This is a genomic window from Erythrobacter sp. S267 (genome assembly GCF_057365045.1).
The window spans coordinates 1741776-1968409 of the sequence record NZ_CP200298.1; the positions used below are offsets into that span (position 1 = coordinate 1741776).

Here is a 226634-nt window from a genome sequence, read left to right on the forward strand (position 1 = left end):
TTTGAGGTCTGCTCGGCTTACTCAGCCGGCTCCCGACCCGCATTCACAGGCTCATGACCGTCTGAGGCCCTTGTGGCTGACGCTCCAGTCAGGCGGCTGATAATCGCGCGCTTCATCCGGGCAAGCGGCGCGGTGATCAGGCCGTGCGCCTCCATCCAGTCATAATATTCGCGGTATTTGGGGTCTTCGGACAGCAGATGCGCTTCCTCCGTCCGGGCGCGCCAGTAATAGATCGCGTTGACGACAAGAAGGAAGAAGGTGTTGCGGACCGCGTCCACGGCAGAGCCGCTCGTGACCAGAAACGGCATGACAGAGCACCACCAGAACAGGTTCTTCGACAGGTAAGCCGGATGGCGCGTGAAGCGATACGGGCCGTTGGTCAGCACGCCGCGATAGGTGAGGTTGGAGAAGCGGATGCCGAACACCACGGTGGCCCAGGCATAGATCGCGGTCAGGAAAACCAGCCACGCGGCCCATGCCCACAGCAAGGCAGGCTGATTGGCCATCCAAAAGCCCCAGCCCTCGACATTGCTCTCATAGCTCAGGATTTGCCCGCCATTGCCGATGATCCCCCACACGAAAGGTGGGTAGCACAGCAGCGCGGCAAGCCAGCCCGCAACGAACGGGTTGCCTGATCGGATATGCGCATCCAGCGGCCGCATGGTGAAGAGATAGCCAACCGTCCCAATCTGCACGTCCACAACGAACAGCAGCGTGATCAGCAGCATGCCGATCTCAAACGGATTGTTCAGGATTTGCTCCGGCGTCGCTTCGACCACAAAGGCAAAACCGCCCGGCAGAATGGAGATCATGAAAGCGCCGAAGAAGGCCTTGATGATCCATGCGCGCCAGTGCTTTTTGACCTGATCCAGGTCCACGCCGCCTTCGATCTGGTGGCCGCGTCCTGTAATCATCGCGCCGAAATGCCAGGTGCTGTCATGCGGCTCGACCATGTGGCGGTCGAGCCAGATGATGTAGGGCACGGCGAGCACGATCATCGGCAGAATGGCGGCGCCCAACACCTCCATCGCGAACAGGTACTGCCCGTCCCAATACCACCGCCCGAGGCAATAGAGCCCGGCGATGATCGCCCAAGTGGCCCACAGACCGACAATTTTGACGCAGGAGATCGGGAGCACCTCCTCAACACTGCGCTTCAAGCTCCAGTCGAGACCGGTGGAGGGGCGCAGATGCACCTTGTCGACCAGCAGCGACCAAATCGCCATGGGTCCGGCGGTGAACAGCATCGCGGTGAGCGCGGCGTAAGGTCCTGAGAGGACGGGATATCCGCTCCCCAGTCCCACAGCTTCAGCAAGGGTAGGAAAGGTGCGGCAGAACAAAATCCACAGCATTAGGCCCAGCAGGCCGGCAAGGCCCACGCCCGATGATACATCGCTTTTTGGCAAGCTCAGCGGCTTGTCCGAAGATCGCTCTTGAGCGGTCGAGAGAGAATGCGCGTCCATTACCCCCAAGCGCTTAGCGCCAAAGGGTTAATTCTCCGCGCACTCTATGGCCCGCGTTCCGCAAAGGCACGCAAGCAGCGCAAAGGTTAATGCGCTCGGTTAGACCCCAAGGGGGGCAGCAGGACGAGACCTCTCGGGCCAAGTCCATTCACCCGGCCGGTAAGGCCCCGAGGCGGGTAAAGCCCGCCCGGCTGGTAAAGCCTCAGCGCCAGGCGTGGATGGTGCCGGAATCGTCGAGAATATAGAGCGTGTTGTCGGCAACCACCGGCGGCAGGCTGACCGGCGCATCAAGCTCGGCGAAAAGCTGGGCTGAGCCTTCGCCTGCGCTCAGTTTCCAGACTTCTCCGCGAGAGGACGCCACCCACAGCTGGCCGCCTGCCAGAACGGGGCCGGTCCAGAAGATCGGGTCTTCGCGCTTTTCCTCTTTGCGGAACTGTTGCAGCTGCGTGATCCAGCGGATGCGGCCGGTTGAACGGGCAATCGCCAGCAGGCGCGCATCATCGGTCAGAGTGAAAATCCACTCACCCGCAATCGCCGGGGTGGAGATACCTGCGAGGTTCAGCTCCCAAATGCGTTGCCCGGTGACCAGCTCGTAAGCGGCCATCCGGCCACCTTGGCCCAGAGCATAGACGCGGCCTGAATCGATGATCGGATCAGCGTCAATATCGGTGAGAGAGCTCACGCGGGTCGAGATGTTGGTGCGTGCCAGAGCGTCGGCCCAAAGCGTGCGGCCATTCTCATAACGGTAGGCGGAAAGCTCACCGGAGGAATAGCCCGCGATTACCGTGCCCTGCCCCGCTGCCGGAGCGGCAACCCCAAACACGCCCGATTGCGCGCTGGAGCCGGACTCGTTCCAGAGGATGTCGCCATCCTGTGCATCCAGCGCCAAGATCTGGTTGTCCTGCGACATCACATAGACCTGGCCAAAGGCAAGGGTCGGAGAGCCGCGCAACGGACCTGCGGGGCGCACATTCCAGACAACCTCACCCGTTTCAGCATTCAGTGCCTTGGCATCGCCTGCGCCGTTGGTGGCATAGACTCGGCCAGCATCAAAGCTGACCCCGCCACCAAAGGCGGATGGACGCATATCATCGTCCATGTCGCTCGCATCGAGCTCCCATACGCGTGCGCCGGTGTCCTTGTTGAAAGCATGGATGACGCCATCAGAGCCGACCGCAAAAAGCTTGCCTGCGCCAATCACGGGCGCCGCGGCAAGGCGTTCGCGCTCGCTCGACCCGGCGATGCGAGTGGTCCAGATTTTGCTTGGGTTCTCAGCCAGAGCGAGGTGGCCGTAGGACTTGCTTGCCGAGCCGCCAACCTGTGCCCATTCCGGGTTCGCCGCAGCGGGCGGAAGGACGACTGATACGGTGGCCAAGCTGGGATCGACCGTCGCGCCGTTCTGGATCACTGAGAGGATCGGCGTGCGGTTGCCGACAGTGGGCGTTTCCTTGGGATCGCCGCCAAACAGCCCGCCGGAACAGCCCGTCATCGTGACAGCCATCGCGGCCAGGATCCCGGCCGAAGCCCATGGTTTTGTGATACGTTTCATAGGTCCGTCCAACTTCTTATCCCTCACCCAGTGGCACGCGCAATGCGCGGATCAGCGCCCCGCAGGACCCGGCTGTGCCACTCCAATTTCTTCGAGCAATGCGTCCACGTCTTCAATCGCATCAACGCCCAGCAAGCCCGCCATCTGCCGCGCCCGTTCACGCAAAGTGTCAGGCACTTGTTCATCCGTTGCGAGCTGGCTGAAAAGCACGCCCGCTGCCTCCCGGTTACCGGCTTCCAGATGCGCGATCGCGGTCAGTTCACCCGCGCTTCCGAAAAAGGCGTTTCCGGGCACCGCCAAGTCTTTGAGCTTCGCGATGACGTCAGCCGGTTCGCTATCGTCAAAGGTAATCGAAACTTCGCGGATCAGAGCGAGATCACGCAACGGCTGCGGAGCGTCAGGATCGGCCACAATCGCCGCGTAAATCTCTACCGCCTTGGCGGGCTCTTCCTGTTCCAGCGCCACAGCGGCCTGAATCATCCGCGCCATAGTGCGTGCGCCGTCAGAGCCCTCTTCGATCAGCGGCGCGGTCTTTTCCTCGACCCCGGCAAAATCGCCCGCTTCGACCGAATCGAGTGCGCTGATGATCTGCTCTGACTGCGCTTCTAGCTTGGCTTCATTGGTGGAATCGTACCACCAATAGCCGAACATGCCGATCAGCAGCAGGCTGAGCGCAATGCCTAGCGTGACGCCATATTTCTCAAGGAATTCCTGAGCGTCGTCCTTGCGCACCGCCTCATCAATTTCGCGCATAAGGATTTCATCCTCGCGCGATGGGGCTGCGGGTTCGTCGCTGGGAGTGTCTTTATCAGTCGGAGTGCGCGCCACGGGGCGGGAGATCCTTTGGTCAGTTGCTCGTCAAGTTAGCGCAAGCCTTTAAGCAGCGCAGGCGCGGTGCGCAATGCCGCATGCACCTGCCCTCAACCACTGCGTTTGAACGCAGGGTTAAGATGGTGGGGGTTTTGAACTCCCCAACGCCCCAAAATACAGCTCGCGATAGGCGGTTATCATTTGCGCTTCGTCGAATTCGCCGCGCGCTTTTTCGCGGTTGGCTTTGCCGAGTTTTGCACGCAGCTTGGGTGCCTCGGCTAGTTCAAACAGCATCGAGCCCAAGGCTTCAGCGTTGTTGCTGTCGGCGATATAGGGCACGTTCGCCTCCGACACGATCGCCTTCACATCGCCCACATCGGGCGCGGCGACGGGGAGGCCAGCGGCCATTGCTTCGACTACGGAGAGCGGAAACTGCTCGCTGTCTGATGAGAGCGCGAAGATGTCGAACTGGCCAATCACTTTGGCCGGGTCAGCGATATTGCCGGGCAGGTGGACGCGGTGGGCGACTTCTAACCGCTCAGCCGCCGCGCGGATCGCCTCTTTCTCCGGCCCTTCCCCCAGAATCACGAGGTGCCAGCTTTCATCGAGGTCAATGAAAGCCTCCACCAGACGCGGCAACTGCTTGACCGGGCGCAGGCCAGCGAGCGTCCCCACCCAATTCTCGCCCACGCGTTTGAGCAGCCGCATGGCCTGGGGATCGGGAGATTTGGCGAAGCGTTTTGTGTCGATGCCGTTGGGAATGCGTTTGAGCTGAGAGGGCGGGCGCTTCCACTTATCAAGCGCAATTTTTTCAAGCACTTGACTTGGCACCACCACAGCATGGGCAGTGTCCAGAGCCATGGCCCGATACCAATTGCGGCGCGGTTTCAGCTCGCTTGCCTCATCCTCGTTAAAGCCATCCTCGTGATGGATCAGCGGGGGCAGATCGTAGATGAAGCTGAAGGCCATATGCGCCATCACCACATCCATCGCGCCCCAATTGTAGGTCAGGACGAGGTCGTATTGCATCAGCTCCTTGGCAATCGCATGGAGCCTCCCCGGCGATGGCAGGCCAGTGAGTTTTGGGAAGTCGGTGGGAAAGCGGACCCGCAGGCCCCGGTCGAGCAGCGCCTTCGCGCCCAGCTCTTCTGGTTCTCCAGAGACCACCGTGTGGTGCAGCTCCGCGCCAAAGGCGTTCATCAACCGCGCTGATCGGACCTCCTTGCCGCCAGCCGCGAAGGTCGAGTGGCAGTGTAGGACGCGGGGAATACCAGTCTTCGTCGTCATATCCGGACGTGCTTTCAGACCTTGGCGAGCAGCGCGTCGATGGCGGCCCGCGCCTCAGGCTCATCCAGAGTGGGCGCATGGCCGACACGCGGGACCGTAACGCTGGTCATCGCCGGGTTGCGCACACCCATCTGCGCGACCGTCGCCTCGGTGAGCAAATCGGACAACTCCCCGCGCAACAGCACCATCGGCACGTTGCGCAAAGCTTCGAAGGCGAGCCACAGATTGGCAGGCGCTGCCCCGCCCGGCTCCTTGAACGGCTCAGCAATCGCCATGTCATAGTCATAGCTGATCCGCCCGTTCTGGCAGACAGTGAGATTGCGCTTCGTCATCTCCAGCCACTGGTCGAGATCCCAGTCGGGAAAGGCCTCTCCGTGCACCGATTGCAGCGACTTGGCCGCGTGCATCCATGTCGGATAGGATTTGCCCTGCCCGACATAGGTGCTGATCCGCTCAATCCCAGCAGGGTCAATCTCAGGCCCGATATCGTTCATCACCAGAGCCACGATCCGCCCCGGTTTTGCTGCCGCCATCATCATCGTCATCAGCCCGCCCATCGACGTGCCGATCGAGATAAATCGCTCAATCCCCAGCTCACCGAGCAGCTTCTCGACATCCTCGACATATTGGACCGGGTTGTAAGTGGAGCTATCGGGCGCATAGTCGCTCTGCCCGCGCCCCCGCATATCGGGGACAATCACGCGGCGGGTTTTTGCGACGTGCTCGGCCAGTTCAGCAAAATCGCGCGAATTGCGGGTGAGGCCGTGCAGGCACAGAACCGGTGGTCCATCATAGCCCGCAGGTCCCGCATAATCGCGGTAATAGAGCGAGAGGCCGTCCGCGCTCTCCCAGGTTTTCTCATCGTAGGCGTCAGCCATAGTGTCTCGCGTCGTATTCGTAGGAGGAGAGCGCTTGCGCCCCCGCTTGCTTGGCCCCACTATCGCTGGATGAGCGATGAACCGCAAGCAGCCATCTACACCCCCGACACCGCAATTGAAGAGCTGGCCAGCTGGCTGGGTTCTCCGGTGGAGGCCGCAGACTTCCCGCAAACGCAGGTGCGCTTCCGCAATGACCGCGCGGCGGCTGAAGTAGGGCTAGCGGGGCTGGATGATGGCGATTGGGCCAAGCATTTTGGCCGGTTTGAGCCGCTTGAGGGCAATCTCCCCCGGCCGCTCGCACTCAAATATCACGGCCACCAATTCCGCGTGTACAATCCCGAGATCGGCGACGGACGCGGGTTTTTGTTTGCGCAGATGCGGGACAATGCGGGGCGGCTGATGGACCTTGGCACCAAGGGTTCTGGCACCACGCCTTACTCCCGCGCTGGCGACGGGCGGCTGACGCTGAAAGGCGGGGTGCGGGAGATCCTCGCGACCGAGATGCTGGAGGCGCTGGGCGTCAACACTTCGCGCACCTTCTCAATCATCGAGACGGGCGAGAAACTGATGCGCGACGATGAGCCTTCGCCCACGCGCTCTGCCGTGATGGTGCGGCTGTCGCACTCGCATATCCGCATCGGGACCTTTCAACGCCTGCTCGCGATTGAGGACGCAGACGCGATGGAAGCGCTGGTCGCCTACTGCCTCAAACATTTCCCCGGCCCGCCCCCGCCAGAGGACGCTCCGGGCCGCGATGAACCTGCGATCCAGTTGATGCACAATGTGGTGGAGCGTATGGCGGACCTCGCCGCAAGCTACATGGTCGCAGGCTTCGTCCACGGCGTGCTCAACACCGACAATATGAATGTGACGGGGGAAAGCTTCGACTACGGCCCCTGGCGCTTCCTGCCCAAATGGGAGCCGGGCTTCACCGCCGCCTATTTCGACCACCAAGGCCTCTACGCCTTTGGTCGCCAGCCTGAGGCTCTGCACTGGAACAGCGGGCAGTTTGCGGTCGCCTTGCGCTTGCTGGCGGACACCGAGCCTCTGGTGGCAGCGCTCGAACGGTTCGGGCCGCTCTACATGGAGGCGATTGCCCGGCGCTGGTGCTGGCGGATGGGGATCGAACCGCGCGGACTGGAAGAGGACTCACAACTGGTCAGCGCCTGCGAGAAAGCCATGCGCGACAGCGGCGCCCAACCCGACGCCTTCTTCTTTGCGCATCGCGGCGGACGCGGCGCTGACGGCGAACTGGGCGAGCTGCTCAGCGCTTACACGCCGGTCGAAAGCTCTCACGATTATTGGTCGGACGACGCGCCGCAAAGCATGGTCATCGACGAGGTCGAAGCAATCTGGTCAGCGATTGATGAGCGCGATGATTGGCAGCCCTTGAAGGACAAGGTTGCGGCTCTGCGGCGAATGGGTGAGGCGCACGGCTCTGCTCCCAAACCCGCCGGTCATGCTTGATTAGCCCTCGGGCTGCGCCTCAATCATCTGTTGTGGCTGGATATCAATGCCGAGCAATTTCCAACGGCCCTGCTCCCACTGATAATAGGCGTCAAAGCCAATCGAGATCGGGCGCAGCTGAAACACGCCGCGCACGCGGAACGCGTCGGCGCTGACCATTTGCGGGGCTTCGTAATAGGTCGGCGGGACAAGCAGCGCGTTGGACAGATCAATGTTCATATTGCGCAGGCCAGAGAAAATCTCGGTCAGGCGCGCAGGGTTGAAATTGACCTGAAAGCTTTGCGCAGAAATGTCGCGCAGAACTGAATAATTGCCCGACTGGTTCGCATGATCGACCGCCGCGATAGTCGACCACAGCATCTTGGACAATTCCAATTGCGAAGGGGTCGGACGCACGGATGGCGGCGGCTGTACGGTCGGTTGCTGCTGCGCCTGAGCCTGAGGCGCGGCTTGCTGTGCCAGAGCCGCATCGGGAAGTGCAGCAGGGCTGAGCGCAGCCACAGCGGCAAACAGAGCTGAAAAACGAAATGCCGGGGCACTGGGCCCCGGCATCGCGAAATTGTTGGTCATCAAAGTCATGACCGGATGTTTAACGGCTTACCAAGCAACTTGGAAGCCACCACGTGCACCGATTTCACCGCTGTCGAAGCCGACACCGACGCCTGCCGAAACAGAGGCGTTTTCAGAGACGCGTGCGGTGACAGCCATCGAGCCTGCACCTTGGTCTTCGAAGTAACCAACGCCGCCCGACAGAGCGAAGTTCGTGCCAGATGGAAGCGCGGGGCTTTCCATCGACAGTGCCATGGCGACACCTTCGTTTGCACGGCTGATCGCGTCACGGTTGGCCGCGGTCTCACCGAACAGAGTGTTGATCTGGCCGGTTTGCGTCGTGGTCAGCGTTTGCAGAGCAGCGATCGAGCCGGTGTTGGCAGCAACCGCAGTTTCGTTGGCGGTGATACGCGTATCAAAGCCACCGACCAGTGCGTTGTTGTTGGTGATTGCTGCGGTGTTCGCGAGGATCGCCGCTTCGTTGGCAGTGACGCGCGTGTCGACACCGGCGATGGCCGTTGCGTTCGCATCGATACCGGTTTGCAGAGCTGTCGTCGCAGCGGTCAGCTCAGCATCGGTGGCGAGATCGTCAACCGATACGCCCTGACCCAGAGTGCCCGAACCGTCGACCGTGGCGAGGAAAACATCGCCGGTCTGTGCTGCGGTGCTTGCTGCAATGTCACCAACTGTGACTGAGCTGCCTGCGCCGCCAAGGACGATCTGTTGAGCACGGGTCGTCACTGCGCCCGGACCAATAGCGACCGAGTTGGCGAAGGCCGCATTGGCTTCGGTGCCCAGAGCCACTGCGCGGGTTGCGCTTGCCACTGAGTCGGTGCCGATAGCGATCGCGTTGTTGCCCGATGCTGTTGCGCGGAAACCGTAAGCCGAGGCGAAGACGCCACTTGCTTCGGATTCAAAGCCAACCGCCAGCGCAACCGGCCCGGTTGCCTCTGCGTCACCACCAATCGCGATGTTGCCGACTTCCGTTGCGATCGCACCAGTGCCGTCGCCATCTTGGTCCGCACCGATTGCGATGCCGCTTTCATCAAGAGCCGATGCAGCAAAACCGATGGCAACCGCGCCGAAGCCTGCCGAGTTGGCTTGCTCACCCACGGCGGTCGAGGCAAAGCCACTTGCCGTTGCGAGGTGACCGATAGCGTGTGCCCGCTCAGCCGAAGCCACTGCGCGCCAACCGAAAGCGGTTGCACCCGGACCCGATGCGAGGGATTCGCCGCCGACCGCGGTGGTTGAGTTGCCCAGCGCCTGCGCGCCGGTGTCAGCGTCGTCACCACCGATGGCGAGAGCGTCAATGCCGTCTGCTACCGAGTTGTTACCGATTGCGATTGCGGATTCGTCCGATGCGGCGCTGTCGCGGCCCACGGCAATAGAGTCGCGAGCGCTTGCAACGGCGCGCGTACCGAAGGCCGACGATGCAAAGCCGGTCGAGGACGATTCAAAACCAACAGCGGTTGCTGCGAGGCCGTTTGCAAACGCGTCACCGCCAATCGCTACGTCACCCGGACCACCGGCAACCGCGCCTTGGCCGTTGCCGTCTTGGTCGCCGCCAATGGCGATGGAGTTCTCATCAGCTGCAATAGCGGTGAAACCGATGGCAATCGCGCTGAAGCCGTTGGCACTCGCCGATGCGCCCAGCGCGGTCGAGCCAAAGCCGTTTGCAACGGCAGAGCTACCCACAGCGGTGTCGCTGCCGCTGGTTGCTTCTGCATCCGTACCAACAGCGGTTGAATCGCCGCCATCAGCTTCTGCGCCGTCGCCGCAAGCGAGGTCGTCAGCCGCGCCAGCGGTTGCGCCGCCGGTCACGCCCGGATCGAGCAAGCAGACATCCTGCGCCGCTGCGGGGGCAGCTGCACCGAACGCACCGATTGCAGCCAAAGTTGCGCCCGAGACCGAGAGGCCTAGCGCTGCGAGTTTAGTCTTCGAAAAAGCCATGTGACAATTCCCCTGTCATCGGCACGTCAGGGGTCGACGCGCCTTAAAAAATAGCTCAGCGATCAAAACAGGGAGGGCGTAAGAACACCGACAAGATCACGAGAATGCGACCCGCCCCCGGTTTGTTCGCCGACTGCATACGCAATCCACACGCGGAGGGAAAGTCGATTTTGGTAAGTTTAACCAAACCTATTTACTCTATGATTCCCAGAAACGCGCCATTACCGAGGCGGACGCTGAGACCCTCTTGGCATTTGCGGAGTAAGATTTGGCGGCCTAACGGGCTAAAATGTGCGCGAAACTGCGCAATGGTTAAAGAGACCTGCGCGATGACGCGAGAGAGAGTGAGCTAAGAGTTTGAGCGATACAGAACTGATCTCTTTTTCCCCCAGCACTGGTGAACAGGTGTGGGCTGGGCCGCATAGCGATGTCGCCAAGGCTGTGAGCCGCTCGCGCCGCGCATGGCCGGCATGGGCAGCGCAGGCCGTTGGCCACCGTGTCGAAGTCGCGCGCCGCTTCGCCAACGAAGTGCGCGCCGATGCGGAAAAGCTCGCTGAGCTGATCGCGAAAGAAGCAGGCAAGCCCCTGTGGGAGGCCAAGACCGAAGTCGAAGGCGTCATCAACAAGGTCGAGATTTCAGTCCAGGCCTATGCTGAGCGGACGGGTAAGAAAAAGCTCGACAGCGCGCTGCAAGGCACAGCGGCCCTGCGTCACAAGCCGCACGGCGTAATGGCCGTGATCGGCCCGTACAATTTCCCAGCTCACCTGCCCAATGGCCACATGGTCCCAGCGATCATCGCGGGCAACACAGTGATCCTAAAGCCTTCGGAGAAAACCCCGGCAGTCGCGCTTGCCTTACTGGAGTGCTGGTCGCGCTGCGGAGTGCCCGACGATGTCGTGCAGGTCGTCATTGGCGGGGTTGAGGAAGGCAAGCAGCTTGTCGCCCATCCCGGTGTCGACGGCGTGCTGTTCACCGGCTCGGCTCAGGCAGGCATAGCGATCAACCGCAAGCTCGCCGCCAATCCGGGCAAGATCGTCGCGCTGGAGATGGGCGGTAACAATCCGCTTGTCGTGCTCGATACGCCCAAGCTTCAAGATGCGGCGGCGATTATCGTGCAGAGCGCCTTCACCACCGCCGGACAGCGCTGCACGGCCGCGCGCCGTCTGGTGGTCAAGGACAGCATCTATGACGAGCTTATGGAGCACCTGCTGCCGTTGACTAAGAACTTGGTTGTCGGCGACCCACTCGGCGATCCGCAGCCTTTCATGGGGCCGGTGATCGACAATGAGACAGCTGACCAACTGAACGATTCCTTCGTCGCCCTGCTGACCGCAGGGGGTAAAGCGCTGCTGCACATGCGCCGGCCAGAGGCGGATAAACCCTTCCTTACCCCCGGCATTATCGACACCACCGATATTGAGGACCGCCCCGATGTCGAGCTGTTCGGACCCATTCTGCAAGTGATCCGCGTCGATGATCTCGACACCGCCATCGCAGAGGCGAACAACACCCGCTTTGGCCTCTCAGCGTCCCTGATCGGAGGTTCGCCAGAGGATTATGCGAGGTTCTGGGCCAATGTTCGCGCAGGCATCATCAACTGGAACCGCCCTACCAATGGTGCGTCCTCCTCCGCTCCGTTTGGAGGGATTGGCCTGTCCGGCAACCATCGCCCAGCGGCTTACTACGCCGCCGACTATTGCGCTTATCCGGTTGCAAGCACGGAGATGAACCAGCCACGCGCGGAAATCACCGTGGGGCTGAAGGAAGAGATGAAGAAGAAGGTCGAGGATTAGGAGGCGCCACTGGCCCCTCGCGTGGCCCATCACTTGGACCATCGCGGGGCGCGCCTATTTGCGCCAGTGGACCACGTCGACCGCGCTCATCCCGCCCGGCCCTTCGCGAACCGCGACGACCAGCGCCTGATCGCGGCGCTCGGCGAAGATCTGCGCTTCGGGCTGCGCGTAGAGCGTGACATCAAAACGTGCGCGGTCGACCTTGGTAAAGTGGTACTCAATCGCGTCTTCCACGTTCACCGGAATAAGGTAGCGCACGACGCGCACGACGCAGGTTCCCACATCGACGCCGGCGGCCTGCTGCACCATGGCATGCGGCGGCAGCGAGGAAGTCGGCGGCATGCGTGTCGCCCAATTGAGGTCGTCCTCCAACCGATTGTTACAATCGCTGCGTGCACCGACTGCATCGACCATGGCGTCGGCATTTGCCTTGTCGATCAGGGCAAATTGGCTCGCATCCGATCCAGCGCCAGGCACCGGCGCAATTTGACCACCTTCGAGCAATTCCAGCCGCATCGCTTCGCGCGCGCGGGTTGAGGCTTCCTCATCCGCTTCAAACAGCGGCAGTGGATGGCCATCGCGGATCGCCATCACCGCATTGGCCTCACTGCGCCACGCAAGGTCAGGGTCGACCATCAGCGGATCGTTGAGAGCGCGCGCCAATTGCGGGTCTTGGGTGAGCACCTCTTGCGGCGCGTCCGCCTGCTCCTCATCGCATGCAGCCAGCATGGTGAGCGCAAGCGGCGCGAGGGCGGTGAGAGCCAGTGAGTTTGGACGACGCGTCATAAGCGACAAGCCTATGCCAGATTTCGGTTAATTTTCGCTATTCCAAATACACTTGGCGTAAATCCACATTGCCTCAACAAACTGAAGACGCCCCCTTGCCCCGCAAGCGAGACAAAAGAGCGTCTTCCACGGCTGGTGGGAGCCGCGCCCGGAGGCGCTGGTGGGAGCGCCCCAAGAGGGAGGTGGGACAAGCGAGCATGGGGTGGGAGGTCGCCGCTCGTCCGACTGTGCGTTCATTTATAGGGGAGGTAAACTGAACGGGGTGCAATCGAGCAAGTCGGCCTTCGTTCAGGTTTGTGCGGCTATATATGAATCTTAGCTTGAGCGGCTGAGACGGCCCGCTTGCGCCCATGGCTCATGCCCCCTAGGGGCGAGCGGCCCATGAACGCGCCCTCATCCACTTCCCAACAAGACAAACCCTCCGGCCTTCCCGCCGCTTTGGGTGCCTATCTGATTTGGGGCTTCCTGCCGCTCTACCTGATGCTGCTGCGCGAAGTGCCGCCGTTCGAATTTGTCGGCTGGCGGATCATCTGGACGCTGCCTTTCTGCCTGCTGATCATCGCTGTTCGCAAGCAGTTCGGCGCGCTGAAAGAGGCCCTCACGAACCCGCGTACGATGCTCGCTTTGCTGGCGAGCGCCTTGCTGATCGGGGCCAACTGGTTCGTCTATATCTGGGCGATCACCCAGAACTATGTCTATGCGACCAGCCTTGGCTACTACCTCAATCCGCTGCTCAACGTGTTGCTCGGCACTCTGCTGTTGGGCGAGCGTCTGTCGCGCTGGCAGTGGATCGCCGTAGCAATCGCGGGAAGCGCGGTGGCACTGCTGGCATCGGGCGCGTTGACGACCCTTTGGATCAGCCTCAGCCTGGCTCTCAGCTTCGGGCTCTATGGGATTGTACGTAAACAGGTTTCCGTTGGATCACTGCCCGGCCTTACCATCGAGACCCTGATCCTGATGCCCGTCGCTGCGGGAATTGTGATCTGGTATGCGGGCACGCCTGTGGGTTCGGCGTTCGGCAATGATCCGCAGCTCACAACGATCATGGTCTTCTCAGGCGTCGTGACCGCCATTCCGCTGCTGTTGTTCGCGATTGCGGCACGGCGGATGGATTATTCGACGCTGGGCTTCATCCAGTACATGGCGCCGACCATCGTCTTCTTCCTTGGCCTCACCGTGTTTGAGGAAGAGCTGAAACTGGCTCAGCTCGGCAGCTTCCTCCTGATCTGGACCGCAGTCGCGATCTTCGTCGCGGATATGTGGAAACGCTCACGCGAGACGAAAGCGCGAGAAGCAGCTGGGGCGGCCTAGCCCTCGAACGTCCAGCGCAGGGTCGATCCCCCCTGCCAAGGCACAATCTCTTCGCCCACCAGTTCGAGATATTCCGGCACAGGTTCGGGCGCGCGCCGCAGGGTCACCGTCTCCTCATTCACCGGCAGCTTGTAGAAGGCGGGTCCATGGAGCGAGGCAAAGCCCTCAAAACGCTCGAGCGCACCTTCCTCATCAAAGACGGTGATGTAGTTTTCAAGCGCATTGGGCGCGTTGAAGATGCCGGCACAACCGCAGGCGGTCTCCTTCATTTTGCGCAAATGCGGCGCGCTGTCGGTGCCGAGGAAGAACTTCCGGTTCCCGCTCGTCGCCGCTTTGCGCAGCGCCTGACGGTGCATCTCGCGCTTAGCGACGGGCAGGCAGTAATTGTGCGGCTGAATCCCGCCCACCAGCATCGCATTGCGATTGATCTGCAAGTGCTGCGGGGTGATTGTCGCGGCCACATTCGGCCCTTGCGACAGGACAAAATCGACCGCGTCTTTTGTCGTGATGTGTTCAAATACGACCCTAAGCTTCGGGAAATTCGCGATAATGTCACGCAGGTGCTGCTCGATAAACTCGGCCTCGCGGTCGAAGACGTCGATGTCGTCATCGGTCACCTCGCCGTGAATGCACAGGACGATATCCTCCGCCTCCATCCGCTCGAAGACCGGGTAAATCTTGCGCACATCGCTGACCCCGTGGGCGGAGTTCGTGGTTGCATTGGCGGGGTAGAGCTTGGCCGCGGTGAAGATGCCGTCCGCCGCGCCGCGCGCCAGATCATCCGGATCAGTCGCATCTGTAAGGTAGCAGGTCATCAGCGGGGTGAAGCTGACGCCCGCTGGCACCGCGGCGAGGATCCGCTCGCGATACTCCGCCGCCATTGCCGCCGTCGTCACCGGAGGGGCCAAGTTGGGCATCACGATCGCGCGCGCAAACTGCCTCGCCGTGTAGGGAACAACCCCGCGCATGATATCGCCGTCGCGAAAGTGGAGGTGCCAATCGTCAGGGCGGCGGATCGTCAGGCTGTCTGTCATCGCAAATCCCCTTAATCGGACACGACAGGGCTTTCCACCCCGCTCTTGCCGCAATAGAGGCCTTGGCCATGACAAAGATCGGATTTCTGGCCTGCGAGACGACCTTACCCGGTGCAGGCGAGCGGCGCGGCGATGCTTTTGAGCATGACCTGATGGTCGCCAATATTGAGCCTGCTTTGGCAGCGCGCGGAATGGAGCTGTGCGTAATCGACTGGGAGGCGCCAATGGAGGCGTTCTCAGGCGTCGATCTGGTGATGCTAGGCACGGCGTGGAACTACCAAGACAAGTCGGACGCCTTTCTCGACAAGCTCTCCGCGCTAGAAGCCGCCGGGGTCAAAGTGTGCAACCCGCCAGAAGTGGTCCGCTGGAACATCACCAAGACCTATCTGCGCGAGCTTGCCGATAGCGGCGCGGCCACCATCCCGACCCTTTGGCGCGAAACCGTGACGGCCAAGGGCGTCGCTGAGGCGATGGAGGTGTTCGAAACCGACCGCGTCGTCGTCAAACGCCAGATCGGCGCTGGCGCAGAGGGGCAAGAATTGATCCGCCGCAGCTCTCTGCCAGATGCCGAGTGGAGCTTCGGCCACGCCGCCATGCTGCAACCCTTCCTTCCCGCTATTGCAGAGGAAGGTGAGCTCAGCTTCATCTTCATCGACGGCGAGTTGAGCCATGCTTTGCGCAAAAAAGCGGCTGACGGCGAATACCGCATCCAGTCGCTCTATGGCGGGACGGAGAGCGTGCACGAAGCCTCGCCTGAGGAAGCCGCTGCGGCGAGCGCGATCATCGCCGCCCTCCCCTTCGACACGCCGCTCTATGCGCGGATCGACATGTTGCGGTCGGGTGATGCGCTGCTGCTTATGGAAGCCGAGCTGATCGAACCCTATCTCTACCCCAATGAAGGCCCGCAGCTGGGCGAGCGCCTGGCAGCTGCGATTGCGAAGAGGTTGAAAAAGTGAGCGCTAAGCACCTGAGCGACAGAGCGATTGTCCGCCTTGCCGCGACTGAACCGGGCGAAGATGTGCACGGCTTTCTGCAAGGCCTTGTCACCAATGACGTGTCGGGCGACCTGCCGGTCTATGCCGCGCTTCTGTCCGCGCAAGGCAAGGCGATGTTCGACTTTTTTGTCTGGGAGGGTTCGAACGGCGCGATCCTGCTCGACTGCGAGGCAAGCGTTGCCGCTGACCTTGCAAAGCGCCTCTCGCTCTACCGCCTGCGACGCAAAATCGACATTGCGGTGGATGAGACGTTGAGCGTTTTGTGGTCGACGGAAAGCTTCGAGGGGAGCGCCCCCGACCCGCGCCTCCCCGCGCTTGGCCACCGAGCGATCACTGCGCCGGCGGACGCTCCGACCGGAGACACAGACTACCGCGCCCACCGCCTCTCCCTCGGTGTGCCGGAAGGCGCAGGCGAGCTTGGCGACATCCTCTGGCTCGAAACCAACGCGGTGGAGCTGGGTGGCGTAAGCTTTGAGAAGGGCTGCTATATCGGGCAGGAAAACACCGCGCGGATGAACTGGCGGCAGAAGGTCAATCGGCGGCTGGTTGTGGTGCCCCTGGAACAGTCGCAAGAGAAACGCCGCAAGGCTGCCTATCCGGATCTCGGCCTAGCAGTGGATCACCTGCGCGTGTCCGACCTAGACCCCGCCGCCCTGCCCGAATGGCAGGCCACAGGGATCGCCGACTAGCTCAAGAGCCGTAATGCTCCGCCATCGAGGCTTCGAGGTTGGCAACCGCCCGCTTGCGCGCTGTATCGCGCGGCAGGCCTAGCGACTTTGCCAAAGCCGCCCCGATCAACGCATCACCCAGCGCCAGCAGGACAAGGCTAAGCGTATCCTTGTGCACATGCTGCGGGTCTGAGTGGAGATGTGCCTCTTCTGGAGCGACCTCATCCACCAGCTCGTGAATCGTCGTGATGATCGGATTGAGCGCGTCTTCGTTCCCCGTCAGCAGCATCCAACTGGTCAGTGCCCCCGCCCCTTCGCGGTCAAAGGCGTCGAAGGCCAGATCCACGACTTCTCCAGCCGAGCCCAGCCCCGCGCGGCTGGCACGCACGGCATCGATGATCGTCTCGCACACGGTCTTCGCCAAGTGCTCAGCCAACGCCTTTTGCAGGCCTGATGCGGAGCCAAAGTGGTGCAGCAGGTTCGCGTGCGTGCGCCCGATCCGGGACGACACGGCCTTGAGCGTCACCGATTGCGGACCGGTCTCGATCAGCAAGGCACGGGCAGCTTCCAGCGCGGAACTGCGGGCGTCTTCTGGGCTTAAGCGTTTGCGACTTGTCATCACCGACGAGGGTTAGTCGAAATGAATTGGAGCGACAAGCAAGCCGCACCAATCAATCACCTAGTGTCCTTTACCCTAGGCCGCTTTCGGGTTCGCCCATGCAACCTGAGAGGCCAGCTCCAGCGCATATTCCGCGGTGGGCGCTTTCTCGCCGCGCCCGCAAGAGTGACGTTCAATCACACGGCCCGTCGGTTCAAAGCCCAGCTTCTCCAGCACTTTGCCCGATGCTGGATTGTCGAGGAAGTGCGAGCCCATGACACGCGCGTAGCCCAGCGCCTGCGCAATCGACAGCACGGCCCGGCCCGCTTCGGTGGCATAGCCCTGCCCCCAATGCTGACGCGCGATCCAGTAGCCGATTTCGACGGCGTCGGTGTATTCGTCATCATTGATGTCGAGCCCGATGCAGCCAACAATACGCGCGTCCTGCGCACGAGTGATCAGGAAGCGCGGCTCATTCGCGGCGAGCTTGCGGGCGGTGAAGGCGCGCGCGTCCTCTTCGCTGTAAGGCCAAGGCGCACGTGCAAGATTGCGCACGACGCCTTCATCGGCGATGCCGTCGAGCACGCCTTGCCAGTCTTCGGGCCAGATCGGCCGCAGCAGCAGCCTTTCAGTGCGATGGAACATGCCTTTTCACTCCCAACAGGACTTGCCCCGCGTTGCTCCGCTAAGAGCAAATCGTGACAATCGCGTGGCGTTGAAATTAAATTTCGCCTGCCATGCGATGATCTGAGAGGGAGAAACGACGAGAGGGAGAGCGGCTCCCTGTTACCAGGAAAGCCCCATCTCCCTCTCGAGTGCCGATAGTATCGGCTAGGACCGTCCTGGTGGACGATCCTGTTCTTGGGTCGTCCGTTTATTCGGCTGCTTCCGCAATCATGTCTACCGAGACATATTTGCGGCCGAGCTTGCCCTTATGGAATCGGACAACGCCTTGTGCGGTTGCGAAAAGGGTGTGGTCCTTGCCCATGCCGACATTGGTGCCCGGATAGAACTTGGTGCCGCGCTGGCGCACGATGATGTTGCCGCCGATCACGTCCTGACCGCCGAACTTCTTCACACCAAGGCGACGACCAACTGAGTCGCGACCGTTACGCGATGAACCGCCTGCTTTTTTATGTGCCATGGGTCCTAGTCCTTACTTGTCTTCGGCTTTGGGCGCGGCTTTTTTAGCCGGAGCCTTCTTGGCCGGTGCTTTCTTGGCTGCGGGCTTCTTAGCGGCCGCAGCGGTCTTCGGAGCTGCCTTCTTGGCCGGAGCCTTGGCAGGAGCTTTCTTAGCCGCGGGCTTCTTGGCCGGTGCAGCCTTTGCTTCGGTTGCGGCTTCCTTCTTAGGAGCAGCTGCCTTCTTCGCAGGCGCTTTCTTAGCCGGAGCCTTCTTGCCCTCGCCCACGTCAGTGATGCGCAGAAGCGTCATTTGCTGACGATGACCAGCCTTGCGGCGGTAGTTGTGACGGCGACGCTTCTTGAAAACGACGACCTTTTCGCTCTTCGCTTGAGCGATGATTTCAGCCGAGACGCTCACCTTTGCAGCATCAGCGACCGAATCGCCTTCGCCTGCCAGCAGGACATCGTCCAAAGTGATCGTGTCGCCCGCTTCGCCAGCGAGCTTTTCAACGGCAATCTTGTCTCCGGCGGCAACTCGATATTGCTTGCCGCCCGTGCGCACTATCGCGAACATGGCTTAATACTCTCAATCTCGTGGCGGTCTGACTTAGCGCGCGGTCCGAGCCAATCAAACAGCGCGTCAATCAGACGATATTGCGGTGCTGCATAGTTGCAGCCCCGGAAAGAAGGGAGCCGTTAAGCGAAGAGGGGGATTAAGTCAACGGCTGAGACGGCGATATTGCAACACAAATGCCGATGTTGCAGCGAAGCAGCGAGCAGCCAGCCACCGGCCCATTGCACAGCTCTTTAACACAGCTTCCAAAGTCGCACCTGCACGAAATCACGTTTGCCGCTGGTCTGCATCATGCTAGGTCGCCAGTGGAATGGATCGGGAAATTGCCTCCACACGAAATTGGCCAAGGGCGCGCATGGCGAGCATGGGTGTCCCGCTGCTTGTCGCCATTTTGCTTTCTGGATGCGCGGCAGAGGCGGGCAAATACCCCTCGCTCGCCATTCGCGATGCCGAGCGGGTGAGCGGTACATTATCCGCTGCTGAGCCGAACGATAGCGCGCCTAGACCCGCTCTTTCGTCCGATGATCAGTCCAAGATCGCGAGCCTATGGCGGCTGGCCAATGCGGTGCATGACCAGTTTCGTGCTGAGAGCAGCGACGTTGCAGCCATCATCCGCGCTTCCCGAGCGCAGGGAGCGAGCGAGGACAGCCGTTCGCGCGCTCTGGTGGCGCTGGCAGGGCTCTCAGGCCTGCGATCCGAGACTGTCCAGGCCCTTGCCCAACTCGATCAGTTGGAAGCAGAGGCCGCGCCGGTCTTCACCCCCATTCAGGACATTCAGACCGCGCAAACCGCAATTGCCATGATGGTCGACGAACAAGACGAAACACTGGATCGCCTCTCAGCCGAGTTGGAACAATGAACGAAACCTGCGCCGCCTGCCCCGTTCGCGAGACCGCCGCCTGCGCCGTCCTGACCGAAGACGAACGCGATGCGCTGGCCGCTGCTGGCCGCACGCGCGTGCTCAAGCGCGGTGAAATGCTGTTTGCTGCAGGCGATGACCAGGCCGCCTGCGCCACATTGGTGTCGGGAGCGCTGAAAGTCGCGGCGTTTGATGCCGATGGCAATGAGCAGATCCTGTCCCTCGTCCACCCGTCCGGCTTTATCGGAGAGCTGTTCGCTCCTTTCGCGCATCATGATGTGGTCGCGCTCACAGAAAGCCAATTGTGCACCTTTGCACGCCAAGACATTGACCGCGCGATTGAGGATTACCCTGCTTTGGCCCGAGCGCTGCTGCGTCGCAGTCAGGAAGACCTGCTTGCCACGCGCAACCTGTTGGAGCTGACCGCCCATGCCAGCGCTGAGGCTCGGCTTGCTGCCCTCCTCCACGATTTCGCTGCGGCTGCAAGCAATTCGTCCTGCCATCTGGCCTCTGAATTCGAGCTGCCGCTAACGCGCGGAGAGATCGCCAATATGCTGGGCCTGACGATTGAGACGGTCAGCCGAAAATTGGGTGAGTTGGAAGATATGGGCGCCATCATGCGCAAAGGGAAACGCGGGATCGAACTGGTCGACCCCGCGCTTCTTCGTGATATTTCGGGGCGCTAGACCCCGCTAGCACCCCTTGGGGATCCCTACCCAAAACTCCTCAAGTGACGGTCGCCACAATCACCGCGATGGCCACGCCCCAGGCAACGATCAGAACCGGCAAAGTCAGCACCTGAATAGCCGCATCCTTTGAAGTGAGCCGCCCGGTGTTGGTCATGATCCCTTCCAGATCAAGCTTGCCCATAGTCATCGGCTTGCTGGTGTTTCCTTTGAGCTTTGTGAACAGCGCGGGGATGCCAAAGCCTGCGACGATGAACAGCGCGAAGATCGTCAACGGAATAGCCAGCCCCGGATTGCCGAAAGCCATCGCCATAACCCCGATGAAAGCCAGATAGCACCCGACGGTCACACCGTAGAGCGCATTGGGCAGGCCAAAGCTTCGGTCAATCGCGGGTTGGCTGGGCTTGGACACCCCAACTGGCGCTTCAACAATGCGCGCTTTACCGCGAGCGATTTGGTCTTGAACTAGCTGGCTCATGCCTTGTCTCCTTTGTCGCAAGGAGAATTACTAAGGTGATTTCGACGCTTCCTTGATCCAGATCAAACAGCAGGATTTTTCTCGTTCCAGCGCGCCAGATCGGCATGGTCTGCAGCGCGCGGTTCGATCCAGTGCCACTCGCCAGACCGTTTCTCACGCTTCCAGAACCATGCGGCACTCTTCAAATGGTCCATGCAGAAATCAACCGCCTGGATGGCATCGCGGCGATGGCGAGCAGCAGCGGCAACCAGCACGATTGGATCGCCCGGATGCATCAGGCCGATGCGGTGGATCATGATGAGCCCGATCAGGTCAAAGCGCCGCTCCGCGCGCGTCGCCAGCGCCTCCATCTCAGGCAGAGTGAGCGGTTCGTAGTGCGACAGCTCCAGCGCTTCGACACCGCCTGTGGCGCGAACCTGCCCCAGAAAGCTCGCAATGCCGCCTGCGTCGGGCGTCTTCTTGGCAAGGGCGCTTACAGCCGCTTCCGGGTCGAGAGGCGCAACTGCCAAGCGAATCTCGCGCATGGAACCTACCCTCCTGAAACCGGCGGTAGGAGGGCGACCTCGTCCCCATCTTGCGCGCTCAGAGTGGTCTTGTCGCTCAACACCTTGCCGCCGCACGCCACATTGACGCGTTCTTCTTGAAGCTGGGCTGCGACTTCAGCCCCAACCGCCTCAAGCAAGCCTGCCCAAGTCAGTGGCGCTGCGACCTCGCGGCTCTGCTCACCCGCCATATCCTGCAGGGGACCAAGGAACAGGATTGTCACTGCCATTGTCGACTAGCCTCCCGTCATCGACATATGCCGCTCGACCGCAGGCTCAGCGCCGCGCTGGTCCATGCGGAAATGGTGCCGCTCAGGCTTGATCATCATGGCCTGGTCGAGCGCTTTGGTGAGGTTTTGCTCAGGCGAATCGGAGCGCAAAGCGGCGCGCAGGTCCACGCGCTCCGAGCCTCCAAGGCAGGGATAGAGCTGCCCGGTTGCGGTCACCCGCAACCGGTTGCAACCATCGCAAAAATTATGCGTGTGCGGGGTGATGAGGCCCAACCTGCCTCCCGTCTCAGAAATATCGACATAGCGCGCAGGGCCACCGGTAACGTGACCACTGTCGGTCAGCGTCCAGCGCTGCTCCAAACGCGCGCGCACCTGGTCGAGCGGGAGATATTGGTCGAGCCGCTCCTCCTCCACATCGCCCAGCGGCATCACTTCGATCAGGGTCACATCGTGGCCTTGGGCATGCCCCCAAGCGATGAGGTCGGGCAGCTCATCCTCGTTCACGCCCTTGAGTGCGACGGCATTCAGTTTGACCTTGAGCCCAGCCTCTTTCGCCGCCGCGATCCCCTCCAGCACTTGCGGCAGAGCATCGCGCCGGGTCAGCTCGGCAAAGCGCGCGCGGTCCAGCGTGTCGAGTGAGACATTGACCCGCTGCACGCCTGCTTTGGCCAGATCGTCAGCATGCTGCGCCAATTGCGTCGCGTTGGTGGTGAGGGTCAGTTCCTCCAGACCGTTGCCCATCCGCTTCCCGAGAGCATTGAACAGGTCGATAATGTCACGCCTGACCAGCGGCTCCCCGCCGGTGATCCGCAGCTTGGTCACGCCGCGGTCAATGAACCCGCTGGCGAGGTCGTAGAGCTCCTCCAGCGTCAGCACTTCCCGCTTGGGCAGGAAGGTCATCTTCTCCGGCATGCAATAGGTGCAGCGCAAATCGCAGCGATCGGTGACGGAGAGGCGTAGGTAGGAAATGCGGCGTTGGAAGGCGTCGACCAATGGCTTGCGCCCTGCGCTCGCCCCGTCTTTGGCGATGTCGATCCGGTCCGGCGTCCGCAGTTCACTCATGCGTGTGAAGATAGTGGCCCGTTACGCCGGGCGCACCCTCTAAATAGTTGAGCAGCGTATCAAGCGCCTCACCCGGCTCGCCCGCTGCGATATTGACCCGCTTGGGCGTAAATTCGCGCGCCAAGTCCCGCGCCAAGGCGCGTCGCCAATCGGCATGGTCGGGCCCAGCGGCCGGAAGAATGAGGGTGAGCGCCTCCACTCCGTCGTCTGCAAGAGCGGACCGAACCGAACCAAGCCCGTCGCCCATCGCCTGCGCATGCGCTTCAAGCGGGCTTTCCGGCAACGCCCCGATAGTAAGAGTGGAATGCGACGCCTCGGCCATCAAACCGCCGGGCGGTCGCGGTGCATGGTGATGCCGATCTGCTCATTGCCTTCCGCAATGGCGAGCTTCACGATCTTGACCGTCACGCCCTTGACCCGCGCATCCTGCACAAACAGCGTCTCGCAGATATGGTCCGCCACCGCTTCGATCAGCTTGAAATGGACGCCTTTGGGCAGGCCTTCGCTGGCGGCGTGCTTTAGGTCCATGTAGTTCTTGCTCGCCTCCAGCGGCGTGTCCGGCTCGTAGCGGTCGGCAATCTCGTATTGCGCCTGCACAGTGATGCGCAGCGGCTGGGGCTTGCCGGTTTCCTCTGAGTAGATGCCAGTGAGGACATCCACTTCGAGATCAGCAACCTCAAGAATAAGCGAATCGGTCATAATCGTCCCTGTTAAACTCGCGGGCCGCTTTAGCCCGGATTGCTCCACCGCGCGAAGATCGCTGTGGGCAGGAGGCGACCGCCCTCGCCTTCTTCGCGCACGGCAAGATCGCCATGTTCGATCTGGCCGGGTAGGTCACCCAGCGCTTCTTCGAGCAAGCCAGCAATCGCGAGGCTGCTCATCCGCACGGCATAGACGGTGAGGAACAGGAAGGCGCTCTTGTCATCGAGCAGTTTCGCGCAGTCGCCGATCAGGCCGGGGAGGCCTTCTTCCAGACGCCACGTCTCATTCTTGGGTCCGCGCCCGAATTTGGGCGGGTCGAGGATGATCCCATCATAGCGCCGCTCTCGCCGAACCTCGCGCGCAGCAAACTTCGCCGCATCGTCGACCAGCCAACGGATCGGGCGATCCTCCATGCCGGACAGCGCCGCATTGTCGCGGGCCTGTGCGACCGACTTTTTCGATGCATCAACATGCGTCACGCGGCCATGATCGCTCAGCGCCAGTGAGCCGAGACCGGTATAGCCAAACATGTTGAGCGTCTCTGCGTCGGTCCGTCCTTCAAGCTGCCCACGCATCCAGTCCCATACGGGCGCCATGTCGGGGAAGAATTGCAGGTGGCGGAAAGGCGTCGGCTGAGCGGTGAAGCGCACGTCGTTCCAACCTAGCTCCCACCCGTCGGGCACGTCCGGCGTCAGGTTCCAGCGCCCTCCGCCATCTTCGTCCGAGCCGGGCACGAACTCGCCATCGGCTGCCCAATCGTTGAGGCGCGGTTGCCACATGGCTTGGGGTTCCGGGCGGATGAAGGAGTGCGGACCGAACGCTTCAAACTTGCGCCCCGCTCCGCTGTCGAGCAAGCGGTACGCGTCCCATCCGGCGCACTCCATCACCAGCGGTTGCTGGATGAGGCTAGCCATCAGCTGGCCGAAGGAACCGCATTGGCGAGGACGAAGGTGCGTGACGCTTCGTAATCGCCAGCAAGCTCCTCGAACGCTTCTTCACGCCCGAACAGATCGCCGACGCGGGCGGGCAGCGATGGCCGCACGCCGACGGCCCGCTCCACGGCGTCGCGGAATTTGGCGGGGTGCGCGGTGGCGAGGGTGACGATGGGCGTTCCAGCAGGGATGCCTTCCGCATTCAGCGCTGCGTGCAGGCCGACGCCTGTGTGCGGGTCGATGACTTGGTCCGCGTGGGCGTGCGCCCATTGCAGTGCCTTTGTCGTCTCTGTCTGATCACACCGCCCGCTGGAGAAGAGCGCGGAGGCCCCCTCCCGCTGAGCATTGGTGAGCTGCATTCCCTGCGCCGCCTCAAACCCGCGCATCTGCTCAGCCATGGCGGCACCATCGCGGCCTCCGCAATCGAACAGCAGGCGTTCGAAGTTCGAGCTGACCTGAATGTCCATCGACGGGGTGATCGTGGGAGTGACTCCGCCCGCCGAATAATCCCCGCTCGAAAGCGCGCGGTGGAGGATGTCGTTGACATTGGTGGCGACGATCAGCCGCTCTATCGGCAGGCCCATCTTGGCCGCGACATAGCCTGCAAAGACGTCTCCGAAATTGCCGGTTGGCACGCTGTAAGCGACTTTGCGATCCGGCGCGCCGAGTTGGAGCGCGGAATAAAAGTAATAGACCACCTGCGCCATCAGCCGCGCCCAGTTGATCGAGTTCACCGCACCAAGGTTGAGCGTGCCCGTCACGCTCTCATCAGCGAACATCGCCTTCACATGGCGCTGCGCATCGTCGAAGCTGCCGTCAATCGCGATGTTGTAGACGTTTGGTGCGCGCACCGTCGTCATCTGGCGGCGCTGTACGTCGCTGACCCGGCCGCTGGGGTGGAGCATGAATATCTCAACCCGCTCTCTCCCAGCCACCGCATTGATCGCGGCCGAACCCGTATCGCCGCTGGTCGCGCCCACGATAGTGAGGCGTTCTCCGCGCCGCTCCAAGAACGTCTCAAACAGATGGCCCAGCATCTGAAGCGCCACGTCCTTGAACGCCAGCGTCGGCCCGTGGAACAGCTCCAGCAACCAATGCTCTTCATTAAGCTGGACGAGCGGCGCAACGGCGGCATGCCCGAAATCGCCATAGACTGTCTCGCACAGACCCTCGAGCTCATCATCGGTCAGAGAACCGGCCACAAATGGCTTCATGATCCGCGCGGCGAGCGCTGCATAGGACAGCCCGCGCAGCTCGCGGATTTCTGCCTCACTCATGCGCGGCCACTCGCTTGGCAGGTACAGCCCGCCATCGCTGGCGAGACCAGCCAGTGTGGCGCCTTCGAAATCGAGTGTTGGCGCGGAGCCTCTGGTGGAGATGTATTCCATATCGACGAAGCGGTTAGCGGGGTGCGCGGGCCGGGGCAAGCAAGGGAGGCTTGTCCATGCCCTAATCCCGCTTTGCAAACCGCGAACGCACCGCAATGAAATAGATCACCAGGGCCGTGAGCGCGAAGAAGAACCACTGCACTGCATAAGACAAGTGGTTGTTGGGCAAGTCGCCGGGGTCGGGCTTTGCAAGCGGATAAAGGCCGTCCGCGACCGGGTCTGCAACCAGCCTAGGCCCCGGCGCGATGATGCCCGACACTGTGCCAGTGGCCGTAGTCCAATCCTCGTCGCCGAGTGTCTGCGTAAAGCCAAGATCGACAAGGATCGGTTCGGCACTGCCAGATATTTGGCAATCAGCGCGGATCGTCCAACCCTTCGCACCGTTCGCAGCAGTGCCGGATACGGGCGCGACATTGCTTACCTCGTTGCACGTCACTGTGGAGCGGCGGAACCACAACTCCTCGCCTTCGTCGGTGGTCGGGAAGTCGACCTCTTCCGTTTCGGTCTCGGCGGCTTCATAGAGCGCGATCAGAGCCGCCTTCTCCTCCGCCCGGCCCAATTGCCATATGCCGAGCGATACCATGATCGCAGCGGCAGCGAGGACGAGAATTGTCGGGATTATAGGAAACCGGCTCATTCAGCGTCCTCCTTGCGCCGCTCGTAGGCGGCGTAAAGCAAGGTCGTCTTGAACAATCGCAGCGAGAATATGACCACGCCAATCGTCACCGGAGCCCAGAATGCTGCTTGCAACCACAAGGGCGGGCGCAAGGTGGCTTCCACGGCATAGGCGGCGATGATGAGCAGGATCGCGATGAAAGCCGTGAGCACGCCCGCAAAGCGCCCTCCCCGCTCAAGCTCGCCCAGGTCCAGCCCGCAATTCTCGCATGTGAGCGCAACCCGCGCCGGCGCTTCGAACAACGTCCGCTCGCCACATTGCGGGCAGAAACCCAAAAGGGCAGCCCGGAGCAAACCGGACTGCCCTTTCGATTTCTCAGGACCGTGGTCCCCACTCATCAGTGGTAGACAGCGCCCCAGCCGCCCCAGACATAGACGGCGATGAAGAGGAACAGCCACACGACATCGACGAAGTGCCAGTACCACGCTGCGGCTTCAAAGCCGAAGTGCTGGCGCTGCGTGAAGTGGCCGATATAGGCGCGATAGAGGCACACGGCGAGGAAGATGGTGCCGATCAACACGTGGAAGCCGTGGAAGCCGGTCGCCATATAGAAGGCGCTCGAATAGGTGTTCCCGCCAAAGCCGAACGGCGCGATAGCATATTCGTAAGCCTGGATGCCACTGAACAGCACGCCCAGAGCAATCGTCGCCCACAGACCCTGCTTCAGACCTTCGCGATCACCGTGGATCAGCGCGTGGTGCGCCCAGGTCACCGTGGTGCCTGAGCACAGCAGGATGATCGTGTTGAGCAGCGGCAGGCTGAACGGATTCAGGACTTCCATGCCTTGCGGAATGAAATCCGCTGCGGGCATATCTGTGCCGCCAACCAGCTGGTTGAGATTCTCCGTCGTTCCCGCAGCCGCATCATAGGCGAGCGGATCAGGGAACAGCGCGAAGTCAAAGAAGCTCCAGAACCAGCCAACGAAGAACATCACCTCAGAGGCGATGAACAGGATCATGCCGTAACGCATGTGAAGCTGGACAACCGGCGTGTGATCGCCGCGCTGGGCTTCGATCACGACGTTGCGGAACCACATGAAGAAGGTCGCGATCAGGCCCATCAGGCCCAGACCCAGCACAACCGGCCAGAAGGTGTAGGTGCCTGCGGCCTCTGCCGTCGCCGGAGTGTGGTGCATGTAGAACACCATTCCGGTCGTGAAGGTCAGCGCCGACATGGATCCGACCAGCGGCCAGATATCCGGGTCCAGAATGTGATAGTCGTGGTTTACATTGCCAGCCATAGTGGTCGTTCCCGTCCCTAAAGAGATCGATTTATTGCGAGCGGTCTAGAGCGCCTGATACGGGCTCTGTTGCGCGGTGAAAAGTGTAACTCAGAGTAATCTGTTCAACGTCAGCGATCACGTCGTCCTCAAGGATCGCCGGGTCGACATAATAGAGCACGGGCATGGTCACTTCTTGGCCCGGTGCCAGCGTCTGCTCGGTAAAGCAGAAGCATTGGATCTTGTGAAAATACGCGCCCGCCTGCGCCGGTTCGACATTGAAGGTCGCGGTGCCAGTGATCGGCTGCGAGGTCAGGTTACGCGCTTTGTAGGTTGCGATGTCGCGCTCACCAATGCGGACCGTGTCGGTGGCCTGCGTGGGGACAAACTCCCAAGGCATGTCGCGCGCCATGGACGCATCAAAGCGGATCGAGATTTCGCGGTTCACTCCGGCCGCAGCAGCTGCGTTGGCCTCAGCCTCGCTCGCCACTTGAGTGGTCCCGCCAAAGCCGGTCACGCGGCAGAACAGATCGTAGAGCGGCACCGCCGCATAGCCCAATCCCAACATCGCGAGTGCGCCTAGAATCGCCAACGCGCCGGTCTGCGCGTTCTTGCGATTTGTCTCCGCGTCGAAAGTGGTGGTCGGGCTCGTCATGAGGCGTCCCCGATCCGCACGATGGTGATCGCGTAGAACAGGACGACGAAGAACAGCAGCGTTCCGCCGACAACCCAATTGCGTGCCTTTTGGCGGCGCTTGGCTTCGGCCTTTTCGTCCTCAGGCGTCATGCTGCGCCCCCGGCGAGAATGCCCGGCCCAATGAGGCCATTGGCCGCCAGCAAGCGGTCAGCGACCAAGGCCGCGAACAGGATGAAGAGGTAATAGATGCTGAACTTGAACAGCGTCTTCTCAGCCGTCATCTGCGCATCGCCGATCCGCACTTCCTTTGACACCGGTAGAGCAAGCAGGAGGAACAGAGCGGAAAGCACGGCAGCGACAGAGCCATAGACCCAGCTCGTCCCGCCAATCAGCCATGGCGCGAGCGCGACGGGGGCAAGCAGGACGGTGTAGGCGAGGATCTGGCGGCGGGTCGATTTCTCGCCCTTAACCACCGGCATCATCGGGATACCGACATTGGCGTAATCGGTCTTCACAAACAGCGCAAGCGCCCAAAAGTGCGGAGGCGTCCACATAAAGATGATCGCGAAGAGCAGGATCGGCATAGCGGTCAGCTCGCCCGTCACAGCGACCCATCCGATCAGCGGCGGAAAGGCGCCAGAGCCTCCACCGATGACGATGTTCTGCGGCGTGCGCGGCTTCAGCCACATTGTGTAGATGACGGCGTAATAGATAATCGCAGCCAACAGCAGGCCAGCGGCGAGCCAGCCAATCGCGACGCCCATCACAAAGACCGAAACGGCTGAGAGGAAAACACCAAAGTCGCGCGCATCCTCGCGCCGCATCCGGCCACCGGGCAGCGGGCGATTAGCGGTGCGCTTCATGCCAGCGTCAAGGTCGGCTTCCCACCAGTGGTTCAGCGCGGCAGACCCGCCAGCGCCCATCGCAATCGCGAGGATCGCGGTGAAGCCCAGCACCGGGTGGATGCTGCCAGGGGCCGCAAGCAGCCCGCAGATCGCAGTGAAGATCACCAGCGTCATCACACGCGGCTTCGTCAGCGTGAAGAAGTCGCGCCATTCGGTCGGCAGGGGGGCTGCCTTGGCTTGCGGCTTCTGCGCGGTGGAAGTGATGTCTGCGGTCTGGTTCATTGTCTTGTCTTGTGGCGAGAGCGCACCGTCATGGCGCGCCCTCCCCCTTTGTCTCAATCTCTACCCCGGTCCGGGGCTACCACTCGCTCAGGCCGAAGCTGGGCGGTGATCGTGGTAATCGTGATGATCCTCGATCACGGGGAGCGTTTCGAACTGGTGGTATGGCGGCGGGCTCGGCAGCGTCCACTCGAGAGTGGTTGCCCCTTCACCCCATGGGTTCGCCTCAGCCTTCTTGCCTGCGAGGAATGCGTAGGCGAGGTTGATGAAGAACAGCACCATAGAGGCAGCCATGATGATGTAGCCGATCGAGCTGATCTGGTGCCAATAGGTGAACGCCTCAGCATAGTCCGGATAGCGGCGCGGCATGCCCTGCATCCCCAGGAAGTGCTGCGGGAAGAAGATCACGTTCACGCCGATGAAGAACGTCCAGAAATGGATGTGCGACAGCAGCTCTGAGTGCATGCGTCCGCTCATCTTCGGGAACCAGTAATAGAAACCGGCAAACAGCGAGAACACAGCGCCCATCGACAGCACGTAGTGGAAGTGCGCCACCACGTAGTAGGTGTCGTGCAGATTGTCGTCGATGCCCCCATTGGCGAGCACAACGCCGGTCACACCGCCCACGGTGAACAGGAAGATGAAGCCCATCGACCAGACCATCGGCGATTTGAATTCGAGGCTGCCGCCCCACATCGTCGCGATCCAGCTGAAGATCTTCACACCGGTCGGCACCGCGATGACCATGGTCGCTGCGGTGAAGTACATCTTCGTGTTCACGTCGAGGCCGACCGTATACATGTGGTGCGCCCACACGACGAAGCCGACAACACCAATTGCGACCATGGCATAGGCCATGCCGAGATAGCCGAAGACCGGCTTACGGCTGAAGGTTGCAACGATCTGGCTAATCATGCCGAAGCCCGGCAGGATCATGATGTAAACCTCTGGGTGACCAAAGAACCAGAACAGGTGCTGGTAGAGAACAGGGTCACCGCCACCGGCCGGATCGAAGAAGGTCGTGCCAAAGTTACGGTCAGTCAGCAGCATGGTGATCGCAGCCGCCAGAACCGGCAGAGCGAGCAGCAGCAGGAAGGCCGTGACCAGCACCGACCACACGAACAGCGGCATCTTGTGCAGGGTCATGCCCGGTGCGCGCATGTTGAAGATGGTGGTGATGAAGTTGGTCGCACCCAGGATCGAGCCTGCGCCCGCCAAGTGCAATGAGAAAATCGCAAAGTCGACCGCTGGCCCCGGAGAGCCCGTCGTCGAGAGCGGTGCATAGACCGTCCAGCCAACGCCTGCACCCGGACCCGCGCTACCCGGCACGAACAGCGACATGCACAGGCTCAGGAAACCGGCAACGGTCAGCCAGAAGGAAATGTTGTTCATCCGCGGGAACGCCATATCCGGCGCGCCGATCATCAGCGGCACAAACCAGTTACCAAAGCCGCCAATCATCGCGGGCATAACCATGAAGAAGACCATGATCAGACCGTGCGCGGTGATGAAGACGTTCCACATGTGGAGCGCCTGGTTCAGGTCATCGCCCTCACCGCCCATGAATTCAGCCCACCAGTAAAGGTGTTGAATGCCCGGCTCAGCAAGCTCAAGACGCATAATCCCGGACATTGCGCCGCCCACGATCCCCGCGATGATCGCGAAGATCAGGTACATCGATCCGATGTCCTTGTGGTTGGTCGACATGAACCACCGGGCGAAAAAGCCCGGCTTGTGGTCCGCATGATCGTGATCGTGGTCCCCGCCGGTACCGGCGGTCGGAGCGAAATCGTCTGCGGTGGTTGCCATGGTCTTGCGTCTCTTCAGTTCAATTGAATTCGTTTACGATTTCAGCCGTGCCAATTCAGGCAGCGGCCTCTTCAGTGGCTTCGGCATCCTCAGTGGTGGCTTCCTCAGCCACTTCCTCTGCGCCCGGCAGGGTCCCGCCCTGCTCAAGCACCCAGGCTTCAAACTCTTCCATCGGAAGCGCCTCAACCGCGATCGGCATATAGCCGTGACGCGAGCCGCACAGCTCAGAACACTGGCCGTAATAAACGCCAGGCTCTTCGATGGTGAGCAGACGCTCATTCAAGCGGCCCGGTACAGCGTCCTGCTTGAACCACAGCGACGGAACAGCAAAAGCATGGATCACGTCAGCAGCGGTGGTCTGAATGCGGAGCGGAACACCGGCCGGCACAACCATGCGGTTGTCGACAGCCATCTGGTAAAGGCCAAGCTCAGCCTCCCCGGTCGCCTCAGCCTCTTCCATGGTCAGCATGTTCGAAATCACTTCGACGTCGTGATCGGGATACTCATAACCCCAATACCACTGATAGCCGACCGCTTTGACCGTAATTGCATCAGCGGGCGGCGTTTCATATTGGCGCGCCAGCAGAGTGATCGAAGGCACCGCAATCACCACCAGGATGATCACCGGAACGATCGTCCACACCACTTCGATCAGAGTGTTGTGAGTCGTCTTCGAAGGCTCTGGGTTCACGCCGCGACGGAACTTCACAACGACATAAAGCAGCAGGAACAACACGAACAGGCTGATGACAGTGATGACCGGCATCAGGATGTAATCGTGCATGCTGAGCGCATAGGCACCGTCGGCGGTGTATTGATCCTGGAAGGTCATGCTCTTCCAGAACGCGCCGTCTGAATCGCCACGCGGATCGGTCGGCATGCCTTTATCTGCGGTCGGCGCCATCGGCACGTAACCGCCCGTGGTCGCCTCTGCGGTGGCCTCGGTCGCGTTAGCTGGAGCAGCCTCAGCCGCCTCCTGTGCCTGCGCAGAGGTTGGCGCAAACGCCAAAGTAAGAGCTGCAAACGCTGCCATCAGCGCCACATATGCGTGCTTCATGCGGGCAAGTCCCTGACCCATAATCGTGCCTAATCGGTTCAAAATTTTAATCCCATTTCCGCACCTGCGTCTCTCGATCCGTAGATCACTCAGGCTCGGTTCAACAGCAGAGTTTCCTCCACTTTCGCTGGTCCCCTTAGCCGCGCTTGCCCAGTGCCTCAAGCGCTTCTAGGGAGAAAATTATGCAAGCCGGAATGATGCACGCGCAACCGCCGGTCTTTTTTGAACACTGCCCCAGCATGGAAGGGACCGTCCAGACCTATGAGCACCAGCGAAATTATCCCCCATTCTGTTGACGAAGTGCTGGCCGAATTCCGGGCTTCCGGCGCTTTATTGGAGGGGCACTTCAAGCTCTCTTCGGGGCGCCATAGTGGGCACTACCTACAATGCGCGCGGGTGCTGATGAACCCGGCGCGCGCTGGTCGGCTGGCGCAAGGTGTCGTCGATGGCATCCCGGCGGACATTGTTGAGGCGGTGGACGTCGTCGTCTCGCCCGCGATGGGCGGCATTATCATAGGGCAAGAAATCGCCCGCGTGCTGGGCAAGGATCACATGTTCCTCGAGCGGCCCGAGGGCACCTTCCACCTGCGCCGCGGATTCGCTCTGGAGCCGGGCGCGAAGGTGCTGATGGTCGAAGATGTCGTCACCACCGGCCTCTCTAGCCGCGAAGCAATCGCAGCCGTGGTGCGCGCAGGCGGCGAAGTGATCGCGGAATGCTCATTGATCGACCGCAGCGAAGGCTCCGCCGATTTGGGCGTGCCTTTCTTCCCGCTCGCAGCGTTTAACTTCCCAACCTATGCCGAGGATGAAATCCCGGAAGGGTTGGCGAGCGTAGCTGTGACCAAACCGGGAAGCAGGAAAGAGTAGATACCCGAATGACTCATCGCTTGCGGCCCCAAAGACTCAGACTGGGCGTCAACATCGACCACGTCGCCACCATCCGCAACGCACGCGGCGGCGATCACCCCGATCCCGTGCGCGCGGCGGAGATTGTGGCGAGTGTTGGCGGCGATGGGATCACCGCTCACCTGCGTGAAGACCGCCGGCATATCCGTGACGAGGACTTGGCGCGCATTCAGGAAGCCACCGACCTGCCGCTCAATCTGGAGATGGCCGCGACGCAGGAGATGCTGGAGATCGCTCTGCGTCACAAGCCACACGCCGCCTGCATCGTCCCGGAAAAGCGCGAGGAGCGCACGACCGAGGGCGGTCTGGACGCGGCAGGACTTCACAACACGCTTGCACCGATTGTCGATCAATTGCGCGAGGCAGGCATTCGCGTGTCGCTGTTTATCGAGGCAAGCGAGCGCCAACTGGACGCAAGCCTTCGCCTGGGCGTGCCGGTGGTGGAGTTCCACACCGGCGAATACGCCCACGCGATCCTTGATGGAGACAGCGAGCGCGTCGCCTCCGAACTCAAACGCATCAGCGACATGGCCGCTCTTGCTGCAAAGAACGGGATCGAGCCGCATGCCGGCCACGGCCTGACCTTTGACAACGTCACGCCCATCGCCGCCATCCCGCAAATCGCAGAGCTGAATATCGGACACTATCTGATCGGAGAGGCTATCTTCTCCGGCTTGGAACCCGCAATCCGCCGCATGCGTGAATTGATGGATGAGGCCAGGGGATGGGAAGGCGAATAGTGGCCGCTGAAGACCTCCCTGAACTCGAACCAGCACAAAAACGCTGGGCCGGCGCGGCGGCGGTGCTGTTTCTGCTCGCCATCGGGTTTCTTGGTTTCTCGATCAATACGGGCGTGCTGATGCCGTTTGCGATTGGCTGGGTGGCGTTGCAGATTTTCGGCTATGTCGGTTCGCTCAAAATGGCCAAGGGCGACTTCGCGCATCCCTTGTTCAAATCCCAAGTGTTCCTGCATGTGATGGCGCTGGGGCTGTTGGCGCTGACAATTGCGAGGGCCACATGAAGCTCGGCGCGGACGAGAAGTTGCGCGAAGCTGCCTTGCGGCAATGGTATACCGGTCAAATGGTTTTCGCCGTCTGGGTCGTGCTGATGCTTGTGATGCCATTGCTGTGGGGATGGGACCAAGGCTTCCTGCAATATCTGCAAGGTCTCGTAATCACAGTCGCCCCTGTCGCACTCATGATCGAGATTATGCGCCGGATCTTGAACCGGCAGGTATCCGATAACCTATGCAAGTGGATCTGGCAGAAATGATCATCGGTCTCGGCTCTGACCTGTGCAATATTGAGCGCATCGGCAATTCGCTTGCCCGTTATGGCGAGCGTTTCGAGAACCGCGTCTTCACCGAGGTCGAGCGCGCCAAGGCACGGCGCCGCCCCTTCACCATCGCTGGCACCTACGCCAAACGCTTCGCCGCCAAGGAGGCGTTTAGCAAGGCGGTGGGCACGGGTTTCCGGCGCGGTGTCTTCATGAAGGATATCGGCGTGGTCAACGCACCCAGCGGCGCTCCGACGCTGGCCTTGGAGGGTGGCGCTGCAAAGCGGCTTGAAGAAATGATCCCGCCGGGCCATGAGGCGCATATTCATCTTACCCTAACCGACGATCACCCATGGGCGCAGGCCTTCGTTATCATCGAAGCCACGCCCAAGCCCTGACGTCACCAGCAGCGAAGCACACCATTGAGCATCCCCGAAAACACCCCCTCTTCTACCGACAAATCGGATTCGCCGGATAACGAGACGGCGGTGCTGGAAGCCGCTGCCAATGCGGAGATCGCAGCCAAGGAAGAGGACGAGAAGATCAACTGGTTCGCAGAAATTCGCGGGCTGGCGATCATGCTGCTTGCCGTCCTCGCGTTCCACAGCCTCGTCGCCAAGCCGTTCTACATTCCCTCCACTTCGATGATGCCGACCCTACATGTCGGCGACCGGCTGGTGGTGAGCAAGTATCCCTATGGCTGGTCCTGGGCCTCGGCCAGTTTCCACCTGCTGCCGCGCGGTGAATGGCGCGTATTTGGCTCAACCCCCGAATATGGCGACATCGTCATCCCGGTCCATCCGAACAACGATATCGACTATATCAAGCGCGTCGTTGCTCTGCCCGGAGACACGATTGAGGTTGCCGATGGCCGGATCATCCTGAACGGCACGCCGATCCACCGTGAAGTGGTGCCGCCGGTTCGCATTCCGCTCGAGCCTGACCTGCTTTGTGAGGGCAAGCCGTGCCTCGATTCCTTTGGCAATCACCGCTTCCGCGATGCCGATGGCACCGTCTATTTTGAGCCGCCCACTTTCCGCGAAACCCTGCCCAATGGCGCGACCTATCTGGTCATCGACCATTGCGACCAGTCGGCGATCTATGAGCGGGACAACCCCTGCTATGCCACGTCCGTGGGTGAGGATCTCGACAATTTCGGCCCTTATGATGTGCCCGAAGGCCATGTGTTCGTGATGGGCGACAACCGCGACAACAGCGCTGACAGCCGTGCACGGGCTGAGGCGAGCGGGCTGGGTTATGGCATCCCGCTCGAAAATATTGGCGGACGCGCTGAATTCATCACTTTCTCGCTCGACGGGTCATCCACCTGGAACCCGTTCAGCTGGTTCTCCGCTATGCGCGGCGATCGGGCCTGGACCACCCTGCGCCCCGCTCTGGCCGAGGGTGAGGACGGCGCGGCGGCGGACGAATAGGCACAGCCCATGGCGAAGAAATTCCTCTATCTTATCGCGATCCTGATTGTCCTTGCGCTGATCGGGCGGATCAGTTGGGAGATGTTTCAGGACGAGCTTGCCGAATTCGTCTTCGTCCCCTCGGCTGAATTCACTCCGACCGAGCCGATGGAGGCCAACGCCTATCAAGACCCTGCCCTGTGGTATTCGCGCCCCGGCATCGGCGTAAAGGATCCCGCACGCTGGCAGCCCGCGCTCGCCTCTGCGGTAGAATCGGCGGACGATCTCTCACCGGAGGTTGGCACCGCCTCCGTCCCGGTCGACCCTTCCAGCGACGAGCTTGGCGTTGAGGGGGAACCCGGCGACTTCGCGGTCTTCTTCATTCACCCGACCAGCTATCTCAGCAGCGACAATTGGAACGCACCGATTGGCGATGCAGAGGCAGAGCGCGTCGCGGCAATCTATGTGCGCGGTATGGCGAGCCCGTTTAACGCCGCCAGTGAAATCTGGGCTCCGCGCTATCGCCAGGCGACGATGGGCGCGTTCCTGACCGACGCTCCCGAGAGCGAGCAGGCCATTGATGCTGCTTATGCCGATGTACTGGAAGCCTTCCGGTTCTTCCTCTCTTCGATTGACGAGGATGTGCCGGTGGTGCTCGCAGGGCATTCTCAAGGATCGCTCCACTTGATGCGCCTGCTTAAAGAGGAAGTGTCGGGTAGCCCCCTCTCTGATCGAATGGTCGCCGCCTATGTGATCGGCTGGCCGATCTCGGTCGAGCATGACCTGCCCGCTCTAGGCTTCCCCGCCTGCGCGACGTCGTCGCAAACCGGTTGCATCCTTTCATGGTCGAGCTTTGCGGAGCCTGCTGACCCGTCCTCGGTCATTGAGACTTATGCCGCTTCGACCGCGTTTGACGGGACTTTGCGCGGCGACAGCAAGATCCTTTGCACCAATCCGCTTACCGGAACCTTTGGCGGCAGCGCGCAGGCGAGCGCCAATCTCGGCACGCTGGTGCCTGACGACAGCATCTCCACCGGGGAATTGGTGCCCGGCGCCGTGCCTGCTCGCTGCGATGAGCGCGGCCTGCTGCTAATCGGTGACCCGCCGACCATGGGCTCCTACGTCCTGCCGGGGAACAATTACCACGTCTATGACATCCCGCTGTTTTGGGCGAACACCAAGGCGGATGTGGCACGGCGGGTGAGCACCCTCACCACGGAACCCGCAAACTGATTACCGAGGCGGCACTGGACTTTGGCGAAGCGCTGCCCGATGGCGGCGTGCTGCTTGGACTTGACCTTGGCACCAAGACCATCGGCACCGCCTTTTGCGATGCCGGTTGGCGCTTTGCCACCAATGGCAAGACACTGGGACGAGGCAAATGGGGCCGCGACAAGGACCGCATCGCTGAACTGATCAAAGAGCGCGCAGTGAAGGGCCTTGTCCTTGGCCTTCCCCGCAATATGGACGGCAGCGAAGGTCCGCGCGCGCAGGCCAGCCGCGCCTTTGCCCGCAATGCTGAGGCCGCATTCGATCTGCCGGTCCTCTTGTGGGATGAGCGTTGGTCGACTCAAAGCGCCGAGGCGGCGATGATCGGGCAGGATATGAGCCGGGCTAAACGTGCCGAGGCGATCGACAGCCACGCCGCAGCGGTGATCTTGCAAGGAGCGATCGACCGGCTGGCTGGCGGCGTGCTCTAACCAGCTTTCCTACCAGTCTAACCCTTAGTCAGGGGCGCATTCCTGACGGCGACGCTTTGCAACCGTTGCGACCATGCGCGAACCGTTGGCCTCTGCCTCGCGCCAGATATCCTCGCGTTCCATAGCGCATTTCACCTGTCCCGCCCGCGCATCATAGCTCGCCAGACGCAAACGCTCGCTTGGATGAGAGCGCCCCACCCACTCGGCAAATTCGACCCCTTCGACCGATCCACTCGCCACCACGGTGCGCAGGAAGACTTCGGTCGCATTGGAGCTGAGCAGGCGGGTCACTTTGCCACGCTCCAGATCAAAGCCGTACTGATCGAACCAGGCTTGTGCTGGCGGCACCTCCATCACGTTCAAGGAGACCGAGAGGCTTTCAGGCGGATGCTGGACATGGACATCGCGGTGCGCGCGGTAGAGCTGGAGTTCCCCTTCGGCCAAAGTGCTGCGACCGGTAAAGCGCAGTTCCACATCTTCGCCAGGATATCCGGTCACGTCGGGGTAGTCGTACTCGTAATGATCGCTGACATAGCCCGGCCCCGCATAGCCTCCGGTCAAGAAGGAGAAATTATGATCATGCGGCGTGCCATAGACGAAATTGTGCGCCCCGCTGTTGCGCACACAGAGATCGTGCGCCGCTGGCCAGATATTGGCGCGCAAAAAAACGCCCCCGCGCACTGGGCTCAGCACAATGGCTTGCGGGCCGTAATCGCTCTCAATTGCCGCCGTCCCGGAGCCGGTCAGCCGATCCAGCAACAACTCCGCCAGAAAGCTCCGGTTCGCGATCAGCCGGGCGAGCCATTTGGTGGCCTCAGCCACTTTGCCTTCATCCCGCGCGTCGAATTTCAGCGCGGCGAGCGCCTCTGCGGCTTCGGCCAAGTAGCAGGGCTCATCGCTGCCAACCCGCCGGTCGAGAACTATCACAGTGCCGCCGCCTGCTTACGCGCCAAGTGCAGTGGAGCCAGGGAAGGATGCTCCGCAACGAGACGCTGGTAAAGGTCATGGGCAGGCTCCCACAGCTCATCTGTCGGCTCGTGCACGATCTGATGGAGCACTTCGACACCCTGCTTTGCTTCCATCGCCAAGATCTGCCGCACTGCTTCCCACCGCGCATCCCGGTCATGGATAGGATCGAGTGCGAAGTCGCACATCGTGGTCAAAGCCGGATGGTGGCCGAGTGCTCCCAGCACGCTGAGCGCCATGACCTGATCGCTCGCCATACGGTTTGCGCTGGTCTGTTTGATCGGCACGCCGTCAGGCAAGCGGATATCGCGGGTTGGCTCTGGACGGGCCGGGAGCCGTGTAAGTTGGAGCACCAACAGGCTTTGTTCGACACGTACAAACTGGCGCGTTTGGAACTTGGGCAAGCGGATAATGCGATCGCCTGCTCGCCAGGTCCGGTGCTCAATCTGCAAGGGAGGCTCTCGCCCTGCAAACTTGGCGCGAGTAGCGAACAGACCCTGCGCGCGCCCTGCCAGGACAATCTCTTCCGTCTCACAATCAGCAAAGCGTACCGTCTGCGCCGGGCTTGGCTTTGTCAGCGGCTCGTAAACGCATAGCCGCAATGTCGCCCCATGCTTTGACAGCAATTGCAGCTGCGCAAACCCTTCGCTGGCGGAATGGCGGAACGGCAACTCGGCCAGAGGTTTGCTTCGCAATGCGGCTATGAATTTCGCGTTGAAGCGGTTCGCAAATTCGGTGGCGACAGGCAGATCGCGCAAAAGGCTCGACAGGCTCGTCAGCCCCTCCAACTCTGCGCCATCAGCATAGGCCGAAAAGTCACGCGACACTTGGCGCAGATCGGGCGCGCTCAGCCAGTCTTTCTGGACTTGCCGCATGACCGAGTGCGCGCTGACCCGTAGCGCCCGGTTTTCGCGCAACCGGTTCAGGGCGGGATGAATGCGCACTCTTTCGCAGGCGGTCTGAGCGCTTAAACGCCCAAAGCGCCGGGTGGAACGGTGTCGTAGACATAGACCATGACGGCGACGACCGAATCGTCATAGCCAACCCGCTCTCCGCTCACTGCGCCATAAAGCGCTTGTGCGGTGTCGAGGCCGGGGAGGCTTGCAAGGTCGATCTTTACGGGGTTTTCCATCAGGTCTGCTCCTGTGCTTGGACAGCAGCCTATTTTGCAGATATGCGGGCTGCCAACGCGGCTGAGGGCCACTGCCGTACGCCCTCAAGGCCCAATCTCAGCCGTTAAAACACCGCAACCGCTTGTTCCCGAGGCGGTCGAGACACTGTCACGCAGAGGCCAAATCGAAAGCCGCGATGAGCAACGATCACTCCAAACCAGCTCCGCAATTCGACGCGAAAGAGGCGGGCAAATACTTCTTTCGCGGCGGCCATACCGGGTGGCTCGGCCTGCGCTATCACGACCATGGCGACAATTGGGTTGAGCTTGAACTGCCTTGGCGTGAGGATTTGTTGGGCGAACCGGATCGCCCTGTTCTTGCCTCTGGTCCAATCATCAGCCTGATGGATATGGCGAGCGGCATGTCGATCTGGCAGACCAAAGGGACTTTCGTGCCCATCGCGACGCTTGACCTGCGGGTCGATTACCAGCGCCCGGCGCGTGAACGCAGCGGGGTCTGGGGCCGGGTTGAGTGTTATCGCATCACGCGCTCGGCTGCCTTTGTGCGCGGCATCGCCCATGACGGCGACCGCGACGATCCGGTGGCGAGCATGGCGGGCGTCTTCATGAACATCGCGAAGGACCCGCGCTCGGCCAAAGTGTTGAGCGGCACGAACGCTGCGACCGAAGCGGGGACCGGCGATGCATGATCACAACCTTCCCGCCTATGCCCGCGCGCTGGGTATCACCCTTCACGCAGTGGAAGACGGCACCCCGATCCTGACGGTCGATTTCGGCTCCAATGTCGAGGGGCGACCACAGCATTTTCACGGAGGCGCAACCGCAGGCTTGCTCGAAAACGCAGGTTACGCCGTCCTGCGCGCTCGGTTGCAGGCAGAAGGCCGCAACGCCCAGCTCAAACCGGTCAACATCACGGTGCAATATCTCAGCGCGGGCAAATCGCAGCCGAGCTTTGCCGCGGGACGCATCACACGGCTGGGGCGGCGCAACGCCAATCTGACTGTAGAGGCGTGGCAGGACGACCGCTCCCGCCCCATCGCGAGCGCCGTCATGAACATTCTGATGGCAGAGGGATAAAACTGCTTCGCTAGTCTGGTGCGACCGGCTCTAGCCTGATGCCGTCTTCGTCCAGGATCAGTTCCACCGGCACGCCGTCCTGCGACAGGACCACGCCCTCCTCCTCAAACCGCAACGAAGTGCCATCTTCGCCCAGCGGGATTTCCTCACCTTCGCCAATGTCGAGCGGTTGGACCGGACCTTCGGGATCGGGCGAAGCGCTGGGCTTGGGCAATGGCAAGGCGAGCGCGCCGCGCATGAAGTCTTTCCAGATGCGCGCAGGCAGCCCTCCTCCGGTCACGCCACCCAGCGAGGAATTGTCGTCATTGCCGACCCAAACGCCGACCACCAGATCGCCTGCATAGCCAACGAACAGCGCATCGCGGTTATTCTGGGTCGTGCCGGTCTTGCCGAAATTTGCGATGGGCAGTTCTGCCGCCTCTCCGGTGCCATCATTGATCGCGGCGCGCAGCATCCGTTCAATATCGTCATGGGTGCGTTCAGAGGCGCTGTCGTCCGGGCTGGTGAGCCACTCCCACCAACTTTCCTCCTCTTGCTCGAACGCAAAAGGAGTCACGGGATACTGGTTCGCCGCAACGCCCGCATAGGCCGAGGTAAGCTCCAACAAGGTCATGGTCGAGGTGCCAAGCGCAAGGCTCGGATCGCCTTCAGGCAGCGGGCTTTTGACGCCTAGCGAGCGCGCTGTGCGGATCACCCGCTCGCTGCCGATCTCGTTGAACAGGCGCACGGCGGCAACATTGCTGGAAGAAGCAAAAGCATCCTCCAGCGTGATGCTGTCCGAATAGCGGTCGCGCGAGTTTTTCGGACGGTAGGAACCGGCCTCTATCGCTTGATTGGAGATCGTGTCGTCGGGCTCCCATCCTGCTTCGAGGGCGGCGAGATAGACGAACAGCTTAAAGGTTGATCCTGGCTGGCGACGCGCCTGTGTTGCGCGGTTGAAGGGGCTTTCCGCATAAGAACGCCCGCCGACCATTGCGACGACCTCACCTGTCGGACGCATCGCCACCAGTGCCACCTGCGCGTCGCCAAGGTTGGCCCGCGTCGTCACCCGGTTCGCAAGCGCCTGAAGCCGCGCATCGAGCGTGGTTTCCACCACCTGCTTCTCATAGCCAGCCTCAAGACCTTCGCGGGCCAGAGGCAGCGCCCAATCGGCGAAATAGGTGCCCGTTGGCAGCGTGTTGCGGTTGCGCACGTCCAGCTTGGGCGCTGGCAGCGCATCGGCCTCAGCCTGCGTCAGATAGCCTTCCTCCACCATCGCGCCAACCACCAGGTCCATTCGAGCTTTGGCCCGATCATAATGCTTGGTCGGAGCATAGCGCGAGGGCGCTTGGAGCAGCCCTGCCAGCATCGCCGCCTGCTGTGGCAGCAGGTTCTCCGGCTGGCGGTAGAAATAGTGCAAGCTGGCGGCGCGCAGGCCGTATTGGTTATCGCCGAAATAGGCGTTGGAGAGATAGCGTTCGAGGATCTCGTCCTTGGTCAGCCACCCTTCCAGCCAAAACGCGATCAGCGCCTCGCGCGCCTTTCGGCTGAGGCTTTGTTCAGGTGTCAGGAACGTAAACTTCGCAAGCTGCTGCGTGATGGTCGAACCGCCGCCCCGCCCCGTCCACGCCGCGCGCGCAATGCCGCGCGGATCGACGCCCCAATGCGAGTAGAAGCGCCTGTCTTCAATCGCCAGAAAAGCCTCGGCCACATGCGGCGGAAGGTCCTTGATAACGACCGGCTCCGCGACATTCGCTCCGCGCCGCGCAATCGGCGTCCCGTCACTCGCCAGCAGAGTGATTTGCGGTGGCGCGATGGGCTCCAAACTCTTGGACAGCGGCGCGGTATAGGCGAGCCACGCAAACAGGATCAGGAATACGAGGATACAAGCGGCAAAAATGCGCGCCGCCCACCAGCGCTTGCGCCGTCCCAGCCAGAACCCCTTGGTCCAAATGCGCCCGCGCTTGCGTTCTGGCACCTCCAGCGTGCCATCAATGGTGGCGAGCCGCTCATCCCAAGAGGAGTAGTCGGGCGCCGCCCCTCGGTCGAACCGGGGGGCATCATCGTCGTCCAAGACTGGCTGCTGGGATTCATACAGAGCGTAGTAGCCGCTCTCGCCACCGCGCGAATTGCCCTTCTTGGAGCGCTTCCAGAATCGATCAATCAGGCCCATCACTTGGTGTGTTATCAGAATAACACGCCTTCAGGCAAGCGCGAGGAGACCTACGCCCCCTGTACCGCCCCATCCGGCAAATCTTCACCGAACACCCGCTGGTAATATTCGCTCACCAACGTCCGCTCTGCCTCGTCGCATTTGTTGAGGAAGCTGAGGCGGAAGGCGAAGCCGACATTGTTGAAGATCGCCGCGTTTTGCGCCCAGGTGATGACGGTACGCGGGCTCATCACGGTTGAGATATCGCCGTTCATAAAGCCCTGACGGGTCAGCTCGGCAACCTTGACCATATCCGCAATCACTGCGTCGTCGGTGTCAGGCGTCTTGGATTTAACAATCTGCTCTTCGGTTTCGGCGGGCAGATAGTTCAGAGCGCTCACAATGTTCCAGCGGTCCATCTGCGCCTGGTTGATCGCCTGCGTGCCGTGATAGAGGCCGCTAGTGTCTCCAAGGCCTACGGTGTTGGTGGTCGCGAAGAGGCGAAAATATGGGTTCGGCGTGATCACGCGGTTCTGGTCGAGCAGCGTCAGGCGGCCATCAAACTCCAGCACGCGCTGGATCACGAACATAACGTCGGGACGGCCCGCATCATATTCGTCGAAGGTCAGCGCCACCGGATGCTGAAGCGCCCAGGGGAGGATGCCTTCCTTGAACTCGGTGACCTGCAAACCGTCTTTCAAGACAATTGCATCGCGGCCAACCAGATCGATCCGGCTGATATGCGCATCAAGGTTCACGCGGATGCTCGGCCAGTTGAGGCGCGCTGCAACTTGCTCAATATGCGTCGACTTACCCGTCCCGTGATAACCCTGGATCATCACCCGGCGATTGTGCGCAAAGCCAGCGAGGATTGCGAGTGTTGTATCGGGGTCGAAGACGTAGCTTTCATCAAGCTCAGGCACGTGCTCGCTCGGTTCGCCAAAGGCGGGGACCTGCCAGTCAATGTCGATGCCAAATGTGTCTTTTACATCGACAGTCGTGTCGGGTTCAGACGGGATGGCAGAGCTGCCTGCGAATTCTTCGGAAGAGTGTGAGTTCATTTCGACGCGACCGTTAATGGTGTTGGCGCGCACGGGCAAGGGGGCCGTTACGTCACCTTAGCTGAGAATTGGTACTATTCGTCACCCGGCACACGGATTTGCGCCAGATGGCCGCGCTTGATCCACAGCCTTGCGCCATCTGGACCAGCGGCAAAATCGGCAGCCTCGCCCGATGGGATCCGGAGCCAGTCATGGAGGCCATAAGTGTCGCCTGAATAGCTGAGCGACCCATCAAGGATCAGCACTTCCAAACCGCCACCCGCTGCCAGCTTTCCGGGCGTATCCGGCTCCCATTGCTCCAGCACGACGTGCTCATAATCGCGGTCCGCCAGAACGGCTGCGCTCACGCCGAGGCGACCAGCCTCGGGCTCAAGAGCGACAGTTTCCAGATCAATCGCGAACTGCTCCTGATCCTTCGGGTCGAACTGCCACAGTTTCACAAAGATCGTGCAGCCCGGTTCAGAGCGTGGGATGTGGTGCGTGCCGACGGGATTGCGGACGTAGGTGCCGGCGGGATAGTCGCCGTGCTCATCCTGAAAGACGCCTTCCAAGACGATGAATTCCTCCCCACCTGAATGGGTATGCTCGGGGAACGCGCTGCCTACCGCATAGCGCACGATCGAGGTTGCGCGGGCCACTTCATCACCGACCCTGTCGAGCATGCGGCGGTCGACCCCCTTCATCGGAGACGGCACCCAGTCCAAGCTTCCGGTCTTGACCAGAGCGGCCGCGGCAAAGTCAGCGTTGATTTCCATGTCACTCAATATGGGGCGCCCAACGAGCAAGAAAAGGCGTGAAGTCGCTCGAAAAAACGATCTGAGTGATTATGTTCTCTTCATGCCCTCGCCCGTCGAAACTCTGCGCTTGAAACTGGTCGACCAAGTCCGCAGCACATTCAACGACCAGGCGAGCAAGCAGAAGCCGGTCCCCCCTTCCGACGACGCGCTGTTTGCCAAGGACACTCCGATCCGCATGGTCCACGCCGATATCGTCGGGATGATGACGGGCGGGGTGCGGGCTTTGATGTTGCAGATGCTCCACCCGCATGCGCTGCAGGGCGTGCTCGACCATTCGAACTTTCGCGAGGATATGCACGGGCGGCTGCAACGCACCGCTCGCTTCATCGCAGTGACGACCTTTGGCCATCGGGATGAGGCGATGAAGGCGATTGATCGCGTCAACCGCATCCACGCCAAGGTCGGCGGCACGCTTCCCGATGGAACGCGCTACGAAGCGACCAATCCGCGCACGCTCGCATGGGTCCATGTGACCGAAGCACAGAGCTTCCTTGCCGGTTATCTGCGCCATGTGCGCCCTGACATGCCGGGGGCCGAGCAGGATGAATATTATGCCCAGATCGCTGTGATCGCCCGCGCGCTGGGAGCTGATCCCGTTCCCGAAACACGCAGCGAGGCAGAGCGGCTGTTCCGCGAGCTGCGCACCGATCTGCGCCCCTCCAAGGAAGCGCGCGAAATTGCTCAGCTGGTCCTCAACCAACGTCCCAAAGGAACGCCCGCAGCGGTTCAGACGCTGATCGGTGCGGAGGCGATTGCGATGCTGCCGCCATGGGCGCGCTCCATGCTGCAACTCCAGCGCCCGGTCCTCACCGCCCTGCCCGCCCGCGCTGCGACTTGGGGCATGGGCCGCACTTTGCGCTGGGCGTTCAAGCAAGGCTGACACTCTCTTCCCATCCGTGATATGCACCCCGCCGGAAGGGAGATTGTCGATGTATGTTGCTGTAGCAATACTGTCCGTGCCCGAAGGCAATCGGGCCGCCTACCAACAAGCCGCCGAATTCATGGCCAATTGGTCCATGGATCATGGCGCGCTCGAAGTGATGGAGCTGTGGGAATCCAACGTCCCCGAAGGCAAAGTCACCGATCTGCGCAAAGCGGTGAACGCCCCCGAAGGCGAAAAGATCGTCGCTGGCTGGATCATCTGGCCCGACAAGGAAACACTCACCAAAGCGCAAGAGGCGATGGGCAAAGGCGAAGGCTTTGAGGGCTATCCTGAAGGCGATCCACCCTTTGACGGCTCCCGCCTGATCTTCGGCGAGTTCGAACCCGTGCTCACGAGGGGCCGCTAGGCAATCGCCCTGCATTTCCGCAGCAGCTGATAGGCCTCGACCACATTGTTCAGCCGCGTCTCATAGCTGCGATCTCCGCCATTGCGGTCGGGATGATAGCGCCGCACGAGCTCGGAATAGCGCCTGCGCAAGCGTCGCCGGTCGGTGTCTGAGCCAAGACCCATGGTCTCCAACGCTTCCGCCTCTGCCTTTGAAAAGCGTCCGCTCGCCGCCATCGAGGCTTCGCGCTGCGCCCGCGACTTGATGCCGTTGGCTCTGGCAGAGATCGCATCCAGAGGATCATCAAAATCGGCCCAGCGCGGCATGCCATCGACGCCAGCACGGGGCGAGAAGCTGGGGCTCTCGCGCCGCCAGCCGTTTACCGGGTTTTGGGCGTCGAGCATTTCTTCAGCGCTCATCCCCTCAAACCAGTCATAGCCCTGGTTGAACTCGCGCACATGTTCCAAGCAGAACCAGCGATATTCTCCGGGTCCGTCAAAGCCGTTGGGGCGATAGCCCGGCGCGCGGAACTCGCCCGCCTCGGTGCAACCGGGCCGGTCGCATTGGCGCCCCTCGGTTTCGAACCGTCCATGGAAGCGAGATTGAGACATGAACCCTTGAGAATGGCGATATACGCCCCAAATTCCAAGGCGCGAAAAGCAGTAGACGAAGGAAATACGAGCAGTGAGTGGCAAAGTTGCAGAGGAAATGCGCGAGCTTTTGGTCGAAGCCTTCGCTCCGACCAACCTCGAAATCATCAATGATAGCCACCAACACGCCGGACATTCGGGCGATGATGGCTCTGGCGAATCGCACTTCACTATCGTCATTGAGGCACCCACCTTTGCCGAGATGAGCCGCCTTGCCCGCCAGCGCGCAGTGATCGCGGCGCTCGGCGATATCGTCGGGCAGCGTGTCCATGCGGTGGCCATCAAGGCGAGCGCTCCCGCTGTATGAGCGAGTTTGCGCCCCGCCTGCGCGTCCGTCGCTCTGCGCGGATCATCCTGATCGACCCTGACGACCGCATTCTGTTGTTCCGCTTCGACGTCTCCGACCGCCCGCCTTTCTGGGTGACGGCAGGAGGGGAATGCGAGCCGGATGAGAGCTTTGAGGAGGCCGCGCGTCGCGAGCTGCTTGAAGAGACCGGAATCATCGCCGACCCCGGCCCTCAAGTTGCGCGCACCACGCCTCAGTTCATCACAGTTGAAGGCGAACCCGTTCAGGCGGATGAACGCTATTTCCGCCTCCGCGTCTCCGACACCGCCATCGACACAGCACGCCACACCGAGCTGGAGCAGCAGGTGATGACGCAGCACCGCTGGTTCACTCTGGAAGAACTTTCCGGCTGGCACGAAGCCGTGTTTCCGGAGAATCTCGCCGAGATCGCAAGGCTCTAGCAGCCCAAGGCAATTGCCCCTCCCCTCCCGCGCAGCTATCGCTGTCGCAAACGGGAGAGAGATTGATGGACTACACGGGCAAGGTCGTCTGGATCACAGGCGCATCGTCAGGTATTGGGGCCGCGCTGGCTCGCGACGTCGCGGGACGCGGGGCGCATGTTGTGCTCTCGGGCCGCGACGAAGCGCGCCTTGCCGACGTAGCGGCGGATTGCGGCGAGAGCCTGATCCTGCCTTTCGATGTGCGCGACGATGCTGCTCTGGCCGATGCAACTGCCAAGGCTATCGCGTGGAAGGGCGGCGTGGACATCGCCTTTGCCAATGCCGGCGTCTCCCAGCGCAGCCGCGCGCTCAAAACCGACATGCAGGTCTATCGCGACATAATCGCGATAGACCTCACCGCGCAGATCGCTTTCAGCCAGGGTCTGATCGGGCATATGGCAGAGCGTGGCTCGGGCGCACTCGCCTTTATCTCCTCCATCGCGGGCAAGGTCGGCGTGCCGATGCGCACCGGCTATTGCGCGGTGAAATTCGGGCTTGCAGGCTATGCCGATGCCCTGCGCGGAGAACTCTCGCAAAACGGCGTCGACGTCCACGTTATCTACCCCGGATCGGTCGCGACCAATGTCTCGCGCAATGCGATGGTCGGCGACGGCTCCAAACGCGGACGCAGCGACAAAGTCATCGACGAGGGGATACCGGCAGATGATGCCGCCAAGACAATGCTCGACGCGATGGCCGCAGGCGACCGCGAGATCATCGTCGCGAACGGGATGGAAGAACAGATGGGCGAAATGCGCCGCACGCCGGACGCTCTGTTCGACCAAATCGCAGGCATGGTCGCGGGCGGCTATATGGAGCGTATGGAGGAAGGCGAGTGATCGCTCTCGAGCAGAGGCGCGTAACCCTCGCCAATGGGATTGAGCTTGATTGCGTCGACACCGGCCCCAAGGACGCACCGGCGCTGATTTTCTTGCACGGTTTTCCTGAAAACCACCGCACCTGGCGGCACCAGATCGCGCATTTCTCAGGAAGCTTCCGCTGCATCGCGCCCGACCAGCGCGGCTATCGCGGCTCCTCCAGACCGCAAGAGGTGGAAGCTTACACTCCCGACAAGCTGATCGGCGATGTCTTCCTGCTGGCCGATGCATTGGGGGTCGAGACCTTCACCATCGTCGGCCATGATTGGGGCGGCGCGATTGCCTGGGGCGTTGCTCTCGGAGGACAACATGCGCGCGTCACTCGCGCCGTCATCGCCAACGCGCCGCACCCTGCGATCTTCCAGAAGCTGCTCTACACGCATGAGGGCCAGCGCGCCTCCAGCCAATATATCAACGGTTTCCGTGACCCCGCGAACGATGCTCTGATCCGCGAACACGGCATCACCGGCATCCTCAAGCAAGAGGTAAACTGGGACCGATCCGACGCCATGCCGCGCGAGGAGCGTGACATCCTGCTCGCCGATTGGGAGGATCGCGATGCGTGTTTCGGGATGATCAACTATTATCGCGGCAGCCAAATGGTGGTGCCTCCGATGGACGCGCCGTTTGAGCTGCCCGCCGACTACACGCCGCCTACTCTGCCAAAGCTGACCATCCCGACACTTGTGATCTGGGCGATGGATGACTTAGCTCTTCCGCCTGAGAACCTTGAGGGGCTGGAGGATGTGATCGACCCGCTCACGATCCACCAAGTGGCTGATTGTGGGCATTTCGTGCCGTGGGAAGCGCCGGATGCGGTCAACGCGGCGATGGAAGCGTTTCTGGCGGATTAGCCGCCAATCCACTCCACCCACGCGCCATGTGGATGCGCAAAGCCGAGCAGGTGAGTTGCGCCATCGTCAGCTGAGCCGTTCCAGTAGCGCACTTTGAGCTCGTGCCGGAAAGTCTCGGGGTCTGTTTCCAGCGCAATCCATGCAAGCGGTTTCTCCGCACTGGCCTCAGCCCCTGCCGCCTCAAACGCCGCCGTGATCGCGCTTTGCGTCTCGCGCGGCATATATTGCCACATGATCGTGTGGAACATCGCCTTGGTCGTGCCGAGAGCTTGCGGGCAAGCGAGCATCGCCTCGACAAACTCGCCCGCATCCTGCTTGGTCACTTGCGGTTGGGACGCGCTTGCCAGTTCCACCGCCGCATCAATTCTCGCCAACCGTCCGGGCGCATCGGGCCAGACATAGGCTTTGAGCTTCAGCGCTGCCTCAGGGTCAGAGAGGTCAATCGGCGCAACATCGCAGCCGCAAATTTGCTCAATCGCAAAGCCATCAGGCGGCGCAGGCGGACTGCTCTCCCCTCGCCATTCCGGCGCGATTAGCATGGGGGATTTCTCAGGGCCAACCTCAGTCTCACCCAGCTGGAAACGGTAACGGTCGAGCATCGTGTTCACCCCCGCGCTCGCGCCCAGCTCGAACAGATCGAAGCGCGGCGAGACCCGCTGGGCCAACCATAAGAGCCCCGCCATCACGCTCGCTGAACGCCCCGCCTCGTTGGTTTGCGGAGGGCCATCAAGCCACGGGAGTAGGCGGTGGTCGAAGGTCTCAACCAGATCGCAGACAAGGCGGTCGATCTGGCTCTGGTCGGTGATCTGGCCGGAATAGACGCGCGCCAGCCGGTCATCTTCTCCTGAAAGCAACAAATGGTGCAGCCCGCCCGCAATCCGAAGCGGCATCGCATCCTTCAGGGTAAGCCCCTGCCAATTCGCCATTCGGCGCCCCGTGGCGGTGTCAGTCTCCCGCACCTTTATCAGCGCCCGTATGACACGCGCGGTGCAAGGGGCTTGATTCAATGCCGCATGGTCCGCCTGCCATTCGATCGCGGCGTTGAAGTCCTCGATCCCCATGATCGCTGTGTCCATTGATGCGTCCGCCATGATCCCACCCTTTCTGGCTGCATTATTCGCGCGCTCTCTTGTTGCCCTTTGACCGCCCAATGCCTAAGTCCCGCCGCGCTATGACACGCGACGCATCTGACACCACAGGCAGCCAACTGACCTTTGCCGTGCCCAAGGGCCGCATCCTTGATGAGGCTCTGCCCGTCATGGCGCGCGCTGGCGTGGTGCCCGAGGATGGCTTTCACGACAAGTCCAACCGCTCGCTTTCCTTCGGCACAAACCGCGAGGATATGCGTCTGATCCGCGTGCGCGCCTTCGATGTCGCCACCTTTGTCGCGCATGGAGCTGCGCAGGTTGGCATAGTGGGTTCGGATGTCGTCGAAGAGTTCGATTATGACGACCTCTACGCGCCCGTCGACCTCGATATCGGCCATTGCCGTTTGTCGGTCGCTCGGCTCGCAGGGGACGAGACGGAGGCAGACGGGGTCAGCCACCTGCGCGTCGCCACAAAATATCCCAACCTCACCGCTCGCCACTTTGAACGCCAAGGCATTCAGGCCGAATGCGTCAAGCTGAACGGCGCGATGGAGCTTGCCCCATCGCTGGGCCTGGCGCGGCAGATCGTGGACCTCGTTTCAACCGGCACAACGTTGAAGCAAAACGGCCTTGTCGAAACGCAGCGCATCATCGACATCACCGCCCGGCTGATCGTGAACCGCGCAGCGCTCAAAACCGATCCGCGAGTTGCCCAGCTGGTTGCAGCGTTCAGAGCGGAGGCTAGGGCATGAAGAAGCTCTCAACCTTCGACGCCGATTTCGCGCAGCGCTTTGACCGCATAGTCGACGCTCGGCGTGAGGCCGACAGCGACGTCGCAGGTGTCGTCTCCGACATTCTGCGCACGGTGAAAGGATCGGGCGACAAGGCGCTGGCAGACTACACCCAGCGCTTCGATGGCTACACTCTGGCTGATGACGCGGATTGGTGCATCACCAAGGAGCGCTGTGCCGAGGCATATACTGCGCTTGAACCGGAGCTGCGCGAAGCCCTCGACCTCGCCGCGACACGCATCCGCTCTTATCACGAAGCGCAATTGCCTCAGAACCGCGATTACACGGATGAGGCGGGCGTCAGGCTCGGCGCGATCTGGCGGCCGGTGGATGCGGCGGGGCTTTATGTGCCCGGTGGCCGCGCGGCCTATCCTTCCTCGCTGCTGATGAACGCGATCCCTGCGCGCGTGGCAGGGGTGGAGCGGCTCGTCGTCGTGACCCCAACGCCGAAGGGCAATTCCAACCCGTTGGTCCTCGCCGCAGCGCACATTGTGGGCGTGGACGAGATCTGGCGCGTAGGCGGAGCGCAGGCCGTCGGCGCGCTCGCCTATGGCACGGACCGCATCGCGCCAGTTGATGTCATTACCGGCCCCGGAAACGCCTATGTCGCAGAGGCCAAGCGCCAGCTTTACGGTGTCGTTGGCATCGATATGGTCGCAGGGCCGAGCGAAATTCTCGTCGTAGCCGATGGCAAGAACGACCCCGACTGGATCGCTGCCGACCTGTTGAGCCAGGCCGAGCATGACCCGACCTCGCAATCCATCCTCATCACCGATGATGAAGGTTTTGCGCGTCAGGTCGAGGATTGCATTGACGTTCAGATCAGCCAGCTCGACACGGCAAAGACCGCCAAGGCAAGCTGGGACGATCACGGCGTCATCATCATCGTCAATGACATCCCTGAGGAAGCCCCTGCGCTCATCAACCGCTTGGCTGCTGAGCACTTGGAACTCGCCATCGACGACCCCGAGGCCATGCTGCCACAGGTGCGCCATGCGGGCAGCGTCTTTCTTGGCCGGATGACGCCGGAAGCGGTCGGAGACTATGTCGCCGGTCCCAATCACGTCCTGCCAACCGGTCGCCGTGCGCGCTTCTCAAGCGGGCTGTCCGTGCTCGACTTTATGAAGCGGACGAGTTTCATCGGGCTGGATCAAGCCTCTATTCAGACGATTGGCCCTGCGGCCAGCGCCCTTGCCCATGCCGAAGGGCTGCCCGCCCATGCCAAATCTGTGGAGCTGCGCCTCAAATGAATTCTCCTGCTAAATCCCAGGCCCGCTCCGCTGCACGCCTAGCAGCCGTCCAGGCACTCTATCAGCAGCAGATGGAAAAGACGCCGATGGACGCGCTCCTCATGGAGTTTCGCCAGCACCGTCTGGGCGGCGAAGTCGATGACGAGGACCATGCAGGCGAAGTCTATGCCGAGGCCGAAATCGACTTCTTCGAAGACCTCGTGCGCGGCGTGGACGCACGGCGCGACGAGGTTGACGCGGCCCTCACCGCGAAGCTTTCCGAAGGCTGGACCCTCACCCGCCTCGACAAGACGCTGGTGCAAATCCTGCGCGCCGGCGGCTACGAGCTGATCGCCCGCGCCGATGTGCCGACCGCAGCGGCCATCAACGAATATGTCGACGTCGCCAAGGCCTTCTTCGACGACCGCGAGGCGAAGTTCGTGAACGGCATCTTGGATGCGGTGGCGAAGGACGTGCGCGTTTAAGTGGGCTGGGTTCTGCTCTCGAAAGTCGACGACGTTTTCGACATTTCGGGGCGAGGAATTGTGGTGGCGCCGGGCGTTCCCAAGTCGTCCGATTTCGGTGTAACCGTTGGAGACCGTTTGCGCGTCAAGCGACCGGAAGGGCCGGATGCGGAGACGAAGGTGCGCGGGCTGGAGATGATCGGGCGCTCCGTGTCATCAAAAGCTCCCAAATCGTCTCAATTCATTCCGATCCTGCTTGAGCCTAACCTTTGCAAGGCTGATGTGCCCGTCGGGTCTGAACTCTGGTGGTATCGCAGTGACGATGAATGAGTCGGAGTTCATAGCCGCCCTGCGCAGCCTGCCGCTCCATGCCGGAGCCCGCGGGTTGGATGACGACGCGGCGGTTCTGGAAGTGGGCGGAGAGACGCTGGTCCTGACCCACGACACCATGGCGCAAGGCACGCATTTCCGGCCCGACGCCGATATGGCGGATGTTGCGTGGAAACTGGTCGCGACCAATCTCTCCGACCTTGCCGCCAAAGGAGCAGAGCCGGTGGGCGTGCTGCTTTCCTATTCGCTTGGCCGTGATGATGAGCGTTTTCTCGGCGGGCTCTCACAAGCGCTCAGCACCTTTGCAACGCCGCTTCTGGGCGGAGACACGATTGCGAGCCAGGACGCCCGCAGCTTTGGCCTTACCGCTGTTGGGCGGGCGACCCACACTCCGGTCCCGGCGCGTCAAGGCGCTCAGGTCGGAGATACCATTTGGGTCACTGGAACGTTGGGACGCGCGATGCTGGGATTTGAGGGGGAAGCAGAGCATCTCGCCGCCTTCAACCGCCCGACGCCGCGCCTTGCCGAAGGACGCGCCCTCGCCCCAATGGTAAGCGCGATGATGGATGTCTCCGACGGCCTGCTGCTCGACGCCTTCCGCATGGCTGAAGCGAGTGAGATAACCATGGCGATCGATAGCGCAAATGTACCCGTCGCCTCAGTGGAAAGGCGAGAGGACTGCCTGCGTTGGGGCGATGATTATGAGCTGCTCTTCACCCTCCCCAACACCGCGACACCGCCCGTCCCGGCAACGGCAATCGGTCAAGTCGAAGCGCGTGGTTTTGCGCCGCTGATGCTGGATGGAAACCCTCTTGTGAACGCCGCCGGACTAGGGTTCGAGCACGGCTAAACCGGTGCAGGCTGGGACAGTTCGCGTCAAAACCGCGCGCCTTTAGCCTCAAAAGCGACAAAACCCGTGCAATTCCGCCCTTTTTGCGTCCAAGACCTCTTGTGTCCTTCCCCCGGGGCACTATGCCTATGCGCCTTGCGCGAGTGCCTCGGAGAGGAGGTGCGACCCATCACATAAGCGCATTTCCACGTTTACGAGAGGGGATCATCCGTGGACCTAATACTCATATCCATTGTGTTGGGCTTGTTGGCCATTGTGTATGGCATTGTGACAAGCCGCCAAGTGCTGGGCGCGAGCGCCGGCAACGAAAGAATGCAAGAAATCGCAAGCTCCATTCAGGAAGGCGCTCAGGCCTATCTGAACCGCCAATACACCACGATTGCCATTGTCGGCGTGGTGGCTGCGATCATCGTTGGCGTCGCGCTGGGCGCGGTTCCGGCGGTAGGCTTTGTGATCGGCGCAGTGCTGTCCGGCGTGGCGGGCTATATCGGGATGAACATCTCGGTCCGCTCGAACGTCCGCACCGCTGCCGCCGCAGAGCAAGGGCTGCAACAGGGACTGACCATCGCATTCCGCGCAGGCGCTATCACCGGCATGCTGGTGGCTGGCCTTGCGCTGCTGTCGATTGCTGGTCTCTACTACGTCCTTGTTCGCCAGATGAACCTGGCGGCCAATGACGATGCTGTGATCTTCGGCCTCGTTGGCCTTGCCTTTGGCGCTTCGCTGATTTCGATCTTTGCGCGTCTGGGTGGAGGCATCTTCACCAAGGCTGCCGACGTTGGCGCTGACCTTGTTGGTAAAGTTGAAGCTGGCATTCCAGAGGATGACCCCCGCAACCCGGCAACGATTGCCGATAACGTGGGCGACAATGTCGGCGACTGCGCTGGTATGGCCGCTGACCTTTTCGAGACTTACGTCGTCACCGTGGGTGCGACGATGGTTCTGACGGCTCTGCTGCTGACCAACCTTACCGATGGCTTGCTGGATTCGCTGATGGCGCTTCCGCTGCTGATCGGCGGGGCGTGTATCGTCACCTCGATCATCGGGACGTATTTCGTGCGTCTTGGCGGAGGCACCAACGTCATGGGCGCGATGTATAAGGGCTTCCTTGTCACCGCAATCCTGTCGATCCCGCTGATCTATGTCGTCACGCAATACGCTCTTGGAGCAGCTGGCACGGATATGAACACCGTCCTCAACCCCGGTACGGACATGGTTCCGTTTACGGGCATGGACCTGTTCTATTGCTCGCTGATCGGCCTTGCGCTGACCGGCATTATCATCTGGATCACCGAGTACTACACCGGCACGAATTTCCGTCCGGTGCGCTCAATCGCCAAGGCATCGGAGACGGGCCACGGCACCAATGTGATCCAGGGTCTGGCTATCAGCCTTGAATTGACCGCTCTTCCGACCATCGTCATCATCGCCTCGATCATCGGCGCGTATCAGATCGCTGGTCTGATCGGTCTTGCCTATGGCGCGACCGCGATGTTGGCTCTGGCGGGCATGGTTGTGGCGCTCGACGCATACGGTCCGGTGACGGACAATGCGGGCGGCATCGCCGAAATGGCGGAGCTGGACGCGAGCGTGCGTGAAAAGACCGACCTGCTCGACGCAGTTGGCAACACGACCAAGGCCGTGACCAAGGGTTACGCGATTGGCTCAGCAGGCCTTGCAGCACTGGTGCTGTTCTCCGCCTACACCGCTGACCTTCGCCGCTACTTCCCGGACTCGAACGTCGATTTCGGGTTGGAGAACCCCTACGTCATCGTCGGCTTGCTCCTTGGCGCTTTGCTCCCGTACCTTTTCGGTGCGATGGGCATGACCGCTGTGGGCCGCGCGGCTGGCGATGTGGTGGTCGATGTGCGCGCGCAGTTCAAGGAGAAGCCGGGCATCATGGATTACTCCGAGAAGCCTGACTATGCGCGCACCGTGGATCTGGTGACCAAGGCGGCGATCAAGGAAATGATCATCCCGTCCTTGCTCCCGGTTCTGGCACCGATCGTGACCTACTTCGTGATCCTGTATCTTGCAGGCCAAGACAACGCCTTCGCAGCGCTGGGAGCCCTGCTCCTCGGTGTGATCGTCGGCGGTCTGTTCGTGGCTCTGTCGATGACCGCTGGTGGCGGTGCATGGGACAACGCCAAGAAGTACATCGAAGACGGCAATCACGGCGGCAAGGGCTCAGAGGCTCACAAAGCCGCTGTGACCGGCGACACGGTCGGCGATCCTTACAAGGACACCGCTGGCCCGGCTGTGAACCCGATGATCAAGATCACCAACATCGTTGCGCTTCTGCTGCTCGCAGCTCTGGCGCACTAAAACTCTCGTCTTTCCCCACATTCGGGGGAGCGAGCCGAAAACCCCGTCCGGAGCGATCCGGGCGGGGTTTTGCTTTTGGGGCAGCACTTGTCTCACGCTGGGGCAGCCCTGCGATCTCCTCAGCAAATCCAAAGCTTTGTTAACGCAGCCCCTCTATGTCCTCGCTCAAGGCATGACGGCGCATGGGTTTTTGCGCTGGGCAAAGGTTAACGAAGAGGGCCAGAAGCGCGATGGATTTGGCGAGCACGCCTACAATTCCGCATAGCTCTGAGCGGACGGCAGTGTCGGCTCCTGAACGTCTGCGCGACCGCGAAAAGTCGGTGCGTTTGCTCGACGCCGATCAATCTAGCGCCCCCGCCTTTATCGCCGAATGGCAAAAGCTCATCCGCAAAGTTGCTGAACCCAATCCGTTCTTCGAACCATGGTTCCTGATACCGTCGCTGGCGCATTTGGCGGATGAGGAGCGCCCGGCGATCTTCACCACCTGGCATGGCGAGCAGCTTACCGGCCTCCTCCCTTTGGCCCGGCCAAAGAACTATTACGGCTACCGCCTGCCCCATGCGGCAATCTGGCTTCACGCCAACGCCTTTTGCGGCAGCCCTCTGGTGGCGGCGGGACATGAGCAGCAGTTTTGGCGCAACCTTTTGAGCCACCTCGATTATGCGCCGGGAAGCGCCTTGCTGCTGCACTGTGCACAGCTGCCCGAAAATGGTGCTTTGAACGCAGCTTTGGCACATGTGCTCAGCGAAACCGGGCGCCGCTCGGTCATTATCGATGCAGCAGAGCGCGCGGTGCTGACCTCCGACCTCAGCCCGGATGACTATCTGACGCAGGCCATGTCCTCCAAGAAGCGCAAGGAGCTGCGCCGCCAGCACAAGCGCCTGTGTGAAGAGGGCGACCTCCAGTTTGAGCGCGTGGAAGACGCAAGCGGCATCGAACAATGGGTTGCCGATTTTCTCGCGCTTGAAGCGGCTGGATGGAAGGGCGAGGCCGGCTCAGCGCTTAGCTTAGAAGGGCACACGCGCAGCTTCTTCACCGAAACACTCGCCGGCGCTGCCAAGGCTGGCCGTTTGGAACGCCTCGCGCTGCGCCTCGATGGCAAGCCGATCGCGATGCTCGCCAACTTCATCACCCCACCGGGTGTCTTCAGCTTCAAGACCGCCTTTGACGAGGCTTATGCGCGCTTCTCTCCGGGGCTGCTGTTGCAGATCGAAAACCTCGACCTGCTCGCCCGCAAGGACGTTGAGTGGGCCGATAGTTGCGCGGTCCAAGGCCACTCCATGATCGAACGCATCTGGCGCGACAAGCGCCGCATCATCAGCCGCAACATCGCCATTGGCGGGCCTTTGCGCCGCACGCTTTTCCGCGCCCTTGCCGCCTATGAGACCCGAGGGAAGACCCCATGAACGCGCCCCAATCCGACTGGCCGACCGCCGACGCAGGCACGAGCGCGGTGTTCGACAGCGAGGCACGAAAGACATTCGCCGCGCATTATCCTGAAGGCCCGCATATTCTGCGCCATGGCCTCAGCAGCCACCCACTGCTTGAGCTCGACGCGCTCGCGGATCTGGCTGAGCAGCTGCCTGAAGCAAGCGTCGAGTACAATCGCGGCGATCTGCCCGTGGGCATTGACGGCAAGCCGGGCGCGACCGGCCTGACCATCGCTGAGACGATCCGCAAAGTGGCGCAGGCCAACAGTTGGGCGGTGCTCAAGAACATTGAGCAAGCGCCCGCTTACGAAGCGTTGCTGATGGACCTGCTTGGCGAGATCCGCGCGGAGATCGAAGCCAAGACCGGCGAGATGCTGACCCCGCAAGGCTTCATCTTTGTCTCTTCGCCGAACGCCGTCACACCCTACCATTTCGATCCGGAGCACAACATTCTGCTGCAGATCCGGGGGTCCAAAGTGATGACCCAGTTCCCCGCCGGAGACCCTCGCTTCGCGCCCGACACAGTCCACGAAAGCTACCATTCCGGCGGCCCGCGAGAGCTGCAATGGGATGAGAGCTTCATGGCCGGGGCGCGCGAATGCCCTATCGGTCCAGGGGAGGCTGTCTTCGTGCCAGTCATGGCCCCGCATTTCGTGCGCAACGGGCCGGAAAGCTCCATCTCCTTGTCGATCACTTGGCGCTCCACATGGAGCTATGCCGAAAGCGATGCGCGCGGGCTCAACCATCTGCTGCGCCAGCGTGGATTTGCGCCCAAGGCCCCGGGACGCTGGCCGGCGAGCAACACTGGCAAGGCCTATGCTTTCCGTGCGCTGCGCAAGCTTGGCCTGACTGGCTAGCTTGACCTCCCGCGATTGGCCCACCAATGGTCCTGCGCGATGACAGACACTCCTGACAACCAGACGCTCGTTGACGATCTCGTTGACCTCCTCACGGTCGAGAAACGCGCGGCTGATATCTATGCGGGTCGCCCACAAAAGGGCGGTGTGGGCCGCGTTTTTGGCGGGCAGGTCATCGCGCAGGCCCTTCAAGCGGCTCAACTGAGCGTTCCGCAAGACAAGGTCGCCCATTCCTTGCACGCCTATTTCCTGCGCGGTGGGCGCGAAGGCTCCCCCATCGAATACCGCATTGAGCGCGACTTTGACGGGCGCAGCTTTGCCAATCGCCGCGTGGTTGCGAGCCAAGAAAACGAAGATGGCTCCTCCAGCCCGATCCTCAACCTGACGGCCAGCTTTCAGGTCCCCGAAGAGGGCCTTGAGCATGACGACGCCCCGATGCCCGAGGTTGCCGATCCCGACACCCTCAAATCCGACATGGAAATGCGCCGGGCGATGGCGGACACGATGGGCGACAAGCTCTCCGACACCCAGCGCGCTCTTATGCTCCGGCCACGACCGATCGAGATGCGCACGCTTGATAAGCTGCACTGGATGAATTCGGAGCCTAAGGCCCCGCTCGCCCATTCCTGGTTCCGCACCGCCGCCCCGTTGTCCGACGATCCAGCGCTCCACCGCGCGGTGATCGCCTATGCCAGCGACTACACCCTGCTCGGCACCAGCGCCCTGCCCCACGGTCTGTCGTGGATGCGCGGTGAGTTGGTGGGCGCCAGTCTTGACCACACGATCTGGTTCCACCGCCCGATTGACGAACACACCCGCGCCGATGAGTGGCTGCTCTACGCCACCGATGCACCGTGGTCTGGCGGCGGGCGCGGCTTCAACCGAGGCCGCATCTTCAACCGTCGGGGAGAGCTGGTCGCCAGCGTCGCGCAAGAGGGCATGATCCGCCGCCGAAAACCGAAGAGCTGAGTACGCATTCTTGGGATCGCTTCCCGTGCGCCAAGCCCGCGTTTGACACACTTGGCACACTGTTCAAGGCAAGAAGCTCCTTCGATCAATAGGCGCGCCTGTGATCGATCCAGCCGATAAAAATTCGCGCCAAGCATCCCACCATCAACGGTCCCACCGCTCTCCAAACTCCACCCGTAATGGATACAGATGGGCTTGCATGTAGGAAAATCGGGGAACCAAGTGCTGCTCTGATGATTGATCCCACGAGAGAAAAACGAAGGTTTTGGATGCCAATCCGGGACCAGATTTGCGCCGGAGTGGGATTTGCTGTCGGTAATTTATGTGAGTGTCGCGCAGGACGACATAACGCAAAAGCAAGTGGAGGCGCTGGCCATCCACTCGGCGCGCAACAATGCCGCGCAAAATGTGACCGGCCTGCTCGCTTACAACACGCGTCGCTTTATGCAGCTTTTGGAAGGTGAGCCTGATGCGGTCATGGGCATCATGCGTGCGATCCAGTCCGACACACGGCACACCGATGTGAACATCATCCGTCAGGAAAGCCGCACAAAGCGCGAATGCCCCACTTGGTCGATGCAATCGCTGATCATGCCACTCACAGGCGTTGGCTCAGCCGATGCCTTTGTCATGTCACTGCCCGCGCAAATGGAGGTGGATACGAAGGTGCTCTTCACCAGCTTTGCCTCCGCAAAATCGGCATTCCTACCCGCTGGCAATCCCACCAATTCTCTCGCGCCGCGCTCAATGGCTGACTAGGCACAGGCCCCAGCCTAATGCGCCAGCAAGATCGGCAGTTCCGGTCTGCTCAGCACACGCCGGGTCACACCGCCCAACAGCATCTCTGCAAGCCGTGAGTGGCCATAGGCGCCCATCACCATGCAACCGCATTCGCGCATTTTGGCCGCCGACATCAACGTGTCCGCGATCTTTCCATCCCCGCGCGGGATGGAGACCAGCTCGCAGTCAATTCCGTGGCGGCTGAGATATTTGCCAGCCTCGCTCGCCGGGAAGTCGAAGCGCACCTGATCGTTTTCTTCGGCAATGCTGGCGATCACGACCTTGCTCGACATAGCGAGCAGCGGCACTGAAGCGCGCAGGGCAACAGCTGCCTCCGACGAGCCATTCCACGCCACCAGAACTGGCGCGCGGGGATCGAGTGACTTGGTCTCTCCCGGTACAACCAGCACGGGGATCGGCGCTTTCAGAGCGAGTTCTCCTGCCATGGCTGAGGGGCCAGACGAGCCTTCCTCCCCAATGTCGTGCGGACCGACAATGATCACGTCATGCAGCGGCGATTGTTCGAGCAGGCGCTGCTCGGCCATCCCGTAGATAAAGCGCCACTCCCACGAGACACCTTCATTAGCGAGGTCCGCTTCCAGCTTGGCACGCAGAGCTTCTGCCGCCTCCCTAATCTTGGGCATGGCTGCTGCCATGGCGGAGCCGTAGAAATCGCCCGGCGCAAAAACCTCGTAGCTCACCGCTTGCAGGCAAGTGATGTGGCCATCGCAAGCCCGCGCCAGATCGAGCGCGACTTGCAACCGCGCATCCATGCATTTGTCACCGTCAATGTGAAGCAAGATCGATTTCATGGCTTGTCTCCCTTTTGCTGATGCCCATTGTGGGCCTGCAGCGCGCAAGGTTCATTGATCAGGATCAAATTTGAGTCTTGTGTTGCGTTGGCCGAGCGTGAGCGAGCCAAGACTCACATTGGCCAAAGCCCGCGCATGGGTTAGTTTGCGCTCTGCAAGGGAGAGATCATGACCATCACGCGCCATCCACCGGTAAAGACCAGCCTTCAGCCATCGAACCACCCCTATCTCTCAGGGCCGTGGACGCCGCTTCATGAAGAGGTGGATGTGGAAGAGCTGGAGGTGATCGAAGGCGCTATCCCTGATGACATTGACGGCATTTATCTGCGCAATACCGAAAACCCGGTGCACCAGCCGCTGGGCCGTCATCACCCGTTTGACGGCGATGCGATGGTCCATCAGGTCAGCATCTCTGGCGGCAAGGCAAGCTATCGCAACCGCTTCGTGCGTACCCATTGCTTTACCGAGGAGCAGATTGCAGGCCGCGCTTTGTGGGGCGGGTTGATGGACCCGCATGGCACGTCCGAGCGTCCCGGTTTTGGCGCGCATGAGGGGCTGAAGGACACAGGCTCCACCGACATTATCGTCCATGCTGGCACCGCGCTCGCGACGCTCTACCAATGCGGAGAGGCGTGGCAGATGGACCCGGTGACGTTGGAAAACCTCGGCAAGGCGCCGTGGGGACCGATTGACGGGGTCTCTGCCCACCCAAAGGTCGATGAGGAAACCGGAGAGTTGATGTTCTTCAACTACTCCAAACACGCGCCCTACATGCATTATGGCGTGGTGGACCGGGCGGGAAAGCTCGTCCACTACGTCCCCATCCCCCTGCCCGGCCCGCGCCTGCCGCATGACATGGCGATCACAAAGAACTGGTCGATCCTGAACGATATGCCGCTGTTCTGGGACGAGGCTCTGCTGGAGCGCAACATCCATGCCGCCCGCATTCACGAAGGCGTTCCGACCCGCTTTGCGCTGATCCCACGCCACGGGCAGCCGGAGGACATCCGCTGGTTCGAGGCCTCACCCACTTACGTGCTTCACTGGACGAACGCGTGGGAAGAGGGCGATGAGGTCGTCTTGGAAGGCTACTATCAGGACAAGCCAATGCCCGACCCAATCGAGGAAGCGGGCGAATACAGCCACATGATGGCCTATGTGGACGAGCATTCTTTCCAATGCCGCCTCCACCGCTGGCGCTTCAACCTCACCACCGGTGAGTGCACGGAGGAGCGCCTGTCCGACAGCATCGTTGAATTCGGGATGATCAATCCCGCCTATCTCATGCGCAAGAGCCGCTACATTTGGTCGACGACAACGCGACCCGGCTGGTTCCTGTTCAACGGCTATGTCCGCCATGACACGCAGACAGGTGAGGAGCAGGTCTTCACGCTCCCTGAAGGCGTCTATGCGAGCGAAAGCCCGATGGTGCCAAGGAAAGGCGCAACGGCAGAGGATGACGGCTACCTCGTCACCTTCCTGATTGATGAGAACACGAAAGGGTCTGAGCTTGCCATCCTAGATGCGTCGGATGTGACGAAGGGTCCGATCTGCCGCGCAAAACTGCCGCACAAGATTTCAAGTGGGGTTCACTCCACCTGGGTGGAGCATTCGCAGCTTGCCTCTGACGCCGCGTTCAAACGCGCGCAGGTCGCTGCATAGGTCGTCTTAAGCGAGCTTGATCCACTTCACGCCGAGCACATCATCAGGGTCCACGCGGCTATTGCCTTTGCCGGCCTCATCAAGCCGCGACATGCCGGCCAGATGAACCCCGCCCCGGCGGCCCACGACCGAGACTTTGCGCACGATCCGGCCAAGATCTGGATGGCGAACAAGCACAATGTCACCGCGCGCGGGGCGACGTTTGCGTTTGAATAGAAAGATTGTGCCGTGCGGGTAGCCGACGCCGGTTTTTTCGCCGCACACCCGCCCGATATGAATACCGAACACTAAATTGACCCTCATCAAGCGCTGTAAACTAACGCTTTAACTCCCGCTCTTTTGGCAAATCGGATCGCTCAAGACAATCCGTGACTTGCACTTAACTCAACAGGCCCCATGTGGCAGGGACTTCGCCTTTGCAAAAACGCTCGCAACCATTATCCGGTCTGGGCGTATCTACAACGAACCGTTTTTCACAGTTACAAGAGGGACATCCACCATGGCTTTCAATCTCATCGACCTGCCCTATGCCAGCGACGCGCTCGACCCCGCGATTTCGGCACACACCCTGTCCTTCCACCACGGCAAGCACCACAAGGCTTACGTCGACAAGATGAACGCCGCGATTGCTGGCACGCCGCATGACGATGCCGCTCTGGAAGCCGTTGTCGCTGATGCGCGCGGTTCGAACGCCGGCCTGTTCAACAACGCAGCGCAAACCTGGAACCACGCCTTTTACTGGCACTCCATGGCTGCGAGCGAGACTGCTCCTTCAGCGGAACTCGCCGCCAAAATCAACGAAGCTTTCGGCTCGATGGATGAGCTTAAGGCACAGCTGAAAGCGCGCGGCGCAGGCCACTTTGCCAGCGGCTGGGTGTGGCTGGCTGAGAAAGACGGCAAGCTCTCGATCGAAGAAACCCACGATGGCGACACTCTGGCCGACAGCGACTTCAACCCGCTGCTGACTGTCGATGTGTGGGAGCACGCTTATTACCTCGACCACCAGAATGCGCGTCCGAGCTATCTCGACGCAGTGGTTGACGGGAAGCTCAACTGGGCCTTCGCGAGTGAGAACCTCGCCCGCGGCAGCGCCTGGACCTATCCGACGAACTAAGCCGGATCGACTGGAATTGACGGGAAACCCCGTCTCGCAAATGTGCGAGGCGGGGTTTTCTTTTGCCTCTGTCAGGACCCCGAATTGCGTCCCGCCCAATCGACCATTCGGGTAAGGTCGCCAAGCTGCCTGACAACCGCGCCGCTGCGCTCCCCCGCCAAGCGGTCGGAGAGTTTGGCGGTAAGGTCGTTCAAAGGCGCGGCTGCTGACTGAAGGGCTCGCCTCCCCGCCTCGGTTGCCTCCACGAGAACAACCCGCCGGTCGCCACTATGCGGCCGCCGCTGCGCAAAGCCCGCTTTCTCAAGCCGATCGATCAAAGCGGTCGCACTGCCACTGGTGAGGCCGAGTTGCGCACAGAGCTGCCCCGGCGTCGCCTCACCCGCTTCGGCCAAATAAAGCAAAGCCCGCGCATCATTGCGCCCCACACCCAGCAATTGCGCAGCCTCCCGATCAAAGTTGTCGAGCGCCGCCTGCAACCCCCGCATCGCAGAGAGGAGAGGGACCGGCTGGGGAGAGGGTTGCGGATCAGACATGCGCGCCACTCTGGCGGAGATGTCTTGGCAGACAAGATAGGGGAAATGCGGAGGTCTTAGCCTTCAATAGCCCCTCGTATCCCCTCACCGCAGCGGGAGATAACCGCCCATATTGGTGTTCGGCTTTGCGCTGGGCGGATGGTCCAGACCCATTGCATCGTTGACCGCGCGGCGGATCGGATTGGTGCAAGTGTGGGGCGCTTGAGCGTAGTAGATGCTGCCCTCTAGCGTGCGGTCGCGGCGGTCAGGGTTGATGATTACTCTTCCTGCATTGCCCGTATCGGAGGTGAGCGCCACGGGATCACACGCACGCAGAGAAATGCCCCCCGTGTCGTCTTTCTCAATCGAAGTGCACACGAAGCGGTCGTAGAACTCCAATATGCGCACGTTCTGGCTGTAATCGTCCGGTCTATCCCCCAGCACATAGCGCGCATCCCGCTCACGCAGATCAAGAGCGCCCTCACCAACCACGATGTCTTGCGCGTCGACGCCATAATAGTCCGCAATCTGATCGACCACGCCAGCGCGATAGGCCTCGCTTGCATACCAACTGTCGAAAGCCTCGGACGAGGCGAACTGCACATCGGAATGCCAATTCACCGCGTTGCGCCAGCAATCGCCCAGCCGCAACGTGCGGTTTCTTTGATAGTTGACCACCGTGTCACCGGGCAGTCCAAAGGCACCGCGTACCAGCACGCCCTCATCGTCGAAATACTCGCCTTCGGCATCGAAATACATCAACGCGAATGGCGCTGCGAGGGCACCTAGGACAACAGGAGTGGCCACCAGCTGCACGGGCCAAGAATACCAGATCTTGCGCGGGCTCAGCCAATAAGCGATCCACACAATCGCGATCAGCGCGACAGGCACGCCGAAAATCGCAATCAGGGCAAAGCTGAACTGGTCCATTGAGCCATCTTAGCCGCCAGCATGGTAAAAATCGTAAATCGTCCGCGCCACCGCATCGCTGACACCCGGAGCGCGTCGTAAATCCTCCAATGCCGCCGCGCGGACCTTCGAAGCGGTGCCGAAGTGCAGCAACAGCGCGCGTTTTCTTGCAGGGCCGATGCCGGGGATTTCGTCCAAGGGGCTGGCCGTGATCGCCTTGGAGCGCTTCGCCCGGTGTGCGCCGATCACATAGCGGTGAACCTCGTCGCGCAGGCGTTGGGCGTAGAACAGGACGGGGGAGTTGGTTGGCAGCATCTTTTCGCGGCCGTCGGGGAAGTGGAAAACCTCGCGCCCCTCGCGCCCGTGATGCGGGCCTTTGGCGATGCCGATGACGGGCAGGTCTTCGATGCCAAGCTCGCCCAGAACCTCCATCACACTCGACAGCTGCCCCTTACCACCATCGACCAGCACAAGGTCGGGCCAAACGCCTGCGCGCTCGCGGTCAGGGTCGTCCTTCATCGCGCGGGAGAAGCGCCGTTCGAACACTTCGCGCATCATCGCAAAGTCGTCATTGGTCTGAGCGGTTTTGATGTTGAACTTGCGATATTGCGATTTCTCGAAGCCTTCGGGGCTTGCCACCACCATCGCGCCGACCGCCTTCGCGCCCTGAATGTGGGAGTTGTCGTAGACCTCGATCCGCTCGGGCGGGGCTTCGAGCTCGAGAAACTCGGCCAGCTCGCGATTGATCTTGGCCTTGGTCCCCGTCTCAGCCAGCCGCCGGTCGAGTGCATCGAGAGCGTTCTTCTCCGCCTGCTTCATCAACTTACGCCGGTCGCCGCGTTGGGGGATGGAGAGCTGGACTTTCTTCTCGGCGAGTTCGGACAGCGCGGCTTCGATCAGCTCGCTCTCCGGCAGCTCGCGGTCGACAAGGACGGTCGCAGGCGGAGGCACTTCCTCATAGAATTGCAGCATAACGTTGGAGAGCACCTGCGCCTCTTCCACGTCCTTGATATGGCTGGGGAAAAAGGCGCGGTGCCCCCAGTTCTGCCCGCCGCGAATAAAGAAGGCTTGCACCGCGATCTGCCCGCCTTTGGCGTGGAGAGCGAAGACATCGGCATCGCCCACTCCGCTGGCATTGATGGCCTGCGAACCCTGAATGAAGGTCGCCGCACGCAACCGGTCGCGCAGGATCGCTGCGGTTTCAAAGTCCAGCTCCTCCGCCGCCTTCGCCATCTGCTTTTCGAGGTCGGCCTGCACCTTGGACGACTTGCCAGCGAGGAAGTCCTTCGCCTGATCGACCAGCGCCGAATAATCTTCTTCCGAGATCCGCCCGACACACGGCGCAGAGCAACGCTTGATCTGGTAGAGCAGGCAGGGCCTGTCGCGGTTGGAGTAGAAGCTGTCGGTGCAGCTCCTCAGCAGAAACAGCTTCTGCAACGCATTCAGCGTTGTGTTGACGCTGCCCGCACTCGCGAACGGGCCATAGTAATTCCCCTTCGCCCGCCGCGCGCCGCGATGCTTGTGGATGCGCGGGAAGTCGTGATCCGCGCGCAGAAGGATGAAGGGAAAGCTCTTGTCGTCCCTCAGCAGCACGTTGAAGGGTGGACGGAATCTCTTGATCAGCTGCGCCTCCAGCAGCAGCGCCTCGGCCTCCGAATTGGTGGTGACAATCTCCATCGCGCGGCATTGCGAAACCATCCGTTGCAGCCGGTTGGTGAGCCCGCTCACCTGCGTATAATTCGCCACCCGCGCTTTCAGGCTGCGCGCCTTGCCGACATAGAGCACATCGCCGCGCGTATCGAGCATTCGGTAGACGCCGGGCGTGGGCTTTAGCGTCGCGACGACATCGCGGATCGCTTTGACCCCGGCCTCCAGATTGGGCTGCGCGCTCGCCACCGTATAGGCCGCGCGTTCCTCGTTGAAACGCTCGGCACCGCGCGGGTCATCAGGGGAGCCAGCCCTAGAGGATTGGGGGGTTTTCGACATGGGGCTTAGATAGGGATGCGAGGTGCGCGTTGGCAATCGCGGACTACCCCTCTATCGGCAGCTATATGCAGAGTTACGACGTCATCATTCTGGGAGCAGGCGCGGCTGGCCTGATGTGTGCGGCGCGTGCGGGGCAGCGGGGCAAAAGCGTGCTCGTGCTCGAAAAGGCCGAGAAGCCCGGCAAGAAGATCCTGATTTCTGGCGGGGGGCGCTGCAACTTCACCAATCTGGGCGTGGGTCCGAAGAACTTCCTCTCGCAAAACCCGCATTTCGCCAAGTCGGCGCTGGCGCGGTACACGCCGGCGGACTTTATCGAGCTGGTCGACCGTTACGGCATCGCATGGCACGAAAAGACGCTGGGCCAGCTATTCTGCGACGGCTCGGCCAAACAGATCGTGCAGATGCTGCTCGATGAGTGCCCTGAGAACGTCGAGATTTGGTGCGACGCGGATGTGACCACGGTTGTGAAGGACGGCGATGATTTCGCGGTCAGCGCCAACGGTCAGAGCTTCACCGCTCCCGCCCTCGTCATCGCTACCGGAGGCCCCTCGATCCCCAAAATGGGCGCAACCGACTTTGCCTACACGCTGGCGCGGCAATTCGGCCTCAAAGTGGTCGAGCCGCGCCCTGCCCTTGTGCCGCTGACGCTGGGCGGAGAGGATGTGCTGTTCCGGGAGCTGTCCGGAGTTGCCGCTCCGGTGCGGGCGACGGCCAATAAGACAAGCTTCAACGAGGCGGCTTTGTTCACGCATAAAGGCCTCTCTGGCCCCGCGATCCTGCAAGTCTCGTCCTACTGGCATTCGGGCGAGGCGGTGGGGATCAATTTCCTGCCCGACAACAAGGGCGAGTGGCTGGTCGAGACCAAGCGTGACCGGCCCAAGGCGGCTGTCCGCTCCATCCTGCGCGATATGTTGCCCGACCGGCTTGCGGATGCTCTGGCAGAGCGGATCGGCCTGCAGGGCGACCTCGGAAACCTCCCCGACGCAAAACTGCGCGCCGCAGCCCAGCGCCTTGCCAACTGGCAGTTTCACCCCAATGGCACGGAGGGCTTTGCAAAGGCCGAAGTCACGATCGGCGGGATTTCCACAGACGAATTGTCGAGCAAGACGATGGAGGCCAAATCTGTCCCCGGCCTCTACGCCATCGGAGAGGCGGTTGACGTTACGGGATGGCTGGGTGGCTACAATTTTCAGTGGGCCTGGGCGAGCGGCGTCGCTTGCGGAGATAGTCTCTAGCTACACGCAACATTATTGCATCAGACTGTCCTGAAACGGCCATTGCCGTGCGCGGAAGGTTGTCACAGAGATGAAACGTGCTTACCTCTTGGAGACAAGCAGACCCCAAAAGGGGCGCTTAAGGGATAGGGCCGCTGCAACCTGTGCAGCGTTTGTTTGGAGAACAACTTGCGTCAATTGCAAGGTATGGATTCCTCGTTCGTCGCGATGGAAACGCCTCATTCTCCGATGCATATCGGCAGTGTGCTGATCTACAATCCTGAGACCGCTCCGGGTGGTTTTGTCCGCTTCAAAGACATTCTCAGCTTCATTGAATCGCGCATGCAGCTGTCAAAAACCATGCGTCAGCGTCTGGTCCGCGTGCCGTTCGACCTCGACTATCCATACTGGATTGAGGACCCGGATTTCGATCTGGAGTACCATGTCCGCCACGTCGCCTTGCCCAAGCCCGGCGATTGGCGGCAATTGTGCATCCAAGCCGCGCGCATTCACGCCCGCCCGCTCGATCTGGAGCGCCCGCCATGGGAGTTCACCGTGGTCGAGGGGCTCGACGCGGTCGAGGGTTATCCGCCCGGCTGCTTCGCCTTCGTGACCAAGGTTCACCACGCAGCGATTGACGGGATGAGCGGGATCGACCTGATGGAGGCGCTGCACACGCTCGCCCCCAACACGCCGCCGCCCAATGCGCCCGATGAGTGGAAGCCTGAAAAAGTGCCCGGCCCGGTCGAGCTTCTGGGCAAGAGCTACATCAACGGCCTGCTCAACCCGCTGAAGCAAGCGCAGGTCGCCGCGCAAGCCATTCCCGGCGTCGCCAGCGCGATCAAAGGGCTGGTAACGCGCGAGTTCAAGCTGACCAGCGACTATGTGCCGCCGCGCACGCGGTTCAACCGGTCGATCTCACCCCACCGCGTCATCGAGGGACGCACATTCGACCTCAAAGAGTTCAAGTCGATCCGTGCCTTGATGCCAGAGGCGAAGGTCAACGACGTCGCGATTGCGGTCATCGGCGGGGCGTTGCATAAATATTTGACGGCTAAGGGTGATCTGCCCAAGTCGACCATGACCGCGATGGCTCCGATCTCAGTTCGCTCAGGCAACGAAAAGGGGGACATGGGCAACCAGGTCTCCGCGATGATTGCGCCGCTGGGCACGCATATCGAGGATCCGCAAGAGCGGCTCGCCTATGTCTATGGCCAGACCAGCAATTCGAAGGCAATGACCAACGCCATCGGCGCGCGCCGCATGACGGAGGTGAGCAAGGTCAACCCGCTGCTCTACATGGCTTTGGGCGCGCAGCTGTTTAACCGCGTGAGCCTTGCCCACCGCGCGATGCCGTTCAACACCGTGGTGACGAATGTTCCAGGGCCACCGGTGCACATCTATTCGTCGAGCGCGCGGCTGGAGAGCATGGCGCTGTCGCTGATTTGCCTCACCGATGGTTTGGGCCTTGCCCATGTCGTGCAGTCCTACGTGGATGAGGCTTACATCAGCTTCACCGCCTGCCGCGACATTATGCCGGACCCAGAGTTCTACTCGCAGTGCCTGCAAGACAGCTTTGACGAATTGCTGGCAGCAGCAAAGGCGTTGGACTCCGCTCCGGCGAAGAAAGCGCCTGCAAAGAAGCCGGCCGCGAAGAAGGCTCCGGCACGCAAACCAGCTGTACGCAAGCCTGCCGCCAAGAAAGCGGCTCCGGCCAAGACAACAACGCGGCGCACGGCCAAAGGGCCGGCAAAACGCAAACCGCAAGCCTCGACCAAAAAGATCGAGAGCAAGCCGGCGAAGTAAACAGCTCAGATAAAACAGGAAATTTCCGCGGGATCATAACAACAACCAAAGACGGCCAGACCCGATAACGGTGCAAATAATAACGGCCGCACGAGCAGGAGAGTTACATTATGGCGAGCATTGCTCCCGATACCCGTTTCGGCGGGGAAGCCCCTTCGCGTAGCGCACAGCCACCCAGCCGCTTTTGGACCCTGACAGAGGGCCGCGCGATGATGGAGTTTGCCGCGTTCTACGCCGCAATGCCTGCGCTCTCGATGCTGCCAAAGGGCGATGGCCATTCGGTCATGGTGCTGCCCGGCTTCATGGCCTCCAACAGTTCAACCGCGCCGATGCGGCGGGTGCTCAAGCGCCTGAACTACGACGCCCATGGCTGGGAATCGGGCCGCAATGTCGTGGTCGATCACGCCACCATTCGCAGCATGGAAAGCCAGCTATCGCGGCTCTATAAGGCGAGCGGGCGCAAGGTTTCACTGATCGGCTGGAGCCTTGGCGGCGTGCTGGCGCGCGAATTGGCCAAGCTGCACCCTGAGAAAGTGCGTCTGGTCATCAGCCTTGGCTCCCCGCTCTCCAATGACCGCGGCCACACCTCGGCAAAGCGTCTGTTCGAGATGCTCAATGGCCGCGATCCAGAGGTGATCCGCGAAGGCAATTTCAACGAACTCCACATCGCACCGCCCGTGCCGACCACGTCTATCCTGACCAAGACCGACGGCGTCGTCCATTGGCGCGCGAGCGTTCAGGCAGAAGGCGAGCACCCAACCGAAAACATCGTCGTCCATGCCAGCCACTTGGGCCTTGGCGTGAACCCATCGGTGATGGTCGCTCTGGCGGATCGGCTGGCGCAGGAAGAGGGCACTTGGGAGCCCTTCCAGCCGAGCTTCACGCAAAGCTGGATGTATCCGAGCAGCAAGCTGGACTAGAACAGCTTCCGCAGATCAATCCCGACATAGCGGCCCAGCGGATCGATCAAGAAGGGCTGATAGTTGATCGGCGTGTCTCCATTGGCGTCGGTCACGCGGCGCTGGCCGTCAAAGACGTTGTCCATCCGCAAGCTGATGCGCGTGTTCTTGAGTGCGCCTTCATTGTTGCCGACCAGCTGCCCGACATCGGCGAAAATGCGAATATCGAAGGTTGCCAGATCGCCAAACTGCAAGTCGCCGGTTCCCGCCACGCTGGAACCTTCCAAAGTCGCCGAGCCAGTGTAGCGGCCCGACAAACGCATACCGACGCCTTGACCAAAGATGCCTGCTTCCAGCCGCGATGTGTGGCGCGGGAGGCCAAAGGCGCCCGTACCCTGCCCGCCAAGCTGATCGAGCGGTTCGAGGCCGGGGGCGATGAGGATCTCGTTCTCAAGCTCAATCGAGTGGTTGAGGGAGACGAAATAGCGGAATCCGCTGAAATTGCGCCGAGCGAGTGGGTTGAACCCAGCAGGCGGGCCGCCTCCAGCCTGAGCGCCGCCGGGACCACCGCTTGCTCCATCGGCTTGGCAAAAACGCGCGCGCAGGCCCGCAACCCGCTCTGAGGAGATGGTGCCGTCATCGCCGCGCAGGCGGTCAATGATGAAGCTCGCTTGCTCGGGATCGAAACCGGGAACTTCGTCTGAGACATCCTCGCCCGCCTCAATCCGCGCGATCAGTGCGCGCAGACGCGCTTCGCCGTCTTCAGCGCAGACGAGATTGCGGAAGGCTTCAAAGCCTTCGCCGCGTGGCCGGTTTCCGGGGCCTCCGGGCCGCCCACCGGGTGCACCATCAGGACCTGCTCCGGGACGCCCACCCATGGCGGACGAGTCCATGCTGCAAATCCGCTCGCGCATTTGCGCAAGACGCTCTGGATCGATCTGCCCGTCCTCACCGCGAACGCGCGCAAGCATCCCTTGCAGGCGGCGCGGTGGGACATCGCCGATGATTTCCGACACGTCCTCACCGTTCTGGACGGCTGTGGCGAGGCGCGTGAGAACCTCAAGGCCGTCCTCGGCGCAAATCCGATCACGGAACTGCATGAAGGCCGCGCGGCGCTGTTCACCCGGAGCTCCAGTGCCAGACGGCGCGGGAGGACCCGATGCGCCCGCAGCAGGAGCACTTTGCGTACCTGCCGGAGGCCCGCCAGCCGAAGCCGGGCGCGCCCCTCCTGTTGCCGCTTGCGGAGGACCACCGCGTTGCCCACCACGCGGTCCGCCTTGTTGGCCGCCTCGTTGGTCCCCGCCACCGATAGTGCCGCGGAAATTCAGGCCAAATTGCAAGCGTTCTGCGCGCGTCTGGTCAAAGGTCACAGCCCGCCTATCAATCGCGACCAGAGTTCCACCGGCGTCGCGCGTGATGCGGTCTGGGAATGCAGCCTCAATCTCAGCGGTGATCTGCGGGAAGCCGGCGGTCACGTCATCGGAGCGATTGCGGATATACTCGGCGGTAAAGCGCGCTCCGCTCCAGAATGGCAGTTCCCAGTTGGCAGCAAATTTCCAGTCGCGCTGCGTCTCGGCAAGCAAGTTCGGATTGCCGCCCGTAATCACCGTCGCCAGCACCGTATCGCCCGTGGTGAAATCGAAAACCGGCACGTTGAGCGTCTCAATCTCTGGATTGCCCAGAGTGCTCAGGCCCGGCGCGACCTCACGCATGATGTAGTTGGCGGACAGGTCGAGATTGTCGAACGGAGACCATGTCAGGCCGAGAGTGTAATCCCCCAAGGTGCCAAAATCGGAAAGGTGTTGGATCCCCACTTGCGAGTTGAGCGTGAAGCTGCCCAAGGCATCCGCAAACCCTTCACGCCGACTGGTGATCGGAATGACGAGATTGGCACCGGTTGAGAAGTCTCCGCGTGTGAGATCAATCGGCGCATTGCCGCGCGTGTCGGAAGCCTCGACATTTTCCCAATTGTAGCCAACATCAAAAGTGGCCAGCAATTCTCCGCCCGGCAAAAACACCAGAGGTCCACGCAATGTCGTCAAGGTGGTGGCGTTGGTTGCGCGGGTGAAGGCGGTGTCGAACCCGCCGTCGACCGCGCTTGGCAAAACGCCGTCGATAGCAATGGTCCCGTCGAGCGCGCGGTCCTGCAAAAACTCAGCGTCAAACCGCCGGTCGATCTCCTGCGTGTTTTCGGAGTAACCGGCATCAAAGGTGCTGGTGAGACGGAAGCCATTGATCGGCTTGGTCAGCGAGCCAGAGGTCTGGAAGAAATCCTGCGACACGCGCTGTTCCAATGGGGTGTCTTCGCCAAACACGCGGAAAGCAGTGTTGCCGTCTGCATCGGTGAGCTGGACCGAGTTCAGCCCTTGCAAGGCTGTGCGGTCTTCACGGTCGTAGGAGGCATTGAGGCTCAGCGACATGCCGGAATTGATGATTGCCTTGGCCCAGCTGATATCAGCGTCGAAGGAACGGCTGTCGCTGACAAGGCTGCGGAACGGGGCCTGATCCGGGTCAGTCGCGATATCGGAGATGGAGCCATCGGTCTGGATGATCCCGCGCTCCGCCTCGCTCAGCAGCGAGTTGTCATTGGCTTGCAGGTTGACGTTGATCCGCGCGCCATTGGCGATCTGGAGGAAGCCGATTTCCTGCTCGTTGAAGAACGCACCGCCGCGCGCTGGGCCTTCGAATTCAAACTCAACCTCCGCATTGCGATAGTCTTCTTTGAGGATCAGGTTGATGACGCGCCGGTCGGGCGGGAAGCCGAAACGCTGGGCGACTTCCTCTGGGAAGACCTCCACCCGGGAAAGCGCTTCGGGCGGATAATTGGCGAATTCGCGGAAAGAGCCAACGCGCAGGCCGTTGATAAGGATGACCGGGCGACCACCCCCGCCGCGCCCTCGGGCGGAACCGGTTTGGTTGGTGATCTGAGTGACGAGGTCAGCAATCGAGGTGACGCCTTCGGCCGCAATGTCGAGCTCGTTCAGCTCCAGAATGGGCGCCTGTTCCACGTCGAGCTGCCCGCGCAGCCGCTCCGCTGAGACGATAATCTGGCCTGCACCCGTCCCGAAATCGGTCTCATCTGTCTGTTCAGACTGGTCTTGCGCAGGTTCGGGTGTGCCTTCGTCCTGAGCAGCAACAGGGACGGCGCTCAAAGCAAGCAAGCCACAGCCCGCCAGCAGGGCAAATCGGGGGGGAGAGGAGAGGTTCATCGAGGCCCTATTTTAGCACTGCCACCTGTGTGACAAGCGCTTGGATTGTAACGCTTTGCACCAGTCAATACGCAGCGCCTGCGGTTTTGGTCCCTTTGAAGAGCGAATAATTTGACGCCGCTGAGCGCGTGATGAACAGGTAGTGCGTCGCCGTTGCTACAACGCCAGCCTTCCCTTTTCGCCTCACGCTCGCTAAAGGGCGCTCGCAGGCCGACATAGGTCGATCTGCGCAAACAAGACCTCTGGGTGAAAAAGCCCGAAAAGAATAAGGGATTACATGGCTAAAGAAGAACTCCTCGAAATGCGCGGGCGCGTCGTCGAGCTGCTGCCCAATGCGATGTTCCGGGTAGAGCTTGAAAACGGCCATGAAGTGCTGGGCCACACCGCTGGCAAGATGCGCAAGAACCGCATCCGCGTGCTGGTGGGCGACGAAGTGCTGTGCGAGCTAACGCCGTATGACCTCACCAAGGCACGCATCACCTACCGCTTTATGCCGGGTCGCGGTGGTCCAGGGCAAGGGCCGGGCCCAGCTTAGGGCCCCGCGTAACGCGCAAAGGTGAGCAACCTTCACCTAACCCTCGCTTCGGCCTCCCCGCGCAGGCGCGACCTGCTCGCGCGTCTGGGGTTGGAGCCTGACGCAGTGTCTCCTGCCGACATTGACGAGACGCCTGAACGCCAGGAGCGGCCGCGCGACTATGCCCTGCGCATGGGCCGCGAAAAGGCGCTGGCGGTAGAGGCACCCGGCTTCGTCCTTGCTGGAGACACAGTGGTCGCAGCCGGTCGCCGCATCCTGCCCAAGACAGAGCAAGAGAGCGAAGCGCGGGCCTGTCTGGAGTTACTCTCCGGCCGCCGTCACGTCGTCCTCTCCAGCGTCGTTCTACGCGCACCCGATGGCACTCTGCGCGAGCGCCTCAACGAAAACATCGTGCGTTTCAAAAGCCTCTCCGCAGAGGAAATCGACGCCTACATCGCCACCGATGACTGGCGCGGCAAAGCGGGTGGATATGCGATTCAGGGCGCGGCAGAGGGCCTGATCCAATGGATCAGAGGCAGCCATTCCGGCGTCATGGGCCTGCCGCTCTATGAGACACGGGCGCTGCTAAAAGCGGCGGGGTTTGCCATTGGCTGACGCAGCTTCTCTTTGGATCGTCGAGCAGGGGATAGGTGAGAAACGGGCCCTCTGGATCGACAATGGCGATGCGCGCGCCGCCAAATTGCTCTGGCCCGGAGAGATTACCGCCGGGAACCTCCTCTTCGCCAAGCTCACCTCCAAAACTGCGGGGAGCAAACGCGGTGTCGCGCAGCTTGAAACCGGGCAAGACGTGCTGGTCGATCAGCTCCCCCAAGAGGCCACAGAAGGCACGCAGATCGGAATCCGGATCACGCGCGCACCCATCGCAGAGCGCGGACGGCTGAAGCGCGCACAAGGCCGCTGCTTTATGGTGGGGCACAAGCCGCTGGACGATGCGGCGGCCAAAGTAGATGGCGAACGTTCCAAGGACCTGTTTGTCTTGGGCGACACGGTCCGCGCGTTTCAGCCCGGAGACTGGGAAGAGGTCTGGCACGCCGCTTCCTCTGGCAGCATTGCCTTTGCCGGGGGCGAGATTCTGTGCAGCGTGGCGCCCGCTATGACTGTGATCGACATTGATGGTGACCTCCCTCCCCGTGAACTCGCCCTTGCCGCGGTACCAACGATTGCCAAAGCGCTGAAGTGGTTCGACTTGGGCGGCAATATCGGCATCGACTTCCCGACGCTGGAGGCCAAGGCCGACCGGCGTGCGGTGGATCAGGTCTTGGCAGATGCACTCTCTGATTGGGCGCATGAGCGCACGTCGATGAACGGCTTTGGCTTTGTGCAGATTGTGGCACGGTTGGAAGGGCCTTCCCTCCTCCACCGCTTCGCCACATCGCGCACTGGCATGTGCGCTCGCTACGCTTTGCGGGTAGCGGAGCGGGCTGAGGGAATGGGACCTGTGCTGCTCCTTACCGTTCACCCGGCGCTCAAGGCCAAACTCAAACCCGAATGGCTTGAGGAACTCTCCCGAAGGACGGGTAAACAGGTGCGGATTGAGACCAATCCCGGCCTTGCGCTAGAGACGCCCAGTGCGCAGGTATTGAGTATCTGATTTGCGGCCAAGCCACCCGCTCCCTCCACCCTTCCACCCGGATTATCACGCCGGGTTACGATCCGGGTGGAAGGGTGGAGGGAGCGGGTGGCCCGGCACCGAGCGATAGCGAGCCAATGAACACCACCAAACCCTGCCCGATCTGCAAGAGACCGCGAACAGCGGAGTTCACGCCCTTCTGCTCACAAAGGTGCAAGGACCGTGATCTCGCGCGGTGGTTTGGCGATGGCTATTCGGTGCCGGGAGAGCCTGTCGACCCTGAATCCATCGCGCCGCGCGACTGGGACGTCCAAGAATAGGCCGAAAGCGGGTTTTTAACCCCATTTCCCTCTTGCCCCCTTTTCCCTCTTGCAAAGCACCGTCAGCTTCGCCATAGCGCCGCTCTCATTTGCTCGTTGAGGAGCGCGGTTCCAAGCCTCCCTCAACGTCGCAGCGAATGCCCGGGTAGCTCAGGGGTAGAGCAGCGGATTGAAAATCCGCGTGTCGGTGGTTCGATTCCGCCCCCGGGCACCATTCGCAGCCAGAGGGATCTTGCTACCATGACCCGCCGCTCCAAAATTTACGAAGGCAAAGCCAAGGTCCTTTATGAAGGGCCTGAACCCGGCACGCTCATCCAATATTTCAAGGATGACGCGACCGCCTTCAATGCGGAGAAGAAGGGCACGATCAACGGCAAGGGCGTGATCAACAATCGCATCAGCGAGCACGTCTTTACTCGCCTTTCCCATATCGGCATCCCAACCCACTTCATCCGCCGCCTCAACATGCGCGAACAACTGGTGCGGCAGGTTGAGATCATTCCGATTGAGGTTGTGCTGCGCAATGTCGCCGCTGGATCAATCTGCAAGCGACTGGGTCTGGAAGAAGGCGAGCCGCTGCCCCACACGCTGATCGAATATTACTACAAGGACGATGCGCTGGGCGATCCGCTGATCTCGGAAGAGCACATTGCCTGCTTCAACTGGGCAAGCCCTGAGGAGATGCACGACATTTCCTCCATGGCGATCCGCATCAACGATTTTCTCTGCGGCCTGTTTGCCGGGATCGACATTCGCCTTGTGGACTTCAAGCTGGAGTTCGGACGCCTCTTTGACGGCGATTACAGCCGTGTGATCCTGGCGGATGAAATCAGCCCGGATGGCTGCCGTCTGTGGGACATGGCGAGCGGTGAAAAGCTCGACAAGGACCGGTTCCGCCGCGATCTGGGCGGTGAGGAAGAGGCCTATCGCGAAGTCGCTCGGCGGCTTGGCCTGATGCAGGGTGAGGACAATGGTCCAGGCGAAGTGCTGGACCTCTCCAGCCACCGCTCACGCCTGCGCGGAACGCCTCCTGTAAAGAAGTAGGCCAAGGGCTATTCCCGTTTCCGACGCGATTAAGCCTGCTTTCAGGCGCGCTTCTGCATGCTTTGACGCATGGCTGCTCAAAGAAATGGCCTGACAAGCCCGAATTACCGGCTAAGCTGGGCCTATTGACAAGAGAATTGAGAGACACTTCCCGCATATGAAACTGCCCATCAGCGCTTTTGCCGCCGCCGCTCTGCTTGCCCTTCCCAACACCGCTCTCGTTAGTGCCCTTGCCGCGCACGACCATGCAGTCGAGGCAAGTGCGGAAACACCCGATAGCGAAGCAGACTGGTACTTTGAGGAAAGCGATCTGCCGGTCGATGAAGGCTTCGTCTTTGGCAAGCTCGACAATGGGATGCGCTATATACTGCGCCAGAACGCGACGCCTGAGGGCACGGCGGTGGTCCGGATGCGGATCGATTCCGGCTCGCTGGTGGAAACCGAGGAAGAACGCGGCCTTGCGCATTACCTCGAACACATGGCTTTCAATGGGTCGACCAATATTCCCGAAGGCGAGATGGTCCCTCTGCTTGAACGCGAGGGTCTGGGCTTTGGCCGTGACACCAACGCCTCGACCGGCCTCAACGCCATCACCTATATGCTCAACCTGCCGCGCAATGATGAGGACCTGCTCGACACCTCGCTGATGATCATGCGTGAGACGGCAAGCGAACTGACGCTGAGCGAAGAGGCGGTGGAGCGTGAGCGCGGCGTGATCCTGGCCGAAGAACGCGACCGCCGCAATTTCCAGCGCCGAGCGCAGATAGACAATTTCGACTTCATCGCTCCCGAAGCGCGCTTTGCCCAGCGCCTGCCCATCGGCACGATCGAAGTGATCGAAGGCGCAAACTCAGCCCAGCTGCGCGCTCTGTATGAGCGCACCTACACCCCCTCCAACACCGTGCTGGTGATTGTCGGCGACTATCCGGTTGAGGTGATGGAAGCAGCGGTGCGCGAGCGTTTCTCCGACTGGACCGGCGGCCCTGTGCCAGAAGAGCCAATGACCGGCCCCGTTGATGTGACACGCAAGGGCCTGACTGACATCTATCTCGATCCCGCTCTGTCAGAGAGTGTTGATATCAGCGTCTTTGGCCCTTGGATCGACCTTCCCGACACGCAGGCCAATCGTCGCCAATCGCTGATGCGCGGGATTGCCTATGGCATCATCCAACGCCGCATGGCGCGCCTGATCCGCAGCGAGGACGCTCCCTTCCGCTCTGCCCGCTATGGCACGGGCGACCTGTTTGAGGATGCGCGCTCCACCTCGCTGAGCATCGCGAGCGAGGATGGCGAATGGCGCAAGGGCGTGCTTGCCGCTGTGCGCGAGGTGAACCAAGCGCTGACCTATGGGTTTAGCGAGGCCGAAGTGGCTGAGCAGATCGCCAACATCCGCACTTCGATTGAGAACCGCGTGGCAGGCTATAGCACCACTACGCACCGCGCATTTGCAGGCTCGGCTTTGAACCTGATTGCCAGTGATGTCGTGCCGACCACACCCGAATTTCAGCTCGCATTCTTCGAAGCGATGGAAGCCGACATCACGCCTGAAAGCGTGCACCAAGCGCTCCTCGACAGCGCGCTGCCCTTCGATGATCCACTGATCCGGTTCCAGGGCCGCACCGCGCCTGAAGGGGGCGAAGAAGCTTTGCGCGCCGCATTCAACGAAGGCTTGGCCCTCGCCATCGCACCACCCGTTGATGAGGGCGTGGCCGAGTTCGCCTACACCGATTTCGGGACGCCGGGCACGGTTGTCTCTGACACGCGCGATGATCGCCTGGGTTTCCGTTACATCACTTTCGACAATGGCGTGCGGCTGACCCTCAAACAAACCGACATCCGCGAAGATCGCGTCTCGTTTGAGGTCGCGGTTGATGGCGGCACTCTGATGAACACAGCTGACGACCCCTTGCGTACCTTCCTGATCGGATCGCTGCCCTCAGGCGGGCTCGGCGCGCACTCTGCCGACGAGATGCAGACGGTTCTGGCAGGGCGCAGCGTGGGACTGCGAATCTCCAACACATCTGATGCTTTCACCTTTGCCGGGGGCACAACGCCGCGCGATCTTCAGCTGCAAATGCAGGTCGTCGCCGCCGGGATCACTGATCCGGGCTACCGTCAGGAGGGGATCGACATCTTCCGCCGCGGGATCGACAATTTCTTCAACACCTTATACTCGACGCCGGGCCGCGCTTACTCGACTGAAGCGGGCACGATCCTGTCTGACGGCGATCCTCGCTTCTCGCTGCAATCGCGCGAAACATACTTCGCGCTCGACTTTGAGAAGCTGGAAGCTGCGGTCAGCGACCGGCTCGCCAATGGCGCGATTGAAGTCGCATTGGTCGGCGATTTGGATGAAGAAGCCGCGATTGCAGCGGTGGCCTCAACCCTAGGCGCTCTTCCCACCCGCGAGGCAGAGTTCAACCTGCGCGAAGAGGCCCGCACCCGGACCTTCACCAGCGAACGGGGCGAACGCATCATCCGCCACGAAGGGGAACCCGATGTCGCGCAGATCCGCGTCATTTGGCCCACGACTGACGACAGCGACTTGACCGAAGCGATGACAATCTCGCTCCTCTCGCGCGTCGTCCAGATCGAACTGACCGACCGACTGCGCGAAGAGCTAGGGCAGACCTACTCGCCCGGCGCATCCTCCAGCATGAGCCGCATCTACCGCGACTACGGCACACTCAGCATCATTGCCTCGGTTGAGGTTGGCGAAGTCGATGCAACCCGCGCGGCAATCCGATCACTGGTCGAGGATTTGGCCGCAGGCCCGGTCGACGCCGACACGATCGAACGGGCGCGCGAACCGATCCTGGAAAGCTACGACAACGCGCTCAAGTCACTTGGCGGATGGATGAATTTGGCCGACCGCGCGCAAAGCCAGGGCGACCGCTTGGACCGCTGGTTTGCGGGTCCTGATGAGCTCAAAGCGATCACGGGTGAGGATTTGCAGGCCATGGCACAGCGCTTCCTCGATCCTGACGATGCGGTGGTGTTCCTCGTCCTGCCCAAAGAGGCTGAGGGGGATGCAGAGGCGGGTGATACAATCGCCGAATAGTCGCTCACCTGAACCCATACGCTCACGAAAAAGGGCCAGCAGGTCGCCTCCTGCTGGCCCTTTCCTATTTGGTCAGGTCTTTCCGAGCGAGCCCGGCGATCCCTCCTAACACTCCTCGCCTCTAAGCGAATTTTACGCCGAGTCCAACACGCTTTGTTGCATCACGCGCACGTTGTAACCAACTGGCACAGCAGGAGCGGCAAAGCGGTCCGAGTGACGAAATGCTGGGTGATTGTGGCGCGAGGCCAATTGCACCTGCGCCAAGAGCAGTTATAGGCTGCGCGGGAAATCAACGCTCGATCAGGACAACGCCCATGAAAGTTCGCATTCTCGTCCGTCTCAAGCCCGGCGTGCTCGACCCGCAAGGGCGCGCGGTACACCACTCGCTCGACAGCCTTGGCTTTGAAGGGGTTGAGGATGTGCGGATTGGGCGGATGATTGAGCTGGACGTGGCGGACGGCACCTCTGACGAAACGCTCACCAAAATGTGCGAGCAGCTGCTGGCCAATATGGTGATTGAGGACTTCGCGATCGAGAAGCTCGACGGTGAGAAGGAGCCCGCCTGATGGGCCACCCGTCCAACGCATTTCAAGCCGCGGTCATCACCTTTCCCGGCTCCAACTGCGACCGCGATATGGCGGTGGCGATTGAGGCGGTGACAGGCAAGCCCGCAATCCGCGTGTGGCACGGCGATGCCGATTTGCCCGATGGTTTGGACTTCATCGCTCTGCCCGGCGGCTTCTCCTATGGCGACTATCTGCGCTCAGGCGCGATGGCTGCCAAGAGCCCGATCCTGCGCGCTGTTGTCAAAGCGGCCGAGCGCGGGGTGCCAGTTCTGGGCGTATGTAATGGCTTTCAGGTGCTGACCGAGAGCGGCCTGCTGCCCGGCGCCCTTATGCGCAATGCGGGTCAGCGCTTCGTCTGCAAGACGGTTGAGCTTGAGGTCGCGAACACGCAGTCGGTCTTCACCTCTGGTTTCGAGCCGGATGAGAAGATCCGCATTCCGGTCGCGCATCACGACGGCAATTACTTCGCCGATGAAGCCACGCTGGATACGCTCGAAAGCGAAGGCCGCGTCGCCTTCCGCTACACCGATAATCCCAACGGATCGCGCCGCGACATCGCCGGTGTTCTGAGCGCCAATGGCCGCGTGCTGGGCATGATGCCGCACCCGGAACGCGCGATGGAGCCTGCCGCCCACGCATCACTCGGCGGATCAGATGGCCGCAAGCTGTTTGAAAATGTGGTCGGAGCGCTAGTCTCAGCGTAGAACTGAGCAAACGATGCTAAAGGCATCGCAAGGGCGACCGCCCGCCCGCAGGTGCACCGGAGCCCAGATTAATCTGGGCGTAGGAGCTGCGCCGAGGACGCAGCCTCGGATGAGGCTGCGCACGAATTACGCGCTGAGGCGGCCCAGATATTCGCCGGTCTTGCTGTTGAACAAACGGCGCGCTTCTTCGCTCGACATTGGGCGGCCGAAGTAGAAGCCCTGGATCTTGTCACAGCCCAGATTGCGGATCAGCTCTGCCTGCTCAATATCCTCCACACCTTCAGCCGTGGTGGTCATCTCAAGGCTCTTTGCCATCGCGACAACGGCGTTGATGATCGCCAAGCTCTCATTCGAACCCTGCGCCGCGCCTTGAACGAAGGTGCGGTCGACCTTGATTGTAGAGAAGCGCAGTTTGCGCAGGTAGCCGAGCGAGGAATAGCCGGTACCAAAGTCATCCAGCGCGACCGAGCAGCCTAGCGCCATCGCTTGCTCAAGCGCATTACGGGCGACGCTCGCATCGCGCATGAAGATGCTTTCCGTCACCTCAATCTCAAGCCGCTCTGGACGAAGGCCACTCGCAGCCAGTGCATCGACGACTTCTTGATGGAAGTCCGGCTCCAGCAATTGTTCGGGCGACACGTTGACGTTGACCTTCACATGGTCAGGCCAGTTGCGCGCTTCAAAGCAGGCGGTGCGCAAGACCCATTTGCCGATCGGCACGATCAGGCGAGTGTCTTCAGCGAGCGGGATGAATTTGCCCGGACTGACAAAGCCATGCTCAGAACTGTTCCAGCGGACAAGCGCTTCGAAGCTAACGATATTCTCGTCCCGGGCGTTAACAACCGGCTGGTAGTGCAGCACGAACTCATCGAGGCCAAGCGCCTTGCGCAGGGACACTTCCAGTTGGCGGCGTTCCTCGGCCGAAGCGTGCAGGACAGGCTCGAAGCGGCAATGCTCTCCCCCGCCGACATCCTTCGCACGGTACAGCGCCAAGTCGGCGTTGCGCATCAGTTCCTCAACCGTCTGGCCATCGCGCGGACCGATGGCAGAGCCCACACTCGCGCCGACATAGAGCGTGTGATTGTCGACCTGATAGGGCTCGGAGAGGGTCTGGATGACGCGTGCGGCCAATGTCCGAAGGAAGTCGAGATCGCTCGCATCACGAATCACAATGGCGAATTCGTCACCGCCCAGGCGCCCAACCATGGCGTTATCGCCCATCAGCCCCTCAAGCCGCGAGGATACCTGCGCCAGCAGCTTGTCGCCGGTCATGTGGCCAAGCGAATCGTTCACCGCCTTGAACCGGTCGAGGTCGACCATCAGCAGCGCACAGCGGGTGCGCCAATGCTGGGCGTATTCCAGCGCGTCTCCCAACGCCTCGGTCAGCATTAGACGGTTCGGCAGTGAGGTGAGCGTGTCGTAGCGAGCAAGGTAAGCGATCTTCTCGCTGGATTCGCGCTGTTCGGTGACATCGGAGCCAACGCCGCGGAAGCCCGTGAACTTGCCGCGATCATCGCGGATCGGGGTGCCGGATAGCTCCCACCAGCGCTCTTCGCCGCGGATTGTGACTTGAACGATCAGGTTGGAGAAATTTTCACGATTGCGCAGCTTCTCCGCCAGTTCATGCAAACTGGCAGCGAAGTTGCCGCTCTCCCAGCTCTTTCCGGCGATCAACTGCAAGAGCGGCTGACCCTCGACCTCTTTCTCGCTGGCATTGAGCGCGAAGGCGAAACGTGGGCTGACTGAGCGCAAGCGGCGGCGGGTGTCGATTTCCCACAGCCAGTCAGCCTCGTTCTCCTCAAATTCGCGCAAGAGGAGAGAGACGACCTCTTCCTTCTCGTTTATCGCGCTTTCAGCCATGCGAGCGGTGAGATAAGTGCGCCCGACCTCAATCGTGCCCATGACCGTAGCGAGCATGAACAGGACCAGTGCGCCAACAATGTCCCACTGCTCTGTCATGGCGAAGGACGTGATTGCCGCGGAACCCAAAATGCCAATGAAAAACAGAATGTTGAGCGGGCTCGATGTATAGAAGTAAACCGTCCCTGCAATCAGCAGCATGAGCGAAATGAGGAGCGCGACTGCCTCTCCATCCGTTCCCGCCGGAGCGAATAGCAGGATCGGAACTGTCCAGCACAAGGCCGCTAGCAGCGACGTGATGGATTGTTGGCGCAGCCGGGCTTTTGCTCCGGGCACACTGACATCATCCGTCATTCGTCGATCGGCAAGCGCACCCTGCCCCTGAATTACCAACAATACGGCGAACCAAACCCCGACGGTGACCGCGCCCAGGGAATCGAAATACATTTGGGCGACGAAGATCGCCAGCAGGGTGTGAACGCAAGCGCGGTGGAAGATGAGCTTGGAAATGCCCCGAGGCTGCAGTCCACGCAGCCGCATCCAGTCCGGTCCACCGTCTTTCGATAGGCCGAGAATCTGGGATACAGGCAAGGACTGATCTACGGCCTTGGCAGGGGGATTTTCCGCTTCGCTCACCTGACGCGAATTAACTTCGAATAGTTATATTGCGGTAAAGGCCGCGCCCCTCGTTTCGACTTTTTAATCTTAAGCCGAATTAAGCACTTATTCCACGGTCACCGATTTGGCGAGATTGCGTGGTTGGTCAACGTCTGTGCCCTTCACCACCGCCACATGGTAAGCGAGCAATTGCACGGGGATAGCGTAGACCAGAGGCGCGATCAGCGGGTGGACCACCGGCATCTCGATCGTGGCGAGGCATCCCTCTCCCGCTTCGGCAATCCCTTGCGCGTCGGAAATCAACACCACTTTGCCACCGCGCGCACGCACTTCCTCCATGTTGGAGACGGTCTTTTCAAACAGCGGCCCGGACGGAGCGATAACGACCACGGGGACGTCGTCATCGATCAGCGCAATCGGCCCGTGCTTCATTTCACCCGATGCGTAGCCCTCTGCGTGTATATAACTGATTTCCTTGAGCTTCAGCGCCCCCTCAAGCGCCAGCGGGAAGTCCGCTCCGCGCCCCAGATACAGCACGTCACGCGCTGGTGCGATCAGGTGCGCCATTGCCGCAATATCATCGTCATGGCTGAGCGCTTCGTTGAGCGCGGCTGGCGCTTCGAGAAGGTGGGTGACGACATCCCGCTCTTCCTCGCGGGTCATCTTCCCCTTCTTGACCGCCATATGCGCCGCGAGCGCCGCCAGGACGGCAAGCTGGCAGGTAAACGCTTTGGTCGAGGCGACCCCGATCTCTGGCCCCGCATGGGTCGGCAGCAGCAAGTCTGCCTCGCGCGCCATGGAGCTGGTGGGAACGTTGACGACCACCGCGATAACCTGCCCTTCCGCCTTGCAGTGGCGCAACGCGGCAAGTGTGTCGGCGGTCTCCCCGCTTTGGGAGATGAACAGCGCAAGGCCACCTTCCTCCAGCACCGGCTCGCGGTAACGGAACTCGGACGCGACATCGATATCGACCGGCACGCGGGCAAACTTCTCGAACCAGTATTTGGCCACAAGACCTGCGTAATAGGAGGTGCCGCAAGCAACGATGGTGAGCCGCTTGATCGCCGAAAGGTCGAAATCAAACTGCGGCAGTGCAACCGACACGTCTTCACGCCGCAGATAAGAGCTCAGCGTCTGCGCTACTACGGTAGGCTGCTCAAAAATCTCTTTCTGCATGAAATGGCGGTAATTGCCCTTCTCCACCGCGGCGGCAGAGGCGCCCGAAGGTTGTACGGGGCGCTCCACCGGATTGTTAGCAGCATCGAATATCTGCGCGCCTTCGTGGGTGATTATGACCCAGTCGCCCTCTTCCAGATAGGCGATGCGCTGCGTTAGCGGCGCGAGCGCGAGAGCATCCGAGCCCAGGAACATCTCACCCTCGCCATAGCCCACAACCAATGGTGAGCCGAGCCGCGCTCCGACTAACATATCGGGATATTGGCGGAAGGTGATGGCAAGCGAAAAGGCGCCGCGCAGGCGTGGCAGCACATCGGCTACGGCGTCTTTGGGAGAGATGCCCTTTTCGACCCGCGAAGAGATCAGATGGGCGACGACCTCTGTATCGGTTTCGCTTTGATAGTCACGATCTTCGCCCGCCAGCTCTTCGCGCAGTGCCTTGTAGTTTTCGATGATGCCATTGTGGACCAGCGCAAGCTCCTCGGTGGCGTGGGGGTGCGCATTGGCAGCGGTCGGAGCGCCGTGGGTCGCCCATCGTGTATGCGCGATACCAACCGTGCCCGGTGCAGGCTCGTTATTGAGGACGCCGACAAGGTTCAGCAATTTGCCTTCCGCACGGCGACGGATCATCTCACCTTCGTGCTGGGTGCAGATCCCTGCGCTGTCATAGCCGCGATATTCCATCCGCCGCAGGCCATCGACCAGCCGGTCCGCCACGCTTTCAGAACTCACGATCCCGATAATGCCGCACATATTCGTCAAACTTCCCTGTTTGAGCGGGGCATCGCTTCCCCGACCTGTTTGAACTGCCCGCTAACCCTCTAAGGTTGAATAAGACTTGAAGGAAGCGCGATGTGCGCTGCTTTATGTCCGTTCTGGCGCTGGCTTTGGCGCAGGCGCCGATTTCAAGCCATCGCGCCACAGATATAAGCCTGCTGCGATAATTAAAGCCGCGCCGCCTAGCGTGTAGAGGTCAGGAATGTCGTTGAACACCAGCCAGCCCATGATGACCGCGACCAACATCTGGACATAGATCGCCGGTGCGACCTGAGCCGCTCCTGCGCGCACGGTGCCGACATACATCATCCAATGGGCGGTGCTGGCCGTGACAGCGACAAAAGCACAGCGCGCGACAACGTCCCAGCTGGGCCAACCGAAATCGAGGGTTGGCACTCCCGACAGCTTCGCGCCCGCCGCTCCGATCATCAGGATGGGCGCGCACGCCACGGCGACGAAGACTTGTGCGGCGAGGGAGCTGCTCTGCCCCGCGCTTGCCCGGTTTGTGATCATCAACATCGCGAAGAAGCAAGCGGAGATCAGCGGGAGGAGCGCTCCCCATCCAAGCTCTGCCAAATTGGGCCGCAATATGATGACAACACCGACGAGCGCCACAAGGGATACCGCATAGACCTTGGGCTTCACCTCTTCCCCCAACAGCAGGCCTGCCAGCACCTGCGTCAGGATCGGAGCGAGGAAGGCAATCGCCATCGCTTCGGCCAAGGGCATGATGTAAATCGCGGAGAAAAAGCAAGCAGAGGCAAGCGCCAAACATGTTCCGCGCGCAGCTTGCAGCTTCCAGTTTGTCGGCACGAAGGCCTGAGCCCCCTCGCTACGCCACAACAAAACAGAAAGGCCCAAAGCCCCGAAGGTAAAGCGCAAGGCAGCGACCGCGTAGGCGGGCCATTCATCGGCCATCGTCTTAATCACCGCATCACCCACTGACAGCACCGCAAACCCTGCGACTGCGATCAGCACACCGCTGCGTTCCGCCGGGCTCATAGGAAGGGCTTGATAGTCGTGTTCATGCGCGCCGCTTGCGCCAACGCTGCGCCGAACGCAAGGTCTGTGAACGGCATCGCGAAATCGCCGCATGCGATCATGGTTTACGGTTGCTTAAGCCCCTCCCTGTAGCACGCTTGCAAACGCACGCGTCTGCCTCCCTTGTGAGAGACGCCGAACGGGGGTTCGAACCTAAGAACTATGACGAAGCTCATTATCCAGATTCCCTGCCTGAACGAGGCTGAGGTTCTGCCTGATACTCTGGCCAAGCTGCCACGCAGCATTCCGGGCATCGACACGATTGAGTATCTGATCATCGACGATGGCAGCTCAGATGATACGTCGGGCGTCGCCAAGCGCTGGGGCGTGCACCATGTTGTTCGCCACCGCCGGAATCGCGGGCTGGCAGAAGCGTTCCGCTCCGGCATCGATAAGTGCCTGGCAGAAGGCGCGGACATCATCGTCAACACCGATGCGGACGGGCAATATGAAGGCGGCGACATCGCCAAGATCGTCGCGCCTGTCGCCGCAGGCGAAGCAGACATCTGCATCGGCGACCGCTCGGTTGGCAACAATGCGCATTTTGGTGCGGGCAAACGCTTGCTCCAGCGCCTCGGCTCCTATGTGGTGCGCACTCTGTCTGCGACGGACATCACCGATGCAGTCAGCGGTTTCCGCGCGATCAGCCGCGATGCAGCGCAGCGGATCAACATCACGACAGAGTTCAGCTACACAACTGACATGCTGATCCAGGCGGGCCGCAAGCGCCTCGCCATCACCAGCGTGCCAATCCGCACCCATGCGGCAACGCGCCCGTCACGGCTGTTCAAGTCGATCCCGAAGTTTATTCAGCAAACCGGCGTCACGATCCTGCGCGCTTATACGACCTTCAATTCGCTGCGCGTGTTTGTGGGCTTGGGCATGCTCGCAACGATCGTCGGCCTGTTTCCCATCGGCCGCTTCCTTTGGTTCTTTGCCAACGGCGATGGCGATGGCCACATCCAGTCGCTGGTCATCGGCGGAGCGCTGCTGACCGTGGGCGTGCTGGTCATGACTTTGGGCATTCTGGCTGACTTGATTGCCACCAACCGCAAACTGCTCGAGGCGAACATGCTGAAGCTGCGCCGGATTGAAGAGCAGTTGAGCCGCGTTGAGGAGACTGCGGAGACTTCCGAGGAGTCTGCTCAGCCGACAACACTTCCCCCTCAGCATCGAGCCGCGTCATAAACATGGACGTCGCTGTTGCGCCCCCCGAGCTGGGCAATTCTCAGCCTGCCGCCCCTTCCACGCAGCGCGAAGTGCCGCTGCGCTGGCTGCTGGCCCTTGTTGGCGTCATGGCGGCGATGCAGCTTTCGATGGCGCTCGGCCGTTCGATCAATTGGGATGAGTTCTGGTTCTACAGCCAGGTCGAGGTCGTCGCTCGCGGAGAATTCATTCAACCGCTTCAGACGATTCACACGCGCTTGTTCTTCTGGCTGCCGGGAGTTGGCGGCTCAGAGATTGATCGCATCCTGATCGCGCGGGTCGTCATGTGGCTGTGTGCGCTGGTGACAGCGGGCGGTATCTATCTGCTGGCGGAGAAATTCTCCGACAAACGCACCGCTCTGCTCGCGGTCGCCGCCTATATGGGCGCAGGGTTCGTTCTCCAGCATTCGATCTCATTCCGCGTTGATCCGATTGTGACCGCGCTGCTGACATCAGCCCTCGCCATCGCCGCACGCACGCGGCTTAGCGCTATATGGATCGCTGTGCTCGGCGCGCTGATTGGTCTTGCCGCTATGGTCACGATCAAGTTTGTTCTGTGGGCGCCCGCCTTTGCTGGGATCGCTCTGTGGAAGTGGCACGATACGCAATATGACTGGCGCTATATCGCGCGTTGGATCGGTGCCGGTACCGTTTCGCTTGGCGTCTTCGCCATCCTTTACGCATTGCACTCGGTCGATGGCGCGGGGGCGCAGTCGAACGAAGTGGCTGGCGGGATTTTGGAGCGCACATCGGGCAAGATGTTCGGCTTCCTCAACAGCCCGCATTTGCCGATGATCGGCAAGGCTGTCTTCACTGGACTGCCGCTGACGCTTGCCATCCTGCTTGTGCCCAGCGTGGTGCTTCGGTTGGAGTTGCCGCTGGCCAAGCGGATCGCGCTGATGGCCCTGTGGTTCCCGGTATTGACCCCGGTCTACTACCTGAACTCGCTGCCCTATTTCTACGCCTTCATTCTTCCTCCTGTCGCCGTGGCTTGCGCGTTCAGCCTGCCGGTCTTCATCAAGCGCTATGGCATGGCAATTGTTGCCGGCTTTATCGGCCTAAGCGCAGTGATGGTCTGGGCAGTCGATACGCGCGGGGTGACGGATCGCCAGCGCGTGTTGATCGCCGCTGTGCATCAGGTCTTCCCTGAGCCTGTCCCCTATTTCGACTGCTGCGGCATGATCGGAACCTTCCCCAAGCAGAACGAGTTCCTGACCCGCTGGGGGGTTGAGAAATATTTGATGGCGGGCGAGCCTGCGCTCTTAAACGCGATGCAGAAGACACCTGTGCCATTGGTGCTCGACAACAACCGCCAGTTTTCAAGGCTGATCGAGAATGGCGATGCCAGCGAGTTCCTACCCGCTGATGCCGAGGCGCTGACCTCGACCTACATCCGTTTCTGGGCCGACATCTATGTTGCTGGACGGGAATTGGAAGGCGGGGATAGCCTGGAATGGAACGTGCTGGTTCCCGGCACTTACACAGTCGAAGGCGAGATGCTGATTGATGGTGAGACCTATTCTGATGGCGCCCTGGTAAAGCTGACCAGGGGTACCACCGCCCTCTCCAATCCGAGTGCCGAGACAGCTCGTTTGGTTTGGGGCGAGAACCCGGTTCGCCCGGATATTGAGCCGGTTGGTTTCTACTGGACCGCATGGTGATGAACGCAGCAGATCCTCGGCTCCCTGTGGCAGGCGCCCCCACCATGACACAGCGGCTGACCTCCGCCGTCAAAGCGGTGAACCGCGCGCTCGCACCATGGCGCACAGCCATTATCGCGGTGTGCGCAGCGCTGTTTGTTGGCGGCTTGTGGATTTCTGCAAACCGGTTGGAGGTTCGCATTGCCGACCTCGACTGGCGCGCAATCGGCCTATCAGCGCTGATCGCGGTGCCGCTCAGCATGGTTTATGGCGCACTCAATTACATGATCCTGGCACGCGGAGCCGGGATCAAGGCGCGGTTTGGGCCCTCGCTCAAAGTGTCCTGTGTGGCCGCCTTTGCTGAATTTCTCCCCCTTCCCGGAGGCGCAATGGTGCGCGGTGGCGCTCTCATGCGCGATGGAGCAAGCGCAATGAACGCCGGGCTCCATGTCACTGTAAACGCCCTGCTTTGGATCGCCTGTGCGGCCCTTGCCGCGGGCATCGCATTGGGACTTACACATCCAGTCGCGCAGGTGATTGGCTTAGGTGGAGCTGTCGGAGTGCTGCTTTGCAGCTTCTGGATCGCCAAACATGCCAACGTCGGCATCGCTATAGCCGCGCTGCTGATGCGGATTGTCGGCCTAGGCATTGCTGGGATGCGCATAGCGCTCGGCTTCCTTGCGATCGGCCTCACGCTTGGAGCCGCCGATCTTTATCCCTTTGTTTTTGCCAATATTGCAGGCTCAGCCGCCGCGATTGCCCCTGGTGGACTTGGCATCAGCGAGATTATGGCAGCCTCCATCGCCACCCTTTCAACCGTCGCACCGGAAGCGGCGTTCCTCGCCGTGGGTCTCAACCGTCTGATCGGCCTCGCCGTGAGCGGCCTTGCGACTGGCTTTATCACTGTTACTTCTGGAAATCATGGACCAACCCAAGATGGCTAAGCACCTTGTTTTCATCGCGTCGGGTGGACGCACCGGGACCAATTTCTTCGGCGATCAATTGCGCGAATGTATCGACAATTGCTGGTCTGAGCATGAGCCGGACATGTTCGCTGGCATGTCTGAACTGACCGCGGAGCGTATCAAGCGCTTTGGCCTGAAACACATGATTATCGACCGCGCGCTGGGCAAAACGGGTCTGCGCATCCTTGGTACCAAGTATATGCTCGGGCAATTGAGCCTTGAGGACGCGGCCAAACAATTGCGCGACGAACGCGCCCGCTATCATGCCATGCTGGATCAGGATCTGGTCATTGAGAGCTATTGCCGCTGGTGGATGTTTGCCGACCGCATCAACGACATCTTCCCTGAGGCAAAGACCGTCGGCGTTGTGCGCGACCCGCGCAGCTGGATTGCATCGTGGCAATCCCACCACCCGCGGATGGGCTATGTTCCCTTCTCCCACCACTTTCCACCCGGCCCGCTGACCCCGGCCAAGATGGGCGATGCAAAGAATGCTGCGCGGTGGGAGCAAATGGGTCCTGTCGGGCGTCTGGCTTGGCACTGGAACGTCATCAACACCAAGCTTGCCGATGCGGCTGAAAGCAACGCGAACCTGCGCCTCTTCCGCTTCGAGGACCTGTTTGGAGGGGACGAGGCTGTGCTGAATGACCTGCTCGGCTTTGTGTCGAGCTTCCGGGACAAAGCCTACAACGTGACTTCGGCAGCGCCCCTTCACACGCCCAAGAAGAATTCCAGCAAAGCGAAAGCTGAAGATTGGACTTTCTGGAGCGACGAAGAAAAGGCGCTGGTCAACGAGATTTGCGGGCCAACAATGGAACGTTGCGGTTACGAGCCGCTGCCGCTCCGCTCGCTCGCGGCCTGATCCAGTTTCTCGATCAAGGTCGCAACACCGGCATCAGGACTAAGAGCGCGGATCGCTTCTTGAGGGAGTGCTGTAAGCGCCTGCTCTCCTGAAAACGCCGCTGATACCGCGTCGAAAAGCGCTTGCGCATCGTCCGCTGGTACCGTGCGAATAGCCTCAGGAAACTGCGCGGCAAGTCCATCAACCGCAGGGCTTGCGCGGGTGATAACCGGCTTACCCATGGCCGCTTGCTGAAACAGCTTGTTGGGGATGACCCGCGCGGCTTTCTCAGTCGCTCCGAAAACGCCAAGGCAGATGTCAGCACGCGCAATCAGGGCTGGAAGGCGTGGATAGTCAACCCATTCAATCCATTCGATATTGCTGTCCTCGCGCGCAATCTCTTCGCGCAAGAGCGGTTCCAGCTGCCCCTTGCCCACAACCACCCAGCGCGCCTCCAAATCGCGCGCCAGACGCGCCGCATCGAGGATCGTTGGAAGGCCGTGGAGCGGGATTAGCTGGCCGTAAAAGAGGACAATTGGACGTCCATCATCGGGGCCGAGTAGATCGTCGCAACGGTCATCGCCCAGTGCATCCGGTGCAAAACCCGCCTCTGCCCCGACCAGCACTGTGACAAAGCGCTGTTTCGGCAATCCGAACTCGGTTGCGAAATAGTCGCCATGGCTATCTGTATCGACAAGGATCACATCCGCGCAGCTCAAAGCGAGCTTCTCAAACCGCCAGATTGCGCGGGAAATCAGGCCCTTGCCAACCAAGGCCCGGTCACCTGCAATCGTGTCATAAATGGGTAGGAACGCATCGAGGATGATCTTGCGCCGCATCAGACGCGCGATCGGGGTGAGCATTATTATCTCGATGATGCCGGGATAGGGCAGCAAAATCGCCGCTCCTTTGGGACTGCGCGCCAGCCGGTAGAGCGCTTTGGGATATCCAAGTGCAATTCGGAAAAGCACGCCCAGCACGGCCAGTTTGGAAGGGACATTGGTCTCCGCCACCCGCTCCCACGCGGGGATGAGAATGTCATCAGCGAGCACCCCAGCCCTGCGCAATGCCGCGATCAGCAATCGCACACGCGGCTTGCGTGTATCGTACCCTCCAAATGCAATGATCTTTGTGGTCACGCGGGCTAACTCTCACCGATTAAGACCTTTCCTAACCACAGCGCCCGCACAACCCAAGCGCGGGCAAGCTTCCATGCACATTCGTCTTTGGGCCCAGCAATCCAAGGCCGCTGGGAAAAACCGCCCCTTCCTGTGGCTTCGCAAAGCGCATGTGAGTTGGATACCCTTAGGAAAAAAATAAGGTTTCCGAATTATTCACCACATTCAGAGAGGCGCTGTTCGCGATGTCGTGAGCATGAGCGTCATGGATTTTCATGTTGGCCTGGGGGCAATGCAAATGAGCGCATTCGGGAAAAAGGGTGGCGCAGGCGGAATGAGACCTGGTGCCAAGCCCGCTTTTGGTGTGGCTCGTCCGATGAAGGGTGGCGGCAAGTCCGAAGAGGGCGAAGGCGGCGAACAGTTCCCTCCTCTGCCCGAAGAAGGCGGAAGCTCTGAACCTGCGAAATCCGCAGCACCTCCGCCAAAGGCTGCTAAGGGCGGCAACTCCACCGCCAATGCGATGGATCGCCTGACCGAGCGCATGAATGCAACCCACGCCGCCGAAGCGGAAGCTGGCGGGTTTGAGGCAAGCGTCCACAAGATCAAAGAGCAAGTGCTGCCGCGCCTGCTCGAACGCGTCGACCCCGAAGCGGCGGCGACACTTTCCAAAGAAGAGCTGTCGGAAGAATTCCGCCCGATCATCATGGAAGTGCTGGCCGAGCTGAAGGTCACACTGAACCGCCGCGAGCAATTTGCTCTTGAAAAAGTTCTGATTGACGAATTGCTGGGCTTTGGTCCGCTCGAAGAGCTGCTCAATGACCCGGACGTGTCCGATATCATGGTCAACGGCCCCGACCAGACCTACATCGAGAAAAAGGGTAAGCTGATCATCGCGCCGATCCGGTTCCGCGATGAGCAGCACCTGTTCCAGATCGCTCAGCGCATCGTGAACCAGGTCGGCCGTCGCGTCGACCAGACCACGCCGCTGGCTGACGCCCGCTTGAAAGACGGCTCTCGTGTGAACGTCATCGTTCCACCGCTGTCCTTGCGCGGCACCGCGATCTCCATTCGTAAGTTCTCCGAGAAACCGATCACCTTGGACATGCTCAAGGAATTCGGCTCAATGTCGGAGAAAATGTGTACCGCTTTGAAGATCGCGGGCGCATGCCGGATGAACATCGTTATCTCGGGCGGTACGGGTTCTGGTAAAACGACCATGCTCAACGCCCTGTCGAAAATGATCGACCCGGGTGAGCGCGTTCTGACGATTGAGGACGCCGCCGAACTTCGTCTGCAACAACCGCACTGGCTGCCGCTCGAAACGCGTCCGCCTAACCTTGAAGGGCAAGGCGCGATCACCATCGGTGACCTTGTGAAGAACGCCCTGCGTATGCGTCCTGACCGGATCATCCTGGGTGAGATTCGTGGCGCAGAATGTTTCGACCTTCTCGCCGCGATGAACACGGGCCACGATGGCTCCATGTGTACGCTCCACGCCAACTCTCCGCGTGAGTGCCTTGGCCGTATGGAGAACATGATCCTGATGGGAGACATCAAGATCCCGAAGGAAGCTATCTCCCGCCAGATCGCAGAATCGGTTGACCTGATCGTTCAGGTGAAGCGTCTGCGCGACGGCTCACGCCGCACCACCAACATCACCGAGGTGATCGGGATGGAAGGCGACGTGATCGTGACGCAGGAGCTGTTCAAGTTCGAATATTTGGACGAGAGCGACGACGGCAAGATCATGGGCGAATTCCGCTCAAGCGGCCTGCGCCCCTACACGCTGGAGAAAGCTCGTCAGTTCGGGTTTGACCAGGCGTATCTTGAGGCGTGTTTGTAAGCGTTTAACCGCGCTTTACAAATTCCCCAGCACAACCGGCACGCTCATCGCGAGGCAGCCGCCGCCGATTATGGCGAGACTGATGAACAGGGTCGTCCACGGCATGAAGCCGACTTTCTCGAGCCGGTCGTGCGAGCGCCTTTTGTCGCGCAGCTTCTCCATGCCCAGACATATCGCAGCCAGCACCCAGCAGGCCCCGCCCAGCAAAGCGAATTGCACAGCATCGCTTGCGAGCGCGATTTGATTGAGCCAGTTCATCGCGCAGTGATTTAGTCAAAGCTAATGATTGCGCAATCCCACCCGCCCCCTAAAGCGGCCTTCTATGGATGGCTCCGTCGCTCGCCCTCGCCCGTTTCTCGCTTTGGGCATCCGTCTGGCTGCGGCGGCGACGCTTGCGACCATGTCGATGCTGGTCAAATTGGCCGGGGAGCGTGGGGCCGAGCTGACCGAGCTCATTTTCTGGCGTCAGGCGATCACCTTGGTCTGCGTCGCCGGATTGCTGATGGCGATGGGACGGCTCGCCGATATCAAGACGAAACGCCTGGGCGCGCATGGTCGTAGAGCCGCTGCGGGGCTGGTCGGCATGTTCTTCGTTTACGGCGCAGTCATGCTGCTGCCTTTGGCCGAGGCGACTGCGATCAGTTTCACAGGGCCCTTCTTTGCCGTGATGCTGTCGGTCATCCTGTTCAAGGAGAAGGTCGGCAAATATCGCTGGGGCGCCGTCCTATTAGGATTTGCCGGAGTGCTGGTCCTCACCCAGCCCGCTTTCGGCCTTGGCGCGGCAAGCGGAATTGACCCGGTCGGCGCTTTGGTCGGTCTGATCGCGGCATTCCTCGTGCCCTTGATCAGTTTCCAGATTCAGGACCTCAACAAGACAGAGAGTCCTTGGAGCATCGTTTTCTGGTTCACCGCTTTCAGCACGCCGGTCATGGCGATTGCCATGCCCTTCGTCTTCACCCCGCATGACGCGACGACCTGGTGGATCATCATCGCCATGGCGCTTTGCGGAGCGCTCGCCCAACTGCTCCTTACCGCGTCTTTGCGGTTCGGTTCTGCGGGCGTGATCCTGTTGATGGACTACACCGCGTTGCTTTGGGCAACCGGTTACGGATTTCTCGTTTTCGAGCGCGCGCCCACAGCGAATCTTTGGCTCGGCGCTCCGCTTATCATCGGTGCAGGGCTACTCATCGCATGGAGAGAGCGGAAACTGGCACAAGCGGCGCAAAAGGGTGAAACAGTCCCTACCTAGCATGCACGCATTTAGACGTGAAAGGACCTAAACATGCCCCGCATTACGCTCAAAAAGACAGCTCTAACGGCCGCTCTCGCCGCGCTGACGCTCTCCAGCACCGCCTGCAACACGGTTCAGGGCCTGGGAGAGGACATCTCCTCAGTCGGCCGCGCCGGTGAAGATGTGATCGACGGCGACGAGTAAAGGTGATTCTAACCCTCTGATCTATAGACCAAAATCAGAATGTTAGCAGGCATCTCATAGCGCGCACTACGGGTAAGGCCGGAGGTGAGCGCTAACCTGTCCATTTTCTCAGCATCGCGGATGCCCCAGTCCGGATTGCGGCTGCGCAAAGATTGGTCAAAGGCAAGATTGGAGGGCGCGGGTTCCACATCCTGCTCAAAATATGGGCCATAGAGAATAAGCGGCATATTCTTGCCGCGTAAGGATTGAGCAGCGCCCGCGAACAATCCTTCGGTGGCAGACCAGGGCGAGATGTGGGTCATGTTGATGCACACAATTGCATCACAGGCGCGGCAATTCCATTCCTGGGGTGCCTGCGCATCGAGCAACAGGGGCGAAAGCACATTCGGGCGGCCACTTTCGGCCCGATACGCCTCGATCGAGGCGATGGCTTCCGGGTCTGCATCGCTCGGCTGCCATGTCAGGTTCGGAAAGTTTTTAGCGAACCAAACGGCATGCTCGCCCGAGCCACTGGCGACCTCCAGAACCGTGCCCGACCCCGGTAGTTCGATTTCCAAGACATCGGCAATCACATCACGATTGCGCAAGGTCGCAGGGGCGTGTCTCTTCATGGCAAAGTCTCTTCGCGATCAAGATAGTTGGATGGCAAGAATTTGAGGCAATCGAGTATCTCGTTCCTCAAGAAACCTGCCGATCCTGCCCTTCCCAATAGGGTGCGCGCAGCTCTCTGCGGAGGATCTTGCCCGTCGCATTGCGAGGCATTTCTGCAATGATATCAACGCTTTTAGGGGCCTTGAACGCCGCAATCCGTTCCCGCGTATAGGCGATCACATCACCCGGATCGATCTCCATTCCGGGCTTGGGCACGCAGCACGCCTTGACCTCTTCGCCCCATTGCTCGCTGGGAATGCCGATCACCGCGACCTCTGCGATGGCGGGATGGCCGAAGATCGCGTTCTCAACCTCTGCAGGGTAAACATTCTCGCCGCCCGAGATAATCATGTCCTTGATCCGGTCCTGGATATAGACATAGCCATCCGCATCCATGATCCCGGCGTCGCCAGTGTGCAGCCAACCATCGGAGTCGATGGTTTTCGCCGTTGCCTCGGGCAGTTTCCAATAACCGGAGGTGTTGGAGGGCGAGAGGATACAGATCTCCCCGATTTCGCCGACTGGCACCTCTTTGTTATCCTCGTCGCGGATTTGAATCTCAACGCCCGGCACAGCCCTGCCCGCAGACCGCATCCGCTCATTGCCTTCAAGCGAATGATCCTCCGGCGGCAGCATCGTCACCGTACCGGTCGTCTCCGTCATGCCATAGACCTGGAGGAGCCCCGCATCCGGCATGGTCGCAACCGTCTGCTTCAAAAGCTCCAAAGGCATCGGAGCCGCGCCATACATAAGGTAGCGAAGGCCGGAAAAGTCCGTCTCTTTCGCCAGCGGATGCATGATCATGAACTGGATAGCAGCGGGGACGAGGAACATATGCGTCGCCCCGTTCGAAATCGCTCTCAGCACCCCGTCAGGCGTGTATTCCGGCAGAATCTGCGCTCTAATCCCGTTTGACATGGCAATCGCACACAGGCCCGTCCCGCCGATATGCGCGCAAGGCATGGCGGCCAGGATGCAGTCGCTATCGACGTAGGTGTTCCAAGGCTCCTGCGCATCAATGCTCGGTTTGCGCAGCGAAAACAGGTTGTTGTTGGACAACCCAACGCCCTTGGGATTGCCCGTCGTGCCCGAGGTATAGAGCTGCAAGACCGCGTCATCTTGCCCCGCTGGCGTGTATTCAGTGAGCGGCTCCATCTGCTCAGCCTTCGCGAAAGCCGCTTCCGCTTCGAGCGCCACCGGAGGGTTCTCCATCGCGCCCGTCACTTCGTGCGCGGTGTCGATAAAGCCTTCTTCCACGAACAGCAGCTTTGTGCCGGTATCGCTGAGGATATATCCGATCTCCGGCGGAGCGAGCCGCCAACCAATCGGCGCCATCACCACGCCCACTCGCGCTGCGGCATAGAGGAGCAGGAAATAGCGGTCAGAATTCTTGCCCAGCCAAGCGATCCGGTCGCCATGGCCAACGCCATGTTCGGCGAAGAAAGCCAGCAATTGCCGGGTCAGCCGATCCGCGCCGCCATAGGTTGTCACGCGCTCACCCATCTCCAGCGCAACTCCATCCGGCTTTGCCTCAGCCCAGTGATTGAGGAAGTCGTCGAAATTGAGATAGTTGTGATGTGCGCTTGTAGCCATGGTCAGCCTCTCCACTTGCTGGTCTTACCAATGGTTAAGCACGGTGGGAGGCGGGCGTCTATACCCGTGCCGCCAAGCCATCTGCAAAGTCGCTAGACGCTACGACGGACGGCCCAATTTGCGCGCGGCAGGCTCTCGCACGATCAGCCAGATTAGGAGGCCGAGCGGCCCTGCCATTAGCGTGAAGAACAGGATCGGCGCCTGTATGAAGCGGTTGACCCCTTTCGCATCGGCATCGCGCGCGATCCAAAGCCCGACAAACAGGTCGAAAGCGAGGTAATGCGTCCATCCGACCAGCACCCCAAGGTCGCTTCCAAAGACGGCTCGCACGCCCTCAATCGTGGTGAAATCCGCGCCACCTCCGCCTTCCACAACGAAGCCCGGCGGCAACAAGCCGCTGAACGCCCCAATCAGCCCGAAGGCGTAGATCAGGCACAGAAGGCCGACACCAAGATAGAGGATGGCAGAGAGCAAAGCTGGCCAACGCGGAAGAAAAGCCAGCGCGACCCAAGCGATCAATGCAAGCGCATTGACTGCGCTGAAATATGGTCCCCAATCCATTGCCCTTTTCCCCCCGCTCGAGCGTTTAGTCTGCGAATTCCGCTTCGGCTTTGGCGCGCCAATCGCGTGCGGCGCGCTTCATCGATTCATTGTCGTGGGTGAAACGCCCTGCGGCTCGGCGCAGGGAGAGGCCCAAGGCTGCCTCCGCCACTACGACGGCATCAATGGAACGGTACATCTCCCACTTCTTCGGCAGCAGCGGATCGGTGATCGGGCTCGCGATCTGGGCCATCTTCTCGACTGGGCGCAGATCATCCTCACGCTGACCTCTGAGCAAGCCTGGGCGCAAGATGTCCAAGCGCTTGAATCCAACTTTGGACAGCTCCTGCTCGGTCTCGCCTTTGACTCTGAGATAGAAGTTTTTCGACTTTGGATCAGCACCGGCTGAGCTGATCATCACCATGTTCGGGATACCAGCAGCCACTGCGGCTCGCGCCGTGTCGAGCACAAGGTCGTGGTCCACTTTGCGAAATGCCTCTTCCTCGCGCCCCGCTTTGCGCCACGTCGTGCCAAGCGCGCAGATGAGCGAGCGCGGGCGTACCGCTTCGAGCACTTCGCCCCATTTGCCAGCCTCTGCGATGAACATCTCCACCCGCGCGCCTTCGGGAAGCTTTGTCTCTCGCCGGGCAATACCCACGATCCGGGCCCGATTTCCGCGACTGGTGATTTCAATCAATCGCCTTCCCATAAGACCGGTCGCACCGACCAAGCCGACCCTCACTGGCATTTTGGGATCAGTGGTGGGATCAGACATTGACCAGCCCCTGTGGCATCTCACCATAGATCTCAGCGCAGGCCTGCATTGCAAAGCGGTCGCTCATCCCGGCAATGAAGTCGGCGATGGCCCGCGCGCGGTCAGGGTCGCTGCTCGGCAAACGGGCTTGCCAAGCTTCCGGCATCAGCGAGATGTCTTGCGAATAGGCCGCGAACAGACGCGCGATCACGCTGCGCGCTTTCTCAGCGGCTGCGACCTGTTCGGGGTGGTAATAAAGCTTGTCATACATAAACGCTTTGAGCGCCCGTTCGTGTTCCTGCATTTCGGGCGAGAAGCCCGCCAATTGCCGCCCCGCTCCGCGAATTTCCGCAACCGAGACGAACCCGGCGGCGCTTTTGCGCGAATGCTCAAGCACGTCATTTACCATCAGACCGATCTGATCGCGAATCAGCTCTCGAAGCAAGCGATCCTTTGGCGCGTGAGGAAAGCGTTTTTCGACCGCCCGCCACTGATCTGCGAGGAAATCCAGTTGCAGCAGGTCATCGAGGTCCAGGAAGCCGGCTCGCAGGCCATCGTCAATGTCGTGATTGTCATAGGCGATATCGTCCGAAACCGCCGCGATCTGCGCTTCGAGAGAGGGCCAAGTTTCAAGATCCAGCGGGAAGCCCGCATCCAGTTCTGCCAGCGCCCAATTGGGGGCGGCAACCGGGCCGTTATGCTTCGCCAACCCTTCGAGCAGATCCCAAGTGAGGTTCAGCCCCTCATGCTCGGGATAGGGACTCTCCAACCGCATCACTGTGCGCAAAGCCTGGGCGTTGTGGCAAAAGCCGCCATGGCGCATCATTGCCTCGGACAAGGCCGCCTCACCCGCATGGCCAAATGGAGGATGGCCCAGGTCATGGGCAAGACACAGAGCCTCTGTCAGATCCTCGTCCAACCCCAATCCGCGCGCCAGTACGCGGCCGATCTGCGCGACTTCGAGGCTGTGCGTGAGGCGGGTGCGGTAGTGATCACCGTCTGGCGCAATAAAGACCTGCGTCTTCGACTTTAACCGCCGAAAGCTCATCGAGTGGATGATCCGGTCGCGGTCGCGCTGGAAATCGCTACGCGGTCCCCTTGTTTCATCGGGCGTCTGGTCACTCGCTGACCTGCCAGCTCGGCGCGCACCGCCGAACTCGCGGCCGCCATGGGCGTCGGGGTCAGCAGCATAGGTGGCGCGAGTGGTCACGCCATCGGCTTAGGTGACAGCGAGGGAGCGCTCAACGGGAACAGAAGAGCAACCCGGCAGTGCGCTGCGGAAAAGCGAATGGGTGGGACCGAAAAAGGGAGGGCAAAAGGGGCCAGAAAAAAGGGGCCGCCTACCGGGTGCAATGGGGGGTGGTAAGCGGCCCCAAGAGCCGAAAAGCTCTTGGGTCATTCGGAGCGACCCGAAGGACCCGGAATTTGTCTATCATTTATCACTGACAAATTCAGCGGCGCAACTAGGCTTACCACTTGGCAAATGCACGTAAACACTTGTTGCATTGCGGCAAGGCGTGGTTCTTCAGAGGTGAAATGTGGACTAATTCACCAGCTCTTGCTCAAGAATCCAGTCCGCAGCCGCCTCACAATGGATCCGAGTGGAGTCAAACACCGGCAAGACGTTCGCATCGACATCAACCACCAACTCCAGCTCGGTGCAGGCGAGCACGATGGAATCCGCGCCTTCCTGCGCCTTGTTGGTGATGATGGTCTTCATCGCGCGCTCTGCATCGCGGGTCACTTTACCGACCATCAGCTCATCATAGATGATCCGGTCGAGCGTTTCGACGTTGACCATATTGGGTGGCAGCAAATCGATCCCGTGGGCGACCAAACGCTTGCGATAGAAGCTTTCGGTCATGACATTTCGAGTGCCGATCAGAGCCGCACTCTTAAAGCCTTCTCTTTTCAGAGCCTTGCCCACATATTCGGCGATGTGAAGGATGGGAATCCCCACTGTCGCGGCGACATCGTCGTACAGTTTGTGCATCGAATTCGCGCCGATAATCAGGCCTTCCGCCCCCGCGCCTTCCAGCCGTTTGGCGCTTTCTGACAGAATCGTGCTGGCGCGCTGCCAGTCCTTCTCCTCTTTCAAGGCGAAGAGCTGGCAGAAATCGAGGCTCTCAATCAGCATTGGCGCTGACGCCATGGGCGCGGCGCGGCGTTGTACGATGCGGTTGATCCGGTCGTAATACATGCCGGTGGAGACCCAACTCATCCCACCGATCAATCCCAGTTTCCGCAAAGCCATTCCTCGATTCTATACTGCGCTGCACAAGGGTGTAGCGACGAAGGTGGCTATGCGTCCATAGGGTGGGTTTTACGGTGTTTCTTCAGAAGCTTGGTTAGTTACCACCTGCTTAACGACCCACTCTTCAAAGTCCGCCACAGAGACTTGCGGCACTTCCTCCATAGGCAGGTGCGCCACGCCTTCGTACATTATCGACGTGTCGTTGGGCAGTTGCTCGGCATACCAGGTGGCGCCGCTTACCGGGGTGACCTGATCCAGCGAACCCCAGATAATGAGAGAGGGCATGGTGAGCGCGGCAACGTCTTCGGCCGCGAAGGGCCCTCCACGCGACGCAGCGGCACGGTCCACGGTCGCCTGACGATTGCCGGGATAGCGCAGCAGCTCCCAATAGCGATCAATCATCGCCTCCGTCATCACGGCCGGGTCCGCAACCGCGTCTTCCATGCTGGAGCGCACGAGAAAGCGCGGGGTGACGATTGTCATCAGCTGGTTGAGCCCCGGCGTCTTCGCCAGCGTCGCGCCGAGATAAAGGCGCCCCTCATCCGGCTTGCGCGGCGCGCCTGAGGCATTGAGCAGCCCCAACCCCATGACCCGCTCCGGATGGGCGATGGCGTAGGAGGTGGAAACCCATCCCCCCATCGAATTGCCGGCGAGGACAAAGCTGTCCAAACCCAAGTGATCCGCCAGCGCGTCGAGATCAGCGACATAGCGCTCTTTCGAATAGTCACCATCTGCCGCCGGCCCGGTCAGGCCGTGCCCCACCTGATCAAAGCGGATCACGCGGTATTCGTCCTTGAGCGCTTCGGCCCAGTCATCCCAGGTGTGCAGGCTGGAATTCGCACCGTGGATCAGGATGATAGGCAACGCGTCGCGTGGCCCTTCGTCACGGACATGGAATTCCTTTCCGCGTTCCAAAGTCACGAACTGCGATGTCTCTCCGCCATATTTGGCGCGCATCTCTGCGATGTCGGTGTCAGGCGTGCGCATTACGAGCACGGCAATGACGAGCACTGCGACAAGAACGCCCAGCACCCGCAATATCCATTTGATCATTGCGGCATCTCCTCAATCCATTTGCGCATCACGGCAATCGCTTTGGTGTCAATCGTCGAACGGCCCAGCTCTGGCATGGCCACCCCCGGATCGTTTGAATTCATACGGTGTAGAAGGATCGAGCCGTCGGGATCGCCCGGCGCAATCGAAACGAGCAGTCCCCCCGCCCCGCGCCCTGCTGCGACCGGAGGTTTGCGCACACCAATGGCAAAAGGATCATCCTGCTCCCACCGCAGATCGAGACCGGAATTGGACGCGCCTCCGCCCGGTTGATGGCAATGGGCGCAATTGACGTCGAGATAGGCGCGGGCTGCGACTTCTGGCTGATAGTTATCAGCGTGGCTCCACAGCGGCATTCTCTCCCCACCAACCGGTAGCGGGCCGCGGGATTGCTCAACAACCCACTGATTCTCGAGGCGACTTTCGCCCGCCATTTGACCAAGCCAATCAACCGAAAGATTGCGCACTTTCGGGCCAATCGGGATGACCTCGCCGTCCTTGGAGTGGCAGGCCTTGCACTGGTTCTTGTTCGGGATGCGGTAACTGATTTCCTCTCCCGCAGGAGTGGTCACAGGAATCCGAGCACCGGCCAATGCGAGACGCGCCCCCGTCTGCTCCTCGTTCCAGCGATAGGGCAGCGCGACCCAGCCATCTGCGCGGTGGAGCAGCACACGGGTCTCGATAAAGCGCTGACCCTCACCTTCGCCAAATGCAAAGGTCTTGATGATCGCGGAGCCGATCGGGAATTGCAGCAGGCCTGATCCATCCGCCTGCATCGCCGTCCCTTCCGGCACATAGATGTAGCGCAGCTTATCCGCGCCATCGGACCACAGCGGCGTGTTGAGTTCATAGGGTATGACACCGGGCGTAGGCTCGCGCCCAGCCCCATCCAGGAAAAAGCCGAAATCCCCCAAAGCGCGCGGCAGGCTGTCACCCTGGATCATCGCGTCGTTGACCATTGGGGGCGGCAACGCATCCGCATCGCGCGGCACGCTTATCGCAAGCGCTAGAGCGCCCGCCGCAATCCCGAGAAAGGCGAGGCTACGCGTCAATCGGAGACCCTCTCATACATCTCAAGCGGCAGGTCAGGCGACGCATCGTCCGCAGTCGCATGGTCGGGCGACGGGAAGCTGCCCGGTGCCACAAACTCCGGCGCGGCGGAGCTCAAGGGCTGGCCGACTTGCGTGAGGCCCATCGAGAGAACCGGCACCGCGTCATCAATGACGAGACCTTCGTGCAATCCGTCTGTGATGACCGATGGCAGCGGCCCGCCTCCGAACGCTGCGAGCAGAGCATCCCCGCCTTCAAAGTCGGGCGCACTTCCGCTCGACCCGTGAATGTTATCGGTAAGAGTTACATCGACCGGTCGCGGTTGATAGCGTTCGTCATCGAAGTCTTGCGAATAGGCAACCAGCAGCACGTTGGCGGTCACATTGTTGACCAGCAGGTTTCCGGCGATCTCGACGTCCGTATTGGCCATAACCATGATCCCGCTGCCCGCAGGCACGCTGGCGACGATATTGCCTTCGGGCGCGAAGTTGTCGGTGTTGTTGTCGATCACCGCATTGTTGACGACCGTCACATTGCCGCCGCCAACTTTGGGCAGACCGGGCAGGTCGAACACCAAGATACCGCCTGTATTGCGCGTTGCGAGGTTCTCGGACACAGTTGCGTTGTTCGAGTTTTCAATCTCGATCCCGGCGACATTCTCGACCACACGGTTACGCGTGACGACGATGTTCTCCGACTGGCCAACATAGATGCCTGCATCCGATGCGCCGCGAACATAGCTGTCCTGCACAAGGATGTTGGTCGCCTCGACCGGATAGATGCCATAGGCACCGTTGGAGGCGTCCGGACCGTTCGTCCACTCGATCCGCAGCGCGTGATACACGATCTGGTCCGCGCCCTTCGATTTGATCCCGTCGCCCTTGGCATTCTCGACCGCGAAATCGCGCAAAGTGACGTTGTCCGAGGTGACAAGCAGCCCCTCGCCCGAACCCTGCTGGTTGGTGAAGTCGAGCACGCTCGCATCCATCCCAGCACCGCGCACGGTGACGCCATCGACGTCCAAACTCAGGCCATCGGTGAGCGCATAGTGCCCCGCTTCCAGCTGGATCGTATCGCCGGGTTCGGCAAGGATCAGCGCTTCTTGCAGCCGCTCCTGCGCGCCTTCGCCCGGCGCAATCGTATGTGTCTCAGCCCAGGCAGGAGCCGCGCTCGCCAACAGAGCTGCGGCCAGTGAAATCCTGATCATTGTGTTGTCTCCCTCTCCGCTGGACATGATGCAGCGGGAGGGGTTTCAAGACAAGACCTACTTCAGCCGCCCGCGCGCGCAGCCTCAAGCCCCGCCAGCGAAAGCCTCCGACCCGGAGCGAGCTTCAGCGAATTCTCGAAGGCCGCAGCGGCTTCCTCATGGCGTCCCTCAACCAAGTGGATCTCACCCAGTAATTCGTAGCTAGGCTTGAAAATCACCGGTGGGCCAAAGACGATGGGCAGAGCCAGCTCCGCCGCCGCCGCTTCCTCCAACGCCGCAAGCCCGCCTTCGCGGTCGCCATCAGCCATCTGCATCAGCGCGTCCCCGCGCTCAATCGCGCGCACCAGCCACGGGCCGTAGCTGGAATCACCATTGGCATCGATTGTCGCAGCCATCTCGCCATAGATACTCTTCATCTCGGCGAGCGCTGTCTTGGCCTGCTCCGGATCGCTCTGGTGCCAGCGAAGGAACTCCCCGTGCACCTGAATGAAGCGTGCCGCAGCGGTTTGCGGTGTTTGCGGCAGAGTAATGGGGTCGAGCCACTCGCCTGTCTCTACGCCCATGAACAGAGCGACCGTCGCTGCGCTCCAAGCTCCGGGGACACGATCTGTGGCATCCTCAGCCGTCTCGGCAATTTGCGCGACGCAGGACGTGATCAGCTCGCGGGCATCCTTGCCCTGTTGCAGCAGCGCGTAGGCGAGCCATTCATTGTAATGGCCACAAGAGGTAGGACCGCGCCCTTGTGCCGCGCGCTGGCGGTTGGTCACATTCGCCGCGTTGACATTGGCAAGCTCGGTCGCGGGCCAGTCGGCGAGCGCAAGGTAGATGTGGCTCACCATATGCTGTGCGTGGCCAGCATCGGGCGCGATCACGGCGTAACGGCCTGCCATCCGCTCACCCAGCGGCGCGTGGGTCGGATCGTCGTAAGAGTGGATCAGATAGTGCAGGATGCCGGGGTGGTCTGGATGCGTCACAAAGCCCGGCTCCAGAATGCCAGCCGCGCGCATATAGATCGGTATCTGCCGCCCGCCATGCGAGGAGCCAAGCGTTGCGAGGCCCGTGAAGGCGCGCATGTCGATATCGTCGGGATGCGCTTCCAGCATGTCCTGAAGCGCGGCGAGATAGGCGAGGTCGCGCTCCGTCTTGGACGCGGGCTCTCCGCTGGTGCCGTAGAGCGTTTCAACTGCCCCCAGCCAAAGGCGCTCTTTCTCGCTACGCGCCTTGGTCGCGCGCGCTGCGGGATCAGCGCCGAGCCGCCCGAGGATCGCGAGCGCCGCCTCGCGATCCTGCTGCGCCCAAAGCGGATGGTTGTGCGTCATCGCCTCACCCCAATAGGCCATCACGAAATCGGGATCCGCATCCTGAGCCAGCCGGAATTCTTTGGCTGCAAAGGCGTATTCAAAGTTATGCAGCAGGGCGAGACCGCGCAGGAAGTGCTCACGCGCGTGGTCATTGGTCTGCACCTCCATAACCATTTGCTCCGCGCCCACGCGCTGCGGCGAGAAGTCGGAGGCGGCGGTGTGTTCGTCATGGCGCTGGGCTGCGACGGGAGCACTGACGAGGAGCGATGCGCCTGCAAGAGCGGCGGCGATGCGGGTGAGGCGTGTGGTCATGTTTCAATTCCCCTTTGCAGCGCCGTTCTGGCGTATCGGAGGGGCAAATGGCAAGCGGGTTAGAACCGCTCCATCATCAGCTCGATCCCGCATCCGCCTGCGACCCGCACCAACTGCTCGACCGCCTCAGGATCATCGACGCGGCGCAGGCGAGCCATCGCCTCGCCCGTAGAGGTCGGAATGCGGCTTTCGCCTTCCTGTGCGGCTAGCCCTTCGAGCTTCAAGAGCTGGTTGATGCTGAGCCGGTCGACAAGCCGCGGAGCCATACATTCCGCCATGGGTGTCGGCACGTTGTTGGCAAGCAAAGCCTGCTCCACACGCTCCTCGGTCACCTGTTCGATCAGACCGTCGTCTCGCAGGAGGAACCACGCACCAAGGCCGATGCCAAAGACCAGAATGAGGATGATGAGGAACCGCATACCATTCACCCTAACGCCGCAAACGCCTTAGTCGAGCGCCTTCACGATTTCCTCGACCATCTTCTTTGCATCGCTCAGCAGCATCACGGTCTGGTTCATATAGAACACATCGTTGTCGACGCCGGCATAGCCGACCCCGCCCATAGAGCGCTTGATGAAGAAGACCTGCTTGGCCTTGTCGACGTCGAAGACCGGCATGCCGTAAATGGGCGAGCTCTTGTCGGTCTTGGCCGCCGGGTTCACCACGTCATTCGCGCCGATGATGAAGGCGACGTCCGCCTGTGCGAAGTCTGAATTGATGTCCTCCAATTCGAACACTTCGTCATAGGGCACGTTCGCTTCAGCAAGCAGCACGTTCATGTGGCCCGGCATACGTCCGGCAACCGGGTGGATCGCGTATTTCACGTCCACGCCCTTTTCCTTGAGCGTGTCGGCCATTTCGCGAAGGACGTGCTGCGCCTGCGCGACCGCCATGCCGTAGCCGGGGATGATGATGACCTTCTCCGCCTGTTCGAGCATATAGGCCGCATCTTCGGCAGAGCCTTGCTTGTAGGGGCGCTGTTCGCGCGGCTCACCGCCGCCTGCGCCCGCATCATCGGCACCAAAGCCGCCAGCGATAACGCTGATGAAGCTGCGGTTCATCGCGCGGCACATGATGTAGCTGAGGATCGCGCCGGACGAGCCAACCAGCGCGCCGGTGATGATCATCGCGGTGTTGCCGAGCGTGAAGCCCATCGCCGCTGCGGCCCAGCCCGAATAGGAATTCAGCATCGACACAACGACCGGCATATCCGCGCCGCCAATGGGGATAATCAGCAGGAAGCCGATGGCAAAAGCGAGGACGGTGATCGCGATGATCTCCCACCCCTCACCAGCTCCGCCTTGGGGCGAGACCGCGTAATAGCCAATGATCCCGAGGATCGCGGCAAGCGTGCCCAAATTGATGACATGGCGCCCCGGCAACATGATCGGAGAGCCGCTCATCCGGCCCGACAGCTTCATGAAAGCGATAACCGAGCCACTGAAAGTGATCGCACCAATGGCGATACCAAGGCCCAACTCGATCCGGCTGACAAGGTTGATCTGCCCCTCACCATCAAGGATCCCGAACGCTCCGGGGTTGAGCCAAGCGGCAAGACCCACGACCACCGCCGCGAGGCCCACCAGCGAGTGGAAACCGGCGACCAGCTCTGGCATCGACGTCATTGCAATCTTGCGCGCAATCGTCACACCGATGATCGCGCCAAGGAAGATCGCAATCCCGATCTCTACAATGTTGGCCTTGTCATAGATCACCAGCGTGGTGATCAGCGCCAGTGCCATGCCGATCATGCCATTGCGGTTGCCCGCACGCGAAGTGGCAGGCGACGAGAGGCCGCGCAGAGCGAGGATGAAGAACACGCCTGCCGCCAGATAGGCCAGCATCGCCCAGTCAGGGACCACGATACCGGCACCGCCCGCAGCGGCTGTGAGAAGGTCGAAGCTCATCTCTTACTTCTCCTTCTTCTTGTACATGGCGAGCATCCGCTCCGTCACGGCAAAGCCGCCAAAGATGTTGATCGACGCCATCACAATTCCCGCAAGGCCAAGATATTTCGCAATCGGGCTGGTCGCCTCAGCCGCCGCAATCAGCGCGCCGACGATGATGACCGACGAGATCGCATTGGTCACCGCCATCAGCGGCGTGTGCAAAGCGGGCGTGACCGACCAGACCACATAATAGCCGACGAAACACGCCAGCACGAAGATCGAAAGGATTGAGATAAAGTCCATTATCGGTTCAACTTTTCCGCCATGAGGGATTGGAGACCAGTAACATCGCTACCGCGTCCGACCTTGAACTCGATCATGCCAAGCCCAGAAACAAACAGCTTGATTTCGCCGTCCAGATCAAAAGTCCCCGCGCTCTCTACTGAATACGCGTTGATCGACCGATAGGGGATCGTCTTGTATTCCTTTTTGGAGCCAGTCAGACCTTGCACATCGACGTGGATCACTCGCCAGTCGGTGAACACAATCCAGTCGCGAACCGTTTTGAAGGCAACCAGAACCTGCTCTTCACCAACAAGGCAATGCCCGTGGTCTTTTACAAAACCTTCCGCGCTGGCGGCAGTTGCGTTTAAGATTCCCATTATTTGTCCTGTCCGGATAGCTTTTCGACAAGCCGATCCATTCTATCAAGCACACTGTTGGCGACTGTGATTTCGATACTCTCCTGCTGAAGCGCCTCGGGCGCGCCGGGTTCTGGGCACATTATGTCGACCAGTGACATCTGGTAGTCATAGTCAGCCTTCGCGATAGCGAGGTCGAGCCGCAGCTGAATATCCTCCAAGTCCGTTTCAAACGCGCGATACCGGTCAATCACCGGCCCCATTGCGGGCGAACTTCCGCATGGATTGTAAATGATCGGAATAACGATCGAAGCTTCGGAACGTAGCTGCGCCCCGCGATGTGCATCTGCCATCGAATAGGGAATGGGAATGCCCCCTCCCGGACCTGCGAAGGTGGGTGACGCAAGACACATTCCCGCCAATGCCATCATGATCGCGGCGAGCGCCCTCACCCTTGCAGCCTCTCATTGACCACTTCGCCGCCCTTGGTCAGGCGGATCGCGTCGCCGATTTCTTCGTCGAGTTCGGGCTTGCCTGCTTCGGCATCCCAGAAGGCGGAGAGGAAGTTGTAGTGGTTGCGCGCGAACAAAGCGCTGGCGTCTGCCGCCAAATGAGCGGGCGTGTTGGCGTAGCCGATGATCTTCACGCCGTGTTTCTCAACGATCTTGTCGGCTTCGGAGCCTTCGACATTGCCGCCTTGCGCGACGGCTAGGTCGAAGATGACGCTGCCCGGTTTCATCGTCTTGATCTGCTCATCGGTGATCAGAACCGGAGCCGCATGTCCGGGGATCAAAGCGGTGGTGATGACGATGTCCTGCTTGGCGATATGCTCGCTGACGAGCTTGGCTTGGGCAGCCTTGTACTCGTCGCTCATCTCAGTCGCGTATCCGCCTGAGCCTTCGCCTTCGATGCCTTCGACTTCGGTCACAAAGATCGCTTTCGCGCCGAGGCTTTCGATCTGTTCTTTGGTGGCGGAGCGCACATCGGTCGCAGAGACCTGTGCCCCCAGACGCCGCGCGGTTGCAATCGCTTGCAGGCCGGCGACGCCCACACCCATGATGAAGCACTTGGCCGCCTGGACCGTGCCCGCCGCCGTCATCATCATCGGGAAAGCGCGACCATAAGTGTCGGCCGCCGCCAGCACAGCCTTGTACCCTGCGAGGTTGGACTGGCTGGAGAGGACGTCCATCGACTGCGCCCGAGTGATGCGCGGCATGAACTCCATGCTCAGCGCTTCAAAGCCGCCCTTGGCATAGGCCGCCACCAGATCGCCATTCTGAAACGGATCGAACAGAGCCGCCACCCAAGCGCCGTCTTTCGCGCCCTTCAGATGTTTCACATCCGGCGCCTGAACGCCGAGCACGATGTCCGCATCCTTGATCACTGACTTTAGATCACCAGTGCTCGCGCCCACCTCTTCATAGGCAGCGTCCGAGATCGAAGCGGTTTCACCCGCGCCGCTCTCAACCGCGACATCATTGCCTAAAGCAATGAATTTCTTGGCCGTTTCCGGCGTGGCCGCGACACGGTTTTCGCCAGCGGCGCGCTCTTTAAGGACAGCGATTTTCACTTGGGAGATGCCTCGCTTATTCAGCGATCAGAGCGACGACGGCGAACGTGATCACGAGGATCAGCGGCACGATCCACTTCAGCGAACCCATGAAGCTGTCATAGGTCGAGCGCGCGGCTTTCATATCGTGCGAATTGCTCATCTGGTTTCCCCTTCCATCTGCCTGTGACCGCATGCGTTCTTGTCGATCAATCGAGGCCGGTTTTCGTTCTGATGCCGCTACCCGCAAGCTCCATGAGGTACGCGTTTACCCTAGGCCAATGCGCAGCGGTGGCATCCGTTCCCTTCACCCCGTATCGAAGCGCGCGCGCTAGCTCAAGCCGGATTCCCCCTGCGAGCCAAAAGCAGCCTCCATCGTTCCACAGCGGTGCAGCCCATCAATCAAGTGGAACAGCCTTAATACCGTCTTTACCCGCAGGCCCTATGCCGGTCCGACGTTTTACCCCGCAACGCACGTTGGGGAGCCGGAGGCAGGCAGAGCAATATCTATGGCTGAAGCGGATCCGCAATCCATGCCAGAGACGGTTTCAGGCGACGAATCGCTCCCTGAAGCACGCATTGTCATGCTCATCGATGATGAGCCTGCGCAGAGCCGACTGATCACCGCCATCGCCGCGCGCGAAGGCTGGCGTACAGTCGTGGCAAGCGATGCAGAAACCGCCATTGCCATGCTGGGCACGCGTGAAGGTATGCAGCTTTCCGCGATCCTGCTCGACCAATGGGTGCCGGGTGACGATGCCTGCACGCTGATTGCGGAGCTCAAAGAGCGCCGCCCTGCTCTGCCCATCCTGATGCTGACCACCAGCGCCTCTCCATTGCTCGCTGTCGAAGCGATGCGCGCGGGCGCAAGTGACTACCTCGTCAAGCCGGTCTCTCCGGATCGTCTGATGGAGGCCCTGCGCGCGGTCACGACCCGTGAAGCACCACGTGATGAGCTTGCTCCACTGACCGAGAAGATGTCGGCGAGCCTCGATTTCGAAGCGATGATCGGCACCGCTCCAACTTTTCGCACCGCTCTTGCGCAGGCCGCAAAAGCCGCTCGCGGTCATGGCCATGCTCTGATCGAAGGCGAAAGCGGAACGGGCAAAGAAATGCTGATGCGGGCGATGCACGCCGCGTCCCCGCGCTCCAAAGAGAGCCTGCGGATCATCAACATTGCCAGCGTACCGCCCAACTCAATCGAGTCGGTGCTGTTCGGGCATGAGCCCAACGCATTCCCCGGTGCCTTCGACCGCCAGATCGGCGCGTTGCAGCACTGCGACACTGGCACCCTGGTGCTCGATGAAGTCGACCGGCTTTCGATGCCAGTGCAAATGCGCCTGGCCGACGCTTTGGAGAACGGCATTGTCCGTCCGGTTGGCGCAACCCACGGCTTCCGCGTGGATGTGCGGATCCTGTCGGCAACCAATCATAGCCTCGCCGAACTGGTCGATGGCGGCGTGTTCCACGCTGATCTCGCTAAGCGCCTGATGGGCACCCGCATCGCCCTGCCCCCGCTGCGTGAGCGGACCGGAGACATCTCCGCTCTTACCCGCCATTTCCTCCAGCGCATCGGCGAGCAGCCGGGCCTGACGCATCTGTCGGTCTCTGACAGCGCGCTTGCTTTGCTGGGCGCTTACGAATGGCCGGGCAATGTCCGCCAGCTGCAATCGGTCCTGTTCCGCGCCGCGGTCTATTGCGAAGGCGATACGCTGACAGCTGACAGTTTCCCGCAGCTTTCCGAGATGATCGGCGAGCTGGACGAGGCATCCGGATCGCATCTGCACGAAGGTGTGGGCGTCATGCTCTACACCGAAGACGGCAATCTGCGCCCGCTCGAAGAGATCGAAGCCGACGTCATCCGTCTCGCCATCGGCCATTATCGCGGCCGCATGACAGAGGTTGCACGCAGGCTCGGCATCGGACGCTCGACGCTGTATCGCAAGCTCAGCGATCTGGGCATCGACAACGCGGCTTAACGCAGCGGCTTGATCACCTTGGCCTGCGCGCCTAGCGCGGGTCCCATGACAGACATTCAAGACTTCAAAGGGCGCAGCGCGCTTGTGACCGGTGCGGCTTCCGGGATCGGAGAGGCCTGTGCCAAGGCGCTTGCTGCGCGCGGGGCTGCCAAGCTCTGGCTGATCGACTTGGACGAGCAGGGTCTCGCTGCGCTTGACCTTCCTTGCGAAGTAGAGCGCATCACAGGCTCGGTCGCGGATGAGGCTTTGTGGAATGACCTTGAACCTCGCCTCTCCGGCCTCGACCATGCCGTCGTGAACGCTGGCATTGGCTCCGGCGGGCCAATTCCCGACCTCTCCTTCCACGAGTGGCGCCGGGTTATGGACGTCAATCTGGACGGCGCTTTCCTCACTCTTCGTGCCGCGATGCGAGCGATGCAGGATGGGGGCGGTAGTATTGTTATCACCTCATCTTCCACCGCGGTGAAGGCTGTTGCGGGCATTGGACCCTATGGCATTTCCAAGGCTGCGGTTGCCCATATGGCGCGCATCGCTGCGCTCGATGGCGCTCCCAATGGCATCCGCGTCAACGCGACTGCTCCGGGCGGTGTCGACACCGCAATCTGGGAGAGCTCGGACGACTTTAAGCGCTCGGTCGAAGCGCAAGGGCGTGAGGCAACGATGAAGGCCATGGCGAAGACGACCCCACTTGGACGCTTTGCCACTTCAGAGCAGATCGCGAGCGATATCCTCTATATGCTGTCGGACAGCGGCTCCAACATTACCGGCCATGTGTTGGTATCGGACGGTGGGTTTACGCTTTAAGCCGGCTCAATCGTAAAGCCCTCGACCGCGCGTTTCTCGACGTGGCCGGGGTGATACATGTCCATCATGATCTCAGAGCGCGAAGGCTCACTGCCATCGCAGATGACCTCATAGAGATCGACGATCCGGCCAAATGGCCCGACGCCCATCGATCCGAGCCGTTGATATTCAGGCGCTTGGCCGTCTTCGCAACGCAGCCGAGAGAGATAGGCTCGCTGACCTTGAGGCATCTCTGCGCGCACCGGGTTTTCAGCGCTTCCGAGCGGATGCTTCTCTGCCTCTTCGATCATGCGTTCGAGCTTCTCGCCCGATGGCAGATCGCCAAACAGGCCCTGTGCATTGATGGGCGCCTGAAGGGGGATCACAATCAGCCCCACGGCGGCCAGAACACCCAAAGTCAGTTTCTTCATCACTCTCTCCCTCGTTCAAGACCCTACATCGGAAGCTGGCTGAAATCGGTCAGCGCTGCGTCGCGCATTCCGCGCCAGACATTCCTCGCCTGCACCGTTTCCACCACATCGTGAACCCGCACGATCTGCACGCCAGCATCCATCAGCCGCGTCGCCAGCGCGATTGAGCCGCCCAGCCGCTGATCCGCAGGCTCTTCATTCGACAGCGCGCCGATCATCCGCTTGCGACTGACCCCGACCAGCAGCGGCGATCCGAGCGCGTGGAACAGCGGCAGCGCATTCAGCAATGAGAGGTTGTCGGAGAGGCTCTTGCCAAAGCCAATACCGGGGTCGAGCAGGATACGCTCCTCCGCGATCCCGCCCGCAATTGCTTTGGCACGGGCTCCTTTGAGCATGTCGAACACATCGGTGACGACGTCGCGATATGCCCCGCCCGGCAGGTCGCCAAGGTCGTGCAGATCGTCCCCCTTGCCCGGCGCGTGCATCAGCACGACCGGCACCTGGCTGCCCGCGACAAGGTCGAGCATCCGAGGATCATAGCGCAGCGCCGAAACATCGTTCGCCATCAGTGTCGAGCCATTGAGCTTTGCCAGAGCGGCCTCCAGCACCCCTGCGCGGCGTGTGTCGAGGCTGATCGCGGCACCCATCTGCGCGCAATATTCGATGGCGGGCAGCACCCGCTCAATCTCGTCGCCCTCCCACGTGGCTTTGCCGCCCGGACGCGTGCTCTCGCCGCCAATGTCGATGATCGCAGCGCCGGCTTCGAGCATCGCCGCGGCATGCTCGCGCCCTGCGTCCGGATTATCCAGAAAGTCGCCGCCATCGCTGAAACTGTCGGGCGTTACGTTGAGCACGCCCATCACCTGCGGCTGGTCGAGCCGAATGGTGCGCTCCCCGATCTGCAAGGGGGCATGGGTCAGTTGCAGGTTGGTCCATTGGCGCTCCGCTTCGCTTGCAAGCGTACCGCCCAAAAGCGAAACCAGTTCGGACAAAGCCTCCGCCGCGTCCGCCACGCCAAAGACGCGGCGATGGGTGACTTGGGCCTCCTCTCGGCATACCAGCGCAAAACGGCTGGCATAGGCCATCGAACCGCCCAGCCGGATCGCGGCAGGTCCGTCTCCGGTCGACTCGACTTGCGGGCTAGCGCAGAGCCCGATGGGCATCACGTAGACGCCGTCTGTCACCCCCGCGCTCATGCCGTCTCTCCCGAGGAGAGCGGGTGCGTTTGACACACTTGACACACTGTCCAAGAGCAAAAGGCGCTTGGGGCCATCGGAGGGGCCATGAAGGGCCCGAATTCGCGGCTTGAGGGAAGGTTGTTCACTTGCATGGACAAAGGGTTTAGCCGCTTGCGCAAGCGTAGGACAGGCCCGCGCGCTCACCCTCCCACAGCTCACGCAAAGACAGAGGCGCCGAAGCTCTCGCCCCGACGCCTCCAGGTTTTAGCAATGATGCGGGATCAGTTGCCGAATTTGATTCGGAAACCGGCTGAGACGATCGACTGGCCCGTCTCCACCTCAAGGTCCGCAGGCAGCAGGGTGAGCGGCACATCGACGTCATCCAGCTGGTCGCGGTAGGTGTATTGCGCGAAGATTTGCGCGTTGTCCGACAGGTTGAAGGACGCACCTGCGATCGCCTGATAGGCAAAGCCATCATCGCTCGCATCGGCGATCACCACGCCCGACGGCGAGTAGTCCACATCGGTGTTCATGTAGCCAAGGCCACCGCCGATATAGGGTTCAAACCCAGCGCCGGTTTCAATGTCATAGAAGACGTTGAGGAAGGCACCATATTGCTTGATGTCGCCTTGCCCGTCCGCGACGACCTCTCCGACCGTGGGATTGGCCGCATCGGGAGCCCCGCGCGTCAGGACAGCGACATCGACGGCGTCAATATCCGCGCCGCCAACGGTCACGCCGCTATGGGTGTCGACATCATACTCGGTGTAGAAGCCCTGGACTTCGGCGCGGAAACCGTTGCCGAAATCATAGCCTGCCGCACCGCTGAAAGTGTAGCCGGTGTCGAACTCGGTCTCCCAGGCGACATCGGTTCCGGTGGGGATCGCGTCGAAGTCGACAGTCGCTGGAATGTCAGCGGTGGTCGCTCCGGAATTGGACGAATCGTTGGGCAGAACCGCTCCGATATCGACCGCGATATAGGGGCCTGCATCGTCATCGGACTGCGCAGCGGCGGGGGATGCCACAACAGCCAGAAGCACGGCAGGTGCGAGTGCAAGTTTCGGATTATATTTCATGAGGTTCCTCATTCTTGTTTGGCCCCGCGCAACATTAAAGGGGGTGTTAGGGGACGCGCGGGATTGGCGCAGATACAAGGGGTGAGGATGAACGGTTGCATACAGCTTCGGTGAGCCGTGCATTGCGAACGGTTATTAGAAAGGCTTTTCGACGAACCGGGTTTTTGGGGGGATTGGGGTTGAGCCGCGCGGGCCGAAGAGTTTTTCTAGAGCGCGGTCCCAGGCTCAGGATCAGAACCAAACCATGACCCGACAGCCGAGAGCGCTTTCGCCAAGAGTAAAATGGCGAACAGAGGCGCAATGATCAGCGAAAAGATGGTCTCGTTCACAGTCGCAGGTTCGCAGTGCACAAAGCTGAATACAGGACCATCCGCACCCGGCTCGGGAGGTGGAATGTGACACGGCTCATAAATGTAGCCCTCAACCACACCGATGATTGCAAAGGGGCTGGATAAGATCAGAAGGACGAGAAAGGTGCGATAGCGGGACAAGAAGCCAAGCAAGCTTGAAGCAGGCGTATCCTTCTCCAAGAAGTCGCACAGGTGCCAGAAGGCCAATGGGAAAAAGAAGCCGATGTGAGGCTCAAGACCTTGGCTCATGGGCCAGGCATACTTGTCGATCCCGTATTCGCCGCCTTCAATCCCTGCCCAGATCAAGATCATTCGCCACGCGAGCATCAAGGCCAATGCCGAAATCAGCGAATGCAGCCCCATTGTGCAGAGCCAGTTGAGCAGTTTCTGTTTGTAAACGCGTGTCACAAGGGAAGTGTGCCACGACCGCTGCTGACGTCAAATCAATCCTCATTCGCGAGCCGATACAACTCGCGCGCATGGTCGACCGGTTTGACGTCACCATCCACCTCGTAGTGCCAGAAGGTCCAGCCATTGCAGCTCGGCGCGCCTTGCAGGTCTTTGCCGAGGCCGTGGATGCTTCCCACCTTGCCATCGCAATCCAGCGAACCGTCTGCCCGGACAGTCGCGATCCAGCGGCGTTTCTTGTCGAACACTTTAGATCCTGCGGGGATAAGGCCGGTTTCAACCACCGATCCGAACGCCACGCGCGGTGCGCTCTTCTTGCTCTGCATCGTTGCAAGCGCGCTTTCATCGAGCGGCAGTTCCTTCTCGATCCGCTTGTAGGCAGCCTCGCGGTAGACGCTCTCGCGCTCGCAGCCGATCCACTCACGGCCCAGACGTTTTGCCACCGCGCCGGTCGTTCCGGTGCCGAAGAACGGGTCGAGGACCACATCGCCCTTCTCCGTCGTCGCAAGCAGCACGCGATAAAGTAGCGCTTCCGGCTTTTGCGTCGGGTGAACCTTGGTGCCGTTCTCTTTCAGACGCTCCCCGCCCGAACAGATCGGCAGCACCCAGTCGCTGCGCATTTGCAGCTCGTCATTCAGGGTCTTCATCGCGCGATAGTTGAAGTGGTAGCGCGCCTTTTCCCCCTGGCTCGCCCAGATCATCGTCTCATGCGCGTTAGTAAAGCGGGTGCCTTTGAAGTTTGGCATCGGATTGGTCTTGCGCCAGATGATGTCGTTCAGGATCCAGAAGCCGAGATCCTGCAGGATCGCGCCGCAGCGGAAGATATTGTGGTAGCTGCCAATGACCCACAGCGAGCCGTCGGGCTTCAACACCCGGCGCGCTTCGGTCAGCCAGCTCCGGGTAAATTCGTCATAAGCGCGGAAGCTTTCAAACTGATCCCAGTCGTCTGTCACCGCATCGACTTCGGAGCCATCGGGGCGGTTGAGATCACCACCGAGCTGCAGATTGTAGGGCGGATCGGCGAAGATGCAGTCGACGCTGTTGTCGGGCAGCGAACGCATCGCCTCAATACAGTCTCCGGTCAAAATCTGACTTAAGGGCAGCGACTTAGTTACGTCTTTTGACGTATTTTTCGAAGTCTTGCGTACGGTTGCGGCACGCAGCTTTTGAGTTTCCATCACGCCCATAATTCGCCTCTATTCCGGCCACACGCCGTCACTATTCGCCAAAGTTATCCACAGGCATGAGTCCTCAGCGGACTCCCGTCAAGCACTGAGATTCTCGGAGCTTATGGTTAATGCTTAGTAAACGCCCCTAAGAGCCGGGCGGAACAAAGCAGAACAAAACAGGGCCCCACTAGATGTTGAGTCCGCCGGCTGTGCCGGGACTCCAGATGGGGTGGGTGTTGCGCGGAGGACTCGTTCGTTTGCTTTTCGCTCACCCATCCGGGCGAGCGTCCACGCTAGCGCCAAGCGCGAAGTAGAGGCACAAAATTAACCAACACGTCCTACACTCCTTCCGACCGTTTCGATGATCGGAGAATTCGTGATGAAGGGCTTGTTTGAAGGGCTGGTTGTGCTGATGATCCCTGTCGTCGGCTACGGCGTCTACACGCAGATTGACACGGTCGGACCAAGCGATGGTTACGAGCGCAGCAGTTACTACGCGAAATGCGATACGGACTACCTGCAAAGCGCTCCATATCTCGGATTCCGAGCCTCCAGCAGCCAATGCGAGTGCTTTGACGACAAACTTCAACAGCTCTCCCCTGCGCAGCAACGGGCGGCGTACAAAGCTCTGGAGGACAGGTTGTCGCTCGCCTTCATGGGTCAGGCTGGCGCGAAGGTGCGAGGCAACACTGTCACTGTGAATGACAAGGATCTTGGCGAAGTCACCGGTGAGGTGAAGTTCGCGTCAAGTGGTACTGCGATTATGGAACAATGCTCGATGTTCTAGAGTGCTTCTAGGTCAAGCACTCACGCAAAAATCAGTACTACATTCCCAACAAACGCCGCGAGCAGCAGCGCACCCAACACGCGTCCGATGCGCTTGGCGAACCACAACAACGCCAGCATCAGCACCGCGCTCCCCGTCAGCAGCGCCATTTGCAGGCCGACGAGCTCGCTCGGCAAAGCAAAGGGCGCGATGCTCATGGTTGCGCCGCCGATCAGCAGGATGTTGTAGATGTTGGAGCCAAGCACGTTGCCGATGGCGAGGCCCGATTTGCCTCGGACAGCGGCAGCGATGGACGCGGCGAGTTCAGGCAGTGAGGTTCCGACTGCGACTACCGTCAATCCGATCACAGTCTCCGGCACGTTGAACAGCGTGGCCAGCTCAATCGCTCCAGTAACAAGTGCGTTGCCTCCCGCGACCAACACGCCAAGCCCTGCAAGGAACAGTACAATCGCCATCGCCCAGCCGCTGGGTGCGTCGTCGTCGTCATCCTCGTCCTCAAGCTGAGAGGCCCCTGGATGGCGATAACGCCAGACGATATAGACGATGATCCCGGCGAGCAGAGCAAAGCCGATCCAGCGCGCGCCCAATTGCGAAAAGGCGAGGCCCCACAGCAGCAAGGTCACGCCCAAAGCGACCACCGCATCGCGCCTGCCCCCGCCGCTAAGCGCAATAGGCATCACCAAAGCGGAGACGCCAAGGATCAGCAGCGTGTTGGCAAGGTTTGACCCGACGATGTTGCCCCACGCAATCTGAGGCGACCCCGCAAGGCTGGCCTGAACGCTCGCGACCATTTCCGGCATGCTCGTCGCAAAGCCAACGATCACAAGGCCGGTGAACAGGGTCGAGACGCCCAGCTTGTTCGCGATGCCAACAGACCCGCGCACCAGCAGTTCGCCGCCAATGGCAAGACCGACGAGACCGCCGAGCGATAGGAGAATAGCATTGAGCATGGTTGGGGCCTCTAACGAACCGTAGCGAAGTCAGCGAGTCTTTGTTTTACGCACCCCATCCGGGGCGCGATTTCCTCGCTCATGCGACCTGAAGGTCGCGTCGCTGCGGGCGCGCGGTCGCGCTTGCAGTCCGCTGCGCGGCCCGTGCTCCGCGACGCCACCGCAAACGTAGAGCTAGAATAGCGAAGCCTGAGCCACCGGGCCGAAACTTTGGCGGTGCAAGGGGGTTGGTCCATGCACGCGCAACGCCTCCATATGCTCCTTGGTTCCATAGCCCTTATTGCGTTCCCAGCCGAATTCGGGGTGATCCTTGGCAGCCGCTATCATCAGGCGGTCGCGCCATTCCTTGGCGATGATGGAGGCAGCGCCAATGCACGCCTCTGATCCGTCTCCGCCCACGATTGCGCGTGCGGGCCAGACCCAATCTGCACAGCGACGCTCCGGTGTCTGATTACCGTCGATGAGGACGGTTTTGACGGGCGTGTCGAGCTTGGCGGTCAGATCCCCCACACAGCGCGTCATCGCCAGCATGGTGGCTTGGAAGATGTTGACCCGGTCGATCTCATCCGGTTCCACCACCGCGACCGCCCATTGGCAGCCCTCGCGCAGTTGTTCGTCGAGCTTCGCGCGGCGCTTGGCTGAAAGCGTCTTGGAATCTGCCACGCCTTTGGGTAGCGCGCTTCCCAAGACCACGGCGGCGGCCACAACCGGCCCCGCCAACGGTCCGCGTCCGGCTTCATCGACCCCGATTATCACGGGATTTTTTGCGGGCTGTTGGGCACCAAGTTTAGCTTCCGGAGTTTCTTGCACCATGACCAACTTCACAAAATCGCCACGCATCATGGCCACCGCCTTGTCCCTCCCCGCCCTCGTTCTCGCAAGCTGCGCCACCGCAGAAAGTGGGGAAAGCGAGACTACCGCGCCGGTCGGTGAGCTAACCATCACCCAGCAGGGCAGCTTTGATCGTCCTTGGGCGATTGAGTTTCTGCCGGGCAGCCCCATCCTCGCGATCACGGAGAAGGAAGGCGCGCTCAAGCTGATGAACACCCAAACCGGTGACACTCTAGAGGTCAGCGGTGTGCCAGAGGTCGCCTATGGCGGCCAAGGCGGATTTGGCGATGTGGCCTTCCTTGAAAGCGAGGCAGACCAGATCGAGACGCGCACCATCTATCTCAGCTGGGCGGAATTCGGCTCAGATGGCGAGACGCGCGGCGCTGTCGTTGGACGCGGGCAATTGGTTTGCGATGACGCCTGGACAGAGTGCGCCATCGAAGGGCTCGACGTGGTATGGCGTCAGGCCCCGAAAGTGACAGGCCGCGGACACTATTCGCACCGCATCTCCTTCTCGCCGGATGAGCAATATATGTTCATCGCCAGTGGCGACCGGCAAAAGCTGGAACCCGCTCAGGACAACACCAACACGCTTGGTACTATTGTCCGTCTCAACCTCGATGGCACCCCGGCAGCTGGCAATCCCTTCGCCGATCAAGGCGGTGTGACGCCAGAGATCTGGTCCTATGGCCACCGCAACATTCTGGGCATGGATTTCGACGCGCAAGGACGCCTGTGGGATGTCGAGCACGGTCCGGCGGGCGGAGACGAGCTGAACCTCGTGGCCGAGGCTGCCAATTACGGATGGCCGACCCGCTCATACGGAGAGCATTATGACGGCCGCCCGATCCCTGATCACACCGAGGATGATGGCTTCAACAAGCCCGCCATCACATGGACCCCAGTGATCGCGCCCGGTGACATGCTGTTCTACGATGGCGACATGTTTGCCGATTGGCAGGGCGATGCGCTGATTGCAGGCCTTTCCGGCTCCATCGTGCAGGTAGAGATCAATGGCGAAGAAGCGACGGAGACCGCTCGGCATGCCATCGAAGGCCGCGCGCGTTCGTTGGATGTCGCCCCCGACGGATCGATCTGGGTCGCGACCGATGAGGGCGCGATCTACAAGATGAGCATGTAGGCAGGAGAAGCTCTCCTTTGCGGAGAGCAATCTCTAATCGGTCGACAAGCGGTCTTGCGCGCCCTAAGCGCGCCGCTGCGATGGACGATACTGCCACCTTGATCCCGCTGAGCGCGGTTGAACCGGACATGGTCGAGGCTCTGCTCGACCGTGCCTTCGGACCTGACCGCCATGCGCGCACCGCATACCGCATTCGCGCCGGGATGGAGGCGCTTGATGCGATGAGCTTTGCGGTGCTCGATGCAGAGGAAATGCTGGTCGGCACGATCCAGTGCTTTCCCGTTGCGCTCATTGATCCAGAGGGCCGCCCCGTTCCGCTCGTCATGGTCGGACCGGTGGCCGTCGTGCCGGAGCGGCAGAGCGAAGGCTTTGGCATCGGGCTGATGGCCGCGATGCTGGAGGCTGAGACGCGGATGGCAGCAGAGGGCGCTCCCCCGCTCGCGCAGGTCCTGATCGGCGATGTCGAATATTACGGCCGCTGGGGTTTCAGCGCAGCGGCGACCGGCGGCTGGCGCTGTCCAGGCCCCTATGAGCCGAAGCGGCTTCTTGCGCGCGGGTCTGCACTGGCCGCCATGCCAGCGGAAGGTATGCTTGGCCCATGGGGAAGTGTCTCCCCAGAAGCGTAGTGATTTTCGATGGCTACGGTCGCATCTGCGACCGCAAGCGCGACCGCGCGTCCGCAGGTGCACCGTAGCGAAGCGGAGGAGCTGCACCGAGGAGATCGCCCGGATGGGCGATCACAAACAAAGACACCCTTCCCTCTCACAAGCACATCTGCCATCTCCACAAAAGCAATGCCTTACGAACCGCCACCCTATCTCGCCGAACTGACCCTTGCCGAAATCGCTGAGCAAGTGGCGCAGCGCAAATTGCCGCCGGTTGAAGGCTGGGCTCCGCAGCAAACGGGCGATAGCGCCATGCGGATTGCGGCGGACGGCACCTGGTTTCACGAGGGCAGCCCGATCCATCGTCCCGCTATGGTGCGCGCGTTTTCAGGATTGCTCACCCGCGATGAGGCAGGCCAGCACTGGCTTGTGACGCCGTTCGAAAAGCTCACCATCGAAGTGGAAGACGCCGCCTTCATCGCGGTCGATTGCGTGGTGAGCGAGGGCGACCTCGCCTTCCGCCTCAACACCGATGATCTGGTCGTGGCAGGGCCGGACAATGCGCTTCGCGTCGCAGGCGACCCCGACACGCCTGCAATCTACCTCCATGTGCGGCGCGGGTGTGAGGCGCGGCTCAACCGTTCAACCTATACTCAGCTGGCTGAGATCGCGATGGAGACAGGCGGAGCGGAGGAAACCGGCGACTGGATCGTCTCCAGCCAAGGCGCGGTCTTCGCTCTTAAGGGTCAGGGTAAGGAAGGTTGAACAACCTGTTCGACCGATTGAGCGCTCTTTATAAGGCGGGCCATGCGCGCGATGTCGACGGCCTGCTCACCGATGCCGAGCTTGCCGATGGGTCGCGCCGCACGCCAGCGGCTGTGCTGATCGCTGTCGTGGACCGGCCAGAGCCGACCGTCATCCTCACCCAGCGGCCCAAGGATATGCGCGATCATCCGGGCCAAGTCGCCTTTCCCGGTGGCAAGATCGACGCAGGCGAAGACGCCATCACCGCCGCCTTGCGTGAGGCTGAGGAGGAGCTAGCTCTGCCCCGCGACCAAGTGCGTGTCATCGGCACAACCGACCTGTACGAAACCGGCACCGGCTTTGTCGTCACGCCCGTCCTTGCCGTGGTGCCGCCCGACCTGCCCCTTACCCCCAGCCCTAGCGAGGTTGAAGCCTGGTTCGAAGCGCCGCTCGACCTGCTGCTCGATCCCGGCAGTTGGACCAGCCAGCAAGTGTTCTGGCGCGGGCGCGACCGACGCTATCTCGACATGGATTATGAGGGCTTTCGCATCTGGGGCGTCACCGCAGCGATCATCGCCAATCTGGCCAAGCGGATCGATGCAGAGGCACTTTCCCTCGACTCCCGCGCGTCCTGAGCTTGTCGAGACCAGCAGCTTTTGTGTAGCGGGGACGTTATGGAAACGGCACTGGCATCAGCGGATTGGCCCAAGCGCGAAGGGCTTGCCACATTGGTGGCGGCTTTGGGCGCGGAGCATATGCGCTGGGTCGGCGGCGCAGTGCGCGACACGCTGCTCGGTGCTGAGGTGCGCGACATTGACTGCGCGACGACGCATACACCGGACAAAGTCATCGACCTGTGCAAACAGGCGGGCATCCGCACCATTCCCACTGGCATCGACCACGGCACCGTCACCGCTCTGCTCAAAGACGGAACTGTCGAGATCACGACCTTGCGCCGCGATGTCGCGACCGATGGCAGGCGCGCGACGATAGCCTTCGCAACCGAGTGGCGCGACGATGCCGCCCGGCGCGACTTCACGATCAACGCGCTCTACGCCCATCCAGAGACCCTCGAAATCTCCGACTATTTCGGAGGTCTTGCCGACCTAGAGCAGCGCCGAGTCCGTTTCATCGGAGACGCCCGCCAACGCATCGCCGAGGATCACTTGCGGATCCTGCGATATTACCGGTTCCAAGCCCGCTTTGGGGCTGAATTGGACGAGGTGGCCGAGGATGCCTGCTCTGACCTCGCAGCAACGCTCAAAGGTCTCAGCCGCGAGCGTGTCTCGGATGAACTGCTGCGCCTACTAGCCCTGCCCAACCCCAAAGCGACCGCCGCGCGGATGGAGGAACGGGGCGTGCTGCCGGTGATCCTGCCCGAAGCCAAACGCTGCCATATCGAGGCGCTCGGCCAGCTGATCGCGCAAGAGGCCGCTCAAGAGCACGCGCCCGATCCAATCCGGCGCCTCGCTGCGCTCCTCCCGCCCTCACCCGATGTGGCGGAGGATGTGGCGGCGCGCTTGCGGCTCTCCAAGGCGCAGCGCGCGCGGCTTATCAATGCCTCTGAGCGGTTGGAGAGCGACGCGGCCAACCCGCGCGCCCTTGCTTATGCCGTTACCGTCCCGCTCGCCATCGACCGCTTGCTCCTGCTGGGCGAGGACACAGGCGTGCTTGCCGGATGGGAACCGCCCAGATTCCCTCTCAAGGGCGGAGCCATCGTCAAGCGCGGTGTGGCCGCCGGCCCCGACGTTGCGCGCACGCTGCAGCGGATCGAAAAACGCTGGGTGGAAGAGGGCTTTCCGGGCGAGCATCGGATCGAGCAATTGCTCGACGAGGAACTCAATCAAGGCTGACGCTTACGTTAAGGTCCGCTTCACGCATCATCTCCTACAACACGATCACAAGGCGCTGACTTGTCATTTGCAGCGGCGCTCTTTAGGGAACCGTCGCGCTTGACGTCCGTTGGTTTTGCCAGAGGGCGTCTGTCAACGCGTTTCCATCGCTGTTGGACTGCCTCTACGGCTTGACGCTTTAACCAGCGTCTCGGGGTTGGGCACTCACGTTCTGCATGCGCGCGCTGCCCTCTCAAATTCGGCGGTGCACATAGGGCTGACACGAAACTGGAGAATACCAAATCATGAAATTTGCTAAGATTGCTATCCTGGCCACCGCAATGGCCGTCACCCCGTTCGCCGCAAACGCACAAGACGTTGGCATGACGGTATTTGGCAATGACGGTAACCCTATTGGCACTGTCACCGCCAATGACGGCACCACCGTCACGGTCGACACCGGCAAGCACTCTGCGCCGCTCCCCGCTGGCGCTGTGGGTGAAGTCGAAGGCAAGTGGACTGTTGCTGCGACTCAGGCCCAGATCAACGGCATGATGGACGCACAAGTTGCTCAGCAAGAAGCTGCTGCTGCTGAAGCGCGGGCCGCTGCTGAAGCCGAAGCCGCCGCGAAACTTGACGCCGCTCTGGTTGTCGGCGCTCCGGTCGTCACCAATGACGCAATGGCGCTGGGCACTGTGAGCGATCTGATCGACGGCAATGTGGTTGTGACCAACGACGAAGCCGGTCTGATTACCCTTCCGCGTGATTACTTTGCAGTCGATGCCGATGGCCAGCTGATGGCGCTTGCGAGCCTCGAGCAGATCATGGCTGCAGTACAGGGCGGCTAAGCCACCCTAATTGTTGGGCGCCGCTCCCCCTTCAGGATTGGCGCCATGACAAAGGACCGCGATTGCCCAGTGGCAGTCGCGGTTTTTTGTTGGATGAGCGATCCATGTTTCGAGCTACGCTCAATCGGACCCGTAAGGGTCCGCAAGGCCACGCGGCCGCCCCGCAGACGCCTGACTGAGCGAAGCGAGGGAAGAACAGCGTCGAGGAAGCGCGCCCGGATGGGCGTGCGCAAACTAGAATCGATTATTCTTAGGGAAGCCCTGTGGCGGCAAGCGACCTGCGGCTCCGCGTGCGACCTTCCACATGTGGATGTCGTCCGCTGTCCGCGTGCGCTCGCCTGAGCCGCCCATCTGCCAGCTCAGACCCTCGCCCAGGACAAAGGTCGTAGCATCGCTAAGCCCGCCGTCGCGGTAGCGTTGCAGCATCACGCCTTGCCCCTTGGCCATGACCGGCATCTCTTCAAGGTTGAAGACGATGAGCTTGCGATTGTCGCCGACTGCCGCGACGTGATCGTGGCCTTCGGGCACTTCGCGGATCACTTGCAGCTTGGCGTCGCCTTTGAGGTTGACGACCTGCTTGCCCTTTTTGGTCTCGGCCAGCAGCTCTGCGGTTTCGGCGAGGAAGCCCTTGCCGTTGCTGGAGGCGAGCAGCAGCCTGCCGCCCGGCTTGTGGACGAGCATCTTGGCGATACTGGTATCCGCCTCCAGGTCGATCATCGTGCGCACCGGCTCTCCAAACCCGCGCGCGCCCGGCAGCTTGTCGCAGCCGAGCGTATAGAACCGCCCGTTCGCCGCCGCGATCAGCAGCTTGTCGGTGGTCTGCGCATGGAGGATATATGCCAGCGCGTCGCCCTCCTTATATTTGAATTCTTGGCCTAGATCGACATGGCCTTTCGCGGCGCGGATCCAGCCCTTTTGGGAAAGGATCACGGTGATCGGCTCTTTCTCGATCATCGCGTCCATGCTGAATTCGACCGCAGGCGCAGCTTCCTCGATCTTTGTGCGACGCGCGCCGAGAGCCGTTTCCTCGGCATAATCCTTGCGAAGCGTGCGCAGGTCTTTCTTGAGCCGGGTGCGCTGGCGTGCCGGGCTGCCGAGCAGTTTCTCCAGCTCCTCTTGCTCCTCCAGCAAAGCCGCTTTCTCGTCACGCAGCTTCATTTCCTCAAGCTTGCGCAAACTCCGCAGGCGGGTGTCGAGGATCGCTTCGGCCTGGCGGTCTGAAAGGTCGAATTCGGCGATCAGGACCTTCTTGGGCTCATCCTCATACCGGATGATCTCGATCACACGGTCGAGGTTGAGGAAGGTGATGATGTAGCCTTCGACCAGCTCCAACCGCCGGGCGATCTGGTCGAGCCGGTGCTGCGTGCGGCGCTGGAGAATCTCGATCTGCGCGGCGGTCCAGTTCTGGAGCAGCTCTTTCAGCCCCATAACCATCGGCGTGCGGGTCGCATCCAGCACGTTCATGTTGAGACCGAAACGGGTTTCCATGTCGGTCAGCTTGAAGATACTCTCTTTGAGCAGCTCCGGATCGACATTGCGCGAGCGCGGGACGAGAACGATGCGGATGCTCTCATCACTCTCGTCGCGCACGTCTTCGAGGATCGGCAGCTTCTTGTCGGCAATCGCCTGCGCGATCTGCTCGATCAGTTTGCCTTTGGCGACCTGGTAGGGGATTTCGGAAATGACGAGCTGCCATTGCCCACCGCCGAGCCGCTCAATACCGAGCGTCTGATCTTCTGCCTTCTCAGCCTCAGGCGCATGGAAGACACCGCGCAGGCGGAACGACCCGCGCCCGGTGCGATAGGCTTCGGACAGGACCTCAGCGCTGTCGACCAGCTGGCCTCCGGTTGCAAAGTCCGGCCCCGGCATAATCTCCATCAGTTGCTCATGGGTCGCATGCGGATTGTCGATCAGCTCCAGCGTCGCGTCGATCACCTCGGCGACATTGTGGGAGGGGATGTTGGTCGCCATCCCGACCGCAATGCCGCTCGCCCCGTTGCCCAGCAGGTTGGGAAACAGGCCGGGCATCAGCTCGGGCTCTTGCTCTTCACCATTATAGGTCGGGATGAAGTCGACGGTGCCGGCGTCGAGGCCATCCATCAGCTGGATCGCGGTCTTGGTCAGGCGCGCTTCGGTGTAGCGGTAGGCTGCGGCGTTATCGCCATCGACATTTCCGAAGTTCCCCTGCCCCTGCACCAGCGGATAGCGCAGCGAGAAATCCTGAGCGAGGCGGACCATCGCATCATAAGCGGCCGTGTCGCCATGCGGGTGGTATTTACCGATCACCTCACCCACGACGCGCGCGCTCTTCTTGTAGGTGCTGTCGGGCGACAATTTGAGCTGCCGCATGGTCCACAGCAAACGCCGGTGAACCGGTTTCAATCCATCGCGCAGGTCAGGCAGCGAGCGCGCCGTAATGGTCGAGAGCGCATAGACCAGATACCGCTCTGACAATGCGGCGTCGAAGGGAGCATCGACAATCGCGTCGAACTCATCAGAATCATCGGGAGTGGTGGTGGTGTCGGACATCCCACCCGCTTAGCAAGACGCGGGGCTTGCAGGGAGAGGTGTTTCCACAGTCAAATTGGCAAAATGTCTTATGCGTCGCCGTTTGGACTATGGACCGGCAGTAAGGGCGACGTCGCCTTCCCAATCGGACAGACCCCAATCCTCCGGACGCTCGACCGCCACCACCTGCAATTCGCGGCTGCGATGCTCGATTTGAACCTCCTGAGGAGCAATCAGGCTCTGTTCGGGAACGGAGTAAATCCTCAGAGCGCGGACCGATTTTGAGCGCGGGTCCATCTCAAGCGCCACCGCAAGAGTGTCATCGGACAAACGCAGCAACGCGCCTCTCGCAAAGGTGTGCATTACCATCATCAGGTCGACCAGACTTGCGCGATCGAAATGCCCCTGCCAGCTCCACATCTGTGTCAGCGCTTCCTGATGGCTCATCGCAGGCTTGTAAGGGCGCGGCGAGATCAGCGCATCGAAGACGTCACACACCGCCCCCATTCGCGCGGCAACTGGTATGTCTTCGCCCGCAAGCCCTAGCGGATAGCCCTTCCCATCCACCCTTTCGTGATGATGTAGGCAGACATCGGGCGCCAGCTTGGGAATGGCGAGGGAATCGCTCAGCAAATCAAAGCCATGCTGGGCATGATGTTTGACCTGTTCATATTCGTCATCTGTAAGTCGGCCCGGCTTGTTCAGCACATCATCGGGAATCTTGATCTTGCCAATGTCGTGCAACAGGCCGGCGACGGCCAGTTCGCGCACCTCATCTTCTTCAAGCCCCCGATGTTTCGCGATTGACGCCATCAGAGCGCAAACCACCACCGAATGGAGATAGGTGTAATCGTCAAAGCTCTTTAATTCCGCGACACTGACCAGAAGGATGGGGTCATCCTCCACCTCTGCAAGGATATCATCCAGCACCGTCTCCACCGCCTTCGGCTCGACTTTCCAGCCGTTCCAGACGTCGGTGAAGATTTGCCGCAATGCCTGTTGCGAGCGCGAAAGGACTGCCTTGGCCTTGCGCCGAGGAGCGCCCTGCATCTGAACCGACCGCAACGCACTCATAGCCAGCTTGCGCCTGGCCGCCGCTTCCGTCGTCAATGCATCCGGCAGTTCGATGTCGGCTTCGTCATGCGCAGATTGCTGACCAGGCTCGCCCAAAGCTTCATCAATCTCGACAAATTGCACGCGAGATCGCGCAATCTTGTCGCGCTCCTTGGCCGTTGTGACCATGAAGTTGCCGCGCCAAAACGGATGATCGAACCAAGACCCGCCGAAGGAGACGACATACATCCCAAGTTCAATATCGCAGGGCGCAATCTTGCGCTGAGTGCGCTCGGACAGTTGGGCCTCGCGAGTGGTCATGAGGTTTCACGTAGAGACAGACGATCAAACAGGGGCTGATCAGGTCACTCCGGCCAATCCCTTAGCGAAGGTGTAACGAGCTGTTAGCTATGCCTTGCTTCTCTTGATGGTCGCGAGGTTCGCGCCAAGGGCATTGGGACCAGACGCGCGGCGCGGACACTATCCGTAGCCCCTCTTGCAGAGCGCTAAAGTCAACAATATGAACGTGTTCGGTGCTTTGTTATTTGGGCTCTGGCAGTGTCAGCAGCCACAATTGAGCCAGGGGGTGGTCGCAATCCTTATGCATTTTCGTTTGTCTGTTTTCCGCATGCTCACCGCGATTGCGTGCTGCGTTCTCTCGCCCGCAGCCATAGCCACGGCCCAGACAGCGGCACCGCCCACGCCTCTGCCTCTAAGTGAATACGGCAAGCTGCCCGATGTGGAACGGGTCGCCATGTCTCCATCCGGCGACCGCGTTGCGTTCATCACGACGGTTCAGGGCGATCGAATGCTGCTCGCAATTGGGCCAGATAAGAAGCCACTCTCAGCCATACGCGTCGACGACATGAAGATCCGCAGCCTGCGCTGGGTGGGAGAAGACCGCGTTCTGCTTGTCAGCAGCCAGACGATTGATCTGCCGAGAAATTTCACAACAGACAAATACGAAGCCTCGATCGCGCAGGTGCTTGCAATCTCAGGCGATGCCGCCAGCGGTTCGGTCTTTGGCGGTGAGCGGCGCTATTTCGCAGGTGTGTTGGGCAATTACGGTATCCGCGAAGAAGGCGGCACCTATTACGGCTATTTCGGCGGGATCGAATATCGGCGCAATTCCATGACCGGGATCAATGGCGGCAACTACACCTTTGATCATGCCCGCCCACATTTGTTCAAAGTCAACTTGATGAACTTCGAAATCGAGAAGGTCTCAGAAGCGGCCAACGCAGGCTACTGGCGCGACTGGGTAGTGGATGCGGAAGGCGTGGTCGCTTTCACGCTGGATGTGAATGAAAATTCGGGCGATTGGGTCATTCGCAATGCCGACCGGGACCGGGTCGCCGAAGGCACACAGGAACGCGGCGCGGTCAGCCTTGTCGGCATGAACACCGACGGAAGCAAGGTCATCTTCACTGAACGCGGCGAGCTTGGCTCGAACTGGTATGTCATCGGCTCCGAAGGGGGAGAGCCCGAACCGTTCCTCGACGACACAGATTTCGAACGCCTGTTTTTCGACCCCGCTACCGGACAGTTGATGGGTTACACTATCGGAGAGGACGAGAACGAGCGCCACGTCTTCGCCGACCCTGATCTGCAGGATAAAGCCGAGCGGGTTCGGAAGGCCTTTTCAAGCTACGAAAGCTGGATGTCGGGCTGGACCTCCGACCTCAGCGACGTGATTGTCCGCACCAGTGGCAACCGCGATTCAGGCACCTATTTTGGAGTCGACCTCGGCACCAACAGGGCCAATGCGCTCGCCTATGAACGGATGGCAATCGGACCGGAGCATGTGGGGCCAATCTCTACCTTCGAATACACTGCGCGCGACGGGCTGGAGATGGACGGGATCCTGACCACGCCTCCGGGGGTTGAGCCGGTAAATCTGCCAGTCGTCGTCCTGCCACATGGCGGCCCGCACAGCGCCGACAGGCCGACCTTTGACTGGTGGGCGCAGGCCTTCGCCTCGCGCGGATATGCCGTCTGGCAACCCAACTTCCGAGGCAGCACCAACCGCACCGCCGCCTTCCGAGAGGCTGGCTATGGCGAATGGGGCCGCGCGATGCAGAGCGACAAGACCGACGGGCTGATGGCTCTGGCAGAGGCTGGCATCGTCGATCCGTCGCGCGCGTGCATCGTGGGTGCATCCTATGGCGGCTATGCGGCCCTAGCAGGCGTCACGATCGAGCAAGGCATTTATCGCTGCGCAGTCTCCGTCAACGGCGTCAGCGACATCCGCGACATGTATCGCGAGGACTACCGCGCCTCGGGCCGCGACCGGACGACCAAAGTGGCTCTGCGCGAACAACTGGGTGATCCCGATCTGTGGAACGATGTCTCACCCCGCCGCCTCGCCGACCAAGCCGATGCGCCAATCATGCTGATCCATGGCGTCGACGACACCGTCGTGCCCTACTCGCACTCCGACCGTATGGCGGACAAGCTGGACGATGCGGACAAGCCCTATGAGCTCGTCACGCTGGAGGGAGAAGATCACTGGCTCTCCCTGTCGATTACGCGTCAGCAAATGCTGAGCAATGCAGTGCGCTGGGTGGAAACGCACAATCCCGCTTCTTGGGCCGAGTAATTCGCTCCGAGGGATCAGCCCTCTTTGCGCAAGGCCGCGACATCCTCGCGCAGTGCCCGCAGCTGTTCGAGGATTTCCTCGCGCTCGCCATGGGCTTCTTCGTCCGTGGCTTCGGACATTGCGTTCACGATCACACCGATGAAAAGGTTCAGGACGATGAAGCTGGTCATCAGGATGAAGGGCACAAAGAACGCCCAGGCGTAGGGGTAGACCTCCATCACCGGGCGCACGATGCCCATGGACCAGCTCTCCAGCGTCATGATCTGGAACAGCGAATAGAGCGAGGCGCCAAGATTGCCGAACCATTCGGGAAAGGCCTCTCCGAACAGCTTCGTCGCCATCACCGCGCTGATGTAGAACAGCAGCAGCAGCATCACGATGACCGTGCCGATGCTGGGGATGGCGCGGAACAGGCCGACGATCACCCGCCGCATGCTGGGCACAACCGACACAAGCCGCAGCGCACGCAGGATGCGCAGGGCACGCAGGACGGAGAATTGCTGGCTCGCCGGGACCAGCGCAATTCCAACGATCACCAGATCGAAGACATTCCACCCGTTCTTGAAGAAGGACAGACGGTAGGCGAAAAATTTGATCGCCAGCTCCACCACAAAGATCGCCAGCGCAATCTGGTCGAGCATATGGACCACACCGCCCACAAAGCTCATCGCCCACGGCGAGGTCTCGATCCCCAGTCCGATCGCATTGATGACGATGACGGTGACGATGAAGCGCTCAAATCCCTTGGATTCGACAAGCGCTTTGGCGCGATCTCGCCATGTTTCCAGCAGTGTCATGGTCATTTACATCCGGCTCGCATCATTGCTGTCGGTGGGCACGTTCACGGTCAGTCCGTCGAGCGCCTCGGTTAGGTCGATCTGGCAGGACAGGCGCGAGGTGCGACGCGCGCCAGCGGCGAAGTCGAGCATGTCCTCTTCCTCCTCGCTGGCTTCGGTCAGTTTGTCGAACCACTCGGCGGCAACGATGACGTGGCAGGTTGAGCAGGCCATCTGCCCTTCGCAAGTCCCTTCCAACGGCATTCCTGCTGCTTGGCCAACTTTGAGCAAATTGTCGCCGACCTCAGCCTCGCATTCATGCGCGGTGCCGTTGGGGTCGATGAAGGTAACCTTTAGCCCCACTGCTCTTGCTCCTTGGCGGCGGCGTTGATGATTTTGGCCGCGCGTTCAATATCTTCGAGGCTTGTGTAACGTCCAAATCCCAAACGGATAGAGCTTTTTGCCTCGGCGTCCGTGAGCCCGATGGCCTTGAGCACATGGCTGGGCCGTCCTGATCCGCTCGCGCAAGCACTTCCGGCGGAGAACATCACTTCGCGGCAATCGCTTAAGAGGCGCGCGACATCCAATCCTTCACGGCGGATGTTGAGGTTACCGTGCCAGCGGCTGTCTGCGCTGCCATTGAGGGTCCATTCGGAGAACAGTTCACGCGCGTGGTTCCAAAGGGCTTCGACATGGGCTGCGTCTTCTTCCATCCTCTCTCTGGCGAGAGCCGCCGCCGCGCCGAACCCCGCGATCAGAGCGGGCGAGAGCGTGCCGGACCGGAGGCCTGCTTCCTGCCCGCCTCCGGTCTGGACCTCCGCAATCTCCACCCCGTCACGGACCCAAAGCGCGCCCACGCCCTTGGGACCGTGAAACTTGTGGGCGGAGACCGCGATGAGGTCGGCCATCATAACTGGAACTTTGCCATAGGCCTGCACCGCATCGACCAGCAGCAAGGCGCCCGTCTCTCGAGCTCGGGCGAGCCAGTCGGCGGTGGGCTGGATCACGCCGATCTCGTTATTGACCTGCATGACAGCGATCATCCGAGCGCCCGTGATATCCTGTTCAGGATCGCAAATGCCTTCGCTGTCGACGCTCAAGATCTCATGTGCGCCTGCCGAGCGGGCTGTGTCGCCCACCGCAGAATGTTCGATGGCGGAGAACGCAACCGCGCCCTTACCGCTGGTTCCGCGGATCGCGAGATTGAGCGCCTCGGTCGCGCCTCCCGTGAAGATCACCTGCCCGCCGGGCGGGAAGAGGCCTGCGACTTTCTCCCGTGCTGCTTCAATCGCCGCATGCGCCTGCCGTCCGAGCTTGTGCGGAGAATGCGGGTTGCCAAAGCCTGTGCCATCAGGCCCGTCCAAATGCCGGATCATCGCGTCACGCGCTTCTGGGGCGAGCGGTGTTGTGGCCTGGTAGTCGAGGTAGATCATGTGAGCGATCTCCACGCTTCGGCGAATTGCTCCAGTTCTTCGGGGGTGGTCGACCAACCCATGCTGACACGGATTGTTCGAGCGGCGACATCGTCCTCCACCCCGAAAGCATCGAGAACCCGGCTTTTCTTGAGCGTGCCGGAGGAGCAAGCGCTTCCTGCGGACACGGCAAATCCCGCCGCGTCCAATCGGATCAGCAGAGCCTGCGCGGAAATAGTGGGATGGGTCAGCGCCGCGATGTAATCGCTTTGCTCGCCAAAGTTCAGCACCGCGTCGCCGAAGCTTTCAATGAAGGCGCCTCGTTGACCCGATGTGGTCACCCACTCGCCCGCCTTCAGAGCCGCCGCCATGCCGAGCGCTCCGGGCAGGTTCTCGGTCCCCTGACGATAGCCACGCTCATGCCCGCCCATCGGCTCAAGCAAACTGAAGTCGCGCACCAGCAGCGCGCCGATGCCAATCGGTCCTCCAAACTTGTGGGCAGAGACCACCAGCATGTCGGCCTTGGGAAGGTCCCATTTGCCTGCGGATTGCGCACAATCCGACAGGACAATAGTTCCAGTATCCTTGACGCTTGCCACCATCTCGTCGACCGGGTTCATGGTCCCCGTCTCCGAGTTGACGTGCTGCACCGCGAGCAAATCGCCTGCGCCGAACGCAATGTCATCGGACACAATCTGAGCATCCGCAGCCGCCCTAAACACCGCGTCATGCTCGACCGCGCTTACGATCCGGCGTTTGGCCTTGCTGCGGTTAAGCGCAATCCACAGCGCCTCGCTGGCGCCGCTGGTGAAGATGACCTCGCCGTCCCACTTGAGCGCCCGTTTGATCCGATCGCGCGCATCCTCCAGCGCGTTCTTCGCCTTTCGGCCCTCGCCATGCGGCGAAGAGGGGTTCGCCCACAGCGCAAAGCCCTCCTCCATCGCCGCCTTTGCCTCAGGGCGCAGGGGCGAAGTCGCGGCGTGATCGAGGTAGATGCGTGATTTGGCCATTGAGGGGCAAAAAGCGCCTTATTGAGAACGATTTGCAATAATTTGCATATAAGAAGTGCCCCCTATATAGAGCCCTCAAGCGCGCGCGCCACCCGGCGTGTTGCCCTCTTCTCTCTTGCAAAGGTTCCCGATGCCCTCAGTCATCTTTCCCGGCCCTGAAGGCCGCCTCGAAGGCCGTTTTTCTCCGCCCCCGCGCCCGCGCGCTCCGGTGGCCATGATCCTCCATCCGCACCCCGAAGGCGGGGGCACGATGAATGACCGGATCGTCCAGCGGCTCTACAAGACCTTCACGGATCGTGGCTTTGCAACCTTGCGATTCAACTTTCGCGGAGTGGGCCGCAGCCAGGGCAGTTTCGACAACGGGATCGGTGAACTGTCTGACGCGGCATCCGCACTCGACTGGGTGCAGTCGATCCACCCAGAGGCGCAGACGACCTGGGTTGCGGGATATTCGTTCGGCGCGCTGATCGGCATGCAATTGCTGATGCGTCGTCCCGAAGTGCGCGGTTTCATCTCCATCGCTCCGCCTGCCAACATGTACGATTTCAGCTTCCTTGCGCCCTGCCCCGCTTCGGGCATCTTCGTGCAAGGCGCAGCGGATACCGTAGTCCAGCCGAGCGCTGTGCAAAAGCTGGTCGACAAGCTGCGCACGCAAAAGCACATCACGATCCACCATGACGAAATCCCGCGTGCGAACCACTTCTTCGAAAACGAAATGGAAGAGATGATGGCGAGCGTCGACAACTACCTCGACTTCCGCCTCTCGCCGGATTGTCCGATCAAGTGATCCTTCGGATCGCTTGATCTTCCTTTTCATTTTGAAGGCGCATCCGCGCCTTCGTCCTCGGTGCTATTCCCTTCCCCCGGATCAAGTCCGGGGTTCGGGGCACCTGCGGCTCGCGCGCGTGCGCTCGCGGTCTGCTGGTCGCAGACCGTGCTGGCGCTACCCGAGCGGCTGGGCGCAATGTGGAGGCGTGGCACCAGGCGGCTGGACGAGAGGGCAGCGGGGAGAAGTGATCGCGAGCTGACCAGGCGAGCCAAAGGCCGACCGGCCGCCCGCAGCGGGTCCGCAGCGCAAGCGGAGGACGCCTAGCGAGGACGCACCCACGGATGTGGGTGCATGAGACAAACAACTCCCGCCGCCCGGCGCTTGAGGGCGCAAAACAAAACCCTCCCGCACCAAAAACAATAAACTCAAGCAATATTAATACGTTGCCATCAGCGACCCGTCCCTGAACGCAACTCGATATTGCTTGTCACTCGCAACAACTCGTGCAAGCCTCCACTCATCGCACATCATGAGAGGAGATTTTCCATGAGTTACGCGACCACAGCCAACCGCGCGAACCCCCTCGCTGCTGTTGGGGCCCTGGCCATCCCCGGCGCGATTGGAGCACTGTTTATCGCAGGCTTCGCGATCAAGCACATCGTCGTGGAGGAGCCAGACAATCCCACAGGCGTCTTCGTCCCGATCGAACCGATTGAAACACCCCCCGATCCCAAGCCTACGAGTGATCCGGTCAGTTCCAACCAGACGGCAAGCGTGCAAGATCCTCAAGTGATCACACCACCGCTGCCTCCGCAGGGTCCTGTGACGATCAACGTCAACACCAGCGGGCCCATCACTCTGCCACCAGGTGGCACAGGCGGTGGAGTTGATGGCGTGGGCACGATCAGCCTCCCGCCCATCACCCCCAGCTTCGATCCGGTGCGCGCCGCGCCCAGCGGCAATCCGGGCACCTGGATTACCAATGACGATTATCGCGGCAGCTGGATCACGCGCGGCTATGAAGGCGTCGCAGGGTTCACCCTATCGCTGGATGCACGTGGGCGGGTAACCAATTGCTCGATCACCCGTTCAACCGGCCATAGCGCGCTGGATGCTGCAACCTGCCGCTTGCTTGAACGCCGTGCGCGGTTTGAGCCAGCGCGCGATTCGTCCGGAGCGGCGGTCGCTGGCAGTTACTCAAGCTCGGTCAATTGGAGCATTCCTGAGTAACTGGACTAATTCCCCGCTTCGGTCTCCCCGTCTTGAATTAAGTCATCCTCAATTTCAGCGGCGCGGTCGAGCGGGGAAGTGCCGTCCGAAGTGGGAATCGTCCAGATCAGCACATTGGCAATCGCCACGAACGCCAAGATCACCATCAGGATCGGGCGCTTCTTATCGCCCGTCTGTCGCCACAGCAGGAAAGCCCCTGCAACCAAGGCAAAGGCGGCGAGCATCAAGATCGAAAGAACGAGATCGGTCGACATGAAAGGTTGAGTTCCCTTGCTTGCAAGCTGATGCGCAACAGCACTGGTACAAGTGACCGCTTGCGTCTAGCCTCTAGTGGCATTTCACACAAAGGAGGGAATCAGTGGGAATTTTTAGCACAATCAGCGACGCAATTTTTGGCGGGGATGAGGAAGAGAAGACGGAAGCCGCTCCGGCACCGGCAGCAGCTCCGCAGAAGACGGCCAAGCGCGCCTCAATCACGGCAGAAGACCTTGAAGCGCGCATCGGCAACATTCCAGGTTCGGACAAGCTGAATTGGAAGACGTCAATCGTCGACCTGATGAAGCTGGTGCGGATTGATCCGAGCTATGACAATCGCAAAGCGCTCGCGGTTGAGATGGGCAACACCGACTATTCAGGCAGCGCGGAGGATAATATCGCTCTGCACGCAGCTGTCCTTGCCAAGATGGCAGAAGCTGGCGGGGTCGTACCCGACGATCTGAAGTAAGCGCAGGTCAGAGATGAAATTGACACGCCGTCAGGTCCCCAAGGGATTTGGCGGCGTGTTGCGTTTCTGGGCCGCATTGCAACGCGCACCCCAGCCCCCATCTCTACCCCAACACCCGATAGGAGACGCGCGATGGAACAGCTTGGCCAAGATCTTGAAACCATGCGGCGCGTGCCTCTGGCAGAGGCCCACGTTGATGCAATTTGCGAGATCGGCGCGGAGAAAACCTATCCCGCGGGCACCATCGTCGCAGATATCGGCGATCGGATGGACACTTTCGTTTACGTCCTCGAGGGCGAGATTGAGGTGGTGAACCAATATACGGGCGAGCGCCTGCTCGAATCCTCGCTAGGGCCAACGCAGTTCATGGGGGAGATCGGCTTCCTCAACCGCGGGACACACTATCTGAAGATGCGCGCTGCCCAAGACACTCGCGTCATCGAAGCTCCGCGCGCTGCCATGCTCGATCTTATGAGCCGCGTTCCAGAGCTCTCGGACCACATCATCACGGTGTTCTCCGCGAGACGGCGCATGCAGTTCGAAGCCTCCAACGGCTCAGTGAAGATCATCGGCGCGGACCGCGATGCGAAGGTGCAGGCGGTCGAGCAATTCCTGTCGCGCAACCGTCTGCCCTTCTCCAGCTACGACATGGATGCAGGCGATAGCGAGACGCTGCAAGTTTGCGACATCTCGAACCACCAACCCTCAGTGATCCTTGGCCGCGACACGAAGCTCGAAGACCCCACCCCGCGCAAGGTTGCGCAATATCTCGGCCTTGATCTCGACATCTGTTCGCAGCGTGACTTCGACCTGTTGATCGTAGGCGGAGGACCAGCAGGTGTCGCAGCAGCAGTCTATGCCGGGTCCGAGGGGCTCGATGCCCTTGTGATTGAGGATACGGCGGTCGGCGGACAGGCAGGCACTTCGAGCCGGATCGAGAATTACATGGGTTTCCCCACCGGGATCAGCGGCACCGACCTGACCTGGCGCGGGCAGATTCAGGCGATGAAATTCGGCACACGCTTCATCATGCCGCGCCGGGTCGAGACGCTCACCCGGCGTGAGGACGGCAGTTTTTGTGCGACACTGGATGGAGGAGACGAGATCTGCGCCAAGGCAGTGCTGGTCAGCACCGGTGTGCAATATCGCCGCCTGCCGCTGGAACGACTTGAAGACTTGGAAGGCGCGGGTGTGTTCTACTCCGCGACCGAGATGGAAGCGCGCTTCTGCGCCAACACCGAGGCAGTGGTCATTGGCGGTGGGAACTCTGCCGGACAAGCCGCCATGTATCTCAGCCGCGCAGCGAGCCATGTGCATCTGGTGGTGCGTTCGGACAGTCTGGCGGCGTCCATGTCGAGCTACCTCACTCAGCGCCTCGAAGCCGATCCGCGCGCCACGATCCATTACAACACCCGCGTGACCGAGCTGCATGGCGAGGAGTGGCTCAGCGGCGTCACATTCACGTCTTCTAATGGCACCTCCCCCGAGGGAGAACGCCGCGTCGACACACGCGCGCTCTTCATCATGATCGGCGCTGCACCCAACACCGGCTGGCTCTCTGGCCTGGTCGAAACCGACGATAAGGGCTTTGTCATTACCGGCGCACAGGCAGAGCGCGAAAGCCCGTTCGAGACCGGCACGGATGGTATCTTCGCGGTCGGAGATATGCGCGCAGGCTCCGTCAAGCGCGTCGCTAGCGCGGTCGGCGAAGGCTCCGTCGTGGTGAGCCGGATCTGGAGCTATCTCGACGGTCTAAAGCGGTAGAGCTCGTTCAGCGCGAAATCATGCCGGTGACGATTGAGCCGAGGATACCGCCGAGGGGACTTCCGCCCCCGCCACCAGAGCTGCCGCCTGATCCAATCCCGGCTTCCTTGGCCATATAGCCAGCAACCGCCATGGCGAGGATCGGGAGCATCTTTTTGAGCATCCCTTCGTCCAGACCTGTCATGGCCGCAACCTCACCTGCGACCGAACGGCTCACATCCTTGCTGCCAAAGATGTTGCCGAGAATGTCGTTGCCGGGCGCCGTTGGCGTGGGGCTGGAGCCTAGAACCGCATCGAGCAGCCCTCCGCCCAGCGCTCCTGCAAGGCCGCCGCCTGAGCTTTGAGACTGCGAGCCTCCGCCCAGGATCGCACCTGCAAGACCACCCAGACCGCCGAGCGGATCGGGTGTCTCTGTCCCGCCGGTGGCGCTGCGGCCCATCCCAGCGACAATCGCAGGGAGCAGAGCGCCCGCAGCGGTCTTGGCAGTGCCTTCATCGACGCCCAATTCCCTCGCCATTGAGGAAATCGCGCCGGATTGCTGAAGCATGGCGGCAAGGCTCATGGTCTCTCTCCCCCTCTAGGTCCGGCGCTTATTTGCGACCGAACAGGCTGGAGGCCATGCCCGCAATATCGTCGAGCGGATTGCCGTCGCCATCGCGGTCGAGCATTCCCATGATGCCGGAGAGCTTGCTGTCGCCGGAGAGTTTCTCCGACAGATCACCCAAAGCACCCTCGCCGCCCATCTGGCTGATGATGCCGCTGAGAGCGCCGGCTTCGAGGCCGGTTTTCTGCGCGGCGAGTTCGACAGTGTCTCCCTCAGCCGGATGTGCCGCGCCCAGCGCTGCGACGGCCTTTTCGACCATCGAGGGGTCGAGGCCGACTTTCTGTGCGAGGTCCGCTACGGTGTCCGGCGATCCGGCGACTTGCTTAAGAATTCCGTCGAGCATGCTCATAATTTCTCTCCCATTTGATTCGTGCCGCTGAGTGTGGCGCAATCGAGGGGCAAGTCAAAGCAAAAGCCCCGCCCTGCAACACCGATTTACGATGAGCTGAGCGGAGCTTTAGAGTGTTAGCTGACTTGTTGGCGCTAGGCCGCAACCGGACCTGCTGGAGCCGCCTGACGCACGCCTTCGTCCACATGCGCTTCGAACTCGGCGAAATTCTCGATGAACAGCCGCACCAGCTTGTCGGCCGTGGCGTCATAGCCGGACTTGTCATCCCAAGTACTGCGCGGGTCGAGGATCGTTTGATCGATCCCTGCCGCTGCCAGAACTGGCACATGGACCGGCACATCGAAGCCGAAATTGGGGTCGCGGCGATACTCAACATTGTCGAGGTCGCCATCGAGCGCGGCGTTGAGCAAAGCGCGCGTTGCCTTGATCGGCATGCGGTTGCCGACGCCATATTTGCCGCCGGTCCAGCCGGTGTTGAGCAGCCAGCACTGCACCCCGCCCTTCGCAATCCGCTCTTTCAGAAGGTTGCCATAGACGCTGGGGTGGCGCGGCATGAAGGGCGCTCCGAAACAGGTCGAGAAAGTTGCCTCAGGCTCGGTCACGCCGATCTCGGTTCCAGCCACTTTCGCGGTGTAGCCGGACAGGAAGTGGTACATCGCCTGATCGGGCGTCAGCCGCGCGATCGGAGGCAGCACACCGAATGCATCGGCGGTCAACATCACGACATTGGACGGCACCGGGCCGAGATTGTCTTCGCTGGTGTTGGGGATGAAGTTGATCGGATAGGCCCCGCGCGTGTTCTCAGCCAGCGTGTTGTCGTCAAAGTCGAGCTCACGCGTCGCCTCGTCCATCACCACGTTTTCGAGCACCGTGCCGAACATCCGCGTGGTCGCGTAAATCTCCGGCTCGGCCTCCTCCGACAGACGGATCATCTTGGCGTAGCACCCGCCTTCAAAGTTGAAGACCGCCGTATCTGACCAGCCATGCTCGTCATCGCCGATCAGCGTGCGTGAGGCGTCGGCGGAGAGGGTCGTCTTGCCCGTGCCCGACAGACCAAAGAACACCGCCGTTTTGCCATCTGCGCTGATATTGGCCGAGCAGTGCATCGGCATCACGCCCTTTTCAGGCAACAGATAGTTGAGAATGCCGAAGACACTCTTCTTCATCTCGCCAGCATAGCGTGTGCCGCCGATAAGGATCAGCTTCTCGGTCAGGTTGACCGCGATGACAGTCTCGGAATTCGTGCCGTGGCGGGCGGGGTCTGCCTTGAAGGTCGGCAGGTCGATGATGGTGTATTCGGGGGCGAAGCTGCCGAGTTCCTCAGCCGTGGGACGCACCAGCATCGTGCGGATGAACAGGTTGTGCCAAGCAAGCTCGTTGATGACACGGACATTGACGCGGTGCTCTGGCTGAGAACCGCCGAACAGGTCAGCCACGTAGAGCGTATCCTTGCCGCCCAGTGCCTCCATGAAGTCCGCTTTGAGGTTGGCGAAATGCTCTGGCGTCATGCCCTTATTGACCTTGCCCCACCAAACAGTGTCCTCAGTCGACGCATCACGCACGATGAATTTGTCATTCGCGCTGCGGCCGGTCTTGGCACCGGTCTGCACGACAAGAGCTCCGTGCGCGGAGAGTTGACCCTCACCACCAGCGATTGCAGCTTCGACCAGTGCAGATGTGCCGAGGTTGGGGTGAATGGTGGCTTGGGTTTCGATACCCTGCGAGGCGAGCGATTGAGCCAAAGGAATAAGGGGCGCGGTCAACGGATGTACTCCTGAAACGTGGTTCCGAGCGCGCGTGATAGCGCGCTTATTCTGACGGAAATGAATCGCAATGAGCCGCGGGGGAACCGAACGCGCTTTGTGGTGAGTAAAGCGCGATTCGCGCCTGCTCAGATCCCTTTCCCAGACACCGCATATAGTCGCCGCAAACCGGCGTCAAACAGCCAAAAATCACGCTGCAATGCACAAAATTCATCGCGCAAAAGCGTGATAATTCGCCTTGCCTAAGCACAGCCAAGTGATGACAACGATGACAATTTTGCAGGCCTTTCGACGACTATTTTTGATGCACTCTCCTGCTTGATTGTTTCATGGACGCGATGGCGCTAGCTTCACTGGCATGCGCAAGGAGGAACGCGCCAAATTATGATGAGCGAAATCAGCGATATGGCAGGTGATGCGGCGGATCGGGACTCGCCCTCAGAGGAAGCGAGCAGCAAAGCGATTGAGATCGCGCTGGTCGATGACGACCGAAATATCCTCACCACTGTGTCAATTGCGCTGCAGGCGGAAGGGTATGTCACGCGGCTCTATTCCGATGGTGAGACGGCCTTGAAAGCGCTGCTCGACAATCCCCCCGATCTGGCAGTTTTCGACATTAAAATGCCCAAGATGGATGGAATGGAGCTTTTGCGGCAGGTGCGCGCGGATACTTCGCGGCGTGCGCCGCTGCCGGTCATCTTCCTGACCAGCAAGGATGATGAGGCGGATGAGGAAGCGGGCCTTGAACTGGGCGCTGACGATTATATCGCCAAACCTTTCAGTCTGCGCCTGTTGACCGCCCGCATTCGCGCGATCCTGAGGCGGGCGGAGCCGGACCTCGGCCTTGCCCCTGGCAGCGCATCGAGCGAGCCTGCCAATCCCAATATCGACCGTGGCCGCCTGTTCATGGACCCGGCGCGCCACCACGTCACTTGGAACGAAAAACCCGTTAGCCTAACTGTAACAGAGTTCCTGATCCTGGAGGCGCTTGCCGCACGGCCCGGAGTCATCAAGAGCCGCAATCAGCTTATGGACGCCGCTTACCCAGACGATGTCTTCGTGGATGACCGAACCGTCGACAGCCATATCAAACGCATGCGGCGCAAATTTCGCAGTGTCGATCCAGACTTCGACGCGATCGATACGTTGTATGGCGCAGGCTACAGCTTCAACGACGGCTAAAGCAGCATGACCAGCGATCCATCTCCGCCTGCGGTTGGCGCCGATCCAGCCTTTGTGGCGCGCTCAGAAGAAGGGCGCGGCATGGTCGCGCGCCTATCGCTGCGCACACGCATCCTGCTGGTCAACATCCTGCCGCTATTGTTGCTGTCAGGCGGATTGTTCTACCTCGACACCTACCGAACCCAGTTGATCAATGAGCGCTTTAAGATGGCGCGGATTGAGGCGCAGATCACCGCGGAGGCGCTGGCCGGGGCGAGCCGCACGCGGCAAGAGGCGCTGCTCGTCCAAATCGGACGCGAGCAAGGGATGCGGATGCGCATGTTCGATGCGGAAGGCCGGCTTTGGGCGGACAGCTTCGCACTGGATGAGCCAGTCTTCGTACTCGACGACATTTCGGACGACACTTGGGAGCAAAGAAGCGCGCGCTGGCTTGATCGCACGGTCGACGCCTTCGTCAGCGCAGAGCCCGTTCCCGAATATATCGAGCCCGAAGCAATGAGCGCGGATGCCTGGCCCGAACTGGTGCAGGCGCGCGAAGAAGGGTTGAGCCAAATTCGTCTCTACGGTTGGAAGGATGGCACCCCGGTCATCACCGCAGCCGCGCCCGTGGGCCTCAACGGATCGACACTGCTGACAGTGCGCAACTCGGTCGACATCACAGAGAGCGTCCGCTCCGCACGCACCGCTTTGCTGGTCGCAGTGCTGCTGGTGCTCGGCGCGTCCGCCCTGCTCTCACTCTACCTTGCGCGCACGATTGTCAGCCCGCTGCAACTGCTCGCCAATGCCGCGCAAAAGGTGCGGCAAGGACGCGAGCGCGAAGTCGAGGTTCCGCGCCTGCCCGAACGGAAGGACGAGATCGGCCAACTCGCCCGCTCGGTCTCCGACATGACCACCGCCTTGCGCCAGCGGATCGACGCGGTCGATAGCTTTGCGGCGGACGTGGCGCATGAGATCAAGAACCCGCTCGCTAGCCTTCGCAGTGCAGTCGAATCGCTTCCCAAAGTCAGCGACGGCAACACACGGCGCGAACTGGAGAACATCATCACCCATGATGTGCGCCGGATCGACCGATTGGTGAGCGAGATTTCCGATGCCAGCCGGATCGATGCTGAAATGTCGCGAGCCACTTTGGAGAATATCGACTTTGCTGCGCTGGTGCGCGCCATCATTGGCAGCCGCGAGAACCGTGCGGAGAATGAGGACCACCGGATAGAGCTGAAAACGATGGGTTTTGCAGCCAATGTCAAAGGCGTGGGCGCTCGGCTTGAGCGTGTGGTTGAGAACCTGTTCGACAATGCCGTCTCCTTCTCCCCGCCAGATGCACCAATCGAGGTTGAGATCGACAATGACGGCAATTGTGTCACCGTAACGGTGAGCGATTCCGGCCCCGGCATTCCCGAGGACGACCGTGAGAAAGTGTTCCAGCGCTTCCATTCCGTACGCCCGACTGAGGAGGATTTCGGCAATCATTCAGGCCTCGGCCTCGCCATCGCAAGAGCGATTGTTGAGGCGCATGATGGCACCCTGACGGCGGAAGCTCGGCGCGACGGCAAGCCCGGTGCTTGCCTCAAACTCCGCCTGCCTGCCGCGCAATAGGACACGGAAATGGCCCCTCCCGCCTCCCTGATCGTGCAAGCCAGCGCCGTTGCAATAGAGGGCCGCGCGCTCGCGATTGAAGGTCCGCCTGGCAGCGGCAAGTCCTCGCTCGCTCTCGCCCTGATCGACCGTGGGGCGCAGTTGATTGGCGATGATGGAGTGACGCTGAGCGCAAAAGATGGCGTGCTGATGGCTAGTCCGCCGCCCAATATCGAGGGCCTGATCGAAGTGCGCGGCGTGGGGTTGGTGACTTTGCCTGTCGCTCCGCCCACCCCGCTCGCTCTCATTCTGCGGTTGGGGGAGGAAGTACAGCGTCTTCCTGAGGAAGTCGCAAGTCGCACCTTTCTGGGCCTCGCCATTCCAGCCCTCCCCTTCGAACCGGGCACCATCGCCCCAGCCATTCGCGCAGAATATGCCCTGCGCCTGCATGGCCTAAGGGGCGGCCCCAGGGACCACTGACAAAAACCCGCTTCCCTTACGCGCCACAAAGCGCGAGAAGCATCGAGACCATGTCTGAACCTCAATCCTCCTCCACCGATAGCCGCCAGCGCCTCTTGCTGGTCACCGGCCTGTCCGGTGCGGGCAAATCAACCGCGCTCGACGTGCTGGAGGATCTGGGATGGGAGACGATCGACAACTTCCCGGTGCGTTTGCTTGAACGCCTGGTCGGAGAACCGCGAGGCGATTCCGCAGGCGCCCGCGCCCCGCTCGCCATCGGCTTTGATTCTCGCACGCGCGGCTTTGTCCCGGCAGAGATTATCGCGCTGCTCAAGTCGCTCAGCACCCGCGACGACGTGGACGCCAGTTTCATGTTTCTCGACTGCCGCAGCGGCGAACTCGCCCGGCGCTACAATGAAACCCGCCGCCGCCACCCGATGGCAGGAGACAGCTCCGCCGAAGAAGGCATCGCGGCCGAGCGCGAGTTGCTTGAGCCTCTGCGCCGCTGGGCAGAGATCGTGGTCGACACCAGCGCCATGTCCGCCAACGATTTGCAAAACCACGTGCGCGAATTGTTCGATGATGCGGACAGCGCTGGCCTTTCGGTGACAGTCTCCAGCTTTGGCTTTGCCAGAGGCATGCCGCCCCTCGCCGACCTCGTCTTCGACATGCGCTTTCTCGACAACCCGCACTGGGTTGATGGCCTGCGCGAACTCACTGGCCTTGATGCCCCCGTGGGTGAGCATATCCAGCGCGACCCCGCCTTTGCGACCGCCTTTGATCAGATCAAGGCGCTGCTTCTGACCGTGCTCCCGCGCTATGCCGCGCAAGGCAAAGCCTATGTCCACATCGCCTTTGGTTGTACCGGCGGGAGACACCGCTCAGTCTTCACGGCGCAAAGCATGGCGCAGGACTTGCGCGAGGCTGGATTTTCCCCCACTGTCCGCCACCGAAATCTGAGCTCGCGCGCGGCGGACGCTATTGAGGAAAACCCGCGCGAGAGGTCATAGGCACGGTGGTCAACAGAACAATGCGAATGGGGCGGCAACGCGCTCTTCGCGGCAAGAATACGGGCTAACTAACGCACATGATCGGATTGATTCTCGTCACCCATGGCCGCCTCGCCGACCAATTTGTCGAAGCGATGGAGCATGTGGTTGGCCCGCAAGAGCATATCGCAACCGTCTGCATCGGTCCCAACGACGACATGGAGCAGCGCCGTGCCAATATCGCTGAGTCGATTGAGACCGTCGATACTGGCAATGGCTGCATTATCCTGACCGACCTATTTGGTGGCACGCCCTCCAACCTATCGATCTCGCTGCTGGATGTGGGCCGAGTGGAAGTGATTGCGGGAATCAATCTGCCAATGCTCATCCGCCTCGCCGGTGCGCGCAAGAAGATGGGTGTGGTCGAGGCGGTTGAGGCAGCGCAAACCGCCGGTCGCAATTACATCACAGTGGCAAGCGAATTGCTTGGAGCCGATACCCCACAAAGCGCGAGCGGCGGGAAATAGGCGATGAGCGAGCTGCGGCAGAAAGTCAAAATCGTGAACAAGCGCGGGCTGCATGCTCGCGCCAGTGCGAAATTTGTCGGCGCAGTATCGGCTCTTCCTTCAGGAGCTGAAGTGAAGGTTGCCAAGGACGGCAATGAAGCCGCCGGCGGATCGATCCTCGGCCTGATGATGCTCGGTGCAGCAAAGGGTGATGAGGTCGAGCTGATCGTCGGCGGCGAAGGCTCAGACGCGGTGCTGGCTGAGCTGGTCGCACTGGTCGAAAACGGCTTTGGCGAAGACTAACGGTCGGCGGCGCAGCCGCGTCGACCTTTGAGAGCAAGCGGGACAAAGCATGCGCAAGCACATCACCGGCTTCTCCAATCCCACGGTCAAATATCTAAGATCCCTGCGCGACAAGAAGCACCGCAAGCGGGCGGAGCAGTTTCTGGTTGAGGGGTTGCGGTTGCTCGAGGATGCACGGGCCAGCGGGCATATTCCGCGCCAGCTTGTGATGGCCGAAGGGGCAGAGCGCAATGCAGGCGCGCTCGATCTGATTGGCCGATTGGAGGCTGAGGTTGTGGCGGGGGGCGGAGAGGTCATCACGACCACGCCTGACATTCTCTCCAAGATCACCGGCAAGTCGAATAGCCAAAGCGTAGTCGGTGTGTTTGATGAGTTTGAGACGGGGCTGACGCGGATTGATCGGGCCTCGGCCTCTATTTGGCTGGTGGCGCAGGACCTGCGCGATCCCGGCAACCTTGGCACCATGCTGCGCACTGGAGACGCGGTAGGCGCTGGCGGGCTGATCCTGATCGACGACTGCGCCGACCCGTTCAGCGCCGAGGCTGTGCGCGCGAGCATGGGCGCGGTCTTCACGCAAAGCTTGGCGCAGGCGCGGTGGGAGGAGTTTCTGCCCTGGCTTCGCTCCGGCCCGGGGCAATTGGTCGCCGCCAGCTTGCGCGATGCAGTGTCCTATCGCGGAGCGCCTTACGAGGCGCCATGCTTTATCCTCGTCGGGAACGAGTCCCAAGGCTTGCCCGAAGAGTACGAAGCCCAATGCGACCTGCGCGTCACCATGCCGATGAAGGGCCGCGCGGATTCCTTGAACGCAGCCGTCGCCGGAGCTGTGCTGGCCTATGAGGTGTTGGCAGGTTTATAGATTTGGGCGCTTTTTAACCACCCTGCGGTTAACCGTGACTGGAACTTCTTTCCCGGAGAGAGTTGTAGAAGGCGGGTTAACACTTTGCTCTTAGAAGTTGGTGTCGATGTTTGAACATCTGCAGGGAAGCGCCATGTCCACCGAATTGCGCCAAGCGATTGAAAAAGCTCAAGCGACGCAGACGTCGCTCGTGACCGCGACTTCGCGCCAAGGTGATTTTGACAAAAAGGAGCTGGTCAAGCTGCGCAGCCAGTTTCAGCATGACATGCTGGCGATCTCGCAGATTGCGCGGTCGGACGCTGAGCTTAAATCCGATCCTGCGGCTTATGCCGAATTTTCAAAGCGGCAGCGCGACATGCAGGATAAGCTTGCCCGCCATCAGGCAAAGTGGATGTTGAACGACATCGAGCGCAATCGCGAGGGCTATCACGATGAGACTGCCGCCTTGCGTGAAGCGCAGAACAGCTTCTTTCAATGGGCCAAACGGGTAGTGCGCGATTAGGCTGACCCCGCAGGCTCAACTGCGCGAAGCGGAGGTTACTCCGCTGCGTCCTTGCGGTCCTCCAACATGAAGCTAGGGTCGTTACCCTCGGCCTCATCCGCATCGGCGGCGTTATAGCGCGGCGTGTTTTCGACCAGCGGAACATCTTCAATCTCGCGCTTGCCGATCTCGACGCCCTTTTCCGCGAGGCGTTTGCCAGATGAGAGCACGTTGCGTTCAAAGCTGCCGACGAAGCTGTTGTAGTTCTTAACCGCCGTCTCCAGCCCGCCGCCAACCCGCTTCAAGTGCTGCGCGGCGACGCTGAGACGTTCGTAAAGCTCAGCCCCCATCCGCCCGATCTCCTGTGCCTCTTGCGCAAGACCATCCTGCCGCCAGACCTGCGCCACAGTGCGTGCGATGGCGACGAGGTTGGTGGGCGTTGCGAGCAGGACACGCTTGTCAAAAGCGAAGTTCCACAGGTCAGGATCGGCCTCAAGTGCGGCGGCGACAAAGTGCTCTCCGGGCACAAACATCACCACATAATCGGGCGCTTCTTCAAACTGCGACTGGTAGCTTTTTGCGCCCAGCGTCTGGACGTGGTTGCGCATGGAGCGAACGTGGTCGGCGAGCGCCCGGTCGCGCGCTTCATCTTCCTCTGCCTCGAAAGCCTCTTGATAGGCGTTGAGCGAGACTTTGGAGTCGATCACCAGCATCTTGCCACCAGGAATGCGGACGATCGCATCCGGGCGCAGGCGGCCTTCCTCGGTGTCGATCGAGTGCTCCATTTGAAAGTCGGTGTGCTGCGCCAACCCGCATTGTTCGAGCAGGTTTTGCAACGCCCGCTCCCCCCAGCGCCCGCGCGCCTTGGGCGCGTTGGTAAGCGAATTGCCGAGCCGCTGAGCCTCACGCCGGACCTCTTCTTGGCCCTCGCGCATCGACTGGATTAGGCCGTGAAGCTGGCCGAAGGCGTCTTTCCGCTGGTTTTCGAGCGTCTCGACCTGCCGTTCATATTTCTCCAGCCGCTCGCTGACGGGCTTTAGCAATCCGGCGACGGCCTCCTTGTTCTTGGCCTCGGCCTCTCCGAAGCGTTCTTTGGCCTCATCGGCAAATTTCTGTCGCGCGGCCTCCAGCACTTTGGAGCCGGTGTTCTCGAATTCTTTGAGGAGCTTGTCGCGGGACTCTTCCAGCAGGCGTTTCTGCTCGGCGAACCCAGCTCGTTCCGCTTTGAAATCGGCATTCTCTGCGCGCGCCTTGTCGAGCTCCGCAGCCAAACCATCCGCCCGTGCGGCGCGTTCGGACATGGTGGCGAGTTCGGTGACAGAGGCGCGGAACTTCTCGTCCAACTCCTTCGCCGCTCCTTCACGCTCAGCCAGCCGCTCGCGCAGCTCCACTACGGGACGTGAGGCGAAGAACCATGCGGCTCCGCCACCGAGGGCAGCGCCGACGATCAAAACGACAATGAGGAGAATCGGTTGTTCCATCCCGCATTTATAGCACGGAACAAAATAGGAACACCAGCCTTTTGTAGGATTTCCACGCCTTAGTTGACTTGCTGACTGCCCGCGAAGTGCCTGTACAAGCTAAAAAGTCCTGCAAGCGACGAAAGAATGATCAGTCCAGGCGTCAGCCAGGCCGGATCACTCGACCAACCAGCAAAGAGAAAGACGCCCCAAAGCGCTGCAAAAGCGAAGTTCGTGAGTGCGTTGCTGAGGTGACTTACCTGCCGCGGTGGGCCTGCATCCTCTGGAGGTCTTGCAAAATCCATCAAGAATCCAGCGAGAATTGCGATCAACGACAGGATCATCAGGATCACAAAGCCGCTAGATAGCATTTCCATCCACTCACTCATAAACCGAATTACGCCGCCGCCCGCATCTTCTTCAGCTTTTTCAGAGCCATGTTGCGCTTCAGGCGGGAGAGGTGGTCGATGAAGACGATGCCTTCCAGGTGGTCCATCTCGTGCTGGATGCAGGTCGCCATCATGCCTTCCATATCCTCCTCATGGGAGTTTCCGTCCAGGTCCTGATAGCGCACGGTGCAGGTCGCGGGGCGATCGACGTCGGCGTAGACTTCGGGGACGGAGAGGCAACCTTCGTTATAGGTCGACATATCCTCGGCAGGATTGAGGATTTCGGGGTTCACGAAGACACGCGGGTTGTTCTTCACCGGCTGGCGCTCGGTCCCGTCCTCCTCCTTGATTGGGTCGGCGTCCATGTCCGGCTCTTGCAGGTCGATGACCAGCAGGCGCTTGGGCACGCCGACCTGGATCGCGGCGAGGCCGATGCCGGGCGCGTCATACATCGTGTCGAACATGTCCTCGACGAGCGTTTTGAGATCGTCGTTGAACTCATCCGGTTCGACCGGAACGGACACGGTTTTGAGCCGGGGGTCCGGCACTTCAAGGATTTCGCGAATAGCCATGGGTGATTATTTAGTCGCTCGGGCGGGCGCTCGCAAGCGAGAGAAGTCGATCAGGGTGATCGGTGGACTTTGAGCATTGCAGTCACGCCGCACCCTCTGCACTTGGCGAGCACATGTTTGGTGCCGGACGCCTTGTAGCGGATGCCGCCGCGTTCCCATACGCTGTCAGCATGTCCGCATTCGGGGCATTCCATCATCCACTCGCGCGATTCCTTTTCGACACCGGGGCCGAGCAGCTTTGAGAAAAGGCGTTGGCGCAACCTCACTCCACCGGCCTCCTCGCCCGCAGCGCTTGTGCCAATGTGCCCTCGTCGAGGTAATCCAACTCCCCTCCCACCGGCAGGCCGTGGGCGAGCTGGGTGATGCGGACATTGTGCGGCTCCAGCCGTTCGGCGAGGTAGTGGGCGGTGGTCTGCCCTTCGAGCGTCGCGTTCATGGCGAGGACGACCTCGTCGACCTTTCGATCCGCCACCCGCTCCATCAGGGAAGCGATGTTGAGGTCTTCTGGCCCGATTCCGTCCAATGCGGAGAGCTTGCCGCCGAGCACATGGTAGCGCCCCTGAAACAGCCGCGCGCGGTCGAGCGCCCAGACATCGGCGACATCTTCCACCACGCACAGGCTCTTCGCATCACGCTTGTGGTCGGAGCAGATGCCGCAAGGACTGCGCGTGTCGACATTGCCGCAGGTGGAGCACTCGACCAGCGTCTCGGACACCGCATCCAGTGCCTCCAGCAGAGCAGGGAGAGCCTGATCCCGGTTCTTCACCAGCCACAGCACAGCCCGGCGCGCGCTGCGCGGCCCGAGGCCCGGCAACCGGGCGAGCGCAGAGGAAAGCGCTTCGATCTCTTGCGATGCCATGGGGGGAGAGATAGGGGCTAGCGCGTTGAACACAAAGCTCTTGGGCAAACCTTATGCGCATCATCTTTATGGGAACGCCCGATTTTGCGGTGCCGGCGCTCGACGCGCTGCATGGTGCAGGCCATGAGATTGTATGCGTCTACTCCCAGCCGCCGAGCCGGTCTGGCCGCGGCAAGAAGCTGCGCCCTTCCCCCGTCCATGCGCGGGCGGAAGAATTAGGACTGAAAGTCCGCACGCCCAAATCGTTGAAACCGGATGAGGAGGCGCAAGCCTTTGCCGCTCTGAAGGCCGACGTGGCGGTGGTCGCCGCCTACGGCCTGATCCTGCGCCAGAATGTGCTCGATGCTCCAAAGCATGGCTGCATCAACATCCACGCCTCGATCCTGCCGCGTTGGAGAGGCGCTGCCCCGATCCACCGCGCGGTGATGGCAGGGGACGAGGAGACCGGTGTGACGATCATGCAGATGGAGGCGGGCCTCGATACAGGGCCGATGCTGCATGTTGTGAGGACGCCGATTGAGGCCAAGACGACCGGAGAGTTGACCTCAGAGCTGGCGCAGATGGGGGCCGAAGCGATGGTCGAAGTCTTGGCAGATCTCGATGCGTTTCCGCCGCAGCGCCAGGACGACACGCTCGCAACCTACGCCTCCAAGATCGACAAGGCCGAGGCGCGGATCGACTGGACCCGGCCTGCGGGCGAGCTGGTGCGCCATGCCCACGGTCTCAGCCCGTTCCCGGGCGCGTGGTTCGAGATGCCGGGGCCAGACGGCCCTGAACGGGTAAAGCTCCTCCAGGCCGTTCATGGCTCGGGCGAAGGCACACCGGGCACCGTGATCGATGAGAATTTCGGCATCGCCTGTGGCTCGGGCATTCTGCGCCCCGACCGCCTGCAACGCGCGGGCAAACCGGCGATGGATGCCGAGGACTTTCTGCGCGGGCGTCCGGTAGCGGTGGGGACGGTCATCTCTTGACCCGTTTCGCCCTCACCATCGAGTTTGACGGAACGCCATTTCAAGGCCTCCAGCGCCAGAAGCACGGGCCAAGCGTTCAGCAAAGCATCGAGGAGGCGCTTGAGCGGATCACGGGCGAGAAGGTCGTGCTCCACAGCGCTGGGCGGACCGACACCGGCGTCCATGCGCTCGCCATGCGCTCCCACGTCGATATCGCAAAGCCGTTCGAGCCCTTCCGCCTGATGGAGGCGTTGAACGCGCACCTTCGCCCTGATCCCATCGCCGTGATTGCCTGTGAAATTGTCCCCGATGACTGGCACGCGCGTTTCTCCTGCACCGGACGGCGTTATCTCTACCGCATCACCAACCGCCGCGCGCCTTTGACGCTCGCCCGCGACCGGACATGGCAAGTCGCGCATGAGCTGGACGTGGACGCGATGCACCGCGCCGCGCAAGCATTGGTGGGACAACACGACTTCACCACTTTCCGCTCCGCCCATTGTCAGGCGAAGGATCCGGTCAAGTCGCTCGACCAGCTCGACGTGCAGCCCGCCACGAGCGAGTTTGGAGAGGAAATCCACATCCACGCAAGCGCCCGCAGCTTTTTGCACCATCAGGTCCGGTCCATGGTCGGTTGCCTGAAACTGGTCGGCGCAGGCACATGGGAAGAGGGCCGCGTCGCCGAAGCCCTCGCTGCGCGCGACCGGCAAGAATTGGGGCTTAACGCGCCGCCCCAAGGTCTCTACTTCGTGTCTGCAACATATCCATAAATCTTGAGAGGAAAATTCATGACCACCACCGGCCAACAATTGTTCACCACGCTAAGTGCAGACGGCAAACTGACGCTGGAGGTCACCGAAGAGACCTTCCCGGAGCCCACCGGAAACCAGGTGCTGGTCAAAATGGAGGCGGCCCCGATCAACCCATCGGACCTCGCGATCCTGACCAGCGCTGCGGATTTCGAGAATGCGGAATATTCGGACGGCAAAGTCGTCGCCGACATGCCCGAGCCCTTCCTGACCGGCCAAAAGAGCCGCCACGGTCAGCGCCTGCCCGCCGGTAACGAAGGCGCAGGCACGGTGGTCGCTACCGGCGATAGCGACATGGCGAAGGCTCTGATGGGCCAGCGCGTCGCCTGCGTTCCCGGCAACGCGTTCAGCCAATATGCCATCGCCGATGCGATGATGTGCTTGCCGCTGGGCGATCACTCTAGCGAGGCGGGCGCGTCCTCCTTCGTCAATCCGATGACGGCGCTGGGCTTTGTCGAGACCGCGCGGATGGAAGGCCACGATGCCATCGTGCACTTGGCCGCTGCGTCGAACCTCGGTCAGATGCTCAACAAGATCTGTCAGGAGGATGGGATGAAGCTCGTCAACATCGTGCGCCGTCAGGAACACGTTGACCTGCTCAAGAGCCAAGGCGCGACCCATGTCGTGAACTCCTCCGACGACGATTACATGAAGCAACTTCGTGCTGCGATTGCGGAGACCGGTGCCTTCCTCGGCTTTGATCCGATTGGCGGCGGTCAAAGCACCGATGGTGTGCTCAAAGCTATGGAGCAGGTCGCGGTGAGCCAGATGACCGAATACTCCCGCTATGGCTCCAACCAGGACAAGAAGATGTACCAATATGGCCGTCTCAACCTGACGGAGCCGACCATTCTGACGCCGTCTTACGGCCTGCAATGGACCGTTTCGGGCTGGCTGCTGACCCCGTTCCTCGCCAAGGCTGGGATGGAAACCGTCGTCAAAATGCGCACCCGCGTGCAGCAGAACCTAGGAACCACTTTTGCCTCCAGCTACAAGGCGAAGGTCGACCTCCACGCCATGCTGACCAAGGACGCGATCACCGACTATCGCCAGATGAAAACCGGCGAGAAGTATCTCGTTACGCCATGGGGGTGAGGTATTTGGATTGAGGCTCGCGCAGTTATGCGAGCCTCACGCGCCAGACTAATTCCGGTCAAACGCCGCCTGCATTGCGCTTGCATCGCTGACGCCATTCGCCAGCATCACCATCAGCAGAATGCGCGCTTTGGAGGGGCCGAGCGCGCGGGCGGCGATGAAGCCTCTTGCATCGTCGTCAACCTCGACATTGCGGTCGACCATGCCTTCGTCCACGCGGGCTGAGCGGACCACAGGCACGCCGTCCTTGGCCGCCTGCTCCAGCGCGTCGAGCACGCTGCGAGGCGCGTTGCCCTGCCCCATTCCGGCGAGGACAATCCCCTTGCAGCCAATGCCCAGCAGCGCCTCCACCGGCTTCGCGTCCATCCCTGCGCCCGCAATCAGGATCGCGACACGCGGCAAGCTTGACGGCCACGGGAAACGCGCGGCGCTGCCGTCACGGTGAGCGGGCGCGAACCAGTCGAGGCTCGACGGCGTCACCCGCGCAATCGGACCTCTCGGAAAGCCACGGAAGGCATCGACATTCGAGGTCGCCGCCTTGCGCACATCCGAAGAGGCAAAAACTGTGTCGCCCATCACGACCATGACGCAGCGATTATGCGCCTGCACGTCGCGCGCGACGTGCACTGCATTGGCAAAGTTGCGCAGTCCGTCGCTGCCCACCGCATCAGCCGGTCGCATCGCGCCGACCAGCACCACCGGCTTGCCCGCATCCAGCGTCAGATCGAGCAGAAAGGCGGTCTCCTCCGCCGTATCCGTCCCGTGAGTGATGATGATACCGGTGACATCGGGATCAGCCTGCGCGGCGAGAACGCTCGCGTGGAGTGCATCCCACTCAGTCCAGCCAATGTCTTGCGAGCCGATCCGCGCAATAGTTTGCGGAATGAGCTCCACATTCAACCCCAGCCGAGCGACCTCTTCAACGATTCGCTCAATCGCTATCTCGCCCGCGCCGTAGGACTTGCCGGTCGCGGATTGTGCTGCTCCGGCAATCGTGCCGCCTGTGCCCAGAACGAGGATTTTGGGTGTGCTCATGGCCCGCGCCTTTAGCCTTGCGGACAATAATGCGCCACATGGCAATTGATTTTGAACTTTTTGGCGCTAGATAGCGCTCTCCCGCTGCTTCGCGAGTGACTCGCTTGCGGCACATGGGGCGATTAGCTCAGTTGGTAGAGCATCTCGTTTACACCGAGAGGGTCGGCAGTTCGAGCCTGTCATCGCCCACCATTTCCCAAATCGGGGAAATTTTGACCAGAATTCCCGCCTAAAGCACTGAAAACCAACGCAGTGCGAGGTGTTCTATATCCCTCGTTTCGATCATACGCCAAGGGCTCTGAAAGCACTAGTTTGAGCACTAGTCTCTTAAGGTCGAAAACGCCTTTTTGCCATATATTGTAAGGGTTTGCGAGAAAGCCCCAAGCGAGTTCTAGATTGTCGCTAAGGGTTGGCGCGGGCTGAGCAGATTTTGCGGCTTTTTCTGCTAGAATGAGCTTTTGCTGTTCAAGCTCACCAATCTTGTTCTCAATCGCTCCGATGGCGCGCTCATTTGAAGCCTCTACGATGCGGTTTACGAGTTTTTCGATGTGATCCTCGGTTTCCTGCATTTGGGCCTCCAGAGCCTTCTTATTTGCCTCTGCACGACCAATTTTCATCTCACGGTATACGCGGCACATGGCGAACATGGCTTTGACCAGATTGCGGCTTGGTTGAATGCCTTTGAGGAGCTCTTCAAATTGCCCCTCAATCTTAGCTCTCGAGATCGACTTACCGTAATGGACGCATTTCTTGATGTCCTTACCATTGCCTTTCGTCTGGCAGAGATAATAGGCATACTGCTTCTTGCAGCCTTTAGACCAACTTCCGGTTAGATGATTACCGCAGCCGGAGCATGTCACGGCTCCGCGCAAGGGGAAGTCCCGATGCAGGTCTTTTCTGGCAGGCGCATTGGCTCGGCCTTCCATACGCTCTTTGATCCGTTGGAATGTGGCTTTGCTAATCAGGCCTTCGTGTTGCCCATCACGCAAAGACACGCCAAGCTTCTTCGACCCCACATAACCAGCATATAGCGGTTGCCGCAGGATATCGGCGACCTTTCGTTCCATGCGCTTGCCTGCTTGATAGTGCTTGGGAAAGCTTGGGTGGTTTTCGAGAAAGCGTGCGACTTCGTTTTGAGAGACGAAGCGGCCCGACGCATATCCTTCAAGTGCCTCGGCAATGATCGAAGCATTGGGTTCATCACGCACCAGAACCTTCCCGCCGCCTCTAGCCTTCTCATATTTGAAGCCAACAGGTGGGCGACTGATTACGGAATAACCGTTTTCCAGCCTCGCGATGATCTTCTGACGCGATTGGCGTGCAATCGTTTCGCGGTCCAGTTCGCTTACAGCCGCGTTGATGGTTTCGTTGAACCGGCCTTCAGGCGTGTTTTCGAAATTGAAATTCAGGCATTCGCGGATTGCGTTGCGCTTCTCCATCTCAAGGCGTAGGCCGAGATGGAAATAGGTATTACGCGCATAGCGCTTCAGATCGTCGAATATCACAACATAGTTGGTCTGAGGATTGACATCGAGGAACTTGAGCAGCTCCACCATGCCCTCACGCTTCATAAAATCAGCGCCGCCAGTGAACTTATCATAGAACACGGCTGCGACTTCGTAGTCTTTCGCTTCTGCATATTGACGGCAGCGGTGCTCCTGACTGCCCAATCCCGTTTGGCCGGGATCAGAAATCCGGCAATAGATCACCGCTTGCGTCTTCCTCATTGTGGTCATGGCGATCCTTTCTGGCCCGGTGCGTTAGCAGCGACCTCATTGTGGTTCTGGGTTAGTGCTTGATCCGAAGATTCTACCACATCAGAAGTCTTAGTTGGGCTTTCAACCTCCCCATAAGCTATTGATCCACAGCTATTTTGAGGCACCGGAAGGGCTGCATTTTCCCATTGGTAGTCGATTAGGCACACCACAATATTCCAAAGCCTTTGCAACAACTCTTGCCGTTTATTGGGGTCAACGTCGGGGGCGTTGAGCAACTCGTCGAAAGCAGCAAGTTCCTCAGCACTGAGATTGTATTGGTCGCTCAGCATTGCCGCCACAATGCTCTCTACGCTGAGGATGTCCTCATCAACGACCTCTGACAGATCGAGATCAGTCGGCACATTGCCTTCAGTGCAATGCGCGAAACCCTCTCGGAACGTTGTTTTGATATCATCGGTCATGGGCGTCCTCCACTTGTCTTTTGTAGTAAAAGTTACGCTCGCCACCTCACGTCTGATCTCAGAGATCAGCCTCTATGAATATTATCTCATATCTGGCGGCGAGCGCGCAAATTTGGGCAGGCCTCTAGCGCTCGATATCGGCACTCGGAGCGGCTTCGCGGTTCATCTCTTGATCGCTCGCATCGCGCTCTGCGGCGCGCTCTTTGAGATATTCTTCGCGTTCTTGTTCAGGCTCTGGCTCTTGATAAGCCTCAGGCTCCGGCTCAGATTCAAGCGTAGGCTCGACTTCACGAGCGCGCTCTTCCTCCCGCCATTGTTGGCGTTCATCGCGCAAATCACGTTCAATCTCTCGGCCACGGCCATATGCGGTCCGAGCAAGCTCTGAGAGGCCAAGCAGATCGCCTAGACCAAAGCTCCGGCTGTCATGCCATTGGCCCTCGGCATCCTGCCACGAGCGCGAAAAATCGGTCGAAACGTATGGACCTTTCTCGCCTTCATTGCGCCAGAGTGTCGCTTTGATCCGGCCATCGCGGATGGTCTCTTCAGGTATATTGCTCATAGTCAGCTCCTATCGGTTGCGGGTGAACTCTCGGGTCGGTGCGCCGCGCTGGCTTTCGAGCTGGCGGTGGAGAAGAAAGATGCGCTTCTCGCGCTCCGCATCGACCTCTTGGTGAACTTGGGTTTCCAGTGCCCCGCCCGGTGTCAGAGCTGGCTCTGGTTGAAGCTCAGGGCGTTCCGCAATCCGCTGATCCAGCTCTGAACGCGTTACGATCTGTGAATAACCGTCTTGATCGAGACCAGCCTCGGAGGCGCGCTCGGCGAGAAACTCTTCTCTGGAAGCCACCGTGCTTTGTTCAGCGGTTTCAGTGACGTCATGGGCGCGGTCAAACGCCGCTCCCATATCAGGTGCATTCGCGGCAAAGCTTGGCGCGTCCGTGGAGGCCGAATTTGTCATGACTCGATGTATGCCCACGTGCCGTCCGCATACTGGGGATATTCGGCAAATTCTTCGGGTACTGGCCCGACCATCACGTTCAGCAGCTTGTGCCCGAAGCGCTTTTTAACCCGCACCTTAGTCATATCACCAGTGTGCTCGTGATGCGGGAAGAACTTACCCGCCAGCTCGCGGCGCTCGTAGTAGGCGAAGAACTGAAGCTCGACCGGATGGGGCAACTCATCGCCGAACATGATGGCGCGACCGGGCTTAAGGCGCATGATCTCAGAGGCCGTCATCAGCGGACGCTCGATCTCACTGCGATGATGGCTTGCCTTCTTGTGATGGCTGTATTCGCGGCCAAGGGAGATAGGATCGCCCCGCCCAAACAATCCATCAAACAGGCGACGGCGTTGCAGCTTCGCTTCATCCTGAGCGAGCGTGTCATTGTACCTAAGTGTTTGATTGCCGAGCATGCGGCTGATGCGTTCAGCGGATTCAATTTCACGAATGCCAAAGTAAATTTGCACGCCGCAGCCCGCCGGGATGATCGTGCTTCCATTGGGGCAAATGTCATCCATTTGCTCGAAGGACTGGACGATGATGATTGGGCGAATGCCGATACCAGCGCCAAAGTTGAGCATCTTGGCCACCAGTGGAAATGGAGCGAGCAAGTGGCATTCATCGAGCCACCAATCCTGATCAGGCGCAGCAGGATTGTACTCTTTCAGCTCCCGCAGCGTTTCATAGAAAGCACGGATGACCGGAGACCAAGTGTCGATGAAGTCTGAGTCCGGCATCAGATAGAGGTTCCAGCGCCCGTCGCTCACAATCTCCTCAAGCGACATATTAAATGGCGGCGAAACTGAGGCGCGCAGGAACGGATCGCTCATGCAACTAAAGGCGTTTTTGAGCTCCGCCATGATCGACTGGAACGTGTTGCTGCTGTTGTTCTTGCCGTGCCGAATGATATCCGCAGCAGCGCCCACATGCTTGTGCGGGCAAGACTGCATCAGCCACTCAAATTTGTGCGCGTCTTCGGTGTTCTTGAGCACAAGGTTGATCGCGTCGTAGAACGCCGGAATGGTGAATTCGCCATCGCGCATAGTGACGGTGATGGCTATGCACTCGCCAAAGTCTTGCGCGGAAAGCTCGAAGAACTTGGCATTCCCGCCCGTCACAGTGACCGAGCTCGCCAAGAACTTCTTGATCCGCGAGATCATCTTGGGATCATCGGCCTTGATACAGACCGGATTGATGCGGTGCTGAGGCACTCCTTTGCGCTTGTTCGGCGTCCACACCGCGCATTTGCGTTTATCAGGCGTTTGGTCGAGGGCGATTTCCCACCATTCAGCCTTGGGATCATGGAAAATCTGGGTGCGTTGACTTAGGCCCGGTAGCGCGTTGAAAGCCCCAATGAATTTGAATTTCCCAATTCTTGGGCCCGCGCAAATCAGAATGCCCGCTGCACTGTTCCAAAACAGGCGCGAGGACCAGCGCACATCATGAAAGCCAAGAAAGAGAGCATTCTGCGAAGGTGTACTGTAGCCAGCAGACTTAAGCTGCCGCCACGTCGCCCAGTCAGAGCTTCCGTATTTGTTGAACTCGTTCTGGGCCATGACGCTTAGCGTCCCACCCAGAAGCCAAACAGGCGAATGCCGTAGTAAATTGCAAGTTTGGTCAAGCCGAACAGGCCAACGGCGACAACCCCGCCCCAGCAAAGCCAGATCAAGGTGCTGCCGAAGCCATCACCAACGCCATAGTTTGCAGCACTGAAGTCAAAGATGAGTGGGGAACTGCCTTGGAAGACCGCTGGAAACGCAAAGAAAGTGGCGACCACAGCAAGAACTGTGCTGACAAGGCTTGCCACCTTGGCTGCAGGGTCCGGCTCTTGCTGGTTTTGGTCGTAGTGATTGAACATGATTTGCTCCTCATCGAAAGGGGATGAGGAGCTTTATGAATCAAGAAGTAGCCAGTGCTGGGGAATTTGCCCAAACATTATTAAGCCGCAACGCCTAAGGGGAAAGCTCATCTGAGCCCTCCCTCTGCTAGGTACGAGACAAGGATACAAATTTGGCCAAGTCGAGCCGTGATTCTGGCACCAGTTTCGTCACGAACACCTATAAATTCCGTGGCCACCACCGCCGTTCAACCATAGTCCTTCATTATTCAATACGGCAGATTCACTGTTCAGTCTAAATGTAATGTACTCTCTGAACCCTGGCAGATAGACAATCGTATTTTGCAGCCCTTGGCTTACATAGACTGCACTCTGGCCATCGCGTTCCAAGTATGGCTCACGCTTAGCAATCCCACTTCCAATTCTATAATATTCAGCCACTTTCCCAGACCCACGAACACACCACGCACCGGTCAGACGACTTATTTGCGCTGCATTGGCTGCTTGAAACACCCTGTCCGGGAAATCGTCCGTTGTTTGTGTTTGGCTTGGCCCGGAAAAAAGAGGGTCACCCTCGCTCTGAGTATCGACTGACTCAGAGGAACCAGTTTCCTCGGCTTCTGGGGTTCGAGCACCATCGTCTATTTGCCCGCCCTCTCAATTCTCTCCCCCTGCGTCCTCGCGATTTGTCGGCTTGGTAGGATCAGGGGCAGGAGCATCGGGTTCACCTACTTCCGTCTCTCCGCGAGGGCATCTTTCCCAACCATCCCAGATTTCGCAGGCCCACACTTCAATTGGTGTGCGACCCTCAGGATTCGAAAGGACAAAAATTATCGAATAAATCCCGAATGCGCCAAGAATGAAAAACCGTGTCAGCTTTTCGCCTTGCGTCGCATCAGTAGGCCCTAAACCCCAAAACCGCAGCATCCGACGGACACAAAAATATAAGATGGTAATGCCACTTAGTGCTAGACCAATGTACCAAAACTTCTCCATTTTTCGTGATTTCCGTGACTGACGATACAAGGTATCAGTCTAGTATATCCGTGGCATTGCAACCTGCACAAGTTTGACATTTGGTCTTGATGATGGCCCCCGAATCAGCTCGAAGAAACCTCAATTTTCGTGAGAGCTTCTGTTTTGATACAGACACAATTCCTCAGCAGACACGGTTCATGACGGTCATCCGGTCCCAACAACTGAGACCGGATCGAAAATTTGGAGAATGTCGGCTGATCTACGGATTGATCACAGTATGGAAATTAGCACCTGCTTTGCCCATCCAGACGCTCCATTCATCTCGAAGATTTTCAACTTGAAACGAAGCAAGGCTACCTTGGGCGGTCCGACCGAAGCCGTAAAACACCACCGCACAGCCTTGCAAAATCCCAGTTTGAGGTTTGGGCAGGCTCTCACGGCCATCCAGCAAGGCTTGCTGAGAAGCAATCCTACCCGATGGAATGCCATCGCTCAGCAGCACGATTTTATCACCTGCCTCACAGTTGTATTTGTCCCATGTCAGCGTTGAAATAATCTCTGTGCTGGTTTGACGCGGCGCATCGCTTGTCGCTTGTGCCAAAATCTCGCGAGCCACTTCCCTTGCCACATTCGCAGCCGGATTGGACTTGCGTGTGATTTGAACGTCATAGCGGAGATTGTTCTCCCCATTGATCTCACCAAAGCTGCGAACTGATACAAATGTGCCGAGAGGCAAGTTTGCGATGTCGTTGGCGACACGGCGCGCCACGATCCGGGCGAAGGTTTCATCGCTTGTGGCCAAGTTAGAATCGCTGTTGTCGATCCGCACGTGGTATGTCGGGAACTCTTGTGGAGCTTCCGGGGGAGCCTCGCTGCATCCAACAATCGTGATTAGAACAAGGACGGAAATGAAGAGCTTCATCATATCATGTCTCCTATGAGTTGGTTCAGGTGAAGGTGCCTTTGAGCTCATCGCGCAGGGCCCCGAGCTTGGCGGTGACGTCAGCGAGAAAGTCATCGATGAACGCTGGCTGGGGCATTGGCTGAGGCAACTTGCGATTGCGGCGTGCAAAGATAGTTTTGCCTTTGAGCTTCGCACTGGAGCCGCGCACTTTGACCTTATTCAGCTCACGCAGAGTTGGAGCCAAAGCAGCCTCAATTTCGGCGGCGGATTCCAATGCCAAATCGTCCGGCGTTTTCGCTTCGAGGCGTTCGCGCTCACGCTTGGTCGCGGACAGCAGACGGATGTTCTTGATGATACGGTTGGAAGCCTTGAGCTTCGCCAGAGAGATACGCCGCTCATTCAGAAGGCGGGGCAGCTTTTCTCGCACTTTGCCAACGATGAAGTTCATCACCGCCAAGTTGACGATTGCCAAACCTCCCAGACTTAAGCCTGCGAAGACGCCAAAGTAAGAAGCAATCGTCTCGCCGATACCACCGCTCTCAGGAGGTGGCGCATCGAAGAGGTCATCATCGAAGGCTACAGCATCCGCGCCCGGAACGTGTGCCACGTCGCTAAGCGCATAGAGCGCGACAATGCCGATGAAGAAGAACAACACCATGATTGGCGCAGACTTGTCCAGCAGTGCCAGAGCTCGGCTCTCTGGGAATTTGTAGTGCAGCAAATGATGGCCAATAATGGCAATCATGGTGGCCAAGCTCATCAACCAAACGGTCGCTGGAATACCCGCACCCGGAACCTCTGGGCCGAACATATCCATCATCAGATTGAACGTAAGCCCAAGCTCAAAAGAGCCCAGTACAGGCAACAAGCCGAGCGCAGCAAAAAGGCCGACAATCGTGCATGTGACAAGCACCAAAGCGCCCATCGCCTCTGCTTTGGTCTCCTGCGCCTCGACCATTTCATTGTAACGATTGGTCATGTTCACGCCTCCCCCTGATTGGCCTTGGAGGCGTTCTTTGTCGTGGGATCGAGCAGCTCAAAAATATCGAGTCCGTCTTCGCTTTCACGCGACAGACGCTCACTATTGAGTGCGCGCAGTGTCGCGACGCATTCGTCAGTTTCAGCTTCGAGATCAGCTTCTGCGTCAACGCACGCCGCGATACGAGCGCGCAGTTCCTCTGCCTTTATCTGGGCGAACCGTTTCGCTTGGGTGTCGGTGAAAGGAAGCATGGCCTGCACATTGGCGACCATCTCGCGCAGTGTTGCAGCGCCAGCATCACTATCTGGCGACGGGAGAAGCCCGCGCTTGTAGATCAAATCCATCATCAAATTTCTCCGGCAGAAGGGATCAGACCTTGCTGATATCCCCAGCCCGGAGCGCGGCTGGGGAATTTGCTGAAAAAGATGATGGCGAGCTCATCCCGGCCCATCGGGTGCAAACGCGATTGCCCGATTGATGGCTGAGATTGCGGCTTTGATGACTGGACGCTCACTCTCGCCAGCAGCGTCGAGCTTGGCGCGATACTCAGCGAGAAGCGCATAGAGTTGAGATTTTGAAAGCTTCGCCAACGAAGCAGAATTGAATGTGGTGTGCATTTTTTGCCTCCAGATTTGGAGGCCGCGCCTATCGCGGCCTTTCTGGCCACGGTTTGAATCGGTTCATCAGCCTTTGCGGCTTCATCTCCTCGGAGGGCGCAACGAAGAGAAGCAGCGCCAGAAGCACGCGCTTGAAGTCAGGCCAAAGGCTGTTGATCTAAAACGGGAAGGAAAGGCCCGAATGGGCTCCAATCCATAGGCTAGGCTGCTCACAGCAGGGTCAGATATCCTCTGCTAGTTGAGCGAGAATGAGACATACGACAATCCAGTTTTCATTTGCGATTGGCTTAGATAGTAAAATTGGCTATCTGGCTGCACCTTCTTGCTATGGGGGAACTGATGAGTCGGTTTAACGAAGACAATGTGCTGATCGTCACAAATCCGCTCGCCCAACATCATCTCACGTTCATGCGCGACAAGGGCACGCCCAGCGGACGCTTTCGTCAGCACCTGAAAAGCCTCACAAGAGCGCTATTCTATGAGGCCATTGCGAAGATGAAAGACGCGCCGCGCGCTACCGGGCAAGTCGAAACAACTGATGGCAAATCATCGACAGGCGTCTTCATCGATAGCTCGAAATACGTCCTGATCGCTATAATGCGAACAGGCGTGGGCATGATGGGTGCCGTGCACGACAGCCTCGAAGAGGCCGCCATCGGCCACGCACACTATCTTCATAATGAGAAAAGCGGCGAGATTGAGGAATTGGCAGTAAGCTTGCCAGTACTCTCAGACAGCTTTGTCCTGATCTTCAACTCTGGGATGAAAACTGGACGAACCGCCGCCGCCCTTGTGGAAGAGTTGGTCAAGAGGCAGCACGTCAAAGCCCAAAATATTGCTATTCTGACAGCAACGGCGACGCAGCAATCGATTGAGACAATCAAGGCAGTTTTTGGGACGGACAACAATCCAATCAGGATCGTTACCGCAGCAATCGATAAATGGAATGACGACGACCCTTACCCAGACCCAGGAATGGGAAGCATGCGGGACAGGCTCTATGGCCCATCGAGTGTAAGGCTTCCAGCAAATCGGTCGGGAGAGAATAGTGGTTAGATCAAGCCGAGCCAAAAGCACTGCCAGCGGCCTGAACACCACGCCACAGTCATTGCCACGCCAGCATGCCCTCATGGGAGCAAGCGCCGCCGCAAATGACGACGATGATGGAAAGCAAGAAGGTGTTGCAAATAATGCAACAATGCCTGATAATCCCGAATTAAACCCGAAGCAGCGAGCAGGTTTGGAATTTGACGACGACCAGATGACTAGAGACTTAGGGCCCGCGAGCGTTCGCGAGGGCGGCTCTGGTTACATGGCGCTGTACTTCAACATTTCCGCAGAAGACCATCGCCTACTTGAGGCCATCGCCAAGGAACGCGGAGAAAGCGTCGGGACCGTCAGCAGAAAGATTCTTGAGCACAAAATCACAAAAGCACCAGAAGCCGCCTTCGACACCTCCAAAGTAAGAGTGCGGATCGCTGTATCAGAACAGACCCGAGAGGAAATCGACCGCTCCACCGAGGGGCAAAGCATGAAGAAGTCTGAGTTCATCACACATCAGATTTCCAGCTACCTCGCTTCACTTAGGCGCGGTGAGACGGACGCAGAGCCAGTGACTCCCGGCATTAGATAGACGAATCAAACTATGGGATAGACATATTCGTCTATATTATGTTAATCACCTCCTATCGAAACACTCGATAGGAGAAAATTGTGGCTAACAAAAACTTGATCGAGCTGGCTCACGGGAGCCGCTCAAACACCATAAAATCGAAAAATGGAGCGCCGAACTGGAAGCAGTTCCGGCGCTTTTTTGATGGTCCACCGACCATAGGGTTCGGCCCCAGGCGACGACACTCAGACAAATCGCAGCAGCCGCCCCCCACCCAACATCAAGTTAATTGGAGAACTCGCCATGCCAATCATAACAGCCCTTTCTGACGAGAGTCTTCAAGACCCCGCAACACGCTTGCACCTTTCAATTGTTGCTTGGTGCCTTTTCTACGGGAACAGGTACTTGTCACGTGTTAGCTTTCCCGACTTCGTCGCTTCCGTCTGGAGAGATTTTGATGGAGAGGTTCGGCACGCGAATGGGGCAATCTTCGTGCTAGAGGAAACCGATCACCTCTTAGGCGTCGCGAAAGATGGGGACTCCAGCCTGATCCGCTGGCTCTTTCTCAACGCTATCCAACCAACTGACCACGAATTGAATTCGACGTATTTGAACTTTCTGCGCTTCGTCGAACTCACATTCAGGGCTGCTGGCCCACCGGGCTGGCGCAACAAGCTCAACGATTGAGCCAATCCGAACCACTGATCTTGGCGGCGATTTCGCCGCCTTCTTTTTTGCTCTAACAGAAACGCGTTTGCATTGAGCAGGCCTGATTTCATCAGTCAGGGCGATATTCCAAATATAGAAGATAATCCCAACTGGGCTTACGCAAGCTGTGTGCTGGGTGACACCCAACACCGCTTGTCTCGCTGGCGCAGCTAAAGCTGCTGGCTCGGCAAGGGGAACCCGCTGCGCGTTCCCCGTTAGCATCCCCTCCGGCCAGATGAACCGCTGCACTACCCCAGAGCCGCACCTTCAGGTGGCAGGGGAGATTGCGGTTCATCACAGGGGTATCGCCCCCTGAACCACTCGCAGGGGAGAGTTCCTTCTCCCATTGCATTCCCATGATGAGGGAGCCTTCAGCGCTCCCCTCAACCCCATCGACCAAGGGGCTTTCGCGCCCCCTTGGATACCCTCGACCAACCGTGCGCCGATTGGATACCGATCAGGTCTTCCGAGACCCGACACCCACGAGCCAGAAATGGCGAATGACCAGCCAATTTGGCCAGCATTACCGTCTTGGCAGTATTCCATTGGACCTCTTCACAAAATTGCTGTTTTGTGATTTTCTTAAGGGCTGTCATCGGGCAGCAAGAAAAAAGCAAAATGGAGGCCCAATGCTCACAGGCGAAATCCGCAATCAAGTTGATCAAATATGGAATGCCTTTTGGGCAGGCGGTGTCTCGAACCCTCTATCAGTTATCGAACAGATCACCTATTTACTCTTCATCAAACGCCTTGATGACTTGCAGGTTCTCGAAGAAAACAAGGCGAACGCTCTCGGAATTGAGATTGAGCGGCGGATTTTCCCTGAAGGAAACGACGAACAGGGCCGTCCATATTCTGACCTTCGCTGGTCTCGCTTCAAGAACTTTGAGGCGCGTGAGATGATGGACGCGGTAGCGGAGCGGGTTTTCCCGTTCCTGCGCCAAATGGGAGAAGATGGCTCCAGCTACGGCGAGCACATGAAGGACGCTCGACTGGGCTTCAGCAACGCCGCGTTGCTCGCCAAGACCGTCGATATGCTCGACAAAATCCCCATGGATGATCGCGACACCAAGGGCGATCTATACGAATACATGCTCGGCAAGATTGCGAGCGCAGGAACGAACGGACAGTTCCGCACTCCGCGTCACATTATTCAGCTCATGGTCGAGATGACTAAGCCTAAACCGGAGGACGTGATCTGCGATCCGGCAGCGGGCACTTGCGGCTTTCTTGTCGCGGCAGGTGAGTATCTGCGAGATAATCACCCTGAGGTTTTGCGCGACGAGAGGCTCAAGAAGCATTTCCATGGCAGTATGTTTCATGGCTTCGATTTCGATCCTACAATGCTGCGTATTGGCAGCATGAATATGACGCTGCACGGGGTCGAAAACCCGGATATCAGCTACCGCGACAGTCTGGCTGAGGAACATGGGAAGGATGCAGGTCGATACAGCCTGATCCTCGCCAACCCGCCGTTTGCAGGATCGCTCGATTACGATGCGACGGCGAAGGACCTTCAGCAGATCGTCAAAACCAAGAAGACTGAGCTGCTCTTCCTCGCGCTGTTCCTACGATTGCTGAAAACAGGCGGGCGCGCTGCGGTGGTTGTGCCGGATGGCGTGCTGTTTGGTTCTTCCAAGGCGCACACTACTTTGCGTCAGATGTTGGTTGAGAAGCATAAGCTTGAAGGCGTGCTCAAGCTGCCTTCCGGCGTGTTTAAGCCATATGCGGGCGTTTCGACAGCCGTGCTGTTCTTCACCAAGACAGGTGTTGGCGGGACGGAGAATGTCTGGTTTTACGACATGCAGGCCGACGGTTACTCGCTTGACGACAAGCGCAATCCGCTTTTGTCGGAGGACAAGCTAGGGCTTCAGCTCGCGGTTGCTCTCTCAGATGAGGAGCACGCCAAGAACAACCTGCCTGATGTCTTGAAACGCTGGGAAAACCGCGAAGGTGACGAGCTGGAAAACCCTCGCACGGCGCAAAGCTTTTGCGTGTCACGAGAGGATATTGCGGCCACAGGCACCTACGATCTTTCACTCAATCGCTACAAGCAGGTTGAGCACGAAGAGGTCACACATGACAAACCAGCTGACATTATCAAAGAACTACGCACTCTTGAAGACGAGATCAGCAAAGGTCTGACTGAGCTAGAGGCGATGCTGGGATGAGCTGGCCAACCGAAAGATTGGACGAACTTTGTGATATCCAGATCGGGAGAACTCCCTCCCGCGCGGACAACCGATTTTGGGATGGTGGAACACATCCCTGGGCATCAATTGCCGACATTTCCCGTGATCGTGACCTTACGACGACCAAAGAATGCATCACCGATCAGGCCCTGTCGGCCACTAAAATCAAGGTCGTGCCTGAGGGCACAGTGTTAATGAGCTTCAAGCTGTCTATTGGTAAAGTCGCGATTGCTCGCATCGATACGTGCACCAATGAAGCTATCGCCGCTCTATCGGTAAAGAGTCCCAAGAGTCTCGACCGTGATTACCTTGCGAGGGCACTGGAATCATTGAACTTTGACGATGCGGGTGACCGAGCTGCGAAGGGTAAGACGCTCAACAAGAGGAGTTTGGCTAAACTCGAAATTCCGCTCCCTCCGCTAGGAGAGCAGAAGCGGATTGCGGCGATCCTTGATCAGGCGGACGAGCTGCGCCGCCAGCGCCAGCGCGCCATCGACCGCCTCAACCAACTCGGTCAAGCCATCTTTCACGAGATGTTTGGTGGCAACGAAAGTCTGCAGCGTCCCATCAAAGAACTCGGCAAAGTCTCCACTGGCTCGACACCTCGCACAAGCGAAAAGGAAAACTTTGATGGACCTGTTCCTTTTGTGACTCCCGGTGACCTCACGTCTAGCGAGCCAGTGAAGCGGTCCCTGAGCGAGGTTGGTGCAACCAAATCGCGAGTGGTGCAGCAAGGAGCAACGATGGTTTGCTGTATTGGGGCCACCATCGGAAAAATTGACCAAGCAAAAGAGCGATCAGCGTTCAACCAACAAATCAATGCGGTTGAATGGTCTGATGAGGTTGACCCTACCTATGGCTTCTATGCCATGCAGGAGCTGAGACCGCTTATTGTTCACAAGGGGAAAGGAGCGTCGACAACTCTTCCAATCCTCAAAAAATCAGAATTTGAGAAACTTGAGGTACTTTGTCCCGATAAAGGTGAGCAGATCGAGTTTGCCGAAAAGATCAAAGTAGCAAGAGCGCATCTCAACAATCTACTTGCTTCCCAAAATCGACTAGATGGTCTGTTTTCTTCCCTCCAGCACAGTGCGTTCAAGGGAGAGCTCTGACTATGCGCGGCGAGCTCCTCAATGTCTGGGATAAGGTCTGGTCCGAAATCTTCGTGAAGCTCTCGAAGCACGCTGATGCGCCGACTGAAATCTTCTCCGAACTCTATGACGCGGTCATCCCGAAACCGCAGCCTCCTGCTGAGCCAGACGAGCCCACGCAATATGACGAGAATGGACAACTAACGGACCCAGAAGAAATCGCCGCTGAAGAAGCCTATCAATCTGCTCTCCAAGAATTCAATTCAGCACGATCTCACTATGAGCAAGCTGTTTCCGGCAATCCAAACGCGCGCCGCTGGCTGCGCACTGAAATGCCGTTGCACATCACCAGCGAAAGTAAAGCGCTGGAGGCTTTGGAAGCCGTTCACGCAAAGGTTCGTGACATCATCGGCGACGAATTGACCAACCGCTATTTCCAGCTCGTTGAAGCCTTCATCGATAAATACAGCCTGCGATATGATCTGCGCAGGCCGTTCTCGATGCACCCAACATTGCCGGGTATATTCGCCCGGATGGTCCTAAACCTGAAGCTGGCAGCGCAAAACGATGCTCACTTGGCAACGGCTTTTCATGAGTTCGAAGACGCTTTGCGCGATCTGACAACAGAACAGACTCCCAATCGGATCAAAACCTGCATCGCCAAGCAGACCAACTTCCTCGAAGCCATTGGTCAAGTTGCGCCCAACGTAACCGGAAACACCCTTGGGGCAATATGCAACCAAGTGAACACTTGGCCGCATGAAAAGGTGAAGGAGTCTGTGAAGGGGCTTTACGGCTTCGCTTCAGATTATCCCGGTATTCGCCACGGCGGCACCCCCGCCAATCAACTGCGCGAGATTGAGATGCGTGACCTGATCTCAGTCTGCGTCGTTCTCTTTGGTTTCTCGCCTTACCTTACCGACCAGCTCAACTCAGATGACATTTATGCCATCGGGGAGGCAGCATGAGCCAGTTTGCATTCCTTCAGTCCGAATTTGCTGAGGTCTATGGCCTTGCAAGGAAAGCGGAGGTCTCGGCTCTTTCTGACCCTCGCGGCAGTTGTTTTCATTCGCGCCTTGCGCTCGAATGCGCGGTCAAGTGGATGTATCGGAACGATGCAAGTCTGCGCTCACCTTATGACAGCACGTTATCGGCGCTGATCCATGAGGGTTCTTTTCGTTCGCTCGTTGGCAATGCGCTTGTCACCAAAGCGCGCATCATCAAAGACCTCGGCAACGTTGCAGTGCATGAGACCCGAAAGGTTCCCGAAAAGTCTGCGACCGATAGCCTGAAGCAGCTCTTCGATTTCAGCTATTGGCTGGTGCGAACCTATGCACGCGGGACCAAGCCTGATCCCGCAATCCAGTTTTCAATCGCGGACCTGCCGCGTGCCGTTCAGGTCGAAGTTTCGACACTCAAGAAGCTTCAGGCGCTTGCCAAAGAGAGCGAAGATGCAGCAACAGCGCTGGCCGAAGAACAAGCTGCGCGCATCAAGAGCGAGGAGGATAAGGCTGCGCTCGATGAGCAGCTCAAGAAGCTTCAGGCCGAGATCGAGGCGATCAAGGCCGAAAACGCCAAGGTCGAAGACACTCACGACTACAATGAAGCCGAGACCCGCGACATCTGGATCGACCGCTTGCTCGCTGAAGCAGGATGGCCGCTCAATCAGGAGCGCGACCGAGAGTTCCCCGTCACGGGTATGCCGAGCACGTCAGGCGAAGGCTTTGTCGACTATGTGCTCTGGGGTGATGATGGCAAACCGTTGGCGGTGATTGAGGCCAAGCGGACCAAACGTGACCCACGCGAGGGCCAACAACAGGCAAAACTCTATGCGGACTGCCTAGAGCAACAGTTCGGCGTTCGTCCGATGATCTACTACACCAATGGCTACGAACATTGGCTGTGGGACGATGGAGCCTATCCACCACGCAAAGTGCATGGCTTCTACAAGAAGGATGAGCTGGAGCTCTGGCGGCAACGCAAGGCAGCAAAGCGCTCGCTTTCGTCAACCAGCATCGATGAGGATATTGCGGGACGCTACTACCAAACGCGGGCGATCCGGCGGATTGGTGAGGCCTTCCAAAAGGACAAGCAGCGCAAGGCATTGCTGGTTATGGCGACTGGCTCGGGCAAAACTCGGACCGTTATTGCTCTGATCGATCAGCTAATGCGCGCCAACTGGTGCAAGCGCGTGTTGTTCTTGGCCGACCGTGTTGCGCTAGTGAAGCAAGCGCACAATGCCTTTAAGACGCACATACCAAACACTCCAAGCGCGAACCTCATTGAGCGCCACGATTCCAAGAAGAACGATCATAACGGCGCACGCGTTTGCGTAGCGACTTACCCCACAATGATGGGGTTGATTGACGAAATGCAGAACGGGCAGAAGCGTTATGGACCGGGGCATTTCGACTTGATTGTAATCGATGAGGCGCACCGTTCCGTTTACCGTAAATACCGTGCAATCTTTGATTATTTCGATAGCTTGCTTGTCGGGCTAACCGCAACACCCCGCGACGAAATAGACCGGGACACGTACTCGCTCTTCGAGCTTGAGCGTGGCGTACCTACAGACAGCTACGACCTAGAAGAGGCCGTGGCAGACGGCTTTCTTGTCCCCCCGACACCGATCTCAGTCCCAACACGGTTCATGTGGGAAGGGATCAAATACGAAGATCTGTCCGACGAGGATAAAGAAAAGTGGGACCTCCTCGAATGGGAAGGTCAGTTGCCGAAAGGCGATGTCGATCCAGCCGCGTTGAACAAGTGGCTTTTCAATGAGGATACCGTCGACAAGGTGCTTGAGCACCTGATGGTCAACGGCTTGAAAGTTGCTGAAGGTGATCGCCTTGGCAAAACGATTATTTTCGCCAAAAACCACAAACACGCGCAGTTTATCGCAGATCGCTTTGATGCCAGCTATCCTCACCTCAAAGGGTCATTCGCGCGACTGATCGATTACTCGGTTGAGTATCCGCAATCGCTGATCGACGACTTCTCCATCGCGGAGAAGCCACCGCACATCGCGATCTCTGTCGATATGCTCGATACTGGCATCGACGTGCCCGAGGTTCTCAACCTCGTATTCTTCAAAGTCGTGCGCTCGAAGACCAAATTCTGGCAAATGATTGGTCGTGGTACCCGCCTTCGGGAAGACTTGTTTGGGCCCGGTCGTCACAAGACCCAGTTTCTGATTTTCGACTATTGCCAAAACTTCGAGTTCTTCAACCAGAACCCGAACCTTAAGGATGGCAAACAGTCACCCTCGCTCACCGAGAGGCTTTTCTCGACCCGCGTAGAGCTGATCGCACAGCTCTGCGGCATGTCTGAAGATGAGAAAGCCGAAAGGCTGGCACAGCTTGAAAGCGAAACCCGCGAACGCCTTTTTGAAGAAGTGAATGGTATGACACCCGACAACTTCCTTGTTCGCGCAAAACGCAAGGAAGTTGAGACATTTCAACAACGTGATGCGTGGGGCAATATCGGTCCCGATGAACGCGAAGTTTTGATCGGTGATATCGCCGGACTCCCATCTGCGTTTGAGGACACCGACATAGCTGCCAAACAGTTCGATTATATCGTCCTAAAAGGGCAACTTGCATTGCTGCAAAACGATGTCTCATTTGTGCAGTGTCAGGAGAAGGTGATCGCACTTGCCTCTAAGCTCGAAGAGCTTGGTAATGTGCCGATGGTGGCATCGCAGATGGACTTAATCCTCGAAGTTCAAACTCCAGAATTTTGGACCGACATCGACGCTTGGACACTTGAACAGATGCGTCGGCGCTTGCGTGCACTCATCAAACTGATTGAGGGAGACGAAGCGGTCATTATCTACACCGATTTTGAAGATGAAATGGGTGAGGCGACGACTATCGAAATGCCCCATTCGGGCATTGGAACAGACAAGCCGCGTTTCCTCATGAAGGCCCGTCATTTCTTGAAGGCGCATTCGGACCACATCACGATTCAGAAGCTTCATCGAAACGAGCAACTTACTCCACAGGACTTAGCAGAGCTTGAGCGCATCCTTCGCGAAGAAACCGAAGCCAGCGACGATGACATCGCAGTCATAACCAGTGAAGGTGGATTGGGCCTATTCATTCGCTCATTAATTGGCCTCGATCGTGACGCGGCCAAAGACGCATTTGCTGAAGTGCTGGCAGGTCAAAACCTCAACGCGAACCAGATCGAATTTATCAATCTGATTATCGACTATCTTACGGAACGCGGAGCAATGGACCCCCGCCGTCTTTATGAGAGCCCGTTCACGGACCTCGATGATCAGGGGATCAGTGGCCTTTTTCCGCAGGCAGATGTGCAGCGCATCGTTCAAGTGCTGAAAGACGTAAGTGGAAGGGCGGCTGCGTGAGCGGCCAAGTGATACTTAGACCAATGTTTGGACTCGCGTTATGGTAGCGAGGAAGAAACAAGGCGCATTGACCGACGAAGAGAAGCCTATCGTCAAAGCCCTGTTGGCCAATGGCTGGCGAAATCAGGACATCCAAGCCCTCGTAAACGTAGGCCGAGAGGCCACGATAAATAGCGCTCGTATAACTGAGGTGAAGGCGGACGCTCAAATTGTTCCTGCAACCGACGAGCAAGTTGAATTCTTTAAGATTCGGAAACAGTCCTATGATCCGAAGACTGGTCTAAATCTCTTTGATCATGAACGGCTGATCCGCGCGCGCGAGGCTATGATATTGGCCGTGCAAGTCTTCAATAGCCCAGCCATGTGCTTCAAAACCGAAGTGTTCACGATGCTTGCTAATGTGGCGTGGACTTATCTCTTGCACGAGCACTACGAGCGCAACGGCGTTGAGATAATCGGAAAAGACGGAAATTCTCTTCTGCTTAGCCAGATGATCAAGAAACCCGACTGTCCCCTTACCAAGGGCATGAAAGAGAATCTAAGGTCTATAAAAGTGCTCAGGGATGATGTTGAGCATAAGCTTCTCGGGCGCGCTGACTCGAAATGGCTAGGGCTTTTTCAAGCGTGTTGCCTCAACTTCGATAAGGCAATGTGCGAGTTGTTTGGCAAATCGCTTTCTCTCGCAAATGAGCTTTCGTTTGCGCTGCAATTTTCGAAGTTGAACCTTGAGCAGGCTGCTACACTAAATCGTTATGAAATCCCCGCTCATATAGATGCGATAGATGCACGTTTGACGGAGGGCATGACTGATGAGCAAATGGCAGATTTGGAGTACCAATTCCGAGTGGTTTACACTCTGGATGCCGTGACGAAATCAAGGGCGCACTTCCAATTCGTGCAGCCTGATACCGTAGAGGGCAAGGATATCAGAAACGTGCTTGTCCAGCATAAGCTGGCTGATCATGTTTACCCCTACAAGCCAGGAGATGTCGCGAAGCTAGTGAGACAAAAAACGGGCGCCCCGTTTTCAGCACACAATCATACGCAAGCTTGGCGAAAGTTTAAAGTGCGACCTCGTAGCGGCGCTGCTCAACCAGAGAACACCAACAAAGATTTTTGTATCTACCACGCTGCACACGGCGACTATACCTATTCGGATCAGTGGGTTGAACTGCTCGTTAGTGAGGTGAATGACGAAGCCAAATGCGCTGAGCTCAAAGGGTATAAGCTCTAGAACGAGCTGTTTTTACTGACAGTCCCGGTTTGGCCGTTGCCTAAAGGCCCGCGCTCTATGCGCGTAGCACACCGAGCCTGAAGTCTCGGCCCATTCGGGTGACGATCACTAACGTTGGCTTAGGGGTGTCACCCCTCAGCGCGCTTCAAGCAAAAATGGACGGTCTCCCGAGGCTCACTTCGCTGCGCCCGCCGTCAATTTTTCTCTCCGCTTGCACACCCACACTCTCGGCGAGGGCCAAGGGTTGCATGTGCAACCCAAACTCAAAGAGAGAAAAATGAAAACGAACTCAATTCGTATCTATGTGGCCTGCCTTGCAGCCTACAATAATGGCTACCTACACGGGGCTTGGATCGACGCCGATCAGAAGCCTTGGGAACTATATGACGACATCAGCACGATGCTAAACGCTTCACCAATTGCTGGAGCAGAAGAATGGGCAATTCACGATTATGAAGGCTTCGAAGGGGTCTCGATTGCAGAATATGAAGGACTAGAAAGTGTCTCTGCAAAGGCAGCTTTTGTTGGCGAGCATGGCAAACTCGGCGCGCAGGTGATTTCACACACTGGCTCGATAGAAGAGGCGCGCACCGCCTTGGTCGATGGCTACCTTGGCCAATATGACAGCCTCGCAGACTACGTGCAGGACGTGACAGAAGAGGGCATAAAAATCCCAGAGTCCCTTCAATACTATATTGATTGGCAAGCTATGGCGCGCGATTTCGAGATTTCAGGAGACCTGTTCACGGTCGAGACTGCCATTGATGAGGTTCATGTCTTTATGGGGGCATAAGCTGTCCCCAACAGAGCCAGTCTCTTTCTTATCGCTCGATTTCAGGCCCTTCATGGTCGGGGCCAGAATCTTGGTCAAGATCATCCCGTTCAGTAGTTTCGCGCAGCCTTTGCTCCAGAAACTCTCTTTGTCTGATTTCTTGCTCAGCGGAACGATCTTCAGGCGGAGGCTGCGGCTGTTGAGCGGGTTGCTCACGCTCAGGTCCACTATGTAGAGCCTCCTTGCGGCGCATAGCCAGAAACCGCTCTTTATCGGCCTCAATTTCCTTAGCCTGACGGTTGAATTCGTTTTGACGCTCACGTGCTTGCTCAGCGAGCCTTTGGCGTTCTTCGATCTGATCAAAAATGATCTTTTCACGCGCTTCTCGATCACGCTGCTGCGCCGCTTCTGTCTCCAAGCGGTTCTGTTCAGCTATTCGGCGATGCTGCCCTGTAATGCGGTCCCAAAGCCCTAGAATGCCGCGCCGGAAGCGTTCTTGCCGTTCGGCCTGTTCTTGTATTTGGCGCTGTTGTTGCTCTTGATCAAAGCGCTGCCGCTCGGCGCGTTGCTCTTCGATCATGCGCTGCTTTTCAGCTTCACGGCGCTCCTTGTCTGCTTTCGCTTGGCTTGCTTGCTCATTGTAAACGCGCCCGAGCATCTGGCTCATATCTTGAGCCATAGCATCTCTCGCAGCTTCCACATTCGGCAATTCGCTTGGATCACCCAAACGCTCATTGACCTGCTTGGTTTTGATGCCAGCGCGGCGCGCTATTGAATGCACTTCGCCATCGGTATCGACCGCGACAAAGCCGCGCCTATCACCTTGCGCCAGATAGAACCCGCGTTCCTTGAGAGCATGTGAGAAGGTCTGGACGCTATCTGAGATGGCCCAGCTATCGGAAATCGCTTCTCGCACCTCGTTCGGGTGCTTTTCGTGTCGTTTGGCCTGCTGCCATTCGGCAAGATTGTAGTTTCTTGGATCACGCTTTGAGCGGTCTGCAAAACCCTCCGGCATGCGCCAGCCATGCTCCCGATAGAGCTCGCGGCTGACTTCCTGCAATTTCTCACGGTCAAAGCTCATATTGCGCGCCGTCATGCTTTCACCATCAATGCGGCTCCACACCGCATGGGCATGGCGGCGCATACCGCCGGGGCCTTCTTTCTCATGAAAGACGATGGCGCGCGGTTGCCCACTAAGGCCCAGGCGCTCTTCAGCGCGATCAATTGCGGCCTCAAACTCCTCAGAGCTGACTCGTGCGTCAGGCGGAGGGTTGAGTGAAAGCGAATAGAGAAACTGCTTGCACTTAGTTGCTCGGCTAATGGCGTAGGTTTCATTGAGAGCGCCGTGCAGGTCATCGGCGGCAAAACCGCGAATGTCATGCACGGTCACATGATCATTTTCATGGCTCATCAGGTGATCAGCCAAGTTCTTGGCACCACCACGGCTATTGCCTTCGAGGATCATGGGGCTGGACCATCAGGCTTGATGCCAAGCGCTTTGATCAGATCATGGCGGATTTTCTCAATCGTCAGGCAAGTAGCTTGCAGCGTCAGCAGCGTATCAGGCGATTCCGGCAGAGCGCCATTGCGCGCAGCATCGGCGATATCGCGCATGGAACGCGGCATGTCGGAAGAACCCAGCGCGGCAAGAATGCGCGCCAGCAACACTTCGTCATTTCGCGGCTTGCGGGAGGCTTGTGGACGCGCCTTTTCAATCAGTCCCAGCTCTTCACGCACATATTGCGAAACCGTCTTGCGACCCGCCTTCGCTTCCAAGGCCGCATATTGTTCAAACGATAGTCGGATTGAGAGTCTGCGTTCTTCCATCACGCACCTCACAATCCCAAATCAGGCTCATTCAAGCCCGGATCATCAAGTTCATCCCAATCAATATCAGCGTGTTTGAGCTGGTGTTCCCAGTCGCTCAATTCCTCGAAAATCTGTTCTAGAAAAGCGTGGTCCGGCCCACCAGTTTCCCTGACGCAAAACCATCCGGGGGATGGTTTTGGACGGGAAACTCCCGAGCGCAAGCGAAGGGTCAGAAAGGCGTCAGCCTTACCCTTCAGCCAGCGCCTCTTTCACCAGCGCAATTGCCTCCTCGCTGTCCCACTCATAGCCGCCTGCGACACGCAGGATCTCTTTGCCTTCAGCATCGAACAGCACCGTCACGGGCAGCACCCCGCCATCGGTGAAGGCCACCGCGAGATCGTTTTCGGGGTCGAGCCATTGTTCGAGGTTCCGGAAATCGCGTTGAGCAAAGAAAGGGACCACCACATCAGCGCCGCGATTGTCCTGGCTGATGGTCAGGACTTTCAGCTCCCCGTCCAGCTCGGAGGCAAGATTGTCGAGCGCGGGCATCTCGGTCACGCATGGGCCGCACCATGTCGCCCACAGGTTCACCAAGACCGGCTGATCGAGCTCTGCCAAGTTCAGCGTGTTGCCTTCGGGGTCCGAGAAGCTCAGCGGCGGCAGCTCGGTTCCGGCAAAGGCGCGCACCACCTGACCCGGCAATTGCGGCGGGGGCGGAGGAGGTGTATGGCTGGGGCCTATACTATCGGATGCACTAGCAGCGCTTTCTTGCGCCGCATCGCTCGCCCCACTATCGCAAGCCGCAAGAGCAAGGCCGGTAGCGGCCAACAAGGCAGTGATACGAAGCATGAGCGACTCCCAGAACCAGAACAAAGACGCCACCAACACGATGTGGGGCGGGCGTTTCGCTGAAGGGCCTAGCGCGATCATGCGCGAAATCAATGCCTCGATCCCCTTCGACAAGGCTTTGTGGCGCGAAGATATCCGCGCATCGAAAGCCCATGTGGCCATGCTGGGCGCGCAGGGAATCGTCTCTGCCGAGGACGCGGCGACCATCGCAAAGGGCCTCGACCAGATCGCGGGCGAGTATGAGCGCGACGGCGTGCCAGAGGATTGGGACCTCGAAGACATCCACATGACGGTGGAGGCTCGCCTGACCGAGCTGATCGGGCCAGTCGCCGGACGCCTGCACACCGCGCGCAGCCGCAACGATCAGGTCGCGACCGATTTCAAGCTGTGGGTCCGCACCGCCAATGGCCGCGCTCTTGCCGCGCTGGCGGCTCTGCGCAGCGCTTTGGTGGAACGGGCCGAGGAGCACTGCGAGACGATCATGCCCGGCTTCACCCATTTGCAGACCGCACAGCCAGTGACATTGGGCCACCACCTGATGGCCTATTACGAGATGCTCAGCCGCGATGCTGCCCGGTTTGAGGCGGCGCAGGAGCGGTTGGACGAATGTCCGCTTGGCTCAGCGGCACTGGCTGGGACGGGCTTTCCGATTGACCGCGACGCAACCGCCAGCACGCTCGGCTTCGCTCGGCCGACGCGCAATTCGCTCGACGCGGTGTCGGACAGGGACTTCGCGCTCGATTATCTCATGGCCGCGAGCCAATGCGCGATCCACCTCTCGCGCCTTGCCGAGGAATTGATCCTCTGGGCGAGCCAGCCCTTCGGCTTCGCCTCGCTGCCCGACCAGCTCTCCACTGGCTCGTCGATCATGCCGCAAAAGCGCAACCCTGACGCTGCCGAGCTGGTGCGCGGGCATACCGGGCGGATCGTGGGCGCTTGCACATCGCTGATGGTGACGATGAAGGGCCTGCCGCTCGCCTATTCAAAGGACATGCAGGACGACAAACCGCCGGTCTTCGAAGCCGCTGGCCTGTTCGATCTCTCGCTTGCCGCGATGATCGGGATGATCGCTCAGACAACTTTCAAGCCCGACCGGATGCGCGGTGCCGCTGCCGCCGGTCACGCGACCGCGACTGACCTCGCCGACTGGTTGGTGCGCGAAGCAGACATCCCATTCCGCGAAGCCCACCACATTACGGGCGAGGCCGTGAAGTTGGCGGACAGCAAGGCCTGCTCTTTGGAGGAACTGTCCCTGGACGACCTCAAAGCCATCGACGCACGGATTGACGACCGCGTGTTCAAGGCGCTTTCGATCGAAGCCTCCGTCGCCAGTCGCGCTTCCTATGGCGGGACCGCGCCGGATCAGGTAAGACAGCGCGTGGCTGAGGCGCGGGCGCGTTTGGCCAAGGAAGCAGGAGCGAGTGAATAATGCGCATTTCCGTGATCGCTGTAGCAGCGCCTGTGTGCGCCCTTGCCCTGTCTGCTTGCGGAGCGCGCGCGCCGCTTGAACCTGCGCCCGGGAACAGCGCCCCGCCTGCCTCGTTTGGAACAACCGAAAGCCCCGATCCTGAGCAGATGCTCGAGCTTGAGGCACTCGCCGCACCGGAGCGCAGCGTTGAACTGCGCCGCCGCTCCGAAGAACGCGAGGACGATCCCTTCGACCTGCCACCAGAGTAAAGACCCAAACCTCTCATGGACCATTTCGCAATTCGAGACGGCGTAATGCACGCCGAAGACGTTCCTCTGCCTGAGATTGCCGAGGCCGTGGGCACCCCGGTCTATGTCTATTCGCGCGCCACTCTTGAACGCCACGCGCGGGTCTTCCGCGAGGCTCTGGACGGCGTGCCCAACAAGCTGATCGCCTTCGCGGTGAAGGCCAATCCGAACCTCGCCGTGCTCAAGGTGTTGCAGCGCCAGGGCTATGGCGCAGACGTGGTTTCGGTCGGCGAGATGCGGCGCGCTCTGGCGGCTGGGATTGCACCAGAAAAGATCGTCTTCTCTGGCGTTGGCAAGACGCGCGCTGAGCTCGAAGCCGCTCTGGAAGCGGGCATCGGTCAGTTCAATATTGAGAGCGAGGAAGAGGGGCTGGAGCTCGCCGAACTCGCGGAAGCCAAGGGTGTCGAGGCGGCTTGCGCCTTGCGGATCAACCCCGATGTCGATGCGGGAACGCATGACAAGATCTCGACCGGCAAAGCGGACAACAAATTTGGCGTACCGATCAATGAGGCCGGGCAGATTTTCGGCAAGCTGGCAGGCCGTCCCGGAGTGCATCTGCGTGGTGTGGCTGTCCATATTGGTAGCCAGCTGGGCGATCTGGCGCCGCTCGAAGCAGCGTTTGAAAAGCTTGGCGAGCTGGTCAAGGCGTTGCGCGGTGCAGGACACACGATCACTCACGTCGATCTGGGTGGAGGGCTAGGCGTCCCCTACAAGCAGGGCGAGAACCCGCCGCCACCGGCCGAATATGGCGCGATGGTTGCGCGGGTAACGAAGGACTGGGGCGTCAGCCTGATCTTTGAACCGGGCCGGGTTATTGCAGGGAATGCCGGCGTGCTGCTTACCCGCGTGGTGCGAGTGAAGCGCGGGATCAACGATCCTTTCGTGATTGTCGATGCGGCGATGAATGACCTCGCGCGCCCTGCCCTCTACGGTGCCTATCATGACTTCACCGCCGTCCAGCCAAGCGGCAAAGACATGACAGCCAACATTGTCGGCCCGATCTGCGAAACCGGCGACACCTTCGCGATGGGCCGCCTGTGCGACGCACTTGTCGCAGGCGATTTGGCTGTGTTCCGGACCGCCGGAGCCTATGGCGCGACTATGGCATCCTCCTACAATTCGCGGGGTTTTGTGGCCGAGGTTTTGGTCGATGGCGACAAATTCGCTGTGGTGGCCGACCGTATCGACGCCGGCGCGATTATGGATGCCGAGCGTGTTCCCGAGTGGCTGGCCTGAGTGTCTGGCGTAACCCACCCGCGATGAGCGAACTTGCCTCCCTTCCCCTATTCCACCGCATCGCTGGACAAAGCGTGCTGGTGCTGGGCGAGGGAGAGGCAGCAGAGCCCAAGCGCCGTCTGGTCGAGCGGGCTGGCGGCATCATCATCGACGATCAACAACGCGCCATTGATGAAGGCGTTCGCATCGCATTCGTCGCCTATGATGACGCGAAGGCTTGCGAGGTCGCGGCGATCAATCTGCGCTGTGCCGGGATGCTAGTAAACGTCGTCGACAAGCCGGAACTGTGTGACTTCACCACGCCCAGTATCCTCGACCGCAATCCGCTGTTGATTGCGATTGGAACCGGCGGAGCCTCGGCAGGACTGGCGAAGCATGTTCGTCTGCGGCTCGAGCGCATTTTGCCGCAGACGGTGGGCAAACTCGCCAACGCATTGTTTGCGGCGCGGCCGAAATTGCGCGCGCGTTTTCCCGATGGCGGAGATCGTCGGCGCGCGCTCGATAGTGCCTTGAGGGAGGGCGGTGCCCTCGATGTCTTGAGGCCGCGATCGCATGAAGAGGTAGAGCGTTGGCTTGATGGCGGCGCAGATGCACCAGATGGCGCAGTTGAGGAAATCGCACTGCGTAGCGCCGATCCTGAGGACATGACCGTGCGCGAAGCCCGCTGGCTGGGTGAGGCGGAGCGGCTTTATCTCGACGGCGATGTACCAGTGGCAATCCTGGCGCGAGCTCGAGCGGATGCAGAGCGAATTCCATTGGCGCCCGATGAAACCGTGCAGACGAGCGCTGCGAAAAAAAGCGGCGCTGCCACGTCGGGGGGCATGGCAGCGCCTGGGGACAGTTCGGGAAAGACCCATCCTGTTCCCGAGGGAAGCGGGCTCAGCGTGGTGCTGCGCTGGGGCCCGAATGCGTCAAGTGAACGCGAAAGCTGACCTCAGGCCGCTTCCTGCAAGAGCGGCATTTCAACTTCGGCAAAATAGCGTGACATCGCCTCACACGATTGTTCGCTCAGCGCGATGAAAGCGCGGCGACGATCAGAGGGGTCTGCAACTCGGATGAAGACACCGGTTTCAACCAATTGCTTGATCCAGCGCAAGGCCGTTGTGGCCGGAACTTCGGCAGCGATGCAAAGCGAGGTAACGGAAACCTGGCTGCGTTCTGCCTTGGCAGCGGTCAGGTCGAGCAGCATGTCCCAGGCAGGGTCTGCAAACAGCTCCCCTTCGAAGAATTTGGCGCGCGCCTGACGTGTAGCAATGATCCGGCGCACCAGATTCTGGGTCTGGCAGTGGCGGCGGGTTCGAATTGAAGCGCTGCGCGTCGACCTGATTTGGGGCCTGATCCGAAGCGGCGACGCTCAAATGGCCAGCGCTCGCGCCATTGGACGATGCAGCATGCGCTCTCAGCGCAGAATGTCCGCTATCCGAACTGCCTGTCAGCCCTTCCAGCTTTGTCGCAATCGCTTCAACCTGGCGCGACAGATGCAGCAAGCTCAGGCGGTCTTCATCACTCATCTCACGAACTCGTGCACTGCCCAGATCAGCCAGCACGCGGCCCACAGCAAGAATGCGGTCAGCACGGCTTGGCTGCACCAGAATTTGCGGATCAGATTGATCAAGCGCTGCAAACACAGCGTCGAGCGCATCAATCGATGTGGTCACGATCAGCTTTGCACCAGCCTGAGCGACGCGCATATCGAGCCGCACGAGCGCCGCCAAAGTGTTTCCAGTGAGCAGCGGACAATCGACCATCACCACATCACCAAGCAGCGAAATAGGACCTTCGAGCAGGTTCGCGATCGGGCCGCCGTCAATTGTGCGGAAGCCCGCCCCGTCCAAATCCTCAGCGAATTCAGCGCGCGTCATTTCACGGTCGGCATAGATGGCCACTCGCGCCGGTAAGCCGGCTGAATCTTCGGCCGCGCCATAGCTGAAATCATCTGTGTTATTGCGAGTTTTGGTATCGAGCTGCGTCATCGAATCACCCCCTGTTGATGAGAACGAGAGTAGAACAAAGAGGGTTCAAGTCAAGACTATTGGTCCAAATTGGATGTATTCTCACTTAGGATTGAACTGTTCTTGGCATTTCACCGACTGCTCTGCTGAAACGTAAGAAATGCGATGACTCAGACGCTTAACCCCTCCTCCAAGCCCCAGGCGGCCGCTCTTTTTGATGAGATGCTTATCCTGCATGCGCAGGCTGGAGATCGGACGGCGGGAGAACGGTTGTACCGCCGCTGGGCCCCGCGTCTGGCGCGTGCGGCGCGGCGCTATTGTTCCGATTCGCATGGAGCGCAGGACTTGGCGCAGGAGTGCTGGCTGGCAATCTGGAAAGGGCCTGCCGCGCCTCAAAGATCCCGCCAAGTTCCGCAGCTATGCCTTTGCGGTGCTGCATCGACGCGGTGCGGATCACTTGCGCAAGGTGATCCGGGATCGCGAGGCATTGTCGGACCGATCTGCCGAGAGCATGAGCGACAAGGTCGATGCAGGCTCTGCCAAAGCCTCCGAAACGGCGGCAATCACACAGGCCTTTGCGCAGCTGCCGCCCGATCAGCGCCTCGCTGCGCATTTGCATTTTGTCGAAGGGCTAACCCTGCGCGAAATCGCGGAGGTGCAGTCCATCCCCGAAGGCACGGCCAAAAGCCGCCTGTTCCACGCGCGCCGCAAGTTGAAAGCGGCGCTCGATCCCCATCCAGAAGGAGAAGACCAATGAGTGATATTGACGACAAGATCACGAGCGCACTGGACGAGGACGATTATGCGTTCCTCACCAAGCTCGATGCCGACCGCGGCATGTTTCAGCAGATCGGAGACAGCTGGCAAGGTCCGCTTGGTGGCTGGGCGAAGCTGATCTTCGGCTTCACCTTTGCGCTGGGCATGGTGTTGCTGTTTGTGATCTATCAGGTCGCGCATTCAACCGATCATCCGGTTGTGCATGCCTTATGGGCCATTGCAGGCCTGACTCTGATCGTCATCATGGGCTTTGCCAAAGAGTGGATGTTCGCGCGGTTGAACATGCTCACCATCCTGCGCGAAGTGAAGCGGTTGCAGGTGCAGGTCGCGCTCCTCTCCGAAGAGAAGCAAAAGTAAGCCTCAGGGCCTAATCTCGATCGGGGTGCCGTTGGGCACGATGCTCCACAGCTCCTCGATCTCTTTGTTGGAGAGCGCGATGCAGCCATCGGTCCAATCCCCGCGCATCCGGCCAGAGCGCAGTCCATTGGGCTGGCCGTGGATGAAGATGTCTCCGCCCGGTGAACGGCCATAGGTCCTCGCGAAGGCGCGGTCGTTCGCATTGGGATAGGAGATGCGCAGGGAGAGGTGGAAGCGGCTTTGCGGGTTGCGCCAGTCGATCGTGTAGACGCCTTCCGGCGTGCGCTCATCACCCTGGAAGCGTTTGTGGCCATTGGGCGCGTCGCCGAATTGGATGCCGGCATAGGCGCGGATTGGCTTACCGTCGCGATAGGCGACCAGCAACCGGTCCGATTTGTCGACTAGCAGATAGTCAGCGACCAAACGTCCGCTGGACGGGTTGGGGATTGTGCGGCTGGCATAGACCGCTTGCGGCCACGCATCGCTCGCAGGTGCCGCCTGGGGCGCGCGTGCAATGTCTTGCTCAGGCGCAGCACAGGAAGCCACCAGCAAAAGGGTCGCAAGAAGAGCCAAGAAGCGCGTCATACGAAGCTGCATAGCAGCACATCCCTTACTCGCCCATTGCCGCTGTCCAGTGCGTTCCGCCTAGGGACAGAACCGAGGGTGGGCAAATCAATCGACGAACGGGTCCCGCATCAAGATAGTATCATCGCGTTCTGGGCTGGTTGAGACAAGAGCCACGGGGCACTCGATCAGTTCCTGCACGCGCTGAATATACTTGATCGCATTGGCGGGGAGGTCGGCGTAGCTGCGCGCACCCACAGTGCTTTCGCTCCAGCCTTCCATCTCTTCATAGATTGGCTCAACCGCGGCTTGGTCGGCTGCGTGGGTCGGCAGATAGTCGACTACGTTCCCGTTGAGACGATAGCCGGTGCAGATCTTGACCGTCTCCAGCCCGTCCAAAACGTCGATCTTGGTGAGCGCGATGCCCGTGACGCCGCTGACCGAGCAGGTCTGGCGCACCAGAACCGCATCGAACCACCCGACCCGGCGCTGGCGCCCGGTGACGGTGCCGAATTCATGGCCTCGCTCTCCGATACCTTGTCCGATCTCGTCGTCGAGCTCAGTCGGGAACGGGCCGGAGCCGACGCGGGTCGTATAGGCCTTGACGATGCCGAGCACGAAGCCCGTCGCATTGGGACCAAGGCCGCTGCCGCTCGCCGCTGTGCCGCTTACCGTGTTGGAGCTGGTGACGAAGGGATAGGTGCCATGATCCACGTCGAGCAGCACGCCCTGAGCGCCTTCGAACAGGATCTTCGCGCCCGCCTTGCGAACCTTCTTCAGGCGCTTCCAAACCGGCTGCGCAAACCGCAGCACGAAAGGCGCCACGTCGCGCAGCTCAGCCAGCAGAGCCTCCCGATCCACCGGAGGCTGGTCGAAGCCAGCGCGCAAAGCGTCATGGTGCGCACAAAGCCGGTCCAATTGCGGCTCCAGATCGTCGAGATGCGCCAGATCGCACACGCGGATCGCGCGGCGGCCCACCTTGTCCTCGTAAGCCGGGCCAATCCCTCGGCCGGTCGTGCCGATCTTGCCCTTGCCCGCCTGCGTCTCACGCAGACCATCAAGGTCGCGGTGGAGCGGCAGGATCAGCGGGCAATTGTCCGCGACCGCCAGATTGTCAGCGGAGATCGAAACGCCCTGCCCTTCGAGCTTCGCGACCTCATCGCGCAAGGCCCACGGGTCGAGCACGACGCCATTGCCGATCATGCTCATCGTGCCTGAAACAATGCCAGAAGGCAGCAGGGAGAGTTTGAAGACCTTGCCGTCGATCACCAGCGTGTGGCCGGCATTGTGCCCGCCCTGAAAGCGCACCACAACGTCGGCACGGCTTGCCAGCCAATCGACGATCTTGCCCTTGCCCTCATCGCCCCATTGGGCGCCGATCACGGTAACGTTAGCCATTGGTCAGAGACTTCCTGCTGAGCCACGCGGCAAAGGAGCGCCACGCCAAACCGGCACGGGGCCTAAGCACTTGTGCGAGCAAGGGCAAGAGCGGGTGTAGCCGGAACAGTGAAAGAGGCGTCAAGGCGCCGCTTTCAGCCCTGTTTCAAGCCGTCACTCCATCACAATACTGGAGAGATCGCAGACATTGACCGCGCGCACGCGGATTTCGCGGCCCGCTTCGGTCAGGGCGCGGAAGTCGAACAGGCAGGCGCTGGAGCCATCAGCGACGTCAACATCCCAATTGGCGCCAGCAGCAAGCGCAGAGCCGCCCTCAGCCAGCATATCCTCACCCCAATCGAAGGTCGCAGAGTTCGACCAGAAGACAGAGCTGATCGCTTCGCCAGAGCGGTTTTGGATCGTGATCATCCGGCCCAGCGTGCCTTCACCGTCAACGCCCTTGGCAAAGCCGGGCACGGCCCCGCCAGTCGATCCGCCACCGGCGCGTGCTGGCCCGGTGCCATCAAAGTCGACCGTCAGCACGTTGTAGACATCGCCCAGATTGCTGACCTTGAGTTGGAAGTCCGCGCAAGCCTCTCCGGGATCAAGCGTGAACTCGGTCGCGTCGGTCATGTCGTAATCTTCGTGGAGAATATCGCCATCGGCATCCACCACTTCAAAGTCGAGATCAGTATCCCCGTCACCGCGCGCGCGCACATTGGTCACACCACAAATGCGGATCGGAACCTTGGTCGCAAGGCTCGCATTGACGCGGTATTCGCCCGGCCCGCTGGTCCCGGTTCGGGTCGCAGGGTCAATCAGCGCAATCGTGAACTCGTTGTAGACCTGCCCCAGATTGTCGACCCGCAGCTCGTAATTCTCGCACTCGCTCGCCGGAGCAAGCTCGGCAAAGGTTACGTCGGAGAGGTCTACATCATTGTGGATCGCCTCGCCGCCTTCATCATTGACGGTGAAGTCGAGGTCCGTGTCCCCATCACCGCGCACCTCCAGCCGGGTCGCGCCGCAAACCGGCAAGGCGACGCGGATCGAGGTATTCGCTTCTGCGCGATAGGTGCCTTCTCCGCTTTCCTCAGCCAGTTCAGCCGGGCGCGTATAGGCATCTTCGAGACTAAAGCCCCCTCCGCCTGATCCCGCCGCCGCCAGACTGGTCGAGGGAGCCGTACCGGCGAAATCGGCCGCTACTACACCTTCGGGTTTGACCGTGACCATCAGGATGTTCGGAATCTCACCCAGATTGGCGACCTCCATTTCGAAGACCTCGCAGTCGTTGAGCAAGCTCATCAACTCAGCCGTGGTTTCATCGGTCAGGTCGGCATTTTCGTGGACGACACCTTCGTCGGAGTTGCGGATAATGAAGTCCAGATCGGTTCCACCATCGCCGCGCGCATTGACCTCTGCCGCGGTTCCGCAGGCTTTGAAATTGACCATCCGCGTCTGACCGGGTTGGATGATCGCCTTGTAGATGCGCAGGGAGCTTTCGCTGACGGGCTCAACCACGACGGTGAAGTCATTGGCTTCCTCGCCCAGATTGCTGACCCGCATGGAGTAGGCTTCGCAGCCATCTGCCTCTTTCTCGATCACGGTGCTGACGAAATCGTCGAGACCTTCATCCGCGAACACCTGATTGCCATTTGGATCGCTGACGTAGAAATCGAGGTCAGTGTGCGTCGTCCCGCGCACCATCAATTGCGTTTCAGCCGAGCACAATTCGAGCGCGATCGTGACTTGGCCCTGTGCCTCAACCGAATAGTCATCCGCTGCCGCTCTGGCTTCTGCGCTACTGAGCGCCAACGCACCAATTGCGGTGCAGGCCAAGAGGGGTGCGCGGTAGTGAATCAAGTTCGGCTCCTTAGCTTTGGTCGGACAATGCCAGTTAAGATACGAAAGCTATCGGAAATAGCCGCTGAATAACAGTATCATTGTTCAAATTGGACGTATCGCGCGATCAATCGTTCCAATTGGGAACACTTAACCGTTTCGCGCGCGTTCATCGCCACCACTCTAACCGCTGCGATACAAAGCGCGACCATCTGTAGCTTGCGCTGGGCGCTTGGGCGGGCATGACTGCGCTCAATCAATCGGGTTCAAAAGGTGAGGCAAAAGATGGTGCATAGGCGTAGTGGAATGCGAGCCCCAGCGTGGGTGACACTTGCAGGCGTGCTGGGAGCAGGCGCAGTGCTCGCCTCCAGCCTTTCCGCCCAACAACGTGAGCGTATGCCGCGCGAATGCCGCGCAGAGATCCGCGAATTGTGCGCTTTCGATGGTCGCCCGGACCGCGATCAGGTGCGCGCCTGTTTGCAGGAGAAGTTCGACCAGCTCTCCGAAAACTGCGCCGATCAATTGCGAGAGCGCATGGGCCAACGCCGCCAACAAACTGCGACAACGCCCTACATCGCCCCCGCACAGGTCTCCCGCACCGTCATTTTCGGACCCCACCAACGCCAAGTGGTCGACATTTATGAACCTGACGATGCAGTAGAGGAACTGCCTCTTGTCTTGTTTGTCCATGGCGGCGGCTGGAGCATGGGCGACAATAAGCGTGTTCAAGCAAAGCCCGCACATTTCAATGCGAACGGCTACTATTTCGCCTCAACCGGATACCGACTGCTGCCAGACTTTCCGGTGGAGGAGCAGGCAGCGGATGTAGGAGCCGCGATCCAAGCCTTGCGCGGGCAAGCCTCCGCCATCGGCTTTGACCCTGACCGGATCGTGCTGATCGGCCACAGCGCTGGCGCGCATCTTGCCGCGCTGGTGGCAAGCGATCCGAGCTATGCGGGCGAGAGTTTTGCCGCGATCCAGGGCGTGATCCTGCTCGATGGAGCAGGCTATGACGTGCCTACCCGCATCGCCAATGCCGGCCCACAAAGCTGGCAAACCTACACCACTGTCTTTGGCCGCGATGAAGAGCGGCAAAAGGCGCTCTCCCCCATTACCCATGTTGGTGGCCCAGACGCGCCAAACTGGCTCGCCCTTTATGTCGAGGAACGCGACGATTCGCGCGATCAGGCGCAAGGCTTCATCAACGCTCTGGTAGAGACGGGCAGTCAGGCAAGCGCCCTCCCCATTGCAGGCACCGACCACGGCCGCATGAACCGCGAAATCGGCACCGAACCGGGCGCTGCGCAGACGCAGGCGGTCGATGCGTTTTTGGAGAGCGTGCTGGGTTAAACGCCTAGGACGTCAAGCCCATTGCACTGCGCAATGCGGCGGACGATCCGGTGAGTGAAAAGGTGTGACTTTGACCACTGGCTGTCGAGATAGTGACGCTCGACTTCGACATCATCGCCTCCAACAAGTCGCCCTCCAGCGCAATCTGCGGGCGGGTGCCGCCGACACGTTCCGAGAGGCGGGTGATCACCGTGCCATCGTCAAAGGTGAAGGTCACAACGGCAGGTGGGCGTGGCATCGCGCCATCAAGCGTGACGCGGAACGTACACAGCACTTGGCGGTGGCGGGTATCTGAGGGATCAAAGTCTGATGGAGACGCGTCAGGGCAGACCACAAACATGCCGTTGGCAAAGGAGTTCTCTACAAAGCCGCCATCGGTGATCCAGGCGTAATGACCGCCTTCATTGAGCTCGTAATTCCATTGCGCCGATGCCGGTACTGCCATTGCCAGACCGACTGCAAAGACCAGAAACTTACCCATGGCTACCCCTTCCACATTTGCGCATCACGGCCACCACACTGGCAGGCGAATCCAGCCAACATCTAAAGCGTGCGGATGTCGTCCCCCTGAACGATATGCGTGCAACCCAACGCTTTGGGTTCTTCGCTTTCGTCCAGTTGCGCGATCGTTACCCAACCTTTGTCACGGTGTTTTTGCGCCACATGCGGGTCATGGCCAAGCGGCAAATAGAGCCTCTGGGCCCTGTCTGGCCCAGGCGCCACCTCTGCAATCCGGTCGATATAGAGCGTGAAGCCGGTTGCTGCCTCTTCGCTGCCGCCGATCTTGTATGTGCCTCCGCGCCCCGCTGCGCCGCGCAGACCCTCGGCGTAGATCGTGAAGCCGAACCAGCTTTGATATTCAAACCCATGCCGCTCCGTCGGGTCGAGGGTCACGCGGGCCGTGTCGCCGACTGCCTTGGCAATCTCTTCCATCGCATCGAGCCGCGAAGTGAGCGCGCGCCCAGCGTCAAAGTCGCGCAATTTGGTGAGCGCTTCGTCAATCGGCCCCGTCGCATAAAGCAGCGGGAGAAACGCCTCTCCGCCAACAGCCTTCAAACCGCCCGCATCCTTGGTGTCCAATTCGCGCCGGATCGCGGCGATTGTCGCCTCGTCCAATGCGGCGTCGCCAGCCGCCAAAGTGTCGACCAGATCGGGCATGGTGAAATCGACCGAGATGCCCTGCGCTCCGGCTTGTTTGAGAGCGCTGATTGCGAGGCTGACAATCTCGCTCGCCGCAGCAACCGTGTCCGCCCCGATTAGCTCTGCGCCCAATTGCAGTCGCTCGCGCGCTGGGTCGAGCTGGCTGGCCGCGATCACCGCCGTGTCGCCGCAATAAGCGAGCCGCAGCGGACGCGCCGCATCCTTCATGCTGGTCGCAGCGATACGCCCGATCTGCGGGGTAATGTCCGACCGCAGGGCAAGCGTATCGAGGCTGGCCGGGTCGGTCATGCGGAACATCCGGCGCGTTTCAACTCCCTGCATCCGGCTCGCAAGGGAGCGCTCAAACTCCAGCAGAGGCGGGCGCACCCGGTCATAGCCATGACCATCCAGCGTATCGAGCGCAGCGCGCATCACAGCGGTGATCCGGGCCGCCGAGGCGGGCAGACGGTCTTCGAGGCCGATAGGCAGGAGGTCGGTGCGTTCAGTCATCTTGCAATTATCCGCTCACCCTGAGCCTGTCGAAGGGGCATCCTTCTTCTTCCGGCCAACGCGCTAGAAGAAGTACGATGCTTCGACAAGCTCAGCATGAACGGGATTTGGCCTTGGCCTAAAAGCTCAAAGCCTTGACCAGCTTTACGCCCTCAACCTGCTCTGCATCGGCGATAACGTCGGCAGAGGGGGCTTCGTCGAGGCTCAACAGCAGCACCGCTTCCCCGCCGGCATCGCGGCGGCCGAGGTTGAAGGTGCCGATATTGATGCCCTTGGAGCCCAAGAGCGTCCCGATCCGGCCAATAAAGCCCGGCTTATCGTCATTGACGACATAGAGCATGTGGCCGTTGAGCTCTGCTTCGATACCGATGCCGAAAATCTCGACCAGACGCGGTGCGTCCTTGCCAAAGAGTGTGCCCGCAACCGAGCGCGTGCCTTGGTCAGTCTCGACCGAAACGCGGATCAGGGTGCTGAACGCCCCATCGCGGTTCTGGCGCACTTCGGACACGTCTAGGCCGCGCTCTTTCGCCAAGTATGGCGCGTTGACCATATTCACCGTGTCGGAATAGCGGCGCATGAAGCCTGCAAGCACCGCGCCCGTGATCGGCTTGCCCGACAGCTCTGCTGCCGCGCCCTCACGCTCAATGCTGATTTTGGTGAGGTTGCCATGGGCAAGCTGACCCACAAGGCTGCCGAGTTTCTCAGCCAGCGCCATATAAGGCTTCAGCTTCGGCGCTTCTTCAGCGCTGAGCGAAGGCATGTTGAGCGCATTGGTGACGCCGCCATTGACGAGGTAATCCGCCATCTGCTCGGCCACTTGCAGCGCGACATTGACCTGCGCCTCGGTGGTCGAGGCGCCAAGGTGCGGGGTGCAGATGAAGTTGGGCGCGCCGAAGAGCGGGTTTTCCTTGGCCGGTTCCTCCGCAAACACGTCCAGCGCCGCGCCAGCGACCTGACCGCTTTCAAGGCAGTCTTTAAGCGCCACTTCGTCGATCAAGCCACCCCGTGCGCAATTGACGATGCGGATGCCGGGCTTGGCATTCTCCAGCCGCTCACGCGACAGGATGTTGCGGGTCTCGTCCGTCAGTGGCGTGTGGAGTGAGACGAAATCGGCCCGGCTCAGCAGTGTGTCGAGATCGACTTTCTCCACGCCCATCTCGACCGCGCGGTCTTCGGTCAGGAACGGGTCATAGGCGATGACTTTCATCTTGAGACCCTGCGCGCGGCTGGCGAAGATCGAGCCAATGTTCCCTGCGCCGATCAAGCCGACGGTCTTGCCGGTCACTTCGACGCCCATGAAGTCCTTCTTGGGCCACTCGCCATCTTGCGTGCGGGCATTCGCCGCAGGGATCATCCGAGCGAGCGCCATGGTCATCGCAATGGCGTGCTCGGCTGTGGTGATCGAGTTGCCGAACGGCGTGTTCATCACCACGACGCCCTTGCCGCTGGCATAGGGAATATCGACATTGTCGACGCCGATACCGGCACGGCCAATGACTTTGAGGTTCGTCGCGGCGTCCAGAATGGCAGGCGTCACCTTGGTCGAGCTGCGGATCGCAAGGCCGTGATACTCGCCAATGCGGGCGGCGAGCTCCTCGGGGCTTTCGCCGGTGATCACATCAACATCGCAGCCACGCTCTTCAAATATGCGCGCAGCGTTGGGGTCCATCTTGTCGGAAATAAGTACTTTGGGTTTGGTCATGATAAATTCCTCGTAGCCTCGCGGTTCTCTCGCGTAGGGCTCGGTAAACTGGGGAGAAGCGGGCGGCGCTCATGCGAGCTGCCGCCCAGCCTGATCAGCCGTTCTTGACGACTTCGTAAGCCCACTCGATCCACGGCAGGAGGCGTTCGATATCCTCTGCCTCGACCGTGCCACCGCACCAGATGCGCAAAGACGGCGGGGCGTCGCGATAGCCGTTGAAGTCATAACCGACATTGCGCTCTTCAAGCAGCTTGACGATTTGCTTGGGCACCGCAGCCTGATCTTCAGGGGAGAGGCCTTCGTACCACTCACCCTGGAACATCATGCACACGCCGGTGTTGGTGCGCTGCGCCGGGTCGGCGACCATGTTGCGCAGCCACGGCTTGGCTTCGATCCAGTTCTTGACGAGATCGGCGTTTGTGTTCGCACGGTCGAACAGTGCCTTGCGGCCACCGATCGACTTCGCCCATTCGAGAGCAGCGATATAATCTTCGGTCGCAAGCAGCGACGGCGTGTTGATCGTGGCACCTTCGAAGATGCCGCGATTGATCTTATCGCCCTTCTTCATGCGGAAGAGTTTGGGCAGCGGCCATGCGGGATCATAGCTTTCGATCCGCTCCACCGCTTTGGGGCTGAGGATCAGCATGCCGTGCTGAGCTTCGGAGCCCATGATCTTCTGCCAGCTGAAGGTCGTCGCATCGAGCTTTGCCCAGTCCATCTCCATCGCGAAGATAGCGCTGGTCGCATCGTTGATAGTGATCCCCTCACGGCCCGGCTCAAGCCAGTCGGTATTCGGGATCATCGCGCCCGAAGTCGTGCCGTTCCACGTAAACACAACGTCATTGCGCTGCGGGATCGTGGAGAGGTCAGGGATCTCGCCATAATCGGCGGTGAGGGTTTGCAGGTTGGGCAGTTTCAACTGCTTCACCGCATCCTAAATCCAGACATTGCCAAAGCTTTCCCAAGCCGCGACCGTTGCCGGGCGCGCGGGATCAAGCATCGTCCACATCGCCGCTTCGAGCGCTCCGGTGTCAGAGGCCGGCATGATCCCGACGAGATAGTCGTCAGGAATACCAAGCAGCTCACGCGAGAGGTCAATGGCGTATTTGAGACGACCTTTCGCATAGGCCGAACGGTGCGACCGGCCGAGCGATTTGGTGCTGATTTTGTCGAGGGACCATCCAGGAAACTTCACGGTCGGACCGGAAGAAAATTGCGGACGGGTAGGCTTCAGGGGCGGCTCATGGAGCAGCCCACGCTTATAGTCAGTCATTGTATTCTCTCCTTACAGAGAGCACGCGCGGCGTTGGGACCGCGTGGCCCACGCGCGGCATTAGTGAGGTGCGGGGGAGAGTCAATGTTTGTTTAGCCTCAAGCGCCGGCGCGCGCAGTCGCGCTCTGGCTCGCCTGAACGGCTCGCGATCAGCGTATGCCTTACAACAATCGCGATATTTCTTGGCTTTACTTCGCTGCGTAGTCGCGGAGCACGGTCCGCGACCAGCGGGCCGCGAGCGCACGCGCGCGAGCCACAGGTGCCCGACTGAGCGAAGCGATGGAGGAATAGCGCCGAGGAGTTCGCCCGGATGGGCGAACACAGATAAAAAAGCCCTCCCCAAGCGAACAATCTCGCTCTAAACGGGTCGCTTCATGGAAACGTCCGACCTTCGCATTGCGCTGTTTAGCGGCAATTACAATTACACCCGCGATGGGGCGAATCAGGCGCTTAATCGTCTGGTGTCGTCGCTGCTTGGCGCAGGCGCTGCCGTGCGCATTTACTCGCCAAAGGTCGACAATCCGGACTTTGAGCCGACCGGCGATCTGGTCGGCGTGCCCAATATCCCGATGCCCGTGAAGGGCCGCGGAGAATACCGACTGCCTTTGCGCTTGGGCGCGGCGGTAAAGCGCGACCTTGCCAAGTTCAAACCCAACATCGTCCACCTCTCCTCGCCCGATCCGGCAGGACACGCCGCGTTGAGCTGGGCGCAGGATCACGACATTCCCGTGCTCGCCAGCGTCCACACGCGGTTTGAAACCTATCCGCGCTATTATGGTCTTGGCTTTACCGAGCCTCTGGTCGTCGGCATCCTTAAGCGGTTCTACAATCGCTGCGACGCCCTGGTCGCGCCATCGCAGAGCATGATCGATGAACTGCTCGCGCAGGATATGCATGACGACATCGCCCTGTGGTCGCGCGGCGTGGATCGCACGGTATTCTCCTCTGACCGGCGCGATATGGAGTGGCGGCGTTCGCTCGGCCTTGCCGACGACGACGTCGCCATTGTCTTCCTTGGTCGGTTGGTGATGGAGAAAGGCCTCGACGTCTTTGCGGAAAGTATCGTCCAGCTGCGCAAACGGGGCGTTCAGGCCAAGGTGCTGGTCATCGGCGATGGCCCGGCGCGCCAATGGTTTGAGGAAGCCTTGCCCGGCGGCATCTTTGCAGGGTTCAAGACCGGGCCGGAGCTGGGACAGGCGCTCGCCAGCGGTGACATCTTCTTCAACCCTTCGATCACGGAGACCTTTGGCAATGTCACGTTGGAGGCCATGGCCTGCGGGCTACCGGTGGTCGCCGCCGGGGCAACGGGTGCCTCCAGCCTTGTCAATGATGGCGTGACCGGGCGGCTCGTCCCGCTCAAGGGCAAGAAGGGCGCAGAGGCTCCCGACAGCGAAGGGCTGGCCGAAGCCATGGCACCCTATTGCACCGATCCCGCTTTGCGCATGGCGCATGGCCGCGCGGGCGAGGAGCGCAGTTATGAATATAGCTGGGAGGCGATCAACAAGGTCGTCGCCGACACCTATATCCGCCTGATCGAAGACCGGCGCGCATTGCAGGCCGCCGAAGCGGCTGAAGGCTAAGTCTTACCTAAGCACCCCAGAATCGGTCATGCGGCGGGCGTAGAACAGCATGAACAAGGTCGTGACCCAGATCATGATCGTCAGCGGCGGGCTGTAGAGGCTCTCGGGCATATCGCTCATCCCATATTGCCAGATATTCGATCCCAGCAGGCCGATGATCGCCACCGCAACCGCATGAAACGCAAAACGCGAGCGCATAAGCAGCAGGATTGAGCCCGCAATCGCGCCCCATACGCCCAGCGCCCAAAACGTGTTCGACCACATGGGGGCGCTGGCGAAATACGCGATCTCTGCCTCGCCCATGCCAAGCAATTCAAGCCTGCCCAGCCGCGTCATGGTGTAGCTGAACCCGCCAACCGCATTCCACAGCAGGCTGACGATACCGACAACCCAAAGATGCCACGGCGTCTTCGCCGCTCCAGCAGCAATATTCATGATTGATCCCTCCCCTTAACAGTCCAGACTGTTGGCCAGGGAAGATGTCAGAGTGTTACCAATGGGGCAAGTTTAGCCCAAAGCGCTGCTCTTAGCGCAGAAGACCAAGCGCGCGGACGCGCAGGCCGTAGAACAGGCTCACCTGCGCAATCAGCCACAAGCCCAGAACAGCCGGGTCGGCATAGAGACTGGCAGGTTCACTCGCGAAGACGAACTTGTCGAGTGAGGTCGCCATGACGCCCACCAAGGCAACAACCAGCGCCTGCACGGCATAGCGAGAGCGCAGAAGCAGCAAAGCCGCGCCGCCGAAACCTGCGCACAGGCACAGCGCGAGCGAGGCCTGCGACCAGATCGATGCAGTAGAAGCGCCCGCTTCCATCAGGCCCAACTGCCCAAGGCCAAGCGCATACCAGATCAGGGTCAGCGCGCCGACCGCCCACAGATGCCAAGGCATTGCGCCATTTTGATCTGCGCTGGCCAGATTGGCCGCAAGCGGGTGCGGACAGACATGGGAGGGGCCTTCGGTCGGGAGCTGGTTTTCGGCTGCGTGCATTTCTCATTCCCTCAAAGCGGTTCAGCTTGTCGGGTAGCGCGAAGGAATGACCAACGGGCGAAGAGTCAGGCCTAGCGATTGGTTAACGCCAGAAATGCGGTCTGGCAGAGATGAGGTCAGACTGCCTAAACCACTCAGCTAGATGCCCAATCAGCCCGCGCTCCCGGCCCTTGGGCACAAACGAAAGCACCGGGACCACGGACTGATCATCGGGTATCCAAAGACGAGAAGACTGATACCTTCACAGGCAAAGACAGATTGCCTCGTCCGGAGCCCGCCTAATGCGCCCAAGCGTCTGACCAAGCGGTAAAATGGCGAGGCTGCCGCTTCATTAAGTGACAGCCTCGAGAATTCACGCAAGTGCCCGTCGATCTGGCCTTAACCAAGCCCCGAGGCGAGCTCGATCAGAGCCCGATCAAAGCCGCTCAATCCGCTTGGCGACCTCGTCGATAATGTCGACAATCTCGTCGATGGTCTTCTGGTCGAGCTTTCCGGCCCGCGCACGGTTTTTGAGGACCGATGCGAGGTTGCCCATGGCGCGGAAGAGGTCGGGGGACTTCTCCTTTACCTTCTCGGCCCGCTCGCCATGTTCTCCCAGACGGCCCATCAGCTCGTCGACTTCATCGGCGCGATCATCCAGCTCGGCCTTGCCAGCCTTGGTCGCCTTGAACGGCTTCTTGCTGCTGGCCTCGTCGTCGGCCTTGGCCTTGGACTTTGCTTTGACGGGAGCGGGTTTGATCATCCCCTCCTCCTCCAGCATTTGCAGCGTCGGGTAGACCGCGCCGGGGGACGGGGCATAGCTGCCGCCCGTCATATCCTCGATCGCGCGGATCAGCTCGTAACCGTGGCGCGGCTCTTCATTGATGAGCGCAAGCAGGGCGAGGCGCAGCTCACCGGTGCCGAACATACGGCCACGGCGCTTGCGAGGACGCGGGCCGTCCTGCCAGTCGCGTTTGCTGCGAGAGCGACGTCCGCTATCATCCCATTCATTGGCAGCAGCGGTCGCCATCATCGCAATCATCGGGCCAAGCTGGTTCCAGCCCCCGTTCCAGCCACCGCGTCGTCCATACGTCATAAGTACTCTCCTGATAGTTCTTACGACACACAAGATATATCTTTGACCTATCACTTCAAGATCTGTGGATGGCCAAGATGGCTTTTTCCGGTGCAATTCTCGACGGGCGGCTTATTTCGGTCCACGAATGGCAGATTTGTTTGCAGAAGAGCCCGTCCAAGGGCAGCGGAAAGCAATATCGAGGGACGACGCCCGCGATTCCTGGGCTCCCTTGGCCGACCGCTTGCGCCCGCGCTCTCTAGGCGAGGTGATCGGGCAAGAGCACCTGACCGGACCGACCGGCGCTATTGGCCGGATGGTGGCGGCGGGAAAGCTATCCAGCATGGTCCTATGGGGCCCTCCCGGCACCGGCAAAACCAGCATTGCACGCCTGCTTGCCGATGCGGTGGGCATACGCTTTGTCGCGATCAGCGCGGTTTTCTCCGGGGTTGCAGATCTGAAGAAGGCCTTTGCTGAGGCCGACAAAATGGCCGACGCCGGTAAGAAAACGCTGCTCTTCGTGGACGAGATCCACCGCTTCAACCGCGCGCAGCAGGACGGCTTTCTGCCCTTTGTCGAGCGCGGGACAGTGACTTTGGTGGGAGCCACCACCGAAAACCCCAGCTTCGCCCTCAACGCCGCTTTGCTCAGCCGTGCGCAGGTGCTGATCCTCGAACGGCTCGACCATGAGGCTTTGGGCAAATTGCTCGACCGGGCGGAGACCCTCGAAGGCCCCCTGCCCCTGACCGAAGATGCCCGCGCGGCTTTGATAGCCTCAGCCGATGGCGATGGGCGGTTCCTGTTGGGACAGGCTGAAACGCTGTATAATGCGGGGTTGAAAGAGCCACTCGACCCCGCCGCACTCGGCCAATTCCTACAACGCCGCGTGGCGGTCTATGACAAGGATCGCGACGGGCATTACAACCTCATCAGTGCGCTGCACAAAGCATTGCGCGGCAGCGATCCGCAGGCCTCACTCTATTACCTCGCAAGGATGCTGACAGCTGGCGAAGAGCCGCTTTACGTCCTGCGCCGCCTGGTGCGTTTTGCGAGCGAGGACATCGGCCTCGCTGATCCGCAGGCACTCACCCAGTGCTTGGCGGCCAAGGACGCATACCAGTTCCTCGGCAGCCCCGAGGGTGAGCTCGCCATCGTCCAAGCCTGCCTCTACTGCGCCACCGCGCCCAAGTCGAACGCCGCCTACGCCGCGCAAAAATCCGCGTTCAAAGCCGCCAAGGAAACCGGCAGCCTAATGCCACCCGCCAACATCCTCAACGCGCCGACCCAGCTGATGAAGGACATCGGATATGGCGAGGGATATTCCTACGACCACGAGGCGGATGACGGTTTCTCCGGCGACAATTACTGGCCCGAGGAGATGGAACCGCAGACTTTCTACTCCCCCGTCGAGCGCGGCTTTGAACGCAAGGTGCGCGAACGGATCGCTTATTGGGACAAGCTGCGCGAGGAACGCCAATCATGAGAAATTGGGACCACTTCCTCGCCATCGACTGGTCGGGCGCCAAGGGAGAACGGCACAAGGGCATCGCCCTTGCGCTTGCCGACGGACAGGGTGGACCGCCAGTTCTGGTCGCGCCTCCGACGGGCGGCTGGTCACGGGTCGAGGTGATGGAGGTCCTGCGCGATGAACTTCCCGCCAACACGCTGGTGGGCATCGACCTTGGCATCTCCCTCCCCTTCAACGATTGCGGGGCTTTCTTCCCCGGCTGGGATGAATCCCCTCGCAACGCAAAGAAGCTGTGGGAGTTGATCGACCGCATCTGCGCCGATGACCCGCATCTGGGCGCGCACAGTTTTGTGACACACCCCCAGGCCACCCGCTATTTCCGCCATGGCAAAGGCAATGAGGGCGACCGCTTCCACCTCGAACAAGCTCCCAGCCGCGAAGGCCGCTTCCGCGAGGCTGAGATCGGACAACGCCGACAAAAGTGTCGTCCGGTCTCCAACTTCAACCTCGTCGGTGCGGCGCAAGTGGGCAAAAGCTCGCTCACGGGAATGCGGATGTTGCACCACTTGCAGAACGGGGAAGAGGAGCCGCTGCCGGTCTGGCCGATGGACCCGATCCCCTCCCGCCGCGTCAAGCAAGGGGGATCGATGCTGGTCGAGATCTACACCGGGCTGGCAAGCCGAGAGGCTGCCAATCTCGGCGCCCGGACCAAGCTGCTCACCTATGCCGACCTCAACGCAGCCCTCGATGCCCTGGGTAGCCCGCCGGTCGACAAATTCGGAGAGGTGGACGACCACTCCTCCGACGCGCTGCTGACAGCGGCGTGGCTGCGCAAGGTTGCGGATGAGGAAAAGCGTTGGGAACCGCGCTGTCTGACAGCTGAGATCGCCTGGACAGAAGGCTGGACGTTCGGGGCGTTTTAGTGGTGTGTTCGCCCATCCGGGCGAACTCCTCGGCGCTAATCCCTCCGCTCCGCTGCGGGGCACCTGCGGACGCGCAGTCGCGCTTGCGGACCCTTTCGGGTCCGTGCTCCGCGACCACATCTTGACCCTCGGATCAGAACGCCCGGTCTCTACGCTCTTTCTTGTAGCCGGTCTGGCGCAAGTCTTCGAGCATCTCTTGCCGCTTGCGGTCGGCCTCTGTCATCGGGCGGCGCACCTTTTCGGGCACTGTGTCGGGCATTTCCTGGCGCGGCTGGGGCTGAGGTTGAGGTTCTGGTTTGCGAAGTGGCGCTGCTGCCTGCCCGCCACTGACCATGTTGATGACCTCCATGTTCCTCTCACGCACCATGCCAGGCACAAGGAACACGTCGATCAACCACCATGGGACAGCGACCAGAAGGCCGAACCCCGTCAGGGCGAGTACGAGCATCGCAACGCCAGTTTTGACGTTTCCCGTGTAAAACCGGTGGACGCCGAGCCAGCCAAGGAAGAACCACAAGAGATAGGCAACGCCGGTCGACTTCCGGTGCTTCTCAATCGTCATGTGTTTTTTCAGATCGTCAGCCATTGCTCGCCAGTCCCACCTTTGCAATTCCACCCTGTGTTGAGCCTAAGATGTATCTTAATGTCGAGCAGCGCAAGGCTCAGCACCTCCACCTTCGACCAAATGCACACTAAACTCGGCGAAGTTAGAAAAACATCGCAATAGGCAATTCTCCATCTGGACGAAGCCGATCAATCGCACTATCTGCGCCCACTTGAATGGGCCGGCTTAGCTCAGTTGGTAGAGCAGTTGATTTGTAATCATCAGGCCGCGGGTTCAACTCCTGCAGCCGGCACCATTCCCTCATTTTCTTTTGCCCTCAGACGCCGGGCGGCGGGCATCCGCCCGCCTTGGCTTCGCCGCATTAGCGGCGACGGGCGGTCGCCCTTGCGAACTCTTCGAGTTCGTTGGTGCCACTCTGGTCATCCTTCCTCCCCTGCCCTAGACCCTGCCTTGGACACATCGGGAGGGGACCCATCGCATGAAAACCAGAGCCGCCGTCGCGTTTGAGGCCAAGCAGCCGCTTGAGATTGTCGAGCTTGACTTGGAGGGCCCTAGGCAAGGCGAGGTGCTGGTCGAGATTATGGCCACCGGCCTGTGCCACACCGATGCCTACACGCTTGACGGGCTCGATTCAGAAGGGCTCTTCCCCGCCGTTCTCGGCCATGAAGGCTGCGGGATCGTGCGGGAGATCGGCCCTGGGGTGACCTCTGTTGCGCCCGACGATCATGTCATCCCGCTCTACACGCCCGAATGCGGCAAGTGTAAGTCCTGCCTCTCCGGCAAGACCAATCTGTGCCAGGCGATCCGAGAGACGCAAGGCAAGGGCGTGATGCCCGATGGGACGTCGCGGATGAGCTATAAGGGCCAGACGATCTACCACTATATGGGCTGCTCGACCTTCTCGAACTTCATCGTCTTGCCCGAAATTGCCGTCGCCAAAATCCGCAAGGACGCGCCTTTCGACACGGCCTGCTATATCGGCTGCGGCGTCACGACCGGGATCGGAGCCGTCACCAAGACGGCCAAGGTTCAGCCCGGCGACAATGTCGTGGTCTTTGGCCTCGGCGGGATCGGCCTCAACGTCATCCAAGGCGCGAAGATGGCAGGCGCCGCGCGCATCGTCGGCGTCGACATCAACGACGCGAAAGAGAGTTGGGGCAAGCGCTTTGGCATGACCGACTTCGTCAACCCGCGCCACGTCCCCGATATCGTCGCTCTGCTGATCGAGATGCTGGATGGCGGCGCGGACTTCTCCTTCGACTGCACCGGTAATGTGGAGGTGATGAGGAACGCGCTGGAGTGCTGCCACAAGGGCTGGGGCACCTCAATCATCATCGGCGTGGCAGAGGCGGGCAAGGAGATCTCCACCCGCCCCTTCCAGCTTGTGACCGGACGCAATTGGCGCGGCACCGCTTTTGGAGGCGCGAAGGGCCGCACCGACGTGCCGCCGATCGTCGACCTCTACATGAACGGCCAGATCGAAATCGACCCGATGATCACCCACCGCCTATCGCTGGAGGAGATCAACAAGGGCTTCGACCTGATGCACGCCGGCGAAAGCATCCGCAGCGTGGTGGTGTTCTAGCGACTACTCGGCTTCAGTGTCCTCTGTTGGCACTTCCGCGTTCTTCACGTGGGTGTCGAACCATTCGAACATTTCATAGAGCGTATGGAGCACCGATTCCCGCCCGCGATAGCCGTGGTCTTCGTGGGGGAGCATCACGAGGCGCGCTGTGCCGCCTGTGCCTTTGACCGCGGCGAACATGCGCTCGGATTGCTGCGGGAAGGTGCCTGAATTGCTGTCATTGTCGCCGTGGATGAACAGGATCGGCTCATTGATCTGGTTGGCGGCCATGAAGGGGCTGAGGCGGTAATAGGTCTCTGGCGTGTCCCAGAAGATGCGCCGCTCTGCCTGGAAGCCGAAGGGCGTGAGCGTGCGGTTATACGCGCCTGAACGGGCGATCCCTGCTTGGAACAGATCGCTTTGGGCGAGCAAATGCGCGGTCATGAAGGCGCCGTAAGAGTGCCCTCCGACCCCGATGCGCACGCCGTCGCCAAAGCCGCGTTCCACGGTGAAATCGACCGCAGCCTGCGCGTTCGCCACCACTTGCTCGATGAAGGTGTCGTTGACCGTCTCTGGATCAGAGCCAACCACCGGCATCGACGCGCGGTCGAGCACGGCATAGCCCTGCGTCAGGAAGAAGAGGTGCGAGTAACCGCCAATGCGCGTGAAGCGATAGGGCGAATCGCGGTTCTGTCCCGCGGTCGCGGCATCGTTGAACTCACGCGGGTAAGCCCAGATGACGACCGGCACTTTCTCGCCCTCGACATAGTCAGGCGGGAGGTAGAGCGTCGCGGTCAGCTCAACGCCGTCCTCGCGGGTGTAGCTCACCAGCTCACGCTGGATGCCGGTCAGCTCTGGATGCGGGTCAGGGAAGTTGGTGAGGAAGCGCTCCTCTCCGCCTGCGTAAAGCTTGATGTTCCCCGGATTGGTTGGGCTTTGGTAGTAGGTCAGGAATTCGCTGCCATCGTCAGAGACCACGTCGATCACGGATTCGAGCTGCTCGCCTGAATTGCGCCAGATCTCGGTCGTCTCCAGCGTGGTGAGGTCAAAGCGGCGCAAGAAGGGGCGCAGGCCCTCTGGCGTGGCTCCGCTACCGCTCAGCAAGAGAGCGCCATCGACATTGCGCGCAACGCCAAAGCCGCGATCGGTGCGGGTAAAGAGCGGCTCACCGGGATCGGCGTAGGCATCCTGCACATTGCGGATGTTGAGTTCGCGCTGGCCGTCCGACCCAGTCACATCGACCAGCGATTGCCTCACTTCGCGCGTGTCGCGATCATATTCGACGACGATCATGTCGTCCGTGCCCTCGATCCCGAAGGCGCCGGCTGCGCGGTCTTCAAGGCGGGCAATGACCCGTGCCTCGCCATCAAACGGGGCGGTGAGCGCCATCACATTGTCGCGATTATCGCTTGTCGTTCGCGGGTCGCCGCCATCTTGTGCTTCGCTCCACATCATCAGCGCGTCTTCGGTCGGGTGCCATTGCAGGTTGCGCGGGCCGGTCACGACGCCTTGGACGGGCAGGTTGTCGGCCAGCGGCTCTTCGGCGAGCACCTGCACCAAGTCGCCTTCAATGGTGTAGACCGCGCTGGTGCTAGGGAAGCGATACCACGGCACCTGATAGGAAAACGGCTCGTTCAGCCACTCCATCAGCAGATATTTGCCATCAGGCGATGGGGAGACATTGTAGTAGATGCGCGGCTCACCCACGGCGCGCGCTTCGCTGCCATCGGCTGCCATGATCACTGGCTGGCTGGTGGCAAGATAGCGGAACATCGCCTCGTCATGGGCGTCGGTCAGCAGGTTCTGATAGGTGCGCGTCTGCGCTTCCTCGCCGCCGCTTGCGTCCTGAATCGCAGGCCCGCGCGGGGTGAGCGACCGGGTCGGCATATCGCCGCGATCCTCTGGAATGGTGAGGACCATCAGCGATCCGTCGGGCATCCAGGATGGGTTCTGGAACACCGGATTGACCCCGCCCGTCATCAAAGTTGCGACTTCGCCGGAGGCTGTGTCCAGCACATGCAGGTCCATTGCGTCGGTGCGGGTGTTGGTGAAGACGATCTGGCCGCCGTCATTCGACCACGAAATGTCGGAAATATCGGCCTCGGCTGGCAGAGCGATCTCGCGCACTTCGCCGGTCGCAACGTCTTGCAGCGACAGGCCGGTCACTGCGCGCGTGCCGTAGCGATCATTGATGCTGGCGTCCAAGCGCAGTCCGGCAAGCTTCTCCATTGGCCGCGCCAGATCAGCAACCGGCGGCAACGCCTCGCGCTCCATCAGCAGGATCAGATCGTTGTCGGGTGAGACCGAGACATTGGGCGCAGGCGGGCGCGTCACGATGTCGGTCACTTCGGGCGGGGGAAGCTGGTAGCCATCCTCGTCGCCAGCATCTTGCGCGGAGACCGGCGCTGCAAAGCTAAGGCTAAGGGCGAGCGCGGTGGTAGCGAGGATTGAGTGACGCATCTTGGTGGATTCCCCTGCGATTGGACAAAGTCTTGCGCCGCATGAGCTATCAGGCTGGCAAAGCAGTTTCCAGCCCCCTAGCCGCGCCCGCAAATGGCGATGCTGTGCAAAGGCCGCCTTATGCCCAAATGAAAAGCGCCGGGCGGAGCTTTGAAACTCCACCCGGCGCTTTGTGCCCCCCGTTTGGGACAACTCTTTTCGGCTCGCTTAGAAGCCGACGCGGACGCTCGCGCGGGCTGCGTGGGCGTCGTAGCCCGAGGCGAAATCGCCCGTATAGCCCAGCTCAACCGAGGCGTTGGTCGACACATCAACCGATGCGCCGGCGGCCAGTTCAAAGCGGCTTTGCTCGCGGCCGGGCAGAGCAACTGCGAAGTCGCCGAGTTCAGCCGAAGCCAGCTCAAAGATGCGCGGGTCATCTTTGAGTTCGTGCACATAAGTGCCGCCGACATAGCCGGTGATGCCGTTGCTCATCGTGCCAGCAAGCTCAAGCCCGCCGCGCAGTTCGAGGAAGTTGGAGTGCTGACGGTCAACCGTGAAGCCAAAGCCGCCCGTTTCAACTGCATCATCGAAGCTGAGATTTGCGCCGTTCACACCGACAGTTGGCGTCAGCGAGAAGTCCGGATTCTCAAGCAGGTCGTAACCGACCACGGCACGATAGCCGAAGCCATCAAAGTCGAAGGCCGAACCAATCGGGCCCAGAACGCCGGTGCGCGCTTGCTCGATCTCACCGGTCAGATAAGACAGTTCAGCGTTGAAGAAGCCGCGCTCTGCAAAGCGGTAGCCGCCATAGACGCCCAGCTTCAGGCTTTCGATATCGGTGGTGCCGCTAGTGACGCCGCCATTGAAGTCGTCGTTCTCGATCTCAGCATAGCTGATGAGAGCGCCGACCTTAGCTGCATCGCCCATGGCAACATCGCCGCCAACGGTAAAGATCAACTGGTCGCTGTCATAACCGCCAGAGGTTGCGCTGACCGCGTCCTGGCTTGCGCCGCGATAGGTCGCCTCGCCCCAGACACCGCTGCCGTCTGCTGCCAGATGACGATCCAGCGCTTGGCTGGCGGCGTTGGACGCTTCGAAGATCTCACGACCTGCGCCTTCGCTCAGAGCAGGCAGAGAATCGACCACAGCCGCTTCAAGCGCCGATGCGTCCGCAAGGCCGCTGAGCAGGTCGAACGTGTCGTCGCTGATCGTGCCGTTATTGCTGGCCGCGTCAATCGCTGCACCGAAGGTCACGATGTTCGCATCAGCCGAAGCGAGCAGCGGGTTCGAGCCCGTTACCTGCACAGCAAGCGATCCGATCACCACTTCGTAGTCGATAAACAGGTCGTTATCGATCACATTGATGGTCGCGCCATTGTCGGTGAAGGTCGTGCCTTCTTGCAGGACGACTACGGTCTGACCGACAAGATCAGCGCCATTCGTCGTTGCGATGTTGATGGTCGAACCGTTCTCAAGCGTGATCGCGCCATCGGTGGTGAGCGAGTCAACGCCGAGGTCAAACGCCACTTCGCCGACAACGTTCACATCGCCCGTAACCGTGCGATTGCCGCTAATGACAGCGTCGTTGAGCGTGCCGCCAAGGGTCGAGCCGATTTGAATGGTCTCAAAGCCGGTCAGGATGTCTGCATCCAGCAGACCTGCGATGATCGCGGTGTCGACGCCGATGCCTGCGTCGACGATGCCGGTGATCGAGCTGGCCGAGCCTTCAAGGATGAAAGTGTCGTCAGCTGCGCCAAGGTCAATGTTGCCGTTGACGGTCGCGCCGGTCCAGTGCTGGAACTCGTCATTGCCGCCGCCAAGGAACACGGCATCGCCGGACTGGCCGGTCATCGAGCCGAAGTTGGCAACCGTCTGCGAACCGCCGAGCGAGCGGAACGCAACCTGGCCATCGACCGAGCCTTCATTGGTGAAGGTTGAACCGTCGCCGCGCAGTTGCACTGCGTCATCACCGGTCGAAGTGATTGAACCGGTCGAAGCGTTGGTAAGAGCGGTGGTGCCCGCTGCATCGATGCCGCGGCCTTGGTCAGAAGCGATCGAGCCAGCATTGGCAATCGTCACTGCGCCGCGAACTTCAACGCCGTGGGCGTCAACGCCAGCGGTTGAGAGATCGCTGCCCTCACCCAGAGTCACGTCCGAGCCTGCATCAGCGAAGATGGCCGAAGCCTCATCACCGTCGGTTGAAATCGAACCGTTGTTGGTAAGCGTGCTGTCCACGCCGACGCTGATCCCGCGCGCGCTGGTGCCAGCAGTGGTGATCGAGCCATTGTTGGTCACGTCGCCGGTTGAAAGCACGTCGATGCCGATTGCGAATTCACCAGTGGTTTCAACCGTGCCGTCATTGACGACCGTGCCGCCAGCAGCGGTCACGATGCCAAAGCCGCCATCGCCGGTGGTCGAGATCGTGCCGTCAGCGGTGTTGGTGACGGTCACGCCGTCGCCCGCACCGAACACGCCAAAGCTCTCAGCACCAGCCGAAGTGATCGTGCCAGAGTTAGTGACCGAGCTGCCTTCACCCACCAGAACGGCGTCGGAGAAATTGTCTCCGCTCGTGCTGATCGTGCCTGAGTTGCTCACGGTCGAATTCGCGCCCGCAATCACGCCCGACGATGTCTCACCCGAAGTGTCGATGTTGCCGCTATTGGTGATGTTGGCATTGTCGCCAGCCTGCACGCCGGTCGAGAAATCGCCGAATGTCTGGACCAGACCTGCATTGGACACCGTCGCGTCATCCGCCGCCGCAACAGCGGCAGAACCGGTACCGCTCGTCACGATGGACGCAGCAACCGTGTTGTTGATCGTTACGCCGTCACCAAAGGCAAAAACGCCTTCCGAACCGTCGCCTTCGGTCACCAGCAGAGCGTTGTTGATGAAGGTCGCGCCCTCAGCCAGAGCGACACCGTCAGAGGCGTTGCCGGTGGTGTAGATCGTGCCATTGTTGGTGATCGAAGCGCCGTCTTCGGTCTCAATCCCGCCTGCATTGTTGCCAGTGGTGCCGATGAAGCCGTTGACGGTCACATCCGAATCGATGCCGACCAACAGACCGCTGGAAAAGTTGCTGCTGGTCGAAATCGCGCCATCGACCGTGCCTGTAACGGTGCCGGTGATGATCACAGAGTCTTGAACGACCGAACCGTCCTGAATGTCGAGCGTGATCGGATCGCCGCTCGCGTCAAAGAAGCCGTCCGCATCGGTGCCCGGTGCGCAGGTCACAGTGCCTGCAGCCAGAACGCACTCTTCCGCATTGGCGGGAGGGGTCGGAGCGGTCACCGTTGGCGGCGCGGCCAGCGGATCAGGCGCGCTTTGCGCAAATGCTGGAGCAGCAAGGCCACTTGCCAAACCAGCGGTCAGAGCCAGCACGGAAGCGCTGCCCACAATACGGAACTTGTTCGACGCAGAAACAGTCATTTTTTGAGCCTCTCAATTGGCTGTCAGGATCAATCACGTGACACAAAGAGGCGCTCATCCAAGCTCACGGTCTTGAGGGACCAGCGCGCATGGGTTTGCGACCCTTGTTGAAAGCAAGGGCCTAGGGTTGAGTTATTACTGGAGGATAAAGTTCAGCCCCCCGAGGACCGAGCGTGTCCGCCTATTGTTAACCAACGTGATCAGCTATTCATTAAGGTTAACGTCGAGTAGCCGAAACTCCGGTAGAGCACGTAAATAGAGCTAGCCGCGCCCTCGGTATGGGGCGACACCCTGGTCTGGTAACCAAAGGCCTTCGGGAGGCGGTCCGGACTGCCAGAAAACGTCAATTGGGATACCTCCGCGGGGGTACCAATAGCCGCCAATCCTTAACCAACGAGGGTGCATTTCCTTGGTTAAACGTTGCCCAATTCCCACAGTTACGTCTTCATGAAAGCCGTTGTGATTGCGGAAACTGCCCAGGAACAGCTTCAAGCTCTTCGATTCGACAATCGTATCGCCGGGGGCATAGTCGATCACCAGATGGGCAAAGTCGGGCTGATCGGTCACAGGACAGAGCGAGGTGAACTCCGGCGCGGCAAAACGCACCAGAAACAGCTCGCCCTTTCTCGGATTGGGCACGTAATCGAGCTGCGCGTCCTCAGGTGAGGTCGGAAGGGGGGTGTCCTTGCCCAGAAAAGCGGGCTGGCCAGAGCTTGAAGGCGGGTTTTTAGGTGTGCTTTCCATGCCGCGCTGTTGCCGCGAATGGCACTCGGTTGCAAGCGGGGAACTGGACGCGGGCGATTTGCGATCTATGTCAATTGTTCAGGCAAGGTTGCTTGTCTGTGCTCCATTCCCCGTTGGTGACCCTTTAGACAAATCGTTTGTAGTTCGCATGACCCGCGCTTTCTCCTCCTCTGATCGGACCGTTCGCACAGCAATGCGCGGCACTGTTTTGGTGAGCGGTATCGCGATTGCTCTCGTCACAGCAGGCACCGCATCGGCACAGAGTTCACCGGGCGGTTTCTCACTGCCGACACCCACGCCCTCACCGACATCAGCGCCGCAAGGCCCTGCGGATGAGCGAGCCGGTGTGCCGATTGGCCCGCGCGTCATTCGCCCTGCGCCTTCAACTCCCACGCCCACTCCGACACCGGCCCCCACGCAGGCTGCGCCAGTGCAGGAGAGCGCTCCGGCTGAGAGTGCCCCCGTCACTTCACCGCCAGCGACGCAGGCGCAACCGACACGCACTGCTCCAGCGCGCACAGCGCCGGCTCCGACAACACGTAGCTCAACCCCTTCCCAACCGACTTTCACCAACCCAGCCACGTCCGACACCCGCAACAGCGGCGCGAGCGGAGCTGAGATTCCGCTGGGATCGGGCGGCGGCGTTGCTCCGGGGTTTGAAAGTCTGCCTCCGGTTGGCGAGGAATCCGCTCCCGTCGGCCCGGATGGCTGGTACGATGTGGACCCGAGCGGCGCGCGCACTGACCCCGGCACGGTGGGTTCAGGCTCAAGCTCAACCGCTCCTGTGGTGAACTTCGACCCGCTGGATGCCTGGAACACCGCGCAGACGCGGATGATGATCGGCGTGGCGCTGATGGCGCTTATCCTCATTGCACTGCTGGTCGTGATGGCGCGGCGTAAGCGGCGCGAGAGTGCCGTTCAAAGCACTCCGAATGAGAGGCTTGCCGCCGGTATTCGAACGACGATGAACAATCAGATGCCTTCGATCCTGCAGGATGCGCCCGATTGGGCAAAGGGCGATGGGGCCGCGGGCAAGAAGCCTGAAGCCAAGCCCAAGCCAACGAAGGACGAGATGGCCGAGGATTTGGCACCAGACCTGCCGCTTCCCCCAGAGCCAGAACCAGAACTTCAGCCGGAACCTGAGCCCCAGAAAGAGCCGGAATCTGAGCCGGAACCGCAACCCGAACTTCGATCAGAACCCGCGCCTCAAGCTCCCCCTCTTGTCGCTCCGGCATTGGCTGCTGAGGACCACGAAACGCGGCTGGATATTGGGCTAGAGATCGTGAGCGCATCGCGCTCGCTGATGATGTTCACCGTCGAATTCCGGCTCGATTTTGCGAACCGATCGGACAAGGCGGTGCGCGATTTGAATGTCGCGGGCAAACTCGTCTGCGCACAGTCCAAAGCGGCCAATGCCTCACCCATGGCAAGCGGCCAGCCGCTCGGCACTATCGATCGTATCGGCCCGCAGCAAAGCGGGCGGATTGCTGGCCAGTTGCAATTGCCCCTCGCTGAGGTTCAGGCGATCCGACAGGGCGCAAAGCCACTCTTCATTCCGCTGCTCCACGTCACGCTGGAAGGCAAAGGCCGTTCCACCATGAGCCAGAGCTTCGTGCTTGGTACGCCGAGCGCGGCGAATACGGGGCGGGTGCATCCCCTGCCTCTCGATGGACCTCCGGGCAGCTTGCCAAGCTTGCGCGCGCAGCTGATTAAGCAACCGGTATCTGCCTGAGGCAAAGCGGCTAGCGCTTGGCGTGGACCGCAGGGCGCGCTAGCACTCGTGCCTATGACAGAGACATTTCCCAGTCTGGTTTCAACCGCTTCGCTTGCAGACAATCTCGGCATGCCCGGCCTCGTGGTACTCGACGCCTCGAGGCACCTACCCGCCGCAAAGCGTGATCCGCTGACGGAGTTTGAGGCAGCGCATATTCCGGGCGCGCGCTTTCTGGATCTCGCGAGCTTGACCGACACCACCTCGCCCGTTCCCGCTGCCTTGCCCAGCCCTGCGCAATTGGCGCAAGGTTTGGCGGCTTTGGGCGTCGGTGCGAATGACCAGATCGTCCTTTACGACGACAGCGCGGTGAAGACCTCGGCGCGGGCATGGTTTATGCTTAAAGCGTGTGGCCTTGTGCAGGTTTCCATCCTCGATGGCGGTCTCGCCAAATGGCGCGCGGAAGGTCGTCCCGTCGAAAGCGGCGCTGCGGAATTCACGCCAACGAACGCCCCAGCGCTTCACGATACGAAGGGCGTCGTCACCAAAGCCGATGTCCTCGCTCTGTTGGGAGATGAGAGCTCCCAAATCCTCGACGCACGCGCCGCTGACCGCGTGTTTGGCAGCGGCATTGACCCGGTCCATGGCGGGCAAAATGGCCGCATTCCGGGCGCGTTGAACCTGCCGTTCGGCGAAGTGTTCGCGGAGGATGGGACATATAAGTCCCCTGATGACCTCCGCACGGCGTTCGAAAGCGCCGGCGTCGATCTCTCGCGTCCCATCATCACCTCTTGCGGCAGCGGGGTGACCGCCAGCGTGCTGCTGTTTGCACTCCATCTCGTCGGCACTGACGATGCGCAGCTCTACGATGGAAGCTGGCAGGAATGGGAGGCCGACCCGGACACGCCCAAACAGCAGGGTCCCGCCGTATGAGCAGCTCTGGCGACGACAAGCATCTCAAACCCGCCACCCGCGTCACCCGCGCGGGGCGGCGAGAGGAATGGACTGGACGCGTGGTCAATCCGCCGGTCTGGCGCGCTTCCACCCACCTCTATCCGACCGAGGCCGATCGCAAGGCAGCGACCGGCTCGAACAAGGATGGCGACTTTTTCTACGGACGCAGAGGCGCTCCGACGCAGTGGGCTCTCGCCGACGCGCTAACCGCGATTGAGCCGGGTGCGCATGGCACTGTCCTCTATCCCAGCGGCGTCGCGGCGATCATGGGCTGCTTGATGGCGGCGCTGAAGCCCGGTGATCATCTGCTGATGAGCGACAATTCCTACGACCCCAGCCGCGCAATGGCATTGGGGCTGCTCAAGAAATGGGGTGTCACGCACAGCTTCTTCGACCCGCTCGACTTGGCCGCGTTCGAAGCGCTGGTCAGCGAAACGAGGCCCCGCGTCGTATGGTTCGAAAGCCCCGGCAGCCTGACCATGGAAGTCTGCGACATCCCCGCCCTCGCCGCCGTGGCGAAGCAAGCAGGGGCCGTCACCATGATCGACAACACTTGGGCCAGCGCTCTGGGCTTTGCGGCTCTGACGCATGGCTGCGACATCACGATGCAAAGCCTCTCCAAACATGTTGGCGGGCATTCGGACCTGATGATGGGCTCCGCCAGCGCGGGCGAGCAATGGTACGGGCGCTTGCGCCGCACCTCGCACCAGCTTGGCCAAGTGGTCTCACCCGATGACGCCGCTCTGGCTGCACGGGGCCTGCGAACAATGGACGCCCGCCTCAAACAATCGACCGCCAGCGCAGTCCGGATAGCCGCTTGGCTGTCTGAGCGTCCGGAAGTTGCGCAAGTCATGTGCCCGATGCTCGCCAGCGACCCCGGTCACGCAATTTGGGCGCGCGATTTCACCGGAGGCTGCGGGCTGTTCAGCTTCACCCTCGCCAGCGAACACCCCGAGGCAAGCGGGCACGTTGCCGATGCGCTCTCGCTGTTCGGGATCGGCTATAGCTGGGGCGGGTTTGAGAGCCTTGTTCTGCCCATCTTCCCGCATGAACATCGCACCGTGATGCCATGCCCCACGCTTTTGCCGGGGGGTGGCACTCGGCCAGCGCTTCGCCTATCCATCGGGCTTGAAGACCCTGAGGATTTGATCGCTGATCTGGAAGCTGCTTTGGGGCAAATGGAGACTTGATGACCACCCCGACCCCGCCAGTCACTTCCGACACTACCGAACAAGTTGTCGAACCCGCTGCAGAAGCCGCCCCCGAAGCGCTCCAGCCCGGCCAGCTTTGGAGCCTTGCCGAAGAGCAGGCGGTCGCGGAAGAAGTCGTCAGCGTCGCGGAGGAATCCAAGGAAGCGCTTGCAGCTCAAAGCGACACAATCGGCGCGCTGGTCGAAACACTCGACAGCTGGGCGTTGGTGATCGGGTCGATCCGCATCTCCGCCTTCGACGTGCTCTTCATGCTCGCAACCGTCGCGCTGGTGGTTACGGTCGCCTGGACGCTGACCCGCGTCGCAAGCAATCTGATCAAAAAAGCCAGCCGCTTTGACGACACACAAAAGCTGCTGACGGAGAAGATTTCGACGATCCTGATCTGGACGCTCGCCTTCTTCATCACCGTTGATCTGGTCGGGATTGACCTCACTGCACTGGCTTTCTTCGGAGGCGCCTTTGGTCTCGCCATCGGTTTCGGTCTGCAGAAGACTTTCGGCAATTTGATCTCAGGCATCCTCCTGCTGCTCGACAAGTCGATCAAGCCGGGCGACGTCATCTCGGTCAGCGATATGGCGGGCAATGAAGCGGTCGGACAAATCCGCAAGATCGGCATCCGCGCGATCTCCGTCATCACCCGCGACCAGACAGAGCATCTGATCCCGAACGAGAACCTGATGGTCAACCAAGTGGTCAACTGGTCCTATTCGTCAAAGGATGTGCGGGTGAAAGCGCCAGTCGGTGTCTCCTATGACAGCGATCTGGAGAAGGTTTCCGAGCTGCTCTACCAAGCCGCCGATGAATGCAACCGCGTGCTCAAACGTCCCAAGCCGCGCGTCAATCTGATGGAGTTCGGCGACAATTCGGTCAATTTTGAACTGCGCTTCTGGATCCAGGACCCCGAAGGCGGCCTCGCGAATATCCGCTCTGACGTCTACATGCGCATTTGGCGTCTGTTCAAAGAGAACGACATCGAAATCCCATTCCCGCAGCGCGATCTTCATCTGCGCGACTCCAAACAGCTCGACCAGATTGTCCAGCTGATGAGCGGCGGGAAAGCGTGAGGCGTGGGCTTGCTGAGCGTCCGCACCTCTGATCCGGAGCACACTGTCCGTACCTATGATGGTTGTGTGAAGATCATGGACCGGATCGAGAAGCCGCTTAACGTCGTACTGGTCGTGGTCTTCCTGTTGGCGTTGCTCGCCGCATTTGTGGACGACGGAGCGTGGACAGCCAAGCTGCTTTTCCTCCTCTTCCCATTTGGAATTGCGTTCCTCTTCGCAGGCGTGCGGCGGGGGTATGTCGCGGGCATTCGCATGGAAATGGCCCGTTGCGATGAGAAAGTGAGAGAGGAATTCGCGCATTACGCTGGCGACTAGTTCGACCAGAATTGGAGCAAGCTGTCTCCCAACACACGGCCGCACAAGCTTTCCTTCACGCACCCCAATCCATTCTCGCTGGCGACATGGCGCGCGCTGGCTCATTTGAGTGCCATGAATATTGGCACCATCTATCTCGTAGGCGCTGGGCCGGGTGATCCTGACCTTCTGACCCTGCGCGCAGCCCGGCTGATCAGCCAAGCGCAAGTGATCGTCCATGACGGTCTTGTGAGCCCTGCAGTCCTCGCCATGGCGTCCCCGCAAGCGGAGCTGATCTCAGTCGCGAAACAGCGCGCGCGGCACACTCTGCCGCAAGACCAGATCAACGCTCTGCTGATTCGTGAGGCTCTGGCCGGACGCGATGTTGTGCGGCTCAAAGGCGGCGACCCGCTGATCTTCGGGCGTGGCGGCGAAGAAGCGGAAGATGCCCGCGCCGCTGGCGTTCCGGTGGAGATCATCCCCGGTGTCTCCGCAGCCAACGGAGCCGCCGCTGCCGCGCAGATCGCCCTCACCCACCGCGACGCATCGAGCATCGTCAGCTTTGTGGCGGGCCAGTGCAAAGGCCTCTCCGATCAGGACTGGTCGGGCCTCGCGGGCAAAGGTCGCACGCTGGTCATCTATATGGGCGTCAAAACCGCACCTCAGATCGCTGAGAAGCTGATGGAAGATGGCTTAGCCCCCGACATGCCGCTCGCCGTCATCGAAAACGCCGCACGCCCCGAAATGCGCGTAGTGCGCGGGCTGCTTGCCGGGCTGCCCGATCTTGTGAAGGCGCAGGCGATTAAGTCCCCCGCGCTGATCGTCATCGGCGAAGTCACCGCGCGCGAAGACGCAACCGTCGCCAAACTCGCTGTGGAGGCGCATCAATGAGAGTTCTCACCGGAAACGACCTCAAGACCGGCGATGTCGTCTGGTGGACTGGCCAAGGCTGGTCGCGCCGGGTCGATGATGCGGTGGATGCAGGCGAACGCGCTGAGGAGATCCTCGCCGCCGAGGAAGCCGCGCGCCGCGTCAACGTCCCCTATGTGATCGAAGCGACCCGCGAGGATGACGGTTCCGTCCGCCCCGCCCACATCAAGGACCGCATCCGCGCGCTCGGCCCCACGGTGCGCCCGGACCTGACCTTGAAACCCCAAGACCCCGAAGCTTTGGATTGGGTTATCTGATGTATAAATATGACTCGTATGACCAAGCGATGGTCGATGCCCGCGTCGAGGAATTCCGCGACCAGGCACGCCGCCGTCTCGAAGGCAAGCTGTCGGAGGATGAGTTCAAGCCTCTGCGGCTGATGAACGGGCTCTACCTCCAGCTCCACGCCTATATGCTGCGCGTCGCGATCCCCTATGGGACGCTGAATTCCGAACAGATGATCGCTCTGGGCAACATCGCGGACAAATATGACCGCGGCTATGGCCACTTCACGACGCGCCAGAACCTGCAATACAATTGGATCAAGCTGGAGGATGCCGCCGACATCCTTGCCGATCTTGCCAAGGTTGAGATGCATGCGATCCAGACGAGCGGAAACTGCATCCGCAACATCTCTTCCGACCACTTTGCGGGCGCAACGCATGACGAGCTTGTCGACCCGCGCCCTTATGCGGAGCTGCTGCGCCAGTGGTCGAGCTTCCACCCGGAATTCACTTACCTCCCGCGCAAGTTCAAGATCGCTGTTATCGCGTCTGAGAAAGACCGCGCGGCGATGCGCCTGCACGATATCGGCATCCAAATCGTCGAGAACAACTCCGGCGAGATCGGCGCGCGCTTCTTCGTCGGAGGCGGCATGGGCCGCACGCCGATGATCGCTCCGATGATCCGCGATTTCGTGCCGCTCGACCAGCTGATCACCTATGCGGAGGCCTGCTTGCGGGTCTACAATCGCTATGGCCGGCGCGACAACAAGTACAAGGCGCGGATCAAGATCCTCGTCCACGAATTGGGCGCGGAGGAATATACGCGGCAGGTCGAGGAAGAATTCGCGCACCTACTTAGCCAAGGCCTCGAACCACCGCGTGAGGAGCTGGAGCGGATCAAGCCGTTCTTTGCCGATCCCGCGTTTGAGGATGGCCCCAAACAGGTCGACCGCTCAGACCCCGACTTTGCCCTCTGGGTCGATCGCAACACCCATCGGCACAAGCATGACAGCTATGTCTCCGCCGTGATCTCCTTGAAGCCCGTGGGCGGCATTCCGGGTGACGCGACGGGCGAGCAGATGCGCATCATGGCGCGCCTCGCCAAGCAATACAGCTTTGATGAGCTGCGCATCATGCACACGCAGAACGTGGTCCTGCCGCATGTGAAGATCGGCGATCTCCACGCGCTGTGGACCGCGCTGGACGAGGCGGGTTTGGGCTCGCCGAACATGGACTCGATCGAGGACATGATCGCCTGCCCGGGCCTCGACTATTGCGCGCTCGCCAATGCCCGCTCGATCCCACTGGCACAGCGTATCTCCGAGCGTTTCGACGCGAGCGGCAAGACCGGCAAGCTGGGTGAGCTGAAGCTCAAGATCAGCGGCTGCATCAACGCCTGCGGGCATCACCATGCGGGCCATATCGGCATCCTTGGCGTCGACCGTAAGGGCGTGGAGAATTACCAGCTCTCGCTTGGCGGATCGGAGGCGGAGGACGTCTCCCTCGCCAAGATCACCGGCCCCGGCTTTACCGAAGACGGCGTGATCGAAGCGGTCGAGAAAGTCACCGACGTCTATCTTGAACGCAAGGAGGGTGAGGAACGCTTCCTCGACACCTACCGCCGGATCGGCATGGAGCCGTTCAAGGAGGCGCTTTATGGCTGATGATCTCGGAACCTCACCGGACGAAGTGCAATTCCGCTTCCGGGATGACGAAGTGGTCGACCATGGCACCGTCACCGTCGATGCGTGCTGCGATCAGACCAACGCGACCGCTGTCCGGATTGAACCGGGCGACGATGCGCGCGCTTTGCTCCCTTTCTTGGGCCGGATTGCGCTGGTTGAAGTGAACTTTCCGGCCTTTGGCGATGGGCGCGGATACTCCGCCGCCCGGATCCTGCGCGAAGCAGGCTACACGGGCGAATTGCGCGCCGTGGGCGATGTTGGCGTGGACCAATTGAGCCACATGCGCCGCTGCGGGTTTGACGCCTTCGCGCCGGACAAGCGCCTCGATGAAGAGGACGCCAAACGCGCCTTTGCGACCTGGGAGAATGTCTATCAGCGCACAATTGATGGCCGCCGAACGATTGCGCAATTGCGCCACGGAGCGGGCGAGTGAATGAAGTCCGCAAGATTGACCGGCTCGACGCCTCCCCGCGCTTCACAGAGCATGACGCCGTGCGCCTCAACCGCATGTTTCGCGGCTCCTCGACGACCGAAATGCTCGAAGCAGTCATCCGCGACAATCTCGCGGGCGACGTTGCCGTGGTTTCCAGCTTTGGTGCGGAGAGCGTTGTCCTTCTCCACCTGATCGCACAGGTTGACCCGAACGTGCCCGTCCTGTTCCTCGACACCGGCAAGCACTTTGCTGAGACGCTGGCCTATCGCGACGCAGTCGTGGAGCGGCTTGGGCTGACCAATCTTCAGGTCCTTACGCCGGAAGAAGCCGAAGTCATCGCCAAGGATGAAAGTGGCCTGCGCTGGTCCTATGATCCTGATGGCTGCTGCGAAATCCGCAAGGTCAAGCCGCTCGCCAAGGCGCTGGAACAGATCGATGCCAGCTTTACCGGTCGCAAGGCCTTCCAGTCCGCCACCCGTGCAAACCTGCCGCGTTTCGAAATCGATACCTCGGACGCGAGCGGGCGGCTCAAGATCAACCCGCTGATCGACTGGAGCGCGGACGACATCGCGGCGTATTTCGAAGAGCACGACCTCCCTCGCCACCCGCTGGTCGCGCGCGGCTTCCCCTCCATCGGCTGCGAGCCCTGCACCCACAAAGTCGCGCCGGGCGAAGACCCGCGCTCAGGCCGCTGGAAAGGCTGGGACAAAACCGAATGCGGCATCCACAAGCCAGGCGAGGAACCGTTCCTTTAAGGCGTTGCGGGCGTAGGCGGCTCATGCGCTCCCAATCCGACGCCTGATTTACCGAAAATTCAGCTTGTTGGCCGAGACATTCGCGCCGATGACTGAGATCGCACCTTATCATGGCGAGCCGAGCGCCGTTGCGGCTGACGGCGAAGAGGATGTCTACCTCAAGCGCCGCTACGTTGCGCGCATCGTAGGCTATTGGGCACTGGTTGCAGCCTTGCACACGGCCTATGCGATCACCAACGATCCGATGATCACAATTGGCTGGGCGTTTTATGCAGGCGCCCCGGCACTGGCCATCGGCTTTGTGGTGGGATGGTGTTTACGAAGCACCCATGCCGCGCTCCAAGTGGCGATCATTCTGTTGCAGATTGAAGCTGCCTTCACTCTGTTCCAACTGGTTTCTGGATACCTTGCAGAGGCATCTTGGGATGCGTCGTTGGTGGGCGCATCCAAAGCGTTGATCGCTGCGCTTATCTGCGTTCCACGCTTGCTCACATTGCGACATAATGCCCGCTACAGTGCCGGGCTTGGTCTTGCCCTGCTGGCGCTATGCGGAGGCATTGTGGCACAATGGCAAAGCGATGAGCTGAAAGTGAAGGTCCTCAGCATTGTCGGCTCTTTTCAAGAATATGAGCCGCCTGCGCGATCCTTCGCTCTGACAGTTCCCACAGATACGATCTGGGAAGCTCAGCCCGAACTGGTCCGAACCGCCTTCGCCGCGCGCGCAGGCCAGATGCCGGACAGAGGCCAACCGGCCCAGACAGACCAAGGAGTCTTCATCCTTTCACTCGCACTTAGCGGGCGCGATGATGCGATCCGCCGCGAGGCACAACTGGCACAGGCCGCTTTGGAGAAGCGCTATGGCAGTGCTGTTCGCTTGTCGCTGCTGATGTCCAACCACGGCGATGACACTTTGCAGGCGCCGCTCGCCACTGTGGGCAATCTTGACCGCGTCGCGCAAGGCATCGCCGCACAAGCCGACCCGGCACGCGATCTGGCTGTCATCTATCTGGTATCGAGCTTCAGCGAAGACGGCACCAGCATTAACTCGATGCTCAACTCGTCGGGGCTTGAGCGGTTCTCCGCTGCCAGGATCCGGCAATTCGTGGAAGAGGCTAACGTCGCCCAGGCCGTGATTGTGGTTTCTTCTTGCTATTCTGGCAGCTGGGTCGAGCAACTTCAGGCCGACAACCTCATCGTCATATCCTCGACGATGAAAAACGATGGCACTTTCGGCTGCGCGCATACCGGGTCAGGCACCGATTTCACAGATGCCTTTGTCACGCGAGACCTTGAAGAAGGCGAGCCGCTTGGCCGCGTGTTCGAGGCAGCTAAACAGACCGTGACAGACGATGAGTTAGAGCAAGGAATTTGCCGTTCTAACCCTCAGGCTTTTGTTGGAGCGAATATGCAGGAAATGTGGGATGGACCGCTTTCCCGTCTCACAACCAACCTTGCGCCTTGTACCAATCAGCAGTCGCTTTGAGGCCTTCTTCGCCGCTGATTTGGGGTGTCCAGATATGCTCCGGTACCTTGCGGTCGAAGCGCGCGACCCAGTTGGGATGCGCCATATAGCCGACGCGGTCTTGAGTGAGTTTCGCGCCATCCCCGCGCCATAGCCTGTCGGCCTGCGCTGCTGCGACAAGCACAGTTTTGGGCAGATGCGGGGCGAGGACTTTGCGCTTACCCATCGCTCGGCCGATGGCTTGGGCGAGTTCCTTGTGGCTGTAGCCACCCTCGCGCCCGTCATCGGGTTCGTATATTTGTTTCAGCGACTTACGCTCCGCCAGCGCCACTAGCAGGGTGGCCAGATCGTCAGCGTGGATGATCGAGGTTGCCCCTCCCGGAGGCAGCGGCACGAGGCCCATCTTGGCCGAGCGGAACAGTTCGAACATATCGACATCGCGCGGGCCATAGACCGCTGGTGGACGCACAATGGTCCAGTCGCGGTTGCTGGCCTGCACCAACTCCTCAGCCTTCGCCTTGGACCCGCCGTAGAGCGACAGTTTGGGCTCGCGCGCCGAAAGCGAGGAGACGAAGACGAAGCGCTTGACCTTGGCCGCTCGTGCCGCCGCGAGGATATTGGCGGTGCCAGTCACATTGGCCGTCTCGAACTCATCGGGATCGGGCGTGTTGGTGAGGCCCGCAATGTGGATCACCGCATCTGCGCCTTCGCATAGATCGCCCAAATCTTCGAGCGTGCCGGAGACCCACTCGATCCCTATGCGCTCTGGCTGATCGCGGCGGGTGAGAGCGCGGACAGTGTGCCCCGCTGCAAGCGCCGCATTCAGCGTTGCGCTGCCGACAAAGCCGGTCGCTCCAGTGATCGCTAGCTTCATCCCACCCCTCTCATCCACGCACCATATGGTCGCGGTGGACGACTGCGGCGCGCGGAGCGTAGCCGAGCTTCGCCTCCTGCTCGTCCTGACGCAGGCCCACAATAGCGCGGCATTCCTCGGACGAATATTCAACGAGGCCCTGCCCCAGCCGCTCTCCTTTGGGGCCGTGGAGGCTGACCAAAGCGCCGCGCTGGAAATCGCCTTCAACGCCGATGAGGCCGGGTGCGAGGAGGCTCGCGCCGTCCTGCAACGCGGCGACACAGCCCGCATCAACTGTCAGCACGCCTTCGAGCGCTTGCCGTCCGCCCAGCCAGCTCTTGCGCGCGCTATCGCTGCGCACGGGCAGGAAGACGGTGCCGCGTCCTGTGGCAGCTGCATGGGTGATCGGGCGGTCGCCCGTCCCGTTGATGATCGCGAGCGTGATCCCGGCCCTCTCGGCAATGCGCGCGGCTTGCAGCTTCGCCTTCATCCCGCCCGTGCCGAGGCCTGAGGAGGAATCGGCGCCCGCCATGGCGATGACTTCAGGCGTCACACCCTCGACCTTCTCGATCAATTGCGCGCCCTCCGCATCCGGAGCGCGGTCATAGAGGCCATCGACATCGGAAAGGATCAGCACCCCGTCCGCATGGGCCGCCTGCGCCACGCGTGCGGCCAGGCGATCATTGTCGCCAAAGCGGATTTCCTCGGTCGCAACGCTGTCATTTTCGTTGATGACAGGCACCGCGCCCGCCTCCAACAACCGCTCAATTGTGGCGGAGGCGTTGAGGTAGCGGCGGCGGTCTTCGAGGTCTCCGACCGTCACCAGCATCTGCGCGGCGGTCAGCCCGTGACGGTCCAGCGATGTCGCCCAAAGCTGCGCGAGAGCCACTTGCCCCACAGACGCCGCCGCCTGCGCATCGGCGAGGCTCGCCCGCCCCCCTTTGGGAAGGCCCAGACGCCCCGCACCCAGAGCAATCGCGCCGGAACTGACGATGATGATCTCACCGCCAGCCTCGCGCCATTCGCGCAGATCCAGCGCCAGCGCATCGAGCCATCCACGCGCGGGCTCTCCGTTCTGCACCAGCAGCGCAGAACCGATTTTGACGACCAGCCGTTTGCTAGCCGCCGGGTCCAGAAGGGATGTCAGATCGGCGACCATTCGGAGCCATCTTCGTCTTCATCCTCAACCTCCACCGTTTTGGTTTCGGTCGAGGTACGGTCGGGCAGGTAGGACAGGACCGCGTCCATCAGTTCCTCAATGCCCTCTCCAGTCGCGCCGGAAACGGTGAACACCTTGTCCGCGCCCTGTTTGATCAGCTCGTCTGCGAAGGCCTTGCCCAGCTCCGCATCAGCGAGGTCAAGCTTGTTGAGCGCAATCAGCTGCGGCTTTTCTTCCAGACCCGCACCATAGGCGGAGAGCTCCTCCTCCACGATCCGCATCGCCTCAGCAGGGTCGTCGCCGGCGATGTCGATCAGGTGGACCAGCACCCGGCACCGCTCAATATGGCCGAGGAACCGGTCGCCAATCCCAGCGCCATCAGCTGCGCCCTCAATCAGGCCGGGAATGTCGGCGAGCACGAATTCACGTCCTTTGTGCCGCACCACGCCCAGCTTGGGCACCAGCGTCGTGAAGGCGTAATGCCCGACCTTGGCCTTGGCGTTGGAGACCGCGTTGATGAAGGTCGATTTGCCCGCATTGGGCAGGCCAAGCAGGCCCACATCTGCGAGCAGCTTGAGCCGCAGCCACACCCACGCCTCTTCGCCCGGTTCACCCGGCTGATGCTGGCGCGGGGCGCGGTTGGTGGCGCTTTTGTAAGAGGCATTGCCGCGCCCGCCGAGGCCCCCTTCGAGGAACACGACGCGCTGGCCCACTTCGGTGAAGTCGACGAGCACTTCTTCCTTGTCCTCGGAAAGGACCTGCGTGCCGACGGGGACTTTGACGATCAGATCGTCTGCGCCCGCACCGGTCTTGTCCTTGCCCTGCCCATGCTGGCCACGCTTCGCCTTGAAATGCTGCGCGTAACGGAAGTCGATCAGCGTGTTGAGACCAGCGACGGCTTCGAAGATGATGTCTCCGCCCTTGCCGCCATTGCCGCCATCGGGACCACCATATTCGATATACTTCTCGCGCCGGAAAGAGACCGCTCCGGGTCCCCCAGCTCCTGATTTCAGAAATATCTTGGCCTGATCAAGGAAATGCATAGCGCGCATCTATGCATTTCCTGATCAGAAAGCGAGCGTTGAGTTAGGCACCACCCAGACGGCCCGGAGGGCCGCAAGCCCGACCGGGCGCCCGCAGCGGGCGCGGCTCTGCTGCGCGTCAAGCGAGGAGGTAGCCCCGGATGGGGCTACCCAAATCAAAAACTCGCCGAGAACCCAGCCACCACCTGCCGACCCGGAGAAACAAAGGTGAAGACCTGCTCATACTCCTCATCGAGCAGGTTCTCCGCCCGCGCGAACAGCTTCAGACCCTCTGCGATCTCGTAGCTCGCATTGACATTCACAAGCGTGAAGGCGCCGAGCGTCGTCACGGGGGCTGGGAACATCCCGGTGGTAAAATCACTGTCGAGCATGTCGCCATTGTGGCGCACGACGAGGGTGGCCGAGGCAAGGTCATTGCGCGACGTCCAAGTGACCGCAGCGCTGGCTGTGCTTTCAGGACGGCGCACTTCGGTTACGCCGTTCTCCTCGGCATCGAGATAGGTGTAGGCGGCGTTGACATTCCATTGCGGGCCAAGCTGAGCCGAGACCGCGACCTCTACGCCCTGCCGAGAGCTGTCCGTCGCGCGGTTGCCCGGCGTCGCGATGAAAGTCGGCGCGGGGAAAGTCGTGAAAATCTCATCCTCAAGCTCAGCATTGAAATAGGTGAGTGAAATCACGCCAAAGCCGTCGCCAAATTGCTGATCGACGCCGACTTCCCAACTGGTTGACTGCTCAGGCTGCAAATCGGGGTTGCCAATGAATGCGCCGTCGAAAAAGCCGAAAAGCTCGTTAAGCGTCGGGTTCTTCACGCCCGTGCCCACAGCAGCGCGAATGCGCGTTGTGTCGGTCACATCGTAGGCGGCACTGACGCGGAATGTGGTCGCGTCCTCGAACAGGTCGTTGACGTCGTGACGGATCGCCGCTGCGAAGTCGAAACGCCGCCCGCCAGCATAGCGGTACTCAGCAACGAAGCCGACATTCTCTGCACTCTTACGGTCATCGAATGTCAGGATATTGTTGAAACCCTCAAGCTCGTAATCCGCAGCAAACGTTACTTTGTGCCCGTCCGCAATGTGGTAGTCGGAGACGTAGGAAAGCTTGAACCGGTCGCTTTGCGTTGAACTTGGGAAGCCCAGGGGGGCCTCAGTTTGCCGGTTCGCATCGGTGATTTGGGCGGAGAAGTCGTTGGTCCAGCGCCCGCCGCCGCTTTCAAGACGCAGACCGACTAAGGCCGACAGACTTTCGTTCTCAAACCGGTTTCCGGGGCTGTCGATGACGAACCCCGCCGTCGGGCTGCCAAAGCCGAAATCCTGATCGTTGAACTGGCCTTCGGTGCGCGTGTAGCGAGCGACGCCGCGCAGCTCCAAACCCGTCGCCACCTCGCCAGAGGCCTTGCCCGAAAGCGTGTAGCTGTCGCGCCCGATATCTCGAGTTCCACCTCTGGCATTGGGCTCGCCATCGGTGCTGACCACTGTGGCGGAGAGCGAGGCGGAGAGGCCGTAATCGGTCTGCACACCCCAACGCGCCGCGCCATTCAGCGTGTTGTTGGTGCCTCCTTCAGCAAAGGCGGAGAAACCTTCGAACTCGCCGCTGTCATAGGCGATCACACCAGAAACTGCGTCGTTTCCGTAGAGAGCGGATTGCGGACCCCGGAGGATTTCTAGCCGAGAGCCGATTTCCGCCTGCAACGTGCCGATATCATACTCTCCGCTACCGGGGTCAGAGACCTCGATCCCGTCGACCAGCACCAGCACATGGTTTGCCTCCGAACCGCGCAGACGGATTTGCGTCTGGCCAGCGACGGAGCTGACCGCGACGCCGGGCACATCGCGCAGGACGTCTTCGATATTGCGCGTCTGGCGCGCCTCCAAGTCCTGCGGGTTGATGAAGGTGATAGAGCCGGTGAAGTCTTCGAGGTCGGTGCTCTCACTGCGAGAGCCAAGAACAACGATGGCCTTCGAGCCGCTGATCACGCTTTCAGGGTTGCCATCTTCATCCAGCAAGACGCCGGAGAAAGACTCGCGCTGTTGTGCTGCCGCCGATGTGGCGCAGAGCAAAGCGGCAGTGGCGACACCGCCCAGCCAAAGTGTAGATTTGTGCATTGGGATTCCCTTCCCATTTGAGCAACGCTTATGAGCCGTGAGACATGCGTCCCACAGGCTCGGCTAAGTCGTCGCTTCAAACGAAGGTGCCCAAGGGGGCATTACGCCCCAAAGACCAACTCGCGCCTCTCCAATCCCTGAGAGGGGCATGCAAGCGACACGCTCCGGTCGGTCTCCTGGCTTGCGGGTCAGCATTTCTGCCGCTCACCTTCCCAAGGGGGATGATCTCCCCCTCAGTGGCTGCCTAACGAGTAGGCACGAGGCAAAAACTTGCCGCTTACAGTTGCAGGGACAGCTGCGGAATTGGGCACCCACTGACATGGGCACCCGCACCGCATTCCCGTTACCGATGCGTGGGGGCTGGTCTAATCGCTTGTTGCGCGTGACGCAATGTAGCAGCTTACTGGCTACC

The 226634-nt window shown here is 60.4% G+C and carries 231 protein-coding genes, 3 tRNA genes, 2 pseudogenes and 1 riboswitch (2 of these 237 cut by a window edge); of the genes and pseudogenes, 115 read left to right on the forward strand and 121 right to left on the reverse strand.

Annotated features, from left to right (window positions below):
* On the forward strand, positions 1-5 hold the end of the coding sequence (locus AC0V6X_RS08160; protein ID WP_486184072.1) for a glutamate--cysteine ligase. The gene continues 1378 nt to the left of window position 1, outside the view; only the last 5 of its 1383 coding nucleotides appear in the window; the start codon falls outside the window, past its left edge; it ends in the stop codon at positions 3-5.
* Positions 6-17: 12 nt separating this feature from the next.
* On the opposite strand, the gene AC0V6X_RS08165 is transcribed toward AC0V6X_RS08160, so the two are convergent.
* The 5 genes from AC0V6X_RS08165 to AC0V6X_RS08185 all read right to left on the reverse strand — a co-directional run bounded on the left by AC0V6X_RS08165 (position 18) and on the right by AC0V6X_RS08185 (position 5987).
* On the reverse strand, positions 18-1463 hold the full coding sequence (locus AC0V6X_RS08165) for a methyltransferase family protein (RefSeq protein WP_486184073.1): 1446 nt from the start codon (positions 1461-1463) through the stop codon (positions 18-20).
* Positions 1464-1665: 202 nt separating this feature from the next.
* Positions 1666-3012: an outer membrane protein assembly factor BamB family protein gene (locus AC0V6X_RS08170; protein WP_486184074.1), complete on the reverse strand. Its 1347-nt coding sequence runs from the start codon at positions 3010-3012 to the stop codon at positions 1666-1668.
* A 51-nt stretch (positions 3013-3063) separates the two neighbouring features.
* Positions 3064-3840 carry a tetratricopeptide repeat protein gene (locus tag AC0V6X_RS08175; protein ID WP_486184075.1) on the reverse strand — a complete coding sequence of 259 codons (777 nt, stop codon included), beginning with the start codon at positions 3838-3840 and terminating at the stop codon, positions 3064-3066.
* A 117-nt stretch (positions 3841-3957) separates the two neighbouring features.
* Complete coding sequence (locus tag AC0V6X_RS08180) at positions 3958-5109, reverse strand: glycosyltransferase (RefSeq protein ID WP_486184076.1); 1152 nt, start codon at positions 5107-5109, stop codon at positions 3958-3960.
* 14 nt (positions 5110-5123) lie between these two features.
* Positions 5124-5987 carry an alpha/beta fold hydrolase gene (locus tag AC0V6X_RS08185; protein WP_486184077.1) on the reverse strand — a complete coding sequence of 288 codons (864 nt, stop codon included), beginning with the start codon at positions 5985-5987 and terminating at the stop codon, positions 5124-5126.
* Positions 5988-6056: 69 nt separating this feature from the next.
* Here AC0V6X_RS08185 and AC0V6X_RS08190 point away from each other — a divergent pair, with 69 nt between their 5' ends.
* Positions 6057-7454 (forward strand): protein adenylyltransferase SelO family protein, encoded by a 1398-nt coding sequence (locus AC0V6X_RS08190; RefSeq protein WP_486184078.1) that lies wholly within the window; start codon positions 6057-6059, stop codon positions 7452-7454.
* Here the strand turns inward: AC0V6X_RS08190 and AC0V6X_RS08195 are convergent, their stop codons facing one another.
* Together AC0V6X_RS08195 and AC0V6X_RS08200 are read right to left on the reverse strand one after the other, a co-directional pair.
* Positions 7455-8033, reverse strand: a complete 579-nt coding sequence (locus AC0V6X_RS08195; protein ID WP_486184079.1) for a hypothetical protein — start codon at positions 8031-8033, stop codon at positions 7455-7457.
* A gap of 18 nt (positions 8034-8051) precedes the next feature.
* Positions 8052-9953 carry a YadA-like family protein gene (locus AC0V6X_RS08200; RefSeq protein WP_486184080.1) on the reverse strand — a complete coding sequence of 634 codons (1902 nt, stop codon included), beginning with the start codon at positions 9951-9953 and terminating at the stop codon, positions 8052-8054.
* Between the two features lie 357 nt (positions 9954-10310).
* On the opposite strand from AC0V6X_RS08200, the gene astD reads away from it, so the two are divergent.
* Positions 10311-11747 (forward strand): succinylglutamate-semialdehyde dehydrogenase, encoded by a 1437-nt coding sequence (gene astD / locus AC0V6X_RS08205; protein WP_486184081.1) that lies wholly within the window; start codon positions 10311-10313, stop codon positions 11745-11747.
* Between the two features lie 54 nt (positions 11748-11801).
* On the opposite strand, the gene AC0V6X_RS08210 is transcribed toward astD, so the two are convergent.
* Entirely contained in the window at positions 11802-12533 is a 732-nt protein-coding gene (locus AC0V6X_RS08210) for a hypothetical protein (RefSeq protein WP_486184082.1), read from the reverse strand.
* 381 nt (positions 12534-12914) lie between these two features.
* Here AC0V6X_RS08210 and rarD point away from each other — a divergent pair, with 381 nt between their 5' ends.
* Entirely contained in the window at positions 12915-13844 is a 930-nt protein-coding gene (rarD, locus tag AC0V6X_RS08215; RefSeq protein WP_486184083.1) for an EamA family transporter RarD, read from the forward strand.
* Here rarD and pyrC read toward each other — a convergent pair.
* Positions 13841-14878, reverse strand: a complete 1038-nt coding sequence (gene pyrC / locus AC0V6X_RS08220) for a dihydroorotase (protein WP_486184084.1) — start codon at positions 14876-14878, stop codon at positions 13841-13843. The two genes, rarD and pyrC, sit on opposite strands and share 4 nt — an antisense overlap.
* Before the next feature lie 68 nt (positions 14879-14946).
* Here pyrC and AC0V6X_RS08225 point away from each other — a divergent pair, with 68 nt between their 5' ends.
* The gene (locus tag AC0V6X_RS08225; RefSeq protein ID WP_486184085.1) at positions 14947-15834 is read left to right on the forward strand and encodes an ATP-grasp domain-containing protein; all 888 of its coding nucleotides are present in this window, start codon (positions 14947-14949) and stop codon (positions 15832-15834) included.
* Positions 15831-16562 (forward strand): CAF17-like 4Fe-4S cluster assembly/insertion protein YgfZ, encoded by a 732-nt coding sequence (gene ygfZ, locus AC0V6X_RS08230; protein ID WP_486184086.1) that lies wholly within the window; start codon positions 15831-15833, stop codon positions 16560-16562. The genes AC0V6X_RS08225 and ygfZ overlap by 4 nt, the downstream gene beginning before the upstream one ends.
* A 1-nt stretch (position 16563) precedes the next feature.
* On the opposite strand, the gene AC0V6X_RS08235 is transcribed toward ygfZ, so the two are convergent.
* From AC0V6X_RS08235 to rplU, 4 genes are all read right to left on the reverse strand, one after another.
* Positions 16564-17160: a TetR/AcrR family transcriptional regulator gene (locus AC0V6X_RS08235; RefSeq protein WP_486184087.1), complete on the reverse strand. Its 597-nt coding sequence runs from the start codon at positions 17158-17160 to the stop codon at positions 16564-16566.
* A gap of 75 nt (positions 17161-17235) precedes the next feature.
* Positions 17236-17784 carry a GNAT family N-acetyltransferase gene (locus tag AC0V6X_RS08240; protein ID WP_486184088.1) on the reverse strand — a complete coding sequence of 183 codons (549 nt, stop codon included), beginning with the start codon at positions 17782-17784 and terminating at the stop codon, positions 17236-17238.
* 229 nt (positions 17785-18013) lie between these two features.
* A complete protein-coding gene (gene rpmA / locus AC0V6X_RS08245) occupies positions 18014-18283 on the reverse strand; it encodes a 50S ribosomal protein L27 (protein ID WP_486184089.1) in 270 nt (89 codons plus the stop codon).
* A gap of 12 nt (positions 18284-18295) precedes the next feature.
* Positions 18296-18835: a 50S ribosomal protein L21 gene (gene rplU, locus AC0V6X_RS08250; protein ID WP_486184090.1), complete on the reverse strand. Its 540-nt coding sequence runs from the start codon at positions 18833-18835 to the stop codon at positions 18296-18298.
* Positions 18836-19190: 355 nt separating this feature from the next.
* Here rplU and AC0V6X_RS08255 point away from each other — a divergent pair, with 355 nt between their 5' ends.
* Together AC0V6X_RS08255 and AC0V6X_RS08260 are read left to right on the forward strand one after the other, a co-directional pair.
* A complete protein-coding gene (locus AC0V6X_RS08255) occupies positions 19191-19694 on the forward strand; it encodes a hypothetical protein (RefSeq protein WP_486184091.1) in 504 nt (167 codons plus the stop codon).
* Complete coding sequence (locus tag AC0V6X_RS08260; RefSeq protein WP_486184092.1) at positions 19691-20380, forward strand: Crp/Fnr family transcriptional regulator; 690 nt, start codon at positions 19691-19693, stop codon at positions 20378-20380. The genes AC0V6X_RS08255 and AC0V6X_RS08260 overlap by 4 nt, the downstream gene beginning before the upstream one ends.
* A 40-nt stretch (positions 20381-20420) precedes the next feature.
* On the opposite strand, the gene AC0V6X_RS08265 is transcribed toward AC0V6X_RS08260, so the two are convergent.
* From AC0V6X_RS08265 to coxB, 16 genes are all read right to left on the reverse strand, one after another.
* A complete protein-coding gene (locus tag AC0V6X_RS08265) occupies positions 20421-20858 on the reverse strand; it encodes a hypothetical protein (protein WP_486184093.1) in 438 nt (145 codons plus the stop codon).
* 62 nt (positions 20859-20920) lie between these two features.
* Positions 20921-21382: a molybdenum cofactor biosynthesis protein MoaE gene (locus AC0V6X_RS08270; protein ID WP_486184094.1), complete on the reverse strand. Its 462-nt coding sequence runs from the start codon at positions 21380-21382 to the stop codon at positions 20921-20923.
* Positions 21383-21387: 5 nt separating this feature from the next.
* Positions 21388-21630: a MoaD/ThiS family protein gene (locus AC0V6X_RS08275; RefSeq protein ID WP_486184095.1), complete on the reverse strand. Its 243-nt coding sequence runs from the start codon at positions 21628-21630 to the stop codon at positions 21388-21390.
* A 6-nt stretch (positions 21631-21636) separates the two neighbouring features.
* Positions 21637-22692, reverse strand: coding sequence for a GTP 3',8-cyclase MoaA (moaA, locus tag AC0V6X_RS08280; protein ID WP_486184096.1), 1056 nt, complete (start codon positions 22690-22692; stop codon positions 21637-21639).
* Positions 22685-23014 carry a Rossmann fold domain-containing protein gene (locus AC0V6X_RS08285; protein WP_486184097.1) on the reverse strand — a complete coding sequence of 110 codons (330 nt, stop codon included), beginning with the start codon at positions 23012-23014 and terminating at the stop codon, positions 22685-22687. Before AC0V6X_RS08285 ends, moaA begins: the two co-directional genes overlap by 8 nt.
* The gene (locus AC0V6X_RS08290; RefSeq protein WP_486184098.1) at positions 23014-23391 is read right to left on the reverse strand and encodes a dihydroneopterin aldolase; all 378 of its coding nucleotides are present in this window, start codon (positions 23389-23391) and stop codon (positions 23014-23016) included. The genes AC0V6X_RS08285 and AC0V6X_RS08290 overlap by 1 nt, the downstream gene beginning before the upstream one ends.
* A 29-nt stretch (positions 23392-23420) precedes the next feature.
* Positions 23421-24308 (reverse strand): class I SAM-dependent methyltransferase, encoded by an 888-nt coding sequence (locus AC0V6X_RS08295; protein WP_486184099.1) that lies wholly within the window; start codon positions 24306-24308, stop codon positions 23421-23423.
* On the reverse strand, positions 24308-25714 hold the full coding sequence (thrC, locus tag AC0V6X_RS08300) for a threonine synthase (protein WP_486185542.1): 1407 nt from the start codon (positions 25712-25714) through the stop codon (positions 24308-24310). The genes AC0V6X_RS08295 and thrC overlap by 1 nt, the downstream gene beginning before the upstream one ends.
* Positions 25715-25775: 61 nt before the next feature.
* Entirely contained in the window at positions 25776-26351 is a 576-nt protein-coding gene (locus tag AC0V6X_RS08305; protein ID WP_486184100.1) for an SURF1 family cytochrome oxidase biogenesis protein, read from the reverse strand.
* The gene (locus tag AC0V6X_RS08310) at positions 26348-26632 is read right to left on the reverse strand and encodes a DUF983 domain-containing protein (RefSeq protein WP_486184101.1); all 285 of its coding nucleotides are present in this window, start codon (positions 26630-26632) and stop codon (positions 26348-26350) included. The genes AC0V6X_RS08305 and AC0V6X_RS08310 overlap by 4 nt, the downstream gene beginning before the upstream one ends.
* A gap of 95 nt (positions 26633-26727) precedes the next feature.
* Complete coding sequence (locus AC0V6X_RS08315; RefSeq protein WP_486184102.1) at positions 26728-27630, reverse strand: cytochrome c oxidase subunit 3; 903 nt, start codon at positions 27628-27630, stop codon at positions 26728-26730.
* A gap of 31 nt (positions 27631-27661) precedes the next feature.
* Positions 27662-28264 (reverse strand): cytochrome c oxidase assembly protein, encoded by a 603-nt coding sequence (locus AC0V6X_RS08320; protein WP_486184103.1) that lies wholly within the window; start codon positions 28262-28264, stop codon positions 27662-27664.
* On the reverse strand, positions 28261-28395 hold the full coding sequence (locus AC0V6X_RS08325; protein ID WP_486184104.1) for a hypothetical protein: 135 nt from the start codon (positions 28393-28395) through the stop codon (positions 28261-28263). The genes AC0V6X_RS08320 and AC0V6X_RS08325 overlap by 4 nt, the downstream gene beginning before the upstream one ends.
* Positions 28392-29372: a heme o synthase gene (locus tag AC0V6X_RS08330; RefSeq protein ID WP_486184105.1), complete on the reverse strand. Its 981-nt coding sequence runs from the start codon at positions 29370-29372 to the stop codon at positions 28392-28394. Before AC0V6X_RS08330 ends, AC0V6X_RS08325 begins: the two co-directional genes overlap by 4 nt.
* A gap of 87 nt (positions 29373-29459) precedes the next feature.
* On the reverse strand, positions 29460-31178 hold the full coding sequence (gene ctaD / locus AC0V6X_RS08335) for a cytochrome c oxidase subunit I (protein ID WP_486184106.1): 1719 nt from the start codon (positions 31176-31178) through the stop codon (positions 29460-29462).
* A gap of 55 nt (positions 31179-31233) precedes the next feature.
* Positions 31234-32235, reverse strand: a complete 1002-nt coding sequence (coxB, locus tag AC0V6X_RS08340) for a cytochrome c oxidase subunit II (RefSeq protein ID WP_486184107.1) — start codon at positions 32233-32235, stop codon at positions 31234-31236.
* 261 nt (positions 32236-32496) lie between these two features.
* On the opposite strand from coxB, the gene pyrE reads away from it, so the two are divergent.
* The 8 genes from pyrE to ruvX all read left to right on the forward strand — a co-directional run bounded on the left by pyrE (position 32497) and on the right by ruvX (position 37528).
* A complete protein-coding gene (pyrE, locus tag AC0V6X_RS08345; RefSeq protein WP_486184108.1) occupies positions 32497-33102 on the forward strand; it encodes an orotate phosphoribosyltransferase in 606 nt (201 codons plus the stop codon).
* Positions 33103-33110: 8 nt separating this feature from the next.
* Entirely contained in the window at positions 33111-33881 is a 771-nt protein-coding gene (locus AC0V6X_RS08350; RefSeq protein ID WP_486184109.1) for a pyridoxine 5'-phosphate synthase, read from the forward strand.
* A complete protein-coding gene (locus AC0V6X_RS08355) occupies positions 33881-34162 on the forward strand; it encodes a pyridoxal phosphate biosynthetic protein (RefSeq protein ID WP_486184110.1) in 282 nt (93 codons plus the stop codon). Before AC0V6X_RS08350 ends, AC0V6X_RS08355 begins: the two co-directional genes overlap by 1 nt.
* Positions 34159-34413, forward strand: coding sequence for a hypothetical protein (locus tag AC0V6X_RS08360; protein WP_486184111.1), 255 nt, complete (start codon positions 34159-34161; stop codon positions 34411-34413). Before AC0V6X_RS08355 ends, AC0V6X_RS08360 begins: the two co-directional genes overlap by 4 nt.
* Positions 34410-34814 carry a holo-ACP synthase gene (gene acpS / locus AC0V6X_RS08365; protein ID WP_486184112.1) on the forward strand — a complete coding sequence of 135 codons (405 nt, stop codon included), beginning with the start codon at positions 34410-34412 and terminating at the stop codon, positions 34812-34814. The genes AC0V6X_RS08360 and acpS overlap by 4 nt, the downstream gene beginning before the upstream one ends.
* A 93-nt stretch (positions 34815-34907) precedes the next feature.
* Positions 34908-35849: a signal peptidase I gene (gene lepB, locus AC0V6X_RS08370; protein WP_486185543.1), complete on the forward strand. Its 942-nt coding sequence runs from the start codon at positions 34908-34910 to the stop codon at positions 35847-35849.
* A gap of 9 nt (positions 35850-35858) precedes the next feature.
* On the forward strand, positions 35859-37061 hold the full coding sequence (locus AC0V6X_RS08375; RefSeq protein WP_486184113.1) for a DUF3089 domain-containing protein: 1203 nt from the start codon (positions 35859-35861) through the stop codon (positions 37059-37061).
* Positions 37058-37528, forward strand: coding sequence for a Holliday junction resolvase RuvX (gene ruvX, locus AC0V6X_RS08380; protein WP_486185544.1), 471 nt, complete (start codon positions 37058-37060; stop codon positions 37526-37528). The genes AC0V6X_RS08375 and ruvX overlap by 4 nt, the downstream gene beginning before the upstream one ends.
* A 24-nt stretch (positions 37529-37552) precedes the next feature.
* Here the strand turns inward: ruvX and AC0V6X_RS08385 are convergent, their stop codons facing one another.
* From AC0V6X_RS08385 to AC0V6X_RS08395, 3 genes are all read right to left on the reverse strand, one after another.
* Positions 37553-38455: a transposase gene (locus AC0V6X_RS08385; RefSeq protein WP_486184114.1), complete on the reverse strand. Its 903-nt coding sequence runs from the start codon at positions 38453-38455 to the stop codon at positions 37553-37555.
* Entirely contained in the window at positions 38452-39369 is a 918-nt protein-coding gene (locus AC0V6X_RS08390; RefSeq protein WP_486184115.1) for a hypothetical protein, read from the reverse strand. The genes AC0V6X_RS08385 and AC0V6X_RS08390 overlap by 4 nt, the downstream gene beginning before the upstream one ends.
* Before the next feature lie 92 nt (positions 39370-39461).
* A complete protein-coding gene (locus AC0V6X_RS08395; RefSeq protein WP_486184116.1) occupies positions 39462-39626 on the reverse strand; it encodes a hypothetical protein in 165 nt (54 codons plus the stop codon).
* Positions 39627-39802: 176 nt separating this feature from the next.
* Between AC0V6X_RS08395 and AC0V6X_RS08400 the strand changes: the two genes are divergently transcribed.
* Positions 39803-40315, forward strand: a complete 513-nt coding sequence (locus AC0V6X_RS08400) for a PaaI family thioesterase (RefSeq protein WP_486184117.1) — start codon at positions 39803-39805, stop codon at positions 40313-40315.
* Entirely contained in the window at positions 40308-40703 is a 396-nt protein-coding gene (locus tag AC0V6X_RS08405) for a PaaI family thioesterase (protein WP_486184118.1), read from the forward strand. Before AC0V6X_RS08400 ends, AC0V6X_RS08405 begins: the two co-directional genes overlap by 8 nt.
* 10 nt (positions 40704-40713) lie before the next feature.
* On the opposite strand, the gene AC0V6X_RS08410 is transcribed toward AC0V6X_RS08405, so the two are convergent.
* From AC0V6X_RS08410 to AC0V6X_RS08420, 3 genes are all read right to left on the reverse strand, one after another.
* The gene (locus AC0V6X_RS08410; protein WP_486184119.1) at positions 40714-42855 is read right to left on the reverse strand and encodes a transglycosylase domain-containing protein; all 2142 of its coding nucleotides are present in this window, start codon (positions 42853-42855) and stop codon (positions 40714-40716) included.
* A gap of 50 nt (positions 42856-42905) precedes the next feature.
* A complete protein-coding gene (gene cobS / locus AC0V6X_RS08415) occupies positions 42906-43895 on the reverse strand; it encodes a cobaltochelatase subunit CobS (RefSeq protein WP_486184120.1) in 990 nt (329 codons plus the stop codon).
* 74 nt (positions 43896-43969) lie between these two features.
* Positions 43970-44650, reverse strand: a complete 681-nt coding sequence (locus AC0V6X_RS08420) for a cupin domain-containing protein (RefSeq protein WP_486185545.1) — start codon at positions 44648-44650, stop codon at positions 43970-43972.
* An 82-nt stretch (positions 44651-44732) separates the two neighbouring features.
* Between AC0V6X_RS08420 and AC0V6X_RS08425 the strand changes: the two genes are divergently transcribed.
* Together AC0V6X_RS08425 and AC0V6X_RS08430 are read left to right on the forward strand one after the other, a co-directional pair.
* Positions 44733-45572 (forward strand): oxygenase MpaB family protein, encoded by an 840-nt coding sequence (locus AC0V6X_RS08425; protein WP_486184121.1) that lies wholly within the window; start codon positions 44733-44735, stop codon positions 45570-45572.
* 49 nt (positions 45573-45621) lie between these two features.
* Entirely contained in the window at positions 45622-45981 is a 360-nt protein-coding gene (locus AC0V6X_RS08430; protein ID WP_486184122.1) for a DUF1428 domain-containing protein, read from the forward strand.
* Here the strand turns inward: AC0V6X_RS08430 and AC0V6X_RS08435 are convergent.
* Positions 45978-46571 (reverse strand): DnaJ domain-containing protein, encoded by a 594-nt coding sequence (locus tag AC0V6X_RS08435; protein WP_486184123.1) that lies wholly within the window; start codon positions 46569-46571, stop codon positions 45978-45980. The two genes, AC0V6X_RS08430 and AC0V6X_RS08435, sit on opposite strands and share 4 nt — an antisense overlap.
* Before the next feature lie 97 nt (positions 46572-46668).
* Between AC0V6X_RS08435 and AC0V6X_RS08440 the strand changes: the two genes are divergently transcribed.
* The 4 genes from AC0V6X_RS08440 to AC0V6X_RS08455 all read left to right on the forward strand — a co-directional run bounded on the left by AC0V6X_RS08440 (position 46669) and on the right by AC0V6X_RS08455 (position 49128).
* The gene (locus tag AC0V6X_RS08440) at positions 46669-46917 is read left to right on the forward strand and encodes a BolA family protein (protein WP_486185546.1); all 249 of its coding nucleotides are present in this window, start codon (positions 46669-46671) and stop codon (positions 46915-46917) included.
* Positions 46914-47357: an NUDIX hydrolase gene (locus AC0V6X_RS08445; RefSeq protein WP_486184124.1), complete on the forward strand. Its 444-nt coding sequence runs from the start codon at positions 46914-46916 to the stop codon at positions 47355-47357. The genes AC0V6X_RS08440 and AC0V6X_RS08445 overlap by 4 nt, the downstream gene beginning before the upstream one ends.
* A gap of 65 nt (positions 47358-47422) precedes the next feature.
* Positions 47423-48235, forward strand: a complete 813-nt coding sequence (locus AC0V6X_RS08450) for an SDR family NAD(P)-dependent oxidoreductase (protein ID WP_486184125.1) — start codon at positions 47423-47425, stop codon at positions 48233-48235.
* A complete protein-coding gene (locus AC0V6X_RS08455) occupies positions 48235-49128 on the forward strand; it encodes an alpha/beta fold hydrolase (RefSeq protein WP_486185547.1) in 894 nt (297 codons plus the stop codon). The genes AC0V6X_RS08450 and AC0V6X_RS08455 overlap by 1 nt, the downstream gene beginning before the upstream one ends.
* Here AC0V6X_RS08455 and AC0V6X_RS08460 read toward each other — a convergent pair.
* Complete coding sequence (locus AC0V6X_RS08460) at positions 49125-50219, reverse strand: DUF2332 domain-containing protein (protein WP_486184126.1); 1095 nt, start codon at positions 50217-50219, stop codon at positions 49125-49127. The two genes, AC0V6X_RS08455 and AC0V6X_RS08460, sit on opposite strands and share 4 nt — an antisense overlap.
* 80 nt (positions 50220-50299) lie before the next feature.
* On the opposite strand from AC0V6X_RS08460, the gene hisG reads away from it, so the two are divergent.
* From hisG to AC0V6X_RS08510, 10 genes are all read left to right on the forward strand, one after another.
* Complete coding sequence (gene hisG / locus AC0V6X_RS08465; protein WP_486184127.1) at positions 50300-50968, forward strand: ATP phosphoribosyltransferase; 669 nt, start codon at positions 50300-50302, stop codon at positions 50966-50968.
* Positions 50965-52257, forward strand: a complete 1293-nt coding sequence (hisD, locus tag AC0V6X_RS08470; RefSeq protein WP_486184128.1) for a histidinol dehydrogenase — start codon at positions 50965-50967, stop codon at positions 52255-52257. Before hisG ends, hisD begins: the two co-directional genes overlap by 4 nt.
* On the forward strand, positions 52254-52721 hold the full coding sequence (nusB, locus tag AC0V6X_RS08475) for a transcription antitermination factor NusB (protein WP_486184129.1): 468 nt from the start codon (positions 52254-52256) through the stop codon (positions 52719-52721). Before hisD ends, nusB begins: the two co-directional genes overlap by 4 nt.
* Entirely contained in the window at positions 52722-53030 is a 309-nt protein-coding gene (locus AC0V6X_RS08480; RefSeq protein ID WP_486184130.1) for a hypothetical protein, read from the forward strand.
* Positions 53023-53880, forward strand: a complete 858-nt coding sequence (thiL, locus tag AC0V6X_RS08485) for a thiamine-phosphate kinase (RefSeq protein ID WP_486184131.1) — start codon at positions 53023-53025, stop codon at positions 53878-53880. Before AC0V6X_RS08480 ends, thiL begins: the two co-directional genes overlap by 8 nt.
* Positions 53881-54090: 210 nt before the next feature.
* Positions 54091-56205 carry a sodium-translocating pyrophosphatase gene (locus AC0V6X_RS08490; protein ID WP_486184132.1) on the forward strand — a complete coding sequence of 705 codons (2115 nt, stop codon included), beginning with the start codon at positions 54091-54093 and terminating at the stop codon, positions 56203-56205.
* A gap of 281 nt (positions 56206-56486) precedes the next feature.
* Positions 56487-57611, forward strand: coding sequence for a GNAT family N-acetyltransferase (locus AC0V6X_RS08495; protein ID WP_486184133.1), 1125 nt, complete (start codon positions 56487-56489; stop codon positions 57609-57611).
* A complete protein-coding gene (locus AC0V6X_RS08500) occupies positions 57608-58492 on the forward strand; it encodes a cupin-like domain-containing protein (protein WP_486184134.1) in 885 nt (294 codons plus the stop codon). The genes AC0V6X_RS08495 and AC0V6X_RS08500 overlap by 4 nt, the downstream gene beginning before the upstream one ends.
* 39 nt (positions 58493-58531) lie before the next feature.
* On the forward strand, positions 58532-59461 hold the full coding sequence (locus tag AC0V6X_RS08505) for an acyl-CoA thioesterase (RefSeq protein WP_486184135.1): 930 nt from the start codon (positions 58532-58534) through the stop codon (positions 59459-59461).
* Between the two features lie 306 nt (positions 59462-59767).
* Entirely contained in the window at positions 59768-60220 is a 453-nt protein-coding gene (locus tag AC0V6X_RS08510; protein WP_486184136.1) for a BLUF domain-containing protein, read from the forward strand.
* A 14-nt stretch (positions 60221-60234) separates the two neighbouring features.
* On the opposite strand, the gene AC0V6X_RS08515 is transcribed toward AC0V6X_RS08510, so the two are convergent.
* Positions 60235-61053, reverse strand: coding sequence for a universal stress protein (locus AC0V6X_RS08515; RefSeq protein WP_486184137.1), 819 nt, complete (start codon positions 61051-61053; stop codon positions 60235-60237).
* Between the two features lie 168 nt (positions 61054-61221).
* On the opposite strand from AC0V6X_RS08515, the gene AC0V6X_RS08520 reads away from it, so the two are divergent.
* A complete protein-coding gene (locus AC0V6X_RS08520; RefSeq protein WP_486184138.1) occupies positions 61222-62715 on the forward strand; it encodes a carotenoid oxygenase family protein in 1494 nt (497 codons plus the stop codon).
* A gap of 6 nt (positions 62716-62721) precedes the next feature.
* Here the strand turns inward: AC0V6X_RS08520 and AC0V6X_RS08525 are convergent, their stop codons facing one another.
* Positions 62722-63003 (reverse strand): hypothetical protein, encoded by a 282-nt coding sequence (locus AC0V6X_RS08525; RefSeq protein ID WP_486184139.1) that lies wholly within the window; start codon positions 63001-63003, stop codon positions 62722-62724.
* A gap of 211 nt (positions 63004-63214) precedes the next feature.
* Here AC0V6X_RS08525 and AC0V6X_RS08530 point away from each other — a divergent pair, with 211 nt between their 5' ends.
* Positions 63215-63829, forward strand: coding sequence for a superoxide dismutase (locus AC0V6X_RS08530; protein ID WP_486184140.1), 615 nt, complete (start codon positions 63215-63217; stop codon positions 63827-63829).
* Positions 63830-63900: 71 nt separating this feature from the next.
* Here the strand turns inward: AC0V6X_RS08530 and AC0V6X_RS08535 are convergent, their stop codons facing one another.
* The 3 genes from AC0V6X_RS08535 to uvrC all read right to left on the reverse strand — a co-directional run bounded on the left by AC0V6X_RS08535 (position 63901) and on the right by uvrC (position 67236).
* The gene (locus tag AC0V6X_RS08535; protein WP_486184141.1) at positions 63901-64362 is read right to left on the reverse strand and encodes a MarR family winged helix-turn-helix transcriptional regulator; all 462 of its coding nucleotides are present in this window, start codon (positions 64360-64362) and stop codon (positions 63901-63903) included.
* 84 nt (positions 64363-64446) lie between these two features.
* A complete protein-coding gene (locus AC0V6X_RS08540) occupies positions 64447-65271 on the reverse strand; it encodes a hypothetical protein (protein ID WP_486184142.1) in 825 nt (274 codons plus the stop codon).
* Positions 65272-65280: 9 nt separating this feature from the next.
* Positions 65281-67236, reverse strand: coding sequence for an excinuclease ABC subunit UvrC (gene uvrC / locus AC0V6X_RS08545; protein ID WP_486184143.1), 1956 nt, complete (start codon positions 67234-67236; stop codon positions 65281-65283).
* Positions 67237-67301: 65 nt separating this feature from the next.
* Between uvrC and AC0V6X_RS08550 the strand changes: the two genes are divergently transcribed.
* From AC0V6X_RS08550 to AC0V6X_RS08560, 3 genes are all read left to right on the forward strand, one after another.
* Positions 67302-68471, forward strand: a complete 1170-nt coding sequence (locus AC0V6X_RS08550; RefSeq protein ID WP_486185548.1) for a BaiN/RdsA family NAD(P)/FAD-dependent oxidoreductase — start codon at positions 67302-67304, stop codon at positions 68469-68471.
* A 168-nt stretch (positions 68472-68639) separates the two neighbouring features.
* Positions 68640-70256: a WS/DGAT/MGAT family O-acyltransferase gene (locus AC0V6X_RS08555; RefSeq protein WP_486184144.1), complete on the forward strand. Its 1617-nt coding sequence runs from the start codon at positions 68640-68642 to the stop codon at positions 70254-70256.
* Between the two features lie 110 nt (positions 70257-70366).
* Positions 70367-71176 (forward strand): esterase/lipase family protein, encoded by an 810-nt coding sequence (locus AC0V6X_RS08560; RefSeq protein ID WP_486184145.1) that lies wholly within the window; start codon positions 70367-70369, stop codon positions 71174-71176.
* On the opposite strand, the gene AC0V6X_RS08565 is transcribed toward AC0V6X_RS08560, so the two are convergent.
* Positions 71173-74307 carry a porin family protein gene (locus tag AC0V6X_RS08565; protein ID WP_486184146.1) on the reverse strand — a complete coding sequence of 1045 codons (3135 nt, stop codon included), beginning with the start codon at positions 74305-74307 and terminating at the stop codon, positions 71173-71175. The genes AC0V6X_RS08560 and AC0V6X_RS08565 overlap by 4 nt on opposite strands.
* A gap of 334 nt (positions 74308-74641) precedes the next feature.
* Between AC0V6X_RS08565 and infA the strand changes: the two genes are divergently transcribed.
* The 9 genes from infA (at position 74642) to purQ (ending at position 82164) form a co-directional block, all read left to right on the forward strand.
* Positions 74642-74899, forward strand: coding sequence for a translation initiation factor IF-1 (gene infA, locus AC0V6X_RS08570; protein ID WP_108786584.1), 258 nt, complete (start codon positions 74642-74644; stop codon positions 74897-74899).
* 21 nt (positions 74900-74920) lie between these two features.
* Positions 74921-75493: a Maf family protein gene (locus AC0V6X_RS08575; RefSeq protein ID WP_486184147.1), complete on the forward strand. Its 573-nt coding sequence runs from the start codon at positions 74921-74923 to the stop codon at positions 75491-75493.
* Positions 75486-76490: a ribonuclease gene (locus AC0V6X_RS08580; protein WP_486184148.1), complete on the forward strand. Its 1005-nt coding sequence runs from the start codon at positions 75486-75488 to the stop codon at positions 76488-76490. The genes AC0V6X_RS08575 and AC0V6X_RS08580 overlap by 8 nt, the downstream gene beginning before the upstream one ends.
* Positions 76491-76606: 116 nt before the next feature.
* Positions 76607-76789, forward strand: coding sequence for a DNA gyrase inhibitor YacG (locus tag AC0V6X_RS08585; protein ID WP_486184149.1), 183 nt, complete (start codon positions 76607-76609; stop codon positions 76787-76789).
* A 139-nt stretch (positions 76790-76928) separates the two neighbouring features.
* Positions 76929-77003, forward strand: a tRNA-Phe gene (locus AC0V6X_RS08590).
* 26 nt (positions 77004-77029) lie between these two features.
* Positions 77030-77833, forward strand: a complete 804-nt coding sequence (gene purC, locus AC0V6X_RS08595; RefSeq protein ID WP_486184150.1) for a phosphoribosylaminoimidazolesuccinocarboxamide synthase — start codon at positions 77030-77032, stop codon at positions 77831-77833.
* 157 nt (positions 77834-77990) lie between these two features.
* Positions 77991-80894 carry a M16 family metallopeptidase gene (locus AC0V6X_RS08600; RefSeq protein WP_486184151.1) on the forward strand — a complete coding sequence of 968 codons (2904 nt, stop codon included), beginning with the start codon at positions 77991-77993 and terminating at the stop codon, positions 80892-80894.
* A 314-nt stretch (positions 80895-81208) separates the two neighbouring features.
* Positions 81209-81460: a phosphoribosylformylglycinamidine synthase subunit PurS gene (gene purS / locus AC0V6X_RS08605; protein WP_486184152.1), complete on the forward strand. Its 252-nt coding sequence runs from the start codon at positions 81209-81211 to the stop codon at positions 81458-81460.
* Complete coding sequence (gene purQ, locus AC0V6X_RS08610) at positions 81460-82164, forward strand: phosphoribosylformylglycinamidine synthase subunit PurQ (protein WP_486184153.1); 705 nt, start codon at positions 81460-81462, stop codon at positions 82162-82164. The genes purS and purQ overlap by 1 nt, the downstream gene beginning before the upstream one ends.
* A 126-nt stretch (positions 82165-82290) precedes the next feature.
* Here purQ and AC0V6X_RS08615 read toward each other — a convergent pair whose 3' ends face one another.
* The 3 genes from AC0V6X_RS08615 to AC0V6X_RS08625 form a co-directional block, all read right to left on the reverse strand.
* Positions 82291-84564 carry a putative bifunctional diguanylate cyclase/phosphodiesterase gene (locus AC0V6X_RS08615; RefSeq protein ID WP_486185549.1) on the reverse strand — a complete coding sequence of 758 codons (2274 nt, stop codon included), beginning with the start codon at positions 84562-84564 and terminating at the stop codon, positions 82291-82293.
* A 183-nt stretch (positions 84565-84747) separates the two neighbouring features.
* Positions 84748-86571, reverse strand: a complete 1824-nt coding sequence (gene glmS / locus AC0V6X_RS08620) for a glutamine--fructose-6-phosphate transaminase (isomerizing) (RefSeq protein ID WP_486185550.1) — start codon at positions 86569-86571, stop codon at positions 84748-84750.
* A 111-nt stretch (positions 86572-86682) separates the two neighbouring features.
* The gene (locus tag AC0V6X_RS08625) at positions 86683-87690 is read right to left on the reverse strand and encodes a DMT family transporter (protein ID WP_486184154.1); all 1008 of its coding nucleotides are present in this window, start codon (positions 87688-87690) and stop codon (positions 86683-86685) included.
* Positions 87691-87798: 108 nt separating this feature from the next.
* On the opposite strand from AC0V6X_RS08625, the gene AC0V6X_RS08630 reads away from it, so the two are divergent.
* The 4 genes from AC0V6X_RS08630 to AC0V6X_RS08645 are packed head-to-tail and all read left to right on the forward strand — an operon-like array spanning position 87799 to position 92309.
* Positions 87799-88824 carry a glycosyltransferase family 2 protein gene (locus AC0V6X_RS08630; protein ID WP_486184155.1) on the forward strand — a complete coding sequence of 342 codons (1026 nt, stop codon included), beginning with the start codon at positions 87799-87801 and terminating at the stop codon, positions 88822-88824.
* Between the two features lie 2 nt (positions 88825-88826).
* Positions 88827-90503: an ArnT family glycosyltransferase gene (locus AC0V6X_RS08635; protein ID WP_486184156.1), complete on the forward strand. Its 1677-nt coding sequence runs from the start codon at positions 88827-88829 to the stop codon at positions 90501-90503.
* 44 nt (positions 90504-90547) lie between these two features.
* A complete protein-coding gene (locus AC0V6X_RS08640; protein WP_486184157.1) occupies positions 90548-91426 on the forward strand; it encodes a hypothetical protein in 879 nt (292 codons plus the stop codon).
* The gene (locus AC0V6X_RS08645; protein WP_486184158.1) at positions 91419-92309 is read left to right on the forward strand and encodes a sulfotransferase; all 891 of its coding nucleotides are present in this window, start codon (positions 91419-91421) and stop codon (positions 92307-92309) included. The genes AC0V6X_RS08640 and AC0V6X_RS08645 overlap by 8 nt, the downstream gene beginning before the upstream one ends.
* Here AC0V6X_RS08645 and AC0V6X_RS08650 read toward each other — a convergent pair.
* Positions 92273-93427 (reverse strand): glycosyltransferase, encoded by a 1155-nt coding sequence (locus AC0V6X_RS08650; protein WP_486184159.1) that lies wholly within the window; start codon positions 93425-93427, stop codon positions 92273-92275. The two genes, AC0V6X_RS08645 and AC0V6X_RS08650, sit on opposite strands and share 37 nt — an antisense overlap.
* A 313-nt stretch (positions 93428-93740) precedes the next feature.
* Here AC0V6X_RS08650 and AC0V6X_RS08655 point away from each other — a divergent pair, with 313 nt between their 5' ends.
* On the forward strand, positions 93741-95249 hold the full coding sequence (locus AC0V6X_RS08655; protein ID WP_486184160.1) for a TadA family conjugal transfer-associated ATPase: 1509 nt from the start codon (positions 93741-93743) through the stop codon (positions 95247-95249).
* 15 nt (positions 95250-95264) lie between these two features.
* Here AC0V6X_RS08655 and AC0V6X_RS08660 read toward each other — a convergent pair whose 3' ends face one another.
* Positions 95265-95507 carry a hypothetical protein gene (locus AC0V6X_RS08660; RefSeq protein ID WP_486184161.1) on the reverse strand — a complete coding sequence of 81 codons (243 nt, stop codon included), beginning with the start codon at positions 95505-95507 and terminating at the stop codon, positions 95265-95267.
* 64 nt (positions 95508-95571) lie between these two features.
* Between AC0V6X_RS08660 and AC0V6X_RS08665 the strand changes: the two genes are divergently transcribed.
* Both AC0V6X_RS08665 and AC0V6X_RS08670 read left to right on the forward strand, forming a co-directional pair.
* Positions 95572-96498 (forward strand): DMT family transporter, encoded by a 927-nt coding sequence (locus AC0V6X_RS08665; RefSeq protein WP_486184162.1) that lies wholly within the window; start codon positions 95572-95574, stop codon positions 96496-96498.
* 33 nt (positions 96499-96531) lie between these two features.
* Positions 96532-96684, forward strand: a complete 153-nt coding sequence (locus tag AC0V6X_RS08670; protein ID WP_486184163.1) for an entericidin A/B family lipoprotein — start codon at positions 96532-96534, stop codon at positions 96682-96684.
* Positions 96685-96692: 8 nt separating this feature from the next.
* On the opposite strand, the gene AC0V6X_RS08675 is transcribed toward AC0V6X_RS08670, so the two are convergent.
* From AC0V6X_RS08675 to AC0V6X_RS08755, 17 genes are all read right to left on the reverse strand, one after another.
* A complete protein-coding gene (locus AC0V6X_RS08675) occupies positions 96693-97295 on the reverse strand; it encodes a DUF938 domain-containing protein (protein ID WP_486184164.1) in 603 nt (200 codons plus the stop codon).
* A gap of 67 nt (positions 97296-97362) precedes the next feature.
* Positions 97363-98928: a long-chain-fatty-acid--CoA ligase gene (locus AC0V6X_RS08680; RefSeq protein ID WP_486184165.1), complete on the reverse strand. Its 1566-nt coding sequence runs from the start codon at positions 98926-98928 to the stop codon at positions 97363-97365.
* Positions 98929-99027: 99 nt separating this feature from the next.
* Positions 99028-99489: an ABA4-like family protein gene (locus AC0V6X_RS08685; RefSeq protein ID WP_486184166.1), complete on the reverse strand. Its 462-nt coding sequence runs from the start codon at positions 99487-99489 to the stop codon at positions 99028-99030.
* Between the two features lie 25 nt (positions 99490-99514).
* Positions 99515-100243 carry an NAD(P)H-binding protein gene (locus AC0V6X_RS08690; protein WP_486184167.1) on the reverse strand — a complete coding sequence of 243 codons (729 nt, stop codon included), beginning with the start codon at positions 100241-100243 and terminating at the stop codon, positions 99515-99517.
* Positions 100236-101432: a deoxyguanosinetriphosphate triphosphohydrolase gene (locus AC0V6X_RS08695; RefSeq protein WP_486184168.1), complete on the reverse strand. Its 1197-nt coding sequence runs from the start codon at positions 101430-101432 to the stop codon at positions 100236-100238. The genes AC0V6X_RS08690 and AC0V6X_RS08695 overlap by 8 nt, the downstream gene beginning before the upstream one ends.
* A 333-nt stretch (positions 101433-101765) precedes the next feature.
* Positions 101766-102476 carry an aspartate/glutamate racemase family protein gene (locus AC0V6X_RS08700; RefSeq protein ID WP_486184169.1) on the reverse strand — a complete coding sequence of 237 codons (711 nt, stop codon included), beginning with the start codon at positions 102474-102476 and terminating at the stop codon, positions 101766-101768.
* A 69-nt stretch (positions 102477-102545) separates the two neighbouring features.
* On the reverse strand, positions 102546-103529 hold the full coding sequence (locus AC0V6X_RS08705; protein WP_486184170.1) for an alpha/beta fold hydrolase: 984 nt from the start codon (positions 103527-103529) through the stop codon (positions 102546-102548).
* Complete coding sequence (locus AC0V6X_RS08710; protein WP_486184171.1) at positions 103526-104581, reverse strand: SO2930 family diheme c-type cytochrome; 1056 nt, start codon at positions 104579-104581, stop codon at positions 103526-103528. Before AC0V6X_RS08710 ends, AC0V6X_RS08705 begins: the two co-directional genes overlap by 4 nt.
* The gene (locus AC0V6X_RS08715) at positions 104578-105786 is read right to left on the reverse strand and encodes a parallel beta-helix domain-containing protein (RefSeq protein ID WP_486184172.1); all 1209 of its coding nucleotides are present in this window, start codon (positions 105784-105786) and stop codon (positions 104578-104580) included. The genes AC0V6X_RS08710 and AC0V6X_RS08715 overlap by 4 nt, the downstream gene beginning before the upstream one ends.
* 62 nt (positions 105787-105848) lie before the next feature.
* A complete protein-coding gene (locus tag AC0V6X_RS08720) occupies positions 105849-107399 on the reverse strand; it encodes a tetratricopeptide repeat protein (RefSeq protein WP_486184173.1) in 1551 nt (516 codons plus the stop codon).
* 59 nt (positions 107400-107458) lie between these two features.
* Positions 107459-107818, reverse strand: a complete 360-nt coding sequence (locus AC0V6X_RS08725) for a hypothetical protein (protein ID WP_486184174.1) — start codon at positions 107816-107818, stop codon at positions 107459-107461.
* Between the two features lie 27 nt (positions 107819-107845).
* A complete protein-coding gene (locus AC0V6X_RS08730; protein ID WP_486184175.1) occupies positions 107846-109306 on the reverse strand; it encodes an NAD(P)(+) transhydrogenase (Re/Si-specific) subunit beta in 1461 nt (486 codons plus the stop codon).
* 3 nt (positions 109307-109309) lie between these two features.
* The gene (locus AC0V6X_RS08735) at positions 109310-109591 is read right to left on the reverse strand and encodes an NAD(P) transhydrogenase subunit alpha part 2 (protein ID WP_486184176.1); all 282 of its coding nucleotides are present in this window, start codon (positions 109589-109591) and stop codon (positions 109310-109312) included.
* A complete protein-coding gene (locus AC0V6X_RS08740) occupies positions 109591-109950 on the reverse strand; it encodes a PH domain-containing protein (protein WP_486184177.1) in 360 nt (119 codons plus the stop codon). Before AC0V6X_RS08740 ends, AC0V6X_RS08735 begins: the two co-directional genes overlap by 1 nt.
* The gene (locus tag AC0V6X_RS08745) at positions 109950-110381 is read right to left on the reverse strand and encodes a hypothetical protein (RefSeq protein ID WP_486184178.1); all 432 of its coding nucleotides are present in this window, start codon (positions 110379-110381) and stop codon (positions 109950-109952) included. Before AC0V6X_RS08745 ends, AC0V6X_RS08740 begins: the two co-directional genes overlap by 1 nt.
* Positions 110378-111499: an NAD(P) transhydrogenase subunit alpha gene (locus AC0V6X_RS08750; RefSeq protein ID WP_486184179.1), complete on the reverse strand. Its 1122-nt coding sequence runs from the start codon at positions 111497-111499 to the stop codon at positions 110378-110380. Before AC0V6X_RS08750 ends, AC0V6X_RS08745 begins: the two co-directional genes overlap by 4 nt.
* Before the next feature lie 16 nt (positions 111500-111515).
* Complete coding sequence (locus AC0V6X_RS08755) at positions 111516-111641, reverse strand: hypothetical protein (RefSeq protein ID WP_486184180.1); 126 nt, start codon at positions 111639-111641, stop codon at positions 111516-111518.
* Positions 111642-112011: 370 nt separating this feature from the next.
* On the opposite strand from AC0V6X_RS08755, the gene AC0V6X_RS08760 reads away from it, so the two are divergent.
* Positions 112012-113457 (forward strand): sigma-54-dependent transcriptional regulator, encoded by a 1446-nt coding sequence (locus tag AC0V6X_RS08760; protein WP_486185551.1) that lies wholly within the window; start codon positions 112012-112014, stop codon positions 113455-113457.
* A 45-nt stretch (positions 113458-113502) separates the two neighbouring features.
* Positions 113503-114261: an SDR family NAD(P)-dependent oxidoreductase gene (locus tag AC0V6X_RS08765; protein WP_486184181.1), complete on the forward strand. Its 759-nt coding sequence runs from the start codon at positions 113503-113505 to the stop codon at positions 114259-114261.
* Here AC0V6X_RS08765 and AC0V6X_RS08770 read toward each other — a convergent pair.
* From AC0V6X_RS08770 to AC0V6X_RS08790, 5 genes are all read right to left on the reverse strand, one after another.
* Entirely contained in the window at positions 114258-114671 is a 414-nt protein-coding gene (locus AC0V6X_RS08770) for a hypothetical protein (RefSeq protein ID WP_486184182.1), read from the reverse strand. The two genes, AC0V6X_RS08765 and AC0V6X_RS08770, sit on opposite strands and share 4 nt — an antisense overlap.
* Before the next feature lie 23 nt (positions 114672-114694).
* Complete coding sequence (gene folP, locus AC0V6X_RS08775; protein ID WP_486185552.1) at positions 114695-115855, reverse strand: dihydropteroate synthase; 1161 nt, start codon at positions 115853-115855, stop codon at positions 114695-114697.
* A 275-nt stretch (positions 115856-116130) separates the two neighbouring features.
* Complete coding sequence (locus AC0V6X_RS08780) at positions 116131-116925, reverse strand: outer membrane protein (protein WP_486184183.1); 795 nt, start codon at positions 116923-116925, stop codon at positions 116131-116133.
* A 206-nt stretch (positions 116926-117131) separates the two neighbouring features.
* Positions 117132-117638, reverse strand: coding sequence for a hypothetical protein (locus tag AC0V6X_RS08785; RefSeq protein WP_486184184.1), 507 nt, complete (start codon positions 117636-117638; stop codon positions 117132-117134).
* 80 nt (positions 117639-117718) lie between these two features.
* Complete coding sequence (locus tag AC0V6X_RS08790) at positions 117719-118870, reverse strand: DNA methyltransferase (RefSeq protein WP_486184185.1); 1152 nt, start codon at positions 118868-118870, stop codon at positions 117719-117721.
* A gap of 343 nt (positions 118871-119213) precedes the next feature.
* Here AC0V6X_RS08790 and AC0V6X_RS08795 point away from each other — a divergent pair, with 343 nt between their 5' ends.
* Positions 119214-119639 (forward strand): hypothetical protein, encoded by a 426-nt coding sequence (locus AC0V6X_RS08795; protein ID WP_486184186.1) that lies wholly within the window; start codon positions 119214-119216, stop codon positions 119637-119639.
* Between the two features lie 20 nt (positions 119640-119659).
* On the opposite strand, the gene AC0V6X_RS08800 is transcribed toward AC0V6X_RS08795, so the two are convergent.
* On the reverse strand, positions 119660-120589 hold the full coding sequence (locus tag AC0V6X_RS08800) for a calcium/sodium antiporter (protein WP_486184187.1): 930 nt from the start codon (positions 120587-120589) through the stop codon (positions 119660-119662).
* A 174-nt stretch (positions 120590-120763) separates the two neighbouring features.
* Positions 120764-121402: a ribonuclease HII gene (locus AC0V6X_RS08805; RefSeq protein WP_486185553.1), complete on the reverse strand. Its 639-nt coding sequence runs from the start codon at positions 121400-121402 to the stop codon at positions 120764-120766.
* Between the two features lie 28 nt (positions 121403-121430).
* Here AC0V6X_RS08805 and AC0V6X_RS08810 point away from each other — a divergent pair, with 28 nt between their 5' ends.
* The 6 genes from AC0V6X_RS08810 to AC0V6X_RS08835 all read left to right on the forward strand — a co-directional run bounded on the left by AC0V6X_RS08810 (position 121431) and on the right by AC0V6X_RS08835 (position 126590).
* Positions 121431-122561, forward strand: coding sequence for a PQQ-dependent sugar dehydrogenase (locus AC0V6X_RS08810; RefSeq protein ID WP_486184188.1), 1131 nt, complete (start codon positions 121431-121433; stop codon positions 122559-122561).
* Positions 122562-122641: 80 nt separating this feature from the next.
* On the forward strand, positions 122642-123187 hold the full coding sequence (locus tag AC0V6X_RS08815; protein ID WP_486184189.1) for a GNAT family N-acetyltransferase: 546 nt from the start codon (positions 122642-122644) through the stop codon (positions 123185-123187).
* A gap of 168 nt (positions 123188-123355) precedes the next feature.
* Positions 123356-123931 (forward strand): DUF1285 domain-containing protein, encoded by a 576-nt coding sequence (locus AC0V6X_RS08820; protein WP_486184190.1) that lies wholly within the window; start codon positions 123356-123358, stop codon positions 123929-123931.
* A complete protein-coding gene (locus AC0V6X_RS08825) occupies positions 123928-124545 on the forward strand; it encodes a CoA pyrophosphatase (protein WP_486184191.1) in 618 nt (205 codons plus the stop codon). Before AC0V6X_RS08820 ends, AC0V6X_RS08825 begins: the two co-directional genes overlap by 4 nt.
* Positions 124546-124584: 39 nt before the next feature.
* Entirely contained in the window at positions 124585-125763 is a 1179-nt protein-coding gene (locus tag AC0V6X_RS08830; RefSeq protein ID WP_486184192.1) for a CCA tRNA nucleotidyltransferase, read from the forward strand.
* A 284-nt stretch (positions 125764-126047) separates the two neighbouring features.
* On the forward strand, positions 126048-126590 hold the full coding sequence (locus AC0V6X_RS08835; protein WP_486184193.1) for a hypothetical protein: 543 nt from the start codon (positions 126048-126050) through the stop codon (positions 126588-126590).
* Positions 126591-126824: 234 nt separating this feature from the next.
* On the opposite strand, the gene parC is transcribed toward AC0V6X_RS08835, so the two are convergent.
* Positions 126825-129119, reverse strand: a complete 2295-nt coding sequence (gene parC, locus AC0V6X_RS08840) for a DNA topoisomerase IV subunit A (protein ID WP_486184194.1) — start codon at positions 129117-129119, stop codon at positions 126825-126827.
* 87 nt (positions 129120-129206) lie between these two features.
* Complete coding sequence (locus tag AC0V6X_RS08845; RefSeq protein WP_486184195.1) at positions 129207-130472, reverse strand: HD-GYP domain-containing protein; 1266 nt, start codon at positions 130470-130472, stop codon at positions 129207-129209.
* Between the two features lie 280 nt (positions 130473-130752).
* Here AC0V6X_RS08845 and AC0V6X_RS08850 point away from each other — a divergent pair, with 280 nt between their 5' ends.
* A complete protein-coding gene (locus AC0V6X_RS08850; protein WP_486184196.1) occupies positions 130753-132750 on the forward strand; it encodes an alpha/beta hydrolase family protein in 1998 nt (665 codons plus the stop codon).
* 14 nt (positions 132751-132764) lie between these two features.
* Here AC0V6X_RS08850 and AC0V6X_RS08855 read toward each other — a convergent pair whose 3' ends face one another.
* The 4 genes from AC0V6X_RS08855 to AC0V6X_RS08870 are packed head-to-tail and all read right to left on the reverse strand — an operon-like array spanning position 132765 to position 135948.
* Entirely contained in the window at positions 132765-133553 is a 789-nt protein-coding gene (locus AC0V6X_RS08855) for an ion transporter (protein WP_486184197.1), read from the reverse strand.
* A complete protein-coding gene (locus AC0V6X_RS08860) occupies positions 133554-133889 on the reverse strand; it encodes a 2Fe-2S iron-sulfur cluster-binding protein (RefSeq protein ID WP_486184198.1) in 336 nt (111 codons plus the stop codon).
* Positions 133880-134959, reverse strand: a complete 1080-nt coding sequence (locus AC0V6X_RS08865) for a cysteine desulfurase family protein (protein ID WP_486184199.1) — start codon at positions 134957-134959, stop codon at positions 133880-133882. Before AC0V6X_RS08865 ends, AC0V6X_RS08860 begins: the two co-directional genes overlap by 10 nt.
* The gene (locus tag AC0V6X_RS08870) at positions 134956-135948 is read right to left on the reverse strand and encodes a cysteine desulfurase family protein (RefSeq protein WP_486184200.1); all 993 of its coding nucleotides are present in this window, start codon (positions 135946-135948) and stop codon (positions 134956-134958) included. The genes AC0V6X_RS08865 and AC0V6X_RS08870 overlap by 4 nt, the downstream gene beginning before the upstream one ends.
* Before the next feature lie 130 nt (positions 135949-136078).
* Between AC0V6X_RS08870 and AC0V6X_RS08875 the strand changes: the two genes are divergently transcribed.
* Complete coding sequence (locus AC0V6X_RS08875; protein ID WP_486184201.1) at positions 136079-136735, forward strand: alpha/beta hydrolase; 657 nt, start codon at positions 136079-136081, stop codon at positions 136733-136735.
* Between the two features lie 528 nt (positions 136736-137263).
* On the forward strand, positions 137264-137947 hold the full coding sequence (locus AC0V6X_RS08880; protein WP_486184202.1) for an energy transducer TonB: 684 nt from the start codon (positions 137264-137266) through the stop codon (positions 137945-137947).
* A 5-nt stretch (positions 137948-137952) separates the two neighbouring features.
* Here AC0V6X_RS08880 and AC0V6X_RS08885 read toward each other — a convergent pair whose 3' ends face one another.
* On the reverse strand, positions 137953-138201 hold the full coding sequence (locus tag AC0V6X_RS08885) for a hypothetical protein (RefSeq protein ID WP_486184203.1): 249 nt from the start codon (positions 138199-138201) through the stop codon (positions 137953-137955).
* A 104-nt stretch (positions 138202-138305) separates the two neighbouring features.
* Here AC0V6X_RS08885 and AC0V6X_RS08890 point away from each other — a divergent pair, with 104 nt between their 5' ends.
* Positions 138306-138671 (forward strand): DUF3597 family protein, encoded by a 366-nt coding sequence (locus tag AC0V6X_RS08890; protein WP_486184204.1) that lies wholly within the window; start codon positions 138306-138308, stop codon positions 138669-138671.
* Positions 138672-138803: 132 nt separating this feature from the next.
* Positions 138804-140435: an FAD-dependent oxidoreductase gene (locus tag AC0V6X_RS08895; RefSeq protein WP_486184205.1), complete on the forward strand. Its 1632-nt coding sequence runs from the start codon at positions 138804-138806 to the stop codon at positions 140433-140435.
* Between the two features lie 7 nt (positions 140436-140442).
* Here AC0V6X_RS08895 and AC0V6X_RS08900 read toward each other — a convergent pair whose 3' ends face one another.
* From AC0V6X_RS08900 to AC0V6X_RS08910, 3 genes are all read right to left on the reverse strand, one after another.
* Positions 140443-140997: a DUF937 domain-containing protein gene (locus AC0V6X_RS08900; RefSeq protein WP_486184206.1), complete on the reverse strand. Its 555-nt coding sequence runs from the start codon at positions 140995-140997 to the stop codon at positions 140443-140445.
* A 28-nt stretch (positions 140998-141025) separates the two neighbouring features.
* Positions 141026-141388: a hypothetical protein gene (locus tag AC0V6X_RS08905; RefSeq protein WP_486184207.1), complete on the reverse strand. Its 363-nt coding sequence runs from the start codon at positions 141386-141388 to the stop codon at positions 141026-141028.
* A gap of 134 nt (positions 141389-141522) precedes the next feature.
* Complete coding sequence (locus AC0V6X_RS08910) at positions 141523-143151, reverse strand: phosphoenolpyruvate carboxykinase (protein ID WP_486184208.1); 1629 nt, start codon at positions 143149-143151, stop codon at positions 141523-141525.
* Between the two features lie 384 nt (positions 143152-143535).
* On the opposite strand from AC0V6X_RS08910, the gene AC0V6X_RS08915 reads away from it, so the two are divergent.
* From AC0V6X_RS08915 to AC0V6X_RS08950, 8 genes are all read left to right on the forward strand, one after another.
* On the forward strand, positions 143536-144333 hold the full coding sequence (locus AC0V6X_RS08915) for a response regulator transcription factor (protein WP_486184209.1): 798 nt from the start codon (positions 143536-143538) through the stop codon (positions 144331-144333).
* An 81-nt stretch (positions 144334-144414) separates the two neighbouring features.
* A complete protein-coding gene (locus AC0V6X_RS08920) occupies positions 144415-145929 on the forward strand; it encodes a sensor histidine kinase (RefSeq protein ID WP_486185554.1) in 1515 nt (504 codons plus the stop codon).
* A 9-nt stretch (positions 145930-145938) separates the two neighbouring features.
* On the forward strand, positions 145939-146388 hold the full coding sequence (locus tag AC0V6X_RS08925) for an HPr kinase/phosphorylase (RefSeq protein WP_486184210.1): 450 nt from the start codon (positions 145939-145941) through the stop codon (positions 146386-146388).
* Positions 146389-146438: 50 nt separating this feature from the next.
* Entirely contained in the window at positions 146439-147377 is a 939-nt protein-coding gene (gene rapZ, locus AC0V6X_RS08930) for an RNase adapter RapZ (RefSeq protein ID WP_486184211.1), read from the forward strand.
* Between the two features lie 77 nt (positions 147378-147454).
* Entirely contained in the window at positions 147455-147883 is a 429-nt protein-coding gene (locus tag AC0V6X_RS08935; protein WP_486184212.1) for a PTS sugar transporter subunit IIA, read from the forward strand.
* A gap of 3 nt (positions 147884-147886) precedes the next feature.
* A complete protein-coding gene (locus AC0V6X_RS08940; RefSeq protein ID WP_486184213.1) occupies positions 147887-148165 on the forward strand; it encodes an HPr family phosphocarrier protein in 279 nt (92 codons plus the stop codon).
* Positions 148166-148214: 49 nt separating this feature from the next.
* Positions 148215-149021, forward strand: a complete 807-nt coding sequence (locus tag AC0V6X_RS08945) for a TrmH family RNA methyltransferase (protein ID WP_486184214.1) — start codon at positions 148215-148217, stop codon at positions 149019-149021.
* Positions 149022-149154: 133 nt separating this feature from the next.
* Positions 149155-149523: a hypothetical protein gene (locus AC0V6X_RS08950; protein WP_486184215.1), complete on the forward strand. Its 369-nt coding sequence runs from the start codon at positions 149155-149157 to the stop codon at positions 149521-149523.
* 35 nt (positions 149524-149558) lie between these two features.
* On the opposite strand, the gene AC0V6X_RS08955 is transcribed toward AC0V6X_RS08950, so the two are convergent.
* The 5 genes from AC0V6X_RS08955 to recR are packed head-to-tail and all read right to left on the reverse strand — an operon-like array spanning position 149559 to position 152782.
* Entirely contained in the window at positions 149559-150983 is a 1425-nt protein-coding gene (locus AC0V6X_RS08955) for a DNA recombination protein RmuC (protein WP_486184216.1), read from the reverse strand.
* Positions 150984-151042: 59 nt separating this feature from the next.
* Positions 151043-151339, reverse strand: a complete 297-nt coding sequence (locus tag AC0V6X_RS08960) for a hypothetical protein (protein ID WP_486184217.1) — start codon at positions 151337-151339, stop codon at positions 151043-151045.
* Between the two features lie 20 nt (positions 151340-151359).
* Positions 151360-151923: a peptide deformylase gene (def, locus tag AC0V6X_RS08965; protein WP_486184218.1), complete on the reverse strand. Its 564-nt coding sequence runs from the start codon at positions 151921-151923 to the stop codon at positions 151360-151362.
* Positions 151924-151973: 50 nt separating this feature from the next.
* A complete protein-coding gene (locus tag AC0V6X_RS08970; RefSeq protein ID WP_486184219.1) occupies positions 151974-152189 on the reverse strand; it encodes a hypothetical protein in 216 nt (71 codons plus the stop codon).
* Positions 152186-152782: a recombination mediator RecR gene (gene recR, locus AC0V6X_RS08975; protein ID WP_486185555.1), complete on the reverse strand. Its 597-nt coding sequence runs from the start codon at positions 152780-152782 to the stop codon at positions 152186-152188. The genes AC0V6X_RS08970 and recR overlap by 4 nt, the downstream gene beginning before the upstream one ends.
* A gap of 53 nt (positions 152783-152835) precedes the next feature.
* Here recR and fmt point away from each other — a divergent pair, with 53 nt between their 5' ends.
* From fmt to AC0V6X_RS08990, 3 genes are read left to right on the forward strand one after another with little or no spacing between them, the layout of a single operon-like run.
* Positions 152836-153753 (forward strand): methionyl-tRNA formyltransferase, encoded by a 918-nt coding sequence (gene fmt / locus AC0V6X_RS08980; RefSeq protein WP_486184220.1) that lies wholly within the window; start codon positions 152836-152838, stop codon positions 153751-153753.
* Positions 153750-154502: a tRNA pseudouridine(38-40) synthase TruA gene (gene truA, locus AC0V6X_RS08985; protein ID WP_486184221.1), complete on the forward strand. Its 753-nt coding sequence runs from the start codon at positions 153750-153752 to the stop codon at positions 154500-154502. The genes fmt and truA overlap by 4 nt, the downstream gene beginning before the upstream one ends.
* Positions 154503-154520: 18 nt before the next feature.
* Positions 154521-155636 carry a zinc-binding dehydrogenase gene (locus tag AC0V6X_RS08990; protein WP_486184222.1) on the forward strand — a complete coding sequence of 372 codons (1116 nt, stop codon included), beginning with the start codon at positions 154521-154523 and terminating at the stop codon, positions 155634-155636.
* Positions 155637-155684: 48 nt separating this feature from the next.
* Here AC0V6X_RS08990 and AC0V6X_RS08995 read toward each other — a convergent pair whose 3' ends face one another.
* Entirely contained in the window at positions 155685-156671 is a 987-nt protein-coding gene (locus tag AC0V6X_RS08995) for an asparaginase (protein WP_486184223.1), read from the reverse strand.
* A 116-nt stretch (positions 156672-156787) separates the two neighbouring features.
* On the opposite strand from AC0V6X_RS08995, the gene AC0V6X_RS09000 reads away from it, so the two are divergent.
* A tRNA-Val gene (locus AC0V6X_RS09000) sits at positions 156788-156863 on the forward strand.
* On the opposite strand, the gene AC0V6X_RS09005 is transcribed toward AC0V6X_RS09000, so the two are convergent.
* From AC0V6X_RS09005 to AC0V6X_RS09050, 10 genes are all read right to left on the reverse strand, one after another.
* Positions 156851-158407, reverse strand: a complete 1557-nt coding sequence (locus AC0V6X_RS09005) for a recombinase family protein (protein WP_486184224.1) — start codon at positions 158405-158407, stop codon at positions 156851-156853. The genes AC0V6X_RS09000 and AC0V6X_RS09005 overlap by 13 nt on opposite strands.
* The gene (locus AC0V6X_RS09010) at positions 158404-158850 is read right to left on the reverse strand and encodes a hypothetical protein (protein WP_486184225.1); all 447 of its coding nucleotides are present in this window, start codon (positions 158848-158850) and stop codon (positions 158404-158406) included. The genes AC0V6X_RS09005 and AC0V6X_RS09010 overlap by 4 nt, the downstream gene beginning before the upstream one ends.
* 124 nt (positions 158851-158974) lie before the next feature.
* Positions 158975-159409: a hypothetical protein gene (locus tag AC0V6X_RS09015; RefSeq protein WP_486184226.1), complete on the reverse strand. Its 435-nt coding sequence runs from the start codon at positions 159407-159409 to the stop codon at positions 158975-158977.
* A gap of 9 nt (positions 159410-159418) precedes the next feature.
* Positions 159419-159805, reverse strand: a complete 387-nt coding sequence (locus AC0V6X_RS09020) for a hypothetical protein (RefSeq protein WP_486184227.1) — start codon at positions 159803-159805, stop codon at positions 159419-159421.
* Positions 159802-161403, reverse strand: a complete 1602-nt coding sequence (locus AC0V6X_RS09025; RefSeq protein WP_486184228.1) for a type IV secretory system conjugative DNA transfer family protein — start codon at positions 161401-161403, stop codon at positions 159802-159804. Before AC0V6X_RS09025 ends, AC0V6X_RS09020 begins: the two co-directional genes overlap by 4 nt.
* A gap of 5 nt (positions 161404-161408) precedes the next feature.
* On the reverse strand, positions 161409-161705 hold the full coding sequence (locus AC0V6X_RS09030) for a hypothetical protein (RefSeq protein WP_486184229.1): 297 nt from the start codon (positions 161703-161705) through the stop codon (positions 161409-161411).
* A gap of 1216 nt (positions 161706-162921) precedes the next feature.
* Positions 162922-163587, reverse strand: coding sequence for a hypothetical protein (locus tag AC0V6X_RS09035; RefSeq protein WP_486184230.1), 666 nt, complete (start codon positions 163585-163587; stop codon positions 162922-162924).
* Positions 163588-163609: 22 nt separating this feature from the next.
* Positions 163610-164545, reverse strand: a complete 936-nt coding sequence (locus AC0V6X_RS09040; RefSeq protein WP_486184231.1) for a hypothetical protein — start codon at positions 164543-164545, stop codon at positions 163610-163612.
* Between the two features lie 2 nt (positions 164546-164547).
* Entirely contained in the window at positions 164548-164892 is a 345-nt protein-coding gene (locus AC0V6X_RS09045) for a hypothetical protein (RefSeq protein ID WP_486184232.1), read from the reverse strand.
* A 90-nt stretch (positions 164893-164982) separates the two neighbouring features.
* The gene (locus tag AC0V6X_RS09050) at positions 164983-165162 is read right to left on the reverse strand and encodes a hypothetical protein (protein WP_486184233.1); all 180 of its coding nucleotides are present in this window, start codon (positions 165160-165162) and stop codon (positions 164983-164985) included.
* Between the two features lie 300 nt (positions 165163-165462).
* On the opposite strand from AC0V6X_RS09050, the gene upp reads away from it, so the two are divergent.
* The 9 genes from upp to AC0V6X_RS09095 all read left to right on the forward strand — a co-directional run bounded on the left by upp (position 165463) and on the right by AC0V6X_RS09095 (position 177161).
* Positions 165463-166218 carry a uracil phosphoribosyltransferase gene (gene upp, locus AC0V6X_RS09055; protein WP_486184234.1) on the forward strand — a complete coding sequence of 252 codons (756 nt, stop codon included), beginning with the start codon at positions 165463-165465 and terminating at the stop codon, positions 166216-166218.
* Positions 166219-166291: 73 nt separating this feature from the next.
* Positions 166292-166795, forward strand: a complete 504-nt coding sequence (locus AC0V6X_RS09060; protein ID WP_486184235.1) for a hypothetical protein — start codon at positions 166292-166294, stop codon at positions 166793-166795.
* Positions 166796-167266: 471 nt separating this feature from the next.
* Positions 167267-167461, forward strand: a complete 195-nt coding sequence (locus AC0V6X_RS09065; protein ID WP_486184236.1) for a hypothetical protein — start codon at positions 167267-167269, stop codon at positions 167459-167461.
* A gap of 650 nt (positions 167462-168111) precedes the next feature.
* Positions 168112-169653, forward strand: coding sequence for a type I restriction-modification system subunit M (locus AC0V6X_RS09070; protein ID WP_486184237.1), 1542 nt, complete (start codon positions 168112-168114; stop codon positions 169651-169653).
* A complete protein-coding gene (locus AC0V6X_RS09075) occupies positions 169650-170786 on the forward strand; it encodes a restriction endonuclease subunit S (RefSeq protein ID WP_486184238.1) in 1137 nt (378 codons plus the stop codon). Before AC0V6X_RS09070 ends, AC0V6X_RS09075 begins: the two co-directional genes overlap by 4 nt.
* Before the next feature lie 2 nt (positions 170787-170788).
* Positions 170789-171733 carry a hypothetical protein gene (locus tag AC0V6X_RS09080; RefSeq protein WP_486184239.1) on the forward strand — a complete coding sequence of 315 codons (945 nt, stop codon included), beginning with the start codon at positions 170789-170791 and terminating at the stop codon, positions 171731-171733.
* Positions 171730-175134, forward strand: a complete 3405-nt coding sequence (locus AC0V6X_RS09085; protein ID WP_486184240.1) for a DEAD/DEAH box helicase family protein — start codon at positions 171730-171732, stop codon at positions 175132-175134. The genes AC0V6X_RS09080 and AC0V6X_RS09085 overlap by 4 nt, the downstream gene beginning before the upstream one ends.
* A gap of 67 nt (positions 175135-175201) precedes the next feature.
* Positions 175202-176368, forward strand: coding sequence for a DUF3644 domain-containing protein (locus tag AC0V6X_RS09090; RefSeq protein WP_486184241.1), 1167 nt, complete (start codon positions 175202-175204; stop codon positions 176366-176368).
* A gap of 277 nt (positions 176369-176645) precedes the next feature.
* A complete protein-coding gene (locus tag AC0V6X_RS09095) occupies positions 176646-177161 on the forward strand; it encodes an antirestriction protein ArdA (RefSeq protein ID WP_486184242.1) in 516 nt (171 codons plus the stop codon).
* 28 nt (positions 177162-177189) lie between these two features.
* Here the strand turns inward: AC0V6X_RS09095 and AC0V6X_RS09100 are convergent, their stop codons facing one another.
* The 3 genes from AC0V6X_RS09100 to AC0V6X_RS09110 all read right to left on the reverse strand — a co-directional run bounded on the left by AC0V6X_RS09100 (position 177190) and on the right by AC0V6X_RS09110 (position 179798).
* Positions 177190-178605: a relaxase/mobilization nuclease domain-containing protein gene (locus AC0V6X_RS09100; RefSeq protein ID WP_486184243.1), complete on the reverse strand. Its 1416-nt coding sequence runs from the start codon at positions 178603-178605 to the stop codon at positions 177190-177192.
* Positions 178602-178967, reverse strand: coding sequence for a hypothetical protein (locus AC0V6X_RS09105; protein ID WP_486184244.1), 366 nt, complete (start codon positions 178965-178967; stop codon positions 178602-178604). Before AC0V6X_RS09105 ends, AC0V6X_RS09100 begins: the two co-directional genes overlap by 4 nt.
* 228 nt (positions 178968-179195) lie before the next feature.
* A complete protein-coding gene (locus AC0V6X_RS09110) occupies positions 179196-179798 on the reverse strand; it encodes a TlpA family protein disulfide reductase (RefSeq protein WP_486184245.1) in 603 nt (200 codons plus the stop codon).
* A gap of 40 nt (positions 179799-179838) precedes the next feature.
* On the opposite strand from AC0V6X_RS09110, the gene argH reads away from it, so the two are divergent.
* Genes argH through AC0V6X_RS09130 form a run of 4 tightly spaced genes read left to right on the forward strand, consistent with a single transcriptional unit; the run spans position 179839 to position 183682 of the window.
* The gene (gene argH / locus AC0V6X_RS09115; protein ID WP_486185556.1) at positions 179839-181227 is read left to right on the forward strand and encodes an argininosuccinate lyase; all 1389 of its coding nucleotides are present in this window, start codon (positions 179839-179841) and stop codon (positions 181225-181227) included.
* The gene (locus AC0V6X_RS09120; protein ID WP_486184246.1) at positions 181227-181475 is read left to right on the forward strand and encodes a hypothetical protein; all 249 of its coding nucleotides are present in this window, start codon (positions 181227-181229) and stop codon (positions 181473-181475) included. Before argH ends, AC0V6X_RS09120 begins: the two co-directional genes overlap by 1 nt.
* 15 nt (positions 181476-181490) lie before the next feature.
* Positions 181491-182750, forward strand: a complete 1260-nt coding sequence (gene lysA, locus AC0V6X_RS09125; RefSeq protein ID WP_486184247.1) for a diaminopimelate decarboxylase — start codon at positions 181491-181493, stop codon at positions 182748-182750.
* A 23-nt stretch (positions 182751-182773) separates the two neighbouring features.
* Positions 182774-183682, forward strand: coding sequence for a precorrin-2 dehydrogenase/sirohydrochlorin ferrochelatase family protein (locus tag AC0V6X_RS09130; protein ID WP_486184248.1), 909 nt, complete (start codon positions 182774-182776; stop codon positions 183680-183682).
* Positions 183683-183684: 2 nt separating this feature from the next.
* Here the strand turns inward: AC0V6X_RS09130 and AC0V6X_RS09135 are convergent, their stop codons facing one another.
* A complete protein-coding gene (locus tag AC0V6X_RS09135) occupies positions 183685-184017 on the reverse strand; it encodes a winged helix DNA-binding protein (RefSeq protein WP_486184249.1) in 333 nt (110 codons plus the stop codon).
* Between AC0V6X_RS09135 and AC0V6X_RS09140 the strand changes: the two genes are divergently transcribed.
* From AC0V6X_RS09140 to AC0V6X_RS09155, 4 genes and pseudogenes are all read left to right on the forward strand, one after another.
* Positions 184004-184648 carry a hypothetical protein gene (locus AC0V6X_RS09140; RefSeq protein ID WP_486184250.1) on the forward strand — a complete coding sequence of 215 codons (645 nt, stop codon included), beginning with the start codon at positions 184004-184006 and terminating at the stop codon, positions 184646-184648. The two genes, AC0V6X_RS09135 and AC0V6X_RS09140, sit on opposite strands and share 14 nt — an antisense overlap.
* A 276-nt stretch (positions 184649-184924) precedes the next feature.
* Positions 184925-185035: pseudogene (locus AC0V6X_RS09145) on the forward strand (hypothetical protein); the annotation flags it as partial.
* Entirely contained in the window at positions 185034-185459 is a 426-nt protein-coding gene (locus AC0V6X_RS09150) for an RNA polymerase sigma factor (protein WP_486184251.1), read from the forward strand. The pseudogene AC0V6X_RS09145 and the gene AC0V6X_RS09150, both read left to right, overlap by 2 nt.
* Complete coding sequence (locus tag AC0V6X_RS09155) at positions 185456-185836, forward strand: DUF6768 family protein (RefSeq protein WP_486185557.1); 381 nt, start codon at positions 185456-185458, stop codon at positions 185834-185836. Before AC0V6X_RS09150 ends, AC0V6X_RS09155 begins: the two co-directional genes overlap by 4 nt.
* Before the next feature lie 3 nt (positions 185837-185839).
* On the opposite strand, the gene AC0V6X_RS09160 is transcribed toward AC0V6X_RS09155, so the two are convergent.
* The 3 genes from AC0V6X_RS09160 to AC0V6X_RS09170 all read right to left on the reverse strand — a co-directional run bounded on the left by AC0V6X_RS09160 (position 185840) and on the right by AC0V6X_RS09170 (position 189637).
* Positions 185840-186433 (reverse strand): L,D-transpeptidase family protein, encoded by a 594-nt coding sequence (locus tag AC0V6X_RS09160; protein ID WP_486184252.1) that lies wholly within the window; start codon positions 186431-186433, stop codon positions 185840-185842.
* 75 nt (positions 186434-186508) lie between these two features.
* Entirely contained in the window at positions 186509-187798 is a 1290-nt protein-coding gene (locus tag AC0V6X_RS09165; RefSeq protein ID WP_486184253.1) for an adenylosuccinate synthase, read from the reverse strand.
* Positions 187799-187951: 153 nt separating this feature from the next.
* Complete coding sequence (locus AC0V6X_RS09170; protein ID WP_486184254.1) at positions 187952-189637, reverse strand: hypothetical protein; 1686 nt, start codon at positions 189635-189637, stop codon at positions 187952-187954.
* Between the two features lie 285 nt (positions 189638-189922).
* Here AC0V6X_RS09170 and AC0V6X_RS09175 point away from each other — a divergent pair, with 285 nt between their 5' ends.
* Positions 189923-190966 (forward strand): alpha/beta hydrolase, encoded by a 1044-nt coding sequence (locus AC0V6X_RS09175; RefSeq protein WP_486184255.1) that lies wholly within the window; start codon positions 189923-189925, stop codon positions 190964-190966.
* A 4-nt stretch (positions 190967-190970) separates the two neighbouring features.
* On the opposite strand, the gene AC0V6X_RS09180 is transcribed toward AC0V6X_RS09175, so the two are convergent.
* The 4 genes and pseudogenes from AC0V6X_RS09180 to AC0V6X_RS09195 form a co-directional block, all read right to left on the reverse strand.
* Positions 190971-191447, reverse strand: a complete 477-nt coding sequence (locus AC0V6X_RS09180) for a hypothetical protein (protein WP_486184256.1) — start codon at positions 191445-191447, stop codon at positions 190971-190973.
* Positions 191448-191509: 62 nt separating this feature from the next.
* Positions 191510-192616, reverse strand: a complete 1107-nt coding sequence (locus tag AC0V6X_RS09185) for an ATP phosphoribosyltransferase regulatory subunit (RefSeq protein WP_486184257.1) — start codon at positions 192614-192616, stop codon at positions 191510-191512.
* Positions 192617-192734: 118 nt separating this feature from the next.
* A complete protein-coding gene (gene serA / locus AC0V6X_RS09190) occupies positions 192735-194318 on the reverse strand; it encodes a phosphoglycerate dehydrogenase (protein WP_486184258.1) in 1584 nt (527 codons plus the stop codon).
* Between the two features lie 94 nt (positions 194319-194412).
* Positions 194413-195591 (reverse strand): annotated as a pseudogene (locus tag AC0V6X_RS09195) (phosphoserine transaminase).
* Positions 195592-195965: 374 nt separating this feature from the next.
* Between AC0V6X_RS09195 and AC0V6X_RS09200 the strand changes: the two are divergent.
* Positions 195966-197171, forward strand: a complete 1206-nt coding sequence (locus tag AC0V6X_RS09200; protein WP_486184259.1) for a glycosyltransferase family 4 protein — start codon at positions 195966-195968, stop codon at positions 197169-197171.
* Between the two features lie 3 nt (positions 197172-197174).
* Here AC0V6X_RS09200 and AC0V6X_RS09205 read toward each other — a convergent pair whose 3' ends face one another.
* From AC0V6X_RS09205 to AC0V6X_RS09215, 3 genes are all read right to left on the reverse strand, one after another.
* Entirely contained in the window at positions 197175-197606 is a 432-nt protein-coding gene (locus AC0V6X_RS09205; protein WP_486184260.1) for a hypothetical protein, read from the reverse strand.
* A 91-nt stretch (positions 197607-197697) separates the two neighbouring features.
* Positions 197698-198159 carry a hypothetical protein gene (locus AC0V6X_RS09210; protein ID WP_486184261.1) on the reverse strand — a complete coding sequence of 154 codons (462 nt, stop codon included), beginning with the start codon at positions 198157-198159 and terminating at the stop codon, positions 197698-197700.
* Between the two features lie 415 nt (positions 198160-198574).
* Positions 198575-199234 carry a PadR family transcriptional regulator gene (locus AC0V6X_RS09215; protein ID WP_486184262.1) on the reverse strand — a complete coding sequence of 220 codons (660 nt, stop codon included), beginning with the start codon at positions 199232-199234 and terminating at the stop codon, positions 198575-198577.
* A 127-nt stretch (positions 199235-199361) separates the two neighbouring features.
* On the opposite strand from AC0V6X_RS09215, the gene AC0V6X_RS09220 reads away from it, so the two are divergent.
* Both AC0V6X_RS09220 and AC0V6X_RS09225 read left to right on the forward strand, forming a co-directional pair.
* Positions 199362-200696: a replication-associated recombination protein A gene (locus AC0V6X_RS09220; protein ID WP_486184263.1), complete on the forward strand. Its 1335-nt coding sequence runs from the start codon at positions 199362-199364 to the stop codon at positions 200694-200696.
* The gene (locus AC0V6X_RS09225; protein ID WP_486184264.1) at positions 200693-201604 is read left to right on the forward strand and encodes a hypothetical protein; all 912 of its coding nucleotides are present in this window, start codon (positions 200693-200695) and stop codon (positions 201602-201604) included. Before AC0V6X_RS09220 ends, AC0V6X_RS09225 begins: the two co-directional genes overlap by 4 nt.
* 133 nt (positions 201605-201737) lie before the next feature.
* Here AC0V6X_RS09225 and AC0V6X_RS09230 read toward each other — a convergent pair whose 3' ends face one another.
* On the reverse strand, positions 201738-202190 hold the full coding sequence (locus AC0V6X_RS09230; protein WP_486184265.1) for a TM2 domain-containing protein: 453 nt from the start codon (positions 202188-202190) through the stop codon (positions 201738-201740).
* 198 nt (positions 202191-202388) lie between these two features.
* Here AC0V6X_RS09230 and AC0V6X_RS09235 point away from each other — a divergent pair.
* Both AC0V6X_RS09235 and AC0V6X_RS09240 read left to right on the forward strand, forming a co-directional pair.
* Positions 202389-202464 (forward strand) — tRNA-Thr (locus AC0V6X_RS09235).
* Positions 202465-202647: 183 nt separating this feature from the next.
* Positions 202648-203754, forward strand: coding sequence for an S-(hydroxymethyl)glutathione dehydrogenase/class III alcohol dehydrogenase (locus AC0V6X_RS09240; protein ID WP_486184266.1), 1107 nt, complete (start codon positions 202648-202650; stop codon positions 203752-203754).
* A gap of 3 nt (positions 203755-203757) precedes the next feature.
* On the opposite strand, the gene AC0V6X_RS09245 is transcribed toward AC0V6X_RS09240, so the two are convergent.
* The 3 genes from AC0V6X_RS09245 to queF all read right to left on the reverse strand — a co-directional run bounded on the left by AC0V6X_RS09245 (position 203758) and on the right by queF (position 210342).
* Positions 203758-206193, reverse strand: a complete 2436-nt coding sequence (locus AC0V6X_RS09245) for a S9 family peptidase (protein WP_486184267.1) — start codon at positions 206191-206193, stop codon at positions 203758-203760.
* 207 nt (positions 206194-206400) lie between these two features.
* Positions 206401-209598, reverse strand: coding sequence for an autotransporter outer membrane beta-barrel domain-containing protein (locus tag AC0V6X_RS09250; protein WP_486184268.1), 3198 nt, complete (start codon positions 209596-209598; stop codon positions 206401-206403).
* A 261-nt stretch (positions 209599-209859) separates the two neighbouring features.
* On the reverse strand, positions 209860-210342 hold the full coding sequence (gene queF / locus AC0V6X_RS09255; RefSeq protein ID WP_486184269.1) for a preQ(1) synthase: 483 nt from the start codon (positions 210340-210342) through the stop codon (positions 209860-209862).
* Between the two features lie 148 nt (positions 210343-210490).
* Between queF and AC0V6X_RS09260 the strand changes: the two genes are divergently transcribed.
* From AC0V6X_RS09260 to AC0V6X_RS09310, 11 genes are all read left to right on the forward strand, one after another.
* On the forward strand, positions 210491-212074 hold the full coding sequence (locus AC0V6X_RS09260; RefSeq protein ID WP_486184270.1) for a hypothetical protein: 1584 nt from the start codon (positions 210491-210493) through the stop codon (positions 212072-212074).
* A 54-nt stretch (positions 212075-212128) separates the two neighbouring features.
* On the forward strand, positions 212129-212986 hold the full coding sequence (locus AC0V6X_RS09265) for a sulfurtransferase (protein ID WP_486184271.1): 858 nt from the start codon (positions 212129-212131) through the stop codon (positions 212984-212986).
* A complete protein-coding gene (gene metC, locus AC0V6X_RS09270; RefSeq protein ID WP_486184272.1) occupies positions 212983-214197 on the forward strand; it encodes a cystathionine beta-lyase in 1215 nt (404 codons plus the stop codon). Before AC0V6X_RS09265 ends, metC begins: the two co-directional genes overlap by 4 nt.
* Complete coding sequence (locus tag AC0V6X_RS09275) at positions 214197-215282, forward strand: mechanosensitive ion channel family protein (RefSeq protein ID WP_486184273.1); 1086 nt, start codon at positions 214197-214199, stop codon at positions 215280-215282. Before metC ends, AC0V6X_RS09275 begins: the two co-directional genes overlap by 1 nt.
* Positions 215283-215285: 3 nt before the next feature.
* Positions 215286-215597 (forward strand): hypothetical protein, encoded by a 312-nt coding sequence (locus AC0V6X_RS09280; protein ID WP_486184274.1) that lies wholly within the window; start codon positions 215286-215288, stop codon positions 215595-215597.
* Between the two features lie 114 nt (positions 215598-215711).
* Positions 215712-216467, forward strand: coding sequence for a uroporphyrinogen-III C-methyltransferase (gene cobA, locus AC0V6X_RS09285; protein ID WP_486184275.1), 756 nt, complete (start codon positions 215712-215714; stop codon positions 216465-216467).
* A complete protein-coding gene (locus AC0V6X_RS09290) occupies positions 216464-216763 on the forward strand; it encodes a DUF2849 domain-containing protein (protein ID WP_486184276.1) in 300 nt (99 codons plus the stop codon). The genes cobA and AC0V6X_RS09290 overlap by 4 nt, the downstream gene beginning before the upstream one ends.
* The gene (locus tag AC0V6X_RS09295; RefSeq protein ID WP_486184277.1) at positions 216763-218394 is read left to right on the forward strand and encodes a nitrite/sulfite reductase; all 1632 of its coding nucleotides are present in this window, start codon (positions 216763-216765) and stop codon (positions 218392-218394) included. Before AC0V6X_RS09290 ends, AC0V6X_RS09295 begins: the two co-directional genes overlap by 1 nt.
* Positions 218387-218848: a DUF934 domain-containing protein gene (locus AC0V6X_RS09300; RefSeq protein WP_486184278.1), complete on the forward strand. Its 462-nt coding sequence runs from the start codon at positions 218387-218389 to the stop codon at positions 218846-218848. Before AC0V6X_RS09295 ends, AC0V6X_RS09300 begins: the two co-directional genes overlap by 8 nt.
* Positions 218845-219603 (forward strand): phosphoadenylyl-sulfate reductase, encoded by a 759-nt coding sequence (locus AC0V6X_RS09305; protein ID WP_486184279.1) that lies wholly within the window; start codon positions 218845-218847, stop codon positions 219601-219603. Before AC0V6X_RS09300 ends, AC0V6X_RS09305 begins: the two co-directional genes overlap by 4 nt.
* An 88-nt stretch (positions 219604-219691) precedes the next feature.
* A complete protein-coding gene (locus AC0V6X_RS09310) occupies positions 219692-221086 on the forward strand; it encodes a C13 family peptidase (RefSeq protein WP_486184280.1) in 1395 nt (464 codons plus the stop codon).
* Here the strand turns inward: AC0V6X_RS09310 and AC0V6X_RS09315 are convergent.
* The 5 genes from AC0V6X_RS09315 to AC0V6X_RS09335 form a co-directional block, all read right to left on the reverse strand.
* Positions 221043-221939 carry an NAD-dependent epimerase/dehydratase family protein gene (locus AC0V6X_RS09315; RefSeq protein WP_486184281.1) on the reverse strand — a complete coding sequence of 299 codons (897 nt, stop codon included), beginning with the start codon at positions 221937-221939 and terminating at the stop codon, positions 221043-221045. The genes AC0V6X_RS09310 and AC0V6X_RS09315 overlap by 44 nt on opposite strands.
* A gap of 10 nt (positions 221940-221949) precedes the next feature.
* The gene (gene proB, locus AC0V6X_RS09320) at positions 221950-223077 is read right to left on the reverse strand and encodes a glutamate 5-kinase (protein WP_486184282.1); all 1128 of its coding nucleotides are present in this window, start codon (positions 223075-223077) and stop codon (positions 221950-221952) included.
* On the reverse strand, positions 223062-224120 hold the full coding sequence (gene obgE / locus AC0V6X_RS09325) for a GTPase ObgE (protein WP_486185558.1): 1059 nt from the start codon (positions 224118-224120) through the stop codon (positions 223062-223064). Before obgE ends, proB begins: the two co-directional genes overlap by 16 nt.
* Before the next feature lie 155 nt (positions 224121-224275).
* Positions 224276-226222: a TonB-dependent receptor plug domain-containing protein gene (locus AC0V6X_RS09330; RefSeq protein WP_486184283.1), complete on the reverse strand. Its 1947-nt coding sequence runs from the start codon at positions 226220-226222 to the stop codon at positions 224276-224278.
* 149 nt (positions 226223-226371) lie between these two features.
* A riboswitch (cobalamin riboswitch) is annotated at positions 226372-226588 on the reverse strand.
* A gap of 34 nt (positions 226589-226622) precedes the next feature.
* Positions 226623-226634: the final stretch of a hypothetical protein gene (locus tag AC0V6X_RS09335; RefSeq protein ID WP_486184284.1), read on the reverse strand. The gene runs 960 nt beyond the window's last position; only the last 12 of its 972 coding nucleotides appear in the window; its start codon lies off the right edge, out of view; the stop codon is at positions 226623-226625.

Coding starts and splice junctions, on each gene's coding strand:
- AC0V6X_RS08795 (WP_486184186.1), top strand. CDS start 119,214: ATGATCGGAGAATTCGTGATGAAGGGCTTGTTTGAAGGGCTGGTTGTG.
- AC0V6X_RS08180 (WP_486184076.1), bottom strand. CDS start 5,109: ATGACGACGAAGACTGGTATTCCCCGCGTCCTACACTGCCACTCGACC.
- AC0V6X_RS08305 (WP_486184100.1), bottom strand. CDS start 26,351: ATGAGCCGGTTTCCTATAATCCCGACAATTCTCGTCCTCGCTGCCGCT.
- AC0V6X_RS08405 (WP_486184118.1), top strand. CDS start 40,308: ATGCATGATCACAACCTTCCCGCCTATGCCCGCGCGCTGGGTATCACC.
- obgE (WP_486185558.1), bottom strand. CDS start 224,120: ATGCATTTCCTTGATCAGGCCAAGATATTTCTGAAATCAGGAGCTGGG.
- AC0V6X_RS08635 (WP_486184156.1), top strand. CDS start 88,827: ATGGACGTCGCTGTTGCGCCCCCCGAGCTGGGCAATTCTCAGCCTGCC.
- AC0V6X_RS08675 (WP_486184164.1), bottom strand. CDS start 97,295: ATGAAGAGACACGCCCCTGCGACCTTGCGCAATCGTGATGTGATTGCC.
- AC0V6X_RS08200 (WP_486184080.1), bottom strand. CDS start 9,953: ATGGCTTTTTCGAAGACTAAACTCGCAGCGCTAGGCCTCTCGGTCTCG.
- AC0V6X_RS08945 (WP_486184214.1), top strand. CDS start 148,215: ATGCGCAAGCACATCACCGGCTTCTCCAATCCCACGGTCAAATATCTA.
- AC0V6X_RS08935 (WP_486184212.1), top strand. CDS start 147,455: ATGATCGGATTGATTCTCGTCACCCATGGCCGCCTCGCCGACCAATTT.
- AC0V6X_RS08780 (WP_486184183.1), bottom strand. CDS start 116,925: ATGAAATATAATCCGAAACTTGCACTCGCACCTGCCGTGCTTCTGGCT.
- serA (WP_486184258.1), bottom strand. CDS start 194,318: ATGACCAAACCCAAAGTACTTATTTCCGACAAGATGGACCCCAACGCT.
- cobA (WP_486184275.1), top strand. CDS start 215,712: ATGAATATTGGCACCATCTATCTCGTAGGCGCTGGGCCGGGTGATCCT.
- AC0V6X_RS08625 (WP_486184154.1), bottom strand. CDS start 87,690: ATGCGGCGATTTCGCGATGCCGTTCACAGACCTTGCGTTCGGCGCAGC.
- AC0V6X_RS08940 (WP_486184213.1), top strand. CDS start 147,887: ATGAGCGAGCTGCGGCAGAAAGTCAAAATCGTGAACAAGCGCGGGCTG.
- AC0V6X_RS09070 (WP_486184237.1), top strand. CDS start 168,112: ATGCTCACAGGCGAAATCCGCAATCAAGTTGATCAAATATGGAATGCC.
- queF (WP_486184269.1), bottom strand. CDS start 210,342: ATGGAAAGCACACCTAAAAACCCGCCTTCAAGCTCTGGCCAGCCCGCT.
- pyrE (WP_486184108.1), top strand. CDS start 32,497: ATGAGCACCAGCGAAATTATCCCCCATTCTGTTGACGAAGTGCTGGCC.
- AC0V6X_RS08855 (WP_486184197.1), bottom strand. CDS start 133,553: ATGACCATGACACTGCTGGAAACATGGCGAGATCGCGCCAAAGCGCTT.
- AC0V6X_RS09095 (WP_486184242.1), top strand. CDS start 176,646: ATGAAAACGAACTCAATTCGTATCTATGTGGCCTGCCTTGCAGCCTAC.
- AC0V6X_RS08865 (WP_486184199.1), bottom strand. CDS start 134,959: ATGATCTACCTCGACTACCAGGCCACAACACCGCTCGCCCCAGAAGCG.
- AC0V6X_RS08270 (WP_486184094.1), bottom strand. CDS start 21,382: ATGCGCGAGATTCGCTTGGCAGTTGCGCCTCTCGACCCGGAAGCGGCT.
- AC0V6X_RS08435 (WP_486184123.1), bottom strand. CDS start 46,571: ATGTCTCAATCTCGCTTCCATGGACGGTTCGAAACCGAGGGGCGCCAA.
- AC0V6X_RS08850 (WP_486184196.1), top strand. CDS start 130,753: ATGCATTTTCGTTTGTCTGTTTTCCGCATGCTCACCGCGATTGCGTGC.
- AC0V6X_RS08420 (WP_486185545.1), bottom strand. CDS start 44,650: ATGGAAATCAACGCTGACTTTGCCGCGGCCGCTCTGGTCAAGACCGGA.
- AC0V6X_RS09330 (WP_486184283.1), bottom strand. CDS start 226,222: ATGCACAAATCTACACTTTGGCTGGGCGGTGTCGCCACTGCCGCTTTG.
- AC0V6X_RS08645 (WP_486184158.1), top strand. CDS start 91,419: ATGGCTAAGCACCTTGTTTTCATCGCGTCGGGTGGACGCACCGGGACC.
- AC0V6X_RS09085 (WP_486184240.1), top strand. CDS start 171,730: ATGAGCCAGTTTGCATTCCTTCAGTCCGAATTTGCTGAGGTCTATGGC.
- AC0V6X_RS08410 (WP_486184119.1), bottom strand. CDS start 42,855: ATGGGCCTGATTGATCGATTCTGGAAGCGCTCCAAGAAGGGCAATTCG.
- AC0V6X_RS09040 (WP_486184231.1), bottom strand. CDS start 164,545: ATGACCAATCGTTACAATGAAATGGTCGAGGCGCAGGAGACCAAAGCA.
- AC0V6X_RS08350 (WP_486184109.1), top strand. CDS start 33,111: ATGACTCATCGCTTGCGGCCCCAAAGACTCAGACTGGGCGTCAACATC.
- purQ (WP_486184153.1), top strand. CDS start 81,460: ATGGGCCACCCGTCCAACGCATTTCAAGCCGCGGTCATCACCTTTCCC.
- AC0V6X_RS09265 (WP_486184271.1), top strand. CDS start 212,129: ATGACAGAGACATTTCCCAGTCTGGTTTCAACCGCTTCGCTTGCAGAC.
- AC0V6X_RS08520 (WP_486184138.1), top strand. CDS start 61,222: ATGACCATCACGCGCCATCCACCGGTAAAGACCAGCCTTCAGCCATCG.
- AC0V6X_RS08505 (WP_486184135.1), top strand. CDS start 58,532: ATGACAGACACTCCTGACAACCAGACGCTCGTTGACGATCTCGTTGAC.
- AC0V6X_RS08995 (WP_486184223.1), bottom strand. CDS start 156,671: ATGAGCACACCCAAAATCCTCGTTCTGGGCACAGGCGGCACGATTGCC.
- AC0V6X_RS08275 (WP_486184095.1), bottom strand. CDS start 21,630: ATGGCAGTGACAATCCTGTTCCTTGGTCCCCTGCAGGATATGGCGGGT.
- AC0V6X_RS08820 (WP_486184190.1), top strand. CDS start 123,356: ATGCCTTACGAACCGCCACCCTATCTCGCCGAACTGACCCTTGCCGAA.
- AC0V6X_RS08790 (WP_486184185.1), bottom strand. CDS start 118,870: ATGGGCGTGATGGAAACTCAAAAGCTGCGTGCCGCAACCGTACGCAAG.
- AC0V6X_RS08190 (WP_486184078.1), top strand. CDS start 6,057: ATGAGCGATGAACCGCAAGCAGCCATCTACACCCCCGACACCGCAATT.
- AC0V6X_RS08445 (WP_486184124.1), top strand. CDS start 46,914: ATGAGCGAGTTTGCGCCCCGCCTGCGCGTCCGTCGCTCTGCGCGGATC.
- AC0V6X_RS09215 (WP_486184262.1), bottom strand. CDS start 199,234: ATGACGTATGGACGACGCGGTGGCTGGAACGGGGGCTGGAACCAGCTT.
- AC0V6X_RS08815 (WP_486184189.1), top strand. CDS start 122,642: ATGGACGATACTGCCACCTTGATCCCGCTGAGCGCGGTTGAACCGGAC.
- AC0V6X_RS09275 (WP_486184273.1), top strand. CDS start 214,197: ATGACCACCCCGACCCCGCCAGTCACTTCCGACACTACCGAACAAGTT.
- AC0V6X_RS08845 (WP_486184195.1), bottom strand. CDS start 130,472: ATGACCACTCGCGAGGCCCAACTGTCCGAGCGCACTCAGCGCAAGATT.
- AC0V6X_RS08460 (WP_486184126.1), bottom strand. CDS start 50,219: ATGGCGGACGCATCAATGGACACAGCGATCATGGGGATCGAGGACTTC.
- AC0V6X_RS09315 (WP_486184281.1), bottom strand. CDS start 221,939: ATGAAGCTAGCGATCACTGGAGCGACCGGCTTTGTCGGCAGCGCAACG.
- AC0V6X_RS08295 (WP_486184099.1), bottom strand. CDS start 24,308: ATGGCTAGCCTCATCCAGCAACCGCTGGTGATGGAGTGCGCCGGATGG.
- AC0V6X_RS09080 (WP_486184239.1), top strand. CDS start 170,789: ATGCGCGGCGAGCTCCTCAATGTCTGGGATAAGGTCTGGTCCGAAATC.
- acpS (WP_486184112.1), top strand. CDS start 34,410: ATGATCATCGGTCTCGGCTCTGACCTGTGCAATATTGAGCGCATCGGC.
- AC0V6X_RS09175 (WP_486184255.1), top strand. CDS start 189,923: ATGCGAGCCCCAGCGTGGGTGACACTTGCAGGCGTGCTGGGAGCAGGC.
- AC0V6X_RS09100 (WP_486184243.1), bottom strand. CDS start 178,605: ATGATCCTCGAAGGCAATAGCCGTGGTGGTGCCAAGAACTTGGCTGAT.
- AC0V6X_RS08955 (WP_486184216.1), bottom strand. CDS start 150,983: ATGGAACAACCGATTCTCCTCATTGTCGTTTTGATCGTCGGCGCTGCC.
- AC0V6X_RS08700 (WP_486184169.1), bottom strand. CDS start 102,476: ATGGCTTTGCGGAAACTGGGATTGATCGGTGGGATGAGTTGGGTCTCC.
- AC0V6X_RS09045 (WP_486184232.1), bottom strand. CDS start 164,892: ATGATGGATTTGATCTACAAGCGCGGGCTTCTCCCGTCGCCAGATAGT.
- glmS (WP_486185550.1), bottom strand. CDS start 86,571: ATGTGCGGCATTATCGGGATCGTGAGTTCTGAAAGCGTGGCGGACCGG.
- AC0V6X_RS08165 (WP_486184073.1), bottom strand. CDS start 1,463: ATGGACGCGCATTCTCTCTCGACCGCTCAAGAGCGATCTTCGGACAAG.
- rplU (WP_486184090.1), bottom strand. CDS start 18,835: ATGTTCGCGATAGTGCGCACGGGCGGCAAGCAATATCGAGTTGCCGCC.
- moaA (WP_486184096.1), bottom strand. CDS start 22,692: ATGAGTGAACTGCGGACGCCGGACCGGATCGACATCGCCAAAGACGGG.
- AC0V6X_RS08235 (WP_486184087.1), bottom strand. CDS start 17,160: ATGACAAGTCGCAAACGCTTAAGCCCAGAAGACGCCCGCAGTTCCGCG.
- AC0V6X_RS08830 (WP_486184192.1), top strand. CDS start 124,585: ATGGAAACGGCACTGGCATCAGCGGATTGGCCCAAGCGCGAAGGGCTT.
- AC0V6X_RS08170 (WP_486184074.1), bottom strand. CDS start 3,012: ATGAAACGTATCACAAAACCATGGGCTTCGGCCGGGATCCTGGCCGCG.
- AC0V6X_RS09120 (WP_486184246.1), top strand. CDS start 181,227: ATGCGCATTTCCGTGATCGCTGTAGCAGCGCCTGTGTGCGCCCTTGCC.
- AC0V6X_RS08875 (WP_486184201.1), top strand. CDS start 136,079: ATGCCCTCAGTCATCTTTCCCGGCCCTGAAGGCCGCCTCGAAGGCCGT.
- AC0V6X_RS08735 (WP_486184176.1), bottom strand. CDS start 109,591: ATGGACTTTATCTCAATCCTTTCGATCTTCGTGCTGGCGTGTTTCGTC.
- AC0V6X_RS08895 (WP_486184205.1), top strand. CDS start 138,804: ATGGAACAGCTTGGCCAAGATCTTGAAACCATGCGGCGCGTGCCTCTG.
- AC0V6X_RS08290 (WP_486184098.1), bottom strand. CDS start 23,391: ATGACCGATTCGCTTATTCTTGAGGTTGCTGATCTCGAAGTGGATGTC.
- AC0V6X_RS09245 (WP_486184267.1), bottom strand. CDS start 206,193: ATGCGTCACTCAATCCTCGCTACCACCGCGCTCGCCCTTAGCCTTAGC.
- parC (WP_486184194.1), bottom strand. CDS start 129,119: ATGTCCGACACCACCACCACTCCCGATGATTCTGATGAGTTCGACGCG.
- AC0V6X_RS08540 (WP_486184142.1), bottom strand. CDS start 65,271: ATGGACCAGTTCAGCTTTGCCCTGATTGCGATTTTCGGCGTGCCTGTC.
- AC0V6X_RS09110 (WP_486184245.1), bottom strand. CDS start 179,798: ATGCTTCGTATCACTGCCTTGTTGGCCGCTACCGGCCTTGCTCTTGCG.
- infA (WP_108786584.1), top strand. CDS start 74,642: ATGGCTAAAGAAGAACTCCTCGAAATGCGCGGGCGCGTCGTCGAGCTG.
- AC0V6X_RS08425 (WP_486184121.1), top strand. CDS start 44,733: ATGCCCTCGCCCGTCGAAACTCTGCGCTTGAAACTGGTCGACCAAGTC.
- rapZ (WP_486184211.1), top strand. CDS start 146,439: ATGTCTGAACCTCAATCCTCCTCCACCGATAGCCGCCAGCGCCTCTTG.
- AC0V6X_RS08500 (WP_486184134.1), top strand. CDS start 57,608: ATGAACGCGCCCCAATCCGACTGGCCGACCGCCGACGCAGGCACGAGC.
- AC0V6X_RS09310 (WP_486184280.1), top strand. CDS start 219,692: ATGACTGAGATCGCACCTTATCATGGCGAGCCGAGCGCCGTTGCGGCT.
- AC0V6X_RS08725 (WP_486184174.1), bottom strand. CDS start 107,818: ATGCGGTTCCTCATCATCCTCATTCTGGTCTTTGGCATCGGCCTTGGT.
- AC0V6X_RS08195 (WP_486184079.1), bottom strand. CDS start 8,033: ATGACTTTGATGACCAACAATTTCGCGATGCCGGGGCCCAGTGCCCCG.
- AC0V6X_RS08835 (WP_486184193.1), top strand. CDS start 126,048: ATGAAATTTGCTAAGATTGCTATCCTGGCCACCGCAATGGCCGTCACC.
- AC0V6X_RS08905 (WP_486184207.1), bottom strand. CDS start 141,388: ATGAGCATGCTCGACGGAATTCTTAAGCAAGTCGCCGGATCGCCGGAC.
- proB (WP_486184282.1), bottom strand. CDS start 223,077: ATGGTCGCCGATCTGACATCCCTTCTGGACCCGGCGGCTAGCAAACGG.
- AC0V6X_RS08390 (WP_486184115.1), bottom strand. CDS start 39,369: ATGCGGCAAGTCCAGAAAGACTGGCTGAGCGCGCCCGATCTGCGCCAA.
- AC0V6X_RS08260 (WP_486184092.1), top strand. CDS start 19,691: ATGAACGAAACCTGCGCCGCCTGCCCCGTTCGCGAGACCGCCGCCTGC.
- AC0V6X_RS09220 (WP_486184263.1), top strand. CDS start 199,362: ATGGCAGATTTGTTTGCAGAAGAGCCCGTCCAAGGGCAGCGGAAAGCA.
- AC0V6X_RS09160 (WP_486184252.1), bottom strand. CDS start 186,433: ATGCAGCTTCGTATGACGCGCTTCTTGGCTCTTCTTGCGACCCTTTTG.
- lysA (WP_486184247.1), top strand. CDS start 181,491: ATGGACCATTTCGCAATTCGAGACGGCGTAATGCACGCCGAAGACGTT.
- AC0V6X_RS09150 (WP_486184251.1), top strand. CDS start 185,034: ATGGAGCGCAGGACTTGGCGCAGGAGTGCTGGCTGGCAATCTGGAAAG.
- AC0V6X_RS08265 (WP_486184093.1), bottom strand. CDS start 20,858: ATGAGCCAGCTAGTTCAAGACCAAATCGCTCGCGGTAAAGCGCGCATT.
- AC0V6X_RS08600 (WP_486184151.1), top strand. CDS start 77,991: ATGAAACTGCCCATCAGCGCTTTTGCCGCCGCCGCTCTGCTTGCCCTT.
- AC0V6X_RS08615 (WP_486185549.1), bottom strand. CDS start 84,564: ATGCGGCTGCGTGGACTGCAGCCTCGGGGCATTTCCAAGCTCATCTTC.
- AC0V6X_RS09025 (WP_486184228.1), bottom strand. CDS start 161,403: ATGGCCCAGAACGAGTTCAACAAATACGGAAGCTCTGACTGGGCGACG.
- recR (WP_486185555.1), bottom strand. CDS start 152,782: ATGGCATCGCAAGAGATCGAAGCGCTTTCCTCTGCGCTCGCCCGGTTG.
- AC0V6X_RS08990 (WP_486184222.1), top strand. CDS start 154,521: ATGACCACCACCGGCCAACAATTGTTCACCACGCTAAGTGCAGACGGC.
- AC0V6X_RS08880 (WP_486184202.1), top strand. CDS start 137,264: ATGAGTTACGCGACCACAGCCAACCGCGCGAACCCCCTCGCTGCTGTT.
- AC0V6X_RS08375 (WP_486184113.1), top strand. CDS start 35,859: ATGGCGAAGAAATTCCTCTATCTTATCGCGATCCTGATTGTCCTTGCG.
- AC0V6X_RS08715 (WP_486184172.1), bottom strand. CDS start 105,786: ATGATCAGGATTTCACTGGCCGCAGCTCTGTTGGCGAGCGCGGCTCCT.
- AC0V6X_RS09200 (WP_486184259.1), top strand. CDS start 195,966: ATGGAAACGTCCGACCTTCGCATTGCGCTGTTTAGCGGCAATTACAAT.
- AC0V6X_RS09015 (WP_486184226.1), bottom strand. CDS start 159,409: ATGAGCAATATACCTGAAGAGACCATCCGCGATGGCCGGATCAAAGCG.
- AC0V6X_RS08690 (WP_486184167.1), bottom strand. CDS start 100,243: ATGTCTGATCCCACCACTGATCCCAAAATGCCAGTGAGGGTCGGCTTG.
- purS (WP_486184152.1), top strand. CDS start 81,209: ATGAAAGTTCGCATTCTCGTCCGTCTCAAGCCCGGCGTGCTCGACCCG.
- cobS (WP_486184120.1), bottom strand. CDS start 43,895: ATGAACTCACACTCTTCCGAAGAATTCGCAGGCAGCTCTGCCATCCCG.
- AC0V6X_RS08655 (WP_486184160.1), top strand. CDS start 93,741: ATGAGACCTGGTGCCAAGCCCGCTTTTGGTGTGGCTCGTCCGATGAAG.
- AC0V6X_RS08630 (WP_486184155.1), top strand. CDS start 87,799: ATGACGAAGCTCATTATCCAGATTCCCTGCCTGAACGAGGCTGAGGTT.
- AC0V6X_RS08450 (WP_486184125.1), top strand. CDS start 47,423: ATGGACTACACGGGCAAGGTCGTCTGGATCACAGGCGCATCGTCAGGT.
- argH (WP_486185556.1), top strand. CDS start 179,839: ATGTGGGGCGGGCGTTTCGCTGAAGGGCCTAGCGCGATCATGCGCGAA.
- AC0V6X_RS08585 (WP_486184149.1), top strand. CDS start 76,607: ATGAACACCACCAAACCCTGCCCGATCTGCAAGAGACCGCGAACAGCG.
- AC0V6X_RS08395 (WP_486184116.1), bottom strand. CDS start 39,626: ATGGAAAACCCCGTAAAGATCGACCTTGCAAGCCTCCCCGGCCTCGAC.
- AC0V6X_RS08765 (WP_486184181.1), top strand. CDS start 113,503: ATGACAGACATTCAAGACTTCAAAGGGCGCAGCGCGCTTGTGACCGGT.
- thrC (WP_486185542.1), bottom strand. CDS start 25,714: ATGGAATACATCTCCACCAGAGGCTCCGCGCCAACACTCGATTTCGAA.
- AC0V6X_RS08900 (WP_486184206.1), bottom strand. CDS start 140,997: ATGAGCCTTGCCGCCATGCTTCAGCAATCCGGCGCGATTTCCTCAATG.
- coxB (WP_486184107.1), bottom strand. CDS start 32,235: ATGAAGCACGCATATGTGGCGCTGATGGCAGCGTTTGCAGCTCTTACT.
- AC0V6X_RS09260 (WP_486184270.1), top strand. CDS start 210,491: ATGACCCGCGCTTTCTCCTCCTCTGATCGGACCGTTCGCACAGCAATG.
- AC0V6X_RS09205 (WP_486184260.1), bottom strand. CDS start 197,606: ATGAATATTGCTGCTGGAGCGGCGAAGACGCCGTGGCATCTTTGGGTT.
- AC0V6X_RS08660 (WP_486184161.1), bottom strand. CDS start 95,507: ATGAACTGGCTCAATCAAATCGCGCTCGCAAGCGATGCTGTGCAATTC.
- AC0V6X_RS08720 (WP_486184173.1), bottom strand. CDS start 107,399: ATGACCACACGCCTCACCCGCATCGCCGCCGCTCTTGCAGGCGCATCG.
- AC0V6X_RS08440 (WP_486185546.1), top strand. CDS start 46,669: ATGCGCGAGCTTTTGGTCGAAGCCTTCGCTCCGACCAACCTCGAAATC.
- AC0V6X_RS08705 (WP_486184170.1), bottom strand. CDS start 103,529: ATGATCAAATGGATATTGCGGGTGCTGGGCGTTCTTGTCGCAGTGCTC.
- AC0V6X_RS08810 (WP_486184188.1), top strand. CDS start 121,431: ATGGCCACCGCCTTGTCCCTCCCCGCCCTCGTTCTCGCAAGCTGCGCC.
- AC0V6X_RS09035 (WP_486184230.1), bottom strand. CDS start 163,587: ATGATGAAGCTCTTCATTTCCGTCCTTGTTCTAATCACGATTGTTGGA.
- AC0V6X_RS08225 (WP_486184085.1), top strand. CDS start 14,947: ATGACAAAGATCGGATTTCTGGCCTGCGAGACGACCTTACCCGGTGCA.
- AC0V6X_RS08285 (WP_486184097.1), bottom strand. CDS start 23,014: ATGGCCGAGGCGTCGCATTCCACTCTTACTATCGGGGCGTTGCCGGAA.
- AC0V6X_RS08560 (WP_486184145.1), top strand. CDS start 70,367: ATGGCGAGCATTGCTCCCGATACCCGTTTCGGCGGGGAAGCCCCTTCG.
- AC0V6X_RS09250 (WP_486184268.1), bottom strand. CDS start 209,598: ATGACTGTTTCTGCGTCGAACAAGTTCCGTATTGTGGGCAGCGCTTCC.
- AC0V6X_RS09290 (WP_486184276.1), top strand. CDS start 216,464: ATGAGAGTTCTCACCGGAAACGACCTCAAGACCGGCGATGTCGTCTGG.
- AC0V6X_RS09165 (WP_486184253.1), bottom strand. CDS start 187,798: ATGGCTAACGTTACCGTGATCGGCGCCCAATGGGGCGATGAGGGCAAG.
- fmt (WP_486184220.1), top strand. CDS start 152,836: ATGCGCATCATCTTTATGGGAACGCCCGATTTTGCGGTGCCGGCGCTC.
- AC0V6X_RS08950 (WP_486184215.1), top strand. CDS start 149,155: ATGTCCACCGAATTGCGCCAAGCGATTGAAAAAGCTCAAGCGACGCAG.
- AC0V6X_RS08685 (WP_486184166.1), bottom strand. CDS start 99,489: ATGGATTGGGGACCATATTTCAGCGCAGTCAATGCGCTTGCATTGATC.
- AC0V6X_RS09140 (WP_486184250.1), top strand. CDS start 184,004: ATGATCCGGCGCACCAGATTCTGGGTCTGGCAGTGGCGGCGGGTTCGA.
- AC0V6X_RS08800 (WP_486184187.1), bottom strand. CDS start 120,589: ATGCTCAATGCTATTCTCCTATCGCTCGGCGGTCTCGTCGGTCTTGCC.
- AC0V6X_RS09240 (WP_486184266.1), top strand. CDS start 202,648: ATGAAAACCAGAGCCGCCGTCGCGTTTGAGGCCAAGCAGCCGCTTGAG.
- AC0V6X_RS09225 (WP_486184264.1), top strand. CDS start 200,693: ATGAGAAATTGGGACCACTTCCTCGCCATCGACTGGTCGGGCGCCAAG.
- AC0V6X_RS08870 (WP_486184200.1), bottom strand. CDS start 135,948: ATGGCCAAATCACGCATCTACCTCGATCACGCCGCGACTTCGCCCCTG.
- nusB (WP_486184129.1), top strand. CDS start 52,254: ATGAATTCTCCTGCTAAATCCCAGGCCCGCTCCGCTGCACGCCTAGCA.
- AC0V6X_RS08770 (WP_486184182.1), bottom strand. CDS start 114,671: ATGAAGAAACTGACTTTGGGTGTTCTGGCCGCCGTGGGGCTGATTGTG.
- AC0V6X_RS08330 (WP_486184105.1), bottom strand. CDS start 29,372: ATGAACCAGACCGCAGACATCACTTCCACCGCGCAGAAGCCGCAAGCC.
- AC0V6X_RS08515 (WP_486184137.1), bottom strand. CDS start 61,053: ATGAAATCGATCTTGCTTCACATTGACGGTGACAAATGCATGGATGCG.
- AC0V6X_RS08740 (WP_486184177.1), bottom strand. CDS start 109,950: ATGGGAATCTTAAACGCAACTGCCGCCAGCGCGGAAGGTTTTGTAAAA.
- AC0V6X_RS08760 (WP_486185551.1), top strand. CDS start 112,012: ATGCCAGAGACGGTTTCAGGCGACGAATCGCTCCCTGAAGCACGCATT.
- AC0V6X_RS09180 (WP_486184256.1), bottom strand. CDS start 191,447: ATGGGTAAGTTTCTGGTCTTTGCAGTCGGTCTGGCAATGGCAGTACCG.
- AC0V6X_RS08430 (WP_486184122.1), top strand. CDS start 45,622: ATGTATGTTGCTGTAGCAATACTGTCCGTGCCCGAAGGCAATCGGGCC.
- AC0V6X_RS08885 (WP_486184203.1), bottom strand. CDS start 138,201: ATGTCGACCGATCTCGTTCTTTCGATCTTGATGCTCGCCGCCTTTGCC.
- metC (WP_486184272.1), top strand. CDS start 212,983: ATGAGCAGCTCTGGCGACGACAAGCATCTCAAACCCGCCACCCGCGTC.
- ctaD (WP_486184106.1), bottom strand. CDS start 31,178: ATGGCAACCACCGCAGACGATTTCGCTCCGACCGCCGGTACCGGCGGG.
- AC0V6X_RS08670 (WP_486184163.1), top strand. CDS start 96,532: ATGCCCCGCATTACGCTCAAAAAGACAGCTCTAACGGCCGCTCTCGCC.
- AC0V6X_RS08925 (WP_486184210.1), top strand. CDS start 145,939: ATGGCCCCTCCCGCCTCCCTGATCGTGCAAGCCAGCGCCGTTGCAATA.
- AC0V6X_RS08360 (WP_486184111.1), top strand. CDS start 34,159: ATGAAGCTCGGCGCGGACGAGAAGTTGCGCGAAGCTGCCTTGCGGCAA.
- hisG (WP_486184127.1), top strand. CDS start 50,300: ATGACACGCGACGCATCTGACACCACAGGCAGCCAACTGACCTTTGCC.
- AC0V6X_RS09005 (WP_486184224.1), bottom strand. CDS start 158,407: ATGACCACAATGAGGAAGACGCAAGCGGTGATCTATTGCCGGATTTCT.
- AC0V6X_RS08530 (WP_486184140.1), top strand. CDS start 63,215: ATGGCTTTCAATCTCATCGACCTGCCCTATGCCAGCGACGCGCTCGAC.
- AC0V6X_RS08325 (WP_486184104.1), bottom strand. CDS start 28,395: ATGACGCCTGAGGACGAAAAGGCCGAAGCCAAGCGCCGCCAAAAGGCA.
- rarD (WP_486184083.1), top strand. CDS start 12,915: ATGAACGCGCCCTCATCCACTTCCCAACAAGACAAACCCTCCGGCCTT.
- AC0V6X_RS08680 (WP_486184165.1), bottom strand. CDS start 98,928: ATGGCTACAAGCGCACATCACAACTATCTCAATTTCGACGACTTCCTC.
- AC0V6X_RS08755 (WP_486184180.1), bottom strand. CDS start 111,641: ATGAGCAATTCGCACGATATGAAAGCCGCGCGCTCGACCTATGACAGC.
- AC0V6X_RS09105 (WP_486184244.1), bottom strand. CDS start 178,967: ATGGAAGAACGCAGACTCTCAATCCGACTATCGTTTGAACAATATGCG.
- AC0V6X_RS08255 (WP_486184091.1), top strand. CDS start 19,191: ATGGCGAGCATGGGTGTCCCGCTGCTTGTCGCCATTTTGCTTTCTGGA.
- AC0V6X_RS08640 (WP_486184157.1), top strand. CDS start 90,548: ATGACACAGCGGCTGACCTCCGCCGTCAAAGCGGTGAACCGCGCGCTC.
- AC0V6X_RS09210 (WP_486184261.1), bottom strand. CDS start 198,159: ATGCACGCAGCCGAAAACCAGCTCCCGACCGAAGGCCCCTCCCATGTC.
- AC0V6X_RS09295 (WP_486184277.1), top strand. CDS start 216,763: ATGTATAAATATGACTCGTATGACCAAGCGATGGTCGATGCCCGCGTC.
- uvrC (WP_486184143.1), bottom strand. CDS start 67,236: ATGTCGAAAACCCCCCAATCCTCTAGGGCTGGCTCCCCTGATGACCCG.
- AC0V6X_RS09130 (WP_486184248.1), top strand. CDS start 182,774: ATGAGCGAACTTGCCTCCCTTCCCCTATTCCACCGCATCGCTGGACAA.
- AC0V6X_RS08320 (WP_486184103.1), bottom strand. CDS start 28,264: ATGACGAGCCCGACCACCACTTTCGACGCGGAGACAAATCGCAAGAAC.
- AC0V6X_RS08315 (WP_486184102.1), bottom strand. CDS start 27,630: ATGGCTGGCAATGTAAACCACGACTATCACATTCTGGACCCGGATATC.
- pyrC (WP_486184084.1), bottom strand. CDS start 14,878: ATGACAGACAGCCTGACGATCCGCCGCCCTGACGATTGGCACCTCCAC.
- AC0V6X_RS09030 (WP_486184229.1), bottom strand. CDS start 161,705: ATGTTCAATCACTACGACCAAAACCAGCAAGAGCCGGACCCTGCAGCC.
- AC0V6X_RS09230 (WP_486184265.1), bottom strand. CDS start 202,190: ATGGCTGACGATCTGAAAAAACACATGACGATTGAGAAGCACCGGAAG.
- AC0V6X_RS09010 (WP_486184225.1), bottom strand. CDS start 158,850: ATGACCGATGATATCAAAACAACGTTCCGAGAGGGTTTCGCGCATTGC.
- AC0V6X_RS08730 (WP_486184175.1), bottom strand. CDS start 109,306: ATGAGCTTCGACCTTCTCACAGCCGCTGCGGGCGGTGCCGGTATCGTG.
- AC0V6X_RS08915 (WP_486184209.1), top strand. CDS start 143,536: ATGATGAGCGAAATCAGCGATATGGCAGGTGATGCGGCGGATCGGGAC.
- AC0V6X_RS08185 (WP_486184077.1), bottom strand. CDS start 5,987: ATGGCTGACGCCTACGATGAGAAAACCTGGGAGAGCGCGGACGGCCTC.
- AC0V6X_RS08785 (WP_486184184.1), bottom strand. CDS start 117,638: ATGGGGCTGCATTCGCTGATTTCGGCATTGGCCTTGATGCTCGCGTGG.
- hisD (WP_486184128.1), top strand. CDS start 50,965: ATGAAGAAGCTCTCAACCTTCGACGCCGATTTCGCGCAGCGCTTTGAC.
- AC0V6X_RS09185 (WP_486184257.1), bottom strand. CDS start 192,616: ATGACTGAACGCACCGACCTCCTGCCTATCGGCCTCGAAGACCGTCTG.
- AC0V6X_RS09060 (WP_486184235.1), top strand. CDS start 166,292: ATGGGAGCAAGCGCCGCCGCAAATGACGACGATGATGGAAAGCAAGAA.
- AC0V6X_RS08805 (WP_486185553.1), bottom strand. CDS start 121,402: ATGGTGCAAGAAACTCCGGAAGCTAAACTTGGTGCCCAACAGCCCGCA.
- AC0V6X_RS08665 (WP_486184162.1), top strand. CDS start 95,572: ATGGATGGCTCCGTCGCTCGCCCTCGCCCGTTTCTCGCTTTGGGCATC.
- thiL (WP_486184131.1), top strand. CDS start 53,023: ATGAATGAGTCGGAGTTCATAGCCGCCCTGCGCAGCCTGCCGCTCCAT.
- AC0V6X_RS09300 (WP_486184278.1), top strand. CDS start 218,387: ATGGCTGATGATCTCGGAACCTCACCGGACGAAGTGCAATTCCGCTTC.
- AC0V6X_RS09020 (WP_486184227.1), bottom strand. CDS start 159,805: ATGACAAATTCGGCCTCCACGGACGCGCCAAGCTTTGCCGCGAATGCA.
- def (WP_486184218.1), bottom strand. CDS start 151,923: ATGGCTATTCGCGAAATCCTTGAAGTGCCGGACCCCCGGCTCAAAACC.
- AC0V6X_RS09075 (WP_486184238.1), top strand. CDS start 169,650: ATGAGCTGGCCAACCGAAAGATTGGACGAACTTTGTGATATCCAGATC.
- AC0V6X_RS08400 (WP_486184117.1), top strand. CDS start 39,803: ATGAGCAACGATCACTCCAAACCAGCTCCGCAATTCGACGCGAAAGAG.
- AC0V6X_RS09155 (WP_486185557.1), top strand. CDS start 185,456: ATGAGTGATATTGACGACAAGATCACGAGCGCACTGGACGAGGACGAT.
- AC0V6X_RS09050 (WP_486184233.1), bottom strand. CDS start 165,162: ATGCACACCACATTCAATTCTGCTTCGTTGGCGAAGCTTTCAAAATCT.
- AC0V6X_RS08550 (WP_486185548.1), top strand. CDS start 67,302: ATGCAGAGTTACGACGTCATCATTCTGGGAGCAGGCGCGGCTGGCCTG.
- AC0V6X_RS08535 (WP_486184141.1), bottom strand. CDS start 64,362: ATGTCTGATCCGCAACCCTCTCCCCAGCCGGTCCCTCTCCTCTCTGCG.
- AC0V6X_RS08920 (WP_486185554.1), top strand. CDS start 144,415: ATGGTCGCGCGCCTATCGCTGCGCACACGCATCCTGCTGGTCAACATC.
- AC0V6X_RS08960 (WP_486184217.1), bottom strand. CDS start 151,339: ATGGAAATGCTATCTAGCGGCTTTGTGATCCTGATGATCCTGTCGTTG.
- AC0V6X_RS08240 (WP_486184088.1), bottom strand. CDS start 17,784: ATGTTCCATCGCACTGAAAGGCTGCTGCTGCGGCCGATCTGGCCCGAA.
- AC0V6X_RS08210 (WP_486184082.1), bottom strand. CDS start 12,533: ATGACGCGTCGTCCAAACTCACTGGCTCTCACCGCCCTCGCGCCGCTT.
- rpmA (WP_486184089.1), bottom strand. CDS start 18,283: ATGGCACATAAAAAAGCAGGCGGTTCATCGCGTAACGGTCGCGACTCA.
- purC (WP_486184150.1), top strand. CDS start 77,030: ATGACCCGCCGCTCCAAAATTTACGAAGGCAAAGCCAAGGTCCTTTAT.